Annotated in this window: 177 protein-coding genes, 2 tRNA genes and 2 pseudogenes; 72 read left to right on the top strand and 109 right to left on the bottom strand. The window is 34.5% G+C overall.

Features of this window, described 5'->3' with window-relative positions:
* The 15 genes from BM289_RS18530 to BM289_RS18460 form a co-directional block, all read left to right on the top strand.
* A partial coding sequence (locus BM289_RS18530) for a glycoside hydrolase family 97 C-terminal domain-containing protein (RefSeq protein ID WP_208610267.1) occupies window positions 1-744 on the top strand: 744 nt, incomplete at its 5' end.
* Between the two features lie 800 nt (window positions 745-1544).
* Entirely contained in the window at window positions 1545-4745 is a 3201-nt protein-coding gene (locus BM289_RS18525) for a SusC/RagA family TonB-linked outer membrane protein (protein ID WP_091496308.1), read from the top strand.
* Between the two features lie 10 nt (window positions 4746-4755).
* Window positions 4756-6645: a RagB/SusD family nutrient uptake outer membrane protein gene (locus BM289_RS18520; protein ID WP_091496306.1), complete on the top strand. Its 1890-nt coding sequence runs from the start codon at window positions 4756-4758 to the stop codon at window positions 6643-6645.
* 39 nt (window positions 6646-6684) lie between these two features.
* Window positions 6685-9708, top strand: a complete 3024-nt coding sequence (locus BM289_RS18515; protein WP_091496304.1) for a SusC/RagA family TonB-linked outer membrane protein — start codon at window positions 6685-6687, stop codon at window positions 9706-9708.
* A 27-nt stretch (window positions 9709-9735) separates the two neighbouring features.
* On the top strand, window positions 9736-11472 hold the full coding sequence (locus BM289_RS18510) for a RagB/SusD family nutrient uptake outer membrane protein (RefSeq protein WP_091496302.1): 1737 nt from the start codon (window positions 9736-9738) through the stop codon (window positions 11470-11472).
* A gap of 46 nt (window positions 11473-11518) precedes the next feature.
* On the top strand, window positions 11519-12553 hold the full coding sequence (locus BM289_RS18505; protein WP_091496300.1) for a DUF5627 domain-containing protein: 1035 nt from the start codon (window positions 11519-11521) through the stop codon (window positions 12551-12553).
* Window positions 12554-12586: 33 nt separating this feature from the next.
* Window positions 12587-14263: an endo-1,4-beta-xylanase gene (locus BM289_RS18500; protein ID WP_208610266.1), complete on the top strand. Its 1677-nt coding sequence runs from the start codon at window positions 12587-12589 to the stop codon at window positions 14261-14263.
* A 551-nt stretch (window positions 14264-14814) separates the two neighbouring features.
* Window positions 14815-17823 carry a SusC/RagA family TonB-linked outer membrane protein gene (locus BM289_RS18495; RefSeq protein WP_091496298.1) on the top strand — a complete coding sequence of 1003 codons (3009 nt, stop codon included), beginning with the start codon at window positions 14815-14817 and terminating at the stop codon, window positions 17821-17823.
* Between the two features lie 12 nt (window positions 17824-17835).
* Window positions 17836-19329 carry a RagB/SusD family nutrient uptake outer membrane protein gene (locus BM289_RS18490; protein WP_091496296.1) on the top strand — a complete coding sequence of 498 codons (1494 nt, stop codon included), beginning with the start codon at window positions 17836-17838 and terminating at the stop codon, window positions 19327-19329.
* A 140-nt stretch (window positions 19330-19469) separates the two neighbouring features.
* Window positions 19470-20432 (top strand): glycoside hydrolase family 43 protein, encoded by a 963-nt coding sequence (locus tag BM289_RS18485; protein ID WP_167365459.1) that lies wholly within the window; start codon window positions 19470-19472, stop codon window positions 20430-20432.
* 49 nt (window positions 20433-20481) lie between these two features.
* Window positions 20482-21774: a family 8 glycosyl hydrolase gene (locus BM289_RS18480; RefSeq protein WP_091496294.1), complete on the top strand. Its 1293-nt coding sequence runs from the start codon at window positions 20482-20484 to the stop codon at window positions 21772-21774.
* A 16-nt stretch (window positions 21775-21790) separates the two neighbouring features.
* The gene (locus BM289_RS18475) at window positions 21791-22906 is read left to right on the top strand and encodes an alpha/beta hydrolase-fold protein (RefSeq protein WP_091496292.1); all 1116 of its coding nucleotides are present in this window, start codon (window positions 21791-21793) and stop codon (window positions 22904-22906) included.
* A gap of 26 nt (window positions 22907-22932) precedes the next feature.
* On the top strand, window positions 22933-24093 hold the full coding sequence (locus BM289_RS18470) for an alpha/beta hydrolase-fold protein (protein WP_091496290.1): 1161 nt from the start codon (window positions 22933-22935) through the stop codon (window positions 24091-24093).
* A gap of 773 nt (window positions 24094-24866) precedes the next feature.
* Window positions 24867-26264 carry an MFS transporter gene (locus BM289_RS18465; RefSeq protein ID WP_091496288.1) on the top strand — a complete coding sequence of 466 codons (1398 nt, stop codon included), beginning with the start codon at window positions 24867-24869 and terminating at the stop codon, window positions 26262-26264.
* Window positions 26265-26395: 131 nt separating this feature from the next.
* Window positions 26396-27202, top strand: a complete 807-nt coding sequence (locus BM289_RS18460) for a CPBP family intramembrane glutamic endopeptidase (RefSeq protein ID WP_091496286.1) — start codon at window positions 26396-26398, stop codon at window positions 27200-27202.
* Between the two features lie 282 nt (window positions 27203-27484).
* Here the strand turns inward: BM289_RS18460 and BM289_RS18455 are convergent, their stop codons facing one another.
* From BM289_RS18455 to BM289_RS18425, 7 genes are all read right to left on the bottom strand, one after another.
* Window positions 27485-28459 (bottom strand): aldo/keto reductase, encoded by a 975-nt coding sequence (locus BM289_RS18455; protein ID WP_091496284.1) that lies wholly within the window; start codon window positions 28457-28459, stop codon window positions 27485-27487.
* Window positions 28460-28540: 81 nt separating this feature from the next.
* Window positions 28541-29110, bottom strand: coding sequence for a Crp/Fnr family transcriptional regulator (locus BM289_RS18450; protein WP_091496282.1), 570 nt, complete (start codon window positions 29108-29110; stop codon window positions 28541-28543).
* A gap of 50 nt (window positions 29111-29160) precedes the next feature.
* Complete coding sequence (locus BM289_RS18445) at window positions 29161-30063, bottom strand: helix-turn-helix domain-containing protein (protein WP_091496280.1); 903 nt, start codon at window positions 30061-30063, stop codon at window positions 29161-29163.
* Between the two features lie 5 nt (window positions 30064-30068).
* Entirely contained in the window at window positions 30069-30425 is a 357-nt protein-coding gene (locus BM289_RS18440; protein WP_091496278.1) for a hypothetical protein, read from the bottom strand.
* Window positions 30426-30435: 10 nt separating this feature from the next.
* Window positions 30436-30639 carry a hypothetical protein gene (locus tag BM289_RS18435; RefSeq protein WP_143102106.1) on the bottom strand — a complete coding sequence of 68 codons (204 nt, stop codon included), beginning with the start codon at window positions 30637-30639 and terminating at the stop codon, window positions 30436-30438.
* A gap of 10 nt (window positions 30640-30649) precedes the next feature.
* Window positions 30650-31096, bottom strand: coding sequence for a DUF2147 domain-containing protein (locus tag BM289_RS18430; protein WP_091496274.1), 447 nt, complete (start codon window positions 31094-31096; stop codon window positions 30650-30652).
* A 2-nt stretch (window positions 31097-31098) separates the two neighbouring features.
* Window positions 31099-31881 carry an SDR family oxidoreductase gene (locus BM289_RS18425; protein ID WP_091496273.1) on the bottom strand — a complete coding sequence of 261 codons (783 nt, stop codon included), beginning with the start codon at window positions 31879-31881 and terminating at the stop codon, window positions 31099-31101.
* Between the two features lie 363 nt (window positions 31882-32244).
* On the opposite strand from BM289_RS18425, the gene BM289_RS18415 reads away from it, so the two are divergent.
* The 3 genes from BM289_RS18415 (at window position 32245) to lpdA (BM289_RS18405) (ending at window position 34863) form a co-directional block, all read left to right on the top strand.
* A complete protein-coding gene (locus BM289_RS18415; RefSeq protein ID WP_091496268.1) occupies window positions 32245-32688 on the top strand; it encodes a GNAT family N-acetyltransferase in 444 nt (147 codons plus the stop codon).
* Between the two features lie 106 nt (window positions 32689-32794).
* Complete coding sequence (locus BM289_RS18410; RefSeq protein WP_091496266.1) at window positions 32795-33391, top strand: TetR/AcrR family transcriptional regulator; 597 nt, start codon at window positions 32795-32797, stop codon at window positions 33389-33391.
* Between the two features lie 68 nt (window positions 33392-33459).
* Complete coding sequence (lpdA, locus tag BM289_RS18405; protein ID WP_091496326.1) at window positions 33460-34863, top strand: dihydrolipoyl dehydrogenase; 1404 nt, start codon at window positions 33460-33462, stop codon at window positions 34861-34863.
* Window positions 34864-35002: 139 nt separating this feature from the next.
* Here lpdA (BM289_RS18405) and BM289_RS18400 read toward each other — a convergent pair whose 3' ends face one another.
* From BM289_RS18400 to BM289_RS18390, 3 genes are all read right to left on the bottom strand, one after another.
* Window positions 35003-35191, bottom strand: a complete 189-nt coding sequence (locus BM289_RS18400) for a hypothetical protein (protein WP_091496264.1) — start codon at window positions 35189-35191, stop codon at window positions 35003-35005.
* A gap of 163 nt (window positions 35192-35354) precedes the next feature.
* Window positions 35355-35439: transfer RNA gene (locus BM289_RS18395), tRNA-Ser, on the bottom strand.
* Window positions 35440-35851: 412 nt separating this feature from the next.
* Window positions 35852-38467: a beta-glucosidase gene (locus BM289_RS18390; protein ID WP_091496262.1), complete on the bottom strand. Its 2616-nt coding sequence runs from the start codon at window positions 38465-38467 to the stop codon at window positions 35852-35854.
* 298 nt (window positions 38468-38765) lie between these two features.
* On the opposite strand from BM289_RS18390, the gene BM289_RS18385 reads away from it, so the two are divergent.
* From BM289_RS18385 to BM289_RS18330, 12 genes are all read left to right on the top strand, one after another.
* Complete coding sequence (locus tag BM289_RS18385) at window positions 38766-43100, top strand: hybrid sensor histidine kinase/response regulator transcription factor (protein ID WP_091496260.1); 4335 nt, start codon at window positions 38766-38768, stop codon at window positions 43098-43100.
* Between the two features lie 386 nt (window positions 43101-43486).
* The gene (locus tag BM289_RS18380; protein ID WP_091496258.1) at window positions 43487-44245 is read left to right on the top strand and encodes a hypothetical protein; all 759 of its coding nucleotides are present in this window, start codon (window positions 43487-43489) and stop codon (window positions 44243-44245) included.
* Between the two features lie 158 nt (window positions 44246-44403).
* On the top strand, window positions 44404-47625 hold the full coding sequence (locus BM289_RS18375) for a SusC/RagA family TonB-linked outer membrane protein (RefSeq protein ID WP_244165414.1): 3222 nt from the start codon (window positions 44404-44406) through the stop codon (window positions 47623-47625).
* A 24-nt stretch (window positions 47626-47649) separates the two neighbouring features.
* Window positions 47650-49542, top strand: a complete 1893-nt coding sequence (locus BM289_RS18370; RefSeq protein WP_244165413.1) for a RagB/SusD family nutrient uptake outer membrane protein — start codon at window positions 47650-47652, stop codon at window positions 49540-49542.
* A gap of 11 nt (window positions 49543-49553) precedes the next feature.
* Complete coding sequence (locus BM289_RS18365; protein ID WP_091496252.1) at window positions 49554-51203, top strand: DUF5123 domain-containing protein; 1650 nt, start codon at window positions 49554-49556, stop codon at window positions 51201-51203.
* 163 nt (window positions 51204-51366) lie between these two features.
* Window positions 51367-53010 (top strand): glycoside hydrolase family 43 protein, encoded by a 1644-nt coding sequence (locus tag BM289_RS18360; RefSeq protein ID WP_091496250.1) that lies wholly within the window; start codon window positions 51367-51369, stop codon window positions 53008-53010.
* A gap of 6 nt (window positions 53011-53016) precedes the next feature.
* Entirely contained in the window at window positions 53017-54219 is a 1203-nt protein-coding gene (locus BM289_RS18355) for a glycoside hydrolase family 88/105 protein (protein WP_208610265.1), read from the top strand.
* Window positions 54220-54243: 24 nt separating this feature from the next.
* Complete coding sequence (locus BM289_RS18350; RefSeq protein ID WP_091496248.1) at window positions 54244-55926, top strand: glycoside hydrolase family 28 protein; 1683 nt, start codon at window positions 54244-54246, stop codon at window positions 55924-55926.
* Between the two features lie 11 nt (window positions 55927-55937).
* A complete protein-coding gene (locus BM289_RS18345; protein WP_091496246.1) occupies window positions 55938-56921 on the top strand; it encodes a pectinesterase family protein in 984 nt (327 codons plus the stop codon).
* 246 nt (window positions 56922-57167) lie between these two features.
* Window positions 57168-64451 carry a pectinesterase family protein gene (locus tag BM289_RS18340; protein WP_091496244.1) on the top strand — a complete coding sequence of 2428 codons (7284 nt, stop codon included), beginning with the start codon at window positions 57168-57170 and terminating at the stop codon, window positions 64449-64451.
* 89 nt (window positions 64452-64540) lie between these two features.
* Window positions 64541-65191 carry a hypothetical protein gene (locus tag BM289_RS18335; protein ID WP_143102104.1) on the top strand — a complete coding sequence of 217 codons (651 nt, stop codon included), beginning with the start codon at window positions 64541-64543 and terminating at the stop codon, window positions 65189-65191.
* A 721-nt stretch (window positions 65192-65912) separates the two neighbouring features.
* Window positions 65913-66497 carry a hypothetical protein gene (locus BM289_RS18330; protein WP_091496240.1) on the top strand — a complete coding sequence of 195 codons (585 nt, stop codon included), beginning with the start codon at window positions 65913-65915 and terminating at the stop codon, window positions 66495-66497.
* 210 nt (window positions 66498-66707) lie between these two features.
* On the opposite strand, the gene BM289_RS18325 is transcribed toward BM289_RS18330, so the two are convergent.
* The 21 genes from BM289_RS18325 to murQ form a co-directional block, all read right to left on the bottom strand.
* Window positions 66708-66792, bottom strand: a tRNA-Ser gene (locus tag BM289_RS18325).
* 151 nt (window positions 66793-66943) lie between these two features.
* Complete coding sequence (locus tag BM289_RS18320; RefSeq protein WP_012024176.1) at window positions 66944-67342, bottom strand: acyl-CoA thioesterase; 399 nt, start codon at window positions 67340-67342, stop codon at window positions 66944-66946.
* A 1-nt stretch (window position 67343) separates the two neighbouring features.
* Window positions 67344-68477, bottom strand: coding sequence for a 3,4-dihydroxy-2-butanone-4-phosphate synthase (ribB, locus tag BM289_RS18315; protein WP_167365457.1), 1134 nt, complete (start codon window positions 68475-68477; stop codon window positions 67344-67346).
* Between the two features lie 2 nt (window positions 68478-68479).
* Entirely contained in the window at window positions 68480-69934 is a 1455-nt protein-coding gene (locus tag BM289_RS18310) for an LptF/LptG family permease (protein ID WP_091496236.1), read from the bottom strand.
* Window positions 69935-69942: 8 nt separating this feature from the next.
* Window positions 69943-70635, bottom strand: coding sequence for an outer membrane lipoprotein periplasmic chaperone LolA1 (locus BM289_RS18305; RefSeq protein WP_317043580.1), 693 nt, complete (start codon window positions 70633-70635; stop codon window positions 69943-69945).
* A 7-nt stretch (window positions 70636-70642) separates the two neighbouring features.
* Entirely contained in the window at window positions 70643-73096 is a 2454-nt protein-coding gene (locus BM289_RS18300) for an FtsK/SpoIIIE family DNA translocase (protein WP_091496232.1), read from the bottom strand.
* A gap of 18 nt (window positions 73097-73114) precedes the next feature.
* Window positions 73115-73489 (bottom strand): diacylglycerol kinase, encoded by a 375-nt coding sequence (locus BM289_RS18295; RefSeq protein WP_091496230.1) that lies wholly within the window; start codon window positions 73487-73489, stop codon window positions 73115-73117.
* A gap of 13 nt (window positions 73490-73502) precedes the next feature.
* A complete protein-coding gene (gene tpx, locus BM289_RS18290; protein WP_091496228.1) occupies window positions 73503-74000 on the bottom strand; it encodes a thiol peroxidase in 498 nt (165 codons plus the stop codon).
* A 398-nt stretch (window positions 74001-74398) separates the two neighbouring features.
* Window positions 74399-74656, bottom strand: a complete 258-nt coding sequence (locus BM289_RS18285) for a DUF6952 family protein (protein ID WP_008462029.1) — start codon at window positions 74654-74656, stop codon at window positions 74399-74401.
* Window positions 74657-74679: 23 nt separating this feature from the next.
* Window positions 74680-74988, bottom strand: a complete 309-nt coding sequence (locus tag BM289_RS18280; protein WP_007805605.1) for a thioredoxin family protein — start codon at window positions 74986-74988, stop codon at window positions 74680-74682.
* 223 nt (window positions 74989-75211) lie between these two features.
* The gene (locus BM289_RS18275; protein ID WP_012024184.1) at window positions 75212-75850 is read right to left on the bottom strand and encodes a peroxiredoxin; all 639 of its coding nucleotides are present in this window, start codon (window positions 75848-75850) and stop codon (window positions 75212-75214) included.
* A gap of 125 nt (window positions 75851-75975) precedes the next feature.
* Window positions 75976-77589, bottom strand: a complete 1614-nt coding sequence (locus BM289_RS18270; protein ID WP_091496226.1) for a glycoside hydrolase family 3 protein — start codon at window positions 77587-77589, stop codon at window positions 75976-75978.
* A gap of 2 nt (window positions 77590-77591) precedes the next feature.
* Entirely contained in the window at window positions 77592-78041 is a 450-nt protein-coding gene (locus BM289_RS18265) for a GNAT family N-acetyltransferase (RefSeq protein WP_091496224.1), read from the bottom strand.
* Window positions 78042-78190: 149 nt separating this feature from the next.
* Entirely contained in the window at window positions 78191-78532 is a 342-nt protein-coding gene (locus BM289_RS18260) for a tetratricopeptide repeat protein (protein ID WP_091496222.1), read from the bottom strand.
* A gap of 31 nt (window positions 78533-78563) precedes the next feature.
* Entirely contained in the window at window positions 78564-79826 is a 1263-nt protein-coding gene (locus BM289_RS18255; protein ID WP_091496220.1) for an MFS transporter, read from the bottom strand.
* Entirely contained in the window at window positions 79813-81381 is a 1569-nt protein-coding gene (locus BM289_RS18250; protein WP_091496218.1) for a glycoside hydrolase family 10-like protein, read from the bottom strand. The genes BM289_RS18255 and BM289_RS18250 overlap by 14 nt, the downstream gene beginning before the upstream one ends.
* A 93-nt stretch (window positions 81382-81474) precedes the next feature.
* On the bottom strand, window positions 81475-82746 hold the full coding sequence (locus tag BM289_RS18245; RefSeq protein WP_091496216.1) for an acyltransferase family protein: 1272 nt from the start codon (window positions 82744-82746) through the stop codon (window positions 81475-81477).
* Window positions 82747-82806: 60 nt separating this feature from the next.
* Window positions 82807-84012, bottom strand: coding sequence for an anhydro-N-acetylmuramic acid kinase (locus tag BM289_RS18240; RefSeq protein ID WP_091496214.1), 1206 nt, complete (start codon window positions 84010-84012; stop codon window positions 82807-82809).
* A 211-nt stretch (window positions 84013-84223) separates the two neighbouring features.
* The gene (locus tag BM289_RS18235) at window positions 84224-87223 is read right to left on the bottom strand and encodes a serine hydrolase domain-containing protein (protein WP_091496212.1); all 3000 of its coding nucleotides are present in this window, start codon (window positions 87221-87223) and stop codon (window positions 84224-84226) included.
* A 54-nt stretch (window positions 87224-87277) separates the two neighbouring features.
* Window positions 87278-88783 carry a sodium:solute symporter gene (locus BM289_RS18230; protein ID WP_091496210.1) on the bottom strand — a complete coding sequence of 502 codons (1506 nt, stop codon included), beginning with the start codon at window positions 88781-88783 and terminating at the stop codon, window positions 87278-87280.
* Between the two features lie 30 nt (window positions 88784-88813).
* Window positions 88814-89635 (bottom strand): N-acetylmuramic acid 6-phosphate etherase, encoded by an 822-nt coding sequence (gene murQ, locus BM289_RS18225; RefSeq protein WP_091496208.1) that lies wholly within the window; start codon window positions 89633-89635, stop codon window positions 88814-88816.
* A 292-nt stretch (window positions 89636-89927) separates the two neighbouring features.
* Between murQ and BM289_RS18220 the strand changes: the two genes are divergently transcribed.
* Complete coding sequence (locus BM289_RS18220; RefSeq protein ID WP_091496206.1) at window positions 89928-90677, top strand: DeoR/GlpR family DNA-binding transcription regulator; 750 nt, start codon at window positions 89928-89930, stop codon at window positions 90675-90677.
* A gap of 70 nt (window positions 90678-90747) precedes the next feature.
* Here the strand turns inward: BM289_RS18220 and BM289_RS18215 are convergent, their stop codons facing one another.
* The 3 genes from BM289_RS18215 to BM289_RS18205 all read right to left on the bottom strand — a co-directional run bounded on the left by BM289_RS18215 (window position 90748) and on the right by BM289_RS18205 (window position 97147).
* The gene (locus tag BM289_RS18215; RefSeq protein WP_091496204.1) at window positions 90748-91938 is read right to left on the bottom strand and encodes an exo-beta-N-acetylmuramidase NamZ family protein; all 1191 of its coding nucleotides are present in this window, start codon (window positions 91936-91938) and stop codon (window positions 90748-90750) included.
* Between the two features lie 161 nt (window positions 91939-92099).
* Window positions 92100-93836 (bottom strand): RagB/SusD family nutrient uptake outer membrane protein, encoded by a 1737-nt coding sequence (locus BM289_RS18210; RefSeq protein WP_091496202.1) that lies wholly within the window; start codon window positions 93834-93836, stop codon window positions 92100-92102.
* 32 nt (window positions 93837-93868) lie between these two features.
* A complete protein-coding gene (locus tag BM289_RS18205; RefSeq protein ID WP_091496200.1) occupies window positions 93869-97147 on the bottom strand; it encodes a SusC/RagA family TonB-linked outer membrane protein in 3279 nt (1092 codons plus the stop codon).
* A gap of 410 nt (window positions 97148-97557) precedes the next feature.
* On the opposite strand from BM289_RS18205, the gene BM289_RS18200 reads away from it, so the two are divergent.
* The 4 genes from BM289_RS18200 (at window position 97558) to BM289_RS18185 (ending at window position 105593) form a co-directional block, all read left to right on the top strand.
* Window positions 97558-99393, top strand: a complete 1836-nt coding sequence (locus tag BM289_RS18200) for an outer membrane protein assembly factor BamB family protein (RefSeq protein ID WP_167365456.1) — start codon at window positions 97558-97560, stop codon at window positions 99391-99393.
* 219 nt (window positions 99394-99612) lie between these two features.
* Window positions 99613-101094, top strand: coding sequence for a glycoside hydrolase family 10-like protein (locus BM289_RS18195; protein WP_091496195.1), 1482 nt, complete (start codon window positions 99613-99615; stop codon window positions 101092-101094).
* Between the two features lie 10 nt (window positions 101095-101104).
* Window positions 101105-102400 carry a serine hydrolase domain-containing protein gene (locus tag BM289_RS18190; RefSeq protein ID WP_091496193.1) on the top strand — a complete coding sequence of 432 codons (1296 nt, stop codon included), beginning with the start codon at window positions 101105-101107 and terminating at the stop codon, window positions 102398-102400.
* Window positions 102401-102689: 289 nt separating this feature from the next.
* A complete protein-coding gene (locus BM289_RS18185) occupies window positions 102690-105593 on the top strand; it encodes an FAD-binding and (Fe-S)-binding domain-containing protein (RefSeq protein ID WP_394332985.1) in 2904 nt (967 codons plus the stop codon).
* A 235-nt stretch (window positions 105594-105828) separates the two neighbouring features.
* On the opposite strand, the gene BM289_RS18180 is transcribed toward BM289_RS18185, so the two are convergent.
* Window positions 105829-106986 carry a Gfo/Idh/MocA family protein gene (locus tag BM289_RS18180; RefSeq protein WP_091496189.1) on the bottom strand — a complete coding sequence of 386 codons (1158 nt, stop codon included), beginning with the start codon at window positions 106984-106986 and terminating at the stop codon, window positions 105829-105831.
* 397 nt (window positions 106987-107383) lie between these two features.
* Here BM289_RS18180 and BM289_RS18175 point away from each other — a divergent pair, with 397 nt between their 5' ends.
* Both BM289_RS18175 and BM289_RS18170 read left to right on the top strand, forming a co-directional pair.
* Window positions 107384-109318: an amino acid permease gene (locus BM289_RS18175; protein ID WP_091496187.1), complete on the top strand. Its 1935-nt coding sequence runs from the start codon at window positions 107384-107386 to the stop codon at window positions 109316-109318.
* 147 nt (window positions 109319-109465) lie between these two features.
* Window positions 109466-110560 carry a DUF695 domain-containing protein gene (locus BM289_RS18170; RefSeq protein ID WP_091496186.1) on the top strand — a complete coding sequence of 365 codons (1095 nt, stop codon included), beginning with the start codon at window positions 109466-109468 and terminating at the stop codon, window positions 110558-110560.
* 232 nt (window positions 110561-110792) lie between these two features.
* Here BM289_RS18170 and BM289_RS18165 read toward each other — a convergent pair whose 3' ends face one another.
* On the bottom strand, window positions 110793-112037 hold the full coding sequence (locus BM289_RS18165) for an aminotransferase class I/II-fold pyridoxal phosphate-dependent enzyme (RefSeq protein ID WP_091496183.1): 1245 nt from the start codon (window positions 112035-112037) through the stop codon (window positions 110793-110795).
* Window positions 112038-112431: 394 nt separating this feature from the next.
* On the opposite strand from BM289_RS18165, the gene BM289_RS18160 reads away from it, so the two are divergent.
* From BM289_RS18160 to BM289_RS18125, 8 genes are all read left to right on the top strand, one after another.
* Window positions 112432-112890 (top strand): Lrp/AsnC family transcriptional regulator, encoded by a 459-nt coding sequence (locus BM289_RS18160; RefSeq protein ID WP_091496181.1) that lies wholly within the window; start codon window positions 112432-112434, stop codon window positions 112888-112890.
* Between the two features lie 126 nt (window positions 112891-113016).
* Window positions 113017-113262 carry a hypothetical protein gene (locus BM289_RS18155; RefSeq protein ID WP_091496179.1) on the top strand — a complete coding sequence of 82 codons (246 nt, stop codon included), beginning with the start codon at window positions 113017-113019 and terminating at the stop codon, window positions 113260-113262.
* Entirely contained in the window at window positions 113252-113542 is a 291-nt protein-coding gene (locus BM289_RS18150) for a type II toxin-antitoxin system RelE/ParE family toxin (RefSeq protein WP_091496177.1), read from the top strand. Before BM289_RS18155 ends, BM289_RS18150 begins: the two co-directional genes overlap by 11 nt.
* A 391-nt stretch (window positions 113543-113933) precedes the next feature.
* On the top strand, window positions 113934-114692 hold the full coding sequence (locus BM289_RS18145) for a helix-turn-helix domain-containing protein (RefSeq protein WP_091496175.1): 759 nt from the start codon (window positions 113934-113936) through the stop codon (window positions 114690-114692).
* Between the two features lie 49 nt (window positions 114693-114741).
* On the top strand, window positions 114742-115512 hold the full coding sequence (locus BM289_RS18140) for a helix-turn-helix domain-containing protein (RefSeq protein WP_091496173.1): 771 nt from the start codon (window positions 114742-114744) through the stop codon (window positions 115510-115512).
* A 326-nt stretch (window positions 115513-115838) separates the two neighbouring features.
* Window positions 115839-117452 carry a hypothetical protein gene (locus BM289_RS18135; protein ID WP_143102103.1) on the top strand — a complete coding sequence of 538 codons (1614 nt, stop codon included), beginning with the start codon at window positions 115839-115841 and terminating at the stop codon, window positions 117450-117452.
* Between the two features lie 485 nt (window positions 117453-117937).
* Window positions 117938-119341, top strand: coding sequence for a dihydrolipoyl dehydrogenase (gene lpdA / locus BM289_RS18130; RefSeq protein ID WP_091496170.1), 1404 nt, complete (start codon window positions 117938-117940; stop codon window positions 119339-119341).
* Window positions 119342-119503: 162 nt separating this feature from the next.
* Window positions 119504-120049 (top strand): lipocalin family protein, encoded by a 546-nt coding sequence (locus tag BM289_RS18125; protein ID WP_091496168.1) that lies wholly within the window; start codon window positions 119504-119506, stop codon window positions 120047-120049.
* A gap of 58 nt (window positions 120050-120107) precedes the next feature.
* Here the strand turns inward: BM289_RS18125 and BM289_RS18120 are convergent, their stop codons facing one another.
* Window positions 120108-120482, bottom strand: a complete 375-nt coding sequence (locus tag BM289_RS18120; RefSeq protein WP_091496166.1) for a DoxX family membrane protein — start codon at window positions 120480-120482, stop codon at window positions 120108-120110.
* 211 nt (window positions 120483-120693) lie between these two features.
* Window positions 120694-121590 carry a DUF4349 domain-containing protein gene (locus tag BM289_RS18115; RefSeq protein ID WP_091496164.1) on the bottom strand — a complete coding sequence of 299 codons (897 nt, stop codon included), beginning with the start codon at window positions 121588-121590 and terminating at the stop codon, window positions 120694-120696.
* Window positions 121591-121858: 268 nt separating this feature from the next.
* Here BM289_RS18115 and BM289_RS18110 point away from each other — a divergent pair, with 268 nt between their 5' ends.
* From BM289_RS18110 to BM289_RS18100, 3 genes are all read left to right on the top strand, one after another.
* Complete coding sequence (locus BM289_RS18110; protein WP_091496162.1) at window positions 121859-123145, top strand: anthranilate synthase component I family protein; 1287 nt, start codon at window positions 121859-121861, stop codon at window positions 123143-123145.
* A gap of 263 nt (window positions 123146-123408) precedes the next feature.
* On the top strand, window positions 123409-124719 hold the full coding sequence (gene tilS, locus BM289_RS18105) for a tRNA lysidine(34) synthetase TilS (protein WP_091496161.1): 1311 nt from the start codon (window positions 123409-123411) through the stop codon (window positions 124717-124719).
* Window positions 124719-126809 carry a protein-disulfide reductase DsbD family protein gene (locus BM289_RS18100; RefSeq protein ID WP_091496159.1) on the top strand — a complete coding sequence of 697 codons (2091 nt, stop codon included), beginning with the start codon at window positions 124719-124721 and terminating at the stop codon, window positions 126807-126809. The genes tilS and BM289_RS18100 overlap by 1 nt, the downstream gene beginning before the upstream one ends.
* A 544-nt stretch (window positions 126810-127353) precedes the next feature.
* Here BM289_RS18100 and BM289_RS18095 read toward each other — a convergent pair.
* A complete protein-coding gene (locus BM289_RS18095) occupies window positions 127354-128670 on the bottom strand; it encodes an ammonium transporter (RefSeq protein WP_091496157.1) in 1317 nt (438 codons plus the stop codon).
* Window positions 128671-128987: 317 nt separating this feature from the next.
* Here BM289_RS18095 and BM289_RS18090 point away from each other — a divergent pair, with 317 nt between their 5' ends.
* Both BM289_RS18090 and BM289_RS18085 read left to right on the top strand, forming a co-directional pair.
* The gene (locus tag BM289_RS18090) at window positions 128988-129956 is read left to right on the top strand and encodes a Gfo/Idh/MocA family protein (protein ID WP_091496155.1); all 969 of its coding nucleotides are present in this window, start codon (window positions 128988-128990) and stop codon (window positions 129954-129956) included.
* A 125-nt stretch (window positions 129957-130081) separates the two neighbouring features.
* Window positions 130082-131617 (top strand): YifB family Mg chelatase-like AAA ATPase, encoded by a 1536-nt coding sequence (locus BM289_RS18085; protein WP_091496153.1) that lies wholly within the window; start codon window positions 130082-130084, stop codon window positions 131615-131617.
* Window positions 131618-131723: 106 nt separating this feature from the next.
* Here BM289_RS18085 and BM289_RS18080 read toward each other — a convergent pair whose 3' ends face one another.
* The 22 genes and pseudogenes from BM289_RS18080 to gltB all read right to left on the bottom strand — a co-directional run bounded on the left by BM289_RS18080 (window position 131724) and on the right by gltB (window position 156097).
* A complete protein-coding gene (locus tag BM289_RS18080; RefSeq protein WP_091496151.1) occupies window positions 131724-132593 on the bottom strand; it encodes an alpha/beta hydrolase in 870 nt (289 codons plus the stop codon).
* 73 nt (window positions 132594-132666) lie between these two features.
* Window positions 132667-136044: a T9SS type B sorting domain-containing protein gene (locus BM289_RS18075; protein ID WP_091496149.1), complete on the bottom strand. Its 3378-nt coding sequence runs from the start codon at window positions 136042-136044 to the stop codon at window positions 132667-132669.
* A 206-nt stretch (window positions 136045-136250) separates the two neighbouring features.
* Entirely contained in the window at window positions 136251-136751 is a 501-nt protein-coding gene (locus BM289_RS18070; protein ID WP_091496147.1) for an SRPBCC family protein, read from the bottom strand.
* Window positions 136752-136797: 46 nt separating this feature from the next.
* The gene (locus BM289_RS18065) at window positions 136798-137295 is read right to left on the bottom strand and encodes an SRPBCC family protein (protein ID WP_091496145.1); all 498 of its coding nucleotides are present in this window, start codon (window positions 137293-137295) and stop codon (window positions 136798-136800) included.
* On the bottom strand, window positions 137285-137611 hold the full coding sequence (locus BM289_RS18060; RefSeq protein ID WP_091496143.1) for an ArsR/SmtB family transcription factor: 327 nt from the start codon (window positions 137609-137611) through the stop codon (window positions 137285-137287). Before BM289_RS18060 ends, BM289_RS18065 begins: the two co-directional genes overlap by 11 nt.
* Before the next feature lie 151 nt (window positions 137612-137762).
* Window positions 137763-138950 carry a hypothetical protein gene (locus BM289_RS18055; protein WP_091496141.1) on the bottom strand — a complete coding sequence of 396 codons (1188 nt, stop codon included), beginning with the start codon at window positions 138948-138950 and terminating at the stop codon, window positions 137763-137765.
* A 246-nt stretch (window positions 138951-139196) separates the two neighbouring features.
* Window positions 139197-139955: an ankyrin repeat domain-containing protein gene (locus tag BM289_RS18050; RefSeq protein ID WP_091496139.1), complete on the bottom strand. Its 759-nt coding sequence runs from the start codon at window positions 139953-139955 to the stop codon at window positions 139197-139199.
* 15 nt (window positions 139956-139970) lie between these two features.
* Window positions 139971-140678: a M949_RS01915 family surface polysaccharide biosynthesis protein gene (locus BM289_RS18045; protein WP_091496137.1), complete on the bottom strand. Its 708-nt coding sequence runs from the start codon at window positions 140676-140678 to the stop codon at window positions 139971-139973.
* A 25-nt stretch (window positions 140679-140703) separates the two neighbouring features.
* Window positions 140704-141192, bottom strand: coding sequence for a YegJ family protein (locus tag BM289_RS18040; RefSeq protein WP_091496135.1), 489 nt, complete (start codon window positions 141190-141192; stop codon window positions 140704-140706).
* Between the two features lie 45 nt (window positions 141193-141237).
* Window positions 141238-141945: a PA3715 family protein gene (locus tag BM289_RS18035; RefSeq protein ID WP_091496133.1), complete on the bottom strand. Its 708-nt coding sequence runs from the start codon at window positions 141943-141945 to the stop codon at window positions 141238-141240.
* Between the two features lie 12 nt (window positions 141946-141957).
* A complete protein-coding gene (locus tag BM289_RS25580) occupies window positions 141958-142941 on the bottom strand; it encodes a hypothetical protein (protein ID WP_208610264.1) in 984 nt (327 codons plus the stop codon).
* A gap of 58 nt (window positions 142942-142999) precedes the next feature.
* A complete protein-coding gene (locus BM289_RS18025; RefSeq protein WP_091496131.1) occupies window positions 143000-143470 on the bottom strand; it encodes a DUF1572 domain-containing protein in 471 nt (156 codons plus the stop codon).
* 37 nt (window positions 143471-143507) lie between these two features.
* Window positions 143508-144059: a hypothetical protein gene (locus tag BM289_RS18020; protein WP_091496129.1), complete on the bottom strand. Its 552-nt coding sequence runs from the start codon at window positions 144057-144059 to the stop codon at window positions 143508-143510.
* A 123-nt stretch (window positions 144060-144182) separates the two neighbouring features.
* Window positions 144183-144332: a hypothetical protein gene (locus BM289_RS25490; RefSeq protein WP_167365455.1), complete on the bottom strand. Its 150-nt coding sequence runs from the start codon at window positions 144330-144332 to the stop codon at window positions 144183-144185.
* A gap of 233 nt (window positions 144333-144565) precedes the next feature.
* Window positions 144566-144928 carry a hypothetical protein gene (locus BM289_RS18015; RefSeq protein ID WP_091496127.1) on the bottom strand — a complete coding sequence of 121 codons (363 nt, stop codon included), beginning with the start codon at window positions 144926-144928 and terminating at the stop codon, window positions 144566-144568.
* A gap of 57 nt (window positions 144929-144985) precedes the next feature.
* Window positions 144986-145435 carry a hypothetical protein gene (locus BM289_RS18010; RefSeq protein ID WP_091496125.1) on the bottom strand — a complete coding sequence of 150 codons (450 nt, stop codon included), beginning with the start codon at window positions 145433-145435 and terminating at the stop codon, window positions 144986-144988.
* A 478-nt stretch (window positions 145436-145913) separates the two neighbouring features.
* Entirely contained in the window at window positions 145914-146465 is a 552-nt protein-coding gene (locus tag BM289_RS18005) for a hypothetical protein (RefSeq protein WP_091496123.1), read from the bottom strand.
* Between the two features lie 92 nt (window positions 146466-146557).
* Window positions 146558-146839, bottom strand: a pseudogene (locus BM289_RS18000) (GIY-YIG nuclease family protein).
* Between the two features lie 419 nt (window positions 146840-147258).
* Complete coding sequence (locus BM289_RS17995) at window positions 147259-147840, bottom strand: hypothetical protein (RefSeq protein ID WP_091496121.1); 582 nt, start codon at window positions 147838-147840, stop codon at window positions 147259-147261.
* A gap of 199 nt (window positions 147841-148039) precedes the next feature.
* Window positions 148040-149317 carry a diaminopimelate decarboxylase gene (lysA, locus tag BM289_RS17990; protein ID WP_262489182.1) on the bottom strand — a complete coding sequence of 426 codons (1278 nt, stop codon included), beginning with the start codon at window positions 149315-149317 and terminating at the stop codon, window positions 148040-148042.
* A gap of 684 nt (window positions 149318-150001) precedes the next feature.
* Window positions 150002-151456: a glutamate synthase subunit beta gene (locus BM289_RS17985; RefSeq protein ID WP_091496117.1), complete on the bottom strand. Its 1455-nt coding sequence runs from the start codon at window positions 151454-151456 to the stop codon at window positions 150002-150004.
* Between the two features lie 123 nt (window positions 151457-151579).
* Window positions 151580-156097 carry a glutamate synthase large subunit gene (gltB, locus tag BM289_RS17980; protein WP_091496115.1) on the bottom strand — a complete coding sequence of 1506 codons (4518 nt, stop codon included), beginning with the start codon at window positions 156095-156097 and terminating at the stop codon, window positions 151580-151582.
* 416 nt (window positions 156098-156513) lie between these two features.
* Between gltB and sucC the strand changes: the two genes are divergently transcribed.
* Entirely contained in the window at window positions 156514-157707 is a 1194-nt protein-coding gene (gene sucC, locus BM289_RS17975) for an ADP-forming succinate--CoA ligase subunit beta (RefSeq protein ID WP_066035083.1), read from the top strand.
* Window positions 157708-158052: 345 nt separating this feature from the next.
* On the opposite strand, the gene BM289_RS17970 is transcribed toward sucC, so the two are convergent.
* On the bottom strand, window positions 158053-158850 hold the full coding sequence (locus BM289_RS17970; protein ID WP_091496113.1) for a DUF5694 domain-containing protein: 798 nt from the start codon (window positions 158848-158850) through the stop codon (window positions 158053-158055).
* A gap of 219 nt (window positions 158851-159069) precedes the next feature.
* On the opposite strand from BM289_RS17970, the gene BM289_RS17965 reads away from it, so the two are divergent.
* Both BM289_RS17965 and BM289_RS17960 read left to right on the top strand, forming a co-directional pair.
* Window positions 159070-160110 (top strand): sensor histidine kinase, encoded by a 1041-nt coding sequence (locus BM289_RS17965; protein WP_091496111.1) that lies wholly within the window; start codon window positions 159070-159072, stop codon window positions 160108-160110.
* Window positions 160111-160113: 3 nt separating this feature from the next.
* On the top strand, window positions 160114-160821 hold the full coding sequence (locus tag BM289_RS17960; RefSeq protein WP_091496109.1) for a LytR/AlgR family response regulator transcription factor: 708 nt from the start codon (window positions 160114-160116) through the stop codon (window positions 160819-160821).
* Between the two features lie 319 nt (window positions 160822-161140).
* On the opposite strand, the gene BM289_RS17955 is transcribed toward BM289_RS17960, so the two are convergent.
* The 4 genes from BM289_RS17955 to BM289_RS17940 form a co-directional block, all read right to left on the bottom strand.
* Window positions 161141-161608 (bottom strand): DUF1456 family protein, encoded by a 468-nt coding sequence (locus BM289_RS17955; RefSeq protein ID WP_091496107.1) that lies wholly within the window; start codon window positions 161606-161608, stop codon window positions 161141-161143.
* Between the two features lie 97 nt (window positions 161609-161705).
* A complete protein-coding gene (locus BM289_RS17950; protein WP_091496105.1) occupies window positions 161706-162740 on the bottom strand; it encodes an aminotransferase class I/II-fold pyridoxal phosphate-dependent enzyme in 1035 nt (344 codons plus the stop codon).
* A 2-nt stretch (window positions 162741-162742) separates the two neighbouring features.
* Entirely contained in the window at window positions 162743-163753 is a 1011-nt protein-coding gene (locus BM289_RS17945) for a dipeptide epimerase (protein ID WP_091496103.1), read from the bottom strand.
* A 23-nt stretch (window positions 163754-163776) separates the two neighbouring features.
* Window positions 163777-164574, bottom strand: a complete 798-nt coding sequence (locus BM289_RS17940; RefSeq protein WP_091496101.1) for an alpha/beta hydrolase — start codon at window positions 164572-164574, stop codon at window positions 163777-163779.
* Between the two features lie 57 nt (window positions 164575-164631).
* Between BM289_RS17940 and BM289_RS17935 the strand changes: the two genes are divergently transcribed.
* Complete coding sequence (locus tag BM289_RS17935; protein WP_091496099.1) at window positions 164632-165033, top strand: TerB family tellurite resistance protein; 402 nt, start codon at window positions 164632-164634, stop codon at window positions 165031-165033.
* Here BM289_RS17935 and uvrB read toward each other — a convergent pair.
* The 14 genes from uvrB to trmD form a co-directional block, all read right to left on the bottom strand.
* Complete coding sequence (gene uvrB, locus BM289_RS17930; RefSeq protein ID WP_091496096.1) at window positions 165030-167021, bottom strand: excinuclease ABC subunit UvrB; 1992 nt, start codon at window positions 167019-167021, stop codon at window positions 165030-165032. The two genes, BM289_RS17935 and uvrB, sit on opposite strands and share 4 nt — an antisense overlap.
* 171 nt (window positions 167022-167192) lie before the next feature.
* The gene (locus tag BM289_RS17925; protein WP_091496094.1) at window positions 167193-168131 is read right to left on the bottom strand and encodes an alpha/beta fold hydrolase; all 939 of its coding nucleotides are present in this window, start codon (window positions 168129-168131) and stop codon (window positions 167193-167195) included.
* An 85-nt stretch (window positions 168132-168216) separates the two neighbouring features.
* Window positions 168217-168453 carry a uroporphyrinogen decarboxylase gene (locus BM289_RS17920; protein WP_091496092.1) on the bottom strand — a complete coding sequence of 79 codons (237 nt, stop codon included), beginning with the start codon at window positions 168451-168453 and terminating at the stop codon, window positions 168217-168219.
* Between the two features lie 240 nt (window positions 168454-168693).
* On the bottom strand, window positions 168694-169644 hold the full coding sequence (gene rlmF / locus BM289_RS17915) for a 23S rRNA (adenine(1618)-N(6))-methyltransferase RlmF (protein ID WP_091496090.1): 951 nt from the start codon (window positions 169642-169644) through the stop codon (window positions 168694-168696).
* Between the two features lie 400 nt (window positions 169645-170044).
* Complete coding sequence (locus BM289_RS17910) at window positions 170045-170707, bottom strand: thiamine diphosphokinase (RefSeq protein ID WP_091496088.1); 663 nt, start codon at window positions 170705-170707, stop codon at window positions 170045-170047.
* 67 nt (window positions 170708-170774) lie between these two features.
* The gene (locus tag BM289_RS17905) at window positions 170775-171230 is read right to left on the bottom strand and encodes a RidA family protein (RefSeq protein ID WP_091496086.1); all 456 of its coding nucleotides are present in this window, start codon (window positions 171228-171230) and stop codon (window positions 170775-170777) included.
* Between the two features lie 107 nt (window positions 171231-171337).
* Window positions 171338-171781: a DinB family protein gene (locus tag BM289_RS17900; protein ID WP_091496083.1), complete on the bottom strand. Its 444-nt coding sequence runs from the start codon at window positions 171779-171781 to the stop codon at window positions 171338-171340.
* A gap of 13 nt (window positions 171782-171794) precedes the next feature.
* Window positions 171795-172373 carry a hypothetical protein gene (locus tag BM289_RS17895; RefSeq protein WP_091496081.1) on the bottom strand — a complete coding sequence of 193 codons (579 nt, stop codon included), beginning with the start codon at window positions 172371-172373 and terminating at the stop codon, window positions 171795-171797.
* A gap of 23 nt (window positions 172374-172396) precedes the next feature.
* Window positions 172397-172879: a GyrI-like domain-containing protein gene (locus tag BM289_RS17890; protein ID WP_091496322.1), complete on the bottom strand. Its 483-nt coding sequence runs from the start codon at window positions 172877-172879 to the stop codon at window positions 172397-172399.
* A 2-nt stretch (window positions 172880-172881) separates the two neighbouring features.
* Window positions 172882-173703: a DUF4249 domain-containing protein gene (locus tag BM289_RS17885; RefSeq protein WP_091496079.1), complete on the bottom strand. Its 822-nt coding sequence runs from the start codon at window positions 173701-173703 to the stop codon at window positions 172882-172884.
* 30 nt (window positions 173704-173733) lie between these two features.
* Window positions 173734-176112, bottom strand: a complete 2379-nt coding sequence (locus BM289_RS17880) for a TonB-dependent receptor (RefSeq protein WP_091496077.1) — start codon at window positions 176110-176112, stop codon at window positions 173734-173736.
* A gap of 145 nt (window positions 176113-176257) precedes the next feature.
* Window positions 176258-178477, bottom strand: coding sequence for an NADP-dependent isocitrate dehydrogenase (locus BM289_RS17875; protein ID WP_091496075.1), 2220 nt, complete (start codon window positions 178475-178477; stop codon window positions 176258-176260).
* Window positions 178478-178758: 281 nt separating this feature from the next.
* Window positions 178759-179109 carry a 50S ribosomal protein L19 gene (rplS, locus tag BM289_RS17870; RefSeq protein ID WP_091496073.1) on the bottom strand — a complete coding sequence of 117 codons (351 nt, stop codon included), beginning with the start codon at window positions 179107-179109 and terminating at the stop codon, window positions 178759-178761.
* Between the two features lie 252 nt (window positions 179110-179361).
* A complete protein-coding gene (trmD, locus tag BM289_RS17865) occupies window positions 179362-180042 on the bottom strand; it encodes a tRNA (guanosine(37)-N1)-methyltransferase TrmD (RefSeq protein ID WP_091496071.1) in 681 nt (226 codons plus the stop codon).
* 244 nt (window positions 180043-180286) lie between these two features.
* Between trmD and BM289_RS17860 the strand changes: the two genes are divergently transcribed.
* The 8 genes from BM289_RS17860 to BM289_RS17825 all read left to right on the top strand — a co-directional run bounded on the left by BM289_RS17860 (window position 180287) and on the right by BM289_RS17825 (window position 186169).
* Window positions 180287-180649, top strand: a complete 363-nt coding sequence (locus tag BM289_RS17860) for a hypothetical protein (RefSeq protein ID WP_091496069.1) — start codon at window positions 180287-180289, stop codon at window positions 180647-180649.
* A 91-nt stretch (window positions 180650-180740) separates the two neighbouring features.
* Entirely contained in the window at window positions 180741-181169 is a 429-nt protein-coding gene (locus tag BM289_RS17855; protein WP_244165412.1) for an NADPH-dependent FMN reductase, read from the top strand.
* Between the two features lie 133 nt (window positions 181170-181302).
* Complete coding sequence (locus BM289_RS17850) at window positions 181303-182178, top strand: sugar phosphate isomerase/epimerase family protein (RefSeq protein WP_091496067.1); 876 nt, start codon at window positions 181303-181305, stop codon at window positions 182176-182178.
* An 11-nt stretch (window positions 182179-182189) separates the two neighbouring features.
* The gene (locus BM289_RS17845) at window positions 182190-183101 is read left to right on the top strand and encodes a Zn-dependent protease (RefSeq protein ID WP_091496065.1); all 912 of its coding nucleotides are present in this window, start codon (window positions 182190-182192) and stop codon (window positions 183099-183101) included.
* Between the two features lie 2 nt (window positions 183102-183103).
* Complete coding sequence (locus tag BM289_RS17840; protein WP_091496063.1) at window positions 183104-183445, top strand: cupin domain-containing protein; 342 nt, start codon at window positions 183104-183106, stop codon at window positions 183443-183445.
* Between the two features lie 202 nt (window positions 183446-183647).
* A complete protein-coding gene (locus BM289_RS17835; protein ID WP_244165411.1) occupies window positions 183648-184802 on the top strand; it encodes an MFS transporter in 1155 nt (384 codons plus the stop codon).
* Window positions 184803-184844: 42 nt separating this feature from the next.
* A complete protein-coding gene (locus BM289_RS17830; protein ID WP_091496060.1) occupies window positions 184845-185777 on the top strand; it encodes a peptidylprolyl isomerase in 933 nt (310 codons plus the stop codon).
* 92 nt (window positions 185778-185869) lie between these two features.
* Entirely contained in the window at window positions 185870-186169 is a 300-nt protein-coding gene (locus tag BM289_RS17825) for a c-type cytochrome (RefSeq protein WP_091496058.1), read from the top strand.
* A gap of 103 nt (window positions 186170-186272) precedes the next feature.
* Here BM289_RS17825 and BM289_RS17820 read toward each other — a convergent pair whose 3' ends face one another.
* The 3 genes from BM289_RS17820 to BM289_RS17810 all read right to left on the bottom strand — a co-directional run bounded on the left by BM289_RS17820 (window position 186273) and on the right by BM289_RS17810 (window position 188626).
* Entirely contained in the window at window positions 186273-186668 is a 396-nt protein-coding gene (locus tag BM289_RS17820; RefSeq protein WP_091496056.1) for a GreA/GreB family elongation factor, read from the bottom strand.
* A gap of 382 nt (window positions 186669-187050) precedes the next feature.
* A complete protein-coding gene (locus tag BM289_RS17815; protein ID WP_091496320.1) occupies window positions 187051-187605 on the bottom strand; it encodes a thioredoxin family protein in 555 nt (184 codons plus the stop codon).
* Between the two features lie 127 nt (window positions 187606-187732).
* Window positions 187733-188626, bottom strand: a complete 894-nt coding sequence (locus tag BM289_RS17810) for an alpha/beta fold hydrolase (RefSeq protein WP_091496054.1) — start codon at window positions 188624-188626, stop codon at window positions 187733-187735.
* Window positions 188627-188756: 130 nt separating this feature from the next.
* On the opposite strand from BM289_RS17810, the gene BM289_RS17805 reads away from it, so the two are divergent.
* Entirely contained in the window at window positions 188757-189092 is a 336-nt protein-coding gene (locus BM289_RS17805; protein WP_091496052.1) for a tRNA-binding protein, read from the top strand.
* A gap of 78 nt (window positions 189093-189170) precedes the next feature.
* Here the strand turns inward: BM289_RS17805 and BM289_RS17800 are convergent, their stop codons facing one another.
* The 4 genes from BM289_RS17800 to BM289_RS17785 form a co-directional block, all read right to left on the bottom strand.
* Window positions 189171-189716 (bottom strand): RBBP9/YdeN family alpha/beta hydrolase, encoded by a 546-nt coding sequence (locus BM289_RS17800; protein ID WP_091496050.1) that lies wholly within the window; start codon window positions 189714-189716, stop codon window positions 189171-189173.
* Between the two features lie 23 nt (window positions 189717-189739).
* Window positions 189740-190564 carry an alpha/beta hydrolase gene (locus tag BM289_RS17795; protein ID WP_091496048.1) on the bottom strand — a complete coding sequence of 275 codons (825 nt, stop codon included), beginning with the start codon at window positions 190562-190564 and terminating at the stop codon, window positions 189740-189742.
* 172 nt (window positions 190565-190736) lie between these two features.
* Entirely contained in the window at window positions 190737-191105 is a 369-nt protein-coding gene (locus BM289_RS17790; RefSeq protein WP_091496046.1) for a PUR family DNA/RNA-binding protein, read from the bottom strand.
* 68 nt (window positions 191106-191173) lie between these two features.
* Window positions 191174-192952 (bottom strand): ABC transporter ATP-binding protein, encoded by a 1779-nt coding sequence (locus tag BM289_RS17785; RefSeq protein ID WP_091496045.1) that lies wholly within the window; start codon window positions 192950-192952, stop codon window positions 191174-191176.
* Window positions 192953-193156: 204 nt separating this feature from the next.
* Between BM289_RS17785 and BM289_RS17780 the strand changes: the two genes are divergently transcribed.
* From BM289_RS17780 to yajC, 3 genes are all read left to right on the top strand, one after another.
* Complete coding sequence (locus tag BM289_RS17780) at window positions 193157-194263, top strand: Glu/Leu/Phe/Val family dehydrogenase (RefSeq protein WP_091496043.1); 1107 nt, start codon at window positions 193157-193159, stop codon at window positions 194261-194263.
* Between the two features lie 243 nt (window positions 194264-194506).
* Window positions 194507-195418 (top strand): transcription antitermination factor NusB, encoded by a 912-nt coding sequence (gene nusB, locus BM289_RS17775; protein WP_091496317.1) that lies wholly within the window; start codon window positions 194507-194509, stop codon window positions 195416-195418.
* 75 nt (window positions 195419-195493) lie between these two features.
* Window positions 195494-195769, top strand: coding sequence for a preprotein translocase subunit YajC (gene yajC / locus BM289_RS17770; protein WP_091496041.1), 276 nt, complete (start codon window positions 195494-195496; stop codon window positions 195767-195769).
* A gap of 468 nt (window positions 195770-196237) precedes the next feature.
* Here yajC and BM289_RS17765 read toward each other — a convergent pair whose 3' ends face one another.
* From BM289_RS17765 to BM289_RS17740, 6 genes are all read right to left on the bottom strand, one after another.
* Entirely contained in the window at window positions 196238-196825 is a 588-nt protein-coding gene (locus BM289_RS17765; protein ID WP_091496039.1) for a YdeI/OmpD-associated family protein, read from the bottom strand.
* Between the two features lies 1 nt (window position 196826).
* Window positions 196827-198104, bottom strand: coding sequence for a peptidase T (gene pepT, locus BM289_RS17760; protein WP_091496037.1), 1278 nt, complete (start codon window positions 198102-198104; stop codon window positions 196827-196829).
* Between the two features lie 328 nt (window positions 198105-198432).
* The gene (locus BM289_RS17755; RefSeq protein WP_091496035.1) at window positions 198433-199572 is read right to left on the bottom strand and encodes a formylglycine-generating enzyme family protein; all 1140 of its coding nucleotides are present in this window, start codon (window positions 199570-199572) and stop codon (window positions 198433-198435) included.
* A gap of 100 nt (window positions 199573-199672) precedes the next feature.
* Entirely contained in the window at window positions 199673-200659 is a 987-nt protein-coding gene (locus BM289_RS17750; protein ID WP_091496033.1) for a DUF6515 family protein, read from the bottom strand.
* 87 nt (window positions 200660-200746) lie between these two features.
* Window positions 200747-201964 carry an OprO/OprP family phosphate-selective porin gene (locus BM289_RS17745; protein ID WP_091496031.1) on the bottom strand — a complete coding sequence of 406 codons (1218 nt, stop codon included), beginning with the start codon at window positions 201962-201964 and terminating at the stop codon, window positions 200747-200749.
* A 38-nt stretch (window positions 201965-202002) separates the two neighbouring features.
* The gene (locus tag BM289_RS17740; RefSeq protein WP_091496029.1) at window positions 202003-202599 is read right to left on the bottom strand and encodes a hypothetical protein; all 597 of its coding nucleotides are present in this window, start codon (window positions 202597-202599) and stop codon (window positions 202003-202005) included.
* A gap of 301 nt (window positions 202600-202900) precedes the next feature.
* Here BM289_RS17740 and BM289_RS17735 point away from each other — a divergent pair, with 301 nt between their 5' ends.
* Complete coding sequence (locus tag BM289_RS17735; RefSeq protein ID WP_091496028.1) at window positions 202901-203935, top strand: quinone-dependent dihydroorotate dehydrogenase; 1035 nt, start codon at window positions 202901-202903, stop codon at window positions 203933-203935.
* Here BM289_RS17735 and BM289_RS17730 read toward each other — a convergent pair.
* Window positions 203921-204634 (bottom strand): DUF3307 domain-containing protein, encoded by a 714-nt coding sequence (locus BM289_RS17730; RefSeq protein ID WP_091496026.1) that lies wholly within the window; start codon window positions 204632-204634, stop codon window positions 203921-203923. The two genes, BM289_RS17735 and BM289_RS17730, sit on opposite strands and share 15 nt — an antisense overlap.
* Window positions 204631-205245: a SatD family protein gene (locus tag BM289_RS17725; protein ID WP_091496024.1), complete on the bottom strand. Its 615-nt coding sequence runs from the start codon at window positions 205243-205245 to the stop codon at window positions 204631-204633. The genes BM289_RS17730 and BM289_RS17725 overlap by 4 nt, the downstream gene beginning before the upstream one ends.
* Window positions 205246-205453: 208 nt before the next feature.
* On the opposite strand from BM289_RS17725, the gene BM289_RS17720 reads away from it, so the two are divergent.
* From BM289_RS17720 to BM289_RS17700, 5 genes are all read left to right on the top strand, one after another.
* Window positions 205454-206320 (top strand): beta/alpha barrel domain-containing protein, encoded by an 867-nt coding sequence (locus BM289_RS17720; RefSeq protein ID WP_091496021.1) that lies wholly within the window; start codon window positions 205454-205456, stop codon window positions 206318-206320.
* 78 nt (window positions 206321-206398) lie between these two features.
* The gene (locus BM289_RS17715) at window positions 206399-206950 is read left to right on the top strand and encodes a hypothetical protein (protein ID WP_091496019.1); all 552 of its coding nucleotides are present in this window, start codon (window positions 206399-206401) and stop codon (window positions 206948-206950) included.
* On the top strand, window positions 206947-208347 hold the full coding sequence (locus BM289_RS17710; RefSeq protein ID WP_091496016.1) for a DUF5723 family protein: 1401 nt from the start codon (window positions 206947-206949) through the stop codon (window positions 208345-208347). The genes BM289_RS17715 and BM289_RS17710 overlap by 4 nt, the downstream gene beginning before the upstream one ends.
* 260 nt (window positions 208348-208607) lie before the next feature.
* The gene (guaB, locus tag BM289_RS17705) at window positions 208608-210080 is read left to right on the top strand and encodes an IMP dehydrogenase (RefSeq protein WP_091496014.1); all 1473 of its coding nucleotides are present in this window, start codon (window positions 208608-208610) and stop codon (window positions 210078-210080) included.
* A gap of 5 nt (window positions 210081-210085) precedes the next feature.
* Window positions 210086-210478 carry a hypothetical protein gene (locus tag BM289_RS17700; RefSeq protein WP_091496012.1) on the top strand — a complete coding sequence of 131 codons (393 nt, stop codon included), beginning with the start codon at window positions 210086-210088 and terminating at the stop codon, window positions 210476-210478.
* A 49-nt stretch (window positions 210479-210527) separates the two neighbouring features.
* Here BM289_RS17700 and BM289_RS25665 read toward each other — a convergent pair.
* The 14 genes and pseudogenes from BM289_RS25665 to BM289_RS17630 all read right to left on the bottom strand — a co-directional run.
* Window positions 210528-210683, bottom strand: a pseudogene (locus BM289_RS25665) (DNA-directed RNA polymerase subunit alpha C-terminal domain-containing protein); the annotation flags it as partial.
* A 163-nt stretch (window positions 210684-210846) separates the two neighbouring features.
* Complete coding sequence (locus BM289_RS17690) at window positions 210847-211989, bottom strand: FAD-dependent oxidoreductase (RefSeq protein ID WP_091496315.1); 1143 nt, start codon at window positions 211987-211989, stop codon at window positions 210847-210849.
* A gap of 76 nt (window positions 211990-212065) precedes the next feature.
* Window positions 212066-212656, bottom strand: a complete 591-nt coding sequence (locus tag BM289_RS17685) for a TetR/AcrR family transcriptional regulator (protein ID WP_091496010.1) — start codon at window positions 212654-212656, stop codon at window positions 212066-212068.
* Between the two features lie 154 nt (window positions 212657-212810).
* Window positions 212811-213695: a L,D-transpeptidase gene (locus BM289_RS17680; protein WP_091496008.1), complete on the bottom strand. Its 885-nt coding sequence runs from the start codon at window positions 213693-213695 to the stop codon at window positions 212811-212813.
* An 89-nt stretch (window positions 213696-213784) separates the two neighbouring features.
* Window positions 213785-214723, bottom strand: coding sequence for an alpha/beta hydrolase (locus BM289_RS17675; RefSeq protein WP_091496007.1), 939 nt, complete (start codon window positions 214721-214723; stop codon window positions 213785-213787).
* Window positions 214720-216213, bottom strand: a complete 1494-nt coding sequence (locus tag BM289_RS17670; protein ID WP_091496005.1) for a S41 family peptidase — start codon at window positions 216211-216213, stop codon at window positions 214720-214722. Before BM289_RS17670 ends, BM289_RS17675 begins: the two co-directional genes overlap by 4 nt.
* A gap of 42 nt (window positions 216214-216255) precedes the next feature.
* The gene (gene nudK / locus BM289_RS17665; RefSeq protein WP_091496003.1) at window positions 216256-216837 is read right to left on the bottom strand and encodes a GDP-mannose pyrophosphatase NudK; all 582 of its coding nucleotides are present in this window, start codon (window positions 216835-216837) and stop codon (window positions 216256-216258) included.
* Between the two features lie 53 nt (window positions 216838-216890).
* The gene (locus tag BM289_RS17660; protein ID WP_035649096.1) at window positions 216891-218162 is read right to left on the bottom strand and encodes an adenylosuccinate synthase; all 1272 of its coding nucleotides are present in this window, start codon (window positions 218160-218162) and stop codon (window positions 216891-216893) included.
* Window positions 218163-218262: 100 nt separating this feature from the next.
* Window positions 218263-218727, bottom strand: a complete 465-nt coding sequence (locus tag BM289_RS17655; protein WP_091496313.1) for a Fur family transcriptional regulator — start codon at window positions 218725-218727, stop codon at window positions 218263-218265.
* Between the two features lie 88 nt (window positions 218728-218815).
* Window positions 218816-221038: a RelA/SpoT family protein gene (locus BM289_RS17650; protein ID WP_091496001.1), complete on the bottom strand. Its 2223-nt coding sequence runs from the start codon at window positions 221036-221038 to the stop codon at window positions 218816-218818.
* Between the two features lie 257 nt (window positions 221039-221295).
* Window positions 221296-222084, bottom strand: coding sequence for a TrmH family RNA methyltransferase (locus BM289_RS17645; protein WP_091495999.1), 789 nt, complete (start codon window positions 222082-222084; stop codon window positions 221296-221298).
* 188 nt (window positions 222085-222272) lie between these two features.
* On the bottom strand, window positions 222273-223202 hold the full coding sequence (locus BM289_RS17640) for a DUF2167 domain-containing protein (RefSeq protein WP_091495997.1): 930 nt from the start codon (window positions 223200-223202) through the stop codon (window positions 222273-222275).
* A gap of 44 nt (window positions 223203-223246) precedes the next feature.
* Window positions 223247-224326: an alkaline phosphatase family protein gene (locus BM289_RS17635; protein WP_091495995.1), complete on the bottom strand. Its 1080-nt coding sequence runs from the start codon at window positions 224324-224326 to the stop codon at window positions 223247-223249.
* A gap of 149 nt (window positions 224327-224475) precedes the next feature.
* Window positions 224476-225807, bottom strand: a complete 1332-nt coding sequence (locus tag BM289_RS17630) for a DUF58 domain-containing protein (RefSeq protein WP_091496311.1) — start codon at window positions 225805-225807, stop codon at window positions 224476-224478.
* Window positions 225808-225824: the final 17 nt, after the last annotated feature.

The raw sequence follows: 225824 nt of genomic DNA, 5'->3' as shown, positions 1-225824 counted from the left end.
GGCATTAAAGTGGATTTTTTCGGAGGGGACAAACAGGTGACCATGAAACTGTATGAAGATATTTTGACGGATGCCAATGATTTTGGAATTATGGTCATTTTTCATGGATGTACTTTACCACGTGGTTGGGAGCGCATGTATCCTAACTTTGCTTCGAGTGAAGCTGTTTTGGCAAGCGAGAATTTACACTTCGGTCAGCAAAGCTGTGACAACGAAGCAGTAAGTGCGGCAACCCATACGTTTATAAGGAATACGGTGGGAAGTATGGATTTTGGAGGAAGTGCCTTAAATAAATTCTATAACAGTGATAATATTCCAAACAAAGGCTCAAAGAGAATGACCTCTGATGTATTTGCCCTTGCTACTTCTGTTCTTTTTCAAAGCGGCGTACAGCATTTTGCATTAGCACCCAATAATTTGAATGATGCTCCAGATTGGGCTTTAAAATTTATGAAAGAGGTGCCTACAGTATGGGATGAGGTTCATTTTCTAGAGGGATATCCAGGCAAATATGTTTTATTGGCCAGAAGAAAAGGAACAAAGTGGTTTATAGCCGGAATTAATGCTGAGAATAAAACATTGAAAACAAAAGTAAAATTGGATATGTTGAATTTTGATACAAAAATTAATTACTACAGCGATGATGAGCAATTAAATGGAAAAGTTACTTCGTTTAAAATAAATAAAAACAAAGAAGTTGAAATAAAAATTCCTCATAATGGCGGAATGGTAATTACAAATTAAAGGAAGATTTAATATAATCCATGTAATCCACGCCGGTTCTAAAATTAGAACCGGTTTTTTTATGCCATAGATTTTAGAGATTAAAGAGAACCCTAGCTTATTAATTTATGCTTGTATATTTTTTATAAGTTAAATTTTTTAACATTTTAAAAAAGGAATATCAATTCAAATCTATTGCAATCATACTGTTTGGATATAAAAATACAATCGGTTGTTTTTTTGTTCTAGTGAAACATGTTTTACTTACAAGTTATATAGTACTTGAAATTACTAAAACGTTGATTTTATGGTTCTTTTCTCATAATACGATTATGATTTCTATTATATTTTTTATTAAGTGTTAAATATACAATTGTTAGTGATTTAAAGATTAAACTGAAAAAACTATACTGATATTCGTCAAAACACTTTTAAAATTGAATTATACTTAATTATTTAAGATAAAATATATTTAATATGTTTTTATACACCTGTTTTTTTTTGATATTGTCAATAAAATTTTAAGCAATCGGTTGTGTATGTCGAATTTTTACATATTTTTGTTAACATAGAATTCACATTCATTTCACAAAAACAAACAAAAGATTTCGCTAATAAAATAGTGGAGTCATATTATATCCAAAAAAAAACTTACTAACCACTTTTTTAAAACAACAAATGATGAATCACAACTCAACATGAACACAGTACTAATTATAGGCAGCTTCTTATTGTTCCACAGGATAGCTTTCCTCGTATTTATGCTGCTTATCAATTAAAAAAGAGATAAATAAATAATTAGTTCAAACATCTTAATTAATATGAGAATAAAATTATGTAAAATTTTTAATGGCTTGAAATATCTGCCTTTGGGAGTTTTGTTTCAGTTTTTGTTTGCAGGTACCTTGCAGGCAGCCGAGAAAGCGGAGCCTTTGCGAAAAGTAGTATTCCAGACTAATCAAGAAATAATAATCACAGGACGTGTAACTTCAGGAAATGATCATTTAGGAATTCCAGGAGTAAATGTTGCTGTAAAAAATGTGCCTAATGCGGTTGCCGTTACTGACATAGACGGAAAGTATTTAATAAAAGTTCCATCATCAAAAGCCATTTTGGTCTTTACAAGTGTAGGGTATAAACCCTTGGAGATAGCCGTAGAAGGTAAATCTGAAATTAATGCAGTAATGAACCAAGATCAAACAGATTTAGGTGAGGTAATTATTGTAGGATATGGAAAACAGAAAAAAGCCAGTTTGGTTGCCTCAATTGCACAGGTTTCTGGAAAAACTTTGGAAAGAGCGGGAGGGGTAAACAGCATAGGTGCCGCCTTAACGGGTAATGTTCCCGGGTTAATTACTTCTGCCAGTACTGGTATGCCGGGTGAGGAGGATCCGCAGCTTTTTATTCGTGGAGCAAGTACTTGGAATAATGCACAGCCGCTTATTTTGGTGGATGGGGTAGAAAGACCAATGAATAGTGTGGAGATTACATCAGTAGAATCTGTTTCGGTATTAAAGGATGCCTCGGCTACTGCGGTTTATGGGGTAAGAGGAGCAAATGGTGTTATCCTTATTACTACCAAACGCGGACGCTCTGGAGCAGCTTTAATCAGAACTACTTTTAATACTACAGTAAAAGTTCCGTCCGAGCTACCAGCGAAATTAGATGCTTATGATGCTCTTATCGTTAAAAATAGGGCAATTGAATATGAATTAGCTCTGAGTCCTTCTAGCTGGAATGATTATCTCCCGCAGGCAATAATTGATAAATACAGATTTCCAGCCAACACTGCTGAAGCGGAACGTTATCCGAATGTGGATTGGCAAAAAACGCTGTTTAAAGATTATGCAATGTCTTATAATGCCAGTCTAAATGTAAGCGGTGGAACCAAATATGTTAAGTATTTTGCCAGTGCAGATTTTGTCAGTGAGGGAGATTTATTTAGAAAATACAATAATAACAGAGGCTATGATGCAGGATATGGTTACAATCGTTTAAATGTGAGAAGTAATCTGGATTTTCAAATCACGCCAAGCACTGTTTTTAAAGTTGGACTTGCAGGTTCTCATGGAGTTAAAAAAAGTCCGTGGGGTGCTTCTGGAAGCGAATATCCAATGTGGGATGCTGCTTATTCTACTGCTCCGGATGTGTTTCTTCCATATTATTCTGATGGTTCTTGGGGATACTATGCTCCTAATCAGGGTAAAGCATCTAACTCTGTGCTGAATTTAGCGATAAGCGGGGTTCAGTATGTAACTACAACCAGGTTAAATACAGATTTTACACTTGAGCAGAATTTGGATAGCGTGCTAAAAGGACTTAGTTTTAAAGGAATGATTGCCCTTGACAACACTTTTGTGGAAAACAACAGAGGGGTAAACGATTTGTATAATGATGTGCAGCAGAAATGGATAGATCCAAATACTGGATTGGTATTGTACAAGAATAGTTTTGACTTTAACAACAGATTCGATTTTCAGGAAGGCATTAAATGGTCTCCGAGTGCAGGGAGCGTAAATAATAATGCTTCAGCCCGAAACCTTTTCTATCAGCTACAATTAAATTATCACACAAAAATTGCGCAGAAGCATGATATTGGTGTTCTAGGACTTTTTAATAGATACCAGACTGCTACAGGAAGTGAGATTCCGCATTTCAGAGAAGATTGGGTTTTCCGTACAACTTATAACTACGCTGATAAATATTTTATTGAATATAATGGAGCCTACAATGGATCTGAGAAATTTGATAAAGACAATCGTTTTGCATTTTTCTCTTCCGGAGGGGTAAGCTGGATTGTGACCAAAGAAAACTTCATGAAAAGCACTGCATCATTTATGGATTTATTAAAAATCCGTGCTACCTATGGAGAAATTGGTGATGATAACGTTAACGGAAGATGGTTGTATATGTCGCAGTGGGCATATGGAGGTAATGCATTACTTGGGACAACAGGAGAAACAGCAGAATCAAGCCCGTATACATGGTATAAAGAAGCTTCAGTAGGTAATCCTGATGTGCATTGGGAAGTAGCGAAAAAAAGTGATATCGGAGTTGACTTTGGATTTTTTAAAGGATTGGTTTCCGGAACTTTCGATTTGTATCGTGAAGATCGAAGAGATATTTTATTGGACGGGCTTAGAAGAGCAATCCCTTCTTATTACGGTGCGGTTGCCCCGGTTGCGAATCTAGGACAGGTTCAGAATAGAGGTTATGAACTAGAACTTAAGTTCAATTATACTTTTGGGAATGGTCTTAATCTTTGGTTAAATACCAGTATGACACATGCAAAAAACAAAATCATAAGTGCAGATAATCCCGAATTACTGCCTGATTACCAAAAAGGGGAAGGAAAAGCAATAGGACAGAGTTATTCGTATGTAAGCAATGGATACTACAATACGTGGGATGAATTATACGCAAGCACCATACATAGCACAAATGATGGACAAAAACTTCCAGGGAATTATAACATATTGGATTTTAATGCCGATGGTGTTATCGATGCTAAAGATAATATTCCGTTTGGATACTCGGGAACTCCTCAAAATACTTACAATACGACTTTCGGAATAAACTGGAAAGGTTTTAGCGCATTTGTACAGTTTTACGGCGTAAGCAATGTTACCAGACAAGTCGTTTTAACCAGTTTATCTGAACAGAATCACGTGGTTTACGATCAGGGATCTTTCTGGTCATCAGATAATACAAACGCAGATTCTCCTATGCCTCGCTGGCTATCAACTGCAAGCGGTTTTAACAATGGAAGCAGATACATGTATGATGGTTCTTACCTTCGTTTAAAGAATGCAGAGATTGCCTATACATTTGACGGGACATCAAAATGGGTAAAATCTGTAGGACTTCAAAGCCTTCGAGTGTATGTAAACGGAAACAACCTGTATTTATGGACAAAAATGCCTGATGACAGGGAATCAAATTTTGCCGGAACCGGATGGGCATCACAAGGAGCTTATCCAACTGTAAAACGATTTAATCTTGGAGCCAATATCATATTTTAAACTGAGAACTATGAAAAAATATATAAATAATATAGTAAAGTACAGCATTGTTTTAAGTGTGCTTTTAATTTCGGGATCTTGTGAGGATTATCTTGAAAAATCATCTGATTCTGATATTTCTTCTGAAGAGGCATTCAAAAATTTTGAAAACTTTCAAGGCTTCACCGAAGAATTATACCAATGTATTCCTGATTTTACAAATGCTTATTGGACGAATTCATGGAATTGGGGAGAAGACGAAATTCAGTCTACGGCTCGTGATTTTCATTTTGTATGTAAAATTGATAAAGGAGACTTTTGGGGATGGCAGTCTGAATTTGACGGATGGCAGGCAGGCTGGATGAACAGAAGAAATGTAAGTACCAATAATGACCGTTTTGCCAAAGATATGTGGACACTAGGATGGGCTGGCATACGTAAAGCCAACATCGGATTAGCCAATATCGATAAAATGACGGAGTACACTGAGGAAGAAAAGAAAATGATCAAAGGGCAGCTTTTATTTTTTAGAGGCTGGTTTCACTTTCAATTTATGCAGTACTTTGGAGGTCTTCCTTATATCGATACGGTTCTTCCAAGTGATCAGCCACTAAAACTGCCTAGACTTACTTACCAGGAATGTGCAGATAAAGCGGCAAGTGATTTTAGAGAAGCAGCAGATTTGTTGCCAGTTAATTGGGATGATACTACCATTGGAAAAAGAACCTTAGGGAAAAATGAGCTGCGTATTAATAAAATAATGGCTCTCGGTTATTTAGGTAAAAATTATCTGTGGGCCGGAAGCCCTTTAATGAATAAAGTGTCTAAGGGTAATTCAGGTTATGATGCCGAATACTGTAAAAAAGCGGCAAAGGCATTTGCCGAACTGCTTACTATAACAGAAAGCGGTTCATCTCAATACAAACTTGTTCCATTTAACAAATACAGCGATAATTTTTACACAACTGGTGGTAACTGGAGAATGCCTGGTTCTACAGAAGCTATTTTTAGAGGCCCTTATTATGGAGCAAACGGATCGAACTGGGGAACTTCAAAACAATATCAGCCAGCACCACAAATTTGTGATGGTGATGTGAAGTTTCTGCCAACTGCAAATTATGTGGATAATTACGGAATGGCAAATGGAATGCCAATTAAGGATATTACAAAAGCAGACCCGGATTCTGGTTACGATCCACAATATCCTTGGAAAGGCAGAGATCCACGTTTTTATAATGATATTGTCTATGATGGTGTAAAATGCGTTACAGGGTCTATGCCTTCCAACGAAGAGCAGAATAGATATGCTAATCTTTATACTAACGGAAGTTATAGGAATATAAGCTCTGGAAGTAGAACGGGATATCTGTTGTATAAATTTATTCCTAGAACAGCCAATAAATTTGATGATGGCTTTGGTTATGGAAACAATCTTAATATCCATCTTCCTTGGATGCGTTTGTCGGATATTTATATCATGTATGCAGAAGCGGCAGCAGTAGGTTATGGTGGTGCTTCGGGTAAAGATCCAGGTTTCTCCAAAACGGCTCTTGATGCAATAAATGTTATTCGCGACAGAGCTGGTGTTGGTCATGTTGCTGGTGTGTTTACATCAGGTTTAGATGCATTTATGGGTGAGGTTAGACGTGAACGTGCTGTCGAATTAAGTTTTGAGGGACATCGTTTTAATGACTTACGTCGTTGGCTGCTTTTAATTGACAGTCCATACACCTTGAAAAAATCAATTGAATTTGACCGTGCTGGTACATTAGATGTAAATAACCCAAGCCAGAATAAAGTGCTTAATATTCGTGAAGTCGTGATATTGGAGAGAAAATTTTCTGAAAAACATTATTGGCTGCCATTAAAAAATGCAGACGTGAATATGTATGTGGAGTTCCCGCAGAACCCAGGATGGTAATTCATAGACTGTTTTAATAAACTAAAAAAATATAGAATAATGAGATTTATACAGCTTAAAATAATGTTATGTTTTGCAGTATTTACTTTGTTACCTGCTAAAATCCTTGCTCAGAATAATCAAAAGATAGTTTTAACAGGGATTATAACCGGGGTAGAAGGTAAACCTATTGAAAATGCAACCTTGTCAAGTACTCAGGATAATGTATCAATAACCACAGATGCTGCTGGAAGTTATTATATTACGGTAACACCAGATGCTGATTTACAAGTACAGGCAGAAGGATATCAATCACTTTCCATTAAGGCTTCTGTCGGAATAGAAGATATAAGTCTTAAAAGTATTACTGTAGACCAAGTGCAGATTGCTTTCAAAAAAGAAGATGCCCAGAATTTAATGGGAGGTATCTCTTATATAAATGTGCCAGAAATTATAAGTAAAAATTATACAACTTACAGCCTGGATGGGGCTCAGGCTCTTGTTGGAGGATTTAATGGAAGTTTATGGGGCATGGGTGGATATCTGGTATTAGTTGATGGAGTTCCTCGTGAAGCCAGTTCGGTACTTTCTACTGAAATAGAGCAGATTACTTTCTTAAAAGGAGCATCTGCGGCAACGCTTTATGGAAGCCGTGCAGCTAAGGGTGTCGTTTATATTACTACCAAAAAAGGAAAGATTCAAAAACAACAAATTACATCAAGATTGGATAATGGCGTGTTTATACCTAAAAGCCTTCCTAAATATCTAGGCTCAGCAGAATACATGCAGTATTACAATCAGGCTCGGGCAAATGACGGTTTAGATCCATTATATACAGATGAAACCATTTATAATTTTGCTTCAGGAAAAAATCCATACAGATATCCAAATGTTAATTATTATGCACCTGAATATGTAAAGAAGTTTTATTTTAATTACGATGCAAATGTTGAAATTACAGGAGGTAATAAAGTGGCAAGGTATTTTACCAATGTCAATTTTATGTCGCAGCAGGATCCTTTACAGGAATTTGGGGAAGCGGCTAATAATAACATGAATAGATTTAACATTCGAGGAAATGTTGATCTGAGCATAAATGATAGAATTTCGGCTACAATTGGGGCTAACGCAATTTATTCTAATACCAGAGGGGTTAATACAAATTACTGGCAAAATGCCGCTACACTTAGACCTCATTTGTTTAGTCCGTTATTGCCTATTAGTATGATAGAACCAGGAGATGCTGCAACGTTGGCTCTTGCTAACAGTAGTAATTATATAATAGACAATCAATACCTTTTAGGAGGAACACAGCTGAATCCGACAAATCCATTTGCCACAATTTATGCGGGTGGATATAATACATTCACAAGCCGTCAATTCCAGTTTAATACCGGTGTCGATGTCAAGTTGGGAGATTTACTGGATGGTCTGTCATTTCATACCAATTTTGCAGTAGATTATGCGACATCCTATAATCAGTCATACAATAATGTTTATGCTACTTACGAAGCAAATTGGAACACTTATGCCGGATTCGATCAAATTGGTTCTTTGACTAAATATGGAAAAGACGCAAAATCAGGAGTGCAGAACATCAGTAATAGTGCTTTTGCTCAAACGGTAGCTTTTTCAGGTCAATTTGATTATGTGAAAAAAATAAATGAACAGCATAATTTTTCAGCTATGCTTATCGCTTCAGGATTTCAGCAGTCACAGTCGGCTGTTTATCATAAAACAAGTAACGCTAATTTAGGACTGAATTTGGCCTATAATTTTGATCAAAAATATTTTGCAGAATTTAATGGCGCATTTGTTCACTCTGCCAAATTTGCTGAAGGAAACCGTGAAGCCTTTTCGCCGACAATGTCTTTGGGGTGGAAATTATCTAATGAGGATTTCATAAAAAACATAAAGTCGATAGATAATCTTAAAGTAACGGCATCTGCAGGTATTTTAAATACAGATCTGGATGTAAATAATTATTATTTATATCAGAGTATTTATACCCAGACAGACGGGGCTTGGTTCAGCTGGAGAGACGGTGCGCTTAACAGAAGCACGGATTCAAGAAGAGGTGAAAACCTAAATCTAACTTTTGCAAAAAGAAAAGAGATAACTTTTGGTCTGGAAGGTTCATTCTTCAATAGATTAATAACATTGAACACTAATTTTTTCATTAATAAATTGGAAGGGAATATTATTCAGGCAGCAAGTTTATATCCTAATTATTACACTACTGGCTGGCCTAACACTTCGTTTATTCCTTACATCAATTACAATGATGATAAACGCACAGGTTTGGATTTTGATTTAAGATTTAATAAAAAGGCGGGTGCTGTTGATCTGACACTTGGATTTACAGGAACTTATCTAAATACAGAAGCTTCTAAACGAGCAGAGCTTTATGAAGATTCTTATCAAAACAGACAAGGAAAACCTTTGGATGCGCTTTGGGGACTTAAGAGTGACGGGTTCTTTAGAGATGCAGCTGATATTCAAAACTCACCTTCACAGACTTTTGGACAAGTTAAACCTGGTGATATTAAATACAAAGATCAGAACGGTGATGGTATAATTGACATGAAAGATGAGGTTTATTTAGGTAAAGCGGGTTGGAACGGAGCTCCGCTAACTTTTGGAATCAATTTTACTGCTAAGTGGAATAATTTTACATTTTTTGCAATAGTTACAGGGCAAACAGGTGCCTATGGAATGAAAAATAACTCTTACTACTGGATAGATGGTGAAGATAAGTATTCTATAAATGTTCGCAACAGTTGGACAGAAGAAACTAAAGATACTGCAACCTTCCCTCGATTGACTTCATTGAATAGTGATAATAATTACCGTTCATCAGATTTCTGGATTTACAGCACTAATCGAATAGATCTTTCTAAAGTGCAGATTACCTATGATTTTCCAAAAAAAGCGCTAAATCAGACTTTCTTTAATGGTCTTAGTGTTTATGCATTAGGGGCAGATCTTCTGACACTTGCTAAAGAGAGAGAATATATGGAATTGAATATTGGTAGTGCTCCTCAAAACAGATATTTCAATCTAGGTCTTAAAGCATTATTTTAAATTTTAGAAACACTTAATTTAATTAGTATGAAAATAAAATTATTAACTTTTATATCAGTTGTGTTTGTTTTTTGCAGCTGTGATGACTTGATTGAACCTGCTATAGAGAACAACAGGGGATTGAAAGATATGTATGCTGAAGCAGAATATGCGCAGGGAATTCTTTTAAATGCTTATACAAGACTGCCGGGTAATTCCTGGTCTTTCAATGATGTTGCTACAGATGATGCTGTTACCAATGACATCAGCAGTAATTATCTTAAAGCGGCAACAGGTCAATGGACTGCCAATTTTAACCCTCTGGACCAATGGACTAACTCCAAAAGCGCTATTCAATATTTGAATATATTTCTTGCTGAAGCAGATAAAGTAAAGTGGGCAAAAGATGATAATGTCAGTGTTTTGTTTAGAAACCGTTTAAAAGGAGAAGCTTACGGCTTGCGTGCACTTTATATGTATTATTTGTTGCAGGCTCATGCAGGAGTTGCCGCAAATGGAGAATTGTTGGGTGTTCCCGTATTATTGGAGCCTCAGACTTCCACTTCAAACTTTAATGTGGCCCGCAGTTCATTTGAGGATTGCATGAAACAATTATTTGCAGATGTAGCAAAAGCAGTAGAATTGTTACCGTTAGATTTTGAAGATGCCACGGCTCTGCCACCGGGATACGATAATTTAGCAGATTATAATCGTGTATTTGGACAATATGCGAGACAGAGAATGTCTTCGAGAATTGCTCAGGTTGTAAGAGCTCAAGCATCTTTATTGGCTGCAAGTCCCGCATTTAGTTCGGGAAGCACCACTACTTGGGATACTGCCGCTAAGTATGCAGGAGAATTATTAAATCTTAATGGCGGAATTGCAGGAATCGATCCAAACGGTCTCAATTGGTATAGTAATGCTGCCGAACTGAGCAGTTTAGGGGGAGGAGTAAATCCGAAAGAGGTAATCTGGAGAACAGATATTGCTGAAAGCAATAATCTGGAAAGTGATAATTTTCCGCCAACACTTTTTGGAAAAGGACGTGTTAATCCTACTCAGAATTTAGTAGATGCTTTTCCTATGGCAAATGGATATCCTATTTCTAATCCAGCTGGAAATTACAATGCGGCTAATCCATATGCAAATCGTGACCCGCGTCTGCAGAAATTTATTTTAGTGAATCAAGCTACTGCTGGTGTAAACAACACAGTAATTACTACAGCAAGTGATGGAAGTACAAATGATGCATTGAACAAAGTAGGTACTTCGACCAGAACAGGGTATTATATGAAAAAACTGCTTCGTCAGGATGTTAACTTGAATCCAAATGCAGTAAATAATCAAAGACATTACAGGCCACGTATGAGATACACAGAGCTGTATTTAATTTATGCTGAGGCAGCAAACGAAGCATGGGGACCTTTGGCGACTGGCTCTGCTGGATTTTCAGCATATGATGTAATTCAGGCTTTAAGGAAAAGAGCAGGAATAAGTCAACCAGACTTGTACTTAGAATCTATTAAATCCGATCAGTCAGCTATGCGTAACTTAATTAGAAATGAGCGTCGATTGGAATTATGTTTCGAAGGCTTTAGATTTTGGGATCTGCGCAGATGGAATTTGAGTTTGAATAACGCTGCAGAAGGAATAAAAATCCAAGCAAATACTTATCAGAAAATTACAGTAGAGGACAGGCTTTTTCAGGAGTATATGAAGTATGGACCTATTCCATATTCTGAGGTTTTGAAGTTTAATGCCTTGATTCAGAACAAAGGATGGTAGGGTTGTATTCTGTCTAATGTATTTATTATTAAATAATTATAGAAAAATGAAAAACAAGATATTTTTAGTGGTTGCTGTTCTTTTTGCTTTATTGACAGCATGTACAAATGATGACCAGAACTTTGATGATTACGAGTATTCAGCAGTTTATTTTGCATACCAGTTTCCTGTGAGAACCATAACTTTAGGAGAAGATATATTCGATACTTCATTGGATAATGAACATAAATGCAAAATAATGGGAACGTTGGGCGGTGTTTATAAAAATGATAAGGAGGTAACAATTGATGTTTCGGTTGCCAATTCTCTAACGTCGAATCTTTTGTTTAGTAACGGAGGAGATCAGATTGTTGCCATGCCTGCTAATTACTATACGCTTTTAAGCAATAAAATAGTTATTCCAAAAGGACAAATTACAGGAGGTGTAGAAGTACAGCTTACAGATGCTTTTTTTGCAGATCCTCTTGCCATAAAAAAGACATATGTCATTCCGCTTCAAATGACAAAGGTGGTGAATGCAGATTCTATTTTGTCAGGAAAAGCGCTTGTTGCAAATCCATTAAGACCTTTGTCTTCAGACTGGAGTATAGCTCCAAAAGACTATGTTTTTTATGCAATTAAATATGTAAATCCATGGGATGGATTTTATTTAAGAAGAGGAAAAGATACGTTTGTTGGAAACAATGGAAATACTGCGCTTAATAGAGTAGAAACCAGACATAATACTTATGTTGAGAAAGATCAGGTTAACCGAATAAATACTTTGTCAATGAAAACTATTGATTTTCCTGTTACGATTAAAGATAAGGCTGGAGCCAATATTAATTTTAATCTGGTGCTAACATTTGATGATAAAGACAATTGTACCATTACTGGAAATAATAATTCACAGTTTACAGCATCTGGTACAGGAAAATTTGTAAGAAAAGGAGAAAAAAACAGTTGGGGAAATAAGGATCGTGATGCACTTTATTTAGATTATAAAGTTAATTTTCAGGATTTTAGTGTAGCAACTAAAGATACATTAGTACTTCGCGACAGAGGCGTAACTGCCGAATTGTTTACTCCTGTTGTCAAATAATTCAATATTATTAAAAGTATAAATTTAAACGATATGAATAAATTGTATAAAATGGCACTGCTGTCCTGTACTGTTGCTACAGTCTGGTCCTGTGCAAATGATAGTGTTTTAAATTTTGAATATGATAAACCTGAGTCCATTGCCAATCAGGAGAAAATAGATGCTTACAAAGATTTAAAAACCTACGTTGACAGGTCTAGCAATCCAGATTTTAAATTAGGTGCCGGAATTTCATTATCTGAATATGTTTCTGGGGGAGTAGTCAAAAGACTTGTAGATCGAAACTTTGATGAGATTACAATGGGTTATGAAATGAAGCACGGGGCAGTCGTTAAAAATGACGGAACATTTGACTTTTCCGGAATAGACAAGCTACTGACGGCCAGCAATCAATCTGGAGTTACAGTATTTGGACATACTTTATGCTGGCATGCAAATCAAAATGCTACATATTTAAAAAGTCTTATTGCTCCAATTATAATTCCATCAACAGGAGGTCCAAGCTGGGATCTTGTTACAGAAAATGATTTTGAGGCAGATAATACTTCTAATTATGAAGTAAATTCCAATATAACAGCATCATATACTGCAGCTGGACAAGGAGCAAATGGAGTAGGAAGAGCCTTAAAATTAACCAACACCGCCGTTAGGGCAAACGACTGGGAGGCACAGCTTTTTGTAAAATTCTCACCAGCAGTTCAGGCAGGTGAAAAATATCAGCTTTCAATGGATGTGCGTTCAGATGTAAATGCTTCTTATTCTACACAGGCACATGTTACTCCAGGAGCATATAAGCATTGGGATTTTTTTGGAACTATTTCCTCAACGCCAACCTGGACAACCTATACGAAAGAAATTACGGTTTCTGCAGAGCAGGCAACTTGTGGTGCAATCGCGTTTAATCTTGGAAAAGCTGCAACTAACTATTATTTTGATAACATTACATTAAAAAAGTACAATCCGACAGGTGGAAGCACAATAATTGAGAAAACTGCAGAGGAAAAGAAAAATATTATCGATCAAAGTTTAGAGAAATGGATTTCAGAGATGATGAAAAAATGCAGTCCAGCGGTAAAAGCATGGGATGTAGTCAATGAACCAATGGATGATGGTAAGCCTTACGAACTAAAAACAGGTGTTGGAAAAACGTTGGCTTCAGATGAATTTTTCTGGCAGGATTATTTAGGGAAAGATTATGCTGTCGAAGCATTTAGATTGGCAAGAAAGTATGGTAATCCAGCCGATAAATTATTCATTAATGATTATAATCTAGAGTACAATCTTGATAAATGTAAAGGACTTATTAAATATGTCGAGTATATTGAAAGCAAAGGACAAAAAGTTGACGGTATTGCAACGCAGATGCATATTAGCATTAATTCCAATAAAGAAAATATCGCATCAATGTTTCAATTACTGGCGGCAACAGGCAAGCTTATAAAAGTCTCTGAATTAGATATAGCAGTAGGGACAAGTAATGTTACTGCAAACATGCTTCAAAAACAGGCAGAAATGTACAAATATGTTGTAGACATGTATACAAAGCATATTCCTGCGAAACAACGATATGGAATAACAGTGTGGGGGGTTACGGATAGTAAAAAGGACTCTTCTTGGCTTCCTGGCGAAAAACAGGCACTATGGGATTTACAGTTTACTCGTAAGTCTGCATATACAGGCTTTGCCGATGGATTAAACGGAATGAAATAATAAAATAATTATTAAGATAAAGCCCGTTACATTAAGTAATAATGTAGCGGGCTTTTTTTTGTTATAGTCGATTATTATTTTAACAACCGATTGTTAATTATCTTTTTTTTGATTTTGTTTCCTGCAAAATAGATACAATTCTGTCTATATTTGAAATTAAAAATAAGTTTTTATTTACAAAAAGTAATGTTTTTTAAGAATTTTATACTGTTTTTTAAGTTTTATGTTTTATTTAAAGAATTGATTTATTAGTTACATAATTGTTATAATTCAATTTTAAATTTATTTTAAAAATGAATTATATTTATTTTTTTTAGTTTAAAATTATTTTTAATGTTTTTATATTGATTTTTTTTTAAGTATTTTGTATTTAATACGTAAAACAACCGATTGTTTTATTTATTGTTTTTTTATATTTGTTATGATTTTATGATGTGAATCTATTTATTCGCAGTCTTAAATACAGAACTGAATAACTATAATACCACAGTAAACTTTACTTAATTAAACAATAAAAATCCATTAACTATTTAAACCAAACAAAAACCACTATGAAGTTAAAGCTCAAAATTGCACTAATCGGACTGTTTATAGTTAGCAGTCATAGTATAATGGCTCAATCAAAGACCATTCATGGCGTGATTACAGATCCTTCAGGCTTTCCATTACCTGGTGCCAGTATTAATGTTGTAGGTACACAAAATAGTGCCTCTACAGATTTTGACGGTAAATACTCTTTAAAAGGAGTTAATCCTACTGATAAAATAACATATTCTTATGTTGGCTTAATCTCACAGACTATTACTGTAGGTGAAAGAAATTCAATTAATGTTACTTTAGTTCAATCAACACAAAATTTAAATGAAGTTGTTGTAGCCTATGGTACTCAAAAAAGAACCAAGGTTACAGGAGCAGTTTCGACAGTAAGCTCAAAAGATATTACCGCAGTGCCAATTACAAATGCTGAGTCTGCACTGCAAGGACGTGCAGCAGGGGTTACCGTTGTAAATGGGGCGCCTGGCTCTAATCCTACTGTTACTATTCGTGGTCTAGCCACTATGGGAAACAGTGCTCCTTTGTATGTTATTGATGGAGTTCTGGCCGGCAACTTATCGGGTTTAAGTCCTAATGATATAGAAAGTATTTCTGTTTTGAAGGATGCTTCTACAACTGCCTTGTACGGATCCAAAGCTTTTAACGGTGTTATTATGGTAACTACCAAAAAAGGGAAAAAAGGTCCTGGGCAGTTAACCTTTAGCACTTACGTTGGAGGACAAGAAGTGACAAAAAGATATAGTGTCTTAAATACACAGCAGTATCTTCAGTACGCTAAAGATTTAGGAAGTGATTTAACAGCAAGAGCAGCTGAGTTTGGAAATATAAATACCAACTGGCAGGATCAGATTTTTCAGACAGGAGTTATGCAGGATTATAACCTAAGCTTTTCAAATGGTACAGAGACTTCTACAGGCCGTTATTCAGCAGAATATTTAAAGCAGGAAGGAGCTGTTATTAATACTGGTTTCGAACGTTATTCTTTTAGAGCTAATAATACTCAAGATATTGGCAAACTAAAAATAGGAAGCAACATGGGGATTTCTTTCAGTACTATTAATCCAGAACGTAGTGCAGGAGGAAGAACATTGTTAGAACATGCTATCAAGATGGCTCCTTATTTACCAATCTATAATGAAAACAGTTTGGGTGGATATCAAGGTCCTAGCGCAATTGATGGAAATGATGCTGAAAATCCAGTACGTGTAGCTAATTTAGGGTACCAAAAAATTAACAACCTATCTATTATTGGAAACATTTATGCAGAATTAGAAATTTACAAAGGTTTGAAATTCAGATCACAAGTATCTTTAGATTATTATACAGGTAAAGATCATACGTTTGTTCCTAGCTTTCAGGATGGTTCTTATCACAAGCAGGCATTTTCTTCAACCAATGAAACAAACTCGCAAGGACAGACAATCGTTTTTGATAATAGTTTAACTTATAAAACAACGATTGCACAAAAACACAATCTTGAAGTATTGGGAGTTATTACAAAAATTGATGGAAAATCACAAAGTGTAGCTGCCGGAAGCCGTTATTACATCTCAAACGAAATTGATCAATTGAGATACAATGAAGGAAGTTTAGGTTCTGCCAATTATGAAGAAAAAAACTTAGGATATATCGTTCGTATCAACTACGATTATGATGACAAATATATGCTGGCAGTCTCAGGACGTAGAGATGCATCTTCTCGTTTTGGAGCAAATAATCGCTGGGGGAATTTCTATTCTGTTGCTGCAGGTTGGAATATTGCTAAGGAAAATTTTATGCAGAATTCTATTTTCAGTACATTAAAACTTAGAGCTAGTACCGGGACAACAGGAAACGATAGAATAGATAATTATCAATACAGCGCTACTTTATTGGCAAATTATAATTATCCAATTGGAGGAGCAAATGCGCCAGGAGTTTCTTTAGGTGTTGCAGCTAATCCAAATTTAAAATGGGAATCAAAATTAGATAGAAATATCGGTTTGGATTTTGGTTTTTTTGATGAAAAATTAACGGGTTCATTTGAATATTTCAACAATAAAAGCAGCGACATTCTTTTTGCTGTTCCTCTTGCTGCTTCTGTTGGATCTGCTGGTGGTGGAACCCAGATTCAAAATATTGCAGATGTAAAGGTAAGCGGTTTTGAGGTTTCGATTGGTTTCAATGACAGAAAAGGAGACTTTACGTGGTCTGCGGTAGCCAATTTAGGGACAAGTAAAAATGAAGTAGTAAGTTTAGCGCCAGGAGTAACCAGCGTATTAGGAGGTCCATCGGCAAGAGCAGGTTTGGAAAATTTCTCTAGATTAGAAGTAGGACAGCCATTATTCTATTTTTATGGATATCAGACCAATGGTATTTATCAAAATCAGGCAGAAGTAGATGCTGTTTTTGGACCAGGTCAGACTGCTGTAAAACCGGGTGATATTAAAATTGTAGACCGAGATGGCAACAAAGTGATCAATTCGGATGATAAGACAAACATTGGAAATCCATATCCTGATTTTACTTACGGATTAAACTTAAGTGCAGCGTATAAAAACTTTGATTTTAACTGTTTTATTACTGGAGTTGCGGGCAACGATATTTATAATGCAAACACTTTCGATCTAAAAGGGATGAATCGTTTGTTTAATGCCAGCACTGATGTTTTAGACAGAGCAAATGTTGTAAATGGTGTTGTAACAAATCCTTCAGCTACATTGCCAAGAGCTCAGGGGGCAGATATCAACTGGTCTTCTGCAAACCAGCGTTACATTGAAGATGGTTCTTTCACAAGATTAAAAAACATCGCTTTAGGATATACATTAACAGGAGATGCATTTAAGAGTTATTTCTCAAAAGCAAGATTCTACATAAGCGGACAGAACCTTATAACAATTACAAATTACTCTGGTTTAGATCCTGAAATTGCACGTGCAGATGGTAATGCAAATTCAGCGGGTATCGATTTAGGAAGATATCCACAGCCAAAATCGGTAATTTTTGGAATTGATGTTACATTTTAATATTTAAAGACGATGAAAAAAATTAAATATATACTTATAGTACTGTCTGGAGTTTTAACCCTAACTTCATGTGACAGTAGCGAATTGGAATTGACTAATCCCAATACTTTATCGCCTGAAACTTTTTTTAAAACCGAAGCGCAGGTGCAGTCAGCTGTAAATGCTTCCTATGCAAATCTTCAAACAAGAGGACTTTACGGCAGAAATCTTTTCTTCGCAATGGATCTTATGGGGCATGATGCTTTAGGAAATCCACAGTTAGAAGGGAATAAGAAACCTTTTCAGGATTTCTCTTTTAACGGAGGAAATGATATTATTCAATATTACTGGGAATCTTGTTTTATAGGAATCTCCAGAGCTAATTTTGTATTAGACAACGAGCCGAAAATCAATGCTCTTCCAAACTCTGTTTTATCTCAGGAAAACAAGAACAAATATTTAGGAGAAGCTCATTTCTTAAGAGCATACTATTATTTTTTATTAGTAAGACGTTTTGGTGATGTACCAATTTATAAAACAGGAACTATTGTTGGAAACGCAAGAAGTCCTAAAGCTGAGGTATATGCCTTGATTGAAGAGGACCTTGTATTTGCATCACAGAATCTTTTGCCAAAAGCATCTGAAGCCGCCGGAAGAGCTAATAAAGAAGCAGCTTACGCACAATTGGGAAAGGTATTGTTATATCAAAAAAAGTATAATGAAGCTTTAGCTGCCCTTAATAATGTGACAAGCTACAGCCTTGAAGACAAAGGAAATTTCTACAACAACTTTATGGAAGAGACTGAACATGGCAAGGAATCGATTTTTGAAATTGAGTTTGACGAAAAAAATGGAACCGGAGATCAGTGGGGAGCTGTCGGTGACAGTGGAGGAACTGGTTTTGATGAGTCAACCCTTAGAGGTCAGGAATATGGAAATCTTAGCTGGTATAATGTTTATCCATCAGATCAACTTTTGGATGCGTATGAAGCAGGGGATAACCGTTTTGGAGACACTTTTTATGTGCCAGGTTCATCTTATTTAAAAGGAGCTAAGGTAATGGTTGCAAGTAATTTTACTACTTCTGCTGGTATTAGAAGAGCAGGCTGGAAAAAATACCAAAACTACTACAATAGAGAGGATGAAGCGACACGATCAAGTATCAACTTTAAAGTAATGCGTTATGCAGATGTATTACTTATGAAAGCCGAATGCGAAAATCAAAGGGATGGCGGTTCGCAGACAGCAGCGATAGCCTATATTAAAGAAGTTCGTGACAGAGCAAACTTAACAACTACTATTGCGCCAACAAAAGACGCTGTTTTTGCAGCAATTATTCATGAACGTCAAGTAGAATTTGCTGGAGAACAATCTCGTTTTGATGATATTATAAGATGGGGGATAGCGGCGACTGTATTACAGGGAACAGGTTTTACTGCTGGTAAAAGCGAGTTATGGCCAATACCAAACAGAGAAACATCTTCTAATCCTAAGATAAAACCAAGTGATAATAATCCAGGTTATTAGTAAAATTTAAATTTTGGTTAGTTTAAGTTAAGTTAGTTTTTTATAAACAGCGCATTTTTTGCGCTGTTTATTGTTTACGGAAATGCGATTGAAGAAAAAGCAATTGCAATTTTCTAATTATTTTAATTAAATCAAGAACAATGAAAAATACCATCAAAATGTTGCCGATACTTTTCTGTAGCTTTTTTGCAATACATACAGAAGCACAAAACCCAATTATCAAAGATATTTTTACTGCTGATCCAGCTCCTTTGGTACATAAAGGAATTTTATATTTATACACAGGACATGATGTGGCAACCCAGGAAGATACGAACTATAAGATGGCCGACTGGCATGTTTTTTCGACAACCAATATGAAAGACTGGAAAGATCATGGCGCACTGCTTTCTCCTTCTACATTTTCGTGGGCCACAGGTGATGCTTACGCAGCTCAGTGTATAGAAAGAGACGGAAAATTCTATTGGTTTGTTTCGACATTTCATAAAAAAGATGAGATAAGCCAAGGAGGTGCTGCTATAGGCGTAGCGGTTTCAGACAGTCCGATTGGACCTTTCAAAGATGCAATTGGAAAAGCACTTATCATTAATGAAATGACAACAGATATGAAATTTGCTTGGGACGATATTGATCCAACTGTTTTTATTGACGATGATGGGCAGGCTTACATGTTTTGGGGAAATGGAAGCTGTAAATGGGTAAAACTCAAAAAGAACATGATAGAGTTAGATGGAAACATTACCACTTTCAAACCTAAAAATTATATCGAAGGACCTTGGGTTTACAAGCGAAAAGGAGTTTATTACTTAGTTTATGCAAGCGCTGGAACAAAACCTGAAATGATAGAGTATTGTACTGCAAAAAGCATAACAGGACCATGGACTTATCAAGGAATCATTCAGGATAATGTACAGAATAGTTTTACGACACATCCAGGAATTATTGATTACAAAGGAAAATCATACTTCTTTTATCATAACGGAAGCTTGCCAACTGGAGGCAGTTACAGACGTTCAATTTGTGTAGATTATATGCATTATAACAAAGACGGCACCATTCAAAAAATAATACAAACTACTGAAGGTGTAAGTTCTGTGAAATAAAATCTCATTTTATTTTTTCTTATGAATAATTAATGTTTAAAATATAATTATGTGTAAAAAAAACGAAAGCAGGTATTGGATTAAATTTTCGGTATTTGCAATAATCTTCATCCTTACCACACCAATCTTGGTAATAGGGCAAAATAAAAAGAAGACAGCAAAAACAGAATCCGAAAGACCTCAATATCGAAATCTTTTTAAGGAAGCAGGTTACAATCATACAGCAATAGACAAGAAAGTTGCCAAAGCTTATTATGATGTATTTGAAGGCCCCAATAAGGTATATTTTGAAGAGGGAGATTCTCTGGGATATGTTTCTGATGTTAAAAACAAAGACGCACGTACAGAAGGAATGTCATACGGAATGATGGTTGCTGTTCAGCTCGACAAAAAAGAAGTTTTTGATCGTTTATGGCGCTGGTCAGTAAAATATATGCAACATCAGGAAGGCCCAAGGGAAGGTTATTTCGCGTGGAGCGTAGATCCGAAGACAAAAAAACAAAATTCGCCAGGATCGGCATCAGATGGAGAATTATATTATATAACGAGTCTGCTTTTTGCTTCTAATAAGTGGGGCAACAATACAGGAATTGACTATTACAAAGAAGCCAGAAGAATACTGGATGCCATGTGGAAAAAAGACGGTACAGGCAAGATTTATAATATCATAAATACGGAACACAAACAGATTTCCTTTGTGCCGGAAGGCGGAGGCTATAATTGGACAGATCCTTCTTATCATGTTCCCGCATTTTATGAAATATGGGCATTATATGCAAAAGACGGTCATGAGCAGTTCTATAAAGAATGTGCAGAAGTTTCTCGTAACTTTTTGCATAAAGCATGTCATCCCGTAACAGGTCTGAATTCCGATTATACCGAGTTTTCCGGCGAACCGCATCCAACGCCATGGATGCCTCCTGGATTTCGTTATGATTCCTGGCGTGTTCCAATGAATGTGGCAATGGATTATACTTGGTATGGGAAAGATAAAGAATGGCAGGAAGACTATGCCAGGAGATTTCAAAACTTCTTAAGATCTAAAGGACTGGATACCTTTGAAGATCAATTTAATCTGGATGGATCTACTCCAGAGTTCATCCTTCAGGCTGGGCCTGTTAAAAAACTGAGGCACTCTATTGGGTTAGTAGGAACAGCAGCTACAGCATCACTAGTAAATAAAGACAAAACAAGTATAGATTTTGTCCACGCACTATGGAATGCCAAGCTTGAGCCTTATGAAGATGGCTACTTTGATCCTTATTATGATGGACTGATGTATCTTTTTAGCCTAATGCATCTTAGCGGTAAATATCAAATTATAGTTCCAGAAGTAAAATAACATTAAACAAAAAAACATGAAACAGTATACAATTGTTATCTTATTCGTTTTAGGAGGATTTATAGGTTTTGCACAGACAAAAACTACTGAAATTATCGAAGATTTTAAATCTTCAACGCTTAATCAGCCGGGGCAGGAATATCCGAAAGTTAATTCACAGGGTTATGCCCGATTTCAAATAACAGCTCCCGAGGCTAAATCTGTTGTAGTAAGTCTCGGTTTAGGAGGAGCAAAAGGAGGAACGGTTCTCTCAAAAGATCAGGATGGTTACTGGAAAGGTACTACAGCAGGGGCAATGGATGAAGGTTTTCACTATTACCATGTAACTATTGACGGAGGCATCTTTAATGATCCGGGAGCGCTGAATTTTTTTGGCTCAACACGCTGGGAAAGCGGTATCGAAATTCCAGCACATGATCAGGATTTTTATGCTTTAAAAGAGGTTCCGCACGGAAATGTACAACAGATTCTTTTTCCTTCAAAAAGCACCAATACATCACGAAGAGCTTTTGTTTATACCCCGCCTTCTTATCATAAAGATAAAGACAAAAAATATCCAGTATTGTATTTACAGCACGGCTGGGGAGAAGATGAAACTGCATGGAGCAATCAAGGGCGCGTAAACTTAATTATGGACAATTTGATTGCAGAAGGCAAAATAAAACCATTCATTATTGTGATGACTTACGGAATGACCAATGAAGTCAAATATGGCGGTTTGGCAAGTTTTAAAATAGAGCCATTTCAGACTGTTTTGATAGAGGAGCTGATCCCTTATGTTGATTCAAACTTCCGTACGATTTCCAATCAGGCCAACCGCGCCATGGCTGGTTTGTCGATGGGCGGGATGGAAACACATTCTATTACATTAAATAAACCTGACGTTTTCTCTCACTATGCACTGTTAAGTGGTGGCATTTATAAACCAGAAGAAATTAAAGATAAATCAAAACTTAAGTTGGTTTTTATAAGCTGTGGCAGCCGTGAAAGACCAGAAGGAGTACAGACTGCAGTAAAAATGCTGAAAGATGCAGGTTTCAATGCTGTTTCATATGTCTCTGAAAATACAGGACACGAATTTTTGACTTGGCGCAGAAGCTTTAAAGAATTAGCACCGCTTTTGTTTAGGTAGTATTTTAATTTTCTAAAAAACAAAACATGAAATTATTCCTCTATACAGTTGTTTTAAATTTTGGTATTTATTTCCAGTCAGTTTGTGCTCAGTCAATGGCAGAAGATTTTAAACCTTCATCACTCAATCAGCCCGAAAAAATGTTTCCTCAGGTGAATTCGCAAAGGCGTGTTCGTGCCAGTATTTCGGCACCAAATGCAAACAAAGTACAGCTTGATCTTGGTGGCGTGAAATATGATATGAAAAAAGATAGTAATGGAGTCTGGACAGGAGAATCTAATCCACAGGACGAAGGGTTTCATTATTATCAGTTAAACATAGATGGCGCTTCGGTTCCGGATCCTGGGAGTTTGTATTTTTATGGGGCAGGAAGATGGGGAAGTGGGATCGAAATTCCGTCGGCAGATCAAGATTTTTTTGCTCTAAAAAATGTACCTCACGGTTTGGTAAGCGAAAATATTTACTTTTCAAAACTCACCAATTCTTTTAGACGCTGTTTTGTTTATACTCCAGATGGTTACAACGAAAATATAAAAGCACGTTACCCTGTTCTTTATCTACAGCACGGAAGTTTCGAAGACGAAACTGGCTGGTCTTCGCAAGGAAAGGTAAATTTAATTTTGGATAATTTAATCGCTTCTAAGAAGGCAATACCAATGATTATTGTAATGGATAATGGTTATGCCTATAAGTCTGAAAACAACGAAATAAAAGAGCGTAGCAAACAACGGGAATCTATATTTGAAGATGTTCTTATTCAAGAAGTCGTTCCAATGATTGATGCTAAGTTCCGTACCATTGCCAAACGAGAGAGCAGGGCTATCGCTGGTCTTTCCATGGGAGCCAATCAAACCATGAGGATCATGATGAATCATTTGGATACTTTTTCTTATTATGGAGGATTTAGTGGTACGGCAAATTATCCGAATTCTGATGTTATTGATGTTGCTACATTTTTAGACGGAAAATATAAAGATGGAAATACATTGAACAAGCAGATCAAACTTTTCTGGCTCGGATTAGGAACAAAAGAACCAGCTCCTTTTCCTAAATCAATTGGTGCATTTCGAAATATGCTTGAACAACAGGGAATTAAGTATGTATATTACGAATCGCCTGAAACGGCTCATGAATGGCTTACCTGGCGCAGATGTTTAAATCAGTTTGCATCTCAATTATTTAAATAGATAATGTCGATATAGTTATGGATTGGCTTTGAAAAAATCATTATGCTTTTTCAAAGCCAATCAACTACTAAATTTCATTAATGCAATAAACAACTATGAAAAAAAACTATTTATAATTTTACTTCTATTCATTTTTAATTGCAGTACTTATTGCCAAAGACAAGATAAATCAATAAAGCAACTTTCTGAGACTGAAAACAAAGTATCACTATACGATTTGGATTTGTTAAGGCAAAATAACTTACATGAAAAAGATGCTATTTCCTAAAAGGCTTTTTTATGGGAAAAATTTACAAATACTTCTGGCAACCATTATTTTCAAACTAATTGAAAAAAGTAAGTAAATGATATTATTTTAATTAAATGTTAATATGACACTTTTTGGTATTGTTATACCAGTACAAAGGTTTCTCCCTAGTAGCCAACGTATATAATTCACATAGACACATGGAACTAAGCAGATTGTTTCAAAAAGAATCAATGTAAAGCACGTTTTATGGGTAATAAAATGAATGAAACTTACAGATGGCCGGGATTTCAGTCGGTTATTGTAATTTTAGTACTCATCTTTTTTTAAAATTGTTATTGCGATGTGTCCTCATTGATACGAACATTCATTAACTTTGCAAAATATCCAAAAATGTTTTCCTTATACAGTAGTAGCTAGGTAGATTCAACCGGCATAATTGCGGGATTTGGGAGTTTCCATTGTTGGAACCGTCAAGAATTTGGTATAAATTTAGCGTGCGGAATAGCAGCTTTTTTTATTAATTATGAGCAAAAACATTAGCACAGATTCCGTAAAAAGATTTATTCCCTTGATATTAGCAACTGCAATTTTCATGCAGATGCTGGATTCCACAATTCTCAATACATCTCTACCTGCCATTGCCAGAGATTTGAATGAATCTCCGCTCAATATGCAGAACGCTATTATAAGCTATGTTTTGACATTGGCCTTGTTTATGCCTGTAAGTGGATTTTTGGCAGATAAATTCGGGACAAAAAATGTTTTTATTGCCTCGTTGTTTTTATTTTCTCTTGGTTCGTTATTCTGTTCGTTGTCACAAAATCTTACTCAATTGGTTATTTCCAGGGTATTTCAGGGTGTTGGCGGGAGCTTGATGACGCCAGTGGGAAAATTGGCGCTCATTAAAACATTTAACAAAAAAGAACTTCTCAAAGCAATTAATTATGCTATTATTCCTGCCTTGATCGGACCTGTTTTGGGGCCTTTGGTCGGCGGATATCTTGTGGATTATCTATCTTGGCATTGGATTTTTTTGATTAATATTCCTATTGGTGTTTTAGGAATTATTTTAGGTCTAAGATACATGCCCAATTATAAATCGCCAGTCATCGATTTTGATTTGAAAGGGTTTCTCATTTTTGCCACGGCATCTTTGTTGCTTTCCATTTCATTAGAACTATTCGGGAATGCAAATTATATTACGCCTGTTTTATTTGGATTTTTACTTGGATTTCTGATGTTGTTTTTCTATTACAGACATGCTAGAAAAGACAATAATCCTATTTTTCCGCTTAATCTTTTTCAGGTACGCACATTTCGGGTTGGCATTTTAGGGAATTTAGCGACAAGGTTAGGAATCAGTTCCATTCCGCTTCTGATTCCTCTGATGATTCAGATTGCTTATGGCCAGTCGGCATTTACTTCAGGTTGGATTGTGGCGCCAATGGCACTTACATCGATTTTTGGGAAATCAGTTGTTATTAAAATCTTGGATAAATTTGGCTATAGATTAACATTGATGGTTAATACTTTTATCATTGGTTTCCTGATTTGCTGTCTGGCAATACCTGGTATTCACAGTTCCATTTATTGGTATGTGCCTATGCTGTTGTTGCTTGGATTTTTCAACTCGATACAGTTCACATCAATGAACACGATTACCATTGCCGATCTCAGAATTTATCAGACCAGCAGTGGTAATTCGTTGGTTTCTGTCAATCAGCAGTTTGCAATAGGATTCGGGATTGCATTTGGACTGATTATTCTAAAAATTTTCGAAGGCGATACAAAGCTCATTCGTAACGAAATTCATAATGCTTTCCGATATACATTTCTCGTTGTGGGCTTTCTCACGATTCTGTCCGGTCTGGTTTTCCGAAGACTAAACTTCAGAGACGGTGATAATTTGAAATCGACATAGATGATAATCATAATAGATTTGCCTTCATCAATTTTATATTAGGTTTTGGTTCCATTTCAACCATTACCACAAAGCATCGAACCGCTACTTGCCCATTTAACTGATACGACTAACATCGACAGAAACAAAAAATGAAATCAAATCAAACGCTAAAAATAATTCTTGTCATTTTTCTAAGCTTTGCTGCTTACTATATGCTCTTTTTAAGCTTCAAGCTTATAAAAGTTGAACTCGACAAAATTACTCATGAAGGATTGATTAGTTATATACTAACATATTTGATGATTGGAATTCCGATTTTTGCTGGAACATTTTTAATTGACAAATCAACAAGTATTTTTAAAAATCTCGGACTTTCCTCAAGTATTTTTACTGCGATATGGACAAGTTTATTGTTTGTTTTGCCAATGTTTGTTGGCGGTTTGTTATTTTTTAAATTTAACCCACAGATTGATATTCAAAATTTAATTGCAGGGACTATTGTTGCTGGCTTTATGGAAGAACTTTACTTTAGAGGTTTTTTATTTGGACAAATATTTCGAAAGACTAACTTAGGTTTTATACCATCCATAATTGTGGGAGCTTTCATTTTCGCTTTAGGACATTTGTATCAAAGTCAGAATATAAGTGAACTACTCGGGATTTTTATGATTACCTTTTCAGGAGCAATCTTTTTTGCTTGGCTTTTCGTAGAGTGGAATTATAATTTGTGGATTCCTATTTTGACACATACTTTGATGAACTTATCTTGGAACTTATTTCAGATTGACAATTCTGCATTAGGCGATATTACAGCGAATATTTTTAGAGGTTCGACTATTCTAACAGCTATACTATTTACAATTTTGTACAAGAAAAATAGAAATAAGAAATTAATAATTAACAGGCAGACATTAATACTGAAAAAGAAGAGAGATTCAAATCTGCCGGTACTGTAGTAAAACGCAATTATTTTCTTAACGCTGGAGCCGGATTGATTATTTAGAAATGAAATAGGGTATAATATCCTCTCTTGATTGTGTAAGGATATTTTGAGTATATTGAAAATTTTGCTCACCATACTTTTTTTGAATTCCAATGAAAAAATCGATCAATTTTACCAAAAAAAGACCGACACGAAGTCGGTTTGATTGAAGAACAGGACTTTGCCACCAAGATGAAGTCTAAAAATGTCAGAAATGATAAATTGAAAAATAATCATTCTACGAGGAGAATGTTCGTTATTTTCTTTCTGTGATGTCCCGTATTTGTACAGGATAGCGTTCGCCTACTATTTTAATTGCCGCTAATGCAGTATTTATTTTAGTTAAATCTTCATTCGAAAGAGAAATATTTATTGCTCCAATGTTTTCTTGCAGACGGTGCAATTTTGATGTGCCTGGAATAGGAACAATAAACGGTTTTTGAGCCAATAACCAGCCCAATGCAATTTGAGCAGGTGTGGCGTTTTTGTCAGCAGCGATAGACACCACCAAATCTACTAGTGCCTGATTTGCAGCTCGGTTTTCTTTACTGAAACGGGGTAAAATGTTTCTGGTATCGGCTTTGTCTAATTCTACATCTGAATTTATCGTTCCCGTCAAAAAACCTTTGCCTAAGGGACTAAAAGGAACAAAGCCTATTCCTAACTCTTCTAGAAGTGGAATGATTTCATTTTCGGGTTCACGATAAAACATCGAATATTCGCTTTGCAAAGCCGAAACAGATAAAACGGAGTGTGCCTTTCTGATGGTTTCGGCATTAACTTCAGAAAGTCCAAAGTACTTTACTTTTCCTTCCTGAATTAAATTTTTTACGACCCCTGCAACATCTTCAATCGGAACATTCGGGTCAGGTCTGTGCTGGTAAAACAGGTCAATCACATCGGTTCTTAGTCTTTTCAAAGAAGCTTCGGCAACGGCTCTGATATTTTCTGGACGACTATCTAAACCTTGCCTTACATCCCCATTTTTTAAACCAAATTTCGTAGCCATCACAACTTGCTTGCGCACCGGTTCCAATGCTTCTCCCAGCAACAATTCGTTTTCGCCGTAGCCTTGAGCAGTATCGAAAAAAGTAATGCCTTGTTCAACCGCTGTACGAATTAATCTGATGCTTTCTTCTTTTGATGGAGCAGTTGGAAAACTCAAACCCATTGCTCCGAAACCTAATGCAGAAACTTCTAATCCACTATTGCCTAATTTTCTTAATTTCATTTTTTCTCGATTTTAAAATTTGATAAAAACAAAGTTGACTCAATAAAAAATGAAATCATTTGCCAAATGGCAAAAAGCGATTTACCTGACATTTTTTCTAATTCTGCTTAAAGATGATTGCGTAATTCCCAAATAAGAAGCAATGTAAGATAACGGTACACGATTAACCAATGTGGGGAATTTTTGTATAAAATCAAGATAGCGTTCTGCTCCATCTTGCGAAACCAACTCACTTCTTCGTGCAATTTTTTCATTGTGGTGTTTGGTGATTATTTTTTGAACAATACTATCCCAGCCAATAATTGTATCTAAAATCTCCCTCCAATCTTTTCTTGTGAAAACGACCAGATTACAATCCGTAATCGCCGAAAGATACTCAGAAGGCGTGTAAACTTCATCAATCGTATTGCCCGATAAAATCAGATGATTTTCATCAATAAAATATCTTGTAATTTCCTCTCCTTTATTATTGTAATAATACACACGTATAACACCGTCCGTAAGAAATCCAATTTGTTTTACAGTTTTTCCTGCTTCCCAGTAATATTCGTCTCTGCTAAGATCTATTTCTGTCCCTTTACTTCTAATAAGATCAATTTGCTGTTTATTCAAATTACCAAACTGCAAGATGTATTCAATAAACTTATCCATTTCACAAAGTTAAAAATTGTAGTTTATAAGGGATTTGCCATTTGGCAAAATCAATTGAACGAATTTCTAAATTCAATCGGGCTTTGTTTGGTCTTCGTTTTAAACAATTTGCTAAACGATTGCATATGCTCAAAACCTAATTCATAAGCAATTTCGCTTACTGTTAAATCAGTTGTTGACAGTTTTTCCTTTGCCTTTTCAATCAGCTTTTCGTGAATATGCTGTTGAGTCGAAAGTCCGGTCAATTGTTTCAATAAACTGCCTAAATATTTGGCGGAAATGTATAGCGAATCGGCTACAAATTGAACAGTAGGCAAACCTTTAGAAGCTGTTTCTTGGTTGTTGAAATAGTTTTCTAAAATGTCTTCCAACTTGCCTAATATCTGATGATTGGTTATTTTTCTTGTAATAAATTGGCGCTCATAAAAACGTTGCACATAGGTAAAAAGCAATTCCAATTGGGCAATAATTACATCCTGACTGAATTTATCAATATTAGCATTGTACTCGTTGCGAATATTTTCAATGATACCGTTTATCATTGTCTCTTCTTTGTCAGAAAGGAACAATGCTTCGTTTGTTGCATAACCAAAATATTCATATTGTTTTATCTTTTTTGCTAGCGGTGTATTCCACAAAAAGTCGGGATGAATGAAGAGCATCCAACCTTCTAAATTGGCCGGAATACCACCTTCCTCACCACGCAAAATCTGTCCGGGAGCCATAAAAGCCATCAGACCTTCATCAAAATCATATTTTTGTTGTCCATACAATAAATTATTGCAACCACGTTTCAGCGATACGGTATAAAAATCGAAAATAACGGTCTTTATATCCGAATCGTTGGTAAATTTTGAAACATCAACAATACTAATTAAGGGATGTTTCGGTTTTTCTAGTCCTACAATTCGATGGCCCTCTGTGATAGATTTTATTCTAAAGGGAGTTTTCATTTATACTAATTTTTTAGAAAGGGATATTTTAGCCAAATCAACACCAAAGGCAAGAGTAAAAACGGAATTTCCATAAATGCGATTTTAAAATTGCCAGCATTAATAGCCAGTGCCATAATGATTACGATGGAAATTGCATTAAGGATATTGCCTAATAAAAATGTTTTGGGAAATAAAAGCAATGTACCTATGAGCAACATTGCAATGCCCATTGCTGGAACAAATGTTGGTTTGATGCCCAACTCAGCCATCATTTTGAGAGATTCCTGATGGTTTTTTACATTAAAGGAATCCCAGCCGTGTTTGAATGAGAGCCCTACAGAAACCAATAGCAAAATGAGAGAAATAATATTTTTTATCATTGCTGTCGTTTTAGTTGATTATAAAATTGTTCAATAAATATCCCATTACTATCCCAACTGGAATACCAATTAAAGCGCCTCTCAAGGCTTTTTTTGCTTTATTTGGAAATTGGCTTTTATATTTTAAATATAAGAAAAATCCAATTGGCGGCAACATCTGAGAAATCATAAACAAAAAGTTTGACAAACGGTCTTTGGTGCTGTTATTTTCCATTTTATGATTTTTATTCATTAATTCTTTTAAATTCCATTGTTTTTCCTAAGAGAGATATTCCCAAATAACCGCGAAAATGCAGTTCGTTTGCCGATTTCAATTTAGCATTTAAACTATATGTGTTACCATTGCTAGGGTTGTACAATTTTCCACTGCTGTATTGACCATCAGCGTATTTTAGATTTGTCACATTGATAATTCCTTGTCTGGAGCGATTTTGCATAGATCTGTTTGGATTGTTAAAATCCTTCTTTGGTGTTTTTCCATCGGCTTCATACATATTGGATTCCCATAAAAGTTTTCCAAAATATTTTCCGTCTTGCTTAAAAATATCGAACTTAAGTTTTACATCTCCATCTACACTTTCCCATTGCCCAATGATTTTATCGGCTGGCTGCTGGGCAAAACTTGCAATTGCAACTAGCGACATTATGATTGCAAAAAATATTTTTTTCATAATTATTTGTTGTCTTTAAGTTTTTTAATTGCTTTAAACTCACTGTGTCCAACTTTCAACATTACGTTTGGTAATAATCTTGCGAAAAATTGTATTATTTTGATGGTAAACGGTTTCAGTTCTTTTTTGTCTTTTAAAAGTCCATCAATCGATATTTTTACCATTTTGTCGGCAGTCATCATCATTGCCGGATTCGGTTGTTTTATCCATTCATTTTGTAAATTGGTGATCACTCCAGGAGGAATCATTTCAAAAACGCTCACATTAGTATCTTGTAATTGCAATCGTAAAGCTTGGGTGTAAGCTCGAACGCCGGCTTTTGTGGCACTGTAGATTGGCGCAGGAGAATAACTCATAAATGCAATTCCGGAGGAAACATTCACAATACCTGCTGATTTTTGTTTGAGCAAATGTGGTAGAAACTGATGCACCATTTGTACGGTTCCGGTTAAGTTGGTGGCGATTTCTCGGTTGATGTTTTCTAAATCAATTGACTTATCTTTCAAGTCGATCAATCGCATCATTCCTGCGTTGTTAATGATGAGGTTTAAATCAGGAAACAGCGTAGTCACGGCATCAAATAAATCATTAATATCTTTAGGGCAGCTCACATCGCTTTGAAAAGTATGCACATTGGGAAACTGTTTTTTAGTTTCGTCTAACGCATCTTGTTTTCGTCCAGTAACGATTATGGTTGCACCAATTTCAGTTAGTTGTTTCACAAACTCTAAACCTATTCCGCTGGTACCTCCAGTGATTAGAATAGTACTATTTTTTAAATCCATATTTCTGATATTTTCTTGAAGCAAAGTTCAATAGAAATCAAAAAGTAGATGTAGCCAAAAGTCGGATTGTTGTAGTGAAAAAGGAATATTCCTTTTCTAGTTAATGATTTCATAAGGCAACTACTGCTAGAAAATGCTATTGACCGCCATTTTCTTATAGCTACTCCATCAAATTTTTTTTTCGCTCTAATCAAATGTTTTTCCATCATCATTAATTTTAATTGTTCAAGTATAACTTGAACTAAATGAGATTCCTTGAGAAATTGATATGTTTTCAATGAAAAACGCCAAAGCAATTTTTCAGTACAAAAAAGACCGATTGGTTTATTTTTTTTATATTTTTGTCATCTGAACTTTAAGAAAATGAATTTTGAAATTTTAAAATATAAAACCGAATATAAAGAGAGTATTCTAAGAGTTTGGCAACAATCAGTTTTGTCAACTCATCATTTTTTAGCAAAAGAAGATTTTCTGCAGATCAAAGCAATGCTTCAGGAATTCGATTTTACAAAACTGGATGTTTTTTGTCTCATGATGGACAAAATTATTACTGGTTTTATTGGGATACAAAATCAAAAAATTGAAATGCTATTTTTAGATCCCCAAATTATCGGAAAAGGTTATGGAGAACAGCTGGTAAACTTTATCCGCTCCAATTATCAGGTTAATTTGGTAGATGTTAATGAACAGAATAATAATGCGAAACTGTTTTATGAGAAAATGGGATTTGAGGTATATGACCGAAATGAACTCGATGATATGGGAAAAAACTATCCCATCCTGAAAATGAAACTAAAAGAGGTCTGAGAAATTTTAATCAACCCAAAAGAAAGGATAATTTTTAAAAAGAAATTAAATCAATATTTTATCTTTTCTCATTTTAAATTTGTTTTACAATAAAGTCTATTAGTAAATGAAAATGTCAAAGTCTGAAAATACCAAACAGCTTATCATAGAAAAAACGGCCTCTATATTCAATACAAAAGGTTATGCCGGCACTTCTATTAATGATTTAATGGATGCAACAGGATTTTCAAAAGGGTGTATTTATGGCAATTTTGAAAACAAAGACGAAATTGCTTTAAACGCTTTTGATTATAATTTTGGCAAGATTACCAAACACATGAAAGATCGTATCCTAGCCAAAGAAAATGCTATCGAAAGGTTATTGGTTTATCCTAGTACATATAAAAATTATTACAGATATCCCTATTTACAGGCGGGCTGTCCAATTTTGAATACCGCTACAGAAGCAGACGATACGCATCCAAAGCTTAAAAAAAGCGCACAAAAAGCACTTGATCTTTGGAAAACATCGATTGAAAATCAAATAAAACGTGGTATCCTCAGAAAAGAAATCAAAGAAGATACTGATCCTGTTGAAATTGCAGTGGTAATGATTTCTATAATAGAAGGAGCTTTTATGCAGTCAAAAGTAAATAATAGCATGACCGAATTGAAGATAGCAATGTCGTTTTTGGAAAGGGTGATTATGCAACTGAAGGCTTAATTTTTTTCGCTATAAAAAAGACCGATTGGTTTGTTTTGATTTTTAAAAATGTTAAAAAATAGATGAATATGGAAGAATTTGATATCGCCATTATAGGCTCAGGCCCCGGAGGATATGTTGCAGCAATCAGAAGTGCACAACTGGGTTATAAAACAGCTTTAATCGAAAAGTATGGCACCTTGGGTGGCACCTGCACCAATGTGGGGTGTATTCCTGCCAAAGCGCTGTTGGACAGCACACATCATTACTCAGATGCAATGAAGAACTTTAGCAGGCATGGAATTGAATTTTCGGATGTCAAGCTAAACTTTGAGCAGCTCTACAAACGCAAGGGCGAAGTGGTTCGCAAGAATACGCAGGGGTTGGAATTTCTCATGAAAAAAAACAAGATTACCGTGTTGCGAGGAACGGCTTCTTTTATAAGCAGCAAGCAGGTCAGGATTGTGCATGCCGATAGCGAGGAGACTCTTATCAGATCAAAGAAATACATTATTGCAACAGGATCGAAGCCTGCCACCATTGCCGGAGTTGCCATTGACAAAGAAAGGATTATCACTTCTACCGAAGCATTGGATATGAAAAAGAAGCCCCAGAGCATAGCCATTATTGGAGGAGGTGTGATAGGCGTTGAAATGGCTTCGATCTTCAATAGAATAGGGACCAAAGTAACAATTTTGGAGTATGCCGATAATCTGATTGCTAATATGGACCGAGAGCTTGGAAGCGCCATGGCTAAAATTCTAGCGAAACAGGGAGTGGAAATCAGATTGGAGCAGGCGGTTTTTAAAGCTGAAAATCTGGGAGATATGGCCAAGGTATATTTTAGAAGCAAGCAGGGCGGACAAGAAGAGCTGATAGCAGATTATGTGTTGGTTGCTGTCGGCAGAAAAGCCTTTACAGCTGATTTGGGACTTGAAAATACCGATGTGGCATTAAATACCGGTGGCACGATCAGGGTAAATGAGCTGCTAGAGACAGACCAAGAGGGCATTTATGCCATTGGAGATGTAATCGGCGGTGCCATGCTAGCTCATAAAGCCGAAGAGGAAGCTATATTTGTTATAGAGCGAATAGATGGACAAAAGCCACATATTGACTATAACCGCATTCCGTCTGTGGTTTACACATGGCCGGAAGCGGCTTCTGTGGGAGCTACGGAAGAAGAGTTACAGAAAAAGGGAATTGCATACCAGGTGGGCAGATTTCCATTTTCGGCAAATGCCAGAGCTAGGGCAGGAATGGACGAGGAAGGCTTTGCCAAAGTGCTTTCCGATCCTAAATATGGCGAACTGTTGGGCGTACATGTTATAGGTGCAAGAGCGGCAGATCTAATTGCGCAGGCAGTTACAGGTTTGGAGTATGAGGTTACGGCCAAGGATATGGCTTCAATCTGCTATGCACATCCGACCTATTCTGAAGTGATGAAGGAGGCATATAGGATTTCATCAGGCGAAGCTTCAATTAATATTTAAAAAGCAACGCGCTATCGGCGCAATGCAGGCAGGATTTGAAGGAGAAAGATGGGCAGAGAGTGTCCGTCTTTTTTTTATGCCGAGCAGTGGCATAAAACTTTAAACAAATTCTCTGTCGAGCTCAAGAATGAATTTTCATTTACTTGATTAATCCTTTCTGGAGATCTTTTTTTTTAATAATAATTGAACCTAAAGTTGCAAAGGTTTTGATTTTACTGGATTTTTGCTTGTTTAAAATATCTTGTGCCATGCTTCTGCCACAAAAAGGAAGAGGCAAATCTATTAAAATCGCCTTAGCTTTTTGTGGCACTTTTGGAAGTAGCTCCATTTCCTCTGCGCGACGAGTGTGCCACAAAGATTTTGTTCGTTTTTTATAAATATTGGAAAACGAGCATAAAAGACAAAACCCTGCAAATCAAACGATTTGCAGGGTTTTCTGTAAATTTTAGCCTTTTTTGTAAACTTTGAAAAGTCTATTTTTTAGCTTCCAGCGGAGGAAGAGGGATTCGAACCCCCGGACCTGTTACAGTCAACAGTTTTCAAGACTGCCGCATTCGACCGCTCTGCCATTCCTCCAGTAAGACGCAATCATTTTCTCATTGCGGGTGCAAAGATAAAATGTTTTTTCGAATGCAGAAAATTTTTTGATACTATTTATGAATAAAAATATGCATCGTCAGAGAATAAAGAAATTATGAGCAATTTTAGGATAAATGGCTTTTAAATCTATTGGTATTTGAATATTTTAAGCAGGATTATCCGCCACATATCAAAAAACTTCTTGCTAGAGTCCGTTCAATTTAGAAGTATTGCGAAGACAGAAAATAGATTTAAGACGAACAATTAAACTGTGTAGCCATAGATAGAGACTACGATAAAATAAATAATAAAAACCGCATAATCTGCGAAAGCGAGGTTTTGGTTCATTGTTAGTAGTATTTTGTAATTAAAAGGCTTTAATAGTTAATTGTGTATATAGTGAAGAAAATTATTTGTCAAATGTTAGCATTCTTCCAATTATGTTTAGGCGTCCAGTCTGAACATCGGAAGAACCATCGGGTTGCTTTCCTCCAACTGAAATTGTAAACCATCCTGGTTCTACAACTCTTTGTTTTTTCTTATTGATTAATGATAATTGTCTTGGAGTCAAAATAAAATCAACAGTTTTAGTTTCACCTTTCTTTAGACTAATGCGTTCGAAACCTTCCAATTGGATGATTGGACGAGGTGTTGAAGCTTTTTCATCTTTAATATACAATTCCACTACTTCTTCGCCGTCACGGTCTCCAATATTGGTTACGTCAACAGACACTTTCAAATCTTTATCTGCTGTTGCAGTTGATGGAAGCTGTAAATTACTGTATTTGAATTTGGTATAACTCAAACCAAAGCCAAACGGATACAAAGGTGTCTTGTCAAAATAGCGGTAAGTACGGCCTTTCATATCATAGTTTTCAAAAGCAGGAAGCTGATCTACCGATTTATAATACGTGACAGGTAATCGTCCTGCCGGATTGTAATCGCCAAAAAGAACATCAGCAATGGCATTTCCTCCCTGTTGCCCTGGATATCCTGCTGTTAGGATCGCGGGAACATTATCATTTGCCCAGTTAATGGAAAGTGCGCTTCCGTTGATTAAAACCAAAACAAGAGGTTTTCCGGTTGCAACCAAGGCTTTCATTAATTCTTCCTGATTGGCTGGTAAATTAAGGCTTGTACGATCACCACCTTCAAAACCATCAGCTTCGACTTTCATTTCTTCGCCTTCCAGACGTTCGTTTAATCCTAAAACCAAAACTACTGCATCTGCTTTATTGGCGGTTTCAACAGCTTCTTTCAAAACATTTTCTTGGGGCTCTGCCCATAAAAGTTGCGCTATGGCATCGCCATAGAAGTTTTGATATTTTACCTCTATTTTATATTTCCTTCCAGCTTCTAGTTCAATTTTCTGCGGACGAATTCTTGGATGATGATTGTTTTTTCCTCCCGTTGATTTTCCAGTTTCAATCTCAACAGTCATAAAAGGTTTTGCCCAGTCTGATATTTCGTAAACTCCGGATTTCGGTACAGTAAGATAACCGGACCATTTTACACTGTAATTCCCCATTTTCATTCTTGGATCGGGAGTATTAATGTCCCAGTGAAAATCTATATTATCATCATTACGGACAAAAAGAGGTTTTCCTTCCCATTTGCTGTTATCATAATATTCGCCAGTTAAACCTTGTTTTCCGTTTTCATTTTGAAAATAAACAGATGGAATAACCGTCATTTCCGGAACACCTTTGGCAAGATCAGTTCCTTTTGCGTACAATACTTTAGTATTAGGTTCTATTTTATTTTGAATGCCTTTTAAAACTGTTACAGGATTACTTGGTACGCCGCTGTAATTGCCCCATAAAGATTGTACATCATCTGCATTTGGTCCAATTACTGCAACTGTTTTTAAGTTTTTAGAAAGCGGTAAAGCATTATTTTGATTTTTTAGAAGAACGATACTTTTTTGTGAAGCTATTCGAGCCAGCCAGTCATTAGCAGCGTTATTGTTGACTGAAAACGGAATCTGTGCATAAGGAACAATTTCGTCCGGATCGAACATTCCTAATTTAAAGCGGGCTGTAAAAAGGCGTTTTATAGTTAAATCGATATCGGCTTCCGAAAGCAGTTTACGATCCAGAGCTTCTTTTAAAGCTTTGTAACTGCTGCCACATTCCAAATCTAAGCCCTCTTTTACGGCAAGAGCAGAAGCAGATGCCGCGTCATTTGTAATTTTATGATATTTCCAAATATCTGTAACAGCACCGCAATCTGAAACAATATAACCCTGAAAACCCCAATCATTTCTAAGAATATTAAACAAAAACGGACTAGCACTGCAAGATTCTCCTCTAAAACGATTATAAGCTCCCATGACAGAATAAACGCTTCCATCTTTTACAAGAGTTCGGAATGCGGGTAAATAGGTTTCATACAAATCAATATCGCTGACATTCGCATTGAACTCGTGACGGGAAGGTTCCGGGCCGGAATGTACCGCATAATGTTTGGCAGTCGCTACTACTTTTAAATATTTTGGATCGTTTCCCTGAAGCCCTTTTACATAATTAAGCCCCAATTGACCAGTTAAATAAGGATCTTCTCCATAAGTTTCATGTCCGCGTCCCCAGCGTGGATCGCGAAAAATATTGACATTTGGAGACCAAAACGTCAATCCCTGATACATGCCGTGCTGTCCTAGTCGAAGATACTCGTGATGTTTGGCACGTGCTTCGTCTGAAATCGCATTGGCAACATCCAAAACTAATTGTTTGTCCCACGAAGAGGCAATCGAAATAGACTGCGGGAAAACAGTGGCAAATCCTGCTCTTGCAACTCCATGAAGTGATTCATTCCACCAATTGTATGCTGGAATTCCGAGACGCTCAATTGCTGGGGCAGAATCCATCAGCTGACTGATTTTTTCCTCTACAGTCATTCTGGAAACTAAATCATTTACACGCTGTTCAATAGGTAAGTTAGGATTTTTAAAGGCAAGGTTTTCCTGTGCGAAAGTGGTTAATGTAGCAAAGTTTAGCATTAACACCAATTTGTATACTTTTTTCATCAAATTATTTGGATGTTTTTTGGTTTGATAGTTATTCTTTTTTTAATATGGTTTTTTCGTAAGTGTTTAGAACATTAGAAAATACAAAATTAAATCTTAATATTTTTCAGCTGAGTATTAATTGCTATTTAAAGGGTGCTGTAAAGCTTGAAGCTTATTTTTATCATTTTGATACTGAGAAGCAAAGGGGGATAAATTGCTAATTAAAGGAGGACATTCTGCTATTTAAGCCTTCAGTTCTAGGTTAGGTAAAGAATTTTGATATTTTTGTTATTCCTGCCAAAATGAAAAACTTACCATGTTGAAACATACTTTACTCGTCTTTTTATTTTCTTTTATCTGTACTAAAGGTACATCTCAGCCTCAGGGCGTTTTGACTCATTTTTCCAATGACGGTAAGTTAAGCCAGTCAAGAGTTTTGGGAATTCAGCAGGATAAAAAAGGATTTATCTGGCTGGCTACTTTTAATGGTCTGATTCGTTATGATGGAAATACATTTAGAAAATTTAAAGTCGGGCAGGAAGATGTTTCGTTGAATATACAATCCAATCGTGTTTCAAAATTTCTTTTTGATGCTAATGGAAGAATCTGGATTCAGTCGGAAAAGAATGATGTTTACTATTTTGATAGCAATCAATTAAAGTTTCATAATCCGATTGAAGAGAAACCTGATAATGTGGTTTTTGAGCAATTCAAAATCATGCGTTCGGGCAGAACATGGCTTTTTCCAAAAGATAAAAACGAAATGATAGCTTTTGAAAGTAACGGACAAATTAGAAAAGTTAGTTTCGACAACACCAGACATTTTGGAAAAATTACAGATGTATTGGAAGATAAGAGAGGTGTAACCTGGTTTTTGTCCAGTAAAGGACTTTCAAGATTAAATAAAGGAGCTAAACAGCCCGAATATTTCTTTAATAATGCGTCAGAACATACAGGAAAAGGAAATTCGTTTAATATTGCTGTTGAGACAAAAGACGATCTTTGGTTTGGAGGTAATCATGGGAAATTTATCAGATACAATAAAAAATCAACTACATTTTTTGATCTAGATTTAGGAATTCAAGATGATATTCTGCTTTTAAAAGAAATAGGTGATAGCAAAATATTAATTGTAAAAAAGAAGGAAGGTTTCTGTACTTATGATATAAAAACAGGGAAATTCAATAATTACAATAGTACTTCACTAGCAGGTCTTCCGCAGGAAAGCATTAATTTTTTAGGACTTACAGCTTTACGCCGATTTTGGTTTGATACCCCAAATTCAGGAATATTTATGTTTGATCTGATGACCGAAAACTTGAAGAAACTGGAAGTAGATCCCAGCGAGCCTTCTACGGCAGCTGGCAGACAAAAAAGTTTTCTGCTGGCATCCCCTAATGGAACAGTCTGGCTTCAGTCTGGTAAAGGTGCTTTTTCGTATTGGGATGAAAAACAGAACAGATTGTTTTCTGTTATCAGATGCATCAAAGAATCCAAAGAAACATTTTCGGATGTAATGCATACGGCAGCGTTTGATAAATTGGGAAATCTTTGGTTTTGTTCTCATAAACAAGGTTTAGACTTGATTGTATTTAATAACAGTAATTTTCTAAAATTAAATTTAAGCGCGTCAGGAAATCATAAAAAACACAATGTAAGAAGTTTGATGGAAGACCGAGAGAAAAATCTCTGGGTCGCCAGTCGTGATGAGAAAATTGAAATTTTTGATGCACAGAAAAAAAGAATTGGAAACTTAGGCTCAGACGGTACTTTGTCTTCAAATAGTCCGGGCTGGGGAGCCGATATTTACAGTATGATGCAGGATGCACAAGGAAGAATATGGATTGGAACAAGAGGAAATGGCGTTTTCTGTCTGACCCCAAAACCGCTTGCTTTGAGCTTTTCTGTGAAACAGTACAAATATGATAAAGACAATATATACAGCATAAGTTCTGATGATATCTATAAAATTTTTCAATCTTCAAATGGCCAGATATATTTGGCAACTTGGGGAGGCGGACTTAATTTGATTAAAGAATCGGCTGGGAAAACGAGTTTTATCAGTTATCGTAATGAACTTAAAAATTATCCAATCGGTAGAGCAGATAAAGTTCGTTCGGTTGTAGAAACCAAGGATCATAGAGTTTTCTTTGTTTCCTCTTATCGATTATTTTCTTTATCTGGTGAAAAACTATCGGCAGATAAAATGCAGTTTAAAGATCATTTTCAGGCTTCAGGAAATGATATTTTGGATATTATAGTGACTTCAGAAGGAAAACTGGCATTATCTACAAATGGAAAAGGATTGATTCTGGTTGATATCAATAAATATGATCAGATAAAAGAGGAAACATTTTGGAGTGAAAACTTCGGATTTCCTTTAGAAGGTGTTGTAGGAATGCAGGAAGATAAATTTGGAAAAATATGGCTCATGGGCGATAACCAGATTGTTCGTTTTGATCCAAAAGACAATAGCAGCGAAACTTTTCCAGAATTAAAATCGATTATAGGAACCGAAATATTCTCAGAAGCAACAAAATGCAGATTATCCAATGGTGAAATAGTGGCTGGTTATTCAGATGGAATAATTTATTTTAAGCCGGAAGCCATTAAATCTTCGAAATTTAAACCTTATTTAGCGATCTCTGGATTTTTGGTTAACAATAAAGAATTATTTGAAGTAAATCCAGAGACACCAAAGAATCCTGATCTTTTAACTGATGTTACTTTAAAACACGATCAGAATTTTTTTAGAGTTCAGTTTTCGGCTTTGGATTATATTAAAAATGAGAATATTGTTTATCGATATAAATTGGAAGGAATCGATAAAGACTGGAATTATCTAAAAGGAGGTCAGTCGATTAACTATACTAATTTGGGAAGAGGAACGTATAACTTAATAGTATCTTCGACAAATGGACATAATTTGTGGCTGGATAACGAAAGACAAATCAAGATAACGATTAAGCCTTCTATTTGGGGAACTTATTTTGCTTATTTCTGCTATTTGGTATTTGCTGTTGGTTTGTTTTTATTGGTGAGACGTGCGATTTCTACAATACTAAAACTGCGAAATGATGTACGGGTAGAGAAAGAGGTTAGCGCCTTGAAACTAAACTTCTTTACTGATATTTCGCATGAAATCCGTACACCACTTACGATGATTACCGCTCCTTTAGAAGTGATGCTTTCAGATAATAAGCTGGATGAATCGGCAAAATCGCAGCTTCGAATTATTGAAAAATACAGCAATAAATTATTGAATTTAGTCAATCAGATTCTCGATTTTAGAAGAATGCAGGACAGAAAGCTGGAAGTTCGCGAAATTGATTTAGGCGAATTTGTAAAAGAAGTTTGCGAGGGTTTTACAGAAGTAAGTCTGCGCCGAAATATACAATTGAAAGTGAGTATCAGTCAAACCAAACCCCATATTTGGGCAGATCCTGATAGTCTGGATAAAATTTTGGTAAATTTGCTTTCCAATGCTTTTAAATATTGTAAAAAAGGAAATGTTATTGAAGTAAAAGTTGAGGAAACCGAGAAAAAGGTTTGTTTAAAAGTAATTGATAATGGCCCTGGAATTAGTGCGGTGGTTCAGAAGAAACTATTTGTACGTTTTTCTAATTACAATGAAAATCCTTTTAATCCAAGCACTGGAATCGGTCTTTCGATTGTAAAAGATTCGGTTGAAAAACACGGAGCGGAAATTTCAGTTGAAACCAAATTAGGAAAGGGAAGCAGCTTTGAAATAAATTTCCAAAAAGGATACGATCATTTTTCTGATGATGTTGAAATTCATTTTGAAGATACAGAGGAACATTTTACAGAAGATATTCAACAGAATGAAATAGTAAATGAGGAACCAATCACAGAAGAAATAAGAGAAAAACCAGTTGGTTTAATAGTAGAAGATGATCCCGAATTGAGAAATTTTATTCTTTCTATTTTAAAAGAGGATTATACTATTTATACCGCCGAAAATGGAGAAGAGGGTCATATGAAAGCGGAGGAATTATCACCGGATTTTGTAATTAGTGATATCATGATGCCGGAAATGGATGGGATAGAAATGCTCAAAATTATTCGAAACAACTTTGCAATCAGTCACGTTCCAGTTATTTTATTGAGTGCAAAAACGGCTATCGAAAGCAAATTAGCCGGAATGGAATATGGAGCCGATGATTATATTACAAAGCCTTTTAATGTGAGTTTCTTAAAAGCAAGAGTAAAAAATGTTCTGGAACAGCGTATTCGTCTACAGCAGCTGTACTCAACAGGAAGTATTGCACAAATTGCAAAAGAAGAGCCTTTACAGATTTCGGAGAAAGACAATAAATTTATGCTGAGAGTCATAGAACTTGTAAAAGAAAATATTTCTAAAACCGATTTTTCCGTAGATGAATTAGGAAAATTGATGTGCATGTCACGCGCCAGTTTTTTTAATAAACTGAAAGATGTTACTGGAGTTTCTCCAGTTGTTTTTATAAGAGACATGAAATTAAATGAAGCGGCGAATCTGCTGAAAAATGAAGATTTATTAATTAAAGAAATCTGCTTTGAAGTCGGTTTCAGTGATTTGAAATATTTCGGAAAATGTTTTAAATCAAAATACAATTATACTCCTGCGGAATATCGCAGGCAATTTCGCTGAAAATAGTATTTAAAAACTGATTTTTGAACTCGTTACTTGTAGTAACGAGTTTTTTGTTTTTAAGAATTTCTTTGTTGTGATATGTATTTTTATTTGTGAATATTTTTTTACATAAAATAAAAAATGGTATTGATAATTAGTAAAAACCTATGTTTTTAAGGTGAAATAGCGATTTAACCCTTTTCGAAAAGCAAAATTTACCCCTCAATACAATACGCTATATCTAGTTTTGCTTCATAATCGGAAATGATTTTACTAACTAACCTTAAAACCAAAATTATGAACCAAACCAAATTTTTAACTCAACTCTCAAAACCAAAATCTGCAAACTGTAGCTGTAGAAAGTTCGAAAAGCAAAATAGTAGTCATCTTTAAATTTTGCTGTTATGAAAATCATGAAACAATTAATATTTGGAGCAGGAATATTGCTTTCAATATTAAGTTCCTGTTCAAGTGACGATTTTAAATACGAAAGTTCTACAGTAAAACTATTAGATTTTCAATTAAATGATGTGCCTTGGAACCTGAATGTCGGAATTTCTACAAGACCGCTTTTTGTGTACAAAGACAACGGAGAGTATTTTGCCAACTACAGTTCGCTTTATCCTTTTTCGCTAGATGATGGAAAATACAAATTTGTAGCTTCAGATTATCCGGAACAAATGATTCCGTCTCCAACAAATCTGAATGACCTTATTGTGCCACAGCCGGCATTAGCCAATCAGCATGTGAATCTTTCGGACGCGATGCCTTACGCTTCGCCTTTTGATCAACCGCTTACATTGAATATTAAGACCAGAACGGGAATACTTCGTTTAAAATCTTTAGATGTAAATGCGGATAGAAGTTACACCACCATTAAAACAACAATTTCAGTAAAAAGAAGCGGTTACAAAGTTTTGGACGGAACTTATATCAACGAAGATATGTTCGTAACGAGAAGCAAAGCCACAACGAGCGGTGGAATTAATTATGCAGAAGATTTTATTTTATTTCAAACAGGCGATCCTGCAAACAATGTCCGAATTAAAATCGAATGTTTAGATCAAAATCAGCAGGTCGTTAAAACAAAAGAGATCGAAGGAACCTTTGCGATTGAAGCCAACAAAGTCACAAATGCCGATTTCTATTTGAACGCACTTTAAAATACTGCTTTCTAAAATACTTACAAAATATAATTAGCCTCTTTGACGGATTTCTTAAAGGCAGGAACATGCAGTACGATGTATTGGCATAGTAACTTCCTGCTGTTTCTTGTGAATCCATAATTGGCTTTTAAAATAATTAAAGAAATATTCTAGTTATGAAGATGAAAAAACATATCTGGGGCATTTTAGCGGTCTTATGTTTGACATTTGGTGCTTATGCTCAGAAGCGTGTTACTGTGAGCGGTACAGTAAGGGATAATATGGGACTTATTCCGGGCGCAACTATTATTGTAAAAAATGAAAATACCAACACGGTTACCGATTTCGACGGGAAATTCAGCATAGCTGTAAATGACCCCGCAACAGCAGTTTTGATTGTCAAATTTATTGGACTGACTGATGAGACCGTTGCCGTAAAAGGACGCACATCTGGAATTACGGTTCAAATGAAAGAATCGAACAGCGAATTGAATGAAGTGGTTGTTATTGGTTACGGAACTCAAAAACGTAAAAACTTAACAGGTGCCGTTGCCAGTATAAAAGGAACGGAACTGGCAAAAGTGCCAACAGCAAACGTAGCCGAAGCCTTGACAGGAAGACTTCCGGGAGTTCAGGTTACCACTGTAGATGGTTCGCCGGGAGCAGAGGTGAAAATTAGAATTCGTGGAGGAGGATCTATTACAGAAGATAATTCGCCTTTGATTTTGGTTGATGGATTTGAAGTTGCCAATTTAAATGATATTCCGCCAACAGATATCGAGTCTGTAGAAGTTTTAAAAGACGCGGCGTCAACAGCTGTCTATGGTGCCAGAGGTGCAAATGGAGTAATTATAGTCACGACTAAAGTTCCTAAAGCTGGAAAAGTTCAGGTAAACGTTCACAACTATACGCAGATTAAAACACTTGCCAATCATTTGGATGTAATGGATCCGTATGAGTTTGTGATGTTGCAGTACGAGAATGCACGTAAAGGAAGTTCTAATCCAACCGGATTTTACAATCAGTATGGTAAGGCGAACGAATTATACATTTATAAAGGAAACAAAGGCACGGACTGGCAGGACGAAATTTTCGGGAGCAACCCAATTTCAAGATATACCGATATCAATGTGAATGGCGGAAGCGAAAAAACAAAATTCAAATTCACGTTTGTAAATCAGGATCAGCCGGGAGCTTTGGTAGGAACAGGAATGCGTCAGAATTATGTTTATCTGATCATGAATACAAAGCTGACGGATAACCTTTTGTTTGAATATCAAACCCGTTTAACCAATCAGACTATTGATGGTTCTGGAACAGATGGTGTGAGTTTGCTTCGAGCTTTACGCGAAGCACCAACTCGAGGTTTGGAAGATTACATGACTTTACCGGATGATAATACTTATTTTGATCCCGAAGATTATCAAACAAAGCCTCGTTTTAATCCGCTTGAAGAAGCAGACAAAAATTATCGTAAACGTATTACGAGAATTTTTAATACACAAGGAGCCTTGACATGGACAATCCAAAAAGGATTGACGTTTCGTTCTTCTTTTGGTTACGAATATAAATATCAGGAAGACGGACGTTTCTATGGTACAGATACGCGTATCGCAACAGATAATAATAATCTTCCTGTAGTATATTGGTCCATGACACAATCGCCACGTTGGCAGTTGAATAACGTATTAAACTACGGATTCAAATTAAAAGAAAAACATGATTTTCAGTTGATGATTGGACAGGAGATAAAAGATCAGGAATCTAAAGCCAAATTTTACCGTTCCCGTTATTTTCCTGATGATATTTCAGGACCAAAAGCATTAGATAATCTGGCTTTAGGAACTCCTTTTGATAACGGTTCATTGGCTGAATCGCCGAACAGAATTGCTTCCTTTTTTGGAAGAGCAAATTATGGTTATGATGATCGTTACTTATTTACATTCACGGTTCGTACGGACGGTTCTACAAAGTTTGGCCCTGACAATAGATGGGGCGTTTTCCCTGCGGGAGCTTTTGCATGGAGAATTTCAAACGAAAGTTTCTTAAAAGAGAGTCAGACGGTTTCTAATCTTAAACTTCGTTTGAGTTATGGAGCTTCAGGAAATGATAGAATTAAAGCCGATTTATACGCAAAATATTATGGTGTTTCTAGAGATCGTTCTATAGGTTGGGGTGAAGAAAATCAATACTATTATAATTTTTACAACAGCCAGTATCTGAACAATCCAAATGTAAAATGGGAAACGACATATACAGCAAACGCAGGTCTTGATTTTGGTTTCTTCAAAGAAAGACTAACTGGAACATTGGATTTCTATTACAATAAAGTAAAAGATTTATTGGTACCGTCTGATATCGCATCAGTTTCAGGATTTACCAAAATGATGACCAACGTTGGACAGACTTCTAATAAAGGAGTTGAATTGGCGCTTAACGGAAGTGTAATCACAAAAAAAGACTTTCAGGTTGATCTGACTTTCAACATTGGTTACAACAAAAATAAAATTGACAAATTGGCAAGCGGAGAACAGGAATGGATTTTAAGTTCGGGCTGGGCGAGTACTCAATTATTAAACGACGATGATTACCGCGCTTATGTAGGCGGAACAAAAGGTTTGATTTACGGTTTCGTAAATGACGGATTCTATACTATGGACGATTTCGAATCTTTTGATGCCGTAACCAGAACTTGGAAATTAAAAGAGGGAGTAGCTAATTCTAAAAATCTTTCAGGAGATCCGGTTCCGGGAAATGCCAAGTTTAAAAAACTGACTCCTGTTGATCCTTCAGATCCAAACAGCTATGTAATTGGTGACAAAGACAGAAAAGTTATTGGAGATACAAATCCTGATTTTTCTGGTGGATTTGGTGTAAATGCCGTTTGGAAAAATTTCGATTTAACTGCTTTCTTCAATTTCATGTATGGTTTTGATGTTTACAATGCCAATAAAATTATGATGACTTCATTCTTCCAAAATAACCAAAACAATTTTGGAATGGAAGTAGGATTGGATAAACGTTGGAGAAATTATGACGACATGGGCAACGATCTTCGTTATTCTCCTGAATTATTGGCAAAACAAAACGAAAACGCTACGATGTGGAATCCGGTAAGTATTGGTCGTCCTATTGCGATGTCTTATGCGGTGGAAGATGGTTCTTTTTTAAGATTAAACACATTGAGTATTGGTTATACCATTCCAAAACAGCAAAGTAAAGCAATTGGCCTAAGCAGAGTGAGATTGTACGCTACAGGAAGCAACTTGTTTGTTTGGACAAATTATTCAGGATACGATCCGGATATCAATTTAGAAACCGGTCTTACGCCAAATATAGACTACAACGCTTATCCAAGAACGCGTAATTACGCTTTTGGAGTACAGCTGTCATTTTAATTAAACGAATTAAATCACAAAATGATGAAAAATATAGTATTAAGTTTTCTGTTGATTTTTGCGCTGACTTTTACAGGTTGCGAAGAGTACTTAGATGTACAGCCTGGATCAGGTTTTACTCAGGCAGAAGTTTTTAAATCAGAAAAAGACATTCAGTCTGCTGTTGCAGGAGTTTATACACTGATGCTTGCTGAAGATGCCTATTCGAACCGTATTGCTTTTGTTTTTAATACCAATACCGATGTGGAAATGGCTGGTGTTGGAACCAATACAGTAAACGGAAACGGTTCTGACATTGCTTGTTACGATCCAAAACCTTATTGGACAACGTTAAATTCAACCTGGAGTGCAATGTACAAAATTATTAATATGGCAAATGATGTTATTGAAGGAATCGAAAGCTCAGATTTATACAAAACAGATCCAAAAACGCAGCCTTCTAATGTAATGCAGATGTACGGTGAAGTAAAAACAATCCGTGCGATGGTTTATTTGGATATGATTCGTATTTGGGGTGATGTTGTTTTTAGAACTAAATCTTCAACAGGAGATGAAAACTTCGCTGTGGGAGTTACAGATAGAAATACCATTTTAGAGTTTCTTATTGACGATTTGAAATCAGTTGAACCTTTGATGAAAAATGCAAGCGAATTAGACTATGGTGTAGAACGTGCTTCAAGAAGTTTTAATCAGGGATTGATTGGTTTACTGGCTCTTACTCGTGGTGGATGGACACTTCGCCCAGACGAAAACAATCCGGCGAATATTGGCCACATGGAAAGAGGAAAAAACTATGAGCAGTATTATGATATCGCAATTCAGTATTTAGATAAAGTGATTCAGGGAAAACAGCACGATTTAAAACTAGGTTTTAGAGAGTTTTGGATCAAACAAAACAACTGGGAAACTCCAGTTAATGATGATGTGATGTTCTCTATCGCCATGTTGAAAAACTCTTCTGGTGAATACGGTTATTTAGCCGGAATTCCTATTGCGTCCGGAAATCATCCTTATGGATCAGCTTCTGGAAATCTAAGTTTATGTGGCGAATATCTTTTTTCATTTGATAATAAAGATTTAAGGAGAGATGTTACTTGTGCTCCCTATGGTTACGATTTAAATTTAAATCAGGAAATGCGTTTGGGCATAGCTCGTTTAGCCGTTGGAAAATGGTCTAAATTATACATGACAAGCCCTTTGGGAGGCACTAGTGAAAAAGGAACTGGAGTCAATTATTCCTGGATGCGTTTTGCTGATGTTTTATTAATGTATGCCGAAGCTGTAAACGAACGTTTTGGTCCACGCGAAGACGCTAAAGAATGTCTAAGACGTGTGAGAAGAAGAGCCTTCGCACAAGCGGATTGGGGAGCTAAAGTAGATAATTATGTAAACGCTCAATCTTCGCCAGAATTATTCTTTAAAGCCATTATGGATGAACGTAAATGGGAGTTTGGAGGAGAAAGCAAACGTAAATTCGATTTAGCGCGCTGGAATAAATACAGTGAAGTGGTCTACAACCAGTATTACAAATTATTCAACTGGGGACGTGTCGCTAACGGAGCGTATGTTCCGGGAATCGATCAGGTTCCAGGGAATGTCTATTATAAATTAGTTACGGATCCTGCTAACTCAAGCAGAAAAATTCTGGATATACAGGGAATTAATCAAATTCTGACGGCAAATCCTGCTGGTTATACCGTACATCCGTTCGCGATAAGCTGGTATTCCTTAAATAATGATACGGCGAGTTACGAACCGATAAATGAGATAAAATGGAGTTTTAGAGGATTCATTAACTACAATAATGCTTCATCGGTTTCACCAAATAATCCGTTGCGTTATTTATGTCCTTATCCATCAAAGGTGATTACAGATCATCGTGGAGCCATTCAAAATTATTATGGTTTTAATTTTTAATTGAATCAATCATGAAAAATTCAAGAAAACTAATTTACATTTTATCCCTTATCGGATTAATTGTTTTTGGAGAAATACTAAAATCCTGTGACAATGACGAATTCCGCTATAAACCCGTAGAGGATTTATTTCAGCCAAAATTTGTTCTTACAGCACCTTTGGTAAAAAGCAATTCGATTGCTGTGGTTTGGTACAAAGTAAACGATGCGGCCTCTTATACAGTAGAATTGCATTTGGACAATTATTATAAAAGTCTTTATAAATCTTATACTACGACAGATACACAGATTTTAATGGATGATATTCCTTATAAAACACAGTTTTATATCAGAGTAAGATCGAATCATATTAACGGAGCACACAATTCGCAATGGGCTTATACGAATGCTTTGACAGAAGATCGCCCGCCATTTGATCCTATTTTAAATCCTGTAGAAAGAGTAAATATTACCGAAACAGATGTTACAGTAACATGGGCAGTTTCTTCCAAAAATCCTGTGGATAGTATTTCCGTACAGCCGGCTCAGTCATTAGAACTTCCAGCAATCGGACGTAAATTAACAGCCGATGAAATGTCTAAAGGAGAAGCTAAAGTAACCGGTTTGGAGAAAAATACGTTATACAACTTAAACATTTTTGACAATATTAAACCAAGACGTTACGATAAACCATACAATCAGGTTTCTTTCCGTTCTGCAGGGCCTTCAGCTTCTACAATTATTGTGGCAAAAGGTGCTGACTTAGATGCTATTTTGAGAACAAACAACGACGACCCGACTATTCCAGAAGGAACAGAATATTTCCTTGAAGCAGGTTCTTTGTTTAAAATTACTCCGTTTACCATCTCCAAAGGATTTAAATTGACTGGAGGAACTCAGGGAGAACGTCCTCAGATTGAAATGAACGGAAACTGGAATATTGCTGAAGGTTCTTATTTGTCTTCTCTGGCTTTTGAGAATATCCGTTTCTATCAAACTATCGATGCGAGTTATTTCTTCAATAGTGGAACTGCCTGGAAGATTGATCAGATTACATTTTATAACTGTGTTTTCAATTATTTCAAACGCGGTTTCTGGAGACATCAGGGGAATGGTAAATACAAAGAAATAGGAAATTTTGATATGAGCTACTGTACGTTTGATCAGGTTGGAGGCCACACTGGGCCTTATGGAACATTTGCCTTTGGTTCTGCCGGAGCTGACAATGTGAAAAAAGCAGTTTTCTCCAACTGTACTTTCATGAGAGATTACTATCAGACAACAGATCAGAACCGAAACTTTAAAAACCTTTGGGATTACGGCACATCTGCTTATCCAATTCATTTGGAATATCAGAATATTACGATTTACGATTATGCTTATAACAGAGCGTTAATCAATATTCCGTCTGCTGTAGGATCTACGCTGATCTTTAAAAATGTATTGTTAGCTTCTGCCTGCGGTAAAGTGATTCAGGCCATTGGAGCCAATACAACAAGCACATATGGTAATAATTATACAACAACAAATTATCTTTTAGGAGCTTCTGCTATACAGGGAACCGAATTAGGAGTGAGTGCACAGAATTTATTTGTCGATCCGGCAAACGGAAATCTGATGATCAAAGATTCTAATTCTCCAATTGTGACCAACAGAGTAGGAGATACAAGATGGTTGCCATAAATTTTGTTAATTAAGTTAAGTGGTTTCAGTACTCAGGAAGTATCCTTGTGGTTGGGGATACTTCTATGTACTGATTTAATTAATGAAAAAGAATTGTGATGGTCTAAATACCACAAACCAAAATGTTTTTAGATCAATGAATTATTTATAAAAAAGAATACGAATGAGAATCAAAAAATTACTGCTGTCTTCAGCATTGTTATGGTGTTTGGGAACAGGAGCGCAAGGCTGGAATGCCGATTTAGGAAATGGAAAATATAAGAATCCTATTTTACATGTAGATTACTCCGATCCGGATGTATGTGCTGGTAAAGATGGATATTATATGACCGCTTCTAGTTTTAACAGCATTCCGGGGCTTCCGATTCTTCATTCGAATGATCTGGTTAACTGGGAATTGGTTGGTTATGCTTTGCAGGAGCAAATTCCGGTGGAACATTATCGCACCGTCCGTCATGGCGATGGCGTTTGGGCACCTTCCATTCGTTATCATGACGGAGAATATTATATCTATTGGGGAGATCCTGATTTTGGTATTTATATGGTTAAAACCAAAGATCCTGCGGGGACTTGGGAAAAACCAGTTTTGGTTAAAGAAGCAAAGGGAATAATCGATACTTGTCCGTTTTGGGATGAAGACGGAAAAGCCTATTTGTCTTATGCTTTTGCAGGAAGCCGTGCCAATGTAAAAACCGTTTTAATGCTTTCAGAAATGACTGTTGACGGTACAAAATTAATTGGAAATCCTTCTTTGGTTTTTGACGGACATAAAGGCCATACCACTGTTGAAGGTTCTAAATTGTACAAACGTGACGGCTATTATTGGTTAATGGCTCCCGCCGGAGGCGTAAAACCCGGATGGCAGTTGGCAATGCGTTCTAAAAATGTTTGGGGACCTTATGAGTTTAAAGTCGTCCTGCATCAGGGAAATACAGAAATGAATGGCCCGCACCAAGGAGGTTATGTCGAAACGCCAAATGGAGACGGCTGGTTCATCCATTTTCAGGATCGCTGGGCTTATGGACGTGTTGTGAATTTACAACCTGTAACATGGAAAGACAACTGGCCGATTATGGGAGTTGATTCAAATAAAGACGGAGTCGGTGAACCTGTTATGGAATGGACAAAACCGAATATAGGTAAAAGTTATCCTGCAACTCCGTTGATTTCTTTGGATGAGTTTAACGGTCATCAATTGGGATTACAATGGCAATGGCAGGCTAATCAGGATCCGGCGAAACATTGGGGCTGGTCTTCTGCCAATTTAGGATTTATGCGTTTGAATTGTATTCCGCGTGAAGAGAATGTCAAAACGATGTGGATGATGCCGAATCTTTTATTGCAAAAATTTCCGGGAGCTAATTTTACGGCAACCACAAAACTGACTTTCGAAAATAACCCCGAAGCAGGAGTAAGCAATTCCGGTTTGATTGTTTTTGGCGAAGATTATAGTTACATCGCTATCGAACAAGACAAAACAGGAAATCTAAATCTGGTACAACGTTCACTGAAAAATGCACGGACTTCTAAAGAAGCCGAAAAAGAAATAGCAATAATTCCAATTACCAAAAAAGAAGTTTATCTGCGTGCTAAAGTAGAAATGATTCAGAACAAAGAACCTTTTGATGCCAGAGTTACTTTTTATTACAGTGTTGATGGTAAAAGTTTTAAAAAACTGGGAGAATCCTTTAAACCAAGTGCAGGAAGATGGGTTGGTGCTAAAATTGGTCTTTTTGCCTCAGGAACAAAAGCGGTTAACGACAGCAGTTATGCCGATTATGATTGGTTTAGAGTAGAAGAAAATTAAGCAGTTATGATACATAAAATTAAATATTGTTTTCTCGCTTTGTTGGTTCATTTGGTTTCATTTGGACAATCCCAAAGAACGCCAATTGAATGGGTTAAGAAAATGGCCGATTCCGATCAAAAGCGTGTTCCAAATCCGGTTTACCTGGATGGTGTGAAATTTCCGAAATGGAATTATACCAATGGATTGGTTACACTTGCCAATCAGCAATTGTATGATTATACCAAAGAACAAAAATATTGGGATTACGGACTTTCGTATGCCGAACAGCTTATTGATAAAGACGGAAAAATAGGGGGAGGTTACGAACTCGAGAGATACAGTCTGGATTTAATCAACTCAGGAAAAATACTTTTTGAGATTTATGCTAAAACCAAAGACCAACGCTATAAAGTTGCGATGGATATGCTTCATAAACAGTTGGAAGGTCATCCAAGAAATTCAGACGGAGGTTATTGGCACAAGAAAAGTTATCCTTGGCAGATGTGGCTAGACGGTGTTTATATGGCAGATCCTTTTTCAGCACAATACGGATTAGTATTCAACGATCCAAAAGCGATTGATGATGCCGTTTTACAGGCAGAATTAATCCAGAAACACACTTACGAACCTAAAACCGGTTTGAACTTTCATGGTTATGACGAAAAGAAAGTTCAGTTTTGGGCAAATAAAACTACTGGAACTTCTTCACATGTTTGGGGACGGGCGCAAGGCTGGTACTGTATGGCATTGGTCGATATTTTAGATTTTGTTCCTGAGAATCACCCAAAACGAAAAGATCTAATAAAAATTCTTCAAAAGATTTATGGAGCTGTTCTAAAAGCTCAGGATAAGAAAACAGGAGTTTGGTGGCAGGTTATGGATCAGCCTGGAAGAACTGGGAATTATTTGGAGTCGACCTGTTCTGCCATGTTTGTGTATGCTTTCGCGAAGGCGTATAACAAAGGGTACGTAGGGGAAAAATTTCTGAAGTCAGCTAGAATTGGTTTTAACGGAATTCAGAAAGAGTTCATCAAAGAAAATCCGGATGGAACTATTTCTATAACGAAATGCTGTGCCGTAGCCGGATTAGGAGGAAAGAATCCCAAAGACCGCGACGGCTCATTTGAATATTACATTTCGGAACCCATCAGAGATGACGATGCAAAAGCAGTTGGCCCTTTCATTATGGCGGGTATAGAATTGCAAAAAGTTTTAGATAAAAAATAATGTTTCCCAAAACAACAATTGATTATGATAAAAATTAAAAATAAACTTTTCATAACAGTATTTCTTTTTACTGCCTTGTCTTGTGTAAGTCAAAAGAAAGTAGTTTCAAATGTTACTGGAAAAAGTTCCGTTTTGAAGATTCCGTTCAAAATGCCTGAAATACAGATTCCGACGTTTAAAAAAGACACTTTAAATATTGTCAATTTTGGTGCAGTTCCTAATACTGAAGCATTGTGCACCAAAGCCATTAACGACGCAATCAGCAAATGTTCGGAATCTGGCGGAGGCGTTGTTCTAATTCCGGCAGGTTTATGGACAACGGGTCCGATAAAAATGAAAAGCAATGTAAATCTCCATACACAAAATGGTGCATTTATTTCTTTTACAAGTGATTTAAAACAATACAAACTGATTGAATCTTATTTTGAAGGCAGTAAAGTCATTCGTTGCGAATCGCCTATTATGGGAATTAATCTGGAAAATATCGCCATTACCGGAGAAGGCATTTTTGATGGAAATGGTGCTAAATGGCGTCCAGTCAAAATTGGAAAAATGACTGCCGGACAATGGGACGAATTGGTAAAATCGAGTGGTGTTTTATCTAAAGACGGTAAAATCTGGTATCCTTCAAAAGGAGCATATTTGGGAAATGAAGAAAGAGACAAACTGCCTAAAAAACAAACGGTAGAAAATATGGAGCCTTATAAAGAAGCACTTCGTCCGGTTATGGTCAATTTTGTGAATTGTAAAAAACTGCTCTTAGATGGTGTTACGTTTCAGAATTCTCCGGCTTGGAATGTCAATCCGTTAATGTGTGAACATCTTACTTTACGGAATTTGACGATTCGTAATCCGTGGTATTCTCAAAACGGCGATGGACTGGATTTAGAATCCTGCCGAATCGGATCGGTAACCAATTGCCGTTTTGATGTTGGAGATGATGCGATTTGTATTAAATCAGGAAAAGACAAAGAAGGCAGAGAACGAGGAAAACCAACAGAACTGTTCGTAATTACAGATTGCGTCGTTTATCACGCACACGGAGGTTTTACCATTGGAAGCGAAATGTCGGGCGGAGTTAAAAATATTTATGCCAAAAACCTGACGTTTAACGGAACAGACTGCGGACTTCGTTTTAAATCGGTTCGCGGGCGTGGCGGAGTGGTGGAGAATATCTGGATGGAAGACATTCGAATGAATAATATTCCGACAGATGCCATCAATTTCAATTTATATTATTTCGGAAAATCGTTGAAAGAAGATAAAAATACAGGCGAAGTAGCAGTGGCAAAAGAACCGGTTTCAGAAGAAACACCTGCATTCAAAAATATGTACTTCAAAAACATTTCGGTAAACGGTGCTTCTCAGGCTGTGAAAATTATGGGAATTCCGGAAATGCCTGTTGAAGGTATTTTGTTTGAGAATATGGTTATCCGTGCAGATGTTGGCATTCAGATGAATTATACCAGTAAAATCGAATTCAAAGGTTTGGATTTAAGATTGGATAAACCGGGAATTGCGGTTAGTTTTTCGAATAGTCAGAATGTAAATATTGAAGGTTTTAAATCGACTGGGGAAAATCAAATGTTTTGGGTTGGCGGAGCAGCTACAAAGGATATTACATTAAATAGCGAAGGCAGAAAAATGATTTGGGATAAAGATGTAAAAGTCTTAGAAGCGGTTAAAAATGAAGTAAAAATTAATTAAAAAAGATTTCTATGATAAACCTTCTAACAACGGTAGTTTTCTTTTTCCATTTTTCTTTAGATGGTGATTCTAATAGAATTAAGACAGACGAAGTAAAATCTAAATATGATATTGTAGTGGATGCCAAGGGAACGGGAGATTTTAAAACGGTTCAGGAGGCATTTAACTCGGTTGCTTCTTTGAAAACGACTGAAACCAGAATTTTTATCAAAAATGGCATTTACAAAGAAAAACTGGAATTGCCTTTAAATAAAAATCACATTACCTTGATTGGGGAAAGCAATGAAAAAGTGATTCTGACTTATGATGATTATGCTTCAAAGTCAAATGGTACTGAAGGAACAATCGGAACTTCAGGATCGGCTAGTTTTATTGTTACAGGAAACGATTTTAAAGCGCAGAACATCACTTTTGAAAATTCTTCAGGTCCAGTCGGACAAGCTGTTGCAGTAAGAATAGACGGAGACCGAATCATTTTTGATAATTGTAAGTTTCTGGGTTTTCAGGATACTTTATACCCAAGAGAAAGTAACAGCAGACAATACTATAAGAATTGTTATATCGAAGGAACGACAGATTTCATTTTCGGAGGCTCAATTGTCATTTTTGACCAATGTGAAATCTTCGCCAAAAAAGGAGGTTCTTATATCACTGCCGCAAACACACCGGAATCTAATCCATACGGGTTTGTATTTATAGACTGCAAACTAACAACCAGTTCAGGAGATAGTTCTTATTTCTTAGGAAGACCTTGGAGAAATTATGCCCGAACTGTTTTTATAAAATGCGAAATGGATTCCCATATAAAACCTTTGGGCTGGCATAATTGGGGAAAACCAGAAGCAGAAAAGACCGCTTTTTATGCCGAATATCAATCAACAGGAAAAGGAGCAGATATCGAGAAAAGAGTAAGTTGGTCGCATCAGCTTTCATCGGAACAAATTAAAAAGGAGTATTCAATGAAAGCAATTTTCAAAGATTGGAAGCCGAATTGAGGTTTTACCATTAAAGGATTAAGGTAATTAAGGTTCTGCATAAAGCTTAATTTTCTTCTTACCATTAAGATATTAAGAGAATTAAGGTTTAGCACAAAGCAAAGATTAATTCTCTTAATATCTTAATGGTAGAAAAAAAATATAGTTACAACTAACAATTTAAAATTTTATAAAACCGTCAAAAGGAAGAGAAGATAAAATGTCCTTTGGACAACTATTTACTAACTAAAACCAACTTTAAACCAAATGAAAAAACAATTTATTCATCTTTTCCTCATACTGTTTACAGTAATGGGGTTTTCTCAGACTATTGAGAGAATTGAAGCCGAAAAATTTAATCAGGCTTCCGGAGCACGGGCCGAAACCAATGCTTCTCTTTCGGGAGGAGGAAATGTAGGCTACATTAAAAACAATACCTGGATTAAATTTAATGCGGTCAATTTTACTGAATTCGTAACGCGTTTTGATATTGCCGCCGCGGGAGCAACGGGCGGAACAATCGAAATGAGGTTAGGGTCAGATACAGGAACTTTAATTGGAACGGCTACCGTTTCAGGAAGTACAAGTTTTACAGATTATAAGAAGTTTTCTGTGGCAATTCAGCCCACGACAGGAACTTATGATTTGGTGTTCCTTTTTAAACATCCTACCAATACCGGATATTTATTCAATCTTGATTATTTCGAAAAAGTAACAGATAATCCAAATGCTGTAACACATAAACTGACTACTAGTGTTAGTCCGTCATCAGCAGGAACAATTACGTTGAATCCTGCAGGAACTACTTTTATAAAAGGAACTGAAGTTAAGCTGACAGCAAATAAAAACTTCGGTTATAACTTCAAACATTGGGTAGATGATAAAGGCGCAGTAGTTTCAACTGCCAATCCGTTAACTTATACCATAAATGCCGATGCGACTTTAATTGCAGAATACGATGCTGTTTCCACTTATACTTTAACCGTAAATACAAACGGAGCTTTTGGTCTTGGAGATTATACTATTGCTCCAGCAGGTAAAGACGGGGCTTTTTCGGTATATGAAAACGGTACAAATGTTACCATAACGGCAGTTGAAAATGATATCGTGAAGTTCAGTAATTGGTCGGATGGTTCTACGTCGTTAAATACTTCTGTAGTGATGAATCAAAACCAAACGGTTATCGGAACTTTTGCGAATCAGACTTTTATTGCGGGATGGACTTTCAAAACCGATCAGTATGCGAATCCTCGTGTAGCGGAACTATATTCTAAAATAGAAAACCGTCCTCAATTAATGGCATATAATGTTGCCGATAATGTTCTAGCTCCAAACGTAAGACTGCAGAACAGAGGAGGAAAAAACGGTTTTTGTGTCTGGAATACCGAAAGAGGGAATTTCTATTATTTTATGACGACACTTTCTACAGTAGGATATAAAAACATAAACGTTGCATCGGGATTACTAGGTTATTATTATGGTGCTGACGAATGGACTTTCCAATATTCATTAGACGGAGTAAATTTTGTGAATGTTTCGGCATTAACAACTATAAACACGAATACGATCACTTCTATCGGCGGAATTCTTCCTGCTGAAGCAGAAGGAAAAGAAAAAATTTATTTAAGATGGTTTCCTAACATTAATGGACCAAAACATGGCTCTGCTGTTGATGTTACTGCAACTATTATCTCCAATTTAATGATTAAAGCCGATGAGGTTTTGGTAGTGGATACGAATGCTCCAGTTTTAGAATCTTCTTTTCCTGCTGAATTAGCTAGTTCAGTTGGAGCGAATGGAAACATCATTCTGAATTATAACGAACAAGTTAAGTTTGGTGCGGGACAAGCTGTTTTAAACGGAAAAAATCTAACCGCAGAATTTATCAATAAAACAGTAAAATTCAGTTATTTCGGATTAGAGTATAACAAACAATATACTTTTACGATACCGGCAGGATTTATAAAAGATCTTTCAGGAAATGATGGGCCTGCTTTGAGTCTTTCCTTCAAAACAATGGAAAAACCGGTTCCTGTTAAACGTAATTTCGATTTGATTGTTGATGCCAATGCCACAGACGAACAGGTTGCATCAAAAAAATATGTCAAAACTATAGCAGAGGCATTTAATTTGGCACCAAATAATTCGGCTTCGAGGTTTCTAGTACTGATTACAAACGGAACTTATAATCTGGGTGGAGACGGAACAAATCCGCAGGACATTGTATTGAAACTTCCATCAGGCAAAAACAATGTTTCTTTAATTGCGCAATCTAAGGATAAGGTAATTCTACAGGGAAATCCAGGTTGGGGAATCAAAAATGCTGTTCTTTCTATTGAAGCCAATGATTTATATATGGAAAATGTAACCATTGAGCACAAAGACGGAATCACAACATCGGGACAAAGACCAGCATTGAATCCGGCAGGAGACCGAAATGTGTATAACGGAGTTCGTTTGAGAAGTAAACAAGATACTCAAGTTACAGGTGGAAAAAGAAGTTTCTATTACAAATCTACTATTGAAGGCGATGTGGATTTTATCTGCGGAGGCGGAACACATTGGTTTGAAGAATGTAAATTGGTTTCGGTTGCTTCGGGTTATATCGTAGCACCTAATCATGATGCCGCAACTCAATATGGTTATATTTTTAATAACAATACAATCACTGCAGCTACAAGTTATTATTTAGGCCGTCCGTGGCAGAATTCGCCTAGAGCGGTTTATCTGAATACCAAAATGATCAACGAACCAAATGTATTAGGGTGGGCAAATATGGGAACGTATCCAGCACTTTTCGCAGAATACAACAGTGTAAACGGAAACGGAATTGCTGTTAATACCGATAACAGAACCAATACCTTTACTGTTGACGGCGTTTCAAAAACAGGAAATTACAATCCAGTTTTGACAAAAGCTCAGGCTGATGAATTTACGATAGAAAATGTATTGAGTGGTACAGATAAATGGGATCCGCGTACCATAGTAGAACAAGTTACAAAACCTTCTAATCTTGTGGTATCAGAAAAGAATACTTTAAAATGGGATGAAAACAAATATGCCATGTGTTATGTTATCAGCAAAGAAGGTAAAATCATAGCTATTACTACAGATGCACTTTACGCAGATACCGATACAAAAGCAGGAACTTATAACTATACAATCCAATCGGCCAATGAATACGGCGGATTGAGCGATGTAAGCAGTATAAGTATGACGATTGGTGGTGCAATAAAATCTTCTATTGCGTATTTTAATTCAATTGATGGAACAACAATAGCAGGTTTAACTCCTGTTGAATATACAGAAGGAACAGCTTTAACATTGCCAGTACCAACTTTAAACGGTTATACCTTTTACGGATGGTCTGTAGCAGCGACAACTCCAAATTCTCTTAAAGAAATTACAGCTACAACAACAGGAAATCAGACTTTATATGCTTTCTGGGGAACAGCCGGAAATAATAAACCGGACGAGGTAAAACCTCCAACTAATTTTGATTATGATTTTACAGCCGCTGTAAATAAAAGCTGGGATAACGCCGGAAATTTTAATCCTGCAGAAATGCCTGCTGCAGGTAAGACCGTTTCGTGTACGAAAGAAATAGAAACAACAGCAACTGTCTTTCCAGCCGATATGACTTTCTCCGGAGCAGGAACACTTCGATTAAGAGGCGCTCATAAATCAACTGGAAATCTAACTTTTAAAGAAGGAACGCGTGTGTATTATAATACCAGTGGAGCAGGAATGACTTTAGAAGCGCCAATGATTATTTCGGGTAATGTAAAATTCGAAATGATATCAGGTATTGCCAATCAAACGATAATGACTTTAAGCGGGCCGATTTCAGGAAATGGAATTGTTTCTCCGCTAAATACAGGTCAGGGAGTGAATGCGAATACAGGTACTTTATTGTTGAAAGGAGATAACAGCGAGTTTATCGGAACTTGGGATGTGACGCAAAAAAGCACCAAATTTCCTGCCTTAAATTATCCAACTGTAATTGAAGGGGCTTCGGCGAATGCTTTTGGTTCAGGAACTATTAAAGTTGGTCAGGACAATTATATTATTTTCAGCCATGAAAGAGCGGCTGGTTCTAGTTTAAATTTGATTATGACAGAAAACGGTAAAGCATCTTTAAACACTATTTTAAATGTTCAAAAATTAACTATTAACGGAGTAGAATTTAAAGAAGGAACTTACGACAAAACAACGAATCCGGAATTCTTTATAGGAGAAGGAAAAATCGAAGTTAAGAAAGAAGCGACTGGCGGAGGTACTGAAACAATTCCAGCATTTCCGGGAGCAGAAGGTTATGGAAAATATGTAACTGGAGGTCGTGGCGGAAAAGTGATTTATGTAACCAACTTAAATGATTCTGGAGCAGGTTCTCTTCGTGAAGCCATTAATCAGGCTGGGCCAAGAATTGTTGTTTTTAAAGTATCTGGAAATATAGCACTTAAAAGCGAATTGAATATTACGGATAATATTACCATTGCCGGACAAACCGCACCGGGAGGTGGAATTACTTTAAAAGACTACAATGTTAAAGTAAGAGGAAATAATGTTATCCTGCGTTATTTACGTTTTAGAATGGGCGATACACATGATGTAGAAAATGATGCTTTAGGCGGTCGTTTTCAGAAAAATATCATTGTAGACCACTGTTCGATGAGCTGGTCAACAGATGAATGTGTTTCTTTCTATCAAAATGAAAACTTTACGCTTCAATGGTGCATTATTTCTGAAAGCCTTCGAAACTCTGTTCATGCCAAAGGAGCTCATGGTTACGGCGGTGTATGGGGAGGTAAAAATGCTTCATTCCACCATAATTTGTTAGCACATCATGATAGTAGAAATCCAAGACTAGGAGAATATGCCAATGATATTTTTGCAAAAACCGATTTAGTTGATATTCGTAATAACGTAATCTATAATTGGGGCGGAAACAGCTGTTATGGAGGAGATGCAATGAATGTAAACTTGGTTAACAATTATTGGAAACCAGGTCCTGGAACTTCGAATTCTACCAAAGAACGTATTTTATCTACAGGAAGAAGTTTAGATACGACTTCACCATTGTATGGAGTTTGGGGGAAATATTTTGTAGATGGAAATTATGTGGTAGGTTCTGAAAGAGCTACACAAGATAACTGGACGTACGGGGTTTACAGTCAGTTTCATGGAAGTCAGCTTCCGGTAAGTGATGCCGATAAAGCAGCAATCAAATTGAACGCTCCTCATGCGCCAGGGGAAATAACCACTCATAGTGCAGCAAAAGCTTACGAATTAGTTCTTGATAATGCTGGAGCCAATCTTTTTAGAGATGCTGTTGACAAAAGAGCCGTAGATGATACCCGTTCTGGTACTGCAAGTATTATGAATGGAGGTAACGGAAGTACAAACGGTTATATTGATACACCATCGGCAACTGGAGGATGGCCAGTTCTGCCTACTGGTACAGCTCCTGTAGATACAGATGGAGACGGTATGCCTGATACATGGGAAACCGAAAAAGGATTAAATCCTGCCAGTGCGGCCGACGGAAATTTAAAAACAGTTGATGGCATTTATACGAATATTGAAGTTTATATCAATAGTTTGGTCAATCACATTACAGCGGTTCAAAACGGAAGTTTAGATGTCTATGTAAATCCGCAGAATTTTGTGGAGAAATACAACGCCGCAGAAGATGGTTCTAAGTTTATCATGGCAAGCGGTACTTATACCACAAGTGCAGCACTTGCAGTTAAAAATCATAAATACACTTTCGTTCCTGACGAAAATGCAAAACCAGTGTTTGCAGGTTCATTTTCATCTGATCAAGCAGAAATCTTTTCAGGAAGTTTCAGTTTTTCAGGAGTTGATTTTGATTTAACGAATACTTATTCGAATGTATTTCAGTTTAAAAATGGTTCTGGAGTATCGGCTTTTGAAATAAAAAATGCTTCCATTAAAGGGATTAAACAGAGTTTATTCGCAACGGAAGGCGCGAGCGATCATCCAATTTCCAAAATTATTTTGGAGAATTGTATTGTTGATGGAACAGCTTCAGAAAGCGCGAGTTTTATTCAGCCTGATTCTCATATTGTAAATACGATTTCAATTAAAAATTCAACAGTTTTTAATTACAAAAAAGGAAATAGTTTTATAATGCTTCAGAAAAAAGATGCGGTTAATGAAAGCTTAAATGTTACGATTGAAAATAATACCATTCATAATTCGGGAAGTCAGGATGGTTTTGTGTTTATCAATAATCAGTACAGCAATACTTCGACTTATACCTTCAAAAACAATATCATGCAGGACGAACGTGAAAATCCAAAACCGATTTTTATGTTCAATTCCAATCATGCTAGTGGTGCAGGAAAAGCAGTTTTAGACAATAATCTTTTGGTTGGAGTAACTTCACAAGTTGTTAAAGGAACAGTTACGGTTACTGAAACTAATATTAAAACAATTAATAATTTAGGATTGTTATCACTCTCATTTCCAAATCCTGTTACGGGAGATTTTAGCTTCTCTAAAAATTCTACTTTGGCGAAAGCTTCATTGGAAGGCGGAGTAATTGGAGATCCAAGATGGTTAAAAGCAGATGCTAAGTTTTCACTAATTAATTATATGAATTCGATAGACGGAAAAGCCATTACATTATCTCCATCTGAATTTATGGAAGGAGCGGTAACCAATTTACCAACACCAAAATTGGAAGGGTATACTTTCTTTGGCTGGTCGGTTTCTACAACTACACCAGGATTACTCAAAACCATTCCGGCAACTGCAACGGGAAATCAAACGTTTTATGCTTTTTGGGGAGAAGGAGGTAATAATAAACCAGATCCAAAACCTGCTGTGAAATCGGGGGTTACGTATATGAATTCAATCGATGGTAAGGCTCTATCTGGATTAACTCCTGTTGAATATACAGAAGGAACTGCATTGACTTTGCCTATTCCAACTTTAAAGGATTATACTTTCTACGGATGGTCGGCTTCTGCAACAACACCGAATTCGATTAAAGAAATTGCAATTACAGCAACAGGTAATCAAACCTTTTATGCTTTTTGGGGAGTTGATGGTAATAACAAAAAAGATGAGGTAATTCCGCCGACATTCTATAGTATTTCTTATTTGAATCTGCCATCTGGAGCCGTTAATCCAAATAAAACAAGTGTACAGACCGGAACAGCTTTTGTTTTAGAAGAAGCACAAGCTACAGGATACCGATTTTTAGGATGGTATGCTGATGCTCTATACGGTAAAGAAGTAACAGGTTTCGGTACCACTCAAAAGGAAAATGCAACAGTTTACGGACGCTGGAAAAAGCTGGGAGAGTTTTTAGTTTTTCCAACCATTGCCAGTGGAAAGATTACTTTAAGATCAAGTACAGAATTGGATCGTTTGGCTATTTTCAGTATGAATGGACTTTTGGTTAAACAAATAGATGTGATTGGTTCAGAGACTGACATCTCAATCTCTGATTTAGCTTCTGGAAGTTACTTTATCAAAAGTTTGAAAACAGGGGAAACGGCTAGAATTATAGTTAAATAAGTTTATAGGATCATGGGATGGAAGTTTTCGATTTTCATCCCTGATTTAGAACACAAATTCATCAGTATAAAAAATAAATCATCATAGATATGAATAGTAGTATCAAATTAATAATGCTGGTTTTCATTACTTTATTGTCATCTTGTTCTCATGATAATGAAAGTGATCAGGATCTGAATGCAAACAAAGGTTATCTGAAAATTGGAAGCCAAACGGTAGAATTATCGCAGGGTTATCTTGAAAATTACGGTGTAAGGGGAAATGCTTATAACATAGATTTTTCTTTACGATCAAAATCCATTTCGGATAAGGAAGATGGAGCAGTAGTGTACTTCGAATTGTTTTCTTCATTAAAGAATAATTTAGCCAAAGGCGATTACAGTTTTGGAGGATATTCTGAAGCAACGGCTTATACTTTTACAAAATGGGGGCAATCATTATTAGGAAAAAACATCAATGCAGAAAAAGGTGGCATGTCGGTAGCGAATGGTGTCAGCATAAAACCAACCAGTGGTACTTTTAAAGTTAGTGACAACGGAGACAATTATAAAGTCAGTTTTACGGGAAAAGGTACTGCGAGTTATTACAAAGACGGAGTATTAAGTTCTACTCAAAACGATGTGAGTTTTATACTGCAGTATAAAGGAAATGTGAGCCGTTTTGAAGCAAAGAATTTTACCGCAAAAAAATCTAATTCTATGTTAAGAGTAGAAAAAGATCATGCAATTATTTTTAATTAATTTTAGAATACTTTTTTGGAGAAATAGGCAGTTTTAATACTGTCTATTTTTACATATTGCCAAAATATTCCGATTTAGCTCATACAGAAGGAAGGGGAGAAGCTATAGTATTTTATTCTATTTTTATAATTCATTATCATTATTTTTAATTACAGAGTCATCACTATGCAGCAAAACTAAGAACAAATGTCCTTAAAATTAGGTTTAATTTTGAAATAAACGTTAGCCCAAAGTAGTTAGAACTAAATCAGTTTTTTGCTTCAGTAAAATAGCAAATTAACAAATTGTTTTTAATAAGAACAGCAATCCTCCTATTCTTTGAATAATTTAATAATGTAATTATTAAAAATAAGAAGATTATGGAAACAGCCCTTTGTTCTGCCAATAAAAATATAAAATATCCATTCGCAATAAGCTATCCACTGCCAGTTAATATCTGAGATATATAGATATTTGTGTGCTATTCAGTGCTAAATTAACAAGTCTATAAAACGAAAGCCTGTATCAAAATATCTTTTTGGCCGGCTGATTCTCTTTTTTAAGTTAAGAATCTAAAAAATAATTAAGTTGTTAATTGTCTCGTAATTAAAAGACTACATATAAAACTTACAAATAACTTGTTTTTTAACAAAAATCTTTCCACCCATTTCCTATATTTTTCACTCCTATTTTTAAATTACATGGTGTAATTTAAAAGTAACCTTTTAGTTATTAAAAAATTATGAAGAAAATTATTTTTGTTTTCGCTTTGGGAATGCTCTTTTCATGTGGAGATGATTCTGAAAACCCTCAGCCTTCGGCTGAAGCAGAAGCTATTAGTCTTATGAAAGTGCAGGACAAAAGCACTTTAAGTTCTGCACAGATTAAAAAAATCGTGAAACATCTCGATGAGAAGCCTGAGAATTCCAGATATCTTGCAGTGGGGAATGCTTCAAAGGAAAGGCAGATCCATAGTGAGATTTCTAAAAATACCGCAAAAACAGCCGAATATACAATGGATCAGTATTGGCAGTTGATTCCAATGCAGACAGCCAGTGCTGACTATCGAGCTTTTTTACAGTTAACAGACTGGCAATCTGACCCAACAAGGGCGGTGTATGAGTGGACTATGCTTTACAATGCTTTAGATCTCTTTGATCTGGCTTCAGTGGAAAATTTTGAATTGTGGAATAATGGTTCCGGCAGCCAGTATCTTTATCTGTACACCATAAAAAGTGCGGCCCATAGGTATAGCTATATCAGAGGTTATAGTAATGGAATTGCATGGAATGAAACGAACAACACTGTGTTTCCACTTTGTCTATAAGGGATGGCGAGATATTTTGTGGCACAACCGCCACTTTGGAAACCCGTGCCACGATTCTGACACGAAACTTCTGTGCGGTTTTGAAAATATTGAAAATGCACTTAAAAGACAAAACCCTGCTGATCTCAAGATCTGCAGGGTTTTCCGTGAATTTTAGCCTTTTTTGTAAACTTTGAAAAGTCTGCTATCCTTTCGTTTTAAAGCCTTCAGCGGAGAAAGAGGGATTCGAACCCCCGGACCTGTTACAGTCAACAGTTTTCAAGACTGCCGCATTCGACCGCTCTGCCATTTCTCCAGTATGTCGCTCTCATTGCCTGATTGCGGGTGCAAATATAAGACGGTTTTTCGGTTCTCAAAACTTTTTTCAGACTTTTTTTGAAGATTTTTTAAAATAATTTTCAAGTGTCTAATTATCAGTATTTCCGAAATGGACCTTTTTTTTAAAATTATTCCAAATCATCCAAAATAGGAGTTGGTTTTTTGTTTTCATCAACTGCAACAAACGAAAAAGTTCCTGAAACTACCGTTTCGCGAAGCTCCGAATACATTTGCTCCATAAAAATATCGACATGAATTTTACAGCTTGTTCTTCCAACGCTGTCAACTTTTGCTACCAATTCGATTAAAGTTCCAGCTGGGATTGCTTTTTTAAAGTCAATTTGCCCTGTTGAAATTGTAACTACTTTTTTTCGGCTGAATCGTGTAGCGCAGATAAACGCTACTTCATCCATTAAATGAAGTGCAGTTCCTCCAAATAAAGTATCATAATGATTGGTCGTACTTGGGAAAACAGCTTTAAAAATTCTGGTTTCCGATTTTAAAATTCTTTCTTCTACGGTTCCCATATTAATAATTAACGTATTCTGTAATTTCAAGTCCATAACCAATCATACCAACACGTTTTGTTTGTTCTGTATTCGAAACCAATCTAATTTTAGAAATATCAATGTCGTGAAGAATTTGAGCTCCAATTCCGTAATCTTTGCTGTCGATAATTACTTTAGGAGCTTTTAAAGTTCCTTGCGATTGAAGTGTTTTAAGCTCTGAAATTCGATTTAAAAGGTTAACTGTTGTCATATCCTGATTAATGAAGATAACAGCGCCTTTTCCATTTTCATTGATTACTTTAAACATATCGTCTAACTGCTGTTCTGCATTATTAGTTAAAGTTCCTAATAGGTCGTTATTAACTTGAGAAGAGTGGATTCTGGTCAAAATTGGTTCACCAAGATTCCAGGTTCCTTTGGTTAAAGCAATATGAATTTGTTTGTTTGTTGTTTGTTCGTAAGCTCTTAATCTGAAAGTCCCAAAACGAGTTTCGATATCAAAATCTTCTTTTTTAACAATTAAACTGTCGTGCTGCATTCTGTAGGCAACTAAATCTTCGATCGAAACTAATTTCAAATCGAATTTTTTAGCCACTTTTATCAATTCAGGTAAGCGAGACATTGTTCCGTCTTCGTTAAGGATTTCGCAGATAACACCTGCTGGTTTAAAACCTGCCAAACGTGCAAAGTCTATAGCGGCTTCAGTGTGGCCTGTTCTTCTTAAAACACCGCCTTGTTTTGCAATTAGAGGGAAAATATGTCCTGGACGTGCTAAATCATGTGGTTTTGTGTTTGGGTCAACTAAAGCTTCAACTGTTTTAGAACGATCTGCAGCAGAGATTCCAGTTGTTACTCCGTTTCCTTTTAAATCAACAGAAACTGTAAAAGCAGTTTCCATATGATCTGTATTATTGGTAACCATTGCACGAAGGTCTAGTTCTTTACAACGACTTTCGGTAAGTGGCGTGCAAATTAAACCGCGTCCGTGCGTAGCCATAAAGTTGATCATTTCTGGAGTGATTTTTTCAGCTGCAGCTAAAAAGTCACCTTCGTTTTCGCGATCCTCATCATCGACTACAATGATTACTTTACCTTGACGGATATCTTCTATAGCTTCCTCAATGGTATTCAGTTGTATTTTTGTTGTTGACATAATTATTGTTGCTTTTGAGCTGGTAAAAACCGCTCGGAAATTTTTTGAAATAGTTGTGAAATCGGAGTTGTAATCGCATCAAAATTGATTAATCCGTTGTCGTTTGTTGCACGATAAGTTAAAAGAACTGCCAGTGGCAGTAAGATGAATGATGACATCCATGATCCCATAAATGGAGTCATACCGCCTTCTTGAGATAGTCTTTTTCCGAATGTATTAATAAAGTGAAAAGTAATAAAAATTAATACGGCAAATACAATTGGAAGTCCAAGTCCCCCTTTTCTAATAATTGCGCCAAGAGGTGCTCCAATAAAGAACATTAAAAAGCAGGCAAATGCAATAACAAACTTTTCATATAAAGCACTTAAGTGTTTATTGATTTCACGTTGTTTGTCTTTTAAATCTCTTTGAGTAGTTTCAATTGAGTAAATGTTACTAGTGACATTACTTCCTGCCATTTTTAAAATATCTACTTTGTCTTTGTTGGAATACATTGACATCAGATTATTAGGCAGTTGTTTTTTCTTTGGTTTTGCTCCAGGAGGCGAAGGATATTTTCTAATTCCAACACGCTGATTGATGTTTTCTGAAAAAGAAACAATTTCATTATCAATGTTTTTGTTTAATGAATCTAATGTATAACGCAGTTCGTTAACATTCAACATTGCATTTGTACCAGCAATACTTTCTTTACTGTCATCTACTTTGTTTAGTTCGGATAAATCAATATTGATAATCTGCTTTTTAAATTTTCCCTTAACAAAAGGCAATTTGGCGCGATCTTCATATTTTTTAGGCGTAACATCCTGATAGTAATAACCATCATTTAAAACGAGTTTTAAAATACTCGATTTTTCACTGCTTATTAATTCTCCTGTTTTAGATTTAATAACAGTTTTGTTTTCGCCCATATTATTAGGCTTTTCGTGAATGGTTACTTCTGTCAGTTTGTTTCCGTTTTCTCCAGATTTTTTTACAACTTTAATATTGTAAAATCCAACATCATTAAATTGTCCTTCAACTATGGCCATTGCTGGTTTGGCTTGAGCGATATTTTTTCTAAAGTTTACAAACTTAAATTCTGCATACGGAATAACATTGTTTGCAAACCAGAATGCAACAATGCTTAAAACGAAAATAAAAATGATTAGCACCCGCATGGCTCTCTGAAGTGAGATTCCAGACGATTTCATGGCGGCAAATTCATAATTCTCGGCTAAGTTTCCGAAAGTCATAATAGAAGCTAATAAAACCGATAAAGGAAGTACCAGCGGTATAATTCGTGGCATAGAAAAAAGCAGGAATTTCACGACCAATATTAAGTCGAGATCTTTACCTGCTAGTTCTGATATAAATAGCCATACTGTCTGAAGTATGAATATGAAAAATAAGATTACAAATACCGTAGTAAATGTAAGTAAGAATGTTTTTAATAAGTATTTGTCTAGAATTTTCAACCTTCTGATTAATCTAATTTATTAATGTAGTATTTTGGGTATTTACTTGCTACAAATGTAAATTGATTTTTTGATAATGGCTGATTGGTTTTAAAAGAATTAACGGTTAAAGTTGTTTTTGTTCCGTTTTTTCCGGTTTCAATCAAATTATAAATGTGTTTAGTCTGAACGTCAACACCTAAAAGAATTTCTTTTCTTTGGTCTTTTCCACTTGTAGGAACTAATTTGATGTATTGAATTTTTCTTCCCTTTACGTTTTGTACAATATCCATCGTGTATTTGTAACCAGAATTAAAGAAAGTAAGCATCTTAGAAGGCGTAATAGCATTATCGTCTTTTTCGTTTACTTTAGAAATAGTAACTTCTTCGTCTTCAGGAACAATAGTGTAAGTTTTTTGACCGTCAAAAATTTTAGTAACCCCCATGAAATTCAAAACGTATTGATTGCCTTTCATGGTAACATTTCCTTTACTGTCTTGATTAATGTTTTCTTTAGCATTGTTCAAAGAATATTTAAAGTCAATAACAATATTGTCATAACTTTTGATTTTTGAAGTTACTTCGTTCAATAAATCTTTGGCTTTTTTATCTTGGGCTTGAATAGAAGTGAAGCTCAAAAGCAGCACAACTGCAAATTGAAAACACTTTTTAGTCATGTTTGTGATAGAATTGTTGTTGATTTCTTGAATTTTTACTTTCATGATTGGATTAATTTTGTTCATTATTAAAAAATTGATCAAGAGCACTTAAGTCTAAAATGTTTACAGTTCTTGCTTTACTGCCTTCAAAAGGGCCAACAATTCCAGCCGCTTCCAGTTGATCAATTAAACGGCCAGCTCTGTTATAACCTAGTTTTAATTTTCTTTGCAGTAGTGAAGCAGAACCTTGTTGTGCATTGACAATAATCTCCGCGGCTTCTCTAAATAAGGTATCTCTTTCGGAAATATCTATATCAAGATTAATGCCACTTTCTTCCCCAACAAACTCTGGAAGTAAATAAGCTGTAGAGTATGCTTTTTGTGAACCAATAAAATCTGTGATTTTTTCTACTTCTGGTGTGTCAATAAAGGCACACTGAACACGTATTACGTCATTTCCGTTTGTATAAAGTAAATCTCCGCGCCCAATTAACTGATCAGCTCCTTGTGTGTCCAAAATGGTTCTAGAGTCAATTTTAGAAGTTACTCTAAAGGCGATTCTCGCAGGGAAATTGGCTTTAATCAATCCTGTAATAACATTAACCGAAGGTCTTTGGGTAGCAATGATCAAGTGGATACCAATGGCACGTGCCAATTGAGCCAGACGAGCAATTGGAACTTCGACTTCTTTTCCAGCTGTCATAATTAAATCGGCGAACTCATCGACAACCAGAACGATGTAAGGTAAAAATCGGTGTCCTGCTTCCGGATTTAGTTTTCTTGATTTGAATTTTTCGTTGTATTCTTTGATGTTACGAACCATCGCGTCTTTTAATAAAGAGTAACGATTGTCCATTTCAGTACAAAGCGAATTTAATGTATTAACCACTTTTGCATTATCTGTGATAATGGCATCTTCCGTATCAGGAAGTTTGGCCAGATAATGTCTTTCGATTTTATTAAAAAGTGTAAGTTCTACTTTTTTCGGATCGACTAAAACGAATTTTACTTCTGCAGGATGTTTTTTGTATAACAATGAAGTTAAAACAGCATTCAATCCAACCGATTTTCCTTGTCCAGTTGCTCCAGCCATCAATAAGTGAGGCATTTTGGCCAAATCGACTACAAAAGTTTCGTTTGAAATGGTTTTTCCTAAAGCAATTGGAAGTTCCATTTCGGCTTCTTGGAATTTAGCGGCTCCAATAACACTTTTCATAGAAACCATAGTTGGGTTTTTGTTCGGAACCTCGATACCGATAGTGCCTTTTCCTGGAATTGGCGCAATAATACGAATTCCTAGTGCTGATAATGATAAAGCAATGTCGTCTTCTAAACTCTTGATTTTTGAAATTCTGATTCCAGCTTCTGGAACAATTTCATACAAAGTAACCGATGGTCCAACGGTTGCTTTAATCTGTGCAATTTCGATTTTGTAGTTTCGAAGTGTATCTACAATCCTGTTTTTGTTTTCTTCTAATTCCTCTTGATTAATGGTGATACCGCCAGTCGAATATTCTTTTAATAAATCGATGGTTGGGAATTTATAATTAGATAAATCTAAAGTGGGGTCAAATAACCCAAAATCTGCAACAAGGCGTGAAGCTAAGTTTTCTTCGATAATATCTTCTTCTTCTGATTTTTCAATCACAAAAGCTTCATCTGGAGAAACTAATGGCAGTTCTTGTTTTGGGGTAATTGGCTTTAAAACAGGATTTAGCTCTATTTCTGAAGCGTGAGAAATAGTCGGCTTTAAAGCTTCTTTGTTAAGCTCGAATTGAGAATCTACTGTTTTGATGTGAATATTATCAATTTCAGGATCATTTTCTTCTTCCTCTTTAATCGAAAACTCTTCTAAATTATAAGCACTTTCAGGTTGATTTACAGCTGGTTTTAAAGTGTCTAATTCTGATTTGAACTCTTTTTTTGTAGAATCAAAATACGATTGGATTTTTTCTGGAGATAATTTGATTTTGAAAATTAGATATACAATTAATCCAAAAAGTAGTGTAAGTAAAGTACCTGTTTTTCCAATATAATCTTGAAGGAATAAATTTAATTCATAACCAATTGTACCTCCTAATTCTGGTGCTGAAGTGGCGAAAAAGCCGAACAGAATAGAAACGATAATGATGGCAAAAATATCCCAGAACCAAGTGTTTTTTAGCTTTTGAGTCGAAAGCTCTAAAGCTAAAAACATTCCTGTAAGAAAAAATAAACGCACAAAAATGAATGAAGCAAGTCCGAAACCTCGATAGATAATTAAATCGGCCAAATAGGCTCCGAATTTCCCAAGCCAGTTTTCTGCGACTTCTGTACGGTCACCAAGCTGATTTACGACACTTTGGTCATTTTGCCATTGTCCGTTTACATAAAAAGAAATAAATGCAACTAATAGCGCAATAGAGAAAAGAACCAAAAGACAGCCCAAAACAAATTTCTGTGGTTTGGTCATCTTCCAGGATCTTTTAGTGCCTTGTTGTTTGTCGTTTTTTTTATCTACAGTTTCTTTTTTATTTTTTGCCATTCTTGCGTTTTCCTTTGCCTAAATAAATTTTGGAATATAAATAATCAAGCCTATTGCAATTGCAGTCATTGCGGCAAAAAATACCGCTCCGGCAGCAATATCTTTAATAAAACCGATTCGTTTGCTGTAATCAGGATGGATAAAATCGGCAATTTTTTCAACTGCTGTGTTTAATCCTTCTACAGCTAAAACTAAACCAATGGCTAAGGTTTGACATAGCCATTCGGTTTGTGAAATGTGAAAATAGAAACCAGCGATGGTCACGATAATCCCTAAAGAGAATTGCACCATGATGCTGTGTTCTGTTTTAATCAATTTTACAGCCCCTTTAAAAGCATAAGTCATGCTTTTTAAACGACCTGTAACAAAAGTATTGTCTTTTTGAAACTCCATTTAAGGGAAAATATTATAGTGCTGCTAAAGCCGCTTCGTAATTTGGTTCGTTTGCAATTTCAGCAACTTGTTCTGTGTGAACGATTTTTCCATCGGCATCAACAACAATGATTGCTCTTGAGTGTAAACCTTTTAATGGTCCGTCAACGATTTCTAATCCGTTTGCTTTACCAAAAGCGCCTTCTTGAAAATCGGATAAGTTTACTACATTTTCCAAACCTTCAGCACCACAGAAACGTTTTTGAGCGAATGGTAAATCTCTTGAAATACATAAAACAACAGTATTTTCTAATCCGCTTGCACTTGCATTGAAAGTTCTAACAGATGTTGCGCAGGTTCCTGTATCAACACTTGGGAAGATATTTAAAACTAATTTTTTACCAGCGAAAGTACTTAAAGAAGCAACTGATAAATCGTTTTGAACTAAAGCAAAGTCAGCTAATTGTGTTCCAACTGCTGGTAATTCACCTGATGTATGAACTGGATTTCCTCCTAATGTGATAGATGCCATGATTTTTGTTTAAAATTAATGAGGTTCAAAAGTAAGGATTAATATTTGAATCTAAAAGTATTTGTTAAGGGTTTAAGGAGAGATTAAGGATGGTTTTTGGGTAGCCTCGAATTCATGAATTTATCTAATAATTTTAGATTTATTGCTGTTGTCAGGCTGAGCGGAGTCGAAGCCCGAGTACGTAGCTACACAATGTAAATAGTTAATCTTTGTAGAATTACTTTGCGTGGGCTTCGACTCCGCTCAACCTGACAAAGATTATTTAAAAAGAAACTGAAAACTGCGACTGCCACTGAATACTAAAAACTGACCACCGTAAACTAAAAAAAAAGCGTCTCTAAAATAGAAACGCTTTCTCAGCCTTGTTTTTTGTTTTTATTCTTGGGAAGGAGGTCGACTTATTTATCGATTGAGCCTAATACACGTTTCATGAATGTGTTTAAAGCTTCTTTTTTGTCGGTTCCCTGAGCAACTAATTTCTGTACTTCAAGGGCGCCGTACATATTGGAGATCAATTCACCGATTACGTCTAACTCTTCGTCTTTAAGAGAAGGAATTTCGGTCATCGCTTCTAGAACTTCGATCGTTTCAATGATATAATCCTGATCGTTTTCTTCGATGAATTGTGTTAAATGCTTAATTACTGGTAATTTCATATTGTGGAGTTTTAAAAGATGAATTAAGCAATTGCGTTTACTAAGTCAATTAAAACTTCTTGTTTGTTGGTTTGCGTTTCACCAACTAATTGTCCGTTTACGAAAGTAGCAAATGTTGGTAAATTGCTCACATTAGCTAGTTTTCTTGATTCCGGAGAATTTTCTGCATCAACCAAAACAAAAGTGATAGCTTCATTTTCTGTTGCTAGTTTTTTGAATTTTGGTTTCATAATACGGCAATTTCCACACCATGAAGCTGAATATTGCACTACTACTTTTTCGTTTTTAGCAACTAAATCTGCTAACGTATCTTCGTTTAAGTCGATTAACATAAGTTTATTTTTTAGACACTAAGTTGCTAAGGTTCTAAGACGCTAAGTTTGCTCTCGAACCGAATAACTTTGTGTGGATTTATTTTGATTTTTTTAAAGTCATTGAGATTCTAAGATCTAAGTTTGACCTTAGAATCTCTTGACTTTTATTGTAGAATTGTATTTAAGATTCAAAAGTTAAGTTTAAAAACTTAGCAACTTAGAACCTTAGTATCTTAGCAGCTTAATTAGCGCTTAAGTATTCAGCAGTACTGATTCTGTCAGCAGACATAGCTTCTTTACCAGCTTCCCAGTTTGCAGGACAAACTTCACCTTTAGTTTGAATGTGAGTGTAAGCGTCAACCATTCTTAAGTATTCGTTTACGTTACGTCCTAATGGCATATCGTTTACGCTTTCGTGGAAGATTTTTCCAGTTTCGTCGATTAAGTAAGTAGCTCTGTAAGTTACGTTTGAACCTTCGATGATAACTGAATCAGTATCTTCACTGTAGCTTGTAGATTCGATATCAAGAATACCTAAAATGTTAGCTAAGTTACGGTTTGTATCAGCCAAAATTGGGTAAGTAACACCTTCGATTCCACCATTGTTTTTTGGAGTATTTAACCAAGCAAAGTGAACTTCGTTTGTATCACAAGAAGCACCAATTACGATAGTATTTCTTTTCTCAAATTCTGGTAATGCAGCTTGAAAGGCGTGTAATTCTGTTGGACATACAAAAGTAAAATCTTTTGGGTACCAAAATAAAAGTACTTTTTTATTGTTGTTTACTGCTTCTTCAAAAATGTTGATTTTTAAATTGTCACCCATTTCTGAGATAGCATCTACTGCAATACTTGGGAATTTTTTTCCTACTAAAGACATAATTTTCGTTTTACGTTAAATATTTATTTCTGGTGCAAAAGTAGGGTACAAGTGCAGATTTTTACAATAAGATGTGATTATTAATATTTATAAGTTGATAAATTTTGACTATTTAACGTTTTAACTTATTGAATTTCAATATTTACGGGTAAAATGCCGTTTGAACTATTTTTTGCTAAAAATTGAATTCCTGCAGTTTTTTGAAATTCTTCAAAATCTTGATATGCTTCAATTAATCCTAAAGCTTTTTTCAGGTTAGGAATTAAAGGCAATGCGTACGGATTTCCGAAAACAAAAACAATGCATTTTTTGTTTTGAAGTAAATCTGATAGTAAGTCTAAAACTTCATTGTCAATTTCAAAATTATTAAGCGGTTTTGCTTTTGGAACAAACAATGAAATCAAAATAGTTTCGAAATTTTCTAATTCTTTTTTGATGGATGAAATATCCGAAACTTCTAGATTTTCAAAAGCAAATTCTGGAGAATTTAGTTTGGTATTTATAGTTTTGAAGAATGTATTTTCTGTATTTTTATATAAGCTAAGTTTGGCTAATTTGTTGTTTTTCTGAGCTTCAAAAGCCAACTCTGAACTTGAATTATCGATAATGGTTGTAATAGCATTTTGAGCAATTTCCAGATTTAACTTTGATGTTTTTTCGAAATCTAATTCTCCCAAAGTAACAATATTTCCAGAAAGAACTCCAGCTTTTTCTTTGGCTTTCATGATTCGGTCATAGCTTTCGAAAATACGGTCTGGCGAAGCATTTTTATAGATGGCTTCAATTCCTTCTGGAACATTTTCGGCAAAACATAAAACATCGTTTCCTGCATTAAAAGCTTCCCATTCTAATTGTCCTTTGGTTTCGTACAATTTAGAAACGCTGTGCATATTCAAAGCATCAGAAATTACTAAACCATCATAACCTAATTTATCACGCAAAAGATCCTGAATGATTGCTTTTGATAAGGTTGCCGAAGTATCTTTTCCATCATTCAAACTTGGAACTGATAAATGTCCAATCATAATGGAATCGACATTGTTTTCAATTCCTTTTATGAATGGATATAATTCGTTTTCCATTAATTCTTCCAGAGTTTCCTTTAAAACAGGCAATCCCAAATGCGAATCAACATTTGTATTTCCATGTCCCGGAAAGTGTTTCAAACATCCTAAAACACCAACTTCCGACATTCCTTTTAAATATTCGATAGCAAAATTGGCTACTTTTTCTTTGTTTTCACCAAAAGAACGATAACCAATAACCGGATTATTCGGATTGTTATTAATGTCTGCCAAAGGCGATAAATTATACTGAATTCCCGCTGCTTTTAAATCTAGAGCAATTTGTTTTCCGACTTCGTAAACTAATTTTGATTTGTTTTCCGGCAAAGCGCCAAGCGTGATTGCATATGGATATTGCGGTGTTTTTTCGATACGCATGGCCAATCCCCATTCTGCATCAATGCTGATTAAAAGTGGAATGGAAGCGGCTTTTTGATAACGAACAATTAAAGCTTTTATTTTTTCGTAGCTGTCATCGTTGAAAACAACTTTTTTCTTGCTTTCGTAGTTCGTTGCAGCACTCGCCCGACTGTGGAAAAAGGTTAATCCGCCAATATTGTACTCTTTAATTAGTCGTTCGGTTTCCTGAATATTTTCTTCGGTATCGTTGATAAATACGGCTGGGAAAAAGAATTGCCCAATTCTCTGTCTTAATGCTTGTGCTGTGATTTTCATTATTATAAAGTCTTTTTCATACATACACTATTATCCATTTCTTCATAAGGCGGATAATTTGGAATGATGGTGTAATTTAATTTTTGATATAAGTTGATGGCTTCTGGCTGATTTTTGCCAGTTTCCAAAACAGTATAAGTATAACCCACTTCTTTTGCCCAGATTTCTAACTCTTTTAGAACGGCAGAAGCGATTCCTTTTTTTCGATAATCGGGATGAACAAACATTCTTTTGATTTCAGTTTTGTCGCTTTCTTTTTCGCGAAAAGCGCCACATCCAACAGGAACATCATTTTCGTAATAAACAATGGTATGTTTTATTTTATCTGTTTTATTGAACTGATTGTAAAAAGCGTGATCGTCACCATCTCTAATGGCTAGATCTTTATCTAATAAACGCACCAGATTTATAAAATCAATATCGTCTGAGTTGGTTCGTTTTATGTGAATCATGATTCTATAGCTTTTCTGTTTTTGTTTTAATTTTTGAAAAATAGAAATAGTTTTAGAGCAATTAAAGACATAGCTATGTTTGGAGAAACTAGTTTCTCTTTTTCTCCTCTTTTAAATAAAATAAATCTATGTTTCTATGTGTTTAAAAACTATTTCAATTTTGCTTTCTTTTGTTTGGCCAATTGTTTTTGGGTTTCAATGGCTTTTTCCAATCGGTTTTTGAATCTGAAAAGTTTTGGCAATCCTTCTAAACGGTCTTCAATTGTGATTTCTTCGTAAACCAAGATGGCTTTTTCTAAAACCCTAATTTCGTTGTCAAGATCGTTTTGGTTTTTGTAGATTGTTGCCAGTCGGTCGTACGGATGATTTCCTTTAAAGCTTTCTGCGACATTTTCTTCATACAACTCAATTGCTTTTTCTAGATTTCCATTTTTCTCGAACTCCGTTCCTTTCAGATTTCGTTCGGCCTGCAAATTTTCATTGATTTCCATATGTAAGAGTTTGATTTGGGATTTAAACTTCTTATGACTTTTTCCCAAAATCTTTCGGGAAAACTAAAAAACGTGATAAAATAAGACCTGGAATTGTAGCAATCAAAACCCAAATGAAGAAGTTTTGATAACCTAAAAATTTCTGAATATAACCGCTCAACATTCCTGGAAGCATCATTCCTAATGCCATAAAACCAGTTGCCAATGCATAATGTGCTGTTTTGGATTCTCCCTCGGCAACATGAATCAAATACATCATAAACGCTGTAAAACCAAAACCGTAACCAAATTGTTCTAAAATCACGACGGCATAAATGTAATAAATTGATGTTGGGTGAAAAAATGCTAATAAAATAAAACCAATAATGGGTAAATGCATGGCTAAAAACATTGGAAACATCCATTTGGTAAGACCATGTCTGGAAATAGCAATTCCTCCCAAAATGCCGCCTAAAGTTAATGCAGCAACTCCAAAAGTTCCATAAATAATTCCAACAGCTTCTGTATCTAATCCCATTCCACCAAGTTCTTTTCCATCCAATAAAAAAGGACTTAACATTTTAAGCAATTGTGATTCTCCTAATCTGAAAACCAGAACAAAAGCCAGAATTAATCCAATTTGTTTTTTCTTGAAGAAACTGATGAATATGGTTCCGAAGTTTTGATGAGCTGTTTCTTTGTTATTTTCTACAACATTGATTTCATTTTTTGGTGTAAAAATGAAATTGTAAGCAGTAATAAACGTCATTAATAAACCAACACAAATCATAGTGTATGACCAAGCTTTTGTATTGTCGCCGTATTTATGTTCCAAAAATCCGGCAAAAAGGACTACTAATCCGTTTCCGGCAAGCATGGAAAGTCTGTAGAATGTACTTCTAATCCCGATAAAAAAAGATTGTTTGTCTTCTGGCAAAACCAATAAATAAAAGCCGTCAGTAGCAATATCGTTAGATGCCGAAGCGAAAGCGGCAACCCAAAATATGGCTAAAGACATGATGAAAAATCCATTTGTTGGAATTACAAATCCGACCAGCAAAAAGGAAATAGAAATTATTAACTGCATCAATAAAAACCATTTTCTTTTGGTTCCGATCAATTCAATAAGCGGACTCCAAAGCGGTTTTACTACCCAAGGAAGATATAATAAACTGGTGTAGACTCCAATGTCTTCATTTGAAATTCCTAGATTTTTGTACATAATTACCGAAACGGAAATAATTATGGCATAAGGCAATCCAGATGCAAAGTTTAGAAGCGGAATCCAGAACCAAGGTTTATTATCTATTTTCATTTGGTTGAGCAGGTGTATAGTTTTTAAATGGTTTTTTTAGATCTATGGCAGTTGGCGTACTTTCGTTGGCATAATAATCAATAAAAGTTACAGCGCAGGCTTTATATAGGTTTAGTTTTCCTCCAGCAATTGAAAAAGTAATTTTTCCATCAACTTCTTTTACGGTTACTTTTTCTACAATTTTAGTGGCATCATTAATATCGATTTTCGAAGTATGTTCACCTCCATAAACTACCATATAACGTACTTTGGTATTTAGCGGACTTTTGAAAGTGAAGTTATAACGAATGCTATCCTTGTTGTATTCAATTACTCTCGGCGTATCAATTATAACATGTCTTAAATTTGGAACAGCTGCAGGAAGAGCAGGGTATTTGTATTGGTTTTCTTCTAAATGACGAACTACATCAAAGTTTTTCCCCATGAACCATTTTGAGCTGAAATAAGCACTTCCGGAAACATTTTTAAAGGTTCTTAGAAAATCAATCTGCGTTGGTATTTCAGTCATAAAATTCCAGCTTTTATCTGAGTCGCCTCTAATTTTATAAGAAGCATGACCAATATAAATGGCTGTATTATTTGCATTCTCAGACCACCATTTTACCAATTTGGAATAAGAAGCTCTTGTGTTATTCATACTCCAATACAATTGAGGCAGAATATAATCAATCCATTTTTGATCCATCCAAAGCATTGGATCAGCATATAAATCGTCGTAATTTGAAGTTGACTGTGTTTCAGAACCTCGTGGATCTTGAGATTTATTTCGCCAAACTCCAAACGGACTAATTCCGAACTGCACCCAAGGTTTACTGGCTTTTATGGTTGTTGAAATGGTGTGTACAAAGTTGCTCACATTCGCACGACGCCAATCGGAACGGCTTAAACCTGCACCATATTTTTGGTAGGAAGCGTTGTCGTTAAATACTTTTCCAGGAACAGCATACGGATAAAAATAATCATCAAAATGAATGGCATCAATGTCATATTTGTCCACAACTTCTTTGACTACTTTCGTTAAATGTGCCTGAACTTCTGGTAAAGCAGGATCATAATAATATTTTCCGCCGTATTCGATCATCCATTCCGGATGTTTAAAAAGATCGTGTCCAGGGCTTAAAAGATTTTTATTTAAATCAAAAGTCGCACGATATGGATTCAGCCAAGCATGAAATTCAAATCCGCGATTATGTGCCTGTTCAATCATCCATGCTAATGCATCATAATATGGATTTGGAGCCAAACCTTCTTTTCCAGTTAAAAAACGAGACCAAGGCGCAAATTCAGAAGGATAAATGGCATCGCCCACACTTCGAACCTGAACGATTACGGCATTGTAATTTAATTTTTTATATGCTTCTAAAATCTCAAGATAATCCGCTTTTTCTTTTTCTACATTATCTAGACTTGTTTTGGGCCAGTCTATATTAACGACGGTGGCAATCCAAACACCTCTGAATTCGTTTTTAGGATGCATTGTATTTTCCTGTGCGGCAATCGTCGAAACGAAAAATAGAAGTAGAAAAGAGAATATTAGATACTGATTTTTATGCATTTCAATGTTTTTTAACAAAAACCAAAAATAGTTTTTTTAGATGATTAAAGGAAATTTAAATTTCGCAATAATAATACCATTCTTTTTGAAATACTAAACTTTGAATATTAGTTTTCTTTTATACAAAATCCATAAGATAATTGACCAGAAAAGGGCATAAGCCAGTGCATAAGCCAATGATGCGTTTAATGGATTTTCAAAATGAGGAACAATTCCGTATTGGTATAGGTAAGCTTGAAAACCAATTTCTTCACCTCCAATTTCTGGATTCTGCATTTTGATAGAACTCATTACCCTCGGAATTATTCCAGAAAAATAGAAGACAATCATAGGGTTTACACCCCAGATTAAAAACAATTTGGCCCATTTTTTATAATTCGCAACATCAATAACGTAGTACAGAAACGTCAAACATAAAGTAGCAATGCCGCCTGTATATAAAACATAAGAACTGGTCCAAAGTGATTTGTTGATTGGGAAAATAATATTCCAAAGTAATCCTAAGATTAATAGCACGATTCCAGCGATTGCCAGTTTTTTTACAATTTCGATTTTGGAAACAGATAAATTTAAAATTTGCCCGATAAACATTCCGGTAATTCCGGTTGCTATAGCTGGTAAAGTACTTAAAATTCCTTCTGGATCCCAGGTTTTAGAAACGCTCCAAAGGTGTCCATTTAAAAGTAAATTATCTAACCATGCCGCCAGATTAGTACCTTTTTCAAAATTAGCTTCCCCAATTCCCGGAACAGGAACAAAAGCCATCAACAAATAATATCCAACCAGAATTGAAAATGCAGTTATGATTTGTGTTTTTAAATTTGTTTTTAAATACAAAAGAGATGTAAAAAAATAAACGATTCCAATTCGCTGTAAAACTCCTGGAATTCTAGTGTCTTCAAAATGTTCTAAACCACTGTAGGCTAAAAATAGTAATACTGCTAAGATTCCGAAAACAAGATAGGTTTTGACTTTCAAACTAAAATTTCCCAAAAGTGCATAAGCGATTCCGAAGAAAATAAAGAGTCTTATTACTAAAAGCGGAAATCCTTCCAGACCAAATAAATGTATTCTCCCGAAAAAAGCTAAGGAAAATCCTAAACAGAAAATGCGCAGTGATCGAACTAGAATTTTATTAAAAACCGCACCATCAAGATGTTTAACCGGCATGGCAAAAGGGATTGCTACTCCCATGATAAAAACGAAAAAAGGGAAAACTAAATCGGTTGGGGTACAGCCGTGCCATTCGGCATGTTCTAACGGCGGATAGATAGAAGACCAGCTTCCGGGATTGTTAACTATCGTCATTAGAAAAATAGTAAATCCTCTAAATACATCCAGTGAGGTTAAACGTTCTTTTGTCATGGTTTTGGTTATTAATAGTTTATTGTTTGTGGTTTATTGTTTGTGGTTGGTAGTTGTAAATTAATCAGGAAAAGAAATTTTTCCCATAGTTACAGATGGGATTTTCACAGAATTAAATTTGAAATCTCCTCCGGCAACAGTTTCATTAGCTAAAACAGCAAAAAGAATCGCTTCTTTGGCATCGCTGTTAATTCCTAAATCATTGCTTTTGAAGAAAGAACAAGGCAGTAATTCTTTTAACCATTTTACAATTAATGGATTATTAGCTCCTCCGCCGGAAAGATAAATTTTAAAATCTTCAATTTTGTAAGAAGAATTTTCAACAGCAAATAGAATCGCCTCGGCAATAGTTTCAGCTGTAAAACGTGTTAAAGTTGCCAATAAATCGGGAGCTGTAATATTCGTAAGATTGCTTTTGGAAAGTGCTAATTCTACATATTCTGCATTAAATAATTCTTGTCCGATAGTTTTTGGAAAACCTTTTTTGAAAAAAGCATTATCTTTCAAATTAACCAATAAATCTTGATTTACAGTTCCTTGTTTCGCTATTTCAGCATCTTTATCGTAGCTTTTATCAAAGAAATAATTTTTTACAAAAAGATCAATTAAAGTATTTCCTGTTCCAGTATCGGTTACAAAAGTATCTTCATTTTTTATGTCTGAAGGCAGATAAGTAAAATTGGCAATGCCTCCAATGTTGAGCATAATTCTGTTTTCGCCTTCTTTTCCGAATAAAAAATAATCACCATAAACGGCTAACGGAGCACCTTCGCCTCCCGCAGCAACATGTTTTTGCCTAAAATCTGATAAAGTGATGATTCCTGTTTTTACCGCAATATGGTCGCCGTCTCCAATCTGCAAAGTAGCATTTGGAAATTTTTCCTGCTGATGTAAAAACTTCGGCGCATGCAAAACGGTCTGTCCGTGAGAAGCAATTAGATCAATTTCTGAAGAAGGAATATTCCATTTTTCTAAAGTTTCATTTACCATTTCCGCATGAAGTAAGCCAATCCATTCGTTCAGTAAAACCAAATGCTGAAAATCGATATTTTTCTGCGCAAAGACTTTACGAATTTCTGTTTTGATTTCTTCTGAATAACTAATCGTTTCAAACTGGGCCAGCTTTACATTGGTGTTTACGCCAGATCCTGAAATTTCGCATAAAGCAATATCTAATCCGTCGAGAGAAGTCCCCGACATCAGTCCAATAATACGTTTCGTTTCTTTTTGGGCAATTTGATAAAGTGCTTCAATATTTTTGTTCATGAATGTTTGTTTAAAATGCAGCTAAAGTTAATTAGTTGGGAGCGATTAATTTTATTAAACACATAGAAACATAGGTTTTTATATAAATAAAAGTAAATAAAAAGAAACTAGTTTCTAACACATAGAACTATGTGCTTTATTCTGAGTGAAACGACTTTTTATAAGCTAATAAAATCTATGTTTCTATGTGTTTAAAAAACAATCTACAAAGTTATTTCATTATAGATTCATAAATTATCTTCTGAATATCTTCACGAATCTTTTCTTTCGCTAATTTATTGCCTTCTTCGCCAACTTCCGGATACGTTCTGTTGGATAAAAACACGTAAACGGTTTCGTTTTCAGGATCGACCCAAGCCATATTTCCTGTAAAACCAGTATGACCAAAACTTGATTTCGAAGCACATTGACAAGTCGGGCCGTCTTTTCCTAATCTTTTATCGAAACCTAAACCTCTTTCAACGCCCTGATCGCAATAAAAACAAGTGTTAAAAGTGTCAAAAGTAGCTTCAGAAAAATAACGTTCACCTCCATAACTTCCTTTTTGAAGAAACAACTGCATCATTTTGGCGACATCCATCGCATTGGAGAAAATTCCAGCATGACCTGCAACACCACCTTCCATCGCGGCTGCCATATCGTGTACATAACCTTGTATCAACTGATGTCTGAAATAGTTATCAATTTCTGTTGGAGCAATTGCATTTTTGTCAAATTTCAATAGCGGATTGTAAGTGGTGTAATTCATTCCCAATGAATTGAAGAAGTTTTCCTGACTTAAATCTTCCAGTTTTTTGTGTGTGGCCCTTTCCAAATATTCTTTTAGAATGATAAAAGTGAAATCACTGTATTTGTATTCTTTTTTTAATGAAATAGGAGAGTCGGCAATAAATTTCATAATCGTGTCATGATAATCATTTCTAATAAAAAGGTTGTCTGCTACTTTAGTTGTGAAATTTTTCTCTGGTATTTTTCTATAATAGTGATCTGATGGAAAACCTTTGGCATCTAAGGTTGATTTGTAAAACGGACTCCAGGCAATTAATCCGGCATAATGGTTTAATAAGTCTTTAAACGAAATATCTTTTTTGTTTGATTTAGCAAACATTGGAAGCATGGTTCCTAATTTCGTATCTAATTCTACCTTGTTTTTATCGTATAACTGCATCACGTTTGGAAGCGTAGAAATCATTTTGGAAATCGAAGCAACGTCGTATAAGTCGGTATTCGAAACTTTTATCTTGTTATCGTAAGTTTGATATCCGTATGATTTCTGAAAAACAACACTGCCTTTTCGTGCAACTAAAACCTGCATTCCGGGAGCCATTTTTCCGTCAATTGCTTTTTTGGCAATCGCGTCTATTTTGTCAAGAATTGCCGAATTCATTCCAACATTTTCAGGTGTTTCAAAACCTAGACGATCGATTTTTTCAGTATCGATTCCGTCATTTACTTTAAAATTATCGTTGATTGAAACGGGTAATTTTCCTTTGGCACTTTTTGCTCCAAATAAAATCTCAGCAGAAACAATCTGTGAAATCGTTGAATTTTGGTACGAAACCATCAATCCTTCAATGGCATCAAAATTTTTGATGGAAAGAAGCGAATAAGGTTTTGCAAAAACATCTAAAATCACTTTGTTGTTTTCGGCAATTTTATTCAGGAAAAACAATTCATTTGAAGAGAAATCGTGCTTTTCCCAAGCTTTATTTACTTTATGATAACTTACAATAACTAGATCGTATTTCTTTAGTTGTTTGTTTAAAGAATCAATGTTGCTATTTGAAACTTCTGTTATTTCAGTATATTTTTTTAAGGTCGAAACAAAAGCGCTGTTTACATCTTCTCCCAGTTTTACGTAAGCAATTTTCTGATTGAGATTTTTAATTGGAAGAATGTCTTTTCTGTTTTTTAAGACTGTAGCCGCATTTTCAAACAAATTGTACTGAAGTGCATCTTTATCAGGGCTTGTTAAGTCTTTTTGTAGATTTTTTAAATCAACAGGTTTGTATTTGTTTAAACCTGCTTTGAATTTATAATGCAGTATTTTTTTAACCGAATGCGCTAAACGTTCTTCGGTAATCTGACCATTTGCATAAAATGTTTTTAATTTTTCTAAAGCTGCTGGAACATCATCCGGGCAAAGAAAAATATCATTTCCTGCTTGTAAAACTGCCAATTCCAAATCGCCGACAGGTTTAAAGTTACTGGCGCCTTTCATGCCTAAACCATCTGTAAAAATAAGTCCGTTGAAACCTAATTGTTTCTGCAGTAATTCAGTTACTACATTATAAGAAGCAGAAGACGGAACATTTTCTTTTGGTTCTAAACTCGGAATGTTAAGATGCGCTACCATTACAGAAGCCAGACCTTCGTCAAAGAGTTTTTTGTATGGATATAATTCGACTTCATCCATATGTTCTTTAGTGTAAGCAACAGTTGGAAGTGCTTTATGCGAATCAACAGCGGTATCTCCATGCCCTGGAAAATGTTTTCCTGTACATAAAACTCCTTGGCTCTGAATACCTTTCATTATAGCAGAAGCGCGTTCAGCAACATTGGTTTTGCTTTCGCCAAAAGAACGATTGCCAATAATCGGATTCAGCGGATTGGTATTGATATCTAAAACAGGAGCGAAGTTGAAATGAATGCCCATTCTTTTGCATTCGCTTCCCATTTGTCTTCCGACTTTTTCGATAAGTTCTAAATCTTGGATTGCACCTAAAGTCATGTTCCAGGGATAAGCATAAGTCGAGTCTAAACGCATGCTTAATCCCCATTCGGCATCAAGTCCAATAAACAGTGGTACTTTGGCTTTGGACTGATAGATGTTGGTTAATTTCGCTTGACGAACTGGTCCGCCCTGAAAAAAAATAACACCGCCAATGTTATATTTTGAAACCAGTTCTTTTACTTTGTTAACATGAACAGAATCTCTGTTAGAATAGGCGTTAGCAAAAAATAATTGCCCCAGTTTTTCGTCTAGCGTCATTTGGCTGTAAATACTGTCTGCCCAACGATTTTCAGCATCACAATCGGCAACAAAAGGTTTTTTTTCTGATTTGCTTTTGGGTATGTAAACTTCTTTATTTTCTGTCGAAATAGGTTCGTTTGTTTCAACAGCAGTTTTACTTTTTTTAGAAACACCACAATTGATGATTAAAAAAAGAACGGCTGTCAACAAAACTATTTTTATAATAGTATTTTTCATGAAATCATTTTTTGAGCTATTCAGATAAAATTCCGGATGGCTTTATTTTGGCTTTTAGAAAGAGATTTTTTCTTCAGTGCGTTTGCTGGTTAAATATATTCCGATGTAAGTAAATAATCCGTTGATTATAATCAATTCGTTATCAAAAGTGTAACCGAATAATTGTGCTGAATTTTCGCTTAAGAAATAGGTAAATATTGGCGAAATAATACAGATAATCGGAATTAGTTTATCGTTTACTAATCTTGATTTTTGCAATAATCCAAAAGCATATAAACCTAATAACGGCCCGTAAGTGTAAGATGCGGCTCTAAAAATTAAGGCTACAACTGAAGCATCATTGAATGAATTCAAAACAATAATTACAAGAAAAAGTAAGATTGAAAATGCAAAATGCACCCAATGTCTAATATTCACATTTTTTGAATTGTCCAGATTTTCTGCTTTGTCCATTCCAAGGAAATCGACACAAAATGAAGTTGTCAAAGCTGTTAAAGCCGAATCAGTTGTAGCAAAAGTGGCAGCAATAATTCCTAAAAGGAAAACGAAAGCCGGAACGATTGACAAATGATTTAAAGCAATTTCAGGGAAAAGTAAATCGGTTCTTGGTTTCCCTGTTGCTAAATCCAGCGGAATTTGAACATTATTTTTTGCTGCATAGATGTACAATAAAGCACCCAAACTCAAGAAAATAATATTGATTAAAACAAAAATTCCCGTAAACGTGAACATGTTTTTTTGTGCTTCGCCAATGTTTTTGCAGCTTAAATTTTTCTGCATTAAATCTTGATCCAGCCCAACCATTGCTATAGTAACAAACATTCCTCCTAAAATTTGCTTTACAAAGTGGTACTTGCTCGTAAAGAAATCATCAAAGAAAAATATTTTAGAATAATTACTTTTCTGAATGGTTGAAACCGACTCAAGAACAGTCAAATTTAGACTGTCACAAACAAAATAAATGGTTATAAACACTGAACTAACTAAAAAAAACGTCTGTAGGGTATCAGTAATAATAATGGTTTTTAAGCCACTTCTGAAGGTGTACAAAAAGATAAGCGCCAAAGCCAAAAGTACCGTTACCGGAAATGGTATATGAAAATCATTGAAAACATATCGCTGTAAAACAATGACAACCAAATACAATCTAAAAGCTGAACTAATGGTCCTGCTTACTAAAAATATTGAAGCTGCAGTTTTGTAACTCCTAATTCCCATTCTGTGTTCGATATAGCTGTAAATCGAAGTCAGATTCATTCTGTAATAGAGTGGAAGCAGGACTTTTGCGATTATAATAAATCCGATTGCATTTCCTAGAACAAACTGGAAGTATTTGAATTGTTCTCCGTTTGGTGAACCTACTTCTCCAGGAACAGAAATAAAAGTTACGCCAGAGAGCGCCGTTCCAATCATACCAAAGGCAACAAGATACCATTTGGAATTTTTATTTGCTTTAAAAAAAGAATCGTTGTCTTGCCCTTTTTTACTGATTACGTTTGAGACAAACAGTAAAAGACCAAAATAAACAAAGATGAAAATGAGAATTGTAGTAGAAGACATTTTGGTTTTGGTTTTGGTTTAGTTTTTAGGTTATTTTTTGCTGCTATGATCTAGCAAAACAGCACGTACACTCTTATGTTGATGCAGTAATTCTTCGGCCAATTCGTACTCAATTCCCAATTCTTCCATAATCATTTTGATGCCTCGTTTTACCAGTTTTTCGTTAGACAACTGCATGTCGACCATTTTGTTGCCTTTAACTTTTCCAAGTTTGATCATTACCGAAGTCGAAATCATGTTCAGCGTCAGCTTTTGAGCTGTTCCTGCTTTCATTCTTGTGCTTCCTGTTAAAAATTCTGGACCTACAATTACCTCAATCGGATAATCAGCTTCTTGAGCTATTAGTCCGTTGCTGATACAAGAAATACTTCCTGTTTTTATATTGTGTTCTTTAGCTTTTTTTAAAGCACCTAAAACATAAGGCGTATTTCCAGAAGCAGCAATTCCAATAATAAAATCCAGACTTGAAATTTCAAATTTAGCTAAATCTTTCCATGCTTGTTCCGTATCATCTTCCGCATTTTCAACCGCCTTACGAATTGCAGTGTCTCCTCCTGCAATAATTCCGATAATCATATCATGAGGAACGCCAAATGTTGGCGGACATTCAGAAGCATCTAAAATTCCGATACGTCCAGAAGTTCCAGCTCCAATATAAAATAATCGACCACCCAATTGCATTTTTTTTACGATTGCTTTAACTAGTTTTTCGATTTTAGGAATCTGTTTTTCGATAATCTGAGGAACTTTTTGATCTTCTGTATTAATGTTTGTCAATAGTTCTTTTACGCTCATTTGATCTAAATCTTTGTATAAAGATTCTTGTTCTGTTTCAGGCTGCTTGTTTTTCATAGATAAGCGAATTGTTATTTAATGGATAAACTGAAATATTTGGTTTCCAATTCCTCTTTTTTTTGAGAAATTAAATTTTTTTGGTTGGTTTGCGAAGCGAAATATAGAACATTTTTTTGATACATTGCAAATTTATGCGTAAGTTTTTAAAAATTGATAAAATAACGCAAAATAACGCATGTTATATCGTTCTTTTTCTTGTTTTTATTTAGCCTAAAATCGTGTTAAATAACGTATTTAAAAAGTGCAGAATAACGCATTAATTTTTATATTTGACAAAAATCTATACTAAATGCTGAAAAGGGAGAGACATCAATACATTATGAATAAATTTCAAGAAGTTGAAAAAATCAACACTATTGATCTTGCTCAAGAACTTAAAATTTCTGAAGATACTATTCGAAGAGATTTTAATGAGTTAAATAATAAAGGCTTGATAAACAAGGTGTACGGCGCGGCTTTTTTGGTTAAAGATAAACCAAATAATGTTTTTGACATTAAGATTATTAATGAAGACAGGAAAATTATTGTTGGTCAAAAAGCACTTTCTTTTTTAAGTGAAGGCCAGGTGATTATTATGAGCGGAGGGACAACAAATTTGTCTTTTTGTAAATTAATCCCAATTGATTTTTCGGCCACAATATATACGTACAGTTTGCCAATTGCCATGCAATTATCGCAGCACCCCAATATTGAGCTGATTTTTATTGGCGGAAAACTGCAAAAAAAAGCAATGGTAACCATTGGTATAGATGTAATTCAGGTTTTGTCCAAAATTAAAGCTGATATTTGCTTCTTGGGAGTGAGTAGCCTCGACCTAAATCAAGGTTTGACAGAGATGGGATATGAAGTTTCTGTAGTAAAAAAAGAAATGATAAAAGCTTCAGGAAAAGTAGTTGCATTGACAACTTCTGATAAAATCAACGGAAAGATGATGCATAAAGTTTGTGGATTGGAGCAATTGCATGCAGTAATTACAGACTTAAATCCTAATAGCCCTAAAATCAAAAGTTTTGTAGACGCAGGGTTAAATGTTTTCTAACATAAATAAAAATCGACATGCACTATTTTTAAAAGGTTCATGTCGATTTTTTTATTTCACTTCAGAATGTTTATTTATAAAGTAAATAGGGAGCTCTGGTTTTCTTGAATTGCTCCAAACCACTTTTCCAGCTTGCGCGAATATCATTTTCAGAAACTCCTTTTTCAATCTGTTCCTGTAATTTTTTTGTTCCTGCTAATTTCGTAAAAAAGGGTGTAAAGAATTTCGATTTATCAGTTGTATTTGTATAAGCACTAATCAGCCATTTAAGTTCTAATCGGGTTAGTTTTTTCTCTTTTGATAAATCTTCTCCATAACAGGTTTCTCCATTAAATGGAGGGTTTTTTGAACCAAAATTTGGTTTTGGAGTAAAACTAAAACCTTTTTTCGGTAAAAATGGAGAACCATAAATCTGAAACTGCTGTTCAGTTCCACGGCCTAAACTTACATTGGTCCCTTCAAAAAAACATAAACTGGCGTAAAGGTTTATCGATTGATCGTTAGGTAAATTTGGAGATGGTTTTGCTAAAACACTATAACTCATTTCGCGTTTATAATTTGAACAGGGGATTACGGTAAGTTTGCAATTTACTCCGTTTGTCAGCCATTTTTCACCATTAATCATCTGGCCATATTCTCCAATAGTCATTCCATGTAAAACAGGAATTGGATGCATTCCAACAAAACTTTTAAATTCTTTTTCCAAAATTGGTCCGTCAACAATGTTTCCGTTTGGATTGGGTCTGTCTAGAATAATAAGAGGAATGTTATTTTCGGCGCAAGCCTCCATTACATAATGTAAAGAAGAAATATAAGTGTAAAATCGAGCTCCAACATCTTGGATGTCAAAAATGACAACATCTATCTTTTTCAGCTGTTCTGCTTTAGGTTTTTTGTTATCGCCGTAAAGAGAAATAATAGGTAATCCTGTTTTTTCATCTTTACCATCAACAACATGTTCGCCGGCATCAGCAACACCTCTGAAACCATGTTCTGGAGCAAAAATAGTCTGAATGGCTACTTTTTTTTCTAACAAAAAATCGACCAAATGCACTTTGTTAGATAATAGTCCAGTTTGATTGGTAACGATTCCAACTTTTTTATTTTTTAATAATGGTAAATATTTTTCAAAATTATCAGCGCCGGTTTTTATTTCAGCTATGTAAATACTATTGTTTTCAATTGACCTTGGTACAGTTGAAAAGCATAATATTGGAAATAATAAAAATAGGAGAGTGATTTTTTTTAGAATTCGTAACATGATAAAAAAGTTTAGTTGGTTAATAATCGGAAGCTAAACGTTAAAACGAAATTAGAAAAATAGAAATCTTTAATGAAGTCTTATGTATAAAAATTACCTCCGAATACCGAAGTATCCAGAGGTAATAAACTAAATAAACACTATATTATTTTCTTAAGAGATTACCAGCCTGGGTTTTGTTTTAATTCTACACCTTCTGCAGCGTATAAATTAATGTCGTTTGTAGGGATTGCACTTAAGTAATTTTTTGGAGATACAAATGATCTAGACACGCCAGCAGCATAAGGAATTACATATCCATCTGAATTTACTTTTGTCTTGGAGTTAGTTCCTATCAAAGCAGGTATTCTAGCTCCTAAAACAACATCAGGATTGGAATTAGTATCCAAGTAATCTCCTTTTTTCCAGCGCATAAGATCTTCTTTTCTCATAGTAGTCCAAGCCATAAACTCAATTCTGCGCTCACGGCGGATCTCCCATATAATTGGATTAACAATTCCTGACATTTGTTCTAATGCGGTTGTTCTTTGCGGATCGTTTATTTGTACTCCACCAGCAGAAGCGTTTGTACCATCTGTAGTCAAAACAGCAATTCCTGCGCGTGTACGAACTTTGTTAAGCGATAAATCAAGATCAACATTAGTAATTGTTCCTAATTCTGCACATGCTTCAGCATAATTCAAATAAACCTCGCTTAGTGTAAAAACAGGAGCGTCAATTTGATTTTGTCCAATTGTTGAAACGTCTGTACCTGTAGTGGCAGGGTTGTTATACAGTTGAAATACATAACCTGTGATAGAGGTTAAACCATTATATGGTTTGTCAGAGTAAGCATAATCTGCTGTGCTGAAAGCTTTAGCGAACCTTGGATCTCTGTTGGCAAAAGTATTAGCAATAGTATTGTCTCCTAAATATTGAGTATTACCGGCTTGTTTTATTGGTAATCCATTTGTAGTTACATAACTTTCTGCTGCAAATTTTGTCAATCCGTTTTGAACGGTTGAGGTATTAGTATAGGCTTGTACTGAATTTCCTAAAACACCTTTAATATATCTTTTGGTTAAAATTACCTCAGTATTATTCATTAACTCAACAGAGTTGTAAAGTGCTTTCCAATCTGCATTTAGTTTGAAAGAATTATTGTTCATTACCGCTAAAGAAGCTTCTTTTGCTTTTTGAAGATAAGTATTCCCATTTTGTCCTAAATTGTATTTTCTATAAGTACCTTCACTCAAGCATACTCGGCTTAACAATGCATAAGCTGTGTATTTGTTTACAGTTACATTGCTGTCATCAATGTTTAATAACATTGGAATTGCTTCTTCCAAATCCTTGATAACATTGTCTATTACTTCAGCTCTAGATAAAGCCGGTTTATATACATTAGGATCGCTTTGCGCTAAATACTTATCTGTATAAGGCACATTACCAAATTGTTGTGCTAAACGAAAATAAGTATGAGCTCTAAAAAACTTAGCAACACCTATATAATGATTTTTTTTCGTTTGATCCATTGGCACATTTGGTACTCTTTCTAACATAAGATTACAGCGGCGAACCAAAGTGTAATATTCGTTCCAATTTGCGTTGGTAGCATTTGGAGCTGTTAGAAAGTTAGTGAAAACGTTCATAGCCAAATTGTCATCTATTAATCCTGTAGATGAAGCGTGAAAGTAAAAATCGGCCGTAGTACCAGCATTATTTCCATACCCGTTAAAGGTGTTATAATTTAACCAGGAGAACGTTTTTACGTTATTTTCTGAAGTCCAAAAATTGTCGTCTGTAAATACATCTTCAGGAGGTGTATCCAAAAAATCTGAACAGCTAGCAGTTAAACTTGCAATAGCAAGCAAGGCAACTGATAGTTTTATCTTAGAGTTTATGATTAATTTTCTCATTTTAGTTAATTTTTGATTTTTAAATACATTTATTAAAACGCAAGCTGTATACCAACTGACCATGTTTTAGAGTAAGGGAAAGTTCTTCCCCATACCGCTTCAGTTTCATTAATTTCAGGATCTACAGGTAATTTGCTGCTTTTCCAAGTAGCTAAGTTAAAACCTGAAACATACGGTCTGATTTTGTCAAATCCAGCCTTTTGAGTAATGCTTTTAGGAAAAGTATATCCAAGAGTCATCGATTTTAAACGTAAATAAGACATGTCTAATAAATAACGTGACTGTGCAACAAAGTTGTTTGATCCAGGCGCATAAGTTCCAAAAGCATTTCCAGAATGTCCAGGGTATGGATTAGGGAAATAAGCGTCTGTATTTTCTGGTGTCCAGTAATCATTCATGCTTTCATACATAGCATCTGTTCTGTTGTAGAATGGTAATACTAAGTCTGAAGTTGTCCAAAATTCACGTTTGCCAACTCCTTGAAAGAAGGCGTCAATATCAAATCCATATAAAGCACCACCTAAACGAACTCCGTATTGGTAACGAGGAGTGGTATTGCCTATAACTTTTAAGTCTCCAGGATTAGTAGCCGTTCCATCTCCTCTTGAGATAACTCCGTCTCCGTTTAAATCCTTGTACATTACATCTCCAGGGCCGTATCTAAAAGCACCTGTTCTTATATTTTTATAATCAACACCGTTTACTATTAACCCTGTTGCGTCGATTTGATCGGTTGATTGAATTAATCGATCTGTTTCTAATCCCCAGATTTCACCTAATTTTTGACCTGCATAAAAAGATCCTAAAAGTTTGGATGAGTTGTTCCATTCTGTTACTTCTGTAGTATTGTCAGAAAGTGTAAGATCTGCATAAACGCTTATGTCTTTGTTTATTTGTTTATTAAAGTTAAGTGCCAATTCCCAACCAGTTGTTCTTAAGTTTCCTGAGTTTGTATTGGCAGCAGTTTGACCAAATGAACCTGGAAGTGTTTTACCTGGAGCTAACATTCCTTTAGTATCACGTTGATAATAATCAAATGTTAAACCTAACATATTAAAGATACGAATATCAATACCAATATCTTGCGTATTTACTTTTTCCCAAGTTAAATTCGGGTCAACATTTGAAGGCTGATTAACAGTAGGAGGAATGGTTGTACCGCTACCAATCCAATAAGGACTAGGGTTAGTAGTAACGTTGGTCATAACTGGTAAAAAGGCATTGTTAGCGATATTTTGATTTCCAATTGAACCAATAGATCCACGGATTTTCAAATCATTCAACCAGCTTCTTGTACCTTCCATGAAACTTTCTTCAGAAATTCTATATCCAACAGAAGCAGAAGGGAAGAATCCCCATTGCTCATTACTTGGGAATTTTGAAGAACCATCATAACGTCCGTTTAATTCCAATAAGTATTTCCCTTTGTAATCGTAATTTACACGTGCAAAAAATCCTGCAATTGCATATCTTGATAAACCTGGATTTAAAATGTCATTAGCAGTAAGAGGTGAAGTAAACTGATCACCAATAGCTAAATTAAACTCTGGTTTGTTTTTGTCCAAAAGTGTATTTCTACGAGCATAAGTTCTTTCAAAATCATACCACTCAGAGTTCAAACCTCCTAACACTTTAAAATTATGGTTTTCTCCTAATGTTTTAGTGTAATTTGCATAAAAATTGGCTACATTTCTTGTAAAAGACGATTTGGCTTGTGCAACAAAATCATTAGCAGTTTCCATTGAAGTAGGTTTTCCTGCAACTAAGTCAGCACCACTTGTCCAAAAGTCCCAAAGAGGTACTTGTCCACCATTCATTTTTAGACTTGAAAAATTAGTATTAAAACTATATTCTCCAATAATATTAAAGTCTTTTGTGATTTGAGCAGTAAGTTTTCCGCTTATCCTCATATCATTTGACTTGCTTTCATTTTGAGATGCATTGGCCATATAACCTGGCGCATGTCTAAAGTAAGTACCATTGTAAGTACCATATGGGAAATAAGATCCCCAACGCATGTAATAACCAAAATAACCGTTACCTGCAGTATCAAGACCACTGTTGTAGTAGTTAAAAGGAGAATCATATTCTTGGAAAGTTCCTAAAACTTTAAAATCTCCTGTAAGCCAGCTTGCTAACTCTGTTGTTAAACCTAAATTAAGATTGAATCTTTGATTGGTTTCGTTATTGATTTTCATTACACCTTCTTGATTAGCAAGACCTAACGAAACAATAAATGAGCTTTTTTCACCCATAGATCCTTGAGCAGACAAATTGTGAAGCGTTTGTACCGCATTCTTTTTTAACATTTCATCATGCGGATTCCAAATCCTGTAGAAGTATTCTTTTCCACCAATAATGTCAAAATCTTCTCCTAGGATCATGTTTTTGTCATTAGGATTTCTTGTCGAAGCGTATTTTTCTTTCCATTTAATAATCCCAGGCAATAAAGTTTTGTAGTTCATACCAAAAGATTCAGGATTTGCATTACCAGCTCTTGCTTGCGCTTCAATCATTGCAGGAAGTTCTACAGTAGGGTCGTTAAATTGAACTAGCGAAATTGGATTACTCCATCCTGTATTGTTACTATAAGCAAATCTTACTTTGCCTTTAGCATTTTTACCACTTTTAGTAGTAATTAATACAACTCCAAATGCAGCACGTGCACCATAAATAGAAGCAGAAGCGGCGTCCTTAAGAACAGACATCGATTCGACATCTTCTGCATTTAACATTGATAAATCGCCTGGAACACCGTCAACTAAAATAAGTGGCGACCCTGTAGCTACTCCATTTACAATAGTTCCAGCTCCACGAATATTAACATTTGATCCTTTGCTTATATTACCTGAATTATTAGTAATATTAAGTCCAGGAGTAGTTCCTTGTAAACCTTTTGTAATGTCTGTAACGGGAATACTTCCTAAAGCTTTTTTAACATCGACCTTTGCAACTGCTCCAGTAAGATTCGCTTTTTTCTGAGAAGCAAAACCTACCACAACAACTTCATCTAGTTTTGTTGTTGCTTCTGCAAGTTCTACATTCACAACATTTGACGAGCTTACAGTAACATTTTGTGGCTGATACCCAATGTAGCTGTAAACAAGTGTTTGACCAGATGTGGCTTGAATACTGTACTTACCATCAAAATCGGTAGTTGTGGAAATATTAGTTCCTTTTATAAGGATCGTAACTCCCGGTATCGGAATACCGTCGGCTTTGTTTTTAATAATTCCAGTAATTGTTTTTGTTTGTGCAAATGTGATTTGAACGATTAAAAACAACAAAGAAAAGAGGAAAAATTTTTTCATAATTTGCTTAGTTATTTATGGTTAGTGAGCAAATATATAGATTATTTTGATAAAATGCGATTTTATGCAACTTTTTTGTCTTAAATATCACATAACGCAAAAAAACGCATTAAAAAAATCCAGAACTAAATTATATGTGTTAAAATTTGCAAAATGTGCAAATCTGAATATTAAAATGCGTTATTGTGCATTATTTTTTTATAAAAAGTAAAATAATGCAAATAAATGCGATTGCATTCATAAGTTTTTTTATATTTGCTTTCATCCTTTTCATGGTGAAATTGGAATAAGTGCGATGTGTTTTGTAAAGCAATAAGCATCGTTTAAAATTTTGGTTGGTTGCCCTAACAGGCTTTATAAAGCCTGTTAGTTTTTTTGTATATTTTACTTAACGAATTAAATAAATGATCATGAAACATGTAGTAACTAGAATACTATTACTTTTTATAATGGTATCGGGATTTTCTCAAAATGCAGAAAACTCTGGAAATATCAAATTTGTGCAACTAACCGACCTTCATGTCTCAGTAGGAAATGACAATGATTTTTTATTGCAGAATATTGTAAAAGAAATCAATAATTCTGATTTCGAGTTTGCAGTTGTTACCGGAGATTTAACCAATCGTGGTGCTGATGATGAACTAAAACAAGTACATTCGATACTTTCTCAACTGAAAATTCCGTATTATGTAATTTCTGGAAATCACGAAACCAACTGGAGCGAAAGTGCCGGTTTGACTTATAAAAAAATATTTGGAGAAGATCGCTTTGTGTTTTCAAAAGGGGATTATCTTTTTATTGGCTTTCCTTGTGGGCCTTACATGAAAATGGGAGACGGATTTGTAAAACATGAAGATGTACTTTGGCTGGATAAAACTTTAAAAGAAAGTCTTAAAAACAGCAATAAAAAAGTATTGAATTTTGCTCATTATCCATTAGATAACAGCGTCAGCAATTATAAAGAAGTGCTTTCGGTTTTAGAAAAATATCCAACTGTAGCTACTTTTTGCGGTCACGGACATACTTTAAGAAAGTATGATTTCTCTGGTTTGAGCGGTATTATGGGAACTTCTATAACTTCGCTTGACGGAAAAACAAAAAGTTATAATCAAGTAATTATCAGTAAAGACAGTATCAGCATTTATCAAAAAGAAATTGATAAACCAGGAGTTTTTAAATTTTCAGTTCCGTCAAAACCTTCTAAAATTACAATTCCAAAAGATAGTGTCACAATGCAGTCTCCTTTTATAAAAGATATTGCTTCTATTTACAGTCTTCCAGCATTCGATAAAAAGAATCTTTATTTTACCAATTCAATTGGCGAAATAAAATCGGTTAATCTGAAAAATAAAAATGTGAATTGGAAAACAGAAACAGGAAATTCAATTTATTTTTCGCCTATTATTATAAAATCCAATTTAGTTGTAGGTACAATAGAGGGAAATATGGTAGGATACGATACCCAATCGGGAAAACAAAAATGGACAATTCCAGTTGGAGGAGTTTTGGTAGGTTCACCAATTGCAGAAAATAATAAAATTTATACAGCAAGTTCTAAGGCTTTTATTTGTGCCGATGCAGTCACTGGAAAAGTAATTTGGCAGAATAATTTACCAGCGTCTTATTCTCAGGGAGTTCCTGTAATACAAGGAAATAAAATAATTTTTGGAGTTTGGGATTCGTATATTTATTGTTTGGACAAAAACACAGGAAATTTGATATGGAAATGGAATAATGGAAATGACCAACAAATTTTATATTCTGCTGGAAATGTCAATATGGTTTCCTCAAAAAACAGACTTTATTTTGTTACGCCACAGCGTTTCTTAACTGTTTTAGATATTGAAACGGGGAAAACGCTTTTAAGAACTTCTAAATGGAAAATTAGAGAATCAATGGGCAAAAGTCAGGACGGAAAATGGATGTATGGCAAAACAATGGACGGTCTGTTATTGAGAGTGCCAATTAATGATGAAATGGAATTAACAGAAGAAAACATGATTGCCCAAAGTAAAGTTTTGGACTTAAAACTAGGATACGAACACAATCCCGCTGGAATATTGGAAAACAAGAATAAAATATATGTTGGAAGCCGAAAAGGTGAAGTAATCGTAGTGGATGCTGCTAAATTTGAAATCATTAAACAAATTAATCTCGGAAGTTCAAGTGTAAACGGATTTACAATTGATGATAAAGGACAAGTTTGGGCTTCATTAATAGAAGGAGGAATCTTTTTGTTGGAATAGTTTTTTGCCACAGATTTAAATGATTTAAATGATTTTTTTTTGCCACTACACGAGCGACAGTGAACTTGCGGAGCAATTTCACAAATTTCAACGAATTAAATCTGCTGAATCTGCAAAATCTGCGAGAGAAAAATAAAACTTTGCGAACCTTGCGTAAATCTTAGCGAACTTTGCGGTTAAATTATTCAACAACAATTAGCAAATCAAAAATACAACCACATGAAAAGTCTAAAAATTATAATCCTAATACTGCTCTTTCAAACAAAACTTTTCAGTCAAGAATCACCGAAAAGAGAAATGCGTGCAGCGTGGATTTCTACCGTTGATAACATCGACTGGCCATCAAAACCAGGATTGTCAGACAAACAGATGAAAGCGGAAATGATTTCTATTTTAGATAATTTGCGATCTAATAATTTAAACACCGTAATTTTTCAAATCCGACCAACGGCTGATGCATATTATAAATCAACAAAAGAACCTGCATCACATTGGATAACAGGAACGCAAGGTGTTGCTCCGGGTTTTGATCCGTTGCAGATGATGATTGATGAAGCCGGAAAAAGAGGAATGAACGTTCACGTTTGGCTGAATCCGTATCGCGTACAAAAAGACACTTTGAAGGATGTTTTGACCAAAACGCATTTATTTTATAAGAAACCAGAGTTGTTTCTGACTTACGGAAAATCAAGATATTTTAATCCGGGTTACAAAGAAACCAGAGATTTTGTTGCTTCAGTAGTAGGCGAAATAGTTCGAAATTATGATATTCAGGCCGTTCATATGGACGATTATTTTTATCCTTATAAAATTGAAGGGCAGGAGTTTCCAGATGAAAAAGCTTTCGCAAAAGAACCGCGCCAGTTTAAAGACAAAGACGATTGGCGAAGAGACAATGTCGATTTGATCATCAAGCAAATCAGAGACACTATAATTGCCAATAAACCAGAAGTCGAATTCGGAATTTCGCCTTTCGGTGTATGGCGAAACATTGCGAAAGATTCTCAAGGTTCCAATACGAAAGCAGGAGCAACCAATTATGACGATTTGTATGCTAATATCTTAAAATGGCAAAAAGAAAACTGGATCGATTATGTAACACCGCAATTGTATTGGCACATTGGTTTTGACAGAGCCAATTTTGAAGTTTTAGCAAAATGGTGGGCAGAGCACAAATACGGCGCAAATGTTTATGTAGGTCATGGCGATTATAAGATTTCAAATACTGCCAAAGAACCAGAGTGGAGAAGTCCAGATCAAATTGTGAAACAAATTGAAATGATTCGAAAAATACCTCAAATCGACGGTTCAATGCATTTTACAGCAAATTCATTCTTTAAAAAAGGAGATACGCTTCGAAATGTTCTTATTCAAAAACCATATAAATATATCGCCCTAACTCCAGAAGCAAACAGAATTACAAGAATAAAACCGCAAGCGCCAACTAATGCTTTGATTATTAAAAAAGGCGATAAAGCGATTTTAAGTTGGAAGCCTGAATTATATGATAAGAAATATGTGATTTACAGATTTCCAAAAGGAAAGATTACAGATTTCTCTAATCCGGCAAATATTTATTATGTGACGACAGCAACAAAGTTAGAAGTTCCAGACGCTGATCTGGAAAATCATATTTATGCTATTTCAGCTTTGAGTCAGACCCAAACGGAAAGTATTCCAGTAGAATTTGTAACAAAATAAAAATACAATTATGAAAAATAGAACGTCTAAAATTGTATTCGCATTTTTGATTCTTTTCGGAATCAGTAGTTATGCTCAGAAAAAGTCTTTTGATGTAAAACGAAATGAAGTTTATATCGATTCGATGATGACAAACGCACTCGAAAAAGGATTTTTTCCTGGAGCTCAGGTTATGGTTGGAAGTAAAGATGCTGTTTTTATATCTAAAAATTATGGCTTTCAGGATTACTCTAAAAAACAGCCCGTAAAAAATGATGATGTTTACGATCTGGCTTCTATGTCTAAAGTTTTGGGAGCAACATTGGTAACTATGCGTTTGGTTGGTGAGGATAAAATGAAACTTACTGACAGAGTAGGCGACGCAGTGCCTTTTTTTAAAAACACACCCATTGCTGACTTAACGCTTTTTGAATTATTGACGCATACTTCGGGATTAAAAGCAAGTATTACTTTTTATCAAGATATGCTTTCAACACCTGATGGTTCGCCACTTTTGAGTGATAAAAAATCAGCAGAGTATCCAGAATTGTTTGATACCATGTATGTGAACAAGAATATTGTTTATGATGCTAATTATCTTTCATTTATTCCCAAAGAAAATTGGATTCAGGTTTATAAAAATATGTGGATGAATCCCGATTTTTATAAAAAAGTGTATGGACAGATTGCGAATGCCAATGTGAATCAGCGTGGCAAATACGTTTACAGCGATTTGAATTTACTTTTGGTAAAAGAAATGATTGAAGCCAAAACAGGTAAGAAACTCGATCAATTGACCAAGGAAATTTATACAGAATTAGGAATTTCTAAAATTGGTTACAATCCGTTAAAATGGACTTCTATTGAAAATGTAGTGCCTACAGAATTGGATAATTTCTTTAGAAAAGATACTATTAGAGGATATGTTCACGATGAAGCCGCTGCTATTTTTGGAGGTGTATCGGGAAATGCAGGTTTATTTGCGAATGCTCAATCTATTTCGGTTATCTGCCAAATGTTATTAAATGAGGGAAAATTTCAAGGAAAACAGATTCTGAAAGCAAAAGTAGTAAAGGAGTTTACGCAATCGCCTTTAGTAAAAGAAGGGATCTACCGCGGACTTGGTTTTGACAAAAGAAAACCAGACGAATTTTTTAAAGCAGCTGATTTTGGACATACTGGTTTCACAGGAACTTTTTTCTTTATGAACCCAGACAACAATAGATTTCTCATTGTCTTGACCAATCGCGTAAATCCAACAAGAACCAACAGATTAATGTATAAAGATGATTTTATGGCAAAAATCTGGAGGCAAATTAATAAGTAAAATTTTTTAGCCACAAATTTCACAAATTAATTCAGTAAGAGAAAAATTTTGCCACAGATTTAAAGAATTAAAATGATTTTTTCACGCAGATTCAGCAGATTTCGGCAGATTTATTTTGGATAAAAAAGAATCTGCAATATCTGCTTTAATCTTTTTTAAATCTGCGTGAAATAAAAAATAATCATTTTAAATCGTGGCAAAAAAAGAAACATAACTATTGAAATTACAGTAATTTTGTAATCTCATCAACAAAAAATAAAATCAGTTTTAGACAACAAATTAGAATATAATGTCAAACCAAGAGTTACAGCAGTTATCCGAATCATTAGAAGGCACACTTTTATATGATGATCTTCATAAAACACTTTATTCTACCGATGCTTCGGTGTACAGAATTAGGCCAAATGCTGTGGCACTGCCCAAAACTACAGCAGATATCAGTAGGTTAATTCGTTTTGCAGCGAAACATAATATTTCGGTTACACCAAGAACGGCAGGAACTTCCTTAGCCGGACAAGCAGTTGGAGACGGACTTGTGATAGATGTTTCAAAACATTTTACCAAAATACTAGGGTATAATGCTGAAAAAAGAACGGTTACTGTTCAGCCGGGTGTAATTCGTGATGAACTGAATTTATATCTAAAACCTTATAATGTATTCTTCGCTCCAATTACTTCAACATCAAATAGAGCGATGGTTGGAGGAATGGTTGGAAATAATTCATCAGGAACCACTTCGATTCGTTATGGTGTAACACGTGACAAAATTGTTGAGGTAAAAACGATTTTAAGTGACGGAACAGAAGTGGCTTTTGGAGAACTGACTTCGGCTGAATTTATTGAGAAAACGAAAGGAGATACATTAGAAAATAAAATCTACAAAAGTGTTTACGACGAACTTTCAGTAAAAGAAAATCAGGAAGAAATTATAAAGGAGTTTCCGAAACCAGAAATCCACAGAAGAAATACTGGTTATGCTGTTGATATTCTTTTAAAATCAGAATTATTTGGCGGAACTGAACCCACAATCAACCTAGGGAAACTGCTTTGCGGAAGCGAAGGAACTTTAGCCTTTACAACCGAAATCACTTTAAAAGTGGACGATTTACCACCGGCACACAATATTATGGTGGTGGCACATTATCATACCATTCAGGAATCATTGGAATCTGTTGTGGTGGCAATGAAACATCATTTGTACACTTGCGAAATGATTGACGATACGATTTTGGATTGTACTAAAACGAACCGTGAACACATTAAAAACCGTTTCTTTTTAGTTGGAGAACCAAAAGCAATTATGCTTTTTGAAGTCGCTTCAGACAATTTAGAAGATGCAGAAAAACAAGCCGACGCTTTAATTGCAGATTTAGAGAAACATAATTTTGGTTATGCCAGCGTTAAAATTTACGGGCCAGATATTGATAAAGCCAACGAACTTAGAAAAGCCGGATTAGGTCTTTTAGGAAGTATTGTGGGCGATGACAAAGCAGCCGATTCTATTGAAGATACGGCTGTAGAATTAAGCGATTTACCAGCTTATATTGCCGAGTTTTCGGCCATGATGTTGAGCCATGGACAGGAAGCGATTTATTATGCACACGCCGGTGCGGGTGAATTGCACTTGCGTCCGGTTTTGAATTTAAAGAAAACATCAGATTTAAAATTATTCAGAACCATTGCGACGGAAGTGGCACATTTGGTTAAAAAATACAGAGGTTCGTTAAGTGGTGAACATGGAGACGGAATCGTGCGTGGCGAGTTTATTCCGTTTATGATTGGGGATAAAAACTACGAATTGCTGAAAAGATTAAAACTGGCATTCGACCCAAATTCGGTTTTAAATATCGGGAAGATTGTCAATGCCTTGAAAATGGATGAAAACCATCGTGTAATTTCAGGAAGGGTAGAACCTGATATCAAAACGTTTCAGGATTTCTCAGACAGCTTAGGAATTTTACGTGCGGCCGAAAAATGCAACGGTTCCGGCGATTGCCGAAAAATGCCATCGGCAGGAGGAGCGATGTGTCCGAGTTATCGTGCGACCAGAAATGAAAAAGAAACGACTCGTGCAAGAGCAAACGCTTTAAGAGAATATTTGACGTATTCTGAAAAAGAAAATAAATTTGACCAGAAAGAATTATACGAAGTTTTTGAGTTATGCGTAAGCTGTAAAGCCTGCGCGAGCGAATGTCCAAGTAATGTTGACGTTGCCACTCTAAAAGCAGAATTCTTATATCAATACCAAAAAGCAAACGGATTTTCGACCAGAAGCAAAATTTTTGCTAACAATGCGAAACTGAATAAAATGGGAAGTTTGTTTCCATCAATCACAAATTTTATTTCGAATCAGTCTTTGGTTAAAAAGACAATGGGAATTGCACCTGAAAGACAAGTGCCACTTTTAGCAAAAAAGACTTTTAGAAATTGGTATAAAAATCATAAATCTACAACGACAGATTTTCTAAATGGGAAACTGTATTTGTTTGTAGATGAATTTACCAACTATTATGATGTAAACATTGGAATCGATGCTTTCGAACTATTAACCAAATTAGGTTATCAAGTTTTGGTTGTCGATCATGAAGAAAGTGGTAGAACGTATCTGTCAAAAGGTTTTTTAGAAGAAGCTAAGAAAATTGCCAATCATAATGTAAATGTTTTTAAAGATTTGGTTTTAGCCAATGCACCTTTGGTCGGAATCGAACCTTCGGCAATTTTGACTTTTAGAGATGAATATCTTCGCTTAGCTGATGATAAAGAAGCTGCCGAAAAACTATCTCGAAATGCTTTCACAATCGAAGAGTTTTTTAAAAAAGAAATCATAGACGGGAAAATAACACCCGATTCATTTTCTGAAGAAACTAAAGAAATTAAAATTCACGGACATTGTCATCAGAAATCATTGAGTTCTGTTGAAGCGACTTTTGCCATGCTGAATCTTCCTAAAAACAATACGGTTACAATATACAATTCAGGTTGCTGCGGAATGGCAGGTTCTTTTGGTTATGAAAAAGAACATTATCAGGTAAGTATGCAGATGGGAGAAGATACTTTATTCCCAAAAGTCCGTAACACGGCAGAAAATGTAAAAATAGCTGCTGCAGGAACAAGTTGTCGCCATCAAATTTATGACGGAACAAAACGTGAAGCACAGCATCCGGTTAGTATTTTGAGAAGTTGCTTGAAATAAGGTTTAACCGCAATCCCGATAGCTGTCGGGAGCGAAGAATTACGCAAGGAACGCAAAGTTTTTTTCTCTCGCAGATTTGGCAGATTGAGCAGATTTTTTTTTAAGTTTAATTATAATCCGTGCAAATCTTTTAAGCACAATCAAAATCTGCATTATCTGTTAAATCTGCGAGAGAAAATTTATAGACAAAGATTAGAAAAAAAATAATTCGTGAATCTGTGGTAAAAAAAAACTATTACAAACTTATTTTTTTACCAGTTTCAGCAGCTTTATAAATGGCGTTAATGATTCTTACATCTTTAATTCCTTCTTCGCCTGTAATATGATTTGGAAGTTTTTGGTTGGCTAAAATCACTTTGCAAATTTCATCCATTTGGGTTTGCTGCTGATTGATAATCGGAAAATTAAAAGGTTTTCCATCCGATCTTTTCCCTATAAAAGGGCCATAGCTCACAGCAGGACTCATCTCGAAGAAACCTTCATCGGCAGCGGCATAAAATCTATCGATGCCAAAACCGTAAGAACTACTGCAATTCGCTACGGCACCGCTTGGAAATTCCATTTGCCATGTTATGTTTTCCTCAACTTGTGCAAATCTGTTTTTGTTATTTATATGTCCAAATTGTGCTGTAATGGCAATTGGTTCTTCGCCTAAAACATAACGGGAAACCTGTATGCAATAAACGCCCAAATTGATTAAAGCACCGCCGCCTGCCCATTTTTTAGTCAGTCTCCATTCGTTACGGGCATTTAAATCGACTGGTTTATTAATGTCACGAATATCATAGGTGCTATAACCTAGACCGGTTTCAATATAACGAACCTGCCCTAAAACTTTTTCTTGTCCTAGACGTTTTACTTCTAAATGATTTGGTTCATAATGCAAACGATATCCCATTGCTAATTGCACATTATTATCATTGCAGACTTTAATCATTTCTTCACAATCTTCGGTTGTAATTGCCATAGGTTTTTCGACAATAACGTGTTTTCCAGCTTTTGCCGCACGAACGGTAAATTCTTTATGCAATGCATTAGGAGTTACAACATAGACTAAGTCAATGTCTTTGTTTTTGACAATTGAGTCGAAGTTTTCGTAATTGTAAATGTTTTTTTCGGGAATATTGTATTTCTTCTTCCATGTTTCAGCTTTAGCGGGAGTTCCAGTAACAATTCCGGCAAGCTGACAATATTCAGAAACCTGAAGTCCTTCAGCCAGTAAAGAAGCATAGTTTCCTAAACCGCATAAAGCAATATTTAATTTTTTTCCAGTGTAAGGCACATGAGTTTTTTCTGTTTCAGTCAAAAAAGAAGGAAGCGTCGTCATGACAACCGAAGCTCCAACACCCATTCCTAATTTATTTACAAAAGAACGTCTTGAAATTTTTCCCATAAAATGATTCTTTAAAATTAAATACTACTTGATTAGTAAGCTCATTTTGAGAAATGTTACATTTGTGATTAATTTAACCGCAAAGGCGCTAAGAATCACGCAAAGTTCGCAAAGAATTTTTTAGCCACAGAATTTATGGTTAAATAGGTTAAAAAAATCGGTATTAATTTGTGAAATCACAGAGAGTAATAAATTAAAGGAAATTCGTGAATTCGTGGCGAAAAACTTTTCGTCTTAGTGCCGATAGCTATCGAGATTGCGGCAGAAAAAATAATTCTTGAATTCGTGGCAGAAAAAAATCACGTTTCATAAATTTGATTTACCGATAAAATTTGCATTATTTGCAAAATAAAACAAAAACGACTGAATTAAATTAATTTATAACAGCAAAACATATATGGCATTTTCAAGTTTATTCCGAAAGAAAACAGTACAGGATATTCTGAAGCAGGTTGCACAGAACGAAACAGACGGTCATAATGCATTAGGAAAACATTTGACTACAAGGGATTTAACAGCTTTTGGGATAGCGGCTATTGTTGGAGCAGGAATTTTTAGTACAATTGGAAAAGCCAGTGCAGATGGTGGGCCAGCAGTAATTTTCTTATTCTTATTTACGGCTTTAGCATGTAGTTTTGCCGCTTTCGCTTATGCTGAATTTGCATCGATGGTACCCGTTTCAGGAAGTGCTTACACCTATTCTTATGTAGCTTTTGGAGAATTAATTGCCTGGATTATTGGTTGGGCCTTAATTATGGAATACGCCGTCGGAAATATAACCGTCGCCATATCGTGGAGTGATTATTTTACTGGACTGCTCCAGAGTGGCGGAATCCATTTACCGCAATGGATTCAAATGGATTATCTAACCGCTTCAAACGGATTTAAAGATGCCGAAGCTTTAATGCGAGGCGGAAAATCTTTCGAAAATTTAAGTACAGCTTTACAACAGGCACACACAGCCTGGACGACCGCTCCAACAATTGGATCTTTCCATTTTGTGACCGATTTGCCTGCGTTGTTTATCATTATTTTAATTACTGCTTTGGTTTACAGAGGAATGAAAGAATCTCGTAACGCCAGTAACTTAATGGTTGTGGTTAAACTTTGTGTAGTTCTTCTAGTGATTGCGGTGGGAATATTTTATGTAGATACAGCAAACTGGAATCCTTTTGCGCCAAATGGAGTAGGAGGAGTTTTAAAAGGAGTTTCTGCCGTTTTCTTTGCTTATATTGGTTTTGATGCGATTTCAACAACAGCAGAAGAATGTAAAAATCCGCAGAGAGATTTACCACGCGGTATGATGTGGGCAATTATTATCTGTACTATTTTATATATTGCTATTGCTTTAGTTTTAACTGGAATGGTAAAATATCACGAATTAAATGTTGGAGATCCTTTGGCATTCGTTTTTGATAAATTAGACTTAAAATGGATGTCAGGAATTATTGCAGTTAGTGCAGTAGTAGCAATGGCGAGTGTTTTATTGGTTTTCCAAATGGGACAGCCTCGTATCTGGATGAGTATGAGCCGTGATGGTTTATTGCCAAAGAAATTTTCTACTGTTCACCCAAAATTCAAAACACCCTCTTTTGCAACTATTGTTACAGGATTTGTGGTGGCAGTTCCAGCATTATTCTTAAACTTAACAATGGTAACTGATTTATGCAGTATCGGAACTTTATTTGCCTTTGTATTGGTTTGTGCAGGAGTTTTGGTATTACAGAACAAACCTGAAATTCCGAGAGGAAAATTCAAAACGCCTTATGTAAATTCAAAATTCATTTTGCCGGTATTAATGATTGCAGGATTGTATTATGCTTTTGCTTTCAACAACAAAGCAACAATGGCATTTATCAATAACGAACCACAGATTTATGACGCAACTTCGATTGTAACTTCTTTAGATAAATCTGAATCGGAGAAAGTTTTCAAATACCTAGAAAGTATTGAAGCAAACAATAAAACAGCTGAAACTTCAGATTTAGAACATTTATTAGGGCAATATCAGGACGATGAAGCAAAGTATGCTGAAGTGGTAAAAGGATTACCAATTGCTGATGTTGCAAAATACGAATCAGGTTTCAGTTTGTTCAAACACAAAATTCCAATGTGGATTTTCTTATTCGTTTTAGTTGGATTAGCGGTTTGGGCATTCAGAAAAAATCTTTCTTTAATTCCGCTTTTAGGCTTAATCTGCTGTTTGTATATGATGGCCGAATTAAGTGTGTGGAACTGGATTTACTTCACCGTTTGGTTAATAATTGGATTACTGATTTATTTTGGCTACAGCCGAAAAAATAGTAAACTGAATGTTGAAAACATAGGTTAAAACCAAAAGAAATATAGTAAAAGCCGTTCTGAGTACATCTGAACGGCTTTTTGTTTTTTATGTTTTTTTATAGAAATATTCTTATGTTTTAAATGCAGTTTTCCTTAAGTTTGTTTTCAATTAAAAGTTAAATTTAATATAGAATACATGGGTTTTCTTGATAAAATATTGGGCAAAAAAGAAGCTCCAATACAATCCAATAATGATTTTTGGAACTGGTTTTTAAAACATGAAAAAGATTTTTTTAAAATAGTTCAACTAGGAGATAATATACATAAAGATTTTTTTGATAAACTAGCTCCAAAACTAGAAGAACTTCATGAAGGAATTTATTTCCTAACAGGAATGTTTGATGATCAAACTGCTGAATTAATTCTAACGCCAGATGGAGCGATTAGAAATATTTATGCGATAGAAGAATTAGTAAATGAAGCGCCTCAAATTAAAGGTTGGAAATTTACAGCACTTAAACCAGCATCAGATGTTAAAGATGTTAGTATTACTTATGAAAGTTTCAATTTTAGTAAAGACAATTTAAAGTTTTACCCCAACATACATAAAAATTATCCTGACGAAATTGATTTGACGATTGTTTATGATCACTTTACAGAAGATAAAAAACAGCCGGTCACTAATGGAGTTTATATTTTTCTGGATAATTATTTAGGCGAACTGCATTCAGTTACTCTAATAGATAATATGAAAGTAATGGGATCAAATGATATTTCTGAGGAATTGATTCCAATCGAAAAATTAAAAGATTATTTAATCTGGAGAGAAAAAGAATTTGTTGAGAAATATGAAGGGACAAGACATAATACAGAAAATGATGGTTATTCAAATTATGAAGGAAAGACTAAAGAGGGAGCAGTAGTTTTATCTTTAATGAATACTACACTTTTGAGTTGGGATAAAAAAGCATCACATCCTTGGGTTTTTATTGTTGCAATTCCATTTGAAGATTGTAATAATGGAGAATTGCCGGATAAAAAAATGTATAAAATCTTAGATGAAATAGAAGAGGAAATAATGAGGTTTTTGCCTGATTTTGAGGGGTTTTTGAATTTAGGTAGAGAAACTGCTAATAACAAAAGAGAAATATTTTTCGCCTGTAAAGACTTTAGAAAACCATCAAAAACTGCAGATGAATTAATCAAAAAATATGCTGGTTCATTTGAGATTAGTTACGAAATCTACAAAGACAAATACTGGCAAACCTTTAGACATTACGAGCCGAGATGAAGTACAGAAAGCCGTTTTGAAAACCTTCAAAACGGCCTTTTACAAAAAAAATCCGCTTAGTGAAAGTCTAAAGCGGATTCAAACAATCTAATAAAAATGTGCAAATTTATTTATAGAGGAATGTTTGTTTTTATTTTGAATAATTTTCTCGCGCAGATTCCGCAGATTTTAGCAGATTTAGTTTTTAAAATAAATCTGCCTAAATCTTTTTAAATCTGCGTGAAAAAAAACTTTAGTGAATCTCTTTAAAAAGTTCTTTGCGAATCCCGGCAGAATTCAAAACTCCAAGTTCAATCATACAAGCCTTCATCATTTCATAAGTACGCTGAATATCATTATCCAAACCAATAGAAAAACGAATCAAACCATCGGTTAATCCCATTTCTTTCTGTTCTTCAAGCGGAATTTCACTAGAAGTTGAGGTTCCCGGCGCGCTAAATAACGTTTTATAAAAACCTAAACTTACGGCCAAATAACCAAGATTTCTTTCCTGCATTAATTCCATTAGTTCGTTCGCTTTTTCCAAACTTCCAACATCAATAGTAAGCATTCCGCCAAAACCATATTCAGGATTAATCATCGTTTTGTACAATTCATGACTCGGGTGACTTTTCAATCCAGGATAGACCGTTTTTAAACCATCTTTTTCAAACATATCAGCCAGAAAATGCGCATTGTGGCTGTGTTGTTTAATTCGGATATGAAGTGTTCTAAGGTTTTTCATCACGCTTGCAGAACGCAAACTATCCATCGTTGGCCCCAAAAGCATACTTGCTCCCGAATTTACATTTTTCAGTGAGTTGATAAATTCTTTCGAAGCACAAGTTACGCCACCAACTGTATCACTGCTACCGTTAATGTATTTCGTCAAACTGTGAATTACAATATCAGCGCCCAATTTTGCTGGAGAAACCGATAAAGGCGAAAACGTATTATCGACAACCAGTTTTAAATTATGTTTTTTAGCAATTTTGGCTAAACCAGCAATATCCGCAACTTCTAATAACGGATTACTAACTGTTTCGCAATACAAAACTTTTGTTTTAGATGTAATTGCAGCTTCTACAACGTCAAGTTTAGTAATGTCCACAAAGCTCGTTTCAATTCCGAATCTCGGCGTAAAGTTTTTCAAGAAAGCATAAGTGCCACCATAAATCGTTCGGCTCGAAACGATATGGTCACCCGCACCGCACAATTGTAATAGAGTAGGCGTAATCGCTCCCATTCCCGAAGCCGAAACATTTGCTGTTTCCGTTCCTTCCATCGCCGCCAAGGCCTGATCTAAATATAAATTACTTGGAGATGAATGACGCGAATATAAATAACAGCCTTCCATATTGCCCTCAAAAGTATCAAACATGGTTTTTGCCGAAAGAAAAGTATAAGTCGAAGAGTCAGAAATCGACGGGTTCACGCCGCCAAATTCTCCAAAGTATTGCAAATCCTGAATTTTATCTGCTGGGTTGAAGTTTTTCATTTATAGTTAGTTTTTTGTTATTGAAATTGATTTTTGAAATTGTCCTTGATAAGGAGCTATTTCCAGTTTTCCGTTTCAAGTCCTCATAAAAAAGTCAAAGTTTCTAATGTTCTAAAAAGAGCTTCCGTTGGTCGCTTTTTTAGAACAAGAAACTTATGCCTTTTTTACTCCGGTCTTTCCACTGCAATCTGGGCTAGGGCACTCATTTTCAAAAGAAATTCTGTTCAAAATAAGATCTATTTAGAAAAATAATCAACTGTAAAATAAATAATTAGATTTTAAAACTATGAAAGTATATTTTTATTGATTTTTAGTCTAAATTTGATATGAAAAACTTGATTCAATAGATTTTCTTTCATTTCAATAACTATCAACCAAAAAACATCAACTGAAAATGACTTTAGACCAAATCGATAAAAAACTCTTGGTTTTACTACAAACCGACAGTAAAAAAACAACCAAAGAATTATCATTAAAACTTGATCTTTCGGTTACAGCAGTATACGAACGAATCAAAAAGTTAGAGCGCGAAGGCATAATAAAAAACTACGTAGCCTTAGTTGATAAATCCAAGATTGAAAAAGGATTTGTCGTTTTCTGCCATTTAAAACTCATTCAGCATACCAAAGAATTTCTAACCAAATTTGAAAGCGAAGTCATTAAACTACACGAGGTTTTAGAATGTCATCACGTAAGCGGCGATTACGATTATATTCTAAAAGTCCTAGTAAAGGATATGGAAGCTTACAGGGAATTTTTAGTAACTAAATTAACTTCGTTACAGCATATAGGCAGTACGCAAAGCATGTTTATGATTAGTGAAGTGAAGAATTCTACAGTGATTTCGTTCTAAGATACTAAGGTTCTGAGTTACTAAGATTCTAAGTTTTTATTTTGAGACTTGGTGTCTTTGTGGCAAAAAAGTTTTAACATAATTGAATCATTATAAATCTTAAATTTGAGTTTAAACAATAGCAAAATGGAAACGAAGGAATTAAGACTTAAGCTCATAAAAGATTTTGGCAAATTCATTGATGACGATTCAAAACTAGAAATTTTGGAAAGTGTTTTTGATGCCATTAAGCACGATGAGAAAGAGTCAATTGTTCCAGATTCGCATTACAATAAAGTTGCTGAAGAAAGAGAAAAATATTTGTCTGGAGAAATAGAAGCAAATACTTGGGAAGAAGCAGAGCAACGACTGAATGCTAAGTATGGTTTTTAAAATTAAAATTTTACCATTAGCAGAAAAAGAAATTGAAGAATCCATTGAATTTTACGAAAGCAGAAGTAAAGGTTTAGGAAAACAATTTCTAACTTATTTAAGATCTTATCTTAAGGTTCTGAAGACAAATCCAGAGTTATTCGAAATTAAAAAACAGCCAGGTTATAGAGAAATGACTTTGGTTAAATTTCCATTTGTTATCATTTATGAGATTATCGGAAATGAAATAATTATTTATTCCGTATTTCATACTTCTAGAAACCCTCAAAAGAAACCTTAGTGAAGGTACAAAGGTATAGAGAGACAAGGTTCAAAGGTTTTTTAATTTCGAAAAGTTTGTGTATAAACTTTGCGGCTCTGCGTCTTTGCGAGATAAAAAATCAAAAAAACTTTGTGCCTTAGAGCCTTCGTGGCAGAAACCTCCACCCAAAATTTCACGCAAAAACATTGAAAATTAAAATTTAAACAGAATTTTTCAATTCTTTTCTCTTTAAAAAACTTCAAGAAAACGTTAGAAAACAACAAAAGCAAAGTTCATATTATAACTACGCAATTATGTCTTATTTTAATATAATTATAGCGTTTTAAGATGTTTTAACTAATATGAGTTTCATAATATTAGCTTCATATAATACTTTTCATGTAGTTTTTAGTTTATTAATGAAATCATTATGGGAGAAAACCTTTACTCTACAAAAAACTTTGCTATTGATTATAATCACGATGCAGGTATTCTTAAAGGTTCATTCTTGCATTGCGAAACATCTGAAGCGTATATCAATGCCATAAAAAAATTTAAGGAAGTATATGATAGAGTATTGCCAAAGTATACCTTATGGGACAATACTAATTTTAAACATATTATTAATTCAGATGAGCAAGAATGGACAAATGATTTTCTTAATGTACCAAGTTGGGAAAAAGGTACAACAAAAAAAGTTAGTATTATAACCAGTCCAGATGTGTTGGCTATGCTTTCTATTGCTGATCTTTTTGAAGATAATAGAACTGGTTTTCAGCCAGGTTTTTTTGCACATGAAAAGCAAGCTATAGACTGGATGTTGCAGAAAAAGGAAAAAAGTATCACACCACCCTCAGCGCCTATCATTAAGTATTCAAATGACACAGAAAATGAAAATACAACCTTGCATCTTCAATTTAAAAATGAGGAGTTATATTTTTATTTAAAACAGATTAAGCAACTGTTGAATAACCGTAATTTTCTGCTTAATCATTATCATCTTTTCTCACTGCTTACTAGCCAGGAAAAGATAATACTTGAAAAAATAATTGATGGTCACGAAAGCAGACAGATAGCAGATCTTCTTTTTGTTACTGTAGATACCATAAAAACCCACCGCAAAAATATTTTTCAGAAACTGAAAGTGAGAAGATTCACAGAACTTTTGCCTTATAAATTGTTTTTGTAAGGAAGACCACGGTTTTTCATATTTTTTACAAAACACATAATTCTAAAGTATGTCTCAAAATCTGCATAAATCCTCAAAATTTTCTGTTGAATATATCGCTAGTTTAGGTATTCTCAAAGGCGATTTTCATGTGTGCAATTCTTCTGATGATTTTTCTAATGCTCTTAAAAATTTTCAGCGTATTTATGAGCAAGTGAGCCCGGAATATACTTTGTGGGATTGTTCTAATTTTAATCACATTATTTCGCCCAATGAGCAACTATGGATAGATAGATTTATGAATATGCCCGCTACTAAAGGCGGAAAAGAAAAGCGAAAAGTAGCTAAATTGATCAGTGTAGATCTTGCCGCAATGCATTCTATAGCAGAAGTGTTTGAAAATGGCAACGCACCTGTCAATTGCGGTTATTTTGCTTATGAACAACAAGCAGTAAACTGGCTTTTGCAAAAAGAAACCAAAAGTAGTACGACAATTTCATTAAATAGACCACCAATTTTTACACTTTTGAAGGATGCTAAAAGCGGTAGCACTTCTATACAGCTTCAATTTAATGATGACGAAATTGATTTTTATTTAAAACAGATCAAACAATTGCTCAATAACCGAAATTTTCTTCTCAACCATTATCATCTTTTCTCACTGCTTACCAGTCAGGAAAAGATAATACTTGAAAAAATAATTGATGGTCACGAAAGCAGACAGATAGCAGATCTTCTTTTTGTTACTGTTGAAACCATAAAAACACACCGCAAAAGAATCTTTCAAAAATTGAAAGTGAAGAAATTCGTTGAACTTTTGCCTTATAAACTGTTTTTGTAAAATATCCCTCTTATGGGGGATTGACTGATGTTTAATTCATGTCGAAATTGCAATCGTTGTTCAAATGCCTCTATTTCTTTAATCAAAATTTCTTTTAACTAATAAAAACTGCTTTTTTATGAAACAGGTAATGTTAATACAATTAAACATTGCTGTTTCCAAATTTGTTGTATTGTCATTTAATCTTGAGTAATGTAATTGAGTCTTACAATGCAACAAATGATTAATATAAAATTTATAAAACATCCAAAATAAAAACCAAAAAGAAATTTGTCATACAAATTTAAAAACCGATTTTTTTAGCAGTAACTAGCAATCAAACTCTTATGAAACTAAAACTCTTACTAATAACCGTAGTGTTATGTGTGTTAAACCAAAAGCTACATTCTCAAGATAATCCTTGTACCTATGCATGGGGTAAATGGTACAGTGTTTATAGTTTAGGATATAATAATGATGTTCAAATATCATTCAAATATCAAATACACGATAGAAAAGGTGGTTCTTGCGGGCAATCGTACTATCGATTTTATAATCCTACAGCAAAAGAAAACTGCTCTGTAAAGTTTAAATTTGATTACAAAGGAAATGATGGAACGATAAATACAGAAGATGTAACTATTGATTTAGATAAATCAGGAGTTAAAGAATGGAACGCTAGTCAGTGGTATAACGGCTATGAAATGACAAGAATATATAATATTCAATATGTAGATTACAATAGCAAAAAAAATGAGAAAAAAGAGAATAACAATGATATAAGTGTTCAACTAAAAGGATATCGTGAGGAGGCACAGAGTATAAGTCAAAAGTACAATTCATTAATAAGTGCTTCTTCAAACATTACAGGAGAAAATATTGATAAATCAAGGTTGGAAGCTTTGAAAGATGAATACAGAAAATACAGCTCAAGTTTTAATACCGCAATGAATAGTGTCGCTTATACCTATACATTTGAAGAAAGCAATAGAAAAGAAGTAGAGTACAATCTTAATAAGATGGAAAATGCTGTTGATGAAATAGAGATAGAATTAAAGAATCTTGGCACAAAAGAAAAAATAAGTTCAAAAGATAACAAAAAATCGGATACAACAAAAAGTAATTCAAACTCCAATAGTTCATCTACATATGTAGAGAGTGAAGAGTCAAGACAATTGCGTGAGCGAGCAAAAGCCCAAAGTGACATAAATCGACAGGAAGATGAAATTACAGTTGCTGGTTTAGGAGGAGTTGTAGGTATAGGTGCAGCTCTTGTTGGTGCAACAGATGGCGATTATGATGATGAAGAATATCCTTTTGTTCTTAGGGGACTTTTAGGAGCAAATTATCAGAGCATACCAGTGGTTACAAATTATAATGGGAAAGGCTTCAATCCTGGAAGTGAGAATTCAACAACAAATCCAACAAATTTTAGTATCGGACTTGATGCAAAGTTCTTTCATGATAGATTCATTGGTTTTAATGTTAATCCGTTTTTTAATTATGGTCTTTTGGCATTTAGTTCAAATACTGGAGATATGATGAATTATGGAGGGAACTTTAATGTTAAAATTGGGCATGCTTTGCAGTTAATTCTTAAAGGAGCTTATGAAGTAAGAACTGGTGAGGATAAATATGATGCCGCTGAAATACTTATAGACGGAACAACTTATTCTAAGTATGATTATAATACACTAAAATATGGCGTAGGAATTAAATACAAATTTGTGGAACTCTCCGCCTTTAAAGAAAATCTATCTTTTCTTAACGAGATGCCTCAAAATGTATTTTCGTATGAATTAAGCATGAATTATGCATGGTTTGGAATGTTAATACGATATGCTCCCAATTATCCTTGTGCAGGAGAAATACAATATCCAAATGCTTATAATTCATCAGAAAAACAGTCATTATTACAAATCGGAATGTATTGGAGAATTTCAATTGCCAAATCAAAATAATAAGTTTTATATCAGCATAAAAAATAAGAATGCACCTGACTGTGTATCTTGATGGAATTGTAGTTGTTTATAATTACATTAAGATGTTCAGTTTTATGAGTTCAATTTTAAATGACTTGTTTCAAGTGTTTAAAATATTATGTAATTTTTTTTAGGCTTCATCCCAATTTTAGTTGGAAGAATAAGATTTAACATGGAAATGGGTTTTATTCCAATCTGCGCTAGTTTGGCTAAAGCCTTTTTCAACTTTGTAATAATATTTACCATCCAGCTAAAGCTGGACACTATTGATTCAACACTTTTACAAAAAAAACTTTGCGACTCTGCGTCTTTGCGAGATTAAAAAAACAAAAAAACTTTGCGTCTTAGAGCCTTCGTAGCAGAAAACCCCAACTCAAAATTTCACGCAAAAAACATTGAAAATTAAACTTTAAACAGAACTTTATTGCTTAATTTTGTAACCGCTAAAATAAAAACAAAATACTATGAGTTCATTTGACGTAGTCATTATAGGTTCAGGTCCTGGAGGATATGTATCAGCAATTCGTTGCGCGCAATTAGGTTTTAAAACTGCAATTGTAGAAAAATATAATTCATTAGGCGGAACTTGCCTTAACGTAGGTTGTATTCCTTCAAAAGCATTATTATCATCTTCGCACCATTATGCAGAAATCGCTCATTTCGCAGATCACGGAATCGAAGTTTCTGGCGATGTGAAAATCAATTTAGAGAAAATGATTGCCCGCAAACAAGCTGTTGTAGATCAAACTGTAGGCGGAATCAATTATTTAATGGATAAAAATAAAATCACTGTTTTCAATGGTTTAGGTTCTTTCGTAGATGCAACTCACATTGCTGTTGCAAAAGCTGACGGAACTTCAGAAACTATTGAAGCAAAATATACTGTAATTGCTACAGGATCAAAACCATCTTCTTTACCATTCATTAAAATTGATAAAGAAAGAATCATCACTTCAACTGAAGCTTTGGCTTTGAAAGAAGTTCCAAAACACTTAGTAATCATTGGTGGTGGAGTTATCGGAATCGAGCTTGGACAAGTTTACTTGCGTTTAGGAGCTCAGGTTTCTGTAGTGGAATTCATGGACAGAATCATTCCAGGAATGGACGGAGCGCTTTCTAAAGAATTGACTAAAGTGTTGAAAAAACAAGGAATGAAATTCTACGTTTCTCACAAAGTAAAATCAGTTGAAAGAAACGGTGATGCTGTTGTCGTTCAAGCTGAAAATGCCAAAGGAGAAACTATCACTCTTGAAGGAGATTATTCATTAGTTTCTGTTGGTCGTCGTCCTTACACAGACGGATTAAATGCTGACAAAGCTGGAGTTAAAATTTCAGAAAGAGGACAAGTTGAAGTAAACGATCATTTACAAACTAGTACTCCAAATATCTATGCAATTGGAGACGTTGTTCGTGGAGCAATGTTAGCGCACAAAGCAGAGGAAGAAGGAGTAATGGTTGCTGAAATTTTAGCAGGTCAAAAACCGCATATCGATTATAACTTAATTCCGGGTGTAGTTTATACTTGGCCAGAAGTTGCAGCAGTTGGACAAACTGAAGAGCAATTAAAAGCTGCAGGAGTTGCGTACAAATCAGGAAGTTTCCCTTTCAAAGCGTTAGGACGTGCAAGAGCAAGTGCTGACTTAGACGGATTCGTAAAAATCTTGGCTGATGAGAAAACAGATGAGGTCCTTGGAGTTCATATGATTGGTGCTCGTACAGCAGATTTAATTGCTGAAGCGGTTACGGCTATGGAATTCAAAGCTTCTGCTGAAGATATTTCAAGAATGAGCCATGCGCACCCAACTTTCGCGGAAGCGGTAAAAGAGGCCGCATTAGCAGCAACTGAAAACAGAGCTTTACACGTATAATTTACGTTTAATAATTTTATTTAGACCCCGTTGGAACTAAGTTCTAACGGGGTTTTATTTTGGACTAAATTTAATGCCTGAAAAATATAAACTTGAAGAAAAATTTTGTAAATTAGATGTAAGGTTCTGATGTTATCTTTATGATAATAAAAAGATTACATCATGAAAAATAAATATATAGCTCCTGTGTTACTTGGAGCAACAATCGCTTTCCTATTGTATTCCTGCAGTAGTTCTACTATTCCTAAAAATGCAACAGCAGTTACTGATTTTGACAAAGCTAAATATTTAGGCAGATGGTACGAAATAGCAAGGCTAGATTACAAATGGGAAAAAGATTTAGATAATGTTACTGCTGAATATTCTCTTAACGAGAATGGAACCATAAAAGTCGATAATAAGGGCTATAATGTCAAAAAAGACAAATGGGAACAGAGCATCGGGAAAGCTAGATTTGTCAAAAAAGACAATATTGGTATGCTTAAGGTCTCATTTTTTGGTCCTTTTTATTCTGGATACAATGTAATCGCAGTAGATGAGAATTATAAATATGCCCTTGTTGCTGGAAAAAGTTTAGATTATATGTGGATTCTTTCCAGAGAAACTACAATGCCAGAAAGCATAAAAGCTGATTTTTTAATTAAAGCTCAGGAAATAGGATACAATGTATCTAATTTGGTCTGGGTAAAACACGATAAAGCACATTAAATAATAAACCCGGCAGTTAATAACTGTCGGGTTTTTATTTTGTGAAACCGTTTTTAAATCAAGGAGTAAATACACTTCTGTAATTATCCCAGTATCTGTATATCAGGAATATATTACCAACGAAGAGCAGAATCGCAATAGGAAGACCTTCCGGAGCTAAAAAATAATTGATAAAAAGGATATTGATTGTAATTGGTAAAATCAGGATATTGGCAAGAGTTACAAAACGACCGCTTACGAAGGCAAGTCCACAAAGTAACTCTACTGATTTTGCTAGAGGCATTAAATACGTCGCAGCCATTAAACCAACATTAAAGGCTTTGAAATTTCCGGTGGTTTCCGGTTCGGGCATCAGGTGGAAAAAATAACTGATCGATGCAAAAAGCAACAAAAGACCAATTAAAACACGGACAATAATGGTGGCAATTTTCATATTACTTAGGATTTTTTAAGGTTAAAAAATATAATTAAGTTATTGGAAAAGATGCAAGTTAAAGTCTCAAATTAGAATCACAAATTATACTTTTTGCGATCTGTTTTTAAGAAATTTACAATCAAATCAGTTTAATTTTGGTATTAATCTAATTGTATATCAAATATAACGAATTTTTTCTTATTAAACAGCTGCGTTTTTAACAGTTTTCTTATTTCTTAAAGTATTTTTTGTAAAGAAAAAATCCACCCAAACCAATAAGAATAATAGGCCATATATTTATAAAGAAAATTAAAATTGCCTGCAAAATATTCCACCCACTTTTTAGGGCATCGATAATTTGAATTCCTAAATTGGGTTTGTAAAACGTACTATCTTTTTCACCTGCAATAATTTCCTGCTTTATAGTTTCGTTTTGGTAAATCTGTAATGTTACGGTGCTGAAATTAATCTGATCTTGTAGCGATAAATTTTCTATTGTGCGGTTGTCACTAGCTTCTTTTTGATTGTCTAAAGTATTTTCGGCATCTATAATGTCATTTATTTTTTTGCCTTTAGTAGCAATTGCGTTTTCGACTCTTTGTGCAGAAGCTGCATTTCTTTTTTGAGAAAGCTCATTAGCGAGATATTTCAGTGAAACATCATCGGCTTTAATGACTCTGAAATCTAAAAAGTCAATTTGCTTGGCAATACTTTTAATAATAGTATCAAGCTGCGTGTTTGGAACGCGAATGGTTATGTTGTTCTCGACAGCATATTTAGTAGTTTCTAAGGTACTGTCCTGACTGATTTTAGTTTTAATCTGATCGAGAATATTGCTTTGAAGATTAGTGTAAGTAACAAAACCTCCAAATTTTTGAACTGCATTTTCAATTGCGTAAGTAGATTTGACGACATTTTTGACCTTGAATTTGATATCAGCTGTTCGAATGAATTTCTGTTTGCTGTCTTTTCTTTCAACCGCTGCCGATGATGATATGGCTGTGCTGTCTGCTAAAATTTTAGCATCCGAAGTTGTTTCGGCTGGATTATAGTCTGCTTTTTTGCAAGAAAATAATACTGCGGTAATAATCAAGGAAGTCCATCCTAATTTTGCAATTGTTTTCATAATGGTTTTTTAAATTTGATTAATAAATGATTATTGAACTTATTGTTTATGTTGATTTTTTTAAACACAGATTAAAATGATTTTATCTAAGACTTTAAAAAAAATTTGTAGCATTCTTTTCAAGAATAATTTTCTAACCAAAAGGCAAGAAAAGTTTTAATAATTAATACTAATTCGATATACTAAAAAGTGTGCCAATATTTTTTTCGGATTACTTTATTGAAGGATATTTTTTGTCGTAATTTTGAAGTTTAAAATTTATTCGTTTTTGAGAGTATCCATTCATAAAAATATTACCCATCCGGAAGTGTTTAAAGAGCAGCTTTTAAATTGGGCGCAACAGTTTCGAGAAGTCGTTTTTTTAGACAGCAATTCCTATCCGCAGCAATATTCCAGTTTTGATTGTTTATTGGCAGTTGATGCTTTTACGTCATTAAAAACAGACTATTATAATGCTTTTGAAGATTTAAAACAATATCAGCAAAACACAAAAGACTGGCTGTTTGGTTATCTTTCTTATGATCTTAAAAACGATACCGAAAATCTTCAATCCAATAATTTTGACGGATTAGATTTTCCTGATTTGTTTTTCTTTCAGCCTAAAAAGATTTTTATTTTAAAGGGAAATCAGCTTGAAATACAGTATTTAATGCTTTGTGATGATGAGGTAGAGGAAGATTTTGAAGAAATAGTTCAAAATCCAAATTCCAAATTCCAAAGTTTGGAATCTTTAGAAGTGAAGCAACGTATTTCTAAAGATTTATATATCCAAAAAGTAAATAAAATGCTCGAGCACATTCATATTGGAGATATGTATGAAGCTAATTTCTGCATGGAATTTTATGCTGAAAATGCCGTTATAAATCCGCTCGAGAAATTCCAAAAACTAAATGAAATTTCTAAAGCTCCTTTTTCGGTTTTCTTTAAAAATTACAAACAATATTTGCTTTCCGCTTCTCCAGAACGCTATTTGAAGAAAGTTGGAGATAAAATTATTTCTCAGCCTATAAAGGGAACTTCAAAGCGTTTTTCGGATTTAGAGGAAGATGAAAAATCAAAATCAATTTTAGTTTCAGATGCAAAAGAACGCGCAGAAAATATCATGATAACTGATTTAGTTCGAAATGATTTGTCTCATACAGCTCAAAAAGGTTCAGTAGAAGTAGAAGAGCTTTGTGGTATTTATTCGTTTCTACAAGTGCATCAAATGATTTCTACTGTGACTTCAAAATTAGATCCGCAATATTCGGTAGTAGACGTTTTAAGAACAACTTTTCCTATGGGAAGTATGACTGGAGCGCCTAAAATCTCGGTAATGCAGATTGTAGAAAATTTAGAAGAAACTAAAAGAGGTTTGTATAGCGGTGCAGTTGGATATTTTACACCAGAAGGGAATTTTGATTTCAATGTTGTAATTAGAAGTATTTTGTATAATCAGGAAAATAAGTATGTTTCATTTTCGGTTGGAAGCGCCATAACAGCACAATCAGTTCCTGAAAAAGAATATGAAGAATGTTTGTTGAAGGCAAAGGCAATGCTTGAAGTTCTGCAGTGAAAAATGTTGCCACGACCCGAGCGATAGTGAACTGGCGAAGCAATTGCACGAATTTGCACGAATTATTTTTTTTTGCCACAGATTAAAAGGATTAAAAAGATTTACACAGATTTTTTAATCATTTGAATCCTTTTAATCTGTGGCTATATTTTCATCTCGTATTAAAGAAAAAAATTAGTGTAAATTGGTGTAATTCGTGGCTAAAAACATCACTTAACATTTCATTTAAAAATAGATCGAATTTAATTTTTTACTTTTATCGGATGTTTTCAAAATTTCAGAATCATATCGTTTCAAAATTTCCTTTTCTAGCAGAAAAAAAGCTTTTTCTGGCGGTCAGCGGTGGATTGGATAGTATGGTTTTACTGCATTTGTTGCATCAACTGCCTTATGAAATTGCGGTTTTGCATTGTAATTTTCAGCTTCGCGGATTGGAAAGTTTTGGCGATCAGGAATTCATTCAAAACTATTGTGAACAAAATAACATTCCAATTTTTGCGACTCATTTTGATACTGAAGCTTTTGCTAAAGATTATAAACTATCAACACAGGTTGCGGCAAGAGAACTACGTTACAGCTGGTTTTATGAATTGCTGAAAGAAAAAAACTTCGATTATATTTTAACTGCTCATCACGCCGATGACAATCTGGAAACTTTTATAATCAATCTAACACGCGGAACTGGTCTGGAAGGCTTAACTGGAATTCCCGAGCAAAACGATAAAATCATTCGTCCACTTCTGCCATTTTCAAGAGATGAAATCTTGAAATATGCCGAGGAAAATAAAATAGAATGGCGTGAAGACAGCAGTAATGCTTCAAACAAATATTTGAGAAATAAAATCCGCCACGATTTAGTTCCGGTTTTAAAAGAAATCAATCCTAATTTTTTGGATGCTTTTCAAAAAACACAATCGTTTCTTCAAGAGTCACAAGAGATGGTAGAAGATGCTTCGATTATGATTTATCAGCAGGTGGCAAAAGAAGCAGAAGAGGATATTCATTTCGATTTAAATCAATTAAAAAAGCTGCCTAATTATAAATCTTACTTGTATCAATGGTTAAATGAATTTGGTTTCTCTGCGTGGAAAGACATTTATGATTTAGTAGAAGGACAGTCGGGAAAACAGATTTTTTCTGCAGCATTTAGATTGCTTAAAAATCGGGAAACGCTGATATTGAGTCCGTTTTCTGAAACGTCAGAAAAAGATGAATATGAAATTAATGAAAACGATACAGAAGTTAATTTTCCCTTAAAAATGTCTCTTTGTAACGTTAGTCACATAACATTAGGTTCAAATAAGGTTATATTTGTCGATGCCGATAAAATCCGCTTTCCCTTGTTATTGCGTAAATGGAAAGAAGGCGATGTTTTTCAGCCTTTTGGAATGAATGGGAAATCAAAAAAAGTAAGCAAGCTTTTTAAAGATGAAAAATTATCATTGATAGAAAAGGAAAAAACTTGGATTTTATGTTCTGATGATCAAATAATCTGGATTGTTGGAATGAGACAGGACGAAAGATTTAAAATTAACCGAACCACAAATAATATACTAAAATTAGAATTGCAATAATGAACTTTACTCAAACTCTAAAGGACAATCAGTTTAAAAACGTTTGGACTAAAACTATTTTACTTTTCTTGTTTTTCTTTGCTTTTGCAAAAAGTAACGCTCAAATATTAGAGCCAGTAAAATGGACTTCTAAAATTGAAAAGAAAGGAAATAATGCCGTATTAATTTTCGATGCAGTTATCGAAAAAGACTGGCATATGTATTCACAATTTACTCCAGAAGGCGGACCTCTTGCTTTGGAAATTACTTTTAAAAATCAGAAAGGAAATTACGAATTAGTTGGAAAAGCAAAAGAAGGCAAAACAAAAACTTCTTTCAACGATGTGTTTGGTGTAGATGAAACTTATTTTGAAGGAAAAGCTCATGTAGAGCAGGAAATAAAAATCATTAATCCAAACTTAAAAACAGTTGATGTAGATTTTGATTTTCAGGTTTGTAAAGAAGTTTGTATCAATTCGAGCAAGAAATTCTCAATCGCAATTCCGTCAACTTTTAAAGTAGAGGATGTTCCTGTTGTAAAAGAGGATAAACTAGACGAAACCAAAACAGTTGGAATTGCAGTAGATACAGTAAAACCAGTTGTGGCAGAAACAGCAAAATCTGATGTTAAAAAAGCAGATAGTGAAGTGGTTTCTAAAGAAGAAGTTCCTGTACAGGCACCAGCAAGAAGTTTATGGTCTATATTTTTTATTGCATTTTTATCAGGATTTGCAGCATTGTTAACGCCTTGTGTTTTCCCGATGATTCCGATGACAGTAAGTTTCTTTACCAAACAAAGTAAAAGCAGAGCAAAAGGAATTAGAAATGCTATTTTTTATGGACTTTCAATAATTGCTATCTATGTAATTTTAGGTTTAATTGTAACCAAAATATTTGGAGCCGATGCTTTAAATGCTTTGTCAACAGATGTTTGGTTTAACTTGATTTTCTTTGTGATTTTAATCATTTTTGCGACTTCATTCTTAGGAGCTTTCGAAATTATGCTTCCAAATTCATGGGCAAATAAAGCAGATCAGCAAGCAGATAAAGGCGGGATAATCGGAATATTATTTATGGCTTTGGCTTTGGCAATTGTATCGTTTTCTTGTACAGGACCAATTGTTGGAACTTTATTGGTTGAAGCGGCTTCAAATGGTGGAATTGCGCCAGTTGTTGGAATGTTAGGATTTTCATCTGCATTAGCACTTCCATTTATGTTATTTGCAATGTTCCCAGGCTGGTTGAATTCGTTGCCAAAATCAGGAGGCTGGTTAAATACAGTAAAAGTGGTTTTAGGATTTTTAGAATTAGCTTTAGCATTCAAATTTTTATCCAATGCCGATTTGGTTTTACAATTGCATTTCTTAGAAAGAGAAGTTTTCATCGCAATCTGGATTGCTATTTTTGGAGCAATGACCTTATATTTATTTGGGAAAATTACATTGCCACACGATAGTCCGATACAGCATATTTCTGTTGGAAGATTGTATTTAGGATTGTTAACGTTTGTGTTTACGATGTATTTAATTCCTGGACTTTGGGGAGCACCATTAAAATTAATTAGTGCTTTTCCACCACCACCGCAATATAGCGAAAGTCCTTTTGGAGTTGGAGGGTCAGGTCATGCAGCTGTAAACACTGATGCAAAAGGTTTGCCTGCAGGAGCGGAATTGGGACCACATGGAATTATGGTCTTCCATGATTACGAAGATGGTTTAGCTTATGCAAAAGAAATCAATAAACCAATCATGCTCGATTTTACAGGTTATGCTTGTGTGAATTGCAGAAAAATGGAAAATAACGTTTGGTCAGAACCAGAAGTTTTGCCAATTCTTAAAAATGATGTGGTGTTGATTTCGCTTTATGTTGACGATAAGCGTGAGCTTCCAAAAGAAGAACAATTTACTACAGCTGCAGGAGATAAAATCATTACAGCAGGAGATAAATGGACAGATTTCATGATTTCTAAATATAAAACGAATACACAACCTTTGTATGTGATTACAGATTTAGAAGGAAATAATTTAAATAATACTAAACCAACAATCAGTTACGTTAGTACAGAAGAATATCTGCAATGGCTGAAAGAAGGAATTTCTAATTTTAAATAATGTTTTAGAATTAAGAATTAAGAATTAAGAATTAAGAATTAAGAATTAAGAATTAAGAATTAAGAATTAAGAATTAAGAATTAAGAATTAAGAATTAAGAATTTTTGGCTTTAAAAACTTTATTCTAACAAATTAATTTTTCTTTGGGGGTTAAAATTAATTCAAATAAAAGGGCTGTCTCATTTGAGATGGCCCTTTTTTGATATAATTGTTTTTTCTGTTTTTATTGCGAACTATTTGCAGTGTGAGTCAATTCAGAGGAATGTTTCATCGGTAAAAAGTTCAAGTAAAAAAGACTGTCTCGATTTTTGAGACAGCCTTTTTTGCATAATTATTTGTTCGCTTTTAGGTAAAACTATTTACACCGATTTACTTCCGTAGGAATGTTTCATCGGTAGAAATGTTTCATTAGTGGGATGTTTTATTTATAAAATGTTTTGTTTGTGAAATTTTTTATAGGTGGAATTTCATTAGATTGCATCAAAAAAAGCGCTCTAATTGCTTAGAGCGCTTTTTTATCAATATGAAATTGAAAATTAATATCTTACAAGAATTCTCCGTGTTGAGAGATATCTAATCCTAAGTCTTCTTTTTCTTCAGTAACTCTTAAAGGAGTAATTTTGTTTACAATAAAGAATAAAACATAAGAAGCAACAAAAGCAAAGATAGATACTACAACAAGAGCAGTTAATTGGTTAAGGAACAAAGTTGGAGTTCCGAAGATTAAACCTTGGTTGTCTCCAACAGCTGGGTTGATAGCTTTTGAAGCAAAAACACCAGTTAATAACATACCTACCATACCACCAACACCGTGACAAGCGAATACATCTAAAGCATCATCAATTTTTCCTTTAGGGAATTTGCTTACTACAAGGTTACTCACAATTGCAGAGAATAAACCGATGAAGATAGCGTGAGAGATACTTACGAAACCAGCAGCAGGAGTAATAGCAACAAGACCTACAACAGCTCCAATACAAGCTCCAAGAGCAGATAATTTGTGTCCTAAAATTTTGTCAAGGAATACCCAAGCCATTGCAGCAGCAGCTGCAGCAACAGTAGTTGTTCCTAAAGCTTGAGCAGCAAGACCATTAGCTCCTAATGCAGAACCAGCGTTGAAACCAAACCATCCGAACCAAAGTAAACCAGTCCCTAATAATACATAAGTAATTCTAGCAGGGTTAACTTTTTGAACTTTTCTTTTTCCTAAGAAGATTGCTCCAGCCAATGCAGCCCATCCAGCACTCATGTGTACTACAGTTCCACCAGCGAAGTCAAGAACTCCCATTTTGAAGAAAATTCCATCAGGATGCCATGTCATGTGAGCAAGCGGCGTGTATATGAATAAGATAAATAAAACCATGAATAGTAAATAAGCCCAGAAACGTACACGTTCTGCAAAAGCACCTGTAATTAATGCAGGAGTAATGATAGCAAATTTAGCCTGAAATAATGCGAATAATATAAAAGGAATAGTTGGTGCTAAGCTCCAAGCTGTATTAGTTCCAACTCCCTGAAAGAATAAATTATAAGATGGATTTCCGATAATTCCTCCAATTGTTGGTCCAAAAGCTAATCCAAAAGCAACAACAGTCCATAAAATAGTAACAATTACCATTGCCATAAAACTTTGAAGCATAGTACTAATTACGTTTTTCTTACCTACCATTCCTCCATAGAAAAATCCTAAACCAGGAGTCATTAACAATACAAAAGCAGTTGCAACGATCATCCAGGCAGTATCTCCTGTATCAAACTTTACAGCTTCTGCTGGAATTGGGTTATCAGCGATGATAAAATTTGATATAAAGGTTAGTACCAAAATAGTGATAAGAATCACACTTAAAATAATTTTTCGCATAGTTATTTAGTTTTAAAATTTTTGATAAAAGTATAAAATGATTTAATACCCCCTAAAAAAATAGGGTTCAATGTTTAATTTTTGTTAAATTTAAAATTTGACCCCTATAAATTTTGCATGAATTTGTTAAAACAGACTTAAAATTTATAATTCGGCAACGTTTTTTTTCTCCTTAATAGGACTTTTGATAATTTTTAGGTTAATTGATTGTTACTTTTTACGATATATTGGATATTTGTTGATTAAAAACGTCAGATGTTTTTGCACTTTGAAGTTTTTTTAATCTTTTTAACAATTTTGATGATTAAAATATAAGGATGGAAAAGAACAAAATTAAATGGGGAATTATAGGTCTTGGCAATATTGCAAGTCAGTTTGCTGCAGATTTGTTATTGCTAGAAGATGCCGAACTAACAGCTGTGGCTTCAAGAGATTTTGCAAAAGGAAAACTGTTTGCCGAAAAATTTAATGCTTTGAAAGTATACGATTCCTACGATTTAATTTTTGAAGATCAGGAAGTTGAGATTATTTATATTGCGACACCGCATAACTCACATGCCGAATTATCTATTAAAGCCCTAGAAAATGGAAAACATGTTTTATGCGAAAAACCAATGGCCTTGTCTTATCATGATGCCATGAGAATGATTGAAGCTTCTAAAAAACGCAATAGGTTTTTTATGGAAGCTTTTTGGACACGTTTTATTCCGTCTATTCAAGATGTTTTGCAAAAGGTGAATAACGGAATAATTGGCAATGTTAATTACATAAACGCCGATTTTGCTTTTTACGGAAGTGAAACCGAAAACAAGAGACTTTTTGATAAAGAACTCGGAGGGGGGGCTTTGTTTGATATTGGAGTTTATCCTTTGTTTCTTTCCTATTTAGTATTAGGGAATCCGAAGAAGGTTTTGGCAAAAGCTGTTATGCATAAAAATAAAGTTGATTTACAGACTTCTATTATTTTGCAATATGAAAAAGCACAATCGGTTTTACATGCTTCTATAGTTTCAAATTCAGATATGAAAGCCTCTATAAGCGGAACCGAAGGAAGAATAGAATTGAATGCGCCTTGGTATATAGCAGATGGATATTCTTTGTATGAAAATGAGAAAGAAGAAGCAGTTTTCAGCCTGCCAGCTTTAGGAAAAGGATATGCTCATGAAGCGATTGAATGCCACAATTGTATTAGAGACAATAAAATAGAAAGCGAACTTTGGTCACATCAAAATAGTTTGGATTTGAGCAAAATAGTTGAAGAAATTAAAACACAAATTGGACTTTAGTTATCTACTAATGTCTTTTATGTTATTCAAATTGGAACAATAATTTTAAAGTAGTAAAATATTTACAAAAAATATTTTTTACTCTCATTTAATTAAATACTTTTACTTTTTATAAGAATTTATTTATGTTAGTAAAAGTTTACGGAAGTGCCGTCTTTGGAGTAGAAGCTACAACCATTACCATTGAGGTTCATATGGATAAAGGGATTGGTTATCATTTAGTAGGATTGCCAGATAATGCGATAAAAGAAAGTAGTTTCAGGATTGCAGCAGCGCTTAAGAATAACGGTTATAGTCTGCCAGGGAAAAGAATCACAATAAACATGGCTCCTGCCGATTTGAGGAAAGAAGGCTCTTCGTATGATTTGACTTTAGCAATGGGAATTCTCGTTGGTTCAGATCAAATTAAAGCACCTGAAATTGAACGCTATATAATAATGGGCGAACTTTCTCTTGACGGCAGTTTACAGCCTATTCGAGGCGCTTTGCCAATTGCCATAAAAGCCAAGGAAGAAGGATATAAAGGATTTTTTCTTCCTATTCAAAATGTAAAAGAAGCAGCAATTGTGGCAGGACTTGATGTTTATGGTGTTACCAATCTTAAAGAAATAATCGATTTCTTTTCTGGAAAAGGAACGCTCGAGCCGACAGTTATTGACACGAGGGCAGAATTCTACAAATCGCTCGATTTTCCTGAACATGACTTTTCGGATGTTCGTGGACAGGAAAGCATTAAACGTTGTATGGAAATTGCGGCGGCTGGAGGTCATAACATCATTTTAATTGGTCCGCCTGGCGCAGGAAAGACAATGTTGGCGAAACGTGTCTCAAGTATTCTACCTCCTATGACTTTGCGTGAAGCATTAGAAACTACTAAAATTCATAGCGTTGCGGGAAAATTAAAAGAAGTGGGATTAATGAATCAACGGCCGTTTAGAAGTCCGCATCATACTATTTCTAATGTGGCATTAGTTGGAGGCGGAAGTTACCCGCAACCGGGAGAAATTTCAATGGCCCATAATGGTGTTTTGTTTTTAGATGAACTGCCAGAATTTAAACGGGATGTTTTGGAAGTAATGCGCCAGCCGTTAGAAGATCGTGAAGTAACAATTTCACGTGCTAAATTTAGTATTACTTATCCATCTTCTTTTATGCTGGTGGCAAGCATGAATCCGAGTCCGAGTGGTTTTTTTAATGATCCGAGTTCACCCAATACAACTTCTCCTCATGATATGCAGCGTTACATGAGTAAAATCTCGGGTCCGCTTTTGGATCGAATAGATATTCATATTGAAGTCACACCTGTCCCATTTGAAAAATTGGCTGATGATAGAAAAGCAGAAAGCAGTGTCGAAATCCGTAAACGTGTGACTGCAGCGCGAGAGATTCAAACCAAACGATTTGAAACAATAGAAAATGTACACTATAATGCTCAAATGAGCAGTAAACTTATTAGAGAATACTGCGTTTTGGATGAAGCTTCAAAAGAATTACTCAAAACTGCAATGGAAAGGTTAAATCTTTCAGCGCGAGCATACGATAGGATTTTGAAAGTTTCCAGAACTATAGCCGATTTAGATCACTCAGAAAATATTATTTCATCACATATTTCAGAAGCAATTCAGTATCGAAGTCTGGATAGGGAAGGATGGCTAGGCTAGTTTTAAATTACCTTTGTACCTTAGATACTATAGATACTATATTGCTAATTGAGGTTGGTGTCAATTAGCAATATAGTATCAATTAATATTTTTTTTAGTCTAAAAATTATTCTTTTGTCTGAGGGTAAAAGAATTTAAATGAATTAGCAACCGCTGGATGCAGAATTGTTCCGTGGTTTTCTTCAGGAAAATAATCAAAATAGACTTTTATGTTTTTACTTTTAGATGCTTTTATTTTTTCAGCCAATACATTAGCATCAACTTCCATCACTCTTGGAATTTCTGTTGGTGTTAATCCTTCTTTACCAACGGCAATATAAATATCAGTCTGTTGCTTGAAATTTTCTTTCAAGATTTCAGAATCTAAATCCAGTAAAGAACCATTGTTCCACCACAAACTAGGACTTACGATAACAAACTTATTAAAGAGAAAAGGTTTTTTAAGCAAGATTTCGGTTTCCAATAATCCGCCTAATGATTGTCCAATGATGGTTTTAGATTCGCTGGTTTTGTACTTTTTATCTATAAAAGGTTGTAATTCTTTTTCAATAAAAGCAATGAACTTATCCGAATGACCTGTAGTTGGAAAACGGGTTTTATCATTTTCAATTGTTGTCGGAAATGTAAAATCTCTTCTTCGATCTACTGTAGCAATTCCGACCACAATTGATTTTGGAACCTGATTGATCCATTCAAAACTATTAAATTGAACCAAACCAGAGATATGAATAAAATCTTCATCTGCAGAGCCGTCCAACAAATATATAACGGGATATTTTGTGTCTTCAGAAGGATTGTACCCTTCAGGAAGATAAATGTTTAGGACTCTTTTTTCATTTAATTCCTTTGATTGAATTTCGTCAATAACACCTAAAACAAATGGTTTAGTAGTTTCTGTGGTTTTGATTTTGCTTTTTTGACTAAACGTTAAAGTAAAAGAGAAAAGGAAAAAAATGAGGGTAATAAATTTGTTCATTAATTTGAGCTGAAGTTATTCTATTTTGATGCCGAAAATACAAAAAAATCCTATATTTTTTGAACGATTTATTTTATCTTTTTAAACTAAAATGGCTTTTAAATTCTTTTCCATTTTGTCTTTTCACTATAAACCAGTAATCATCGGCAGGAAGATTTTGACCATTAAAAGTTCCATCCCAAGAATTGGTGTTGTTCAATTTTTTGATAAGCTGTCCGTAACGATCAAATATGCTTACATCAAGTCCCGGTTCTGCAACAGCAAATTCTATGTTCCATGTATCATTAAAGCCATCTCCGTTAGGAGTGAAAAACTTTGGATACATTAATAAAAAAACTTCGTCGGTTGTAATGCCACAATTGTTTTTGTCGCGTACATAAACAGCGTAAATACCGCTTGATAAATTTCTAAAAATAGAATTATCCTGATAAGAAACGCCATCCAGAGAATATTCATAAACACCTTTTCCAGAAACATTTATTTCTATGACATTATCGTTTTCATTGAAATCTTGTGTGGTAATTTTTAAGATAGTGGCACGATTGGATAAAATGACGTTAAAATTTTTAGTAGAACTACAAATCTGGTCATCATATTTGGATGTTGCAGTTATGGAATAATTGCCAGGTTGATTAATTACAATGGAGCTTGTAGTTGCTCCATTAGACCATAGATAACTGTTAAATCCATTTCCGGCATCAACCAAAACGGTTTCATTTTCGCATAATACAACAGTATCTGGAATCAAATTAAATGTTGGAGGTTCTTGTAATGAGAAATTAATTTCGGCTACACTATGACAGCTTTCAGGAGATACAACAGCAACAAAAATTATTGTATTATTTGAAACTTCGCAGTTGATAGGATTTTTAATTTCATTTGCTAAAACTAAATTTGCAGCATCCGTTTGCGATGAAAAATAATGAAAAGTATAATTCGAATAATTATTAATTAAGTGACTTGCGTAAGATGTTAAATTTACTTTTTCGGCATTGTCATTTAATTCATCACAAATGGAAACATGATGATGATTGACAGTAGGATTTGTTAAAACCGTAGAATTAAAAGTAATACCTGCTGGTTGTGAAAAGCAACTTGTACCATTTTTTACCAATAAAGTAAAGTTTAAAATACCATTTAAATTCGAAATGGTATTGTTTTCTGACCATGTTGAACCATTATCAAAACTATAATAATCAGCTGGTGTTGTTATAGTAATGCTTCCAAAAGAATTACAGCCTGCGTTTTTTATGGTATAACTAGGTGTAGTAGTAGAAAGATCTCGTAAAGGGACATATTTTGCGATAGACTCACAATTCACCATGTTTCGTATTTTTATGAAATAATCTCCGGCAGGAAGATTCGAAAACAAAGGATTGGAGCACCAAGTATTTCCATTATCAATACTAAATTCTTTAGCAATAGTTGTGATTTTAATGCTTCCGTTTTGGTAACAGTTTGCATTTTCAAAAGTATAGTTAATTTCAGTTTCAAAAATATAACTTTGAATATAGACTGATTCTCCCAATGAAATACAGCCCGCATCATCTTTGACTTTAACAATATACCAGCCTGCTTTTAAATCGTTAATAGTATTGTTGTTTGTCCACGAAATTCCGTCATCAAAACTGTATTGTGAGGCGCTGGTTGTAACGGTAATGCTTCCCAATGTGCCACAGGTAGGTTGTTTTGAAGTAATCTCAGGTTTTTTTGTATAATCGGTTCCTATATAAACCATTCTCTGCTGTGATATACAGCCTATCTCATTTTTAGTTATAACGGCATAGGAATCCGCCTTTAAATTTTTGAAGAAGGGAATTGTAGACCAGGTTCCTCCATTATCAATGCTGTATTGATAAGATGGAGAAGGTGTTATCGATATTGTACCGCCGATTCCGCAGCTGGCATTGGTTTGCGTAACGGTTGGCATTGGCAGTAAAAAAGGGTAGATTACGGCATAACGAGCATTGGAAATACAGCCCAGTTTCGTTTTTATCCTGATTTTATAATCATGATGCGGATCTGGTGGTAAATTGTCCAATACAGGATTTGTACTCCAAGTAATTCCATCATCAAAACTATATTCTAAGGCTGGAGTGGTCACGGTCAAAGAACCATTGTTCTGCCCACAGGTAGGCTGTTTTATGTTTACTTTAGGAAGTGTTGAAATAGTTTCTAAAGGAGGAAAAGTTAAAATAACATTTCGAAGATTCGAATAACAGCCATTTTTCTTGATTGATATATAGATAGGATTAAATGAGGCAGTTAAACCACTTTTAGACGGATTTGTTGAGTAGGTAATTCCTCCATCAAAACTATATTCGTCAGCTGGTGTTGTAATGGTTAATGTTGTAATTCCCGGAAAACAAGGACTTTGGTCAATTGAATATTCAGGAACATCAATAATTTCACTGACATTGTAAAGAGGACTGATTTTACACAAACTTGGATTAGTAATTTTTACTTGATAGTTACCCGTATTTGTCACAGCCAAAGAGATAGGTAATGTACAGTTGGTTTCTCCCGCAATTGCAATACCATCTTTATACCACTGATAAGTATAACCTGAACCTATACTAGAGTCGATTTGAGCATTTAAAACTAGATTATTTTCGCAGAAACTGCCTGTAGAAGTTATGCTGAGCCCTAAATCAGAAGATTGGTTCAAAATGACATTATCGATATAAAAATAAGGAAAGCACAACTGATAATCATATTCATTAACATAACTGTCAGACAGTTCTTTTGGTGCTCCCAGCATGATCGAATTCATGTCGAAAGGAGGAGTGAATTCTATTGTTAACTGCCCCCATTTTTTAGATGGTAAATAAGTTGCTTTACCCAGTACAACCCAATCTGGAGGAAATTTATTGCTGTTAAGAGGAATTGTTTTGTTGCAAGCCGCTCTGCCGTAAATGGTTATGTCTACTATTCCGCCATTTAATTTTCCCGAATTGCAGACTTGTCCTAAAGGAAGATTGTTAAAAGCATCTCTGCCCGAAGTAGAAGCGGCTATATCAAAGTTTACCTGATATTTTGTTCCGCCTTTTAAAGTAGTGTTTGTGCAGGCGGCTATAAACTCTTTATAATCTTGAGAAATTAATATTCCAGCAACACCATTCCCATTTCGGGAAGGAAAAGGATAAACTCCAGCATCAGTCGCAGAAACGGGTATAAAACCGCAGGAATTGATATAATCTGAAGTTGCAGTGCTGGGTAAAAACCAGTTTTCTACTTTTGAAAATTGGGCAAAAGTGCTAGGACAGTCATTTTTAAGTTCAAAATCATGATTATCAACCAAACTTGTTTTAGGAGAGGCTGAGCATGTGCAGTCTTCATCATTTAAGTCAATTTTTCCATCGCCATCATCATCAACGCCATTGTTGCAATTTTCTTGACCAAAGCTCAAAAAAGATATTAAAATGAAAGAAATTAAAAATACTTTTTTCATAACAATGATGAAAGAAAATTTATTGACTATTATTTATCCAGATATAATGTTTTTTAGTAGGTTAGAAATAAAGAGAATCTAGTTGGAATACATACTTCGATTACTTTTGTTGAAATTGGCGTAGGGGGTTCGCTTTCAATATTTTGTAAAAATAAAAAAATCCTGCTCAGTTGAGACAGGATTTGTATAATTTATTAACAGTTTTACTATGCTTTTCCAGCAAAAATAGCATCTAAACCTTCAAGAGCAATAGTAAAGCCTTCTTTAAAGCCCATTTGAATAATCATTTCTAGATCAGAAAGTTTTTCATGTTTGATTACAACATCAACAAAAGTTGAATTTCCTTCTTCAGAAAAAGTTACATCCCAGTCAGAACGCGGAAACTCTTCATTCAAATTTCCTTCGCTGTTACAAAAAGCATCCAGCCATTTTACATTTGTTTTCGGATGGATAGAAGTATAATCGGCAAGAGCCCAATGTTCTTCACCTTCTGGTCCAACCATAGCGTATAATCTTCGTCCGCCTTCTTTAAATTCCATGCTTTTTGTTCTGGATTTCCATGGAGCAGGCGCCCACCATTGATCTAAAATTGCAGCTTCTGTCCAGGCAGACCAAACATTTGATAAGGATGCACTGAATTCACGTTTTACATTTACGGTATTTTTTTCTTTATCTACAGTAAAATTCATTAACAGATTTGATTTCATTTTCTTTAGATTTTAAATTCATTAAAAATTAGCGTATTGAATCATTTTATTTTGCTTCCAGAATTTTGTCGAGAGTTTGCAAGGTCATGGTAAAGCCTTCTTTGAATCCCATTTCAATTATTTTTTCCAACTCGGCTAAACTGTCTCGTTTTATGGTAATGTCCACAGTCGTTAAATCCCCATTTTCTGAAAACGTTAAATCCCAATACGAACTTCCAATCTCAGAATTCGGGTTTCCTTCTGCATCACAAAAAGTAGAAGAATGTTTAAAATTGGTTTTCGGAGAAATCGAAGTATATTCAAAAATCGCCCAGCGTTCTTCTCCTTGCGGACTTACCATGGCATACAATCTTTTACCTCCTTCCCTAAAATCCATAAATTTTGTTTTGGATTCAAATGGAGCAGGTGCCCACCACTTATCCAAAATCTCAGCTTCTGTCCAAGCAGACCAAACGTTTGGCAATGATGCGTTAAATTCGCGTTTGATGTTCACCCTTTTATTTTCCTTGTCTACAGAAAAATGCATTAAAAGATTAGATTTCATTTTCTTTAGATTTTAAGTTAAGTAGTACTTGATCCAGCTGATCAAAACGCTGTTCCCAAATTTTCTTGAATTGTTCCAGCCAATGATCTATTTCTTTCATTTTATCAATTTTGAGCTGATAATAAATTTCTCTGCCCAATTTTTTTTCTTCCAATAAATCACATTCATTTAATATTTTAATGTGTTTAGAAACAGCTTGTCTTGTGGTTTGAAATTGTTCGGCAATTGCATTTGGTGTTAATGCAGTCGAAGAAATCAAAACTAAAATCGCTCTTCGCGTTGGATCGGCAATAGCCTGAAAAACATCTCGTTTCATTGTTGTAAAATTATTTCGCAACTAATCAGTTGCAAATATACGCAACTTTTTGGTTGCGCAATTAAAAAAAGAGTTTTTTTTGAAGAAAAGAGCATAAACAAAAAAAGGCGCATTAAAGTTGCGCCTTTTTCTAGAATTATATGTTACATAATTATCGTCTAAATTTATTCTTGACAATAATATCTTTAAGTTTAGCTTTCAAATCTTCCCCTGTATCAAAAACCATTTGTTCATTATTCGGAAACGGAACAGCACGTTTAGAAAAATAGTTTTGATAATTATCTTCGCAGGCATTACGGTCTCCTTTATAATTCGAATAAATATTCTCGAAAACAAATTCACTACTAATTGGAAAAGTCTGAACCAGCTGATTCGTTTTCAAATCTACATAATCAATTTTTGCCGTAACTTGACAAGATTTAAATTGTCTGAATTCATAAACCGTAGCACGAAGAGTTTTAATATTATCCACTTTAATTTCCTTACCCAGACTATCTTTCACAGGTCTTCCACGACTGTCCAAAAGTGTTTTTACACCATCTTTAACCTGTCTTTCTTTAATGAATTCTTTCTCTTTAATCTGCTCTGGCGAAATCAGAATATCTCTGAAATTAATAATCAGACTATAATCATAAGTTGTGTTTTTCTGCCTTACACTATGATAAACTGTCCATTTATCATTTAAACCATAAGTTTTAAAATCTAAAAGATCCTCTTGAAGCATTTTTGGAATCACCATATTGGTTTCGTTTTTCGCATAAACATCTACAAAATCTGTCCCTTTAAAAAGAGCATCATCCATTAATTTCTTGGTGTTTTTATAGCCAGGATTGATGCTTTCCAAATAAGCAAAATCATCATAAGCTTTTCTAAAATCCATTTTATTGTTCGATTTCAAAAGAGCCGAAGCGTTTTCATACAAATATTTCGACAGTACATTTTTACTGTTTACAATCTGGTCAGAATAGTTGTCAAAAGGGAAATAGGCATTTTTGCCCTGCTTGATTAACTTCAAAGGTAAAATGGGTCTGATTTTTTCCTGACGGTTGTTCAGTTGTAAATAAGTATTGTAAATACGTTCAGCATTAGCTGGATTAGCATCTTTAGAAAGCATTTCCAAATCACGTAAATCTCTTTCTTTCGCTTTGGCAAAAGCTTCTTCCAATAAATAAACATAATCTTGTTTTCCCTTAGAATCTTTGTTGGATCTTAAGGCTTCGACCGCGCGATCAATTGCACCGTCATAATTTCCATCACTAATTAGCGCCTGAGTCGTTTTTACGCCACAAGAAGAAAGAATCAAAAAGAATATAGAAAAGAGTAAAGTAGTTTTTTGCATAGTGTTTCTTTTGAAGGTGTAAATATATTTCTTTTAACTTTCAACAACTATGCCTTTTTCTAGATTTTTTTAAGGAGCAGAAAGTATCATTTTCAAAAGAACCTTTAGTCCCGCTTTCGCCTTTATCTCTCCTCCCGATAGTCATCGGGATACGAGGATATCGGCTCTATCGGGGCTAGATTAGAACATTTAGTTTTTATAATAAATATACTGGCTGAATCTTTAAAATTAATTTGAAATCTTTCTTTATTTGAGCAGTTTGACAATCTCTGTTAATTTCATTTTAGTAGCAATCTGAATAGGTTTTTTACCATACGAAATATCGTCTCCAGCATCAAAAGTTTCGGGTTTATTTTTGTCAGCTCCTTTTTTCAGAAGGTATTTTACCATTTCGGTATTTTTGTTTTTAACGGCAATTATTAAAGCAGTTTCGCCGTCATAATTATGAGAGTTGATTTCTTCTTTATCTAATTTCAGCGCATTCAAAACCTCATAATCCGATTTTCGAACCGCTTGTTCAAATACCCAAAGTTTTCCTCTAATATCTCCTTTTTCCTGACTGGCGCCTTTTAGAAGCAATAATTTGGCACTATCATAAAAATGACCAAATCCAGCAGTATTAAAAGCTTTGTTAGAAATAGAACCGCCTTTTTGAATTAGGTAAGATAAAATTTCAACAGTTCCTTTTTCGGCAGCGACTTCAACAGCCTGAGCATTTGAACTGTTGATGTTTGCTCCTTTTTCGACTAATGCTTTTATAAGCACTAAATTGTTTTGCCAGATTGCAGCTTGAAGAGGTGTTACTTTATTTTGCGGTTCATAATTGGCTGGAAATTTTGTGCCAATCATTTTGATAGCTTTCTGCGTATCATTTGCAAAAATGGCATCATAAAATTCTTCAACCGTTTCTCTTGAAGGTACCGTCGCTTTTGTTTTGGTCTGCGAAACCGATTTACTTCCAAAAGATATCATCAGAAGTAAAAAAAGGATTTTTATATTTTTCATTTGTATTTTATGCTTTTAATTATCCCAAGTTTCAATCAAATTATCCTTCCATAATTTTTGGGCAAATTCTTTAAAGACATTTGGGCCTTTTTTAAAATTTTCATCCAGTTTGTATTCTCCTCCGCTAAAATGCTGTTTTCCATTATCCTCAATACCATCCATAACTTTATTAGTGCCTCGCATTGCATATTTCTGGTTTCCTTCGTACATGATGACTTTCATGTTGGACGGACTCACATCACCGTGACAGACCGTTTTGTACATTAACCAAGTTTCGGCAATCCCGTTGTGGTTCAAGTCAGTAACCTGAAAAGTATTTTTGACAAACGAAGCCACAATATCTACAGGACAATCCGAAATAAAATCATAAACTCTCCAGGTTTGTTTGGCTTTGTTTTCCGAAACAATGTAATGATATGCAAATAATTCGGCATCAGAACCGTCAGAGTCATGCTCAAATTTGGGATTAATATGATAACCCGTTTCAGTAGTAATTACAATATTATCACCTAGTTTGTCTTTCCATCGAACGGCATTTTTGATAAATCCTTCATATTTAATAGAAGCTGGAAATTGTGTAGAATCAATTTTTTCAACCTTTAGAATAAAAGGAGTTTCTTCTGTTGTCACTTCTTTTAAGATGACTGTGTTTTCTTCTTTTTTGTCTGATTTACAGTTTGAAAAGAAAAGAATAAATAGAAACAAAAATGGAATATTTTTCATGAAATAGTTTTCAAAAGCCAATAAATTAATCGATCTGCATACCGCTTTCTTCGTCAAATTGTTTTCGTTCTTCTTCGCTCATTCTGTTTCGAAGTACTTTTATAGTATAACCACCATATAATTTTCCATTTTCAATATACATCCAATCACTAATTTTTGATGGATCAACTTCTATTTGGTCACCAGATCTATATTCTTTAACGTATTCAGGATCGTTATTTAAAATTCCAGAGTATTTTCCGTTTTTAAAAACAACATCTCCAACCCACATATGCTCGATTCCACTTGAATTTGAAAACTGAACTTTTAAAGCCTGACTTTCAGCTCTAGGATTTTTCAATCCTTCATTAAAATGCTCTAAGGTTTCATTTGCTTTTAATATTGCTGCATTCATTTCTTCGTCCTGACTTTCTACACCATAAATTGGCGGTTCGTTGTCTCTTTCAATTTTATTCGATTCTTTGCAGCTTATTAGACAAATTAGACTTATTAAGATTACAATTTTTGTTTTCATGTGTTTAGTGGTATTTCGTTAGGCTTTAAGGATAATGGTTTTTCTTTATTTGTATTCTTTACCATTAAAAATCAATTTGACTGTTTCTTTTTTAATAGTTTCTTTAGAGATACAATCCTCATCTTTTAAGATGTTTTCTGTTTTAGTAATTTTTGTTTTTATAATAAGATTATTAAAATTTTTGTTTTGTAATTTATCAATATCAATAGTTGAATCAATGTCTTCAAATTTGCCATCACATTTCATATCCCACTCGCCACCATATTTATAAATTCTAAAATTTTGAAGTACAGGTTTTAAAGTATTTTTTTCGACAATATACAGCGATAAGTTGGTTTCGCTGTACGGATTAGGCTGGCTTTGGGTACGATAATCTGTCCTGATTCCAAATGCTCTTGTGGTTTTGTTTAGATGATACAAACCGGTATCAATAGTAATGTCGGTTAAAATTAGAGCATCAGATGTCCAAGCATTGGGTTCAATAAATTTGGAGATAATTTTCCCTGTCGCATTATCGATTATCAATATATAAGCATCTAATACGAAAGAACCTTCTTCTATATCAGAAGCATATTTGGGAATTACCAAAACGCTTTTACTTTTATCATAAGGTAATACTTTTTCAGTAAAAAGCTCAATTCTTATTTGGCTTTCTTTTAGTTTTAGCTGTTTCAGAACTGTAGGAAGATGATCTGTATTTTGCGAAAATGAAAACTGTACAGCAAATAGTAAAATATAAAAGTATTTTTCCATTAGATTTTAAAATTAATATTCCTCACGTTCTTTTTCATATTCTGAAGTAAAGACACCGCTTACTTGTTCGCTGTATTTTTCTACCCATTTTTTATAGTAATACTGAACATGTAAAGCATTGTTTTTAAGTGTAAATTTTGAAAAAGGCTTTCCAACTTGCGGAATATCTTTTAATCCAAAAGTTTCATCAGTGCCATTATCAAATTTACAGTCCATCTCTCTTGCCCAAATCATTTCAAACTCTGTATCGCTTATTTTACGAACCGGATAAAAGTAAACGCACTGTCCGTGATATTCAAATGCCAATGACTTGTTTCCAATATTTAGTGAAACCATATCATTTTTCCATCTTCCTGTAAAATCATTTGTTTTCTGAAAACTTTCAACAAAGCTTTCATAATCAAAACCTTCCAGATAGGATATTTTCCATTCATTGTTTTCTTTTACAGCTTTAACATTATATACAATACCATCGCCCCAGCTCCAATTGTAAAATGCTTTGTTGTTCTCTATGGAAATATGCATAATCCAGATTTTATCTAGAAAACGATCAGGTGTGTCTTGACAATTACACCACGGACTCGCTCCAGAACCAAACGGAGGAAGTTCGCCAACATTCCATTTTAAAGTACCACTTTTAAATTCACTGTCAATTTTTAATGCGATTTTATTATAATTATCAATAAAATCTTTTGAAAATAAATGAGTGTTTTGAAGCTCTTTAAGTCTAGCTTTATGAAGCTTCATGTCAATTCCGCTGTAAATGCTGTCGATATTTTTATCTTCAATAGGACTAAAATCACTACCAGTACTTTTATTCTCTTCCCATTCGTAAAGTTCCTTGGTTAATGCTAATAAAGCTATACTGTCATTTTTAGAACCTACAATATTAGTTGTGTCTTCAACAGTATTATTTTCTTTTTTCTGAGATTGTTTGTCTTTCTTGCAGCTTATAAACACAAGCAATAAGAATAAAATTAAAATTAGTTTCTTCATTTTTTTTAACTGGCTGGGTTTATAAAATTTGATAGTTTGTTTGTGTATTGAAAACCTATTATGGATGAGTCAGCAATTTTTTTATTAATACAATTTGGCCTAAATGATAATAGCCGTGTTCAATCATAGCTTCAATATTTCTTCGGTAACTTCCGTACTTTTCATCCACAAAAAACTGATTTAGTTTTTCGTCAGACATTTGTTCTACAAAAGAAGCAAACTCTTCCGTTGCATTCCAAAACCGAGTCAAAAATATATCCCAGTCTTCCTGCGAAGAAATAGGAGGAAAGTCGAAACTAAATTTGTCCTTTATATCGAGAGTTCCGCCTTTAAAGACATTGTTTATTCCATCAATATAATAATGAATATGCTGTGCCAGAAGCGCAATCGTATTTAAATTCTGAATCGGAGTAACAGCAATTTTCCAATCCAGATTTTCGAGTTGGTCTTTGTAATTGGTATTGGCAATCCAAGTTCCGTTTAAAATAGTTTCTCTAAAACGATTGGCAATTTCTAGTGCATTTTCCATTTTTCAATATTTTAGAATTTTATAGAATTGGAAAAACTTATTCCTGCTGTACCCAATCGTATTTCCCATTTTTCAGGTAAATAATACCACCTCCGCAGCTTTCTTCGGCATGAATAAAGATTCCGTCATTTGGGAGTTTTATTTTGTCTTCTTCTTTTATTTCTTCATCACCCATAATTTCGCCGTCATCGTTGACATTGTTCCAGACAATTTCTCCTTTTGGCGCTTTCTCGAATATTCCAGCCCAATCAATTTCATCAAAACCTTGATTTAAAACATTCTGACCTAAACCAAGATAATCCGTTCTTTTTCCGTTTCCGAACGTTATTTTCAAACCGCTTTTATCGCTTTTTGTACTTCTAACGATCTCTACAGTTTCATTTTTTCCGTCTCCGTCCAAATCACATACAATCTGATTGATTTTATGTTTTTTGGAAATTATAATGGTGTCAGTTTCTTCAATTTCGTTCTCCGTTTTGGGAGCAATTTGTGTGGTGTCTTTTTGAGAAACTTGAGGAGTTTCGGTTTTTGTTTCGTTTTTACAAGAAACAGCAATTAAGGATAAAAGGAATAAAATTCTGATTTTCATTATTTAATTATTTTGGCTTCGAAAAATTTTAACGAAGCTAATATAAAAAAATACGTACAGAAACTAAAGGCTTTTTTATTTCTTGTCCAGAAATACGTTGCAGTATGTCTAGTAATATCAATATTATTCTAAATGTATTTCAGCAAATTGCCAATAGAGACAAACCGCTTTCGATACTTTATAATCAACATGCATCAAATCTTGAACATGATCGAGAGCCATAATAACCATTACAATGCAGCGAACAATGTCTGTGGGTGGTTGTTGCTTCATGAATTTGATTTTAAACTACTTATGAGTAAATCTAGTATTTTTTTTAATGTTTTTATGCTCATGAAATACATTAAGTTTTCAAAAATAGTTTTAAAATGAATTGCCTCCAGCTTTAGCTGGAGTAATATGTAGAAAAAGAACAGGGCTTTAGCAAAACTTACATTTTTTTGGCTTAAGCCCTATTTGAAAGACTTTTTTTTACGGCTAAATATGGAGTTAATTGATATTGATTTTTAGGATTTCCTAATCTTCACTTGATACACAATTTCCCAAAAAATAATTGAGAAAATTGCATTAGCAAATATGGCAGTCTTTACTTGATATGGATCGTAATCTATCAATAAATGCAGATTGGTAAACTGCAAAGCCAAAAATAACGATAGAGCGGAAATTCCAACAGCAAAAATAATATTCAAAAGCGGTTTCCATTTTAAAGCTAAAAAAGCATAAATAAGATTAAAAATTGCAAAACCACAACCTAAAGTGATATATGGATCTGTTTTTAATTTTTGCCCTATAGAAAGAAAAAATGAAGTTGCGGTAAGATACAAAAAGAATAATATGGAGTAAAGTAGAATTCGTATTTGTGGTTTCATTTTGTAATGTTTTTATCAAGCAAAATTAAGCATTTAAAATGAAGCAAAGATTAGGAATTACTCTAAAATAGCTTCCACTTTAGTTTCAGATTTTTCCTTTAACGGACTATCTGCCTTCAAACTCCAAATCACTAAAAATTTACCTTTCGCAATATATTCTTCTGGATGTTCAGCGGTTGGTTCGCCAGCTTTTCCCCAAAGTAAACCTTGCAAAAATCGATCACCTTTAAATACATGATCAAATTCAAAATACATAATTGAGCCTTTGTCTCCTTTATTTTTAAAACTTTGAATCGCTTTACTTTTTACAGTTCCAACAATATTACTGTAGGTTTCAATATCAGTATAAAAATTACAAGCCTGAGGCGTCACACAAATATTACCGTCGTTTGCTATATAACCTTTTGGGATTTCTTTTGGTTTTAGTTTTAAATCAGCTAAAGTTTGGCTGAATGAGTTTGTTGCAGATAGAAAAAACAATGTGAATAGAAGAATTGTAGGTTTCATTTATTTTTTGGATTTGATTTGATTTGATTTGGGATGTTAAAAATAGGATTTTTATTTGAGTTTTCTTTTTATTTTGAAAAGCAGATTATGAGTCTAAAAAAGGATCAAAATAAAAAAAACATTTTGGACAAAAACAGTAACTCAGGGCAAGGAAAATAAAGCAAAAAGTCAAATAGATTTTGTTTTTAAAAACTTTAAGGAATGCAAAAGATAGATATCCGAAAATAGTGCTAGTGATGATATATAACATTTTTAAAAACCCGACTCTGTCAGCATCCACTACGATGTACTGGCCATCATTGACAATATAAGGACTGATGAAATAGCTACCCATAAAAAGAAAAAGCCCAATAAAAGATGATATTCTTAGTATTGTTTTCATATTTAACTAATAGGATTGTAATGACAGTGAATTAAAAGATTAATTTTTAATATTTACTTTGATGAAAAGATCTAGAATTTTTGAAGAAGTGAAGATTTACTTTTTATGTTTTCGTTTGATCCGAACGTTAGGTTTATCGTTTGAAATGGTTTGACTGGATATTACAGATTCTTGTAAACATTCCTGATAAAGTTTTTCAAGCCATTTTTCAAAAAGATCAATTAAAACAAAAAACAACTTTTCTGACGAATTTTCTGGCTGACGCTTTTTCTCCGTAAAGCCTACTCCAATATTATGAGATATACCATTATTATTAATAACAAAATGTTGATCACCGAAGTCTTCCATAACCCCATCTGCATAATTATGTTTTAATACGAGATCATCAAGGTCCATTATTTCAGAAATTATATTTTTAATTTCAGAAGGTATTTCGCATTCAAATTGTTTTTCAAATTTATCCTGATTTTTTGTGTAAAAGCGTATCTCAACTTTACATTCATAAATGATATCTATATAAATTCCAGCTCTTAACAATCGTTGAGTCCAGCCATCATAATGATCATAAGAAAGAATATAATCTTGATGTAATTTGAAATAACCTGTTGCAGGGTCTATTCTACGAATGTTAAGTACTTCAAAGTTCATTTGTTTAGGTATTAAATATTTTTTTTTGTTTTGATTACGTAAAGTTTATAAACAATATTGTCATTTCGATAGCTCTACAAAGATTGGCAACATTATTCAAATAAATAATTCAAAAAATCTAAATCTGGGTTAATAGTTTTTACTAGTTCGATTTTCTTTTCTCTACGCCAGTATTTTACTTCTTTTTAGCGAGCAATTGCTTCTTGAATCCAAGTAAACTTTTCGAAATATAGTAAGAATGTCGCATTGTATTTTGATGTAAAGATTTTGTTTCCAGTTGTATTGTTTTCTTTGTGCTGGCTTAAGCGGATTTTTAAGTTATTTGTAACTCCTGTGTAGAAAACGGTTTTGTATTTGTCTGTGAGAATGTATATCTAGTATGTGTGATAGGCATCTTGGTGTTGCATTTTTTTGACGAAAGATAAAATATTATTTACGATTTTTCTTTCTTTTTATGTTTGATATACTTTACGGAGTTACTTGCGAAGATTTCTCTCCCCAAGTCTCGGGATAGAAAATGACAAACTGCGTCGCCAAAGCTTTTGCAAACAAGTATTGTGGTTGCTTTGCGTGGGCTTCGACTCCGCTCATCCTGACAAAAGGATAAAGAATTAAATCTGCTCAAATCTGTAAAATCTGCGTGAAACCAAAAAAAATCCCGCCTCAATTAAGAAACGGGATTAAGGTGATATTCCTTTTTTTTCTATTGTTAAACCGTAGCAGCAATTTCTTGTGGTAACGCGATTTGATTTTTAAGTAATTTTTGGAATAAAGAAACAATTGCAGAGATATATTAATTTCGGCGTAGTATAAATTCGCCTTTATCTTCGCATAAATAAGGAGTTTTGTTTAAGATTTTAATTTTCTTTAATCCTATTTCTGTAAAATAGTAATGACCATTATATGTTTTGCCATTATTTGTTATTGGTATACTTTTTAGACTACAATACTCTTGAGTTGGGACAATTGTTACATTATAATCTTTGAGATTTGTTCTTGATGGTAAATTTCCAACACCATTATCAATGGATATCATTCGAATTTGGATTTTTTGATTAATCCGAACTTCAATTGAATCAGCTATAAAATCATTACTTTCTTCTGACTGCCAATTTTTGCTTATAAAAAATTTATCTTTTTCTATTTTTAAAAGTAATGACTGAAAATATTTTTTGCCATCAATTATAAAATCATAAACTCCATTTTTAAGTAAATAAAATCCCCTTTTATTATATATTGGATTTAGTTTGGATATTGAGTTTAAAGAGTCCTTATTTGCAAATTGTATGACATGACAGCCATTTTCAATTTTAATATTTTGACCATTGACGGAAAAAATACCAATAAATAAAATCGTGCTTATTAATAATTTCATCTTTTGTAATTTAGTACGTAAAAATATAAAAATAAACTTACTTTTTTGAAAAATTTAATGAAAGGTGAAATTTTTGAATGTAGGTTTCGTTTAGCAGGATAAAGCGTTTACAAATAATCTAAATTCAAAAATCTGCAATAAAAAAATCCCGCCTCAATTAAGAAACGGGACTTTGGTGATATTCCTTTTTTTTCTATTGTTAAACCGTAGCAGCAACTTCTTCTGGTAACGGGATTTGATTTTTAAGTAAATCTTCGAATGTTTCGGCTTGGCGGATTAAGATTCCTTTACCGTTCATCCATAAAACTTCAGCTGGTTTGTATCTTGAATTGTAGTTGGATGACATTGAGAAACAATATGCTCCTGCATTTCTGAATTCTAAAATGTCACCTTCTGTGATTTCTGCAATTCTACGGTTGTTTGCAAAAGTATCAGTCTCGCAAATGTATCCTACAACAGAGTAAAAACGCTCTTTTCCTTTCGGGTTAGAAATGTTTTCGATATGATGCGAAGATCCGTAAAACATTGGACGAATTAAGTGGTTGAAGCCACTATCGATTCCGGCGAAAACTGTTGAGGTTGTTTGTTTTACTACATTTACTTTTACTAAGAAATGACCTGCTTCAGATACAAGGAATTTCCCTGGTTCGAAAATAAGTGTCAAATCTCTGCCATATTCAGCACAGAAAGCGTTGAATCTTTTAGATAATTTTTTACCTAATTCTTCGATGTCTGTTTCGATATCGTCTTTTTTGTAAGGCACTTTGAATCCGCTTCCGAAATCTAAGAATTGTAAATCTTTGAAATGTTTTGCGGTATCAAACAAGATTTCAGCAGCATACAAGAATACTTCGATATCTAAAATATCAGATCCTGTGTGCATGTGAATTCCGATAATGCTCATTTTTGTGTTCTCTACAATTCGCAAAATATGCGGAATCTGATGCACAGAAATTCCGAATTTACTATCGATATGTCCAACAGAAATGTTAGCGTTTCCGCCCGCCATTACGTGTGGGTTAATACGGATACATACCGGAATATTTGGATGTCTCGTTCCGAATTGCTCTAAAATAGATAAATTGTCGATATTGATTTGTACACCCATTGCGGCAACTTCTTCGATTTCTTCTAAAGAAACGCCGTTTGGTGTAAAGAAAATTCTTTCGGGTTCATAGCCAGCATGAAGTCCTAACAAAACTTCCTGAATTGATACAGTATCTAAACCAGACCCCATGTTCTTTAATAACTGTAAAATCGCAACGTTTGACAATGCCTTCATGGCGTAATTAACTCTTAAGTTCTCCACCTTAGAGAAAGCTTTAGTTAATCGGTTGTACTGAGATTGGATTTTTTCAGCATCGTAAACATACAATGGACTTCCAAATTGGTCTGCTAACTGCAGTAAATCTTTTGCTTGCATTTTTAAATCATTTTGTGCAAAGTTATTACACTTTTGTGTATCAGCAAATAAAATGTAGAAAAATAACAAATTATAACAAATTGTTTTATTTAAAACAAAAAGTTGCTTGTTTTGGATTTTTATAACTGCTTTTTGAAAGTTGCTAATATAGTAAGTTTTTTCACCACAGATTGCATGGATTTGATTTTTTTCTTGCCACAGATTATACTGATTGCCACAGATTATTTTATCCTAATTTTTTAAAAGAAGCCAAATGTTTGAATTTAGCCCCGATGGAGGCGGTATCCTCGTAGTGGAACGGAGAGATATAGCCGAGAGCGGGAACTTTGTTTGTTAAAATGCCAATTGTGATGCTTCAAAATATTTTTAGCCACGAATTACACGAATTTTCACAAATTTTAATTTTAGATTTTCGCATAAATGCTCAAAATATAGCCCGTGGTTTCAACCACGGGAAACGTTACGGGTGAGCTCAATCATATATTGCGCCCCCGTGGTTGAAACCACGGGTTATGTTTGAAATGGAAAACGTTTAGAAAATAAAAATTCGTGAAAATTCGTGTAATTGCTTCGCCTGTTCGCTATCGCTCGGGTTGTGGCAAACAAAAAAACAAAACCCCTGAATATAAATTCAAGGGTTTGTTAGTAGTTATGTTGTTTATCGGAAAAGATTAAATAAAATGCAAGGAAAAAAACTTAGTATCTTAGAACCTTAGCATCTTAGAATCTTTAAAAAAATTATAGACTCGGTAAATCTCCTTTTCCTTTAGTAGGCAAGTTTGTAGATCCCATAAGGAATAAATCTACCTCTCTTGCTGCTTCGCGACCTTCTGAAATAGCCCACACGATTAATGATTGTCCTCTTCTCATATCACCTGCGGTGAAGATATGAGGAACGTTTGTCTGATAGTTATGCGCTTTATAGTTGTTTCTCGCGTCAATTTCGATTCCTAACTGTTCGCTTAACGTTTTCTCAGGACCTGTAAATCCAAGAGCCAATAAAGCTAAATCGCAAGGCCAGATTTTTTCAGAACCTTCTTTTTCGATTAATTCTGGACGCTGACCTGGAGTCATTTTCCATTGCACTTCAACTGTTTTTAATCCAGTTAATTCGCCTTTTTCGTTAGAAATGAATTCTTTAGTGTTGATCAACCAGTTTCTGTCGCAGCCTTCTTCGTGAGAAGAAGATGTTTTTAACTGCAACGGCCAGAAAGGCCAAGGAGTTGACTCGCTTCTTCCAACTGGAGGTTTTGGTAAAATCTCAAAGTTAGTTACTGATTTTGCTCCGTGCCTGTTAGAAGTTCCGATACAGTCAGAACCTGTATCTCCACCACCAATAACGATTACATCTTTTCCAGTTGCTTTTACTTGATCTGGAATAGATTCTCCGTATAAAACTTTAGTTTGCTGTGTTAAGAAATCCATTGCCTGAACAACGCCTTTGCTTTCGATTCCTTTAGTTGGCAAGCTTCTTCTTTCAGTTGCTCCTCCGCATAAAACGATAGAATCGAATGCATTTAATTCTTCAACGCTGAAGTTAACGCCAACATTTACGTTAGTTTTGAAAGTGATTCCTTCTGCTTCTAGAATCGCAACACGACGATCGATGATTCCTTTTTCTAATTTGAAATTTGGAATTCCGTAACGTAATAAACCTCCAATTGCGTTGTCTCTTTCAAAAACAGTTACAGTATGACCCGCTCTGTTTAATTGTTGAGCCGCAGCAAGACCAGCTGGTCCTGAACCAATAACAGCAACTGTTTTACCAGTTCTTGTTTTTGGTGGCTGAGGTTTGATCCATCCTTCTGCGAAACCTCTTTCTACGATGCTTTTCTCGATGTTTTCGATAGAAACTGGATCTTTGATGATTCCTAATACACATGATTTCTCACATGGGGCAGGGCATAAGCGTCCTGTAAATTCAGGGAAGTTGTTAGTAGATTGTAAAATCTCCAACGCGCTCTGCCATTCTTCCTGATGCACCATGTCGTTGAAGTCAGGAATTAAATTTCCTAACGGACAACCACTGTGGCAAAAAGGAATTCCACAGTCCATACATCTTGATCCTTGTTCTTTTAATTTATCTTTTGGTACCGGAATAGTAAATTCGTTGTAGTTCGAAACACGTTCTGCTACTGCTAAATTACTTTCATCGGCTCTGTTATATTCTTTAAATCCGCCTATTTTACCCATGACTTTTTAAATTAAATTCCAATTTCTTTAAGTTCCAAATTCCAATCCTTCGACTCCGCTCAGGAAGACATTACCATTGATATTGCCATTGGAATTTGGAATTTTATTTTTTGAAATTGATTTTTATCCCGCTATTAATTCTTCTATTTGTTTTTCTTCTGCAATTCGTTTTAATGCTTTTTTGTAATCAGTTGGCATTACTTTTACGAAGTGCTGTTGTTGATTTTCCCAGTCTGCTAAAATTCTTTTTGCTAATGGACTGCTGGTGTACAACGAATGGTTTTTGATCAGTTTTCTTAGTTTCGTAAGATCTTCTTCTTCCATTGGATCGAATGCAACCATTTCCATGTTGCAAACTGTAGAATCGAATTTCTTGTTTGGATCGTAAACATAAGCCACACCACCGCTCATACCAGCCGCGAAGTTTCTTCCTGTTTTTCCTAAAACTACTACTGTACCACCAGTCATGTACTCGCAACCGTGATCTCCAATTCCTTCTACAACTGCTGTTGCTCCAGAGTTTCTCACACAGAAACGCTCTCCTGCGATACCATTAATATAAGCCTCTCCGGTAATAGCTCCGTAAAGGGCAACGTTTCCAATAATGATGTTGTCTTCAGGTTTAAAAGTTGCAGTAGGAGGTACTTTTACAATTAGTTTTCCTCCAGAAAGACCTTTTCCTAAGTAATCATTACAGTTTCCGTGAATTTTAAATGACAATCCGTTTGTTGCGAATGCACCAAAACTTTGTCCGGCAGAACCTTCAAAATCAACTAAAATAGTGTCATCTGGTAATCCTTGTGCGCCATAAATTTTTGAGATTTCGTTACTCAAAATCGCACCTACAGAACGGTCTGTATTTTTGATTTTGAACGTAACTCTCGTTTTCTCTTTTCTATAGATAGACGGAATAGCTTCTTTGATGATGTCGAAATCCAATACATTTTCAAGAGCGTGATCCTGAGTTGTTGTGTTGTGATTTGGAACCGTTTTTGCTTTTTCCGGTTTGTATAGAATAGTTGATAAGTCTAATCCGTTTGCTTTATAATGTTTGATCGCTTTGTCTACGTTTAATTTTTGAGACTGACCTACCATTTCTTTTAAAGTTCTGAAACCTAACTGCGCCATGATTTCTCTTAACTCTTCAGCAATGAAATACATGAAGTTGATTACGTGCTCTGGAGTTCCTTTGAAATTCTTTCTCAATTCTGGATCCTGAGTTGCAATACCAACTGGACAAGTATTTAAGTGACAAGCTCTCATCATGATACATCCAGAAGCTACAAGCGGAGCCGTAGCAAATCCGAATTCTTCTGCACCTAATAAAGCTGCAATAGCAACGTCACGACCAGTTTTCAACTGTCCGTCACATTCTAAAACTACACGGCTTCTTAAATCGTTTAAGATCAAAGTTTGCTGAGCTTCAGCTAAACCAAGTTCCCATGGAATACCTGTGTGTTGTAAAGATGTTAATGGAGCTGCTCCCGTTCCTCCGTCATAACCTGAAATCAAGATAACGTCAGCTTTTGCTTTGGCAACACCGGCAGCGATGGTTCCAACTCCAACTTCAGAAACCAATTTCACGTTGATACGAGCTTCACGGTTTGCGTTTTTCAAATCGTAAATCAATTGCGATAAATCCTCAATAGAGTAGATATCGTGGTGAGGCGGAGGCGAAATCAAACCTACATAAGGTGTAGAGTTTCTTGTTTCAGCAATCCAAGGCACAACTTTTTCTCCAGGCAACTGTCCACCTTCTCCAGGTTTTGCTCCCTGAGCCATTTTGATTTGGATTTCTCTGGCGTTTGTCAAATAGTTGATCGAAACTCCAAAACGTCCAGACGCAACTTGTTTGATTGCAGAGTTTCTAGAATCTCCGTTAATTTCTTTCTGGAAACGTCTTGGATCTTCTCCACCTTCTCCAGAGTTACTTTTTCCTCCAATTCTGTTCATTGCAATCGCTAAGTTCTCGTGCGCTTCCTGACTGATAGAACCATAAGACATTGCTCCGGTTTTGAATTTCTTAACGATTTCTGTCCAAGGCTCTACTTCGTCAATAGAAATTGGATCTAAATTGTTGAATTCAAATAAACCTCTAATAGTCATTAAGTTTGAGCTTTGCTCGTTTACAGCATTAGCATATTCTTTATAGCTTTCTGGGCTGTTTAAACGAACTGCTTGTTGTAATTTAGAAATCGTAGTTGGGTTAAACATATGTTTTTCACCACCACGTCTCCATCTGTAAATACCTCCAATTTCAAGAGAAAGCAAGTTTGCAATTTTTGAATTTGGAAAAGCTTTTTGGAAACGTTTTTTAACCTCTTTTTCTACTTCCATTAGACCAATTCCTTCAATTCTAGATGGAGTGTAAGGGAAGTATTTAGATGTAAATGTTTTGTTTAAACCTAAAATCTCGAAAATCTGAGCAGCTCTGTACGAATGTAAAGTAGAGATACCAATTTTGTTCATGATTTTCACGATTCCTTTTGCAATCGCTTTGTTGTAGTTTACAACTGCATAATCTGCTTTTACTTTTGTAATGAAACCTTTTTCAACCTGATCGTGAATGATTTCGTTTACCATGTAAGGGTTGATTGCACTTGCACCGTATCCGAACAATAAAGCAAAATGATGAGGTTCGCGTGGTTCTGCAGATTCGATGATGATTCCGAATTTAGAACGAACCTGTAAAATGTTTAAAGAGTGGTGAATGTAAGAACAAGCCAATAACATTGGGATTGGAGCTAATTCTTCGCTTACACCTCTATCTGATAAGATAATGATGTTGCATCCTTCATTAACCGCTTTAAAAGTTGCTTGAACACATTTTTCAAGCGCACGCTCTAAACCGTTAACTCCTTTTTCTATTTTATATAAAGTAGAAATAGTAGCCGATTTGAAATCTGCGTGATCGATATTTCTGATTTTATCCAAATCCTCGTTAGAGATAACTGGATTTTGGATTTTTAATTTTTTACATTGTTTTGATTCGATTTCGAAAATATTAAAATCGCCGCCAATCGCTAAACTGATATCTGTAATGATTTCTTCACGAATACCATCCAACGGCGGGTTAGTAACCTGAGCAAACAATTGTTTGAAGTAGTTGTATAACAATTGTGGCTGATCAGACAATACTGCTAATGGAGTATCGTTACCCATAGAACTGATTGCTTCAGCTCCGTCGCTACCCATTGGATTGATGATTGTTTTTAAATCTTCAATTGTATAACCAAACAAACGCTGTCTTGTCAAGAAATCTAATTTTTCAACAGGAGTAGGGTTGTTGGTGTAAGGAACACTAGCCAATGGCAATAAGTTTTCGTCAACCCATTGCTGGTAAGGACGTTTTGTAACTATTGCTTTCTTAACTTCCTCGTCTTCGATGATACGACCTTCATTCATATCAACCAAGAACATTTTTCCTGGCTCAAGACGACCGTGTTGAACTACATCTTCTGGATCGATGTCTAATACACCAATTTCAGATGACATAATTACGAAGCCACTTTTTGTTAATGTATAACGAGAAGGACGCAATCCGTTTCTGTCTAGTAAAGCACCAATTACGTTACCATCTGTAAACGGAATAGAAGCAGGACCATCCCAAGGCTCCATGATACACGCATTGTACTCATAGAAAGCTCTTTTCTCAGAAGACATTGTTTGGTGTTTTTCCCAAGCTTCAGGAACTACCATCATCATTGCCTCTGGAAGAGAACGTCCAGTCATCAATAAAAGTTCAATTACCATATCCATAGAAGCAGAATCTGATTTTCCTTCTAAGATGATTGGGAATAATTTCTTGATATCATCGCCAAAAACAGCGCTTTGCATAAGCTCTTCACGAGCACGCATACGGCTTACGTTTCCACGAAGTGTGTTGATCTCACCATTATGACACATGTATCTAAACGGTTGAGCTAGATCCCAAGATGGGAATGTATTGGTAGAGAAACGTTGGTGCACAAGCGCAAGACGCGTCACCAAGTCTGGATCTTTCAAATCTATATAATAACGGCTGATGTCTTCCGGCATCAATAGACCTTTATATATTATAGTAGTGGTCGATAAACTAGTAAAATAAAACATGTGGCTTTCTGAGGTTTTAGATCCTCTTACGGCATGTTCAGCAATTTTTCTAGCTGCAAAAAGTTTTGCATTAAATTCTTGTTCAGTTAAATCCTGTCCGTTTTTAGAAACGAAAACTTGTTTAATTGTTGGTTCTTTTTCTGCGGCGATTTCACCTAAATTTTCAACGTCAACTGGCACATCTCTCCAACCTAAAACTTTTAAGTTTTGGTCTTTAATAGTTGCCTCAAATGCATTAATACAAAAAGAAACCTGGTTTTTGCTTTTTGGTAAAAAAACCATTCCTACTGCATACTCACGCGCTTCTGGGATTTCAAAGTCACATACTTTCTTAAAAAAATCATGAGGAATGTCGAATAAAATTCCGGCTCCGTCACCAGTTCTTCCATCAGAACTAACGGCACCACGATGTTCCAATTTAATTAAGATGTCTAATGCTTTGTGAATAATATCATTTGACTTAATACCATTCAAATTACAAATAAATCCTGCACCACAATTGTCGTGTTCAAATTCAGGCAGATAAAGCCCTTGTTCTTTAACTCTCATTCTTGATATTTTTTCTACAAAAATAAAGATTTCGTTAAACATAATGTAGTGAAATTATGCTTTTGCTTTCATTTTTGTTGTAATATTAGAAAATGGGTTCTTAATTATTAATAATATTATAGAAAGCATCCCGAATTGCTAAAAATATAATTACTCTTAAAATATATTAGGAAAAATCGTCGGCAGGCCAATAAATTCAGTGAATTTTTTGTTAAATATCAAACGTTTTGCGTGGTTTGTGTTAACATTAACAAATTGTTCGGTTAACAATTTGTTTGCATTGATAAATTCTCAACGCTTAATACCTATATATAACATTTATTTAATTGAAAAAGATTTTCCTATTAAGTTGTTATTTGTTACTTTTGTCGCACTTTTATTCTGAAATAAATTCAGAACCAGACAAATTCTATATTATGAACATACACGAATATCAAGGAAAAGAAATTTTAGCGAGTTACGGAGTACGCGTACAACGCGGAATTGTGGCTAACAATGCGGTTGAAGCTGTAGCTGCTGCAAAACAATTAACTGCCGAAACTGGTACAGGATGGCATGTAATAAAAGCACAAATTCACGCAGGTGGTCGTGGAAAAGGTGGTGGAGTGAAGCTGGCAAAAAACTTACAACAAGTTGAAGAGTTAGCAGAACAAATCATCGGAATGCAATTGATTACGCCTCAAACTCCGCCAGAAGGTAAAAAAGTAAACAAAGTATTAGTAGCTGAAGATGTTTACTATCCTGGAGAAAGCGAAACTTCTGAATTTTATGTTTCTGTTTTATTGAATAGAGGTACAGGACGCAACATGATTATGTATTCTACTGAAGGTGGTATGGATATCGAAGAAGTTGCTGAACATACTCCACACTTAATCTTTACTGAAGAAATCGATCCTTCTGTAGGATTGCAAGGTTTCCAAGCAAGAAGAATTGCTTTCAATTTAGGTCTTTCTGGAAACGCTTTCAAAGAAATGGTTAAATTCATCGATGCACTTTACAATGCTTACATTGGTTCTGATGCTTCTATGTTTGAAATCAACCCAGTTTTAAAAACTTCTGATAACAAAATCTTAGCTGTTGACGCTAAAGTTAACATTGACGATAACGCTTTATACAGACAACCTAAATATGCTGAAATGAGAGATATCCGTGAGGAGAATCCAATCGAAGTTGAAGCTAAAGAAGTTGGTCTTAACTATGTTGACCTTGACGGTACTGTAGGATGTATGGTAAACGGAGCTGGTCTTGCAATGGCAACTATGGATTTAATCAAATACGCTGGTTTTGAGCCTGCTAACTTCCTTGACGTAGGAGGAACTGCAGATGCAAAACGTGTTGAAACAGCTTTCAGAATTATCTTGAAAGATCCAAACGTAAAAGCTATTTTGATTAACATCTTCGGAGGAATTGTTCGTTGTGACCGTGTTGCTCAAGGTGTTGTTGATGCTTACAAAAATATGGGTGACGCTATTAAAGTGCCAATTATCGTTCGTTTGCAAGGAACAAATGCTGAAATTGCAAAAGAATTAATTGACAACTCTGGTATGCCAATCTTATCTGCAGTTCAATTCCAAGAAGCTGCTGACCAAGTTAAAGCTGCTCTTTCTTAATTAAATAAGAAATCAATTTATATAGAAAAACCATTCCGAAAGGAATGGTTTTTTGTTTTTGTAAAGTTTGCGTATCGTAAAGGCGAACTGCAGTGATTCTCTCCAATAAAAAAAAATATGCTTAAAATTTTCTCTCGCAGATAGAGCAGATTTTTAGTGATAAAGAAAAAGATAAATCTGCTCAATTTGCAAAATCTGCGGGAAACAAAAATCTCAGCAGTTTATAAAAAATATAGCCACAGATTATTAGATTAACACAGATTTTTTTAAAATCATTTTAATCTAATAATCTGTGGCTAAAAAAAACTTTGCGTAATCCTTTGCGTGTTTTGCGGTTAAAAAATATTATTTCAAAACAGTTGCCAAATCCACAATTTCAAATGTAGGATCATGTTCGATAAAGCCTCTAATAATCGCAGCATGACCAGCTCCAACTAAAACCATTATTTTGTTATCTGTGCTTTCGGTTAATTTCTGAATTAAAGAATACATGTATAAGTTTCTTTTGTACCAATTTGCAACTAAAGAAGGTCCTGAAAAATCATCTGGATTTCCAGCTCTGTTTGCTATTTCTAAATACCATTGAAGATTTTCATTTTCGGCTTGTTTTGTATTGTAATATAGCATCATTTCTTGTAATGAGCTTTTTGCTATTTTTTCATTATGATTTTTTTCGAAATTTCCTGTTGTCACTTTATTTTTCTCTATTAAGTCTTTTTGATTTGCTTTTTCCATAGCTATCATTAAGCTATCATATCGAAAAGGAGTATAAAGATTCATTCCGTATAATTTTTTATGATTCAGTTTTTTAGCCGTGCGAATTGCCAGTTGTGTTATTTCGTTTTTGTTGGTTTTAAAAAGACTGTCTGTATTTTTGTTGTACAACTTATCTAAATCGGCTTGTTTGCTAAACTCCCATTCAACAAATATTTTATCCGGGCCAAATTTTTTGATTTTGTCACTCATTATTTCGAGTTCCTTTTGGCTCTTTTCAGATATGATATTGAAATTATTCAGTTTAGCAACATCAAGACCAGGATTGGCGTAATGAAAAGTTCCAACCAATAATATCTGTTTTTTCTTTGTCTGAGCAGAAGTTAAATTTAATGTGATAATAGCGAGTAATAAAATGATTTTTTGCATGAGGTTTGTTTTTAAATTCATGGCAAATGTATCAGCAGATTTAGAGCTTTGTTTTCATTTTTGATGAAACGCAGATTCCATTTGACCAACTATCCAGATTTCACTTTCAAAATGTTCGTGTAAAGTTTTTAGCTGTTTATCATCAAAAAGAGAGGTTTCATATAAATACCATTTTCTTTTAAAGTCATAATCGTATTTTTGAGTTAATTATCAAAAACTATGAAATCAAAGATTCCTTTTTACTATCATATTGTTCTCTTCTTTTTGTTGCTTCTTACTTATATTTTCTGGGATATTGGACTAAATAATAGAGAAGTAAAATTCGTATTGCAATCTATTTATTTAGGAATTACTCCAGCTTATTTATTGAGTGTCTTTATTATCTACATTCTTAATTTTTATCTTTTTTGTAGTTGGTTTTTAAACAAAAAAAAATTACTCTTTTATATTCTCACAATTCCAGTTTCGTTATTGCTTTTTTCTGCTGTTCGTTATTTTTTGGAAGAAGTTGTTTTGTATAGTATCACAGGAATGCACAACTATTATGAAGAAGCAAGGGAAATTACCTATTACATAAAAGACAATTTTTTCTTCGGATTGCCAGCTGTAATTTTAAGCGCATTAACTTTTTTGTTTTGGCAGTTTCAAACCGCACAACATCAAAACCAGGAATTACTTTTGGAGAATAAAAAAGCCGAATTTCAAATGCTGAAAGCGCAGGTTAGCCCACATTTTTTGTTTAATACGCTGAATTCTTTTTATAGTCAGTTGGTTTTAAAAGAAGATGAAATGGCTGATGATATTTTGGTTCTTTCTGATTTGCTTCGATACGTTATCACCGAAACGGATAAAGATGAAGCCATACTTTCAAAAGAAATTCAATTTATTCAAAACTATATTCATTTGCAGAAAAAACGTTTTGAAGATCAGCTGTTTTTAGATTTTATAATTGAAGGTAATTATTCAAACGAAAAACTCATTTCTTCGGCTTTGGTACATTTTGTGGAGAATGTTTTTAAACACGGGAAACTGAATGAGGAAAAGGAAAAAGCTCTTATTTCTATCAAAATATCAAACGGTTTTTTAGAGATTTCAACTTTCAATTATAATGCAAGCGGAGAAAATTATTCCTCTACTGGAATTGGTTTTGAAAACCTTACTAAAAGACTTGATTATATGTACAAAGATCAATTTATTCTTGAAAAAACAGAAGAAAATGATACCTTTAAAACTTACTTAAAAATACCGCTAAAGAAATAATTTATGGCTTTTAAATGTATTATTGTAGATGATGAACCGCCTGCAACCAGAATATTGGAAAACTATATCGGAAAAGTAAATTTTCTTGAAAAGGCTGGAGTTTTTAATGATTCATTAAAAGCATTAGAATTTTTAAACACACAATCTGTTGATGTGATTTTTCTCGATATTCAAATGCCTCAATTGACAGGTTTGCAGCTTTCTAGAATTATTTCGAAAAATATAAAAGTCATTTTTACAACCGCTTATCCAGACTTTGCTTTGGAAGGTTTTGAATTGAATGCAGTCGATTATTTATTGAAGCCGATTTCGTTTGAACGTTTTTATCAAGCGGTTTCAAAATTGAATTCAGATCCTAAAATAGAAATTTCAAATCAGAGCAATCTGCCAGATTTTCTTTTTGTTAAAACAGATGGGAAGAATAAATTTCAGAAAGTGTTTTTAAGCGATATTTTGTATGTAGAAAGTCTCCAGAATTATGTTTGCATTCACACAGAAAAACAACAGATTGTAACACATTCTTCTTTAAAAAATGTAATTGAATCGTTACCGGAAAATGAGTTTATACAGATTCATAAATCGTATGTTGTTTCTTTAAAGCACGTTGAATCGACAGATAATTTTTCGGTATTTATCAATAGAAAAGAACTGCCAATTGGAGCTACTTTTAAAGATGCTTTTTTTGATAAAATAGAGGAGAATAAGATATAGATTTTTTTTACCGCAAAGGGCGCCAGGATTTTTGATCGTTGTAAATGCAAAGTTCGCAAAGCTAAAACAATAAATTTTTTGATTTTTTTTCGATATAGCCCGTGGTTTCAACCACGGGGACGCAATGTATGTCACGTAATGCGTCTCTGGGCATCCCCGCGGTTGAAACCGCGGGCTATATTTGAAAATTAGACCGTAATTAGAATCTTTTTAAAAGGCAAAGTTCGCAAAGCTTTATTCTATATAGCTTTGCGAACTTTGCGTTTGTATTTAGTCTTTTAAGTAAAAAAACTTGCGTTCTTTGCGGTTAAATCCTCAATTATGATTTTTTCTTATTGCCGTTTTTGAAAACCACTTTTTCTACGACAACCGGTTTTCCATTTCCTTTTGGGAATGATTTCTTTTTAGGCTTTCCAGCTGATGAACCTGATTTTGACGGACTTTGATCGCCTCTGTATTTTTCAGAATCTTTTGGTGCAGCTTTGAATTCTGGTCTTTCTTTAGAGGTTTCTCTTTTTGGAATTTCAGCTTTATGCTTTGCTAAAACATCATTAGGGTTTTTAGGATTTTCTTTCGTTCCTCTTAAATGAATCACCAATCCGTTTAGGAAATTGCGTAAAACCTGATCCCCACATTCCATATAATTCGGATGATCTTCTGCTCTAAAAAAAGCGCCTAATTCTGATTTCGAAATTCTAAAATCTACTAATTCTAAAATTTCAACTATTTGGTCATCACGGAGCATCAAAGCCACGCGAAGTTTTTTAAGTATATCGTTATTTGTCATAATTATTGTTTCATGTTTAAAGTTTCAAGTTTTTCAAATTTTTACTTGATCCTAAAACTCATTATTTACTTTTTGCAAAGGTAGTTTTTTAAAATGATTAAAAACGAGAATTAAAATGATTAAAAACGTTTACAAGTTTGTCTAAATCTTCTTTAAGATGATTTGCTGTAATTACAATTCGATTTAAAGGTTCAGCTTCTTTGGTGTATCTGAAACTGGCAATGATGATTTTTTCCGCCTTTAGTTTTTCAACTAATTCATTCGATAAAAGATAAATTAAAGGATAGTTTTTATCAAATAAGATATTGTTGTTTTTGATTAAAATCGAATCAATATAGCTTAAATTGTCTTTCAGTTTTTGATGCTGTATTTTATAAATTTCTTTGGCATCAGAAAGTGTTTGTACAAAAGCAGGGTTCATTCCTGCTGCGCTTGTAAAAGTTTCCAATTCTTTGATTTTACCAATAAATTCAGAATCCGAAGCAATTACGCCACCAGTTAATCCAAAAGCTTTTCCTAATGAAGAAACCATAATTTTTCTTTTAACGGGAAATTCAATTGAAGAATAAATTCCACTGCCATTTTTTCCTGTAATTCCTAGCGAATGCGATTCATCAATTACTAAAGTGATTTCTTTGCTTTTTGAAATTTTTTCTAAAAATGATAAATCGGCAGGTTTTGTTTCAAAAGAACGAACACCGTCAGTTAGAATCGTTATTTTCTCAGGTTTTGAATCTAATAAACGGTCATTTAAATTTCCGTTTAAGAATATTGGGACACTATTTTCAGTTTGGATAGCATTATGTGTATCATTCAAATGAAAAAAACAATCAGTCTGCTTTTTCATTAAATCAATGACCAGTTTTCCAGCCAGCATTCCTGAAGAAACCGTAACAGTCTTTTCTGAACCAATATGAGAAGCCAAAAAGACTTCGCCTGCATCATAAGCCGATAACTGAATATTTGCGGTTCTGGAGCTTCCGTATGTGGTTCCCCAATTCAAAATGTTTTGAATTACTAATTCTTGAAACTCTTTGTTTGTTGGAAGTCCCAAATACGCAGTTCCGCCAAAATACAAATACTGCTCTTGGTTAATTTCTATAACTCGATCTGGAAATTTATCGACTATCATTTTTATAAAAGTGTAACGCCAGTTCCGTTAAGATCTGAATAACTCACAACGCCATCTTTTATGGTTACTCCCGTTGCAATATCTTCTGCTAAAAGAAGCGCGCCGTCCATATCTACATAATCCAATTGTGGCAATAAATGCGCAATAGCAGAAATTCCGACAGTAGATTCCGTCATACAACCCACCATTGTTCTTAAACCTAATTTTTTGGCTTCTTCAATCATGCGTTTTCCAGGAGTTAGGCCACCACATTTTACCAATTTCACATTCACACCATGAAAATGATTGTGGCATTTTGCTACATCTTCTTCAATAATACAGCTTTCATCAGCAATTACAGGAAGAACAGAATGTTTGAAAACTTCTTTATGTCCTTCCCAATTATCCGCTTTCATTGGCTGTTCTAGAAATTCTACGCCCAATTTTTTTAATTCTACAGCATTGTTGATTGTTTCTTCAACCGTCCATCCGCAGTTGGCATCAATTCTGAAAATGGCATTGGTGTGTTTACGAAGTGCTTTTACAATTTCGATATCCTCTTTGGTTCCTAACTTAATTTTGTAAATAGGCCACGGAAGTTCCTGCATTTTGGAAACCATTTTATCAATAGAAGCAATTCCGATTGTATAATCCGTCATCGGATTTCTTTCGGTGGTGTAATTCCACAATTCATAAAGTTTTTTGCCTTTTTTGCGAGCATACAAATCATTATAAGCCAAATCCAAAGCGCACAAAGCAAACATATCGTCTTGTAAATACGGATGAATTTTTGCCCAAAATACTTCTGGAGTTTCATTCTCAGTATTTTCAATAATGTTTCTTATTTTTTCCAAATCCTGCATCATCATTGGAACCGTGATATTGTAATACGGATTTGAAGTGGCTTCTCCAAAACCAGAAAAACCATCGCTTTGCAATTCTACAATTAGCGAAGGCTGAAAATCAATAGACTCTCTTGAAATAGTAAAAGTGTGTTTTAGCTTGAGATTGTATTCTCTTAAAATTAGTTTCATTGGTATGCGATGTTTTTTTTCAATTAATAGCCCAGCCAAAGTATTGCTTCAGCGAAATGATCACGCCAAAGTTTTTCATTATGTTCTCCGCCTTTTACAATTTTAGTCTTGTCAAGATGAAGGCAATAACAGCGTTTTGTATCTAATAAACGTTTCATTTTAGTCAAATCGTTTACCATGTCGTCACTTTCTTTATCGCCACACAGAAAATAAATTTTCGTTTTGATTTTAGGCTGTTTTTCTGTAAAAGTATAAATATCAGGAGAAAACCAAAAAGATGGCGAAAAAACGCCTGCTTTTCCAAAAGTCTCGGGATATTTTAAAGCACCGTAATAGGAAACCAAGCCACCAAGAGAACTTCCAAAAAGAATAGTGTTTTTTGCTTTTGTTTTGGTTCTGTAGTTTTTATCAATATAGGGCTTTAATGTTTTTACGATAAATTCTAAATACTTATCGGCATTTCCACCACCGTATTTTTCGTTTTTAAAAGGAGTCAGTTCATCAATACGTTTTTCATTTCCATGTTCGATTCCGACAACAATTACTGGGACTTTCAAGCTGTCTAATTTTTCGTCAACATTCCATTCGCCAGAAAAAGAAGTTTTGGCATCAAACAAATTTTGAGCATCATGCATGTAAATAACGCTGTATTTTTTCTGAATATCTTTAGAATAATTTTCAGGAAGATAAATCCAGATTTTTTTTGAAGTATTGAGTTGAGGAGCCTCAATTGTAAAAGTAGAGACGTTTTTAGAAGCGGTGCTTTGTGCTTTGCCAATAAGAGTAAACAGAAGTAAAACTGCCAAGAAAATCCTCTTCATTATCCGTGTTTTGTGTTTTTATTTAAAAGCAATATTTTAGCTAAAAATAATAAATTGATGAATACAGAAGCAGAAAAAAGAAGTTTACTTTTAGAAATGATTACACTTGCCACTGTAGACGGACATTTGCATAAACGTGAGCTTGAATTTTTAAGACTTGTAGCTGTAGAATTGAATATTAGCGAAGAAGAATTTCAGGATTTATTTCATCAGGAAGCAAAACCGCTTCCAATACCTTCTGAAATGCAAAGAATCAATCAGTTTTACAGACTGGCTTTATTGATGCATTGTGATGGTGTTTTACATGAAAGGGAATTTCAGGCCATTCAGCAAATTGCTTTACAGATGGGATTGAATCTTTCTGCGGTTAAACGTGTTTTAGAAATGATGAAAAAAGCTCCGAACACAGTAATTAATCCAATTGTATTAATGGAAATTTTTCAGGAACAACACAATTAAGCCAGCTGTTCCTGTAGTTTTTTGATTTCGTCACGAAGTTTGGCTGCTTGTAAGAAATCTAATTCTTTAGCTGCTTTTTCCATTGTTTTACGTTTTTCACGAATCATTTTCTCCAATTCGGCTTTAGATAAATAAGCTGTTTCCGGTTCGGCAGCAACAGGAATTGGATGCCCTAACTCGTATTCTACTAATGGATTTTTCGTAAATGCGCTGTCAATTTTTTTATTTAAAGCCTGTGGCGTAATATTATTTTGAACGTTGAAGTTGATCTGTTTGGTTCTTCTGTATTCCGTTTCGTCAATAGTTCTTTGCATACTGGCCGTAATTTTATCGGCATACATGATTGCTTTACCATTTAAGTTTCTAGCGGCACGTCCGATAGTTTGTGTTAACGAACGATGATTTCTCAAGAAACCTTCTTTATCCGCATCTAAAATAGCAACAAGAGAAACTTCCGGTAAATCCAGACCTTCACGAAGTAAGTTAACCCCAATTAAAACATCAAAAAGACCTTTTCGTAAATCCTGCATAATTTCAATACGTTCTAAAGTATCGACTTCAGAGTGGATATAACGGCATCGAATGCTTACTTTTGTCAAATATTTGGCTAATTCTTCCGCCATTCTTTTGGTCAAAGTGGTTACTAAAACTCTTTCGTCCAATTCGCATCGAACCTGAATTTCTTCAATCAAGTCATCAATCTGATTCAAACTTGGGCGAACTTCAATTATAGGATCCAATAAACCAGTTGGACGAATAATCTGTTCCACATAAACACCATCGGTTTTTTGTAATTCATAATCAGCTGGAGTTGCAGAAACATAAATAACCTGATTCTGCAAAGCTTCAAACTCTTCAAATTTTAAAGGTCTGTTGTCCATTGCAGCGGGTAATCTAAATCCGTATTCAACTAAGTTTTCTTTACGGCTTCGATCACCTCCATACATGGCATGAACCTGCGAGACGGTTACGTGACTTTCGTCAATAATCATTAAATAATCACTTGGAAAATAATCCAGCAGACAGAAAGGTCTTGTTCCGGCTTCACGTCCATCAAGGTAGCGGGAATAATTTTCAATTCCAGAACAATAACCCAATTCGCGAATCATTTCTAAGTCAAAATTGGTTCTTTCTTCCAGACGTTTGGCCTCGAGATGTTTTCCTATTTCTTTAAAATAATCTACCTGTTTCACCAAATCCTGCTGAATCTGCCAAATAGCACCTTGTAAAACCTCTGGTGAAGTCACAAACATATTGGCGGGATAAATGGTCAGTCTTTGGAATTTCTCTATGACCTGAGAAGTTTTAACATCAAAAGATTCTATTTCTTCAATTTCATCGCCAAAAAAATGTATTCTGTAAGCATCGTCAGCATAACTCGGATATACTTCAACCGTATCGCCTTTTATTCTAAAAGTTCCAGGATTAAAATCGGCTTCTGTTCTGGCATATAAACTTTGTACCAGACTATGCAGTAATTTCGTTCTCGAAATAACCTGATCTCGTTTAATTTCGATTACGTTTTTCTGAAATTCAACGGGGTTTCCAATACCGTACAAACAGGAAACTGACGCTACAACCAAAACATCACGACGTCCCGAAAGCAGGGATGAAGTGGTGCTCAATCGCATTTTCTCCAGTTCTTCGTTGATAGATAAATCTTTTTCAATAAAAACTCCTGTAACAGGCATAAAAGCTTCCGGCTGATAGTAATCGTAGTAAGAAACGAAATATTCCACCGCATTATTGGGGAAGAATTGCTTGAATTCAGAATATAATTGTGCTGCTAAAGTTTTATTATGTGCTAAAACCAAAGTTGGTCGCTGTACTTCTTGTATTACATTGGCAACGGTAAATGTTTTTCCGGAACCTGTAACTCCTAGCAAAGTTTGATATTTTTCTCCGTCGACTACACCTTGCGCCAATTTTTGTATGGCTTGTGGCTGATCTCCTTTTGGACTGTATTCTGAAGCTACGTGGAAATTCATTTGTTACTGATGAAAATTAGATTTGTAAAGATACGAAGTTTAAAAACTGTTTTAAAATGGTTCGCCACGAATTGCACGAATTAACGCTAATTTTTGTTTTCTAAAATAAATACAAATCCAACTGGAGAATGAAATTGGTGTTAATTCGTTAAATTGGTGGCAAAAAAACTCTTATTCTAGAAAATTAATAACCGCATCATTTACCATTTTTGGCTGATCAATAGTTAGAAAATGGCCTGCGTCTTTTACGGTTTTTGTTTTACAGTTGGATAAATATTTATTGGCTCTTTCTAAACTTTCTTCAGAATTTATGACGTCTTTATCACCGATTAAAACCAAAACCGGATTTTGAATCGATTCCAGTTCTTTTTCAGAAAAAGGCATCATTTTAAGCATGCTGGAATTCGATTTGGCATATTTATTAGCCAAATAAAACTGTCTTTTGTAGATGACACTGATGTTTTCCGGATGAGTAGAAAAAGTCGTTAAAGTTTTACCGAATTTCTTTTCGCTTGGAAATAATTTCAGCATTAAAGCCGAAGTTGTTTTTCCGACTTTATCAATAAATTTAAAGGTTTGTGCGGGACTTAATAAAACTATTTTGTCAATAGAGTTTGGTTTTTGAGTAGCCAATAATGTAGCAATCCAACCGCCTCGAGAAGCGCCGATAATATCAAATTTCTTTAATTTATAATGATCAAAAACTTCATTGTAAAATGCGAGAATATCTTTTGACGAAAGAGGTTTGGCCGTTAAATTGGATTTATTGGGTTCCATTATAAAATCGATGGCATAAACGCGATGTTTTTTGGTGAAAGCTTTAATATTTGGGTACCACATCGTAGAACTGGCATCCATTCCGTGGAGTAAAACCAAATCTTTTCCGTTTTTTGGTCCGGCAATAACTACATGAGCTGTTCCAAAACTAGTTGTTACATCTTCTTCTGTATACGGAATGTTCCAAAGTTTTAAAGCCTTATCGTAGGCGGATTGATATTTTTGTTCTTCAGTTTTGCTCTTAAAGACATAATCTTCAAATTTTACTTTTTTAGAAGCACAACTTGTGATTAAAAATAGCACGATTGCTAAACGAGAATATAGTTTTAACATGGTAATAAAATTCAATTTCAAACTTAAAGTTACGATTATCGTAAGCGGAAAGCGTATCAGAATTTTATTTTAAAATATCATAATTTTAAGATTGTTCCTTTTTAGAAGTCAAATAATAAATCTGTACGAAAGCTAAAATAGCATTCGGAATAATTACCGGCCAAAGCCACTGATTGAAATCTCGGTAATCATTCAAAAAGATGCCATAAATAACAAAACAGATACAGCCAAACATATTAATAAATCGGATTGTTCTAAGGTTTTTTAATAGAAAACCTCCAACAATAAAAACAGATGCAAGATAACCAATATATTCTGCCATAATCTTGATTTTAAATAGTTTAGAATAAATGTAGCAAAAGCTAATTATAAAATCAAGGTTTTGTTTTGGAAATCAGATTATTATGATGTTTTGGTAAATGATTACAGTTTTTTAGGATTACGACTTGTATGTCTAATTTTCAATTTCAGAAATTAAAATAGTTTTAAGTTCAAGAGTGTTCATGATTGCATAATTTTACCGAAGTTACAAAGATAACCAATACTATTGGTTTTGAAAGTCTTAAAATTTCCAAGAGCTTTGCTCAGAACTATTAAAAAAACTCCAAGCCACAATTCTGCTGTTTTTCTGTCCTTGCGACATTTCGATTGTTTTTACCGAAGCGGCGTTTACTTTTTTCAGGATTTTATAAATCGAAGAAAGGTTTTCTTTTTTAGAAACTAAAGTAGTAAACCATAAAACTTGCGATGGATATTTGGCACTTTCGTAAATCATCTGAGTTATAAACCCGATTTCACCGCCATTGCACCATAATTCTGCATTTTGACCGCCAAAATTTAAAACAGGATTAGTGTTTCTTTTCTCTTTCGGATTTAAATTGGAAACTTTTCTAGAAGTACTTTTGTTTGCTTCTTCAGCTGAAGCATGAAAAGGAGGATTACACATCGTGAAAGCAAAACGGTCTTCGGGTGTGATAATATTTTTAAAAATAAATCGAGATTCTGTCTGCTGCTGTAAGCTAATTGAATCAATTAAATTTGGATTGGCTTCGATAATTTTACTGCAATTTTCAATCGCTTTTTGGTCAATATCTGTTCCAACAAAACTCCAATTATAAATCGAATTCCCTAATATCGGATAGATTAAATTTGAACCCGTTCCGATATCTAAGCCTAAAACATATGAAGTTTCAGGAATTTGATTATGGTTGCTTTCTGCCAATAAATCGGCTATATAATGAATGTAATCTGCTCGTCCAGGAATTGGCGGGCAAAGATAATTCTTAGGGATATCCCAATTTTCAATTCCATAGTAAGTTTGAAGCAAAGCTTTATTCAAAGTTTTTACTGCAAGAGGATTACTGAAATCAACCGTTTCAATTCCGTGTTTATTGACAGCAACAAAAGCTTTTAATTCAGGACAATTAGAAATAAGTAATTCGAAATCATAACGCCAACGATGAAGATTTCTTGGGTGTAAATTGTCTTTTTGTGAATTGTTTTCTGCTTTCATTTTTATTGATTTCGGTGCAAAGATAGGTATTCCTTTTTTGAGAATTAAAAGAATGCTCCGTAGGAGCAATCAATTTTGTAGCAACGGATTTTAATCCGTTGAATTAGGATCGCAGATAGAAAAAAGTTCCTTAGGAACGGCTCATCTTATTGCGAAATATGTGTCGAACCTACGGCTCTTTATTCTGGGTGGTTATTGTTTAAACCGGATTAAAATACGGGCCTACAAAATTATCATAGCCTAATGGTTTTCTGTTTTCAAGAAAATTTTGTAGGAATGGCATATATTGTAGCAATGGATTTTAATCCGTTGAAATAAATTGAAGATCTTCAAAAGAGTTCCGTAGAAACGGTTCATTTCTTTAAGAATATATTTAAACTTAGCGATTCTTTAAGTATTTCTAATCAAAACACTCCATTAATAGTAAATCTCCATTTGTATGTGAAATAGTTACAATTCCATCTTTTTCGACAGAATTACTGCTTCCAGTTCTATAGCCCATTGTAAGCGTGTCATTGTTTAATTCGTATTTTAAATTGGTAGAATAAATTCCGTTTACAATACCAATTGGAATTAAGGAAATTGGAGTTTTAGCAGTATACCATTTCTCAAATTTTGTTGGTAAAAGGAAGATTTTCGAATGATCGTCCAGAATTACAATTTTCAATAAATTTCTATAACGAACTATCTGTGTCAGATTTGTAATCGTATGATCTGCGCGTTTTCCAGTTGCCCAAACTACATTTACGGCAGGAATTTTCCTTTCAATTAAATAATCAAAAGCTTTCTCTAAATCGGTTTTGTCTTGATCCGGTGTATGAACAATCTCAATAGGATATTGTGAGGTTTTATAAACTTCTGGATCGAAACCACGATCAAAATCTCCTAACAGTACATCAACTTTAATGCCCAATTCAATGACTCTTTCAATGGCAGAATCTAACACAATAACAAGCGGAGACCATTCTAGCAATTGACCTAATAATTCAGGATCGCAGGCCGCTCCGTTGGCAATTATTAAGGCAGGTTCTTGATCATCGCGGACAATATGGTGTGAAGACATTTAGAATTGATTTTAAATATGGCGCAAATGTACGAAAGTTATAGGCTTTGACTGGAGATCAGTTTATTTAATTGACTTTAAAAGCAACTGCATCAACTTCTATCTGCATATTGTCGAGTGCTAATCTCGGAACAGGAATTAGAGTACTGGCAGGAAAAGGTTTCTTTTTCCATGTTTTACTAATTTCTTCTTCCCATATTTTTAGTTTTTCTGCTGAATGATCTACAATTAGAACTGTAATTTTCATCACATTTTCTGGTTTTAGCTGGTAACCGTCTAAAACCGTTGTAAGGTTTTTTAAAGCTGTCTGAACTTGCTCTCTAAAGTCTGAACTTAAGAGATGTTCTTTGCCCAAACCGCCACTCTGACCCGAAATATAAACTAATTCTCCAGGTGTTTTTACAGAAGAGGCGTGACTGAAACCATAAGGAGTAGGGTCGAATAAAGAATCAGGATTTTTGAAAGTTTGTGCTTTGGTTTGAAATGTACAAAGGCATAATGCAAGTACAATTAAATGTTTCATGTTTTAAAAATTAAAATTAAGAGCACAAAGGTTTCGTAATTCTAATTTTTAAAACATTTACATATGTTGAGGTTTTATTTTTTTTGCAGTTTTTTAAAATTATTTTGTTAATCAAGCAATCTTCTATGGTAGTTTATTTGCCCTAAATGATACGCTAGATGCGTAGAAAGGTGAACAAGAAAAAATCCAGTTGTCATTTCTTTTTCAAAAACAATCTGTGGATAAATTGATTCTAAATCTACTTCTGTTAAAGAGTCCAAAGCATTATTTACTATAATGATTGCATCTTCAATTTTTTCAATTAATTCTGATCTTGGGATATCTTTTAAAGAAAATTCTAAAGGACGATTTCTAATATATCCCGTTTTTCCAATTTCTGCTCCTATATATGTATTTAGATTTCCCATTAAATGAAGACAGAGATTTCCCGCTGAATTGGATATATTTTTATCGATAATCCAAATAGAGCTTTCGTTTTTATAAGATTCAATCTCGATTTTCAATTGATTTAAATCTCTAGTAAAAAGTGTTTTTAGTGTTGGAATTAGCATTTTTTTAATTGAATTAATGATATAATAGATATAAAAAAATCATCGTAATGATTGTACCAATTAATGAACTGATGAAAACAAAAGTATTATCTCGACTTTGTTTGGTAATAAGTTTAATGGATTGATAACAAATAAAATAAACAGCAATGATAGGGTAGTAAATAAATCTTCCTAATAGATAAATTACTAAAAGGTAGAAAAAGAAGCTAATTATAATTCCTATGGTCATTCCAATTAAACTTCCAAAAATTGTTTTCTGATTAATTATTCTGTCTTTTACAATTTTTTGATGCTCATTAAATTTTAGCTCTATTAATTTCTCTAATTCTTCAGAAGTTAGTATGTCAGATTTTACAAATTGTCTTATGAAATCTAAATCAGAATAATCATTACTCATTGAATATACTTCATCGGTTATTCTTTTTATTTCTTTTTTATTAATCGAGTTAAATTCTAAAGATGATAAAAAAAGATTAATTCCCCCTCTGTTTTCTATTTCTAAAAGTAATTCGTCACTAGCTTTTCCTGAATATTCCATCATTGTCAAATAGGCGTCTTCAAGATCTTTATCAGAGTATTTTTTGTAATTCATTTTAAAAATAAATTTTAGCTCTATTAATTTCTACTTTTTATTGGAATCCACACTTCTTCTTCAGAATTAGGGTCATCTTTTTTGTATTTTTCATTCATTACGGAAAAATGAGGTCTTTCATCTACCAAATATTCTGAATTCGGAAGCCATTCTGCAAAAATATGATGATAGGTTTTATGAGCATCAGTTGCAGGACCAATGTGAAGGAAAACGGCATAGAGACCATTAGGGACAACCAAAGTTTTCATTTCTTCTGGAACATTTTCAAAATCTGAAACTTCTACAGCGGCCCATTTTTCGAAAATTTCATTGGGATCAAAATTGTCAAAATGATTTTCGTTATAAACTTCTAAAGAATAAAGATTAGCGTTTATTCCGTTTTTGATTTGTTTTCTTTTTGGCATAAATCCACTCCACAATTGAAAAGTTTTATTTTCTATAAAAGACATTTTAATAGAATGGCCTATAAGCTTTTTTTCGGCTAAGGTTTTAATAAGAGGCAGCATCATTATTTTATAGTATATTTTTGTGAATCACTTTCGCTAAGGGAAAAATAACCCAAAGCATAATTATTTTTGTCTGTTGTATTGATAATATTCCCTCTTACAGTTGCTGGTGGCGACTGAAATGGTCCTCCAACATTGCTTCCTGCAATGCCAACGAGAATATTCATGTAATTGTAATATTGCTTAGAAATTCCATAATGCGTTACTTCAATCTCATTGCCAGCTTTCAAATCCTCATCATCTGTAGTACTGAAAATCTCATTTCCTTGATAAAATTTATCTTCAGAGACATAGAAATTAGAAGTGACTTTGTTGGGGTAGACATATTTAAAGAGATAGTAATTATCTTCGTCTCCTGGATCGGTAAAGTAAGATCTTATTTCGATGTCCTGTCCTGTAAAACCTCCATCGTTTTTTTGTTCTATTCTGGTGATTGGAGCGACAGATTTTAGGGTTTCTGTTGCAGTGTATGTGTTTCCTTGACTTATAACTGTGAGAGTGTATTCTTCGTTAATTACAGGTTTGAAATCGTTACACACATAACGTCCAGATTTGTTTAATTCAGGAAAATTAAATCTTTGATTTTTACTGTTTTTGACATAAACCATAGCTCCTGTAACAATAGGAATTTGAGTATCAAAATAACCTGTTGTAGTAGTTAGTTTGATAACCTGCTGTCGTCCGGAAGATCCTTTTTGCCAGTTTATTACGGCTTCAATAACTAATTTTGGAGGAGCGGTATCTAAATCAACATCAACAACATCTTCACAGCTCGAAAAGAGGAGAGAAGTAAAAAAAGCAATTAAAAAAACTAATTTTTTCATGTCTGTATTTTCAATTTCTAAATTGATTTTCTAAAATTTGAAATTATAACTTACCGCTGGAACAATTCCAAAAATAGACAATTGTACTGCTTCGTTGGCACCTGTGTCTACATTTTGTCTAAAATTAATCGAAGCGGCATTCATACGGTTGTAAAGATTGTAAATACTGAACACCCATTCGCCTTTCCAATTTCGGTCTTTATTCTTTCTCGGTGTCAAAGTTGCAGAAACATCTAAATGATGGTAAGCAGGAAGTCTGTTTTCGTTTCGTAATCCGTAGCTTGGAACAGTAATTCCGAGATATTCATACTGCCCATTCGGATAAGAAACGGGTTGTCCTGACTGTAAGGCAAAATTAGCTCCAAATGACCATTTTTCATTTAAATTATAGGCTGATGTAATCGCTAAATTATGCGTTTTGTCGTAGGCAGAAGCATACCATTGACCATTATTAATTCCTGTTTCTTCCGGAGTTCTTCCGGGAGTCTGTTGTTCTGATTTTGATATGGTATAAGCTATCCAGCCATTAAATTTTCCTTTGTTTTTTTTGATCATAATTTCTAGACCATAAGACCTCATTTGTCCATTCAAAATAACCTGTTCAATCGCATTATTGGCAATTAAGTCGGCTCCGTCAATATAATCGAGTCGGTTTTGGATTTCTTTATAATAAGTTTCTACTTCTAATGAATAATCGCCATTATAAATATTCCTAAAATAACCGAGTGCTACTTGATCTGCAAGCTGTGGTTTGATATATTGGTCGCTTGGCATCCATACATCTAGCGGAGTAGGAGAAGAAGTATTTGAAATTAGCTGAAGATATTGTGCCATTCGGTTATAACTCGCTTTGAGTGACTGATCTTCATTTAGTTGGTAAGAAATAGAAAAACGTGGTTCGAAATTATTATAACTTTTAATGGTTTTGTTTTTACTGAAATATTTTGTGGAAACTGGAATTCCTTTTTCATAAATCTGCATATCGGTATTGAATGTTACGGCCTCATTGTTTTCATAATAATTAATTGTCGAAGCTCCTAATCTGTAGAAAAGGCTGTAACGTAATCCGTAAGAAACATTGATTTTATTCGAAAGCTGACTTTCGGCATCTAAATAAACGGAAGGCTCAAAAGCATATTTTTTATCCAACTGCTCTGGATTGATTCCAGAATCTTCTCCAGTTGGTTTTATAGTACCGGGATTAAATTCGTAGTAAGTTCCGTTTACGCCATAACTTAATTTCAATTTATCAGACAGATAATGTTTGAAATCGTATTTGATATTGTAGTTTTTAATGCCAGAATCCCAATTGAAACCAACAAAATCAAGATCTAAGCCGTAATAATAATCGCTGTAAATTAAAGATAAGTTGGTAAATAGTTTATCAGAATACAAATGATTCCATCTCAAATTCAAGATTGAATTTCCATAAGTATTGGTAAAACTTTTATTTAAACTGAAAACATCGCGGCCAAAATAACCGGATAAGTATAAACTATTATTGTCATTAAGTTTATAACTCAATTTAGTATTTAAATCATAAAAGTAGGCGGAGTTGTCTTTGTCTTCTTCCGAAAATTTTAGAAATAAATGAGCGTAAGAAGCTCTTCCTCCAATTAAGAACGAGCCTTTATCTTTTACAATTGGACCTTCGGCAAGCAGACGGCTGGAAATTAATCCGATACCACCGTTCATGTGGAATTCTTTACTGTTTCCGTCTTTTTGATAAATATCCAAAACAGAAGAAGCTCTTCCTCCGTATCGGGCAGGAATGCCACCTTTGTACAATTTTAAATCTTTAATGGCATCTGGATTAAAAACGGAAAAAAATCCAAACACGTGAGATGAATTGAATATCGTAGCTTCATCTAGAAGAATTAGGTTTTGGTCAGCACCACCTCCGCGCACATTGAATCCAGAAGCCCCTTCGCCTGCATTGGTTACGCCGGGAAGTAATAGAATTGATTTAATAACATCGACTTCGCCAAATACAACCGGCATTTTTTTTATGGTCGAAATAGAAAGTTTATTCACGCTCATCTCGGGCGACTTCACATTTATTTTCCCTTTATTGTCGGTAATGACAACTTCTTGAAGTTCTTCGCCTGAGCTAATAGAAAAGTTACTCTTTGTATTCTGATTTAAAATAATAGTTTTCTGAATGGTCTGGTATCCTATGTAGCTGATTTCAATTTCATATTCTCCTTTTGGTGCAGAAAGAGAATAAAAGCCATATTCGTTTGTGGTAGTTCCTATTTTTAGGCTTGGTATGTAGAGGTTCACTCCAATTAGTGTTTCGTTGTTTTTGCTGTCAATGATTGTACCGCTTAAAGTAAATTTTTCCTGAGAGAAAGAACTGAAAATCGTTAAAATAAAAAGAAAAAATGTGCAGGTAATTTTTGTAATCATTGCATTGATTTTGATTTACATAGATAATCAATTCTCGCTAAATATTTTTTCGAAACTACTGTTAAACATAAGTTAAGATAAAAAAAGGACAACCTTTAGAGTTGCCCTTTTCCTGTTTATTCTTAAAAACGTCAGTGCGTTTGAATTATTTAATTTTTGCAATAATAGCGTTGAATGTTTCGCTAGGACGCATTGCTTTGCTCACTAACTCCGGAGTTGGCTGGTAGTAACCGCCAATGTTTTGAGCTTTTCCTTGAGCGCCAATTAATTCAGCATCGATTTTAGCTTCGTTAGCTTCAAATTCTGCAGCAATTGGAGTGAAGATTGCTTTCAATTCAGCATCTTTAGTTTGAGCTGCTAAAGCTTGAGCCCAGTAGAATGCTAAATAGAAGTGAGAACCACGGTTGTCAATCTGTCCCACTTTACGAGCTGGAGATTTATCGTTAGCCAAGAATTTATCGTTGGCTTGGTCTAAAGTTTCAGATAAAACAATTGCTTTAGCATTGTCTAAAGTTTGTCCTAAATGCTCTAAAGATGCACCAAGAGCTAAAAACTCTCCTAATGAATCCCAACGTAAATATCCTTCTTCTGTAAATTGCTCAACGTGTTTTGGAGCAGAACCTCCAGCACCAGTTTCAAACAATCCACCACCATTCATTAAAGGGACGATAGATAACATTTTTGCAGAAGTTCCTAATTCTAAGATTGGGAATAAATCTGTTAGGTAGTCACGTAAAACGTTTCCAGTTACAGAAATAGTATCTAAACCTTTGATGATTCTGTCTAAAGTAAATTCAGTTGCAGCAACTGGGTTTAAAATACGGATATCTAGGTTTGTAGTATCGTAATCTTTAAGGTATTTTTGAACTTTTACAATTAATTCTCTATCGTGTGCTCTGTTTTCATCTAACCAGAAAACAGCAGGAGTATCAGATAAACGAGCTCTGTTTACAGCCAATTTAACCCAGTCCTGAATAGGAGCGTCTTTCGCCTGGCACATTCTGAAAATATCGTTTGCTTCAACGTTTTGTTCCATTAAAACAGTTCCGTTTGCATCCACAACACGAACAACTCCGTCTGCTTTCATTTGGAAAGTTTTGTCGTGAGATCCGTATTCTTCTGCTTTTTGAGCCATTAATCCAACGTTTGGAACACTTCCCATGGTTTTAGGATCAAAAGCACCGTGTTTTTTACAGAAATCGATAGTTGCAGTATAAACTCCAGCATATGAGCGATCTGGAATAACAGCAAATGTATCTTGTGCTTTTCCTTCTTTATTCCACATTTGTCCAGAAGTACGAATCATTGCTGGCATAGAAGCATCAACAATTACATCTGAAGGAACGTGTAAGTTTGTGATTCCTTTATCAGAATTCACCATTGCCAAAGCTGGCCCGTTTGCGATTGCTTGATCGATAGCAGCTTCAACTTCTGCCTGCTCAGGTCTTCCAGCAATTTTAGCGTAGATATCACCTAAACCGTTTCTTGTGTCAACGTTTAATTCAGCGAATAAAGAAGCGTATTTTTTGAAAACATCTGCAAAATATACTTCAACGATAGCGCCAAAGATAATTGGGTCAGAAACTTTCATCATTGTAGCTTTTAAGTGTACAGAAAGTAAAACTCCTGCAGCTTTAGCTTCAGCAATTACATCGGCAGCAAAAGCTTTTAATTTGCTTACGCTTAAAACAGAGCTGTCAATGATTTCTCCAGCTTTTAGCGGAGTACTTGCTTTAAGAACAGTTGTAGTTCCGTCTTTAGCAACAAATTCAATTTTTACATCATTTGCTTCAGCAACAGTTAATGATTTTTCACTTCCGTAAAAATCACCGCCTGACATAGAAGCTACTTTAGTTTTTGAGTCAGCAGACCAAGCACCCATTGAGTGTGGATTTGCTTTTGCAAAGTTTTTAACTGCTCTTGGAGCTCTACGGTCAGAGTTTCCTTCACGTAAAACTGGGTTTACAGCAGAACCTAAAACTTTTGCATATTTAGCTTTAATTTCCTTTTCAGCATCATTTTGTGGATCTTCTGGGAAATTTGGTACGTTGTATCCGTGCGATTGTAATTCAGCAATTGCTGCTTTTAATTGAGGTACAGATGCTGAAATGTTTGGTAATTTAATAATGTTCGCTTCTGGCTGAGTTGCTAATTGACCTAATTCTGCCAATGCATCTCCAGTTTTTTGAGCATCAGTCAAAGATTCTGGGAAATTTGATAGAATTCTTCCTGCCAGCGAAATATCTCTGGTTTCGATTTCAATTCCAGCTGTAGCTGTAAATGCTTGAACAATTGGTAACAAAGAGTAAGTTGCCAATAACGGCGCCTCATCAGTTAAGGTGTAAAAAATTTTTGATTTTGTCATTTTCTTTTTTTTTTATAATCGTATCGTCAGGAGTTAACGATGGCAAAGATATATTCGGCTCAAAATGAGCGGAGCAAATATAATAAAATCACAACGAAATCGGTTGAGTTTTCGAGAGAAAAGGCGAAATTAACAGATTGTTATTTCATATCCGATATATTGCTAAATCGATGATTTTGGTATTAAAAAATTACGGTTTTGATATTCACTGGAAATAGGGCATAAAAAAAACTCGTTTCAAATAGTGTGAAACGAGTTTTTTATAACATTTTGATAAATGATTATCTTCTTTTATCTTTAATCTTAGCTTTTTTACCAGTAAGTTCTCTGAAGTAGAAAATTCTAGCTCTACGTACAGCACCTTTCTTGTTCACTTCGATTTTTTGTAAAGCTGGTAAGTTTACTGGGAAGATACGCTCAACACCAACAGATCCAGACATTTTACGGATAGTAAAAGTTTCTGTAACACCAGAACCTCTTCTTTGAATTACAACTCCTTTGAAAAACTGAGTTCTAGTTTTTTCACCCTCTTTAATTTCGTAGAAAACAGTGATTGTGTCTCCAGCTCCGAAATCTGGGAAATCTTTTTTAGCAACGAATTCGTCTTGAACGAATTTTAATAAATCTGCCATGATAATTTAAATTATGGTTTTATATTAGATCAACATTCACGGATCTCGCCAGAGGTTGGTCAAATTCGGGTGCAAATGTAAGTAAAAAAAATAAAATTCCAAATTTTTAAAATTACTTCGTCTGTTCGCTATCGCTCGAGTCCAAATTCCAATTTTTTAAAATGCTGATAAAATGAGAGTTAGTTTAGTATTCAGTCTCGGTCACAGTATTCAGTCTCAGCTGCAAACTGATAACTGAGACTGAATACTTTATTAATGACCTTCCAGCAAATCTGGGCGTCTATTTTTAGTATGTTCATACGCCATATCTTCGCGCCATTTATCAATTTTTGCAGCATGTCCGCTTGTCAAAACTTCTGGGACTTTCCAGCCTTTGTAATCTGCAGGTCTTGTGTAGATTGGCCCTGATAATAAATTGTCTTGAAAACTATCGGTTAAAGCGGAAGTTTCATCACTTAAAACGCCAGGAATTAAGCGAATTAAAGCATCTGATAATACAATTGCTCCCAACTCTCCTCCAGATAAAACATAATCGCCAATCGAAATCTCTTTGGTAATAAAATGATCTCTAACTCTTTGGTCAACACCTTTGTAATGCCCGCACAAAATAATAATGTTTTCATACATCGACATTTTATTGGCGATTTTCTGATTTAGAGTTTCTCCATCAGGCGACATATAGATAATTTCGTCGTATTCACGCTGGCTTTTCAAATGTGTAATACAGTCGTCAATAGGCTGAATTGTCATAACCATTCCAGCTCCACCACCAAAAGGATAATCGTCAACACTTTTCTGGCGATTAGTGCTATAATCGCGTAGGTTATGAAAATGAACTTCGACCAAGCCTTTATCAATGGCACGTTTCATAATCGAAGCTTCAAATGGGCTTCTTAATAATTCAGGTAAAAGAGTAATAATGTCAATTCGCATTTTCGATTCAATAGTTTTCTTGTCGGCAAAGATACAAAGTTAATTTTTGTCAATTTTAAAGATTTATAAGTCGCTTTTTGTCAGTATGTTATAAGATTTTTATATTAATCTGTGCATTTCATCGAATAAATCGCGCACTTTATCGGATTTAATGTTTAATTAAAGTTTAAGTGGGTTTATTTGATAGAATAGTGTTAAATTTATAAGAATTTACCACTAAAACCAAAAACTACCAGACTTGCTTATGAAAAAAACTTTACTATTACTCGTTATTGCAGTTTTGCAGATTTCCTGTTCCAATACCAATAAAACCAATGAAAAATGGCTTGGAGAGACCAAGCAGAAATTAATCAAGAACTGGGGGCCTCCTGTAAGAATACTTCATGATGATCAGGATAATGAAATACTTCTTTATGCAGATCAGGTTTTTACAAAAGAGCATAATGATGATTCGGGGCTTGCAGGGCCATCGTATTGGAAGTATGATTATATGTATGTCAATAAAGAAGGAAAAATCTATTTATGGCATAATGAAAAACAAAAATTTCCTCCACAGTCAGTTGATTCAAAAAATTTAGCAGGTGTAAACTCTGGAACGGGCAGATAAAACTATTTTATATTTCGTTTCAGATTTACATTGACAAATAAATAGTATTTTTAAAGTATCGCTTTAGAAATACTATTTATATTTTATAACAATGCCTTCAACAAAAATACTAGCCATAACGGGAAGTACTAGAAGTAACTCCAGTAATTTTAAAATTCTGCAATACATTTCCAATCATTTAAAAGCAGAATTTGAAGTTGAAATATTTGAGAATATTGCTTCGCTTCCTCATTTTAATCCCGATTTGGATACCGAGAATCCTCCACAGGAAATAATTTCATTCAGAAATAAAATAGAACAATCAGATGGTGTTTTGATTTGCACTCCAGAATATGTGTTCAGTCTTCCTGGTAGTCTTAAAAATGCTTTAGAATGGTGTGTTTCCACAACAATTTTTTCAGATAAAAAGACTGGTTTGATAACAGCTTCAGCTTCTGGCGAAATGGGACATGAACAGCTTTTGTTAATTATGAAAACTTTGGAAGCTAGATTTGATGATAGGACCCAGTTTTTAATTTAGGGAGTTAGAGGTAAAATCAATGCCGACGGAGAAATTATAGGAGAAGAAACGATGGCAGCACTTCAAAACTTTATAAAAAATTTTGAGAATCAATTTTTATAATAAATTTACTTTTTGAAATATATCTAACCACATGATTACAAGAAGAAAATTTATAGTAACCACAGGACTTGCCGCAACTGCTGTTTGGGCTCGGCCAACATTAGTATTTTCTATGAAAAAAAAAGAAATAGGAATTCAATTGTATACCCTTCGTAAAGAACTTCCAAAAGATGTAAAAACAACTTTAGAAAAAGTAGCAAAGGTAGGATACACCACAGTTGAAACATATGGCTTTTCAACTAAAGACCAATTTTGGGGATTGACTCCAAAAGAATTAAAAAAGATTTTAGATGATAATAGATTGAAAGCAGTTAGCGGGCATTATAATTTAGGAAGCTTTTTGTATGATGGAAACACATCAGAATTAATTGCATCAATAGAAGCCGCAAAAACTCTAGAAAGCGAATTTTTAACTATTCCTTGGATTGATGAACCTTTTAGGAGAAATATTGAAGATTATAAAAAGATTGCTGCCCGTGTCAATGAAGCTGCGGTAATGTGCAAAAAAGCAGGTTTGAAACTCACTTATCATAATCATGATTTTGAATTTCAAAAACACGATGGAATTACGGGTTATGAGATCTTGTTAAAAGAAACCGATAAAAATTTGGTTTATTTCGAATTGGATTTGTATTGGGTAATTCATTCAGGAAATGATCCTTTGAAATTATTCAAGGAAAACCCGGGACGTTTTAAAATGTGGCACGTCAAGGACAAGGACAAAAATAACAACGATTTAAATACAGAAATAGGTTCAGGGTCAATCGATTTTAAGCCTTTATTTGAAGAAGCAAGACAATCTGGAATGATTCATTTTTTTGTAGAACAGGAAAATAATTTTGCGAAAGATTCTTTTCAATCGATTCAACAGAGTTGCGATTTTATCTCTAAAAATATACTCTCATAAAATTTTTATTTATGAAGAAAGTTCTTTTGCTACTAGTAGTGATTTTCTTGTCTTGTCAATCTGAGAAAAAAGAAAAGCCAAATTCAAATGCACAATCAATTTCAAAGCTAATATTACCGCCTGAACCTTACTTTGTAGATATTAAAGTTAATGATGTCAAGCTTGGAAAACCAGCTTATGGCGATTGGTTGTTTTCTCGTAAAGAAAAGGGACAGAGTTTTGAACAATTTGTTCGTACAAAACATGTTGTTCCTACTAAAGAAGAGAGTATTATCTATTTGAAACCAATTGGAAGATTTGATTCTTCACAACTCAAACAGATTGAATTGGTTCGTCAGTATTTGCAGATTTTTTTTCAGCTTGAGGCTAAAGTTTTAGAAACTGTTTCCAATGATATTATTCCAAATAAAGCAAAAAGAATTGGCGATGTTGGGCAAGAACAGCTTTTGGCAGGATATATTTTGACCGATATTTTAAAGGAAGAAAAACCAGCAAAAAGAATTGCATTAATGGCCATAACTGAAAAGGATTTGTATCCAAAACCGGAATGGAATTATGTTTTTGGACTGGCATCTTATAGTGATAAAGTAGCAGTGAGTTCGATGTATAGAATGCAAAAAGAAGCCGATTTTAAATTAGGTTTAGAGAGGTTGCTAAAGATTTGCTCTCATGAAATTGGTCACATGTTTGGTCTTAGTCATTGTATTGAAGCGAATTGTGTTATGAATGGAACTAACAGCATGGTTGAAACAGATAAACATACTCTTAGATTATGTTCGTTATGTCAAAGAAAATTAAATTCAGGAATTAAATACGATAATCTCAAAAGGCTAAAAGAATTAGAAAAATACTTTAAAGAGAATAATTTGACCGATGGATTAGCTCTAATGGAAAAAGATCTCGAAAAAATTAAAAATAAATAGAAATGAAAACAAGTAAAGAGTTTTTAAAAGGAGACGAAATAGAGTGGGAAGTAGTCGGAGAGGGAATCAAACGTAAAATTTTAGCTTTTGATGAAAGAGTAATGCTGGTGAATGTTCATTTTGAAAAAGGAGCAATAGGGGTTTTACACGAACATTATCACACACAGGTTACGTATATAGCAAGCGGAAAATTTGATGTTACCATCAGCGATGTGAAACAAACTTTAAAAGAAGGTGATAGTTTTTATATTCCACCACACGCTGTGCATGGAGTTGTTTGTCTTGAAGAAGGTATGCTGACAGATGTTTTCAGCCCTGCACGAGAAGATTTTTTACAGTATTAAAAAGTCCGTAAAATCCGCGTCTTCGCGATAGCGAATCCGTAAAATCTGCGTTCACATTTACAACACTGATAACGCAGATTCGCTATCGCGAAGACGCGGATTTACGCGGATTTAATTTAAAAAAAACTTAAAATTATAGGTTTAGGTTAAATATAGATGGTATTTTTGCAACATGAATTTATCCAAAACAAATGTACTTTTTATGGCAGTTTGCACTGGACTTATAGTTGCAAATCTTTATTACTGCCAGCCTTTGATTGTTTTAATTGCCAACGAATTTAAAATTCCTGAAGCCAATGCCGGAACCATAACTTATCTTACTCAGGCAGGTTATGCGATTGGTTTGTTTTTTATGGTACCGCTTGGTGATAAAATAGAACGAAAAAGGCAAATCCTCATGACTACTTTTGCAACAGTATTAGCGCTATTGGTTGCAGCAACTGCTAAGAGTTTTCTGGTATTGCAGATTGCTTCATTGTTAATCGGAATTACTTCCATTGTGCCACAGTTAATTTTGCCATTGGCAGCTTCTCTGAGCGCTCCTGAGCAACGAGGAAAAGTAGTTGGAACCATTATGAGTGGTCTTTTAGTTGGAATTCTGCTTTCACGAACTTTAAGCGGATTCATCGGTCAGGTTTTAGGCTGGAGATCGATGTTCTTTATTGCTGCAGGAATCTGTCTTTTGATCTTTTTTGTGATTCAAAGCAAATTTCCGGTTAACAAACCTCAGTTTCAAGGGACTTACGGACAGTTAATCAGATCATTATTTACTCTTATAAAAACACAGCCGGTTTTACGAGAAGCAACGGCAATCAATGTTTTCAGTTTTGCTCAGTTTGGAGCATTCTGGACTACAATGGTTTTGTTGCTTTCTGGAGAACCGTTTAATTTCAATAGTGCTACAATTGGTTTGTTCGGAATTGTAGGCGCTTCAGGAGCTTTGGCCGCACCTTTGGTTGGAAAACTTGGAGACAAAGGAAATTCAAGAATTGCAGTGGGTTATGGTATTTTATTGATTCTGATAAGCTTCTTGATTTTTTACTTTTCAATTGAAAGTGTAATTGGAGTGGCAATCGGAATTGTATTTATTGATATTGGTATTCAAGGCGTTCATATTTCCAATCAGACACGTGTTTATTCCTTATTGCCTGAAGCTAGGAACAGGCTAAATACGGTATTTATGTCACTTACTTTTTTAGGGACTGCTGCGGGATCTGCTTATGGATTATTGTTGTGGAAATTAGGCGGATGGCACGCTGTAACGGTGGGCTGTATGGTCTTATCTTTATTATCATTAACGGTTTACGGACTAACTTATAAATCAAAATCTAAAAGAGAGAAAGCGCAAATGGATTAAGAAATTAATTGTAAATTTGCGTTCAATTAAAAAATAACAACAATGGAAAACGGAATATACGCTAAATTCAATACTAGCAAAGGTTCGATTTTAGTAAAATTAACACACGATTTAACGCCTGGAACTGTAGGAAACTTTGTGGCTCTTGCAGAAGGGAATATGGAAAATAAAGTAAAACCTCAAGGACAAAAATTCTATGATGGTTTAAATTTCCACAGAGTTATTGCTGATTTCATGATTCAAGGTGGATGTCCTAAAGGAACTGGAACTGGAGATCCAGGATATAAATTCGATGACGAGTTTGTACCAAGTTTAAAACACGATCGTCCAGGAGTTTTGTCTATGGCAAATTCAGGGCCAGGAAGTAATGGTTCACAATTCTTCATCACTCACGTACCAACTCCTTGGTTAGATGGAAAACACACCGTTTTTGGACATGTTATTGAAGGACAAGAAGTTGTTGATGCTGTTGCTCAAGGTGATGCATTAGAGACTTTGGAAATTATTAGAGTTGGTGAAGAAGCTCAAAAATGGAACGCTATTGAAGCTTTTATTGGTTTAAAAGGTGCTCGTCTAAAAAGAGAAGCGGCTTTAAAAGCAGAATCTGAAGCAAAAATGGAACAATTAGCTGCTGGTTTTGATAAAACAGAAAGTGGGTTACGTTATAAAATGATCCAAAAAGGAGATGGGAAAAAAGCAGAAGCTGGAAAAACTGTTTCTGTTCACTATGAAGGATCTTTAGAAAACGGAAAAGTTTTTGATTCCTCTTATCCTCGTAAAAAACCAATTGAATTTAAATTAGGAATTGGACAGGTTATCGAAGGATGGGATGAAGGTATTGCTTTATTACAAGTTGGAGACAAAGCTCGTTTTGTAATTCCATCTGATTTAGCTTACGGACCATCTGGTGCAGGAGGGGTAATTCCACCAAACGCAACTTTAATTTTTGACGTTGAATTAATGGACGTAAAATAAGAATTTAAAAGCAATTTAGTATTGTTTTAAATAGCAATCCCATATGCCACGGTGTATGGGATTTTTTTATATTTACTATAAAAAGAAAGCTGATGAAAAATATTTTAATCCTTGCAGGACTTGCATTATTTATGGTTGCTTGCGGATCTCAAAAAACGGTTGCCGTTGCTTCGACAACTGCTGAATCTGCAAAAACAGTTGCATTGACTCCTGAATTAGAAGCGGGTAAAAACATGTACGAGAACAATTGTGCAAAATGCCACAAATTGTACGATCCGAAGAAATTTACAAAAGAAGAATGGGCTCCGATTTTGGTAAGAATGGGAAAAAAAGCGAAATTAGACGAAACTCAGCTTGCGTCTGTTACAGATTACATTCATTCACAATTATAGTTTGTAATTAGAAAAAAGCATAAAAAAACTGTTCGATTGAACAGTTTTTTATTTTCAAATAGATATAAAAAAAACACCGTCAAAAAATGAGGTGTTTAAAAAGTTAGGAATGCGAAACAGCCGAATTGTCTACAGCTATTACTTTTAAAGTCTTTATTCCAGCCGGCAGTTCCCAATCTACTTCGTCGTTTTCCTTAAAACCAATAATAGCCACGCTAAGAGGTGCTAGAATTGAAATTTTAGATTGTTTGATGTCAGCAGAAGAAGGCAAAACAATTTGAATTTTCATTTGTTTGTTCGCTTTTACATCTTCAATTGTTACTATAGAATTGATTCGGATTACAGAACTGTCCAATTCGCTTTCTTTACTGATTATAGCGCGGTCTAATTCCTGCGAAAGCTGATTAGCTTCTTTAGTATTTGTTGAATTTTTGCTTTTTAAAATCAATTCTCTTAAAAATTGATAATCTGATTTACAGAATGTGGGTGTTGGTTTCATATCTATATTGAATTTATTGTTATACTATTTAAATAATTTTTTCTTCTTATTAGGATTTATAAACAAATACATTATTGTCTTTAAAAAAGACAATAATAAAAAATGCTTAAATTGGAAAAAAACAAAAAAATATCTGACCAAAATTGATTTTGTCAAATAAAGAAATGTTTAAGCTTGATGTAAATCCTCCGTCAAAAAAGAAGAAAATTGAAGTAGACGGAGGCCTAATTAATAAAGGCCTTATTATGTGAAATAATTACAGCATCAAGCGGTTTTGCAAAACAAAACGACTTTCTAGAGGCTGTAAATGGTATTTTATTTCCCATAAGGATGATTAAATTGATTTGCAAAGATAGAGAATCTTTTTGGATTTAGTGCGTATTTACTTCCATTTTATGCCACAGCCTAAACTTGGTTTTTGCGGTTCTTTTAAACTTCTGTTGTAAATTAAGGCATCTATAGCGCCTCTTAAATCGCTTCCGCTAAGAGGAATTCCGTTCCCAGGTCTCGAGTCGTCCAACTGTCCGCGATAAAATAGACGGTTTTGATTATCAAACAAATAAAAGTCCGGAGTGCACGCTGCCTGATAAGCTTTTGCCGTTTCCTGACTTTCGTCGTACAGATACGGGAAATCGATTCTGTTCTCCAACGCAAATTCGGTCATTAATTCTGGAGAATCCTGTGGATATTTTACAACATCGTTGCTCGAAATAGCAATTACTCCAATTCCCATAACCCGATAATCATTGGCAATCATAACAACTTCCTGAATAACATGATGTACAAACGGACAATGATTGCAGATAAATAGTACCAAAGTTCCTTTAGATCCTTTCAAATCTTCAAATGAGAAAGTATCGTTGGAATTGGTATCTTTTAAATAAAAATCGGGAGCAATTGTGCCTAAAGGAAGCATTGTCGATTCTGTACGTGCCATTTTATTTTGAATTTGATTTTCAAAAATAGCTTTAAAAATCTGTAAATAAAAGCGCACAAGAATAAAAAAATACCCAAAGAAGCAGTTAGCTTTTCGAGCTTGCTCTTTGGATACTTTTCTTTATTTTCTAAGAATTTAAAAATTGTAATAAATCCTCGTTTAATTTTTCTCTATCCGTATAAAATAAACCATGCGGAGCACCTTCATAAACAATGAAATTGTTGTTTCTGATCCCCTCAGCTGCTTTTTTTGAAGTTAAATCCATTGAAACTACTTTGTCGTCATCTCCGTGAATGATTAAAGTTGGAACATTTATAGAACTCAACTCGTCTCTAAAATCAGTTGTGTTTAGAGAGGCTGCGCATTGTAATGTTGCTCTAGGTGAAGCTGCAGAGCATAAATTTCTATAATATTCTAATAGAGGGTTGCTTACAGGCTTATTGATGATGTTTACACCAAAAAATATTTTGCCAAAATTGTCCAAAAATCCAATTCTGTCTTCTTTTATGGATGTAGCTGTATTTTCGCTTTTTTCTGCTGGTCTTCCATCTGGATTGTCTTCTGTTTTTAATAGAAATGGAATAATTGATGAAATTAAAGCAGCTTTTGCGATACCTTTTCCATGATGTCTGCTGAAGTAACGAACCACTTCGCCGCCACCCATTGAAAAACCAACCAAAGTGGCTTCTTCTAATTGAAGCTGTTCAATAATTTCACTTAAATCGTCTGTAAGAGTGTCAAAGTCATATCCATCCCAAGGTTGAGACGATTTTCCAAAACCTCTTCTGTCGTAAGCAATAACTCTATAGTTATTCTGGACTAAAAACTCAATTTGATATTCCCACATTTCATTAGATAAAGGCCAGCCGTGAATTAAAATCACGGGTTTTCCTTTGCCATAATCTCTAACATAAAGACGAACATTTTGGGCAGTTTCTATATATTTATCTGTATTGTGTTGTTTTACATCAAATTCGTAATCTCTAAAAGAAGGATTGGCATTCATCAAGCTATTTTCCATTTTCTATCTTTTTAATGTTAGTTTTTCTCCATATTCTGTAAAATTAGAGTTGAATGCAAAAAAAAGATTATAGAATTAATCCAGATCATTACAAAATTAATAGGTTTGTAAATCTAACAGAATTATAAAAATGGATTTAACCTGGAACGAATTTGAGCGCACAGACATGCGCGTGGGAACTATTTTAGAAGTCAATGATTTTCCTGAGGCTAGAAAGCCAGCCTATCAATTAACAATAGATTTTGGTTCAGAAATCGGAATTCGAAAGTCATCGGCACAAATTACAAAACGATATCAAAAAGAAGATTTAATCAATAGACAAATTGTGGCGGTTGTCAATTTTCCTAGAAAACAAATCGGAAAATTTATGAGTGAATGTCTTGTTTTAGGCGCAGTAGGAGAGGAAGGAGATGTAATTTTATTAGCTCCGGATTTTAAAATACCAAATGGATTGCGCATAGGTTAGTGTTCAGTCGCAGTCTCGGTTTACAGTTTTCAACTGAGACTGAACACTGAGACTGAACACTGAGACTGCGACTGAATACTAAGAAATCTTCTCAATTAATTTCTGTAAAATCTCCTGTCCTTCTTCCCAATATTTTAAATCAGAATCAGAGTTGATGTGTCCTTGCTGACCGATATTAACGAAATCACTTCCCCATTGTTCTGCAAAGTATTTTTTTCTTTCGAAAGAAGCATAAGGATCATTTTCACTTGCCACAACTACAGACGGAAAAGGTAATTTATAAAGTGGAATCGGAGCGAAGTTTCTTGTACATTCCGGTGTGTGTTGAGGTGAGTCTACATCTGCGGGAGCAACCAAAAAAGCGCCAATAATATTCGGATTATTATATTTTTCTGCCCAATGTAAAACCAATGAAACAGCCAGACTATGCGCTACTAGAATGGTTGGTTGGTCTAGTTTTAAAATGTTCTCGTTTAAGCGTGCAAGCCATTCTTCTAGAATAGGCTCGTCCCAATTGTCTTGTACAACGCGAATTGAGTTTTCGAATTTCTGATGCCAAAAGGTCTGCCAGTGTTTTTCTCCAGAATCGCCAAGTCCTGGTATAATTAAAAGTTGTGTCTCCATTGCCGTGGAATTTTATTTAGTGATTATTTTTTAAGTTCTTTCAGAATTCGGTTTACTTCATTTACTAATAGCGGAAAAGCAGGTTCTGTCATACCATGTCCGTAACCATCCAATTCGTAAAGTTTGGTTTCTTTATGTCCGTTCAGTTTCATCATTCTTGCCATGTAAGCGTTTTCTTCATAACGTCCCAGCATTTCTAATTCACGATCTCCAGTGATTAATAACAAAGGTGGAGCATCGCCGCGAACATGGAATAAAGGAGCAAAAGCATCAATTGTAGGCTGTTTTTCTGGAATTCCGTTTTCTCTTCGAATTTCAAAATGCGTAATGCATTGTCCGCTAAACGGAATAAGTCCCGCAATTTGATTGGCATCGATATTTTCTTTTTGAAGCCATTTTTTATCCAAACCTATCATCATGGCTAAATATCCTCCTGCAGAATGTCCAGAAACAAAAATAGAAGATTTGTCGCCGCCATAGCTTGCAATATTGTTAAAAGCCCAGGCAACTGCTGCGGCTGCGTCTTCAATTGCTTTTGCGGCTTTTGCTTTTGGAGATAATCTGTAGTTTACACCAATAATAGCAAAACCTTTATTTTTTAAAGCTTCAGGAATTTCTTTGTTGCCACCAGTCAATCCACCGCCGTGAAACCAAATAATGGTTGCGAAATCCTTTTTGTTTTTAGGGTAATAAATATCGAGTACACATCTTTCGTTGATGTACATATCTGATTTATTTACAGACGCACTATAATATTGAATGTTGTTTTTCGTTTCATATTCTATATTCTGTGCAGAAAGAGAAATTGCAAAGAAGAAGAAACTTAAAAGAATGATTAATTTTTTCATTTAATTGAAGTTGAGAGTTATTTGTTAAGAGTTATGGGTTGGCAAAAGAACAACGATATAACGTTTAACTTTTAACCTATAACATCTAACTTTTAAGAAAACTAAATATATAAAAAAAGTCCAAAATGCTGAACAATTTGGACTCTTACTTTATGTAAAGTTTTATTTTGAATTAAATATCATCAAAATCAATATCTGTAAAACTAGATCTTGGAGATTCAGATTTATCTGAACTGTATTCTTTTTTGAAATCTTTTTGATGTCTTTCAGAAATTACTTCTTCGCCTTTGTGGTTCAAAACATAAGAAGTCATTTCCTCTAATATTTCCGCGAAAGCACTAAAATCTTCTTTGTATAAGTAAATTTTGTGTTTTTTGAAGTGAAATGAACCATCTTCCTCAGTAAACTTTTTGCTTTCGGTAATAGTAATATAGTAATCATCGGCTTTGGTAGCTCTCACATCAAAGAAATAAGTTCTTCTTCCTGCTCGTAATACTTTAGAAAAAATCTCTTCTTTTTCTAACATGTCATTTTCTCTCATAATACGTTCTATCATTTTTGGAATTAATAGTACTCAAAAATCATAAAAAATTATCTATTACGCAACAATTAAAGTAATTCTTTTTCCGAAAGTTGTTTTAAATATAACGATGCATAATATCCCTCCTGATTTATTAATTGATTATGAGAACCTTGTTGAATAATCTTACCATCTTCAAGTATAATAATTTTGTCTGCATTTTTAGCAGATGATACTCTATGACTCACAATTATGGTTGTTTTGTCTTTCGAAATCTCAAACAAATTGTTCAAAATCATTTCTTCGGTTTCGGTATCAACAGCAGACAAGCAATCGTCAAAAAGCAGTATTGCAGGATTCTTAATAATTGCTCTTGCAATCGAAACACGCTGTTTCTGACCGCCTGAAAGTGTAATTCCTCTTTCTCCTAAAATGGTGTCATACTGTTTGTTAAAGGCAATAATGTTATCGTGAACCACTGCATTTTTAGCTGCTTCAAATACTTCTTCGTCAGTTGCATTCTGGTTTCCGAATTTAATATTATTTTTAATAGTATCCGAAAATAAGAAAGCGTCCTGAGGTACAATTCCGATATTGTTTCGAAGATCGTTTAGGTTTAAAGCGCTGATTTCGTTTTCGTCAATTTTCACTTCTCCTTCAGTAACGTCGTACAATCTGGAAATCAAAGAAAGTATTGTCGATTTTCCAGAACCAGTTTTTCCTAAAATGGCGAGAGTTTCCCCTTTTTTAACGGTAAAAGAAACATTTTTTAAAGCTTCAATATTAGTGTCTTTATAAGTAAAAGAAACATTATTGAAATTGATTGTACCTTGAATGTCTGATGTATTTTCGTTGTTGTTTTTGATTTCCGGCTCGATTTTCAAAAATTCATTTAAGCGTTTTTGAGAAGCTTCTGCTTCCTGAACCATAGAAGAAACCCATCCTAAAGAAGCAACCGGCCAGGTCAGCATATTTACATATAAAATAAACTCAGCAATAGTTCCGATATTTGGAATACTTCCGTTGATGTACATAACACCTCCAAAATAAATCACCACCAGATTACTGATCCCGATAAGGGCAATCATTAAAGGGCCAAATAAAGATTGAACTCTTGCTAGGCTTAAGCTCTTGCGTTTGCTTTCTTCGGCAAGATCAACCATATTATTCTGATGCTGATTTTCTAAAGAATACGCTTTGATCACACGAATTCCTGAGAATATTTCCTGAGTAAAACTCGAAACTTTAGAAAGGTACTGCTGAAAAGTAGTGCTTCGTTTATTGATTTCTGAACTTAGTTTGAAAATGCAGTAAGAAAGAATCGGCAACGGTAATATGGTATATAAGGTAAGAAGAGGCGATACATTATACATATATAATATAACAATCGCAAAACGGATAGCGGTATTAATAGTGTACATAACTGCTGGTCCAACATACATGCGGACTTTTGAAACGTCTTCGCTGATTCGGTTCATTAAATCTCCCGTCCGATTCTGTTTGTAAAAAGTCTGAGAAAGATTTTCGTATTGTCTGAAAACTTCATTTTTCAAATCAAATTCAATGTGACGAGACATTACAATTAAGGTCTGACGCATCAGAAAGGTTAGAAACCCCGCTACAATTGTGGTGCCGATGATTAATAATACATTGTGAATTAAATCCTGACGATAAGCTGCAATGACAATTTCTGATTTTTGATCTGCAATTGGAAGTTTGTCAAAATTCTCAATAGCGTTTAAAGACTTACTGATAAGTTTTGGAGTGTATAATGAAAATATTTGTGCGATTATAGTGGTTAAAATTCCAAGCGAAAAACTGTATTTATACTTGATGAAATATTTGTTTAAATAGCTTAATTCTTTCATTTTTTTAAGAAATCTGATATTGAATTGATTTGAATTTAAGAATTATTGTTAAATAAAATTATAATAATTTGCGATTTAATCAAAACAATTATATTGTAATATTGTTATTTTAAAGATAAAAAATTAGCACATATGTATTTTTTAATTATGTTTGGCTTGTATTTTTAACGAATTCATAATTTTAACCTAATTAATACTAGCGCTATGGATGCAACTTTCGCAACTGGAAAGGAACTTCAAAAAATGGATCCTGTTTTTGGTCAATTATCTTTTGACGATCACGAACAAATTGTATTTTGCAATGACAAAGATACAGGTTTAAAAGCAATTATTGGTATTCATAATTCGGTTATGGGGCCAGCTTTGGGAGGAACCAGAATGTGGAATTATAACACAGAATGGGAAGCTTTAAACGATGTTTTACGTCTTTCTAGAGGTATGACGTTTAAATCTGCCATTACTGGACTTAATATTGGCGGAGGTAAAGCCGTAATTATTGGTGATGCTAAAACACAAAAAACACCTCAATTAATGCGTAAGTTTGGTGAATTCGTTCATTCACTAAGCGGCAGATATATCACAGCAGAAGATGTCGGAATGGAAACGAAAGACATGGATACTGTAAGAGATGTTACGCCTTATGTTACTGGAATTTCTGAAGAAAGAGGTGGTTCTGGAAATCCTTCGCCAGTTACGGCTTACGGAGTTTATTTAGGTATGAAAGCGGCTGCTAAAAGTCAGTTTGGAACGGATGTTTTAGAGGGTAAAAAAGTTTTGGTACAAGGAATTGGACACGTAGGAGAAACTTTGGTTGATTATTTAACTAAAGAAGGAGCGCAGGTAACCATTACTGATATCAATGAAGAAAAATTGTATCAGGTTGCTTCAAAATACAATGCAACAATCTACACTGGAGAAGATTTGTATACTGCAGATGTTGATATCTATGCTCCTTGCGCAATGGGAGCAACAATCAACGATAATACAGTAAACAAAATTAAAGCTAAAGTTATTGCTGGTGCTGCAAACAATCAGTTAGCAGATGAAAATGTTCACGGTGCGATTTTACAGGAAAGAGGAATTTTATATGCTCCTGATTTCTTAATCAACGCAGGTGGAATTATCAATGTTTATGCTGAATTGGCAAACTACGGTAAAGCTGAAATCATGAGCAAAACGGAAAATATCTATAACACAACTTTAGAAATTATAGATTTTGCTGCTAAAAATAATATGACAACTCATAAAGCGGCGCTTACGATTGCTCAAAATCGTATCGATCAAAGAAGAATTGAGAACGCGGCTAAGTAATTTTTTATAGTTTACAGTCTCAGTCCCAGTTTTCAGTCTTTTCTGGAAACTGGGATTTTTTTAGTTTTCAGTCGCAGTCTCAGTTTTCATTTTTTTGTTAACTGAATACCGAGACTGAGACTGAATACTGAATACTTTTTTACAAATTAATTTTAAAATACGCATCTAAAGTTATACTTTTGCAGACTAATTTTTAAATGTTCTTACGAGGTGGTAAATAGAAGACACATACGCGTTAAAGTAATGCAATCCATTTATGCAATGCATCAAAGCGGTTCTGATAATATGGAAAAAGAAGAGAAATTTCTTTTTTACAGTATTGATAATATTCAGGACTTATATCTTATAATGCTTTCTTCATTGATAGAAATTTGTAAAAAAGAAGCCGTTTATTTACATCTGTCAAGTAAAAAACATCTTGCTACAGCTGCAGAACGTAATCCAAATGAAAAATTTGTAAAGAATAAAATTTTTCAACTTCTTGCCGAAAGCAATTCTCTTAGTATCGCTTTAGAAAATCGTAAAATCAACAATTGGTCATTAAACGACGATTATATTATTTTACTTTTAAATGATGTAAAAGCAAGCGATATCTACAAAAAATACATGACGAATAATGTCAATACGTTTGAAGAAGACAGACAATTTATCATTGATTTGTTTGAAAATGTTATTGTTCCGAATGAAAAACTATATGAATATTTAGAAGATGATAAATTAACATGGGTTGATGATATTCCTGTTGTAAATACTCATATCGTTAAACAGTTGAAAGCGATTAAAACGGAAGACCCAGACGATTTTAGAGTTCCAAAATTGTATAAAGATGTTGAGGATAAAGATTTTGCTAAAGATCTGTTTAGAAGAACTGTTTTGAATGAAACGGCTTTTGCAAAAGAATACGAAGATAAAACACCAAACTGGGACAGCGATCGTATTGCAGAAATCGATACTATTATCCTGAAAATGGCGATTTGTGAGTTTATGAAATTCCCATCGATTCCAGTAAAAGTAACTCTTAACGAATATTTAGAAATTGCAAAAGAGTATTCTACTCCAAAAAGCAGTATTTTTATCAACGGAATTTTAGATAATCTGGTAAAAGAGCTTACAGCTAATAAAAAGATGCTGAAAACTGGAAGAGGATTAATGTAAAAGTGAAGAAATTCCAATTTTAGAAAAGACAAATTCCAAAAAATATTAATTATAAATCAAAAACAAATTTAAATTATGGGACAATTATCTCAATTTGCGCCATTTCTTTTAATGTTCGTGGTTCTTTACTTCTTTATGATCAGACCACAACAAAAGAGAGCAAAAAACGAAAAAGAATTTGAAAGCAACCTTAAAGTAGGTGATAAGATAGTTACAAAAAGCGGTTTCCACGGTAAAATTGCTGAATTAGCAGAAACTACAGTTGTAATTGAAACAATGTCAGGAAAATTAAAATTAGAGCGTTCTGCTATTTCTTTAGAATTGAGTGCTGCTTTGAATAAGAAAGCATAAATTTTAAAAATTACAATATTTTAAATCCCAAATTCCAAAAAAGGAGTTTGGGATTTTTTTTGTACTCTTTTTTGTCATTTCGAACGAAGAGAGAAATCACACTAGAATTTCCACAAGTAGCTCTGCAAAGATTTTCTATTTATTAAAACATAGCTAACCGTTTCAACTATAAGATATAGCTTCAATTTTTTTTTATCGCAAAGAGCGCAAAGATGTACGCAAAGCACGCCAAGATATTTTTAAGAATGCAAAGTTCTCAAAGCTCACTGTTGAGAAAGCTTTGCTTTTTTTCTTAGATTCTATTTTAGCGTATAGTTTGTCATTCTTGACAAACTGTGTGAATTAGTGCTTTGCAGTGGGTTTTGTCTGAGATGAAAAAAGAAAAACCTTTGTGAAAGTTTTTCAACTTTGACTAAGGTTTCGTCTAGTATAGATTGGAATTTGGAATTTAAAATATTGGGATTTTTACTACCTGTATTTATCATTCAATCCAACATTAGCCAAAATCATCGGAATAACTTTCTCAATTCTTGCGAGTTTTGTTTTTTCCTGTTTAGCCGATTCAATATATTCTAAAAACTCATATTGTTTGTAAGGTTTGAAATTCTCAAAAGCTTCTTTTAGAGCTGGATTTTGTTCCATTTCTATATTTAGTAATTCTGAAATGATGGCTTCTTTTTTGGAAGGTTTGATGATTTTTCCCTGCTTTTCGATTTCAATGGCTTCTAGAATATATTCAAGAACTTCTTTTTCGTTTACTTCTTCTTTTGAAGTAAAACGCCATTGACGCATTGATTTTGTTTTATCTTCCTGAGCATTAATGAGTCTTTTTTTTTCATCTTTCAGAAAGACACCATTTAAAAACCAAATCGCAAAATAATTTTTGAAACCTCCAATTCCGATAACATTTTTCTTGTTGTAAACATAAATTGGACCTCCCCATTTTATGGTTTCGACCAGTTCGGTTTTATCAATAATAGATTTGAGGAAAAGAAGTTCTTCTTCCCATTGATTGACTTTGTCCCAAACGTGTTTTTTATCAGAATCTGTTTCCACTTTATCTTTTTCTTTTGGTTTTTTCAGGTGCGTCGAAAATCCCGGGAATAGCAGTTAGTTCAGCAATCTTTACAATTACTTCAGTTGCTTTCTGAATGCTTTCTGCCGGTACATATTCGTATTTTCCATGGAAATTATGTCCGCCCGCAAAAATGTTCGGACAAGGCAATCCCATAAAAGATAATTGAGAGCCATCAGTTCCGCCGCGTATAGGTTTGATGATTGGTTTGATGTTTAGTTCTCTCATTGCTTTTTCGGCAATATCCACAATATGTTTTACAGGAAGAACCTTTTCTTTCATATTATAGTACTGATCTTTTACAACAGCAGTTACAATATCTTCGCCAAATTTCTTTGCGAATTTTTTATTGAATTGTTTTGTGATTTTATGAATCAGCTCTTTTCGTTTTTCGAATTTCTTTTTGTTATGATCACGAATAATCAATTCCAAAACGGTTTCTTCGATATTTCCTTTAATATGATGTATGTGGAAAAAACCTTCGTAGCCTTTAGTTTCCTGCGGAGTTTCTCCTTTCGGAAGTTCATTGATAAACTCGTTTGCCAAAAGCATCGAATTGATCATTTTTCCTTTGGCATAACCTGGATGAACACTTTTTCCTTTGAAAGTGATTTTGGCTCCTGCAGCATTAAAGTTTTCATATTCTAATTCGCCAATCTGACTTCCATCCATGGTATAAGCCCATTGCGCTCCAAACTTTTCTACATCAAAATGATGTGCCCCGCGTCCGATTTCTTCATCTGGAGTAAATCCGATTCTGATTTTTCCATGTTTAATTTCTGGATGCTGTATTAGATATTCCATTGCTGAGACAATCTCTGTAATTCCAGCTTTATCATCGGCACCCAATAGTGTTGTTCCGTCAGTTGTGATGATGGTTTGTCCTTTATATTGCAATAAATCTTTGAAGTAATTTGGAGATAAAACTATATTTTTCTCGGCGTTTAGAACTATATCTTTTCCGTCGTAATTTTCAACGATTTGTGGTTTTACATTTGCTCCACTGAAATCTGGTGAAGTATCAAAATGAGAAACAAAACCAATTGTTGGAACTTCATGATCTACATTGCTTGGAAGCGTCGCCATGATATAGGCTTTATCATCTATAGTTACTTCTTCCAGTCCGATTGCCTTTAATTCTTCAACTAATTTATTGGCAAGATTCCATTGTTTCTGAGTACTTGGTATTGTTTGAGAATTTGGATCTGATTCAGTATCAATTGTTACATAACTGATAAAACGATCTATGATATGTTGCATTTTTTTGAATTTTTAGCAAATATAGAAAAAATATTCTGCTGTGAAATTTAGCATTAATGATCTGATTAAATAAAAAAGAGGCAGTCTCAAAGGTGGAAGGTACGCTAAAAAACACTACCATAAACCCCAGAGGGATGCAATATTTCTAGAATTTCAATAAGAAAATGAAAAAAAGCTCCAGAGGAGCGACATATTTTTTGCAATCTATACTATATGTCGCTCCTCTGGAGCTTTATATTGGAAACGTTTACCGTTTTCTATAAATGTGCCGCTTCTCCGAAGCTTGCAAAAAAGGAGCTGTTGGCCGCTTTCAATTATTGTTTTGTTGTTATATACTTTTTACACATCTAAAGCCAACATGATTTGCTGCAGATCTGATTTCTCCTTTTCCTCTGGTTCCCACCATATAACGAGTGCAATATTGATCAGTACATAAAAAAGAACCGCCTCTGTGCACACGTTTTATTTCTGTTGGATCACTTGGATCATAATAAGCATCAGGGCCTTTTGGATTTTTAACTGTTTTGCCAGTTTCAGCTAATGATTTATAATAATCTACGCTGTACCAGTCGTTGACCCATTCCCATACATTTCCAGCCATATCATACAAACCGTAGGCATTTGGAGCAAATTGTGCGGTAGGAGCAATTCCTTTAAAGCCATCCTCGCCAGTATCGCCGTCTTTTATAGGAAAGTGGCCTTGATAAATGTTAGCCTGAAATTTTCCATTAGGTTTTAACGAATTTCCCCAAGCGTAAAGATTTCCGGTTTTACCTCCACGAGCTGCAAATTCCCATTCTGCTTCAGTTGGAAGTCTCTTTCCTGCCCATTTTGCGTAAGCAGCTGCATCTTCATATACCACATGTACCACAGGATATTTTTCTTTTCCTTTAATAGTGCTCTGCGGACCTTCAGGATGTCTCCAGTCTGCACCCGGCTCATAACGCCACCATTGCAGGAAATTATTCAAATTAACAGCAGCTGGAGTGGGAGTAAAGACAACCGAGCCTGTAACTAAATCTTCCTCACTTGCCGTTGGGAATTCCTCTTTAGTTGGTTTTTGTTCTGCAACGGTTATATAACCAGTAGCTTTTACAAATTTTTCGAATTCTTCGTTCGTAACTTCGGTTTTATCCATATAATAACCATCAACATAAACACGATGAATTGGAGCCGCATCTTTTGTCACGCCTTTAATACTGCATAAACTTTCGTCTTCAACATTGCTTCCCATAGAGAATTCGCCACCTGGAATCCAAACCATTCCTTCTGGTGTTTTTCCAGATGGTTTGTTTTTGTTTTCGATTGTGGGCTTAAATACAGATGGTTCTGAAGTATTTGGAGTTTCGTGACATTCTGCCGTTTCTGCAATTTCTTTTTTAGGTACAATTAGTTTAGTGTAACCGTAAGCTAACGAAATAATAGAAATCGTCAGTATAGCAAAAATCCAAAAAGTTTTATTTTTCATGGTTGATAATTTTGATCTGATATAATGGTTGTCAAATAGATGAGGTAAAATTATAAAAATAACTTTTAATAGTATAGTAATTTTATAGAATTAATAAATATTACTTGTCTTTCTCAACAAGAACAACTTCGTATTTGTTTTTTCCATCTATTTGAACAGGCTGATAATATGTTTCTCCAAATTTGATATATTTAACATCTCCTATGGTAACTTCTTCACCGCCTTCTGGTAAGCTTTCTACAATTGTACCCGCAGTTGGAGCAACTACAGTATACTTTTCACCATCTTTTTCATAGTAAGTACCACCGTAGTAATAATTATTTACTGTTCCAGTATTTACAGTTTGCGCTCCGCTGGGAATGTTGTTTACAGTTCCTCCGACAGGTGCAGGTACTGCCGTATAGCCTCCGTTTGATGGAGCATACCAGACTCCTTGATCATAATGATATTGAGTGCTTTCTACACTAACTACAATTGCTGTTACGGCTAATGTAGCAACGAAAAAACCCCAAGGATGCCATACAGGCCCCCAGTAATAAGGTCTGTACGGATGATAATAATAAGGATGATAGCCATAATACCTATAACCGCCATATACGTATGGGGGACGAGTATAAACAACTGTATTTCTTCTTACGACTGTATTGCGATTATTGTTGATTGTGATATCTCTGCTTCGGTCTACATTTCTAGTATTACCGCTTATGTTGGTATTTCTGTTACCTGTTCTATTATTGTTGTTTCTATTGGCAGATGTTGCAGGTCTTGCTGTTTTGTTATTAGAATTAGCAGGTCTTGTAACTTTATTGTTGGAATTGGCAGGACGCTGTATGCTACCACTATTAGAACCTGGTCTTGTAGTTTGCGCGGGTCTTGTTGTCTGAGCAGGACGTGTTGTTTGAGCAGGTCTAGTATGCGTTGCACCGCCAATATTTCCACCTCTATTGATGCCACCTCCGCCTCCACGATGAGCAGCACCTCCACCTCCTCCGCGACGCTGTGCAAAACTATCTATCGAAATAAGGAAAAATGCCCCAATCAGACACATAAGCGCTGTTTTTTTTATTGTTTTAGATATGTTTTTCATTTTCAATGATTTAAGTGAATTAAAGTTATGAAAAAAAATGTCTCGTTTTTTGAAATAGGTCAAAAGTTTTATCTCGCTTTTTTTATTTTAAAGTGAAATATCCCATTGTATTCTAAAACGCCAGCCTTGTTCCAGTGGTAATGTTTTGTCTTGGAAACTGAAGTAACTAACTTCGGAAGTAAGTTTGTTTTTGTGACCATTAAAAAACCAGTTAAATGCCACTGTCGATTCGTCTTGTCTATTTTGTCTTATGGAATAATCTGGCCGGTAAGAGGCATGTCTTCCAGCCATTTCCAAATGTTTGGGCCACCAATGAAACACATTATGAAAAAAGAATCCGGCCTGAACATAATAACCTTTCATTACAGTCATATCATTGTTGTTGTATTTGTCAATTATCTCTTTGGTATGCCATTCGCTTTGCCAAGAAAAACCTTTGTACATAAAAGCCGTTTCTAAATTCCACTGATTGACTCTGTATTGCCCAGGAAGACCATTTTCAAATCCGTCTAGAGAACCTCCTCCAGCTTGAGAGAAACGAGTGTAAGGGCTTCGGTTGGTTATGGCAGAAAAGGCAATAATTGGAGTTGGTTTTTCGTGAAATTCAAGATCACAGCCTTCAAAATCAAGAAATCTTCCTAGGAAATTCCATTGTGCTCTTCCAAAATACATAAGATGATTATCATCATTAGAAGTGCTTCCACGTCCAGTTCCAGTTAAAGCGGCAAACCAATAATTGAAGTCGGCAATACCATTTCCTTTCAAATGACCGTAAACTTCAGCGCCTAATTGTCTGTCAACTGTAAATGGTCTATTAATAAGAGATCGTTCCACCATTTGCTGCTCACCGCTACTAATAAAGCGTTCACGAGTAAACTCGGTTTTCCATTGTCCAACTTTAAAACTCAAAAAGTCCCATTTTTCAATCATAATTCTAAAATCAAGCAAATTGGACTGACTCAATTCATATTCCCAATAATATTTAAGCCAAGGTTCAAAAGCATGACCTCCTATTTTTAATCGAGCGCGATTTATCTTAAAAGTAGTTTTCGCATCCTGACTGTAATCATCGTAAGTGAGGGGATCTGTGTCGTAGGGAGTAGAAAAGCGAAATTGTAAACGGCTTTGGAGTTGAAATAAAAATTTATTGTCTCTAGTTTGTAATTCAATTCCTTTACTTCCATATCGAACATTCATCAGTTTTGTAGTGTCTTTTTCTTGTTGAGATATTCCTCTGCAACTGATAAGAAGTAGTACAAGTAAAAGAAACGCTTTAGTATGAATTGTTTTTTGTGCGTTGGACATAAGTTTATACGATTGTATTTGTAACTTGTTTTATAAATCTATTTTTTTCCAAAGTTTTTTGCAATTCCTAAACCAATTCCCCAGCTGTCATAAGCATTCCATTTAAAGTCATAACTTACTGTGCCGAAAATTTCCCAGCCTTTTGGCAGCTCATAACCATATTCTGTTCCAGCGCGGGTTAAGAAAAAATTTTCTTCTTTGGCAAATTCTCCTCCAAAACCTAAAAGAAAACTCCAGTGTTCATTTGGTTTGTAGATTCCCATCAAGGCAGGAGCAATGGGATAACTTCTTTCAACAGTTTCTTTGTCTTCTCCACTGGCAAGATTTTTTTCCACTTTGAATTTTTCGATAATAAAGTCGGTATGGAGTCCAATTGCCCATTTTTCGCGAAACTGAAAAGTATAATCCAATCCCCAAGCAGGGAGACTTAAAACTTCACGGTTTCCCTCGTCATCACGACCTTCAAACACATGAACATGATTGATGGAAAGTCCGATTTGATGATGTGGGCTAAAACTCTTTTCTTTATTTTCTTGAGCTGTAATGTTTGAATAACCAGATAAAAGGAAAAAAGTGACCAAAAGAAATATTTTTCTAAACCAATTATAAATTCTTCCTGTTGTTTTATTTAGCATAACTTCCAATTTTGAAATGAAAAATAGTCACAAGATGTTTTCTTAAATGTCTCAAAATTAAATAATAAAAAATCCAAAGAAGCTTATTGAAAGCCTTGAAGTGGTTTCATTTTATAATTTGCAACATCAAAAAAGAGCTTTTCTTAAAAATAAATGGAAAATACGATTGCTTTGGCTTTATGAGCTTTTCAATGAATTTGGAAGAATTGAACAAAATCCAAATTATTTGTTTTTCGAAAAAAGCACCTTTTTAAACTATAATATTTAAATTTGCAGCCAAAATAACAACAACACAACTCTTATGTATAAATTGATAATTCGTCCGATACTTTTTTGGTTTGATCCTGAAGAAGTGCATTACTTTACTTTTTCATTCGTTAAATTCATTTCAAAAATCCCAGGAGTTTCATCAATTATAAGAGCCATCTACGAGGTAAAAGATTCTCGATTAGAAAGAGAAGTTTTCGGAATTAAATTCAAAAATCCGGTTGGACTTGCTGCGGGATTTGATAAAGATGCCAAACTTTATAAGGAATTAAGTGATTTTGGTTTTGGTTTTATCGAAATTGGAACTGTAACTCCGGTTGGACAAGAAGGAAATCCGAAAAAACGTTTGTTCCGTTTAAAAGAAGACCAAGCGATTATTAACCGAATGGGATTTAATAACGGAGGTGTTCTGGAAGCTGTTGAACGTTTGAAGAAAAATTCTGGAGTTTTAATTGGAGGAAACATCGGAAAAAACAAAGTTACTGATAACGAAGATGCCGTTAAAGATTACATCATTTGTTTCGATGCTTTGTTCGATCATGTTGATTATTTTGTTGTAAATGTAAGTTCGCCAAACACGCCAAATTTAAGAGCTTTACAAGATAAAGAACCTCTGACAGCTTTATTGCAGACTTTGCAAAACAGAAATGTTGAAAAACAAAAAACAAGCACGCAGAAAGTAAAACCAATTCTTCTGAAAATTGCTCCAGATCTTACAGACGAGCAATTGTTAGATATTATTGACATTGTAAAAACGACTCAAATTGCAGGTGTAATTGCAACCAACACAACCATTTCAAGAGAAGGTTTGCAATCTGCTAACCAATCTGAAACGGGAGGTTTATCAGGAAAACCATTAACAAAACGTTCTACAGAAGTAATTCGTTTTCTTTCGGAAAAAAGCAATAAAGCATTCCCAATTATTGGAGTGGGAGGAATTCATTCAGCAGATGATGCCATCGAAAAACTAAATGCTGGAGCAAGTTTGGTGCAATTGTACACTGGTTTTATTTATGAAGGGCCAGCCTTGATAAAAGCAATTAATAAGAAAGTTTTAGGACAGTTTTAAAAGCAGCTGAACCAATAATCCAGCGAGAATTGCAATTCCAAAACTGATTAATGTACCGATTAGAACATATTCGGTCAATTTTCTGTCTTTGGCTTCTTTTAAGTCACCAAACCTAAAAATAGATTTAGCGGCCAATAAAAAACCGATTGCTTCAAAATGATCCGTCAGTATAAATCCGAAAACGAATAAGCGTTCTAGGATTCCAATATAATTTCCTGCAGCGACTAATGAGTTGTCCTGATTATTGATTTTGCTCTCAGGTGCCCAGATGGAAATTATGGTTTTAATAAAAATGGACGTTGGTTTAGTAAGAAGTAAAATACCAGTTGCAAAAATCCAAAACACATTATCCTCCCAAAAATAAGGGAGACTTTTGTTTTCATATAAAAGCACAACGCAAATTAAAACTAAAATATGAGCAATTTGATCCACTACAAACCAAGTGCGTTTGTTTTTCTTTTTCTGAAAATTTAGTTTGATCAAATCAATGATGCCATGCGTTATGGCAATTAAAATGGCGTAGGGAATAAAACGGATTTCGCCGGCTAGAATTGCTACTAAAATTCCATGAAGCAGAATGTGAATATATAAGTAAATACTTTTGTGTTTTTTGGCTTCTTTATCCGCGACCCAAGTTCCCGGTTGCCAGATAAAATCACCTAATAAATGTGCTAAAAGTAGTTTTACGAATAAAATCATAAGGCTGTGAGTTGTTTTATTTGAGTTCTAAAATATCGATCTAAATTCATAACCAAATCAAATTGAGCACGTTTTTGTCTTCGGCTCACGGCAGCTTGATTGATGCCTAATTTCTGTCCCAGTTCTTCTTGCGAAAGTGTTGGGTTTTCTATTGCTAAGGCAATAAATTCTGAAGATTGCACCAGCCAGCTGTTCATAAAAGTTAACGCCAATTGCAGCATTAAATTGAGTTTCTCATCAAAATTGGTATCACCTGTTCGCAGTGCCAAAGTAACTTTCTGTTTTTTTAAGGTTTCAAAAAGTTCTCCAGAATGAATAAAAGCCGAACCATTGCTTTCGGATATTTTTGACGCATTATGCGTTTTATCTCCAAAACCAATACTCATCCTCGCATCCGATTTTATAGCGCGTAAACGAGCCTTAATTAGAATAGTGGTCAACAAGGCCTCTTCAGGATTAGAAACTTCAATCTGGAATTCATCACCGCGGTATATTTCCCATTGACTTGGCGTAACACCAAACGGAGTTAGAATCTTTTTTAAATCTTCCACCCAATGTTCTGATTTCTGCTGTCTTGAACCAATTATGTCTCCCGTAATTACACTAGTCATAATCAAATATAATTAAAAAATAATAAACTTTCTATTACAAATATAAGTAATAAAATTAATTATTACGTTTTTTGGTAATATTTTAAATTATTACGTTTTTGTGTAATAAGTTGAAGTATTACGATATTGAGTAATAATAGCATTCTCTTAAATTCTCTTTTATTTCTTTAAAAAAGAAACTACCTTAGCTTTTACAAAAGAATAAGCTTTGAATAAAGAAATCAAAATCATTGAATGTCCTAGAGATGCCATGCAAGGCATAAGAGATTTTATTCCGACCCAAAATAAAGTTTCCTATATACAGGCTTTGCTTAGAGTAGGTTTTGATACTATTGATTTCGGGAGTTTTGTTTCGCCAAAAGCGATTCCGCAGATGCAGGATACTGCAGCAGTTTTAGAACAGCTGGATTTGTCTCAGACGACTAGTAAACTACTATCCATTATTGCTAATACGCAAGGAGCAGTAACGGCCTCCGAATACGAGCAAATTCAATATTTAGGATTTCCATTTTCTATTTCAGAGAATTTTCAAATGCGTAACACGCATAAAACCATTGCAGAATCTTTGATTACATTAGAAGAAATTCTGGAAGTTGCCGATAAGAAAAAGAAGGAAGTCGTAACCTATCTTTCAATGGGTTTTGGGAATCCATACGGAGATCCGTGGAATGTGGAAATTGTTTCAGAATGGACAGAAAAGCTTGCAGGCATGGGGGTAAAAATCCTATCCCTTTCAGATACTGTTGGAACTTCTACGCCAGAAGTAATTACTTATTTGTTTTCACATTTAATTCCTAAATATTCAGAGATTGAATTTGGAGCACATTTGCACACAACCCCTGAAAGTTGGTTTGAAAAAATAGATGCAGCTGCAAAAGCTGGCTGTACTCGTTTTGACGGTGCTATTCAAGGTTTTGGAGGCTGTCCAATGGCAACCGATAAATTGACAGGAAACATGCCCACAGAAAAACTGGTTTCTTATTTTACTGCGAATAAAAAAACAACGGGGCTTAATTCTCTAAGTTTTGAGAGTGCCTACAATGAAGCCTCAAAATTGTTTGGAAAGTTTCATTAATTAATAGTTATATTTATCTATCTTCGATAATGATTGTAAACATTAAGCGTTATATTTAATGTTGAAATAGTATGAGCCATGAAATTAATTCCTTTCTATAAAATTCCAAGTCTGTTTTTTTTGACTTTCCTGTTTTTTTCCTGTTCCAGCGAATTAGACTTCGATCAGATAAAAGATTTAAAATTAGAGCCGGTCTTTGTGGCAAATCTTGCTTACTTTGATATTCCTGCCAATCAGCTAATAGATGACGGTACAATCAATATAGCTTATGATGTTAGAAATTTTACTGTTTTTAAAGATAAGTTTTTTAATGAACGATTAAAGAAAGCAGAGTTCGATTTCGAAATCGAAAATACAATCGATCGTGCCTTTTCTCTAAACATGCTTTTGATGAACGATCAAAATGAAGTACTGCAGACGATATCTTTTCCTGTCCCTTCTTATCAAGGAGGTTCCAATGTTATAAAATATCCAACAGAAGTTTTTGAAAATGAACGCTTAGCTCTTCTAAAACAAACCACTAAAATAGGATTCGTAGTTTTAATTGCTTCGGGCGATCCCTTGAATAACCAAAGTTCAGGAAGCCTAAAATTGAGATCAAGTGCAACGGCTTATTTAGTGATAGAATGAGAAAAGTATATCTGATTTTCTGTGTCGTTTTGCAGCTGTCTTGTTTCGCTCAAAATAAGGAGTTATTGTATAATTTTACTTCAATTCCGCAGTCATTACTAGTAAATCCAGGAGCTGATGTTTCGTATAAATATTATTTTGGCTTTCCTATTTTATCTGGAATTTCTGCTAATGTAGGGTCGAAAGGTTTTACGGCCTATGACTTATTTGCTGATAATGGTGTAGACTTTAATCAAAAAGTCAGAAACGTAATCAATAAATCCTCCCGAAATGATAAAGTAATGACCAATCAGCAATTAGATATATTTTCTGGTGGTTTTAGAGTAGGAGGAAGAGAAAGTAAATCGTATGTTTCATTTGGGCTGTATCAGGAATTTGATTTTTTCATGTATGTTCCTAAAGATCCTGCTCTATTGGCTTTGAATGGAAATAGAGATTACATTGGAAAATCTTTTAATCTTGGAGATTTAACAGCAAAGGCTGAGGTGCTTTCTGTGCTTCATGTCGGATATCATAAAAAAGTAAATGATAAGTTTGTTTATGGAGGACGTGCAAAAATTTATTCAAGTGGCGCCAATGCAACATCAACTAAAAACTCAGGCTATATTTATACAGGACAGAATGCTGGAAATCCAAATGTTTACAACCAAATTATTTCTTCCAATTTAGAATTAAAAACTTCTGGAATCTCTAAGTTTACCAAAGATGAATACGAAGGAAACGTAGCTCGAGATTTAGTAAGTAATACTTTTTTTGGTGGAAGTTTGGGGCTCGGAGTAGATGCAGGAATTACCTATTATATTAAAGATAATTTACAGCTTACAGCCAGTATAATTGATTTGGGCTTTATAAGACAATCTAAAGATATTGAGACGCTTACGTACAAAGGGACTTATCAATACAATGGTGTAAACCCAGATTTTATGGGGAACGATAATCCGGAAGATGTTTTTGATGAATTTGAAAAAGCCATTCCGAGAGATACATTGTATAATAAATACACCACTTGGCGTCCGACTAAATTCTATTCATCCATTCAATATTCATTTGGAGAAGCACGTCCTGATGACGAATGTAACTGTCGAGGCCAGATTAATAAATACTATAAAAATGCGGTAGGAGCACAGCTTTTTGCTATGACCACACCGCGCGAACCTATTGCAGCTTTGACTGCTTTTTACAGAAGAAATATATTTAAAAAATTAGATGTAAAAGCAACTTATACTTTTGATTCATTCTCAAACAAGAATATCGGATTAGGAATTGCTGGAACAATTGGCTCGGTTAATATTTATGCTCTGGCGAATAATATTCTAGAATACAAAGATTTGTCCAAAGCCAGCAGTGCAGCATTTCAAATCGGAATCAATTTTGTTTTTCAAGATAAAGAAGATTAATTAGGAGCTCTTTCCAGCTGTACATTTCAAGCGCTCGACCCAAAAAACTTTTTTTCAAGATTTAAAAAGAGCTTCCGTTGGTCGCTTTTTTAAATCAGAAAAAAAATGTTTTTTGGCTTTTCGTGGCTTTCCATTTCCATCTGGGCTAGGTAGTTCTATTTGTAAGATGATTCCTGTAAGGGTAAATTTATGAATAAGTTAGTATTCAAGTTAGCAATTTATTCACTATATTTGCACGCAATTCAACTAGAAATTGCACCATGATAGCACACAACTCCAAGATTATCGGCGAAGGTTTAACTTACGACGATGTATTATTAGTACCTAACTACTCGAATGTGCTTCCCCGCGAAGTGAGTATCAAATCAAAATTCTCAAGAAACATTACATTAAACGTTCCAATTGTATCTGCTGCTATGGATACAGTTACTGAAAGTGCAATGGCAATTGCTATGGCACAAGAAGGAGGAATCGGTGTTTTACATAAAAATATGACTATCGAACAACAAGCAGGAAAGGTTCGAAAAGTAAAACGTGCAGAAGCTGGTATGATTATCGATCCGGTAACTTTACCAATGAATTCTACTATTGCTGATGCAAAAAATGCCATGAAAGAATTCGGAATCGGTGGTATTCCAATTGTTGACGAAAATAAAATCCTTAAAGGTATTGTTACTAATCGTGACTTACGTTTCGAAAAAAATGGAGCAAGACCAATTGCTGAAGTTATGACAAGCCAAAACTTAGTAACGGTTTCTGAAGGAACTTCTTTAGAGCAGGCTGAAGTGGTTTTACAAGGTCATAAAATCGAAAAATTACCAGTTGTAAATGATAAAAACGAATTAGTTGGTCTGATTACGTTTAGAGACATTACAAAACTGACTCAAAAACCAATCGCAAACAAAGATTCTTTTGGTCGTTTAAGAGTTGCAGCTGCAATTGGAGTTACCGGAGATGCAGTTCAAAGAGCTGAAGCTTTAGTAAATGCTGGTGTAGACGCCATCATTATCGATACAGCTCACGGACATACAGAGGGTGTGGTAAACACTTTAAAAGAAGTAAAATCAAAATTTCCTCAAATAGATGTTATCGTTGGGAACATTGCAACACCAGAAGCTGCTAAATATTTAGTAGAAAATGGTGCAGACGGTGTAAAAGTAGGAATCGGACCTGGTTCTATCTGTACAACACGTATCGTTGCGGGTGTTGGTTTTCCTCAGTTCTCAGCAGTTTTAGAAGTTGCTGCAGCGATTAAAGGAACTGGAGTTCCTGTAATTGCAGATGGTGGAATTCGTTATACAGGAGATATTCCTAAAGCAATCGCTGCAGGTGCTGATTGTGTAATGTTAGGTTCATTATTAGCAGGAACAAAAGAATCTCCAGGAGAAACTATCATTTTTGAAGGAAGAAAATTCAAATCATACCGCGGAATGGGATCTGTTGAAGCAATGCAGACAGGTTCTAAAGATCGTTATTTCCAAGATGTTGAAGACGATGTTAAAAAGTTAGTTCCAGAGGGAATCGTTGGACGTGTTCCTTACAAAGGAGAATTAAACGAAAGTATGCTTCAATTTATTGGTGGTCTTCGTGCAGGTATGGGATACTGTGGATCAAAAGATATTCCTACTTTACAAGAAACAGGACGTTTCGTGAGAATCACTTCAAGCGGAATCACTGAAAGCCATCCGCATAATGTAACGATTACAAAAGAAGCTCCAAATTATTCTAGATAAGCATAATGAATCTGCAGTTCAGGCTAAAAGAAGTTCTTGAAGTTGATTTGTATTATGGATTTTATGATATCTATGTTTTAGGTGGTTTTGATGTTCAGGTTAATGACGATTTTTTTGTTGAAATACTTGATTTGAAAACAAATGAATCGATATTATTGAGAGAGAAAAGTCTTAAAATAAGAGATTATAAAAATGGAAAAAGAGCGGTCAAATATTTTAGTTTTCAGATAAATGAAAAGGCGAAATATAAAATTTCAGTTCATAATTATGAAGATATGACTGTATTTAATTCCATGTTAGGAGGTAATCCTTTTAGTATTTTTAATTTATTGAAAAGACTTTATGGAATAAAAAGGAAACAAATACAGTTAGATGAGATAGAGATATTGATCTCTTAATATATAGAAAAGGCGTAAGAATTTTAATCTTGCGCCTTTTTATTTGTGTTTATTCTTTAAATGTCAGTCCGTTCTTTTTTAATTCTTGTAAAAGTTTAGGCAGACTGCTTGGTCCAATTCCATGTAAAGACATGATTTCTTTTTGAGTATATTGGGATAAATCTTCCACAGTTTTTATATTCTTAGTTTCCAAAGCTCTTCTTGCAGGCGCTGATAAAACAGCTAAAAGTCAAGAATCTGGTTTTCGTTCTACTTCACAAATAGGGCAAGTTGGACAATCGCTAGTTTTAAAATAGTGATGTCCATTTTTGCAGGTTCTTTTATTTTTTGAAAGATTTGTCATAAATATAAAGCTATAGAATTTACTTTTATTCGTAACGGCTATTCAAAATATCTTCCGCAACAATATCAGAATGTAGTAAATCTTCCATTTTTTTTGTCATACGCTGTGCCTCTAAAGCATAGCCAAACATTTTTTGTTCATAATCTGCGATTGCTTCATCAATTGTATCGAATTTCCCGTTGGTTAAATTTTGGGTTAAATGAAAGGCATCAAATAATCCCATATTGACTCCTTCGCCGGCAAATGGAGGCATTAAATGCGCTGCATCGCCTACAAGAGTAATGTTCGAATGTTCTTTCCAAGGTTCTTCTAAGGAAAATAATCGCAATGGCAAACCAGAAAATTCAGTTGATGTAGCAAAGAATTTTTTATAATCATCTCCCCAATTTTTAAAAGTTTCATTTAAAAAAGCAATCACAGCTTGATTATCCTCAAAATTGATTCCGTGGTTTGAAATCCAATCTTCACTGGCTTTAAAAGAAACACCAAAATGTACAGAACCGTCACGCATTGTATGAGTATAAAACATTTTATGTTCACCCATTGCCATCACATTTCCGTTTCCGTATTTAGGTTTAAACTCAGGGTAGTCTCGATCTGGATTTACGATTTCACCTTGGATAATATAGGTTCCAGAAAGTTGCGGTTCCTGATTGCTCACAAATTTTCTGGCATTGGATCTTCCTCCGTTTGCCACGATAACAAAATCAGCTGTAGCTGTTTTACCGTTTTTGAATTCTAAAATATATTGGTTTTCCGTTTTTTCGAGATTAATCAATTGACTGTCCCAAACAACAGTACCTTCGCTGAGATTTTCCAGCATAATTTTTCTAAGATCATTGCGGTCAATTTCAGGACGAGAGAAAGCATTGGTTTCATCTGGCATTTCATCAGAAGTAATATTACCATCCATATCAGCCATTTTTTCACCAGTTGGTCTTGCGTATTTATAAAATTCATCCATTAAACCCGCTTTTTGAATCGCATATTGACCAGAATCTGAGTGAATATCAAGTGTTCCACCCGATGTTCTGGCTTGAGCATTGATATCTCTTTCGTAAACCGTAACGTCTGCGCCATTTATTTGTAAAATTCGTGCAGTTGTCAATCCAACAGGACCACCGCCAATAATGGCAATTTTTTTATTTTCTATAATTGAAGTTTTCATTGTATTTTGATATTGTATTAAAATTGATTTTTTAGAATTGCAACTGGCATTGATTTTTGCCATTGCCACTGAAAAATTAAGGAGTAAGCGCTTTTAGAACCAAATTAAAAGCTTCATTTTTTAAATCGTCATTAAAAACAAATGGTTTTCCGGACATTGATTTTCCTTCTCTGTGAAGTTCTAAAAGAGAGTAGAGCGAGCCATAAGCAATACTCCAAAAGACTTCAAAAGTGACAGGAATTAGTTCTTTTCTTTCAATAGAAGAAACTATAAACTGAGACATGGTTTGCTTAAAATTGCCTGTAATTTCTTGTATAATAGCATCACCATAAGTAGATTGTTTTAGGATTTCAAAACAAGTAGCTTCTCGTGTAAAATTAAGAGTGAAGTAAATACGATTTTCCCATTGATTTTTAAGCCCGTCCTTAAATGACATTTCAGGAGAAAAACCATCCAGCATTTTGTCAAAGAGTTTTCGACCAATTTCGATTCCTATTTTTCGAATCAGATCTTCTTTATCAGAATAATAGATGTAAAGAGTAGCTACAGATATTCCACATTCTTTGGCAAGACGATTCATGCCGAAACCTTCTACACCTTGATTGACAATCATTTCAATTGCTTTCTGTTTTACAATTTCTTCTTTATTGATGTCTCGTGTTCTCATAATTTTAAATAATTATGGTACAAAGATATGAATAATAAATGAACGATCGCTTATTTAAGAAGCGTTTTTTTCTAGTTGATTTTTTTTTAGAATAAAAAAAGCCCGCAAACACTTACGGTTTACGAGCTAAAAAAAAATACTTCGTTTTGAAATCTTAAATCTCAGAACTCTGATTAGATTCTCTAAGATTTTGATTTTCTAAAATCTCTTTCAGGAATGGTTTAGTTTGCGTTTCAATTTCAGATTCAGAAATGTTCAACGCTTTTGGATCAGATGCAAGTTGCAACCAAGGTTTTGGACCGTCAAAATCGTAGCTTCCAAAGACAACAACTGGAGTTCCTTTTACTTTTACATTTTCTTTGTCCTTCAAAATCCATTCATCGGCAAATTTATAAAGGAATTTTGCATCCTTTTCTAATAATCTTAAACAGGAATGAGAAGCTGGATAACCAGGCAGTTCATATTGATGAAAACCAACACCTAATTTGTTTTCAATGTTGAAATTCCATTTTAATTCCCACTCATCATTAAATGTACTGGTTGTTTTTTCGGCTTTCCAATTAGTGAAAAATAACCCTGTTGGAGTAGGATCTTTTTTTCTTCCCATATTAGTTGGACCAGTACGAACCAATTCGCCATTTTCGTACACAGCAAAAGTTTGCGTTGGATAGGAGAATAAGATGATTTTGGAAACTTCCTGTAAAGCTGCAACATGCACTGGAAACGGAAGATAATAAACCAAATCCCCACTAAAATCGGCTGGAATAACAACCGAATCCAGTTTTTTTAAATTGGCTTTATCCGTTCTGTTTACGGCATAAACAATATTCATTTTAGTGCTGTCGGCTTCATTTGCTTTAAGCCAATCTTTGGTCTTTTGAAACTGATAAGAAACTGCAGATTCTGGCTCTTTGTATTCTACTACTTTTTTAGTGGTTTTATTTTCTGTTATTTCAATAGTATCTGTTTTTTTACAGGAAACCATTAAGGCTAGTATCAATATAAGAAGGGCATTTGCGGTGTAATATAACTTTTTCATAGGTCGTTAATTTTATGAAAATAAAGTTATAAATCTGATAGCCAAAAAGGGTTACATAATTTTTTGAATTGTTTTCGGGATTTTCATTTTCAAATTGATGATAAAAAGGAATTAACATCTTGACTCCATTGAAGCTCGTTTTTTATTAGATAATTTTCATGTCCAGTATTTTTGTAAACATGAAGTTCTTTAAAGCCTTTTAGATTTTTATAAATTTCATCTATTTCTGATCTGCTGACACTTTTATCTTTTTCACCATAAAGTAATAATGTTGGACAGTTTATTTTTTCTGCATATTCTGATGGATTATGATTGAATCCCCAAAAGCCATTTTGTATGCCTCCCCAAAAAAGTAAAATTCGGGCCATTGGAAAAGTTGGAGCATGCATTTTTTTGAATCTTGCGCAAACAGTTTTGTACATAGAGCCAAATGGACATTCTATAATTATTCCTTTTGGATTTATTTGGCTGTCATCAATACATTTCATTATGGCAACGGCTCCCATTGAAGTTCCAAATAAATAAATATTTTTTTCTCCTGTAGATGTGATATAATCAAAACAGGTTTTTACTTCTTCAGATTCTTTAAAACCAATTGTTGTCTGATTCCCTTCGGAGTTACCGCTACCCATAAAATCAATCAGCATGGTGTTAAATCCTAATTTTAGAAATTCATTTGATTTGTCAATAATGGAAGATTTTTCACCGCCATAACCATGAAATAGAATAACTGTTCCTCTAGAATTTTGATTTTTAATGAGCCAGCATTCTATTTCTTTATTGCTTTTTAATTTTATAGTTTGATATTTCTGAGTTGGAAATTTTTTATTCTGCGGTTTTGGATTATTTACTCCAAAAAGTAATGTCTTTGCTTTTTCAAACGAAGAGAGTTTTTCCGGACTTTTCGTCTTTTGGGAATTTGATGCTGTAAAATGAGTTAATTTATAAGCATGGATAAATGCTATTACATTTAAACATATAAAAAGAAATAAGATTATTTTAAAGTATTTGTTCTTTAATAATTTCATTTTTGCTCAATTAATTTCAAAGTATATTTCAATTGTGAGTCTCTATTTTGCATAAAATCTTCAAAAGTCTGTTTCACTGCATGATGAGGAATAATTCCTCTGCCAAAAATCTGATTTGACTTTTCAGGCACATCTTGATCCAGATTTACAATAGAAAATTGTGTTTTGATTTTAGTGTTTGGCAATTCATATTCAATAGGAGTGTGGCCATTATGTCCGAAATAACCGCCCATAGTTTCTTCGCCAATCACAATTGCTTTTGTGTTTCCGGCAACCAAAGAAGCAAATAATGATCCTGCAGAAGCAATTCTTGGGCTTATTAATAAATAAATCTGTCCTTTGAAATTGTTGGGATCTGGTTGTAATAACGGATTGAATTTTTCATTCTGATAATATTTCCCATTTTCCAATTTCGGAAATTCTTCTTTTAGTTCGTCTTCAAAATCTTTTTTCTCTTCCTGTTTTTTCTGGGGTTCCGTTTCTTCATAAACTAAATATTCCGAAAAAGGAATTTCCTGAAAATTGATAAAAGCAGAAGCATTTTCTCTAAACGGTTTTTGTGTAAGATAGGAGAAAGTTACAATATCATTGGGATCGGTACCGCCACCATTATTTCGAACATCCACAATAAAATTTTGTATCTGGTTGTTTTGGGAAAGATATTGGAAACAGCTGTCCAGGTATTTTTTGTATGCCAGATGTTCTTTATGTTTTGCATTTCTGCCAATGACAAAGCTATGGACAGAAAGTAAAGCGGTATTGCTGGAAATTACTTTAAAAGAATATTTGTCTTTTGCACGATTGTATTGTAAGCTGTCAATTGGAAGAGAATGACGTTTTTTAAAATTCTCTTTTCGTGTTTCATTTGAAACTGCAGAAATAGTTTTTTTGAGTTTTTTGGTCTGATTTGGAAGTGAATATTCTACTGAAAATTTCTTTTGAGGTCCATATTCTATTTCAAAATATTTAGCGAAAGAACTCCCAATTCCAATTGATTTTCCTGTTATGTTATAACCGTCAGTTGTGTAATATTTATAGAAAGAGGACAGTAGTTTTTGAGTTTTAATTCCATTTATACTCAGGATTTGAGAACCCAAAGGAATTTCGTTGTTTTGAAAATTAACAATCAGTTTGTCTTCAATTAGTTTAACAGGATAAGGGAAGAAAACATTTCCTGATGCATATTGTTTTTCGAAATCATCAGGAAGTGTAGTGTCATTATGAAGACTTCCTTCAAAGTCGGTTATTCGCAGGATTATTTTATAGAATTCGATTAATTCTTTAGGTTTATTTAATTGTGTAAACGCCCACGAATAAATGCTGTCAACCTGCTGTTTTGTTCTGTATTTGTAAAGACCAGAATTGGCTTTTTCTCTTATTTCTTTAAAAATAGTAAGATCCTGTTTTAGCTTTTCAGCCGATAATTTTTCATTCTGAGAGAATAATAAGATCGGAAAGCAGAAAAGAATAGCTATTTTTAATTTGAGCATTTTATATTTTTTAGTGAATCTAAAATACTCAAAAAAACTTACTTATAGCAAACCTTTAATTTTTGCGTGCTGTAACAGCAAAATAGTTTTTGCATCTGTAATTTCTCCCGATTCAATCATAGCATAAGCTTCATCAAAAGTATATTCTAAAACTTCAATATTTTCCTGTTCAGCATCCAATCCACCACCTTCGCTAACCTTCATGCTTTCATCGTATTCGCCAACAAAAAGATACAAAATTTCGGTTACAGCGCCTGGAGACATGTAGGTTTCAAATACTTTCTCCACTTTAGAGATACGATACCCTGTTTCTTCTTCGGTTTCACGAATGATTGCAGTTTCTGGATTGTCTTTGTCTAAAAGTCCTGCACAGACTTCAATCATCATTCCGTCTTTGTTTCCATTAAGGAAAGTTGGTAAACGAAATTGGCGTGTTAAAATCACTGTTTTTTTAGTTGAATTGTATAATAAAATTCCGGCACCATTACCACGGTCATAAACTTCACGAGTATGAATTTCAGATACGCCGTTTTCTTTTTGGTAATCAAAAGTAACTCGGTTAAGGATATACCAATTGTCTGATAATAACTTCGTTTCTTTAATTTCAACTTTTGGATTTTTCATAAATGAAATAATTTGTATAAAAAAACGCTCTGATTACAGAGCGTTTAAATGTATTATTTTGTTATTGTTTGTTTTCTGTCTGGTCCAACCGATACAATTTTGATTGGCACTTCGATTTCTTTTTCAATAAACTCAATATATTCTTTTAGCTCAATTGGCAATTGATCGTAAGTTGTCAATCCAGTTAAATCTTGCTTCCATCCTTTAAATTCTTTGTAAACCGGAGTAACATTTTCTGGTTCAATGTTATAAGGGAAGTGAGAAATGTTTTGTCCTTTGTAGTTGTACTCTGTACAAACTTTTAGAGTTTCAAATCCAGAAAGAACGTCACCTTTCATCATCATTAACTGCGTAACTCCGTTAACCTGAACAGCATATTTTAAAGCTACTAAGTCTAGCCATCCGCAACGTCTTTGTCTTCCTGTTACAGAACCAAATTCGTTTCCTACTCTTGCCATTGTAGCACCCACTTCGTCAAAAAGTTCAGTTGGGAAAGGTCCGCTACCAACACGAGTAACGTAAGCTTTAAAAATTCCGTAAACTTCTTTGATTTTGTTAGGAGCAATTCCTAAGCCAGTACAAGCTCCTGCTGCAGTTGTATTTGATGATGTTACGAACGGGTAAGTTCCGAAATCAACATCCAATAAAGATCCTTGAGCTCCTTCGCAAAGAATAGATTTACCTGCTTTTTGAGCTTGATGCATATATTCTTCACTGTCAATGAAATCTAATTTTTTTAATTCTTCAATAGCTTCAAAGAATTCTTTTTCTAGTTCTGCTAAATTGTACTGAATGTTTACATCATAAAAAGCAATCATTGCTTCATGTTTATCAGCCAAAGCTCTGTAACGCTCTTTAAAATCTTCTAACTCGATATCTCCAACACGTAAACCGTTTCTGCCAGTTTTGTCCATATAAGTTGGTCCAATTCCTTTAAGAGTAGAGCCAATTTTAGCTTTTCCTTTAGATGCTTCAGAAGCAGCGTCAAGTAAACGGTGAGTTGGTAAAATTAAGTGTGCTTTTCTAGAAATGATTAATTTGCTTTTGATATCAAGGTTGAATTTCTCCAAACCTTCGATTTCTTTTTGAAAAACTACAGGGTCAATTACAACACCATTTCCGATGATATTTACTGAATTTTTATGAAAAATTCCAGAAGGGATAGTTCTAAGTACGTGTTTAATTCCGTCAAATTCTAATGTATGTCCTGCATTTGGTCCTCCTTGAAAACGTGCAATAATATCATAATTTGAGGTAAGTACGTCTACAATTTTTCCTTTACCTTCATCTCCCCATTGTAATCCTAGTAATAAATCTACGGTCATTCTTTTTTTAATTTGCGTTGGGACAATCTAAGTCGTCCTACTGATTATGTAGTTAATTTTCTTTTTTTTTGTCTTTTTTGAAAAAGTCTGATTTTTCAGACTATGAATTCGAATTCTGCTTTTTGTTTCCGTAGAAATAAAGCGAATGATTTGTGATTTCGATATCAAATATTTCTTCGATCGTTTTTTTGATCGTTTGAATTCTTGGGTCACAAAATTCAATTACTTCTCCAGAATCAGTCATGATAATGTGATCATGCTGTTTGTCGAAATAAGACTTTTCGTAGTAAGCCTGATTTTGCCCAAATTGATGCTTTCTAACCAAAGCGCAGTCTAACAATAACTCAATCGTGTTGTATAAAGTAGCTCTACTCACACGATAGTTTTTGTTTTTCATTTTGATATACAGATTTTCGATGTCAAAATGTTCCTCGCTGTCGTAAATTTCCTGAAGTATAGCATAACGCTCAGGAGTTTTGCGATGCCCTTTTTGCTCAAGATACATTGTAAAAACGTTTTTTACAATTTCTTGATTTCTAGTGTTGTCAGTTGAAATGAGTGTCATATCCGGCAAAGATAAATTTTTATTTTCAATCAATAAAAGTTTCGGGTTTAAAGTTTAGTTATAAATCCCTTATAGATAGGTTAAAAAGTTAGGTTCTGTATTCTCTTGTGACCTTGTCAACACCATCAATTTTCTTAATTGCATTGATCATTTTCTTCAAAATAGTGTTGTTTTTTACAATTACAGCGATCTGACCGTGGAAAATTCCAGCATCTGTACTCAAAGAAATACTTTGAATATTCACGCTCATATTGTTCGAAATTACACGAGTTAATTGGTTGGTAAGTCCTAACACATCCATTCCCGTAATATTGATAATCGCTTTGAATTCTTCTTGAGACGAATCAATCCATTTGGCGCTCATGATTCGGTAAGCATAATTAGACTGCATTCCAATCGCGTTTGGACAATCTTTTTTGTGTACTTTAATACCTTCGTTGATAGTCACAAAACCAAATACATCATCGCCTGGAATTGGGTTGCAACATTGCGATAACTTATAATCCAGCTTATCATGTTCCGTTCCAAAAACCAGCATGTCGTAATTACTGCTGATAACTGGTTTATGAATATCTTCTGAAGCAGTTGTGTCTTTATTTCGTTTAATTTTATTTTTAAAGAAATTGATAAACGAATTGCTTTTCTGCGCTGCGTAGTCTTTCAACTGTTGGTTTTCAATCGCACCAATTCCAACTCTGTAAAATAAATCTAAACTTGTTTTTAATTTAAAAAAGTTGACTAATTCGTTGGTTACTTGTTCGTTAAAAGTAACTTTTAGATGTTTTAATTTTCTAACAAGTAATTCTTTTCCTTCCTCGGCAATTTTTTTAGTGTTCTCGTTAAGAACGTTTTTAATTTTATTTTTTGCTCTCGAAGTCGTTACATATTCCAGCCAGTTTACGGTTGGTTTTTGGTTTGGAGAGGTTATAACTTCAACCTGATCACCACTTTTTAATTCGTGGTTTAGAGGTACTAATCTTCCGTTTACGCGGGTTCCGCGGGTTTTAATTCCAATTTCTGAGTGAATACTAAAGGCAAAATCCAAAGAAGTAGCCCCTTTAGGCAGTGATTTGATTTCACCTTTAGGAGTAAAGACGAAGATTTCTTTAGAATATAAATTCATTTTAAAATCTTCAACAAAATCTACTGCATTGGTTTCAGGATTTTCCAAAGCTTCACGAAGAAGATTCAACCAAGTATCTAAACCGCTTTCTTCTGTTGCTCCATTTTTGTATTTGTAATGTGCAGCGTAACCTTTTTCGGCAATTTCGTCCATACGCTCGCTTCGAACCTGAACCTCGACCCAGCGTCCTTTTGGTCCCATAACCGTAATATGAAGCGCTTCGTAACCAGTTGATTTTGGTGACGAAATCCAGTCACGAAGGCGGCTTGGGCTAGGTCTGTAATGATCTGTTACGATGGAGTATATTTTCCAGGCAATAAATTTTTCGTCATGTGGATCCGCTTTATAAACAATTCGAAGTGCAAATTTGTCGTACACTTCATCGAAGGTTACGTTTTGAGCACGCATTTTTCTACGAATCGAATAAATAGATTTTGGTCGACCTTTGATGATGTAATCTACGCCTTCATTGTCTAGAGATTTCTTTAATACATCAGAAATATCTTTTATATAAGCATCTTGCTCTTCTTTTGTTTCGCGAATTTTGCTTACAATATCATTATAAATGGCAGGTTCTGTATATTTTAAACCCAAATCTTCCAGTTTTGTTTTAATGTTGTAAAGTCCCAAACGGTGGGCAAGAGGCGCATAAATGTATAACGTTTCAGAAGCAATTTTGGTCTGTTTATATTCCGCCATCGAGTCCATAGTTTGCATATTATGAAGACGATCGGCTAGTTTGATTAAAATTACACGAACATCATCATTCAGCGTAAGAATCATTTTTCTGAAATTCTCTGCCTGCATTGAAGCATTTAAGTCTTTTTGAACCAATGAGATTTTAGTAAGACCTTCAACCAATTGCGCTACTTTCGGATTAAATAAGCGTTCGATATCTTCAACCGTTATTGGAGTATCTTCTACAACATCATGAAGTAAGGCCGCAGCGATAGAGGTCGCACCCAGACCAATTTCCGAGGCAACAATTTTTGCAACTGCAATAGGATGAAATATATAGGCTTCTCCCGATTTTCGTCTCTGTTCTTTGTGAGCATCAACGGCGACATCAAATGCTTTCCGAATTAATTTTTTGTCAGTTGGGCTTAAAGTTTGGTAGCTTATTCGAAGTAATTCCTTGTATTCGTGTGCAATAGCTTTATTTTCTTTTTCAATATCTATTTCTGTCATAACGGCATAGTTCAAGTACTAAAAATAAGAATTAGTTTGAATATACACAAGGCTTTACCATTGTAGATTTTAGAGGCTAGATTTTCGATTTTTTCAGAAATAAATTCCAATTTTTTAAATCCCAAATTCCAATGTCAATGTCAAAAATCAAAATCAATTTGAAATAGTTTAGAAGTCCCAAATAAGTATAAAGAGAAGCAAATTTCAAAAAAGGAGCTCAGCGACTTTTAGAAAATCTAAAATCTAAAATCTAAAATCTAAAATCCTCTTTGTCTTTTGGCTTCAAAAATCAAAATAGCGGCAGCGACAGAAACGTTCATACTGTCAATTTCGCCCTGCATTGGGATAATGATGTTCTGTGTTGCCTCGTCACGCCATTGTTGTGTTAATCCTGTGGCTTCTGTACCTACTACCAAAGCGGTTGGAGTGGTAAAATTTTGGGTATGATAGGAAGTTGAATTTTGTAAAGTAGCACTATAGAAATTGATCTTTTTTTCTTTTAAAAAAGCAATAATTTCTTCTGTTGTTCCCGTTGCAATCTGGTTGGTGAAAAGACAACCAACGCTTGAACGAACAATGTTCGGGTTGTATAAATCGCTTTTTGGATTAGCAATTAGAACAGCATCCAAGTTAGCCGCATCGGCAGTACGCAAAACGGCACCGATGTTTCCTGGTTTTTCTAAAGATTCAACGACAAGAATTAATGGATTATCCGATAATTTTAAGTCTGATAGTTTTAAAGATTTGGTTTTGGCTACAGCCAAAATACCTTCTGTAGTATCGCGATAAGCCAGTTTCTGATAAACTTCTTTATTGATTTCTATCAGTTGAAATGGATTTTGAATTAGTTTATTGATTTCTGTTTCAGTAACTAATTCAGGTAGAAATAAAACAGTTTCAATCTCATAACCGCCTTTTATGGCCAATGAAATTTCGCGTTGTCCTTCAATTAAAAATGTTCCGGTTTGTTTTCTGGCTTTGGCTTTTTCTTGTAGTAAAACCAAAGATTTTATAAACGGATTTTGAACTGAAGTAATTTGTTTCATTTTTTTAAGGCTCAAAGTTGGAGAGGGCCAAAGGTACAGAGTTTTTTTCTTCCTGCAAGGTTTTTAAAACCTTGTAGGTTTGTTAAAAAAGGTTAGCCACGAATTTCACGAATTCGCACGAATTATTTTTCTTTCACATTGTGGAAAAAATTCGTGAGAATTCGTGAAATTCGTGGCTAACAAAAAAATTACTCTTCTGTAGAATTGTTTTCTTCTAATAAAGCAGTTTCTTCTTCAGGTCTTGTAACAACTTGATCTTTGCTTCCAAAAAGGAATTTCTTTATGGCAGCAAAAGCAGCGATAATTCCAATTACGATGAACTTTCCGAATTTTGCTAAAATAGCGAAGAATCCAACTTTAGCTAATACTTTTCCAGCCACTAAACCGCCAATTGTCCAAGCTGCAACAGTATCAGTGTCGGCATCGAAATCAAGATATTTATGTCCGTCGTTGAACTCAACACTTTTGATAATACCTGGAATACTCGCTTTTACTTCTGCCAACTGATCTACACCGGCAACAGCAGAAATATTGTACATTCCTTTTCGTCCTAAAACTCTTAAATCGTAATTCAAAGTATGATTTTTGTCTGCTCCAAACTGTAATTCTTTTGCCCAGTGTAATACTTTTAAATTGTTGTCGTAAAATGGTTTAGATGCCCAGCCAATTAATTGCACTTCAGGATAACCTGCCGTTTTTCTTTCCGCATTTGCAGTGGCAACATCTTCTTTCATGGTTTTTAGAAGATCATCATAATCAATATCATCTGCATCATCGTCTTTTACGTAACCGTCACCTTGATAACTGATTACAAACATCCAACTGTCAGCATGTGTAACACCTTTTCCGTCTGGAACAAGAGAACCTAGGATCGATTTGTCTTCGGGATTTCCCCATAAATTAGTTAGTACATTTTGGGTTTGTTCGGCATTTAAAAATTTGAATCCTTTTGGTACATTTAGTGATCCGTCTCCTTCAGGAAGCGTAATTTTTCCTGTTTCATACTTGAACGATTTGTCAATTTTGTCATAAAATGCTTTTAAGGTATCAGGCTCTTGCGCGTTGATTTTTGAAATCGAAAGAATCGATAATAATAGAAATAATAACGTTTTTTTCATTTGGGTTGAATTGGTTAAAAAAATTATTTATGGTTTTGGTTGTATTAGAATAATTCTGAAATCTCTTTTTCGACAGGATGATCGGTTTTAAAATCATATCCCATTATTTTGGCTAAAGTTTGTGCAAATTGTTTTTGGTAGAATTGAGATTCGGTTTTAATCTCGCCTTTTGGTGCAATTTCTGGTCCTATTGCAGCAAACCAAATTTCAGATGCGCCTGGAACGTCGGCACCGTGATCTGTCCATTGTGCTTTTACTTTGTCGCCACGTCCATGATCTACAGTTATAAAAAGAGTAGTTTTGTTTTTGTACTGTGGATTATTTTGAACAAAAGTCCAAATTTCCTGAATCCATTTGTCAACCTGATTCGCCGCATCCAAATATGAACGATATTGTGCATGATGCGCCCATTCGTCAGTTTCGCCATATGCGATATAAAGTACTTTTGGTTTTTTCGTTTTTAGTTCGTCTAAAGCCTGATAATGCGTAAAAACATCCAGACATTCATCCATATGAAAAGGTTTAAACGAATTGTCACGCATTTCATTTAATAACTTTTGAGAGGCAGTTGGTTTGTTTCCGCCGACTTTATCAAAAGCAGAAATTACTGAAAATCCGCTTCTTTCTTCGTTTAGAATTCTGTCAAAAGCATCCCAAGCGCCAAATGCAGCAACTTTTCCTTTCAGCTTAGACTGCTGATTTAAAAATTCGAGAACGTTTACATTCGGATTAGGTTTGTAACTATTTGAATTGACTTTCAAATCCACATTTCCTGTCATGATTTCGCTGTAACCGGGATAACTAAACCAATACGGATTAGCAACATCAACTTTGTTTCCTAAATCTCTATTGCCATAAATCTGTCCTTTCGAAGCGATTTCTGACCAGAAAAAAGGCATGAGTTTTTTACGTGCTTCTTTAATATCTGTATCAGCATATTTTTTATAAATGTAAGCGCTGTCTCCTTGATTGAATTTTTTGTCATTGGCAATTGCAGCATCAATTCCTTTAAAAACTTCCTGCCATCTAAAACCATCTGTAGTGATAATAATGATGTTTTCTGTTTTTTGAGCTAGAGATTTAAGGCTCAATAAAATGGACAGAATAAAAAAAGCTTTTTTCATTACTTATTAATTTGAAATAGAATTCAAAACTAAGTAATTTAATAAAGCAATTTTTACGTGATAACGTAATGTAACTATAAATTAATGCAAGGGAAAAAATGAAATGATTTAAATAAGGCGATAATTAGTTCTTTAAAATTTCGCAACTTTTACAAAATCCCTCTCGACTTAATTTCCAAATATTTATTAATTGCGTCAAGCGTAAGATTTTCGGGCTGTGTTAAAACCGAATGAATTCCGTATTTCTTTAATTCATTGACGATTAAACGTTTTTCGAACATGAATTTTTCGGCAATTACTTTATCGTAAACTTCCTGAATCGTAGTTGTTTTTTTATTGATGATAGAGTTCAGTTCTGTATTTTGAAAGAAAACCACAACCAATAAATGACTTTTCGCAATTCCTTTTAAATAAGGCAACTGACGATTTAATCCATCCATAGTTTCAAAATTGGTATACAGAATAATCAAACTTCTTTGATTGATATTTTTCTTGATATCAACATATAATCGACTGTAATCACTTTCAAAGAAATCGGTTTTTATGTTGTATAAAGTTTCGAGGATTTTCTGCATCTGCGAACCTCTTCTTTCGGCAAAAACTCTATTTTCTACTTTTTTAGAAAAGGCAAAAAGTCCGGCTTTGTCTTGTTTTTTGAGAATAACATTCGATAAAACTAAAGAAGAATTGATAGCATAATCCAATAAACTCAAACCATCAAAAGGCATTTGCATGACACGACCTTTATCAATAGCCATATAAACCGACTGCGATTTCTCATCCTGAAACTGATTCACCATCAAAGAATTTCTTTTTGCAGTAGCTTTCCAGTTTAAAGTTCTTAAATCATCGCCCTGAACATATTCTTTGATTTGTTCAAATTCCATTGTGTGACCAATTCGACGGATTTTTTTAATTCCATATTGAAACAAATTGTTTGAAAAAGCAATTAAATCGTATTTTCTCAATTGAATATAAGACGGATAAGTCGGAACCATCTGATCTTTATCAAAAGTAAATCTTCTGGAAATTAATCTTAACGGAGAAGAAACATAGACATTTAAAGCTCCAAAATGATATTCTCCACGTTCTGTTGGACGAAGGTCATAACCAATTTCTTTTTGTGTTGCTGCTTTTATGGTTTTGATAATTTTAAAATCACGAACTTGAAACTGAAACGGAATTTCATCAATTATTTTAACTGAAACTGGAAAATTATAATGATTTTTTAAATGGATTTTAAATGGATTTAAATCCCCATTAGATAATTTTTCAGGTGTAATTCGTTCTGCTTCCATTCCCGTTCTCGCGGTGAACAGAATTAAAAGATCAAGTGCTAAAAAAGTTCCCAAAGCCAAAACAACAAGCCAAACAGCATTGTACATGTTTGGGAAAATAAAAGCACAAACAAATAATCCTATTATGCCAATCAGCACATAGAAGAAGAAATTATTCAGATATAGACTTTTTATGAATTTCATTTTTTGTTGTTTCAAGT

The sequence above is a fragment of the Flavobacterium phragmitis genome (assembly GCF_900112575.1).
Classification (GTDB): Bacteria; Bacteroidota; Bacteroidia; order Flavobacteriales; family Flavobacteriaceae; genus Flavobacterium; species Flavobacterium phragmitis.
Note: the sequence above shows the minus strand (reverse complement) of the source record. Positions and strands in the feature narration are given on the sequence as shown.

What these genes read in the sequence shown, in the direction of transcription:
- BM289_RS18525 (WP_091496308.1), top strand. Translation starts at nt 1,545, where the DNA reads ATGAGAATAAAATTATGTAAAATTTTTAATGGCTTGAAATATCTGCCT.
- BM289_RS18520 (WP_091496306.1), top strand. Translation starts at nt 4,756, where the DNA reads ATGAAAAAATATATAAATAATATAGTAAAGTACAGCATTGTTTTAAGT.
- BM289_RS18515 (WP_091496304.1), top strand. Translation starts at nt 6,685, where the DNA reads ATGAGATTTATACAGCTTAAAATAATGTTATGTTTTGCAGTATTTACT.
- BM289_RS18510 (WP_091496302.1), top strand. Translation starts at nt 9,736, where the DNA reads ATGAAAATAAAATTATTAACTTTTATATCAGTTGTGTTTGTTTTTTGC.
- BM289_RS18505 (WP_091496300.1), top strand. Translation starts at nt 11,519, where the DNA reads ATGAAAAACAAGATATTTTTAGTGGTTGCTGTTCTTTTTGCTTTATTG.
- BM289_RS18500 (WP_208610266.1), top strand. Translation starts at nt 12,587, where the DNA reads ATGAATAAATTGTATAAAATGGCACTGCTGTCCTGTACTGTTGCTACA.
- BM289_RS18495 (WP_091496298.1), top strand. Translation starts at nt 14,815, where the DNA reads ATGAAGTTAAAGCTCAAAATTGCACTAATCGGACTGTTTATAGTTAGC.
- BM289_RS18490 (WP_091496296.1), top strand. Translation starts at nt 17,836, where the DNA reads ATGAAAAAAATTAAATATATACTTATAGTACTGTCTGGAGTTTTAACC.
- BM289_RS18485 (WP_167365459.1), top strand. Translation starts at nt 19,470, where the DNA reads ATGAAAAATACCATCAAAATGTTGCCGATACTTTTCTGTAGCTTTTTT.
- BM289_RS18480 (WP_091496294.1), top strand. Translation starts at nt 20,482, where the DNA reads ATGTGTAAAAAAAACGAAAGCAGGTATTGGATTAAATTTTCGGTATTT.
- BM289_RS18475 (WP_091496292.1), top strand. Translation starts at nt 21,791, where the DNA reads ATGAAACAGTATACAATTGTTATCTTATTCGTTTTAGGAGGATTTATA.
- BM289_RS18470 (WP_091496290.1), top strand. Translation starts at nt 22,933, where the DNA reads ATGAAATTATTCCTCTATACAGTTGTTTTAAATTTTGGTATTTATTTC.
- BM289_RS18465 (WP_091496288.1), top strand. Translation starts at nt 24,867, where the DNA reads ATGAGCAAAAACATTAGCACAGATTCCGTAAAAAGATTTATTCCCTTG.
- BM289_RS18460 (WP_091496286.1), top strand. Translation starts at nt 26,396, where the DNA reads ATGAAATCAAATCAAACGCTAAAAATAATTCTTGTCATTTTTCTAAGC.
- BM289_RS18455 (WP_091496284.1), bottom strand. Translation starts at nt 28,459, where the DNA reads ATGAAATTAAGAAAATTAGGCAATAGTGGATTAGAAGTTTCTGCATTA.
- BM289_RS18450 (WP_091496282.1), bottom strand. Translation starts at nt 29,110, where the DNA reads ATGGATAAGTTTATTGAATACATCTTGCAGTTTGGTAATTTGAATAAA.
- BM289_RS18445 (WP_091496280.1), bottom strand. Translation starts at nt 30,063, where the DNA reads ATGAAAACTCCCTTTAGAATAAAATCTATCACAGAGGGCCATCGAATT.
- BM289_RS18440 (WP_091496278.1), bottom strand. Translation starts at nt 30,425, where the DNA reads ATGATAAAAAATATTATTTCTCTCATTTTGCTATTGGTTTCTGTAGGG.
- BM289_RS18435 (WP_143102106.1), bottom strand. Translation starts at nt 30,639, where the DNA reads ATGGAAAATAACAGCACCAAAGACCGTTTGTCAAACTTTTTGTTTATG.
- BM289_RS18430 (WP_091496274.1), bottom strand. Translation starts at nt 31,096, where the DNA reads ATGAAAAAAATATTTTTTGCAATCATAATGTCGCTAGTTGCAATTGCA.
- BM289_RS18425 (WP_091496273.1), bottom strand. Translation starts at nt 31,881, where the DNA reads ATGGATTTAAAAAATAGTACTATTCTAATCACTGGAGGTACCAGCGGA.
- BM289_RS18415 (WP_091496268.1), top strand. Translation starts at nt 32,245, where the DNA reads ATGAATTTTGAAATTTTAAAATATAAAACCGAATATAAAGAGAGTATT.
- BM289_RS18410 (WP_091496266.1), top strand. Translation starts at nt 32,795, where the DNA reads ATGAAAATGTCAAAGTCTGAAAATACCAAACAGCTTATCATAGAAAAA.
- lpdA (WP_091496326.1), top strand. Translation starts at nt 33,460, where the DNA reads ATGGAAGAATTTGATATCGCCATTATAGGCTCAGGCCCCGGAGGATAT.
- BM289_RS18400 (WP_091496264.1), bottom strand. Translation starts at nt 35,191, where the DNA reads ATGGAGCTACTTCCAAAAGTGCCACAAAAAGCTAAGGCGATTTTAATA.
- BM289_RS18390 (WP_091496262.1), bottom strand. Translation starts at nt 38,467, where the DNA reads ATGAAAAAAGTATACAAATTGGTGTTAATGCTAAACTTTGCTACATTA.
- BM289_RS18385 (WP_091496260.1), top strand. Translation starts at nt 38,766, where the DNA reads ATGTTGAAACATACTTTACTCGTCTTTTTATTTTCTTTTATCTGTACT.
- BM289_RS18380 (WP_091496258.1), top strand. Translation starts at nt 43,487, where the DNA reads ATGAAAATCATGAAACAATTAATATTTGGAGCAGGAATATTGCTTTCA.
- BM289_RS18375 (WP_244165414.1), top strand. Translation starts at nt 44,404, where the DNA reads ATGAAGATGAAAAAACATATCTGGGGCATTTTAGCGGTCTTATGTTTG.
- BM289_RS18370 (WP_244165413.1), top strand. Translation starts at nt 47,650, where the DNA reads ATGAAAAATATAGTATTAAGTTTTCTGTTGATTTTTGCGCTGACTTTT.
- BM289_RS18365 (WP_091496252.1), top strand. Translation starts at nt 49,554, where the DNA reads ATGAAAAATTCAAGAAAACTAATTTACATTTTATCCCTTATCGGATTA.
- BM289_RS18360 (WP_091496250.1), top strand. Translation starts at nt 51,367, where the DNA reads ATGAGAATCAAAAAATTACTGCTGTCTTCAGCATTGTTATGGTGTTTG.
- BM289_RS18355 (WP_208610265.1), top strand. Translation starts at nt 53,017, where the DNA reads ATGATACATAAAATTAAATATTGTTTTCTCGCTTTGTTGGTTCATTTG.
- BM289_RS18350 (WP_091496248.1), top strand. Translation starts at nt 54,244, where the DNA reads ATGATAAAAATTAAAAATAAACTTTTCATAACAGTATTTCTTTTTACT.
- BM289_RS18345 (WP_091496246.1), top strand. Translation starts at nt 55,938, where the DNA reads ATGATAAACCTTCTAACAACGGTAGTTTTCTTTTTCCATTTTTCTTTA.
- BM289_RS18340 (WP_091496244.1), top strand. Translation starts at nt 57,168, where the DNA reads ATGAAAAAACAATTTATTCATCTTTTCCTCATACTGTTTACAGTAATG.
- BM289_RS18335 (WP_143102104.1), top strand. Translation starts at nt 64,541, where the DNA reads ATGAATAGTAGTATCAAATTAATAATGCTGGTTTTCATTACTTTATTG.
- BM289_RS18330 (WP_091496240.1), top strand. Translation starts at nt 65,913, where the DNA reads ATGAAGAAAATTATTTTTGTTTTCGCTTTGGGAATGCTCTTTTCATGT.
- BM289_RS18320 (WP_012024176.1), bottom strand. Translation starts at nt 67,342, where the DNA reads ATGGGAACCGTAGAAGAAAGAATTTTAAAATCGGAAACCAGAATTTTT.
- ribB (WP_167365457.1), bottom strand. Translation starts at nt 68,477, where the DNA reads ATGTCAACAACAAAAATACAACTGAATACCATTGAGGAAGCTATAGAA.
- BM289_RS18305 (WP_317043580.1), bottom strand. Translation starts at nt 70,635, where the DNA reads ATGAAAGTAAAAATTCAAGAAATCAACAACAATTCTATCACAAACATG.
- BM289_RS18300 (WP_091496232.1), bottom strand. Translation starts at nt 73,096, where the DNA reads ATGGCAAAAAATAAAAAAGAAACTGTAGATAAAAAAAACGACAAACAA.
- BM289_RS18295 (WP_091496230.1), bottom strand. Translation starts at nt 73,489, where the DNA reads ATGGAGTTTCAAAAAGACAATACTTTTGTTACAGGTCGTTTAAAAAGC.
- tpx (WP_091496228.1), bottom strand. Translation starts at nt 74,000, where the DNA reads ATGGCATCTATCACATTAGGAGGAAATCCAGTTCATACATCAGGTGAA.
- BM289_RS18285 (WP_008462029.1), bottom strand. Translation starts at nt 74,656, where the DNA reads ATGAAATTACCAGTAATTAAGCATTTAACACAATTCATCGAAGAAAAC.
- BM289_RS18280 (WP_007805605.1), bottom strand. Translation starts at nt 74,988, where the DNA reads ATGTTAATCGACTTAAACGAAGATACGTTAGCAGATTTAGTTGCTAAA.
- BM289_RS18275 (WP_012024184.1), bottom strand. Translation starts at nt 75,850, where the DNA reads ATGTCTTTAGTAGGAAAAAAATTCCCAAGTATTGCAGTAGATGCTATC.
- BM289_RS18270 (WP_091496226.1), bottom strand. Translation starts at nt 77,589, where the DNA reads ATGAAAATCACAGCACAAGCATTAAGACAGAGAATTGGGCAATTCTTT.
- BM289_RS18265 (WP_091496224.1), bottom strand. Translation starts at nt 78,041, where the DNA reads ATGATTCACATAAAACGAACCAACTCAGACGATATTGATTTTATAAAT.
- BM289_RS18260 (WP_091496222.1), bottom strand. Translation starts at nt 78,532, where the DNA reads ATGGAAATCAATGAAAATTTGCAGGCCGAACGAAATCTGAAAGGAACG.
- BM289_RS18255 (WP_091496220.1), bottom strand. Translation starts at nt 79,826, where the DNA reads ATGAAAATAGATAATAAACCTTGGTTCTGGATTCCGCTTCTAAACTTT.
- BM289_RS18250 (WP_091496218.1), bottom strand. Translation starts at nt 81,381, where the DNA reads ATGCATAAAAATCAGTATCTAATATTCTCTTTTCTACTTCTATTTTTC.
- BM289_RS18245 (WP_091496216.1), bottom strand. Translation starts at nt 82,746, where the DNA reads ATGACAAAAGAACGTTTAACCTCACTGGATGTATTTAGAGGATTTACT.
- BM289_RS18240 (WP_091496214.1), bottom strand. Translation starts at nt 84,012, where the DNA reads ATGAACAAAAATATTGAAGCACTTTATCAAATTGCCCAAAAAGAAACG.
- BM289_RS18235 (WP_091496212.1), bottom strand. Translation starts at nt 87,223, where the DNA reads ATGAAAAATACTATTATAAAAATAGTTTTGTTGACAGCCGTTCTTTTT.
- BM289_RS18230 (WP_091496210.1), bottom strand. Translation starts at nt 88,783, where the DNA reads ATGTCTTCTACTACAATTCTCATTTTCATCTTTGTTTATTTTGGTCTT.
- murQ (WP_091496208.1), bottom strand. Translation starts at nt 89,635, where the DNA reads ATGAAAAACAAGCAGCCTGAAACAGAACAAGAATCTTTATACAAAGAT.
- BM289_RS18220 (WP_091496206.1), top strand. Translation starts at nt 89,928, where the DNA reads ATGCTGAAAAGGGAGAGACATCAATACATTATGAATAAATTTCAAGAA.
- BM289_RS18215 (WP_091496204.1), bottom strand. Translation starts at nt 91,938, where the DNA reads ATGTTACGAATTCTAAAAAAAATCACTCTCCTATTTTTATTATTTCCA.
- BM289_RS18210 (WP_091496202.1), bottom strand. Translation starts at nt 93,836, where the DNA reads ATGAGAAAATTAATCATAAACTCTAAGATAAAACTATCAGTTGCCTTG.
- BM289_RS18205 (WP_091496200.1), bottom strand. Translation starts at nt 97,147, where the DNA reads ATGAAAAAATTTTTCCTCTTTTCTTTGTTGTTTTTAATCGTTCAAATC.
- BM289_RS18200 (WP_167365456.1), top strand. Translation starts at nt 97,558, where the DNA reads ATGAAACATGTAGTAACTAGAATACTATTACTTTTTATAATGGTATCG.
- BM289_RS18195 (WP_091496195.1), top strand. Translation starts at nt 99,613, where the DNA reads ATGAAAAGTCTAAAAATTATAATCCTAATACTGCTCTTTCAAACAAAA.
- BM289_RS18190 (WP_091496193.1), top strand. Translation starts at nt 101,105, where the DNA reads ATGAAAAATAGAACGTCTAAAATTGTATTCGCATTTTTGATTCTTTTC.
- BM289_RS18185 (WP_394332985.1), top strand. Translation starts at nt 102,690, where the DNA reads ATGTCAAACCAAGAGTTACAGCAGTTATCCGAATCATTAGAAGGCACA.
- BM289_RS18180 (WP_091496189.1), bottom strand. Translation starts at nt 106,986, where the DNA reads ATGGGAAAAATTTCAAGACGTTCTTTTGTAAATAAATTAGGAATGGGT.
- BM289_RS18175 (WP_091496187.1), top strand. Translation starts at nt 107,384, where the DNA reads ATGGCATTTTCAAGTTTATTCCGAAAGAAAACAGTACAGGATATTCTG.
- BM289_RS18170 (WP_091496186.1), top strand. Translation starts at nt 109,466, where the DNA reads ATGGGTTTTCTTGATAAAATATTGGGCAAAAAAGAAGCTCCAATACAA.
- BM289_RS18165 (WP_091496183.1), bottom strand. Translation starts at nt 112,037, where the DNA reads ATGAAAAACTTCAACCCAGCAGATAAAATTCAGGATTTGCAATACTTT.
- BM289_RS18160 (WP_091496181.1), top strand. Translation starts at nt 112,432, where the DNA reads ATGACTTTAGACCAAATCGATAAAAAACTCTTGGTTTTACTACAAACC.
- BM289_RS18155 (WP_091496179.1), top strand. Translation starts at nt 113,017, where the DNA reads ATGGAAACGAAGGAATTAAGACTTAAGCTCATAAAAGATTTTGGCAAA.
- BM289_RS18150 (WP_091496177.1), top strand. Translation starts at nt 113,252, where the DNA reads ATGGTTTTTAAAATTAAAATTTTACCATTAGCAGAAAAAGAAATTGAA.
- BM289_RS18145 (WP_091496175.1), top strand. Translation starts at nt 113,934, where the DNA reads ATGGGAGAAAACCTTTACTCTACAAAAAACTTTGCTATTGATTATAAT.
- BM289_RS18140 (WP_091496173.1), top strand. Translation starts at nt 114,742, where the DNA reads ATGTCTCAAAATCTGCATAAATCCTCAAAATTTTCTGTTGAATATATC.
- BM289_RS18135 (WP_143102103.1), top strand. Translation starts at nt 115,839, where the DNA reads ATGAAACTAAAACTCTTACTAATAACCGTAGTGTTATGTGTGTTAAAC.
- lpdA (WP_091496170.1), top strand. Translation starts at nt 117,938, where the DNA reads ATGAGTTCATTTGACGTAGTCATTATAGGTTCAGGTCCTGGAGGATAT.
- BM289_RS18125 (WP_091496168.1), top strand. Translation starts at nt 119,504, where the DNA reads ATGAAAAATAAATATATAGCTCCTGTGTTACTTGGAGCAACAATCGCT.
- BM289_RS18120 (WP_091496166.1), bottom strand. Translation starts at nt 120,482, where the DNA reads ATGAAAATTGCCACCATTATTGTCCGTGTTTTAATTGGTCTTTTGTTG.
- BM289_RS18115 (WP_091496164.1), bottom strand. Translation starts at nt 121,590, where the DNA reads ATGAAAACAATTGCAAAATTAGGATGGACTTCCTTGATTATTACCGCA.
- tilS (WP_091496161.1), top strand. Translation starts at nt 123,409, where the DNA reads ATGTTTTCAAAATTTCAGAATCATATCGTTTCAAAATTTCCTTTTCTA.
- BM289_RS18100 (WP_091496159.1), top strand. Translation starts at nt 124,719, where the DNA reads ATGAACTTTACTCAAACTCTAAAGGACAATCAGTTTAAAAACGTTTGG.
- BM289_RS18095 (WP_091496157.1), bottom strand. Translation starts at nt 128,670, where the DNA reads ATGCGAAAAATTATTTTAAGTGTGATTCTTATCACTATTTTGGTACTA.
- BM289_RS18090 (WP_091496155.1), top strand. Translation starts at nt 128,988, where the DNA reads ATGGAAAAGAACAAAATTAAATGGGGAATTATAGGTCTTGGCAATATT.
- BM289_RS18085 (WP_091496153.1), top strand. Translation starts at nt 130,082, where the DNA reads ATGTTAGTAAAAGTTTACGGAAGTGCCGTCTTTGGAGTAGAAGCTACA.
- BM289_RS18080 (WP_091496151.1), bottom strand. Translation starts at nt 132,593, where the DNA reads ATGAACAAATTTATTACCCTCATTTTTTTCCTTTTCTCTTTTACTTTA.
- BM289_RS18075 (WP_091496149.1), bottom strand. Translation starts at nt 136,044, where the DNA reads ATGAAAAAAGTATTTTTAATTTCTTTCATTTTAATATCTTTTTTGAGC.
- BM289_RS18070 (WP_091496147.1), bottom strand. Translation starts at nt 136,751, where the DNA reads ATGAAATCAAATCTGTTAATGAATTTTACTGTAGATAAAGAAAAAAAT.
- BM289_RS18065 (WP_091496145.1), bottom strand. Translation starts at nt 137,295, where the DNA reads ATGAAATCTAATCTTTTAATGCATTTTTCTGTAGACAAGGAAAATAAA.
- BM289_RS18060 (WP_091496143.1), bottom strand. Translation starts at nt 137,611, where the DNA reads ATGAAACGAGATGTTTTTCAGGCTATTGCCGATCCAACGCGAAGAGCG.
- BM289_RS18055 (WP_091496141.1), bottom strand. Translation starts at nt 138,950, where the DNA reads ATGCAAAAAACTACTTTACTCTTTTCTATATTCTTTTTGATTCTTTCT.
- BM289_RS18050 (WP_091496139.1), bottom strand. Translation starts at nt 139,955, where the DNA reads ATGAAAAATATAAAAATCCTTTTTTTACTTCTGATGATATCTTTTGGA.
- BM289_RS18045 (WP_091496137.1), bottom strand. Translation starts at nt 140,678, where the DNA reads ATGAAAAATATTCCATTTTTGTTTCTATTTATTCTTTTCTTTTCAAAC.
- BM289_RS18040 (WP_091496135.1), bottom strand. Translation starts at nt 141,192, where the DNA reads ATGAAAACAAAAATTGTAATCTTAATAAGTCTAATTTGTCTAATAAGC.
- BM289_RS18035 (WP_091496133.1), bottom strand. Translation starts at nt 141,945, where the DNA reads ATGGAAAAATACTTTTATATTTTACTATTTGCTGTACAGTTTTCATTT.
- BM289_RS25580 (WP_208610264.1), bottom strand. Translation starts at nt 142,941, where the DNA reads ATGAAGAAACTAATTTTAATTTTATTCTTATTGCTTGTGTTTATAAGC.
- BM289_RS18025 (WP_091496131.1), bottom strand. Translation starts at nt 143,470, where the DNA reads ATGGAAAATGCACTAGAAATTGCCAATCGTTTTAGAGAAACTATTTTA.
- BM289_RS18020 (WP_091496129.1), bottom strand. Translation starts at nt 144,059, where the DNA reads ATGAAAATCAGAATTTTATTCCTTTTATCCTTAATTGCTGTTTCTTGT.
- BM289_RS25490 (WP_167365455.1), bottom strand. Translation starts at nt 144,332, where the DNA reads ATGAAGCAACAACCACCCACAGACATTGTTCGCTGCATTGTAATGGTT.
- BM289_RS18015 (WP_091496127.1), bottom strand. Translation starts at nt 144,928, where the DNA reads ATGAAACCACAAATACGAATTCTACTTTACTCCATATTATTCTTTTTG.
- BM289_RS18010 (WP_091496125.1), bottom strand. Translation starts at nt 145,435, where the DNA reads ATGAAACCTACAATTCTTCTATTCACATTGTTTTTTCTATCTGCAACA.
- BM289_RS18005 (WP_091496123.1), bottom strand. Translation starts at nt 146,465, where the DNA reads ATGAACTTTGAAGTACTTAACATTCGTAGAATAGACCCTGCAACAGGT.
- BM289_RS17995 (WP_091496121.1), bottom strand. Translation starts at nt 147,840, where the DNA reads ATGAAATTATTAATAAGCACGATTTTATTTATTGGTATTTTTTCCGTC.
- BM289_RS17985 (WP_091496117.1), bottom strand. Translation starts at nt 151,456, where the DNA reads ATGGGTAAAATAGGCGGATTTAAAGAATATAACAGAGCCGATGAAAGT.
- gltB (WP_091496115.1), bottom strand. Translation starts at nt 156,097, where the DNA reads ATGAGAGTTAAAGAACAAGGGCTTTATCTGCCTGAATTTGAACACGAC.
- sucC (WP_066035083.1), top strand. Translation starts at nt 156,514, where the DNA reads ATGAACATACACGAATATCAAGGAAAAGAAATTTTAGCGAGTTACGGA.
- BM289_RS17970 (WP_091496113.1), bottom strand. Translation starts at nt 158,850, where the DNA reads ATGCAAAAAATCATTTTATTACTCGCTATTATCACATTAAATTTAACT.
- BM289_RS17965 (WP_091496111.1), top strand. Translation starts at nt 159,070, where the DNA reads ATGAAATCAAAGATTCCTTTTTACTATCATATTGTTCTCTTCTTTTTG.
- BM289_RS17960 (WP_091496109.1), top strand. Translation starts at nt 160,114, where the DNA reads ATGGCTTTTAAATGTATTATTGTAGATGATGAACCGCCTGCAACCAGA.
- BM289_RS17955 (WP_091496107.1), bottom strand. Translation starts at nt 161,608, where the DNA reads ATGACAAATAACGATATACTTAAAAAACTTCGCGTGGCTTTGATGCTC.
- BM289_RS17950 (WP_091496105.1), bottom strand. Translation starts at nt 162,740, where the DNA reads ATGATAGTCGATAAATTTCCAGATCGAGTTATAGAAATTAACCAAGAG.
- BM289_RS17945 (WP_091496103.1), bottom strand. Translation starts at nt 163,753, where the DNA reads ATGAAACTAATTTTAAGAGAATACAATCTCAAGCTAAAACACACTTTT.
- BM289_RS17940 (WP_091496101.1), bottom strand. Translation starts at nt 164,574, where the DNA reads ATGAAGAGGATTTTCTTGGCAGTTTTACTTCTGTTTACTCTTATTGGC.
- BM289_RS17935 (WP_091496099.1), top strand. Translation starts at nt 164,632, where the DNA reads ATGAATACAGAAGCAGAAAAAAGAAGTTTACTTTTAGAAATGATTACA.
- uvrB (WP_091496096.1), bottom strand. Translation starts at nt 167,021, where the DNA reads ATGAATTTCCACGTAGCTTCAGAATACAGTCCAAAAGGAGATCAGCCA.
- BM289_RS17925 (WP_091496094.1), bottom strand. Translation starts at nt 168,131, where the DNA reads ATGTTAAAACTATATTCTCGTTTAGCAATCGTGCTATTTTTAATCACA.
- BM289_RS17920 (WP_091496092.1), bottom strand. Translation starts at nt 168,453, where the DNA reads ATGGCAGAATATATTGGTTATCTTGCATCTGTTTTTATTGTTGGAGGT.
- rlmF (WP_091496090.1), bottom strand. Translation starts at nt 169,644, where the DNA reads ATGAAAGCAGAAAACAATTCACAAAAAGACAATTTACACCCAAGAAAT.
- BM289_RS17910 (WP_091496088.1), bottom strand. Translation starts at nt 170,707, where the DNA reads ATGTCTTCACACCATATTGTCCGCGATGATCAAGAACCTGCCTTAATA.
- BM289_RS17905 (WP_091496086.1), bottom strand. Translation starts at nt 171,230, where the DNA reads ATGAAACATTTAATTGTACTTGCATTATGCCTTTGTACATTTCAAACC.
- BM289_RS17900 (WP_091496083.1), bottom strand. Translation starts at nt 171,781, where the DNA reads ATGCTAATTCCAACACTAAAAACACTTTTTACTAGAGATTTAAATCAA.
- BM289_RS17895 (WP_091496081.1), bottom strand. Translation starts at nt 172,373, where the DNA reads ATGAATTACAAAAAATACTCTGATAAAGATCTTGAAGACGCCTATTTG.
- BM289_RS17890 (WP_091496322.1), bottom strand. Translation starts at nt 172,879, where the DNA reads ATGCTGCCTCTTATTAAAACCTTAGCCGAAAAAAAGCTTATAGGCCAT.
- BM289_RS17885 (WP_091496079.1), bottom strand. Translation starts at nt 173,703, where the DNA reads ATGAAAAAATTAGTTTTTTTAATTGCTTTTTTTACTTCTCTCCTCTTT.
- BM289_RS17880 (WP_091496077.1), bottom strand. Translation starts at nt 176,112, where the DNA reads ATGATTACAAAAATTACCTGCACATTTTTTCTTTTTATTTTAACGATT.
- BM289_RS17875 (WP_091496075.1), bottom strand. Translation starts at nt 178,477, where the DNA reads ATGACAAAATCAAAAATTTTTTACACCTTAACTGATGAGGCGCCGTTA.
- rplS (WP_091496073.1), bottom strand. Translation starts at nt 179,109, where the DNA reads ATGGCAGATTTATTAAAATTCGTTCAAGACGAATTCGTTGCTAAAAAA.
- trmD (WP_091496071.1), bottom strand. Translation starts at nt 180,042, where the DNA reads ATGCGAATTGACATTATTACTCTTTTACCTGAATTATTAAGAAGCCCA.
- BM289_RS17860 (WP_091496069.1), top strand. Translation starts at nt 180,287, where the DNA reads ATGAAAAAAACTTTACTATTACTCGTTATTGCAGTTTTGCAGATTTCC.
- BM289_RS17855 (WP_244165412.1), top strand. Translation starts at nt 180,741, where the DNA reads ATGCCTTCAACAAAAATACTAGCCATAACGGGAAGTACTAGAAGTAAC.
- BM289_RS17850 (WP_091496067.1), top strand. Translation starts at nt 181,303, where the DNA reads ATGATTACAAGAAGAAAATTTATAGTAACCACAGGACTTGCCGCAACT.
- BM289_RS17845 (WP_091496065.1), top strand. Translation starts at nt 182,190, where the DNA reads ATGAAGAAAGTTCTTTTGCTACTAGTAGTGATTTTCTTGTCTTGTCAA.
- BM289_RS17840 (WP_091496063.1), top strand. Translation starts at nt 183,104, where the DNA reads ATGAAAACAAGTAAAGAGTTTTTAAAAGGAGACGAAATAGAGTGGGAA.
- BM289_RS17835 (WP_244165411.1), top strand. Translation starts at nt 183,648, where the DNA reads ATGGCAGTTTGCACTGGACTTATAGTTGCAAATCTTTATTACTGCCAG.
- BM289_RS17830 (WP_091496060.1), top strand. Translation starts at nt 184,845, where the DNA reads ATGGAAAACGGAATATACGCTAAATTCAATACTAGCAAAGGTTCGATT.
- BM289_RS17825 (WP_091496058.1), top strand. Translation starts at nt 185,870, where the DNA reads ATGAAAAATATTTTAATCCTTGCAGGACTTGCATTATTTATGGTTGCT.
- BM289_RS17820 (WP_091496056.1), bottom strand. Translation starts at nt 186,668, where the DNA reads ATGAAACCAACACCCACATTCTGTAAATCAGATTATCAATTTTTAAGA.
- BM289_RS17815 (WP_091496320.1), bottom strand. Translation starts at nt 187,605, where the DNA reads ATGGCACGTACAGAATCGACAATGCTTCCTTTAGGCACAATTGCTCCC.
- BM289_RS17810 (WP_091496054.1), bottom strand. Translation starts at nt 188,626, where the DNA reads ATGGAAAATAGCTTGATGAATGCCAATCCTTCTTTTAGAGATTACGAA.
- BM289_RS17805 (WP_091496052.1), top strand. Translation starts at nt 188,757, where the DNA reads ATGGATTTAACCTGGAACGAATTTGAGCGCACAGACATGCGCGTGGGA.
- BM289_RS17800 (WP_091496050.1), bottom strand. Translation starts at nt 189,716, where the DNA reads ATGGAGACACAACTTTTAATTATACCAGGACTTGGCGATTCTGGAGAA.
- BM289_RS17795 (WP_091496048.1), bottom strand. Translation starts at nt 190,564, where the DNA reads ATGAAAAAATTAATCATTCTTTTAAGTTTCTTCTTCTTTGCAATTTCT.
- BM289_RS17790 (WP_091496046.1), bottom strand. Translation starts at nt 191,105, where the DNA reads ATGAGAGAAAATGACATGTTAGAAAAAGAAGAGATTTTTTCTAAAGTA.
- BM289_RS17785 (WP_091496045.1), bottom strand. Translation starts at nt 192,952, where the DNA reads ATGAAAGAATTAAGCTATTTAAACAAATATTTCATCAAGTATAAATAC.
- BM289_RS17780 (WP_091496043.1), top strand. Translation starts at nt 193,157, where the DNA reads ATGGATGCAACTTTCGCAACTGGAAAGGAACTTCAAAAAATGGATCCT.
- nusB (WP_091496317.1), top strand. Translation starts at nt 194,507, where the DNA reads ATGCAATCCATTTATGCAATGCATCAAAGCGGTTCTGATAATATGGAA.
- yajC (WP_091496041.1), top strand. Translation starts at nt 195,494, where the DNA reads ATGGGACAATTATCTCAATTTGCGCCATTTCTTTTAATGTTCGTGGTT.
- pepT (WP_091496037.1), bottom strand. Translation starts at nt 198,104, where the DNA reads ATGCAACATATCATAGATCGTTTTATCAGTTATGTAACAATTGATACT.
- BM289_RS17755 (WP_091496035.1), bottom strand. Translation starts at nt 199,572, where the DNA reads ATGAAAAATAAAACTTTTTGGATTTTTGCTATACTGACGATTTCTATT.
- BM289_RS17750 (WP_091496033.1), bottom strand. Translation starts at nt 200,659, where the DNA reads ATGAAAAACATATCTAAAACAATAAAAAAAACAGCGCTTATGTGTCTG.
- BM289_RS17745 (WP_091496031.1), bottom strand. Translation starts at nt 201,964, where the DNA reads ATGTCCAACGCACAAAAAACAATTCATACTAAAGCGTTTCTTTTACTT.
- BM289_RS17740 (WP_091496029.1), bottom strand. Translation starts at nt 202,599, where the DNA reads ATGCTAAATAAAACAACAGGAAGAATTTATAATTGGTTTAGAAAAATA.
- BM289_RS17735 (WP_091496028.1), top strand. Translation starts at nt 202,901, where the DNA reads ATGTATAAATTGATAATTCGTCCGATACTTTTTTGGTTTGATCCTGAA.
- BM289_RS17730 (WP_091496026.1), bottom strand. Translation starts at nt 204,634, where the DNA reads ATGATTTTATTCGTAAAACTACTTTTAGCACATTTATTAGGTGATTTT.
- BM289_RS17725 (WP_091496024.1), bottom strand. Translation starts at nt 205,245, where the DNA reads ATGACTAGTGTAATTACGGGAGACATAATTGGTTCAAGACAGCAGAAA.
- BM289_RS17715 (WP_091496019.1), top strand. Translation starts at nt 206,399, where the DNA reads ATGAAATTAATTCCTTTCTATAAAATTCCAAGTCTGTTTTTTTTGACT.
- BM289_RS17710 (WP_091496016.1), top strand. Translation starts at nt 206,947, where the DNA reads ATGAGAAAAGTATATCTGATTTTCTGTGTCGTTTTGCAGCTGTCTTGT.
- guaB (WP_091496014.1), top strand. Translation starts at nt 208,608, where the DNA reads ATGATAGCACACAACTCCAAGATTATCGGCGAAGGTTTAACTTACGAC.
- BM289_RS17700 (WP_091496012.1), top strand. Translation starts at nt 210,086, where the DNA reads ATGAATCTGCAGTTCAGGCTAAAAGAAGTTCTTGAAGTTGATTTGTAT.
- BM289_RS17690 (WP_091496315.1), bottom strand. Translation starts at nt 211,989, where the DNA reads ATGAAAACTTCAATTATAGAAAATAAAAAAATTGCCATTATTGGCGGT.
- BM289_RS17685 (WP_091496010.1), bottom strand. Translation starts at nt 212,656, where the DNA reads ATGAGAACACGAGACATCAATAAAGAAGAAATTGTAAAACAGAAAGCA.
- BM289_RS17680 (WP_091496008.1), bottom strand. Translation starts at nt 213,695, where the DNA reads ATGAAAAAGTTATATTACACCGCAAATGCCCTTCTTATATTGATACTA.
- BM289_RS17675 (WP_091496007.1), bottom strand. Translation starts at nt 214,723, where the DNA reads ATGAAATTATTAAAGAACAAATACTTTAAAATAATCTTATTTCTTTTT.
- BM289_RS17670 (WP_091496005.1), bottom strand. Translation starts at nt 216,213, where the DNA reads ATGCTCAAATTAAAAATAGCTATTCTTTTCTGCTTTCCGATCTTATTA.
- nudK (WP_091496003.1), bottom strand. Translation starts at nt 216,837, where the DNA reads ATGAAAAATCCAAAAGTTGAAATTAAAGAAACGAAGTTATTATCAGAC.
- BM289_RS17660 (WP_035649096.1), bottom strand. Translation starts at nt 218,162, where the DNA reads ATGACCGTAGATTTATTACTAGGATTACAATGGGGAGATGAAGGTAAA.
- BM289_RS17655 (WP_091496313.1), bottom strand. Translation starts at nt 218,727, where the DNA reads ATGACACTCATTTCAACTGACAACACTAGAAATCAAGAAATTGTAAAA.
- BM289_RS17650 (WP_091496001.1), bottom strand. Translation starts at nt 221,038, where the DNA reads ATGACAGAAATAGATATTGAAAAAGAAAATAAAGCTATTGCACACGAA.
- BM289_RS17645 (WP_091495999.1), bottom strand. Translation starts at nt 222,084, where the DNA reads ATGAAACAAATTACTTCAGTTCAAAATCCGTTTATAAAATCTTTGGTT.
- BM289_RS17640 (WP_091495997.1), bottom strand. Translation starts at nt 223,202, where the DNA reads ATGAAAAAAACGTTATTATTTCTATTATTATCGATTCTTTCGATTTCA.
- BM289_RS17635 (WP_091495995.1), bottom strand. Translation starts at nt 224,326, where the DNA reads ATGAAAAAAGCTTTTTTTATTCTGTCCATTTTATTGAGCCTTAAATCT.
- BM289_RS17630 (WP_091496311.1), bottom strand. Translation starts at nt 225,807, where the DNA reads ATGAAATTCATAAAAAGTCTATATCTGAATAATTTCTTCTTCTATGTG.